The following is a 212,302-nucleotide window of genomic DNA, read 5'->3' as shown; positions in this document are numbered from 1 at the left end:
CGTGAGACAGTTCGGTCCCTATCTGCCGTGGGTGTAGGATACTTGAGAGGAGTTGCCCCTAGTACGAGAGGACCGGGGTGAACGATCCACTGGTGGACCTGTTGTTGCGCCAGCAGCAGTGCAGGGTAGCTATGATCGGACAGGATAACCGCTGAAGGCATCTAAGCGGGAAGCCCCCCTCAAAACAAGGTATCCCTGAGGACCGTGGTAGACCACCACGTCGATAGGCCGGAGATGTAAGCACAGCAATGTGTTCAGTTGACCGGTACTAATTGTCCGATAGGCTTGATTTGATCCAGTAGCAGTCAGACTGACTACTGATCGGAGGTCATGCACCAAACGGTGACTGACTTGGACCCGTTTCTTTCTCGGTTTGGTGGTCATAGCGAGAGCAAAACACCCAGCCCCATCCCGAACCTGGCCGTTAAGTGCCTTTGCGCCAATGGTACTGCGACTTAAGTCGTGGGAGAGTAGGTCATCGCCAAACCTAGTAAGAAACGTGAAACGTATCTCTCGACACGATTTCCTGAAACAGCGCCCCTCCGAGGGCGCTTTTTTATGTCTTAAGCCCAGCATTTGTAACGGCACTTCGTGCGCATGCCATCATGTAGCCGTGGATGATCTGTACGTGCTCAACATTGACACCTGCACGATGCAGCCAAGCTTTCGAGGGTCCCGGCACGGGCCGTTCGACGTTGCGAAAAACGCAGCTCGATACATCGTCGAACCTTTCGATGAAGATATCCACAGCGGGCATTAGCACTTTGTTCACATCTCCCGCGGTACCCTCGCGCATCACAGGCGACGAGACCCGCACATGACGGAAATGCCCCGCGCGCGGCGCAGCGATCACGCAAACGAACTGACCGTACCGCGCCTGCAAAAGGATACCGACGCGCTCCGCCGGCTGGTCGAGGAGCACCGCATCTTCAAAGAGGCGATCGAAAAAAGCCCGATGTCCTACTGCGTTTACGACGCGGACGATCGGCTCATCGCCTACAATGCAGCCTATGCCGCGCTCCATCCGGTCATCGCCGACCTGAGGCAGCGCCAGGCACAAACCGGAACGCCCATACTCTACGCCGACCTTGTGCGCGAAAGCATCCGTGGCAAGGTGGCGGCAACGGATCTCGAGGCCGAGGTTGCCAAACGTGTCGCCGATCAGCGCAAGGCGGTCGGCGAGGCGGTCGAGCGGGAGTACGCAGGCGGTATCCACCAGCGCGTCTACAAATACCCGCTGGCATCAGGCGCCACGGCGGGCATCGCCCTCGACATTTCCGAGCTCAAGGCGCGCGAGGTAGAGCTTACCCAGGCCAAGCAGCATGCGGAACAGGCGGAGGCGCAGGCGCGCACCGCGCTCGACATGGAGCGGACGCGCAAGACTCAATCCCGGCAGCTGAGCGAGCTTGGCGAGTGGCTGCAAAGCTGCAAGTCGCTCGATGAACTTTTTCGCGTGATCGAGCGGTTCATGGCGCAGCTCTTCCCAAAGTCCGCGGGGGAGCTTTACGTCTACAGCAATTCCCGCGATGTGCTCGACGGCGCCTGCCAGTGGAACCGCGACGGCCAGATCAAGCCGCATATCAAGCCCGACGCCTGCTGGGCGCTCAGGCGCGGGCGCGTGCTGCGCTATGGCGTCGGGATCGCCGATCTCGCGTGTCACCACGCGGACGACCTCGACGGCTCGGACCCGTGCGAGACGCCCTACGTTTGTCTGCCGATCATCGCGCATGGCGACACGGTTGGTCTGCTGCACATCCGGCTCGAGGGTGCGGCGCAAGAGGCGCTCGACGACACCACGATGGCGTTTGCGGTGCAATGCGCCGAGCAGATCAGCCTCGCCATTGCCAACGTCAAACTCCGCGACGAGCTGCAAGAGCAATCGACGCGTGACCCGCTCACAGGCGCGTTCAACCGCCGGTACCTCCTCAACGCCTGTCACAGGGCGCTGTCGTCTCGCGGGGCGCATGATGTGGCCTTGATCGTGATGGACCTCGACCATTTCAAGACCTTTAACAACGAGCAGGGGCAGGACGCGGGCGACGCGGTTCTGCGCAGTTTTGCCAAGCTCCTGCACGACATCGCGGATCACACCGGCACGCTGGCGCGGCTCAAGAGCGATGCTTTTGTTCTGTTGTTGCAAGGCCAGGACGGATGCGCTGCAGCGGAATTGGCCGAAAATATCCGCGCCCGCACGGCGGAGATGCAGGTGGCCTACGGCGGGCAAAAGAGCATCCTGCCAAAGGTGACCATCTCTTGTGGTATCGCCTTGCCGGACGATCCGGGCGAGACACCGTCGCGTCTGCTCGATGCGGCCGAAGCCGCGCTGCACGCCGCCAAGGCGGCCGGTCGCAACCGCGTGCAGGGGCCCGCCGAGACAATCCCCAAACTGTCGTAATTCTGTGCAAATTCTATGCCTTCGTCCCTTGCGCCGCCCACAGAATCCACCTATCTGACCGGTATTGGCGCGGGATGGAGCAGCCCGGTAGCTCGTCAGGCTCATAACCTGAAGGTCGTAGGTTCAAATCCTACTCCCGCAACCAAAAAGGCCGTACCCTCGGGTGCGGCCTTTCCTTTTTCTGGCGAATGCCGCGTGCCGAAAAGCGGTCGGCCTTCAACAATTGCGCTTGGCCTAATTCTGAGCTCCCGCCTGACAGGCACTGTCAGGCCGCGCCGACCCCCTGGGGCGGCGCGTGCTTGTCCGATTGGGATGTACAGGGCTTATGGTTGCTTGCGCTAAGCCGCGCCGCGTGAGGCGGCGGCGTCAGCTGCGGTTCCGTAGGTCGGCAGGTCGGCCTGTGTCTTGCCATGTGCCGCCATCAACGTGTCGCGGACATAGGCAATGTGGGCAGTCTCTTCGATGATCTCGGCGAGGTACTGTGCCTTCATCAGGTTCGGCCCGACACCGATTGTGCCGTGGTTGGCGAGCACGGCGCTGACGATGCTGCGGTCCTGAAAGACCGGACTGATCTCCTTGTCCGTCTGCGGACCGCCTTCGGGCGACAGCGGAATCAGCGGCATCCGTCCGATCTTTTCGATGGTCTGCACGGTGAGGCAGGGAATCTCGATCCCCGCGCTCGCATAGCCGGTCGCCCACGGGCTGTGGCAGTGCACGATGGCGCGGATGTCGTCGCGGATACGGTAGAGGTCGAGGTGAAAGCCGAGGTCCTTGGATGGCTTGAGGTCGCTCGGCTCGACTGTCCCGTCGAGATGCACGACCTGAAGGTTTTCCCGCGTACATTCGTTGAACCCCACGCCCGAGGGCTTGATGACAATCGCGTCACGATCGTCGAGCCGCACCGACAGGTTGCCCCCCGCATTTGTCTGCAGTTTAAGGTCAAAGCAGCGCTTGGCGGTCGCGATCAGGGCGTCTTTCTTGTCGTTGAGATCAGACATGAACGGGGTCTCCAGTTGGCGCCTTGAGCGCATCGAGGGTGTCAAGAATGGCGTCGGTCGTGGCGGTGTCCGAGATATGCGCGTCACACGTCACCACCTGCACATGCGGCGCGAGCTGGCCGCGCGCCCGGTCGAGGAACAGCGCCCGCAGCGTCTCGTTTTCGAGTGCGCCGCCCGGGCAATCCTCGTGCGAAAAGCCGCCCATCGGCACCACAAGCGCCGCAGGTCCCAGCGCTGCGTTGAGGGACTGACAGAGCGCATCGGTGATCGTCACCATCTCGGCCTCCGAGACCTGCACGTGGGTGAAATAGCCCGAGTGTTCGTAGTGCGGGCGGCGCAGATAGGCGTCGTCGAGGACCGACCTCTCGCCCAGCCCGATAAAATTCATCGCGCCGGGCAACACGATCCGCGGCACTTCCGGCCCGGCGGTAAACCGCGTCGGCATCGGCACATGGGCGCCGGCGAGGTGCATCCGCGTGATCTCGTGCGGCGTCAGGTCGACGATCGTGTGAAACGCGCCCTGATCTGCAAAGCGCGCAAAGGCCGCGCCGCCGTACCCGTTGGAGTGAAAGACCGCCGTCTCCTGACCTCGGCCGCGCAGGCCAGAGACGAGGTTGCGCGCGGCGCGTTCGGTGACCCCAAGGGCCGTGATCCCGACCGACGGCTCGGCGATGCAAGATCCACCTTTTTGCCGGGTCGTAGCCAGACCGGCAGTCATGGCCGCCGTGTTCTCGAGCACCTCGCGCAGGGTGGCGTTAAGGCCGCAAATGTCCACCAGCGTCGGCACGAGGATGATCGACGTGTCCGCCGCCGCGCGGCGCGGGTCAAAGGGTAGGGTCGAGATCAGCACCTTGGGAAACGTGATCGGAAGTGACCGCATCACCGTCAGGGCAATCTCGCCGCCCGTTCCCCCGCCCAGCCCCAGCACGACTTGCGCCGATTTATGCGCGGCAATGGCATCAATGGCGCGGAGGCTGGCGTCCTGCATCGCGCGGAGTTTGCCTGCGCCGTCCAGCATCTTCCCGCCCGTGTCGAGTGACAAGTCCACCGTGTCCGCCACCACGCCGTGCTCGGCCAGCCGGGCCATCAGGTAGCCCGTTTCGTCCGCCTTGGTGTCGAGCGTGGAGAGGACAAGGACGTGGGCCGACATCGTCAGCCCTTCACCGCGCCTGCCGTCATGCCGGTGATGATCTGCCGCGAGGCAAAGAGGGTAAAGATGATCGGCGGGATCGCCAGCAGCATGCCCGTCGCCATGATCACCCCCCACTCGACGTTGAACTCGCTCATGTTGTTCACGATGAGGATCGGCACCGTCTTGGTGTTTCGGTCGCTGAGAGCGGAGGCCAGCAGGTACTCGTTCCACGCGATGCGGAAGGTAAAGATCGCCGCCGCCGCAAGGCCCGGCTTGATGAGCGGCAGCACCACTTTGAAGAACACCTGGAAGGGACCTGCACCATCCACGCGTGCCGCCTCCTCGAGACTGCGGGGGATTTGCGCGATAAAGCTTTGCAGGATCCAGATCACGAATGGCAGGTTCATCGCGACGTAGATCAGGATGATCCCGGAATGCGTGCCCGCGAGGCAGACATCGCCGCGCCCGCCAAAGGCCTCCCGGATCGCGCCACCGATCAGACCGTCACGGTCGAGGCAAAACTCGTTGTTCCAAAGGCCGAACACCGGCACCAGCAGCACGGCGGGCGGCACCATCCGCACCATCAGCGTCGTCAGAGAGACCGTGTCGCGCCCCATGAACTTGAACCGCACCAGCGCGTAGGCGGCCATGCACCCGATCACCAACGTCAGCGCCGTCGAGATCAGCGCGATGATCAGCGAGTTGATCAGCGCCCCGCCAAACTTGAGCGAGCAAAAGTCCAGATGCTCCGGCTCGTACCAGAGAATATCGCAGAGCGCGGTCTCGTAGTTCTGGATCGTCGGTAGAAAGATCAGCCCGGTCGAGCCGCTGATGATGTCGACGTCCAGTTTGAACGAGTTGATCAACATCAGAAAGATCGGCCCGATGGCCATCAGCACCAGCGCGACAAGCAGCGCGTAAAAGGCGGGGTTCTGGCGGTCGTGGTTGGCGGACATGGGTTACCCCTCTTCCTCGATCTGGCGGGCAAGCCGCGCGGCGCGGACTTCCTGGATGCGGGTGATCGCGAACATCGCCACGGTCAGCAGCAGCAGGAGGATCAGCAGGTAGTTCGACATGGCAGCCGCCACGCCCAGCTCCCGGAACTCCGTCGCCGTGCGCGAGATGCGCAGCGCCACGATCTCGGTTGAGAGGCCCGGACCCCCTTCGGTCATCACGAGGATCACCTCGAGCACCTTGAAGGCGTCGATCAGGCGCAGGAGCGCGGTCACGATCAGCACCGGCATCATCAGCGGCAGCTTGATGTGCCAGATCTGCTGCCAGCCGGTCGCGCCGTCGATGCGCGCAGCCTCCAGCGCCGAGCGCGGCAGCGACTGCAACGCGGCGAGCGACAGGATAAAGATGAACGGCGTCCACTGCCAAATGTCGGCGATGATGACGCTCAGGAGCGCGTGCTGGCCCAGCCAGTCCACGCCGTCGATGCCGACGCTCTCGAGCATCCGGTTAAACGTGCCGATGGTGGGGTGGTACATGTAGCGCCACATCAGGCCGACCACGACGGGCGCGATCATCATCGGCAGGATAAAGAGCGTGCGCAGCACTGACATCCCGCGGATGTTGCGGTCGAGCAGCAGGGCAAGGCCCACGCCCAGCACCATCTCGAAGGACACGACGACCGAGGCAAAGATCAGCGTGACGCTGAGGCTCTCTCGAAAGTTCGGGTCGTTCCAAAGGGTGATGTAGTTCTTGAGGCCCACGAATTCGGCCTCGCCGATCGTCTGGGTCGGGTCCCAGTCGCGGAAAGAGCCCCAGACCATGTAACCCAGCGGGTAGAGCAGCGCGATCGCCATGATGATCGCCGCGGGGGCCATGAACATGTAGGGCGTCAGCCGGTTGGCGCGGGAGATCGACATGGCAAGCCTCGGGACGGTCGGGGAGGTAAGGTGGGCCGAGGCCCACCTTACGCTTCAGAGCGGGGGCGCAGACACGCCGCGCCCCACGGGAGGAACCTTACGGCGCGGCTACTGCCACGTGTAGTAACCGGCCTCTTCCATCGTCGCGCGGGTGCGCTCGGCCACGCCGTCCAGCGCTTCCTGGATGTCGAGACCTTCGGTCAGGACCTTGGACATGGTGGTGCCGATGTCCGCGTTGATCTTGCCCCATGGCGGGATGATCGGACGCCAGTCCGGGTCGGCGAACTGCAGCGCCTCACCGAAGGTGGCCGAGAACGGATACTTCTCGTTCAGCTCTTCGTTCTGGTAGGTCGAGAAACGCGACGGGTTGCCGCCTTCCATCGCCACCATCAGATCGCCCTTCTTGGAGGTCAGCCACTGCATCAGCAGGAAGGCCGCTTCCTTGTTCTCGGCGTTCTTCGGGATCGCGATGCCGAAACCGCCGGTCTGCGAGCCGCGGCGCACACCTTCGGGGTGCATCGCATAGCCGACCTTGCCGACGACCTGGCTGCGGTCCGGGTTCTCGAAGCCGGGCATAAAGGCGATCGAATCCATGAACATCGCGCTTTCGCCATTGGCAAACGAGTTTGCCGCCTCGGCCGGGCCAAAGCTCATCGCACCTTCGGGACCGCAATCCACGATGGTTTTCAGCGCGTTGGCGGCAGCGACGCCAGCCTCGTTGTTGATGATCGGCTCCCAGTTGTCGTCAAACACGCGGCCGCCCAGCGGGGCGAGGTGCAGAAGAAACGCGTGAGACGCCTGATGGCCCGAGGCCGCGCGGGAGGCCATGCCGCCCATACCCGGCTCGACCTCAGGGATCTTGCAAGCCGCGTCGAGCAACTGGTCATAGTTGGTCGGCTCGGCGATCCCGTGCTTTTCAAAGATGTCCTTGCGGTAGGCGAGCACCGACGTTTCGGAGCCGAACGGGATGCCGAAGAGCGAGCCTGTCGGTCCCGGCAGGTAGCCCTTCTTGCCGCCCGCAACGCCGATGTTCTGCACGTAGCCGTCGATCAGGTCTTCGGCGTCGTAGCTCGGATCGGCGAGCTTGGGGTTCATGAAGTACTTGGCCAGATTCTCCAGCTGGTCGGCAAAGACATAGTCCGCCTTGGAAAAGACCACGTAGGAGATCAGGTCATATTCACCCTCATCCTGCGCCAGCTCGAGCGTCTGACGCTCGCGCATCTTCAGGTAGGGCAGCTGGTCGACCTCGACCTCGATGCCGGTCTCTTTGGTGAACTCCGGGAGCACCTTGATCGCCGCATTATAGTGCGGGTGCGCCGGGAAGTTCACGACAACCGTCGTGCCCGCGTATTCCGCATACGGCCCCTTGCTGTGGCCATCGGCAAGCACCGGGCCAGCCACCAACGCCAGGACCGAGACGGCCCCCAGCGTGGTGTGTTTCAATGATTTGAGCATTCTTTCTCCTCCCTTGAGATGGATGCGGGCGCCCTCACAGCGCCTCTTCGGTCTTGCGGTCAAAGAGGTGCACGCCCTCCGGTCTGACCGCGAATCTGAGTGTCTCGCCAAGCGCGATGGGCGTCTCGGACTTGAGCTCGACGGTCACGTTGGTGCCGCCGCAGGCGCACATGAGCACCGATTGCGCGCCCACGTATTCCGAGACGATCACCCGCAGGTCGAGCGCCTGATCGTCGGGCGCGCTGGCGTCGTAGTTGAGGTCCGACGGGCGGATGCCGAGGATGATGTCCCCGCTCGACCGGCCAAGGCGCGCCGCGACATCTGTCGGGATCGCGAGGTTGAACCCGTCGCCTGCCGCCATCACCCGGTCGCCAGCGCCAGAGAGCGTGGCGTCGAGAAAGTTCATCGGCGGCGAGCCGAGAAAGCCCGCGACAAACTTGTTGGCGGGGCGTTTAAAGAGCTCTTCGGGTTTGCCTTGTTGCTGGATATGTCCGCCGTGCATGACGACGATCCGGTCGGCAAGGGTCATCGCCTCGATCTGGTCGTGCGTGACGTAGATCATGTTTTTCTGCACCTTCTGGCGCATGATCGCGAGCTCGGCACGCATCTGGCCGCGCAGCTTGGCGTCGAGGTTCGAAAGTGGCTCGTCGAAAAGGAAGATCTGGCTGTCCTTGGCCAGGGCCCGGGCCATCGCCACTCGCTGCCGCTGACCGCCCGACAAGGCGCCGGGCTTGCGATGCAGGAACTGCGTCAGGCCAACCGTCTCGGCGACTTCGCGCACCTTGGCGTCGATCTCGGCCTTGGGGCGTTTTTGCAGGCGCAAGGCAAAGGAGATGTTCTTCGCCACGTCCATATGCGGGTAAAGCGCGTAGTCCTGAAAGACCATCGCCAGCCCCCGATCCTTTGGATCAAGCTGGCTGACGGGATTGCCGCCGATGTAGATTTCGCCGTCCGACACGCTCTCGAGCCCGGCGATCATCCGCAGGGTCGTGGACTTGCCGCAGCCTGACGGGCCAACAAGCACGGTAAACTCGTTCTCGGCCATGTCGAGATCGATGCCGTGCAGGACCTCCACCGCGCCGTACCGTTTGACCAGCCGTTCAAGCTTAATTTCTGGCATCGAATCCACGTCCTCCCGGCAACAATATTTTGTATACAAAACAAAAAGTAAATATGCAAATTTGCTTTCGGCGCGAAACTGCGGTAGGAGATACGCTCAATCAAGGTACAGACCACATGCCGAAAGCCGAGAAAATCAGTCTTGATCTGCCAAAGATGTCCGCCGCACAGCGGATCGAGCAGGGGCTTTTGGACGAGATCAGCGTCGGTGCGCTCGCGCCTGGGCAGCGGCTCGACGAGACGGGACTGGCCAACCGGTTCGGCGCATCCCGTACCCCGGTGCGTGAGGCTTTGTCCCGACTGACAGCGCAGGGCGTGCTGGTGCAGGGTGAGAAGCGGGGCGTTTTCGTCGCGGAATACAGCCGCGAGGAATTGAGCCAAATCTTTGAAGCGATGCACGAAATCGAGACGGCCTGCGCCCGGATTGCCGCGCAGCGCCTGACTTTGCTGACCCGTTCCGAGATCGAGGCGGCACAGGCCAACTGCGTTTCAGCGGCAGAAGCGGGCGACCGTGCGGCCTATCTGCGCGCCAACGAGGCGTTTCACATGACGATCTACACGGCCACTGGAAATCCCTACATGGCCGAGATCGCAATCGAATTCCGCCGCCGTACGGGTCCCTTCCGGGCCAAGAAATTTGCCACCCGCGCCGATCTGATCGCCTCCGCCAAAAGTCACGAGGCCCTGATCGCAGACATCTTCTCCGAAGATTCGGCGACCGCCTCCAACAGCATGCGCACGCACATGGCGGCGAGCTTTATCCAGACGCTCAAGGCAAATTAGGGACGGCTCACCGGATTAAACCTTGCAAATGCGCGCAGCTTGCTCTTTTTGTATACAAAACTGAATCACAGCACACGAGGGACACCATGGGCGTTGCCGAAACCAAGATTTATCCGATCAACACCGGCTGGCTGCATGGCGACCTTGGCACCTACATTTTCTGGAAAGGCCCGGCGGGCAAGAAAAAGTGGCAGCCTGTGTTCTGTCACTACGTCGACACCGGCGAGCATAAAATCCTGATCGACACCGGCCTGCCCGACCAGGAGCGTGCGAGCAAGTATCACCACAATTGCGAAAAGCGCGGCTGCCTGCAGGTCCACGAGCATCTCGAGCAAAAGCTGGGCGTGCACCCGGACGAGATCGACGCGATCATCTTCACTCACCTGCACTGGGACCACGTGCAGAACATGAAAGAGTTCAAGAACGCCCGCTACATCGCGCCCAAGGCCGAGATCGAAATGGCCTACAACCCGCTGCCGCTCTACTACCGCACGTATGAAAGCGGCACGCTGGGGATCGACGCGGCCTATCTCGGCTGCGCCTTCGAGGCGGTCGATGATGAGTGCGAGATCCTCCCCGGTCTGACCATGTTCCACACGCCTGGCCACTCGGTCGGTCACATGGCAGTCAGCGTCGCAACGAGCGCCGGCGACATCGTGATTTGCGGGGATGCCATTTTCGAGGAGCGCAACCTCGAGCCGAACCCGGCCGAGATGTGGCGCTACTGGGTGCCCGCGCGGTTCGTGAACTCGGTGCAGGGGTGGAAGTCGGTCGAGGAGCTCGACAAGCGCTCGGACTATGTTTTGCCCTGCCACGACTACGTGGCGAACGCGCGGTCTGACGTCTTCCCCTACGAAGGCATGCCGATCCGCAAGCGCCGCCAGGTGATCCCGGGCTACAAGTTCTACTTTGGCGACATGGCGCCGGGCCTTGCCCAGAAAGAGGCGCCCGCGATGAAACCCGAGGAGGTCGATGCCTACATCGCCAGCCTCGCCAAACCCGAAGACATGGAAGACTGAGCCGTCCATGACCCGCGCACTGCAGCACTTGGCAGAGGTCGCGGGCGACTACGACGCGATCGTGCTCGACCAGTGGGGTGTGCTGCATGACGGCAGCGTGCCTTACCCGAACGCCGTCTCCGCGCTGCGCACGCTCAAGGGGACGGGTCATCGGCTCGCGGTGCTCTCGAACTCCGGCAAGCGCGCAGCGCCGAATGCCGCGCGTATCGCCGGGATCGGCTTTCCCGAGGGGCTCTTCGACGTGGTGATGACCAGCGGCGAGGCGCTGTGGCGCGATTGCCAGTCCGGCCGCGTGCCTGAGGCGCGGTTCTACCCAATCGAGCGCGCGCCCGGGGATGCGGCGGCCTGGGCGGAAGGACTGGATCTACACTTGGTGAGCGACCTGTCTGACGCTGAAGCGATCCTTTTGATGGGCTTGCCGGACGGCAGCACAGAGGACGACTGGTCCAGCGTCATGGGCTCCGCGCTGACCCGCGGCTTGCCGGTATATTGCTCGAACCCCGACAAGGCGAGCCCCCGCGCCGGCGGCCAAACGGTCGTCTCTCCCGGCGCCTTGGCACACGCCTACGCGGCCAAAGGCGGGGTAGTCACGTTCTACGGCAAACCGCACCGCCCGATTTTCGAGGCCGTCGCCGAGGCCCTCGGCAGTCAGCGCCTCCTCATGGTGGGCGACAGTCTCGAGCATGATATCACCGGCGCGGCAGGCGCGGGCTGGGACTCGCTTTTTGTCGAGGGCGGGCTCTACGCGGCGCGCTTTGACAGAAGCGACCGCGACGCCGCTCTGCGCGCGCTTATTGCCGAAACTGGCCACCCCGCGCCCACCTACCGGATCGAGGATTTGCGATGACACGTGACACACGCCCGGCGCTTGTGACTGATGCGTTCCGCCAGCTTTCCGCGCGGCTGGGTCAGGACCCGCTGCAGGTGCAGGGACCGGGTGGCAACACGTCCATCAAGGACAGTGAGGTCATGTGGATCAAGGCGTCCGGGACCGAGCTCGCCGACGCCGAGCGGCAGATGATCTTTGTCCCCGTGGACCGTGCCGCCGCCATCGCCGAGGCGCGCGGTGAGGCTGGCGACGGCTCCTGCAAAGGCACCGTGCTCGACCCAGCGATCACCCTGCGCCCGTCGATCGAGACGACGTTCCACGCAGCGCTCGACTTCAACGTGGTGGCGCACACCCATTCGGTGGCGACGCTCGTGCACGCGATCAGTCCCGAGGGGCGTGCCGCGCTCGATGCCAAGCTCGCCGGTCTGCCGTTTGTCCGCGTGCCATACGCCAAACCCGGCCTGCCGCTAACTCGCGAAATCCTGGCCCGTGCGGCTCCCGACACGCAGGTTTTTGTGTTGCAAAACCATGGGTTGATCTGTGCAGGTGCGACAGTGGAGGAGGTGTCCGACCTCCTCGCAGAGGTCGAGCGCCGGCTTGCCATGACGCCGCGCGAGGGGGAGGGGCCCACGCCCTCGGAACCCGCACCGGACGGGTTCGACTGGTCGCCTTACGGGTGGCTCGCAGGGGGAGGCGCGGAAGCGGCCACCGCGGGGTCATACTACCCCGATCACGTGGTCTTCCTCGGCCCGGCGCTGCTGCAATCCGATCACGACGGCACGCCACCTGCCGTGTTGGTGCCAAGGCAGGGCGTGGCGCTGCGCAAAGGCGCCACCTCCAGCCAGACCGCGATGCTGCGCTGTCTCAGCGATGTGCTTGCCCGCGTGCCGGAGGGCTGGACGCTGGACCCGATCGGGGCAGACGCCGAGGCTGAACTGCTCAATTGGGATGCGGAGAAATACCGGCAGGCGCTGGCGGCCCGGACGCCCACATGAGCCTCGCGCTTGGCATCGACATCGGCACGTCCGGCGTGCGGACGGCAGTGCTGGACGCGCGCGGCGACGTCCTCTCCATGGCCCGCGCGCCGCACCTACCCCAAGATCCGGACCGCATCGACGCGACCCTCTGGTGGGGGGCCGTCAAGGCGTGCCTCGCTGCGCAACAGGGCGCGCTCGCCGAGCACGGCCACGCATTCGCAGATGTCACCTGCATCGCCATCGACGGCACGTCTGGCTCGATGGTGCTCACCGACGCCGCACTCCAGCCCGTGACACGTGCGCTGATGTACAACTCCAAAGGGTTCGACGCCGAGGCCGCGCAGATCGCCCGGCACGCGCCGACCGCACACATCACGCAAGGCAGCAACTCCGCCCTTGGCCGCGCGATGCGTCTGGTGTCCGAAGACACCTCCGGCACGGCCCGGCACCTCCTGCATCAGGCCGACTACATCGCCGCGTGCCTGACCGGGCAGGGCGGACTTTCCGACCACAACAACGCGCTAAAGACCGGGTTCGATCCTGAGACCGAGGCGTGGCCCGATTGGATCGGTGAGGTGATCGACCCTGCGCTGCTGCCCGCGGCCTTGCCAGTCGGCGCTCCCATAGGACAGGTCGCACCGTCCATCGCAGATCAGCTCGGCCTCGACCCAAACGCAACAGTCCAGGCAGGCACCACCGACAGCATCGCGGCCTTCATCGCGGCGGCGCCTGTGCGGGCGGGCGTGGCGGTCACGTCGCTCGGCTCGACTCTCGCGATCAAGCTCCTGAGCCCCGTGCGCATCGACGATCCGGCCATCGGGCTCTACGCGCACCGGCTCGGAGATGTCTGGCTTGTGGGCGGCGCGTCCAACACGGGCGGTGCCGTGCTGGCGGACTTCTTTGACAGCGAGACCCTTGCACAGCTCAGCGCCCAGATCGACCCGAATACGCCGAGCGGCCTCGACTACTATCCCTTGCGCGCGCCCGGTGAGCGGTTCCCGGTCAACGACCCCGCGCACCCGCCGCGCATGACGCCGCGCCCGGAGAGTGACGCGCGCTTTTTGCAAGGGCTCTACGAGGGCATCGCCCGGATCGAGGCGCAGTGCTTCCGCGAAATCGCCGCGCGCGGCGGGGCGTACCCAAGCCTTGTCCTCTCCGCAGGCGGCGGCGCGTCGGACGCCACGTTTACCGCCATCCGGGCCAAGGCACTGGGCGTCACACCCCAGACCCCGCCCCACACCGAAGCCGCCATCGGCAGCGCCAAGATCGCCGCCGGGTTGGTGGGGTAAACCTGACCCATTCTCCGGCTCAGCGGCCCGATTTACCCAATTTTAGTTATTGCCGGGCTGCGGCAAGGCCTCCTACGCTATGGCTCATGTTTTCGAGGCGCCTTTGAATTCGCGCCGCTGTGATTTCTACAGGTGATGCGATGAGTGGACCGGGCACAAATTTCAATCTCAAGAACGTTTTGGACGCGGTGAACGTGTCCGAAGTGACGGAGAACTTTGCCAGCGATTTCGAGGCGGAGTTTCGATCAGAACTTGCAAAAAGACCTGAACTGACCCAATCGCAGATCGACAACGCTGTCGCCGAGGCCACGGCGACCGGTCTCACGTCCGCTGAAAATGACTGGATCGCTGAAACGCTCGGTTTGACGGGCTACGCCGCCGAGTTGGCAGATGCCGCCGCCGGAGGGTCCAAGAACGCGAACGCGGTGGCAGTTGCGAACGCCCTCCAAGACGTCAAATCGACGGTGGAGAACTATCAGCAGGCGCAAACCCTAGGCGGACTCGAGGGCGGTCTGGTGGCGCTTGGCGACCTGCCGGGCAACGCGGGCAATCTCATCTCTGCAGGAGGCGCGTTTATCGGGCTTTTTCCAGGCGGCGCCATCCCGGGGTCGATGCTGGGTGCGCTGGGCAATTTGCTCAAGACCGTGGGGCAGGGCTTTCGCGACAAACTGGTCGAAGCTGCCGAGCTGATGCGCAAAGCGCTCGATCACGACCCTGAAAGCGGTGACCCGCCACCCGCCGACATCGACGGCGTAGATTTCAACGATCCCGAGACGCGCAAGTGCATCGAAGACTTCATCGATAAGGTGAACGCGCTTTACGGCAACGACGGTCCGGCGCTGCCCCCAGACGCGCCGGTCATGCCGGATGACACGGAGACGACGGACCTGACCGCGGATGAAACCGAGCCGCTTGTGATCGATCTCGACGGCGACGGTGTGGAGTTGACCGCGCTGGGCGATCCGAGGGTCTTTTTCACCTACGAGGACGAAGACCTCGCCATTTCCACCGGCTGGGTCGACCCCGACGACGGGATCGTCGTGCGCGACGTCAACGAAAATGGACAGGTCGACACCGCAGCCGAATTCTTTGGCGCCATCCCGCCCGAGGATTACGATCCTGAGGCGCCGGAGTACCAAGCCTTCATCGATCTGGAGAGCGAGGATGCAAATGGCGACCGGGTGATCGATCATCGCGATGAGGTTTGGGACGTGATGCGCGTCTGGCGCGACATCAACCTTGACGGCACGGTCGATGAAAACGAGTTGATGACGATGGGAGAGGCTGGCGTCGCCAGCATCGGTGTCGAACATGACACGGATGGGTTCCTTGCTGCCGGCAACCGCGTCGCCGCCACAGGCAGCTATGAGACCACCGCCGGGCAAACCCGCGAGGCGTGGGCCGTGTTTTTCAACACCAGCGCCAAGAATTCGGTGATTGCCGAACCTGACGGCTACGACCCCGATGACGCTCTCCTTGCGCTACCAAACCTCAGCGGGAACGGGCTGGTGCCTGACCTGCGTGTGGCCATGTCGCAGGACGCGGAGCTGCGCGCCCTGGTCGAGGGGTTTGTCGATGACGCGCTCGATCTGAATGCCACCGAAATACACGAGCGTTTCGAGGACATCCTGTGGGCCTGGGCCGGGAAAGCGGACGCGGACCGCAACCTCGAAGACCGGGCGCAGTTCATCGAGACGTTCTACGGCACGGATTTCAGCCGGGTAGAGTGGTTCGTGTGGGACATCGGGTTCGACATGACGCTCGATGCACGGGTTGACCATGGGTACGACGGCTATGTCGACTCCAAGCTTTTGCGCTTTGTGATCGAGGTGCATGCGTATCTCGAGCGCAACGCAGAGACATCTGCTGAGATCGAGGCGGTCCAGGCCAGCCCCTACGCGGCGCTCACGCGCTACACCTATGACTTTGAAACGGACCTCTTGTCCGGCAATTTCTACGAGCAGGTCGACCGGATTTTGACGGGGGCTCCCACGGACCGGGTCGCCGCCTTTGAACATGTCGCCCATGTCATGCCGTTGATGCAGACCATGGCGGAAGAGGTCTTTCGCCCCTTTGTCAGCGCCCAGATCCCGACAAGCGGATGGTTCGAGTATCGCCAGATTCTGACAAACCTGCTGTGGGACGACTTCTTTGAAGACAACAATTCCCCGATTACCGACGACATGCTGGCCGAGTTCGCGTTCTGGCAGGCGCAGGCGGAGTATATCGAGATCGGCACGGACGGCGACGATGTGCTGGCGCCGATCAAAGGGCGCTTCACCGGGACCTTTCAGAAGGACATCACCTATTTCGACGGCGGGCTGGGCGATGATGTGATCACCTCCGCGCCGTGGTCGGGCAAGGCGCTGCCGTCCCTGGCCACCTCGGCGATCAAGACGAACTTTCAAGTGCAGACGTCGATCCTTTACCGGGAGGGCGATGGCGACGACACGGTCAACATCGGCACCGCGCGGGGGGAGCATCAGGTCTATCTGCCCGACATCGCGTCGGGTGATGCGATCTTTGCCGTGGCGCCGACAGGGGGCGGGACGGCGGTACTCGAGTTCGTGAATGGCGGGAGCATCACCTTCACCCAGCTGTCGGAGTTCACCGGCGATCTCAACATCCGCTTTGCCGACGGTGTGGTGCTGACGCAGGACGACGTCCGGCTGCAGTTCACCGACTTTGACGACGTGCTCGTGGGCACGGACGAGCAGAACGTCGTCTTTGGCGGGCTGGGCGACGACACGATGCGCGGGGAGAGGGGGGACGACACCTACGTCTACCGCCGCGGCGACGGCAACGACGAGATCGTCGACCCGTACGTCGGCACGCTCGATGCGTCTGCGCTGAATGGGGTGCGGATCGACCAGAACACGCTGCGCCTCGAGGGGATCGACCGGTCCGAGCTGCGCGTCGTGCGGGATGGCGCTCCGAACGAGGTGACGCTGCAGTTCGTCTATGCCGATGACCCGACCGGCCAGCCAAGCGCCACCGACAGCATCACGCTGCCGGGGCAGCTGGAGCAGAGCGCCTTCTTTGCCTCGCCGCCGGGCCCGCACATTCATCGGATCGTCTTTGACGATGGGACTGAGCTGAGCTGGCAGGAGCTGAACGAGCTGGCGTTTCTTTCTCAGACAGGCGACGGCGATGACAACATCGTCGGGACGGGCGCCGATCAAACGCTGTTCTTCTCCAACGGTGACGACACGCTCGCTGGCTCCGGTGGCGACGACACCTACGTGGTGCAGCCCGGCACGCTGGGCGACGATGTGCTGTTCGAGGACGACTTCAGCGCCGGCGACCGGGTGCGGTTCGCGGGGCTTGATCCGGCGGATGTGAGTTTCTCTATTCAGGGCGCCGATCTGGTGGCGACGACGCCGACCGGGACGCTCAGGATAGCGGGGCACTTCAACAGCCTTTCCACCTCCATCGAGTTCTTTGACTTTGACGGCGGCGTGGTGCTGGACGGAGCCGACGTGCTCAAGCTGGTGCTGGGCGACATCGGGGGTGATACCTCCGCGCCCTTGTCGCTCGACGATACCGCCAACACGCTGACCGGGACGGCTGCGGACGAGACTTTGGCCGGGCTTTGGGGATCGGACCTTTACGAGTGGGGGCCGGGGTTAGGTTCGGACGTGATCGAAGAGGGCGGGCGCACGAGCCAGTTCGACGTGGACATGATCTCGCTCATCGGGCTCGATCCAGCGGACGTGGCGTTCACGCGCCTTGCGAACGGCAGCCTCGAGATCAGGGCGCTGGCGACGGACGAGACGCTGACGGTGCGCGGGCAGTTCAACGACGCCTTTGCCGCCATCGAGTTCGTACGCTTTGCAGACGGCACCGAATGGGATCAAAGCGAGATTGCCGAAGCTGCACCGTTCCGGGGGACGGCGGCGGGCGAGGTGCTGGACGGCACGAACGACGATGACCGGCTGATCGGCAATCAGGGCGACGACACGCTGCGCGGCGGGCTGGGCGATGACCGCTATGAGGTGTCTCCGGGCGACGGGCAAGATGTGATCGAGGACAGCTTTGTCGGCAGCGATACGCTCGTGATCCGGGCTGTTTCGCGCGATCAGGTCTCGGTCTTCCGGGACGGCGTGACCGGCACGCAGTCGGACGCGGTTGTGTCCTACGGTCCGGGTGATTCCGTGCGGTTGGTAAACTTTTTTGCCGAAGGGGTGCCGCGCACCATCGAGTTCATCCAGCTGGGCGGGGCGGAGCCGATTGCCATCGACGACTTCCTGACCGAGGTCGAGGTGCTTGGGACTGACGGCGCCGACACGCTGTTTGGGACCGATGGGGAGGATATCCTGTCGGGGCTTGGCGGCGACGACCTGATCCTCGGTCAGCTTGGCAGCGACACGCTGAGCTGGAGCGCGGGGCAGGGGTCGGACACCTACACCGACTTTGCCACGGGTGGGCGCGCGAACGCGCTGACGCTGGAGGGGCTGGCGCCGGGTGAAGTGGTGTTCAGCCGCGTGGATGGCAGCGAGGACCTGCTCGTTACGGTCAACGCAACGGGCGAGACGCTGACGATCACCGATCAGTTCGCCAACGTCGCCGGCACGGGGCGGTACTACGGTGTGGAAACCGTCACCTTTGGCGACGGCACCGTTTGGGGAATTGCCGAGATCGTGGCGGCAGCGCCGATAACCGGCACCGCTGGCGACGATGATCTGATCAACATCGGCGGTGACGATGGCTACACCTGGGGTCCGTTTCGGGGCGACGACACGATCGATGACCGGGGCGCACAGGACGACTACAACGTCCTGACGCTGCCGGACCTGATGCCGGACGATGTGCTGCTCTACCGCGCGGGTGGGACGAGCTATGACCTTGTGCTCGAGATCGAGGCGTCGGGCGAGACGCTGACGCTGGTCAATCAGCTCCTGAACCTGCCGGGGAACACGCCGGGCGGCGTGGACGTGATCGTCTTTGCCGACGGGAGCGAGATCGACACCGGCGTCCTGCCCGAAGCGATTGCGTTCGAAGGCACCGATGGGCGGGAGACCCTCTTTGCCGATGACGGTGACAACGTCCTCATCGGGGGCGGAGCGGGCGACATCCTCGTTGGTTATGGCGGGGCGGACACCTACCGATGGGCGCCGGGCGACGGTGACGACATCGTGCGCGAGATGCTGCCCGCGCCGCCGGGCAGCGGTGGCCACGTTCACGACATCCTCGAAGAGGAAGGCGCCGCCGAGGCCGGCCTCGAGAGCAACGCCGTGGCCGCGCACGCGCTGGGCGACACCTCGGGCGCGCAAGTGCCGGTGCTGAGCGCGGGAGACACGCTCGAGCTGACGGGGGTGCGGCTGGAGGACGTGGCATTCCTGCAGGATGCGGTCGAGCCCGACGACCTGATCGTCGAGGTGACCTCTGCCACGCGGGTCGAGACGATCCGCGTCGAGGATCACTTTGCCGCGCCGCTGGCCGGGATCGAGCGTGTGGTGCTGGACGATGCAGAGCTCGACGCCGTCACGATCAATGACCTCGTCGACCGCGCACCGCTCGAGGGCACGCCAGGCGATGACACTCTGATCGGGACCTGGGGTGCGGACACTGTTGTGCCGGGCGAAGGGTTCGATTTCCTCTTTCTGCGGGGCGGCGCAGACGTCGTGGAGCTGCCACAGACGCCGGGCCATCTGGAGATCATCGGGTTCGAGGGTGGTCCGGGCGGCACGCGGATCGTGTTCCCGGAGGCTCCGTTCGACAGTTTTGAGGCGCTTTTGGCGGCGACGACCAAGCCGGGGCCGGATGTCATCATCAACCTGCCGGATGGCGGTCCGCTGGTGCTGCACGACATCTTTATCTCGGACCTCGAGGCCGAGAACTTTGGCCTCGCGCGCCCGGCGCTGGTCGGTTCTGAAGACGCCGATCAGATCAGCGGCACTGCGCTGGGCGACGAGATCGAAGGGCGCGGCGGGCCAGACGCCCTCTTTGGCGGTGCGGGGGCGGACACGCTCAAGGGCGGCGCGGGCAACGACACGCTTGTCGGCGGCGCAGGCGCGGATTTCTATTTCCTCGGCGCTGGCGACAACCACGTCGAAGGCACGCCCGAGTGGCTCGAGGGGGACGCGATCTCCGGCTTTGACATCGGTGACCGGTTGGTGATCGATGCGCCAGGGCTTGCGCCGTCGGCGATCTCGATCACGCGGAGCACGCCGGATAGCCAAGTGAAACTCGACACGGACGGGGACGGCACTCCGGACGCACGGGTCCTGATCACCGGGACGGACGGGATCGACCTGCGGCTTGCGCCGTTTGGCGACGGACTGTCGGTGGTGGCGGTGCCGGGCAACCTCGCGCCTGTGGCGGTGGACGACGAGGCGACGTTCGGCGAGACCGGACCGTGGGTCCTGGACCTGCTCGGCAACGACAGCGACCCCGACGCGGGCGATATTCTGAGCGTCGACTGGGTCGACCTGCAGGCCAGTGACGGCGCGATCTCGCTTTTGTCGAGCGGGGGGCGGACCGTCACCGGCCAGATCGACGCAAACCAGAGGCTGGTGATCGATCCGGGCAGCGCTTTCACGCAGATGACCGACGGGCAGACGGACAGCTTTGTCTTTGACTACGAGATCAGTGACGCGGCGGGTGCGACCTCGCGCGCGGAGATCAGGATCACGGTCGAGGGCAGTGGCATCACGCCGCCCTTTTTGCCGCCGCCGGACCCGCCGATCGGCCTTCCCGAAGACCCGCGGTTCGATCCGCCCCTGCTGCCGGGCGCGCCGCCGGAGGACGGAACCTCGTTTGTCAGCCTGATCGCGCTGGCGCTGCAGGACGAGTTCGACTTCGCACCGCCGCAGATGGAGCGCGGGCCGTTCACGATCAAGGGTGCGCTGGAGGCGGAGTTCGAGGCGCGTGACCTCGATTTCGAGACGGAACTGGTCAAGGCGTTCGACGGGTTCCTCGACGTCCTGTGATCGCGAGGGCCGTGCTTGCGGCGGTGTGACCCTTTCTCCGCCCGGCGCGGCGCGGTAGAGACAAGCCCGGCAGAGGCGGAGACGGGCGATGGACAGACAGGCGATTGCGGGAGCGGCGCTCTTTATCGCGGTGCTTTGCGTGCTGCCGATCGTTGGCGTCATCGCCGCGGCGGCGCTCGGCACGTTCGACACGCTGGCGCAGCTCGCCGATACCGTGCTGTGGCGGTACACCTGGAGCACGCTGGTGCTGGTGCTGCTCGTCGCCTCGGGGAGCATCGTGATCGGGGCGGTCACGGCCTGGCTCGTCGTCACGACTGAATTCCGGGGCCGGCGGTTCCTCGAGATCGCGCTGGTCGTGCCGCTTGCCTTCCCGGCCTACGTGCTGGCCTACGCCTATACCGATGTGCTCGACCATCCCGGCATCGTGCAGAGCACGCTGCGGCAGGTCATGGGCTGGGGTCCGCGCGACTACTGGTTCCCTGAAATTCGCTCGCTCGGTGGCGCGGCGCTGATGCTGACGCTGGTGCTCTACCCCTACGTCTACCTGCTGACGCGGGCGGCTTTTCGCATGCAGGCGGCAACGCCGTTCTATGCGGCACGCTCGCTGGGGACGTCCCCGACGCTGGCGTTTCTGAGGGTGTCGCTGCCGATGGCGCGCCCCGCGATTGCCGCAGGCGCACTGCTGGTGGTGATGGAGACCATTGCCGATTTCGGCACTGTCGCGCATTTCAGCGTGCAGACCTTTGCGACGGGCATTTACACCAGCTGGTTCGGGCTTGCCGACCGGGGTGCGGCGGCGCAACTGGCGCTCGGCCTTTTGACCTTTGCACTGCTCGTCGCAGCGCTCGAGCACATCAACCGCGGCAGCGCGAGCTTTGCCACCAAGGGCCGGCAGGAGGGCTTTGTCCGCGCGCGCCTCACCGGGTTGCAGGCCGCAGGCGCGCAGCTGGCCTGCGCTTTGCCGGTGCTGCTGGGGGTTGTCGTGCCGACGGTGACGCTGGTGCTGATGGGCCTGCGGTCTGAGCAGAACATCTTTGCCCCGCGGTACCTCGCGTTTGTGCAGAACTCGCTGATGCTGGCGGGTGTGGCGGCGGCGGTGACAGTGACGGCGGCGGTGCTCCTTGGCACGTTTCACCGCGTCTTCCGCTCGCGCCTGTCGCTCGGCGCGCTTTTTGTCGGGCGTCTGGGGTATGCCGTGCCGGGCGGGGTGATCGCCGTCGGTCTTCTGGTCCCGTTTGCGCGGTTCGACAATTGGTTCGACGCGCGGATGGAGGCGTGGTTCGACATCTCCACGGGTCTGCTGATCACCGGCTCGATCTGGCTGATGATCGGCGCCTACATGATCCGGTTCCTGGCCGCGGCCATCGGCTCTTACGACAGCGGACTGGCGGGGGTGACACCCAACATCGACGCCGCCTCGCGTGTGCTGGGGCGGTCGGCCTGGGGAACGGTGCGCGACGTGCACCTGCGCGTGCTGCGGCCAAGCATCCTGACGGCGCTGCTCATCGTCTTTGTCGATACGATCAAGGAGCTGCCGGCCACGCTGATCCTGCGTCCCTTCAACTATGACACGCTGGCGGTGCACGCCTTTCGCCTCGCCTCCGACGAGCGGCTCGAGGGCGCGGCGGTGCCGAGCCTGATGATCGCCGGGATCGGCCTCATCCCCGTCATCCTCCTTTGCACCCAGATCGGCGCGATGCGCAGGTGATCTGAGGGAGCAAGCGCCGTTCGGGGAAAGGCCGGGCGCCGCTCCTCCTCATGCCAACGGGTCTGGGATTGTAAACCAGCCCTCCGGAAGCCATCCTCCCCAAAACGCGTGGGCGGTGCATCGTGAAACTCTTCAACAAAAAAACGCTGTCCCGGCACCTCGAGATAGGGCCGATCCCGGATGCACATCTGGAACTCGTGCAAAAATGGTCAGAGCTCATCACCTCTGGCCAGGTTCACACGCTCAAGGAAACCGCCCTGCACGGCCCGTTTTCGAACGTGCTGCTCGAAGGCGTGCTTGGCTATGCCGGCGCGGCGCAGGGCGCGCAGTATACCGTATCCGCCGAACAGCAGGTGCTCGCGGGCAGCGTCGACCTGGCGCTCGGCCACTTTGGCGCCGACCAGCCTCGGATCATCGCGCCGCTCGAGCTGAAGGGCGCCAAGACGCGCGACCTCGACGCGATCATGCCGGGGCGCAACAAGAGCCCGGTCCAGCAGGCTTGGGAATACGCCATGAACGCGCCGGGCGTGCGCTGGGTCATGGTGTCGAACATGACCGAGCTGCGTCTCTACGGCTTTGGCGAGGGGACCGAGGCGTTCGAGACCTTTGACCTCGCGCGCCTGACCGATCCGGTGGAGTACGCGCGGTTCACGCTGCTGCTCAGTGCCGAAAACCTCCTGTCCGGCCGGACCGCCACGCTGCTCGAGGAGAGCCGCCGCGAGGACAAGGACATCACCGACAGCCTCTATCGCGACTACCGCGATCTGAGAAACCTGCTGGTCGGCGCGGTGCGAACGGCGGCGCCGGACACGGACCCGCTCGATGCCATCGCGCGGGCACAGACGATCCTCGACCGGGTCCTGTTCGTGGCCTTTGCCGAAGATACCGGGCTTTTGGATGACAACACGCTGCAGGCCGCGTTCGAGCATGTCGACCCGTACAATCCGCGCCCGATCTGGGACAATTTCGTCGGCCTCTTCCGCGCCATCGACCAGGGCCGGAGAGAACGCCGCGACGACGCGGGCAAGACGCTGATCTCGGCCATCCCGCCCTACAACGGCGGCCTCTTCAAACACGACCCGGCCATCGACGCGCTGACCTTGCCCGACGACATCTGCCGGCGGTTTGCCAGGCTCTCCGAATACGACTTTGCCTCCGAAGTCTCGGTCACCGTGCTCGGCCACGTGTTCGAGCAGTCCATCGCGGATGTCGAAGCGCTGCAAGCCGCCGCGCGCGGCGAGGACACCACCGACAACCGCCGCAAACGGGACGGCGTCGTCTACACGCCCGACTACATCGCACGGTTCATCGTTGCACAGACGCTGGGGGCGCATATCGGCGAGGCGTACCGCACGATCTTTGCCGCCCATGCCCGAAAGGACAGCCCGCTCGAGCCCTACCAGGCGATCCGCTGGCGACGCAAATCGGCCGAGCTCGAGGCATGGCGCGCCTACCGCGACCGGCTTCAGAGCTTGCGCATCGTCGATCCCGCCTGCGGATCGGGCGTGTTCCTCGTGATGGCCTTCGACTTCATGAAGGCCGAGATGACGCGCGTGAACGACAAGATCGCCGAGCTGCAGGGCGGCGCGGCGAGCCTGTTCGATCCCGACAGCGAGGTCCTGACGAACAACCTCTTTGGCGTCGACGTGAATGCCGAAAGCGTCGAGATCACCAAGCTCTCGCTCTGGATCAAGACCGCCCGGCGCGGCAAGGTGCTCGACAGCCTCGATGGGAACATCCGTGTGGGCGACAGCCTGATCGAAGACAGCAATTTCGCCTACCTCGATCACGGCTTCACCTGGGAGACCGCCTTCCCCGACATCTTTGCCGAAGGCGGGTTCGACGTCGTCCTCGGCAACCCGCCCTACGTGCGGATGGAGCTGCTCAAGGCCCTCAAGCCCTACCTCGAACGCCGCTACGAGGTCGTGTCGGACCGGGCGGATCTCTATTGCTACTTCTACGAGCGCGGACTGAAACTGCTCAAGCCCGGCGGGCGCCTGGGCTACATCTCGAGCAACACGTTCTTCAAGACCGGCTCCGGCAAACCGCTGCGCGACTACCTGCTCCGCGAGGCGACGCTGGAAAGCGTGGTGGATTTTGGCGACCTGCAGGTGTTCGAAGGGGTCACGACCTATCCCGCGATCCTGACCATGCAGCGCGGCGCGGCACCCCAAGGGCAGGAGCTTCAGTTCTGGAAGGTCGACACCCTGCCGGAGGCCAACTTTCGCGCCACCTATGCCGCCGCACGCGGGCCGTTCCCGCAAGCGGCGCTCGGCTCGGGATCGTGGGAGCTGGAGAACCCGGCCCTGCGCGCGCTTCGCGAGAAAATCCGTGCAGGCAAACCGACGCTCAAGGAGGTCTATGGCGCGCCGCTCTACGGGATCAAGACGGGCCTGAACGCCGCCTTCGTCATCGACACCGCGACCAAGGAAAGGCTCTGCGCCGAAGACCCGAAATCCGCCGAGCTCCTGAAACCCTTCCTGGAGGGCAAGGATCTCAAACGCTGGCGCGCCGAGCCACGCGGGCTGTGGTTGATCCTGATACCCAAAGGGTGGACTACCGCGCATTACACCTTTCAGGACGAGGCGAGTGCCTGGGCGCAATTTGCAGCAGACCATCCCGGGCTCGCAAAGGTTCTTGAGCCCTTCAGTTCAAGCGCCCGCAAAAGAACAGATCAAGGCGATTTCTGGTGGGAGCTTCGAGCTTGCTCTTACTACTCGGCCTTCGAACTTCCCAAGATAATCTACAGTCGCTTTGCTGATCGTACTGCATTCAGCTTTGATTCTGCGGGCTTGTTTTTCAACGATGCCCCTTACTTTATCGCTTCCGCTGAGAAAGAGCTTTGCGCTTATCTGAACTCCCGCTGCTCATGGTTTCAACTCACACAACATGCGACCGCCCTGCGAGGTGGCTTCGTTCAACTGTTGGCGAGATACATCGAACCGCTTGCGATCCCGCTGTTTACAAGTGTTGCGCGCGAAAAGCTTTCGGCGAGGGTCGATACTATTCAAACCGCCGCCCAAACCCGCCTCACCCTGCAAACAGCCTTCACCCGCCGCATCCCGGACCTCTGCCCGCCCGAGCGGGAGCCGAAGCTGACCACCAGGCTCAAGTCATGGTGGACCCTGCCGGATTTCGCGGCCTTCCGGGCCGAGGTCAAAAAGGCGTTCAAGGCCGACATCCCCCTCTCCGAGCGTTCTGACTGGGAGGACTGGATGTCGCGGGACCGGGCCGAGATCGCGCGCCTGACTGCCGAAATCACCGCCATCGAGGCGCAGATCGACGCCATCGTTTACGACCTCTTCGATCTGACACCGGACGAGATCGCCCTGCTCGAGGCGAGCATCTGACCGCGGCCACGGCACGTCCCGTGCAGCCGTGACTGCCGGCTCTAGCGCCGCGTCGTCGGGTCCAGATGGTCGCGCAGCGCGTCGCCGAGCAGGCTCACCGACAGCGTCGTCAGAAAGATCAGCGTGCCGGGCATCACCGCCAGCCACCAGGCCCGCGCGAGGCTGTCACGCCCATCGCCCAGCAATTGCCCGAGGCTCGTCAGCGGTGCCTGGATCCCCAGCCCGAGAAACGACAGCCCCGTCTCCAGCAGGATCGTCTGGGGAAAATTGAGCGTCGCCTGCACGATGATCACGTTGGTCACCGCCGGCAGGACATGACGGCGGTCCACGACGTGCGCCTTCACCCCCATCGCCCGCGCCGCCTGGACATACGGCAGGGCGCGCGCACTCAGCGCCGAATTGCGCACCAGCCGCGCGTAGCTCTCCCAGCCGTAGATGCCGAGCACCGCCACGAAAAGTCCCAGCGAGTTGCCAAAGATCGCCAGCGCCCCGAGCGCGATGATCATGAAAGGGATCGCGGCCTGCAGGTCGATGAGCGCCATCGTCAGCCAGTCGAAGGCTCCCGCCCCGCGCGCCGCCAGCAGCCCCAGCACCGTCCCGATCAAGAGGCCGATGATCGTGCCGAGCAGCGCAAGCCCGATGCTCACCCGCGTCGCCACGACAAGCCGGGCCAGCAGGTCGCGCCCGAGGCCGTCCGTGCCCAGCACATGCTCCCAGTCGCCCCCCAGAAACACGGGCGGCTTGTTGCGGTCCAGCAGCGACGAAGCGTCGTAGGCGTGGGGCGTCAGGACCTGGCCGCCGAGCGCGAAGAGCACCACCGCCACCAGGACGCTCAGCGGGATGAGGACCCGCAGCGAGAGGCCCGCGACCTTCATCGCCCCTGGCTCCGTGCCGTGCCGATCCGGGGGTCGAGCACGCCAAGCAGCAGATCTACCACCGCGTTCGTGATCGCCATCATCGCGGCGGACAGGATGATGATCAGCTGCACGACGGCCAGGTCCCGCTCGCTCACCGACACCACCAGAAGGCGCCCGATCCCGGGCCAGGCAAAGACCGTCTCGGTCACGATCGCGCCCGAAATCAGCGCTCCAACGCTGAACCCCAAGAGTGTAAAGAGCGGCACGAGGATGGCGCGCAACCCATGGACCAGGATCTGCCGGCGCGGCGGCAGGCCCTTGGCCCGCGCGGTCTGCATGAACGGCCCGCCCAGCACCTCGAGGAGCGCCGACCGCGTCAGCCGGGCATAGGCGCCGGCACCCGCCAGTCCCAGCGTGGCGGCGGGCATGATAAGGCTCTGCCAGCTCTCGAACCCGCCGCTCGGCAGCCATTGCAGGTTAAGCGTGAACAGGAGGATCAGCAGGATCCCGAAAAAGAAGTTGGGCATTGCAAAACCAAAGACCGCAAACGCCATGATCGTCCTGTCGAGCGTGCGGTTGTGATGCAGAGCGGCGGCTATACCGGCGGGAACACCCACCAGCACCGAGATCGCAAGCGCCGTGACCATGAGCGCCGCCGTCGCGCCGATCCGTGCGCTCACAAGGTCGACTGCCGGGCCGTTGGTGCGGAATGACAGCCCAAAGTCACCCTGCGCGATTGCGGCGAGGTACAGCCAGTATTGCTCGAGGATCGTGCGGTCAAAGCCGAACCGCGCGCGGTACTGGTCGATGATGTCGTCAGGCAGGTCGGGTGGCACCAGCGCCATCACCGGATCGCCCGCGATGCGGAGTGCCACGAACACCAGCGTCGCCGCCGCCCAGACCGTCAAGAAGACACGCGCGCATCGGACCAGAATGTAAGTTGCCGACATGCGTGCGAACCCCGATACTCGGCTCGGAGTGTCTGACAGGGAAGGTGAGATGTCCAGTTCCGCTGCCACGGCCAAAGGTGAAATCGTTCTGGACTGCCGGGACGTTGGCGTGTCCTTTGCGGGTGTGTCCGTGGTCGATCGCGTGTCGCTCGAACTCAGGTCCGGGGTCACGACGGCGATTGTCGGCGAAAGCGGGTCAGGCAAGAGCCAGTTGGTCAAGGCGATCACCGGGCTCTCTCCGGGCGATGTGACCGGCAGCATCCTCTATCGGGGCACCGAACTGGTCGGCCTGCCTGAAAAGGCGCTGAGCGCCATCCGCGGACGTCGGATCGCCTACGTCTTCCAGGACCCGATGTCGGCGCTCAACCCCTATCTGCGGATCGACCGGCAGCTGGGTGAAGTGGCGGAAACGCATCTGGGTATGTCCCGCCAAGCGGCGCGTGCGCGGGCGCTCGATTTGCTGCGCCAGGTGCAGATGCCGGAGCCGGAGGCCAAGCTCAGGGCCTTCCCGCACGAGCTCTCCGGGGGGCAGCGCCAGCGCGTGGTCATCGCCGCTGCGTTGATGGCCGATCCCGAAATCCTGATCGCGGACGAGCCGACGACCGCGCTCGATGCGACCGTTCAGCTGCGCATCCTCGATCTGCTCGGCGATCTGGCGCGAGACCGGCAACTGGCCTGCGCTTTCATCACCCACGACATCGCGGTCGCCGCCCGGATTGCGGAACGCACGCTGGTCATGCAATCCGGGCGCATGGTCGAGGAGGGACCGACGCATGAAGTCCTGTCCCGCCCGCAGCAGGACTACACCCGCACGCTCTTGCGCAACACGCCGAGCCTGTCGCGTGAGATTGCCCGTCCGCCTGCGCCGGTGGGCGGCGCACCGCTGCTCGAGGCAAAGGGGCTCGGCGTGCGCTATACCTCGGGCAATGTGCTGGGGGGGCGCCGCACGTTCCAGGCCGTCAGAGGCGTCGATTTCTCGATAGCGCCGAGCGAAACTCTGGGGATCGTCGGCGAGTCCGGGTCGGGCAAGTCCACGATCATCCAGTCACTCTTGCGCCTCGCTCCCGTGTCGGAGGGAGAGATCTTGTGGCGTGGAGCGGCGACGACCGATATGGACGAGACGGCGTTTCAGGCCGTCCGGCGCGAGGTCCAGATCGTCTTTCAGGACCCGTTGGCGTCGCTCAACCCGCGCATGCCGATCCACGACATCGTGGCCGAGCCGCTCTGGACGCATTTCCCCGAATTGACCCGAGCAGCGGTGCAGGACAGGGTGCGCGAGGCCATGGACGCCGTCGGCCTGCCTAGTGAGATGGCCGCCCGCTTTCCGCACACATTGTCGGGTGGGCAGGCTCAGCGCGTCGGGATCGCGCGGGCCATCGTCTCGCGCCCGGCCATGCTGATCTGCGACGAGGCGGTCTCGGCGCTCGATGTCACTGTGCAGGCGCGTGTGCTGGACCTGATCGTGGACCTGCAAAGACAGCTGGAACTGGCGATCCTCTTCATCAGCCACGATATGGCGGTCGTGCGGCAGGTTGCGGACCGGGTGCTGGTGCTCGAGACCGGCGAGGTGCGCGAATTGGCGCCGCGCGACCAGATCTTCGAGGCGCCGCGCCATCCCTACACGCGCAAGCTGCTGGACGCGGTGCTGTCCGTGGACACGCCCAAGCAAGAGGTGACGCAATGACGGATGCAGCTGCAGGGCAGGCCGGCTTTGTGCGCAGCCATCTTGAGGCGACAGGGCGGCCGATGACGCCCGGGACCGCGCGGCGTCTGGCGATCCTTGCCACCGACACCTACGCGATTGCACGCCATGCCCGCGCGCGCGCGGTGGGCGCCGGAGCCGCGGACACCGCGCTTGCAGCGGGGGCGGGTGCGGCGCCGGTCTGGGGCGCGGACGTGTCCCAAGGTGCGGCGCTGGCGGCGTTCCTGAACGGTTCTGCCGCGGAAACACTGGATTTCCAGGAGGTGCTGATCGACGGGCGCAACAACGGACATGCCGCCGTGGTGATCGTGCCGGCGGTTCTCGCGCTGGCGGCAGCACACGGCGCGCGGCATGATCGTATTCTCGTCGCGCTGCGTGCCGGCTTCCTGGCGAACATCGCGTTGGCCCGTGCGCTTGGGCGCAATCACCGTGCCGGTGTTGTGGGTTTTCGCACGACCTCTGTCGTCGCCCCAATCGCCGCGGCTTTTGCGGGGGCCGTCCTCCTGGACTTGTCCGAAGCGGCAACGAACCATGCGGTCGCGATCACCGCGGCAACCTTGCCGGCTGGCCTTCTGGCCGCGATGTCGCCGCTTGCGGGAGACTTCAGCAGCGACAAGGACCTGTCCGTCGGGTTCTCGGCCCGCCATGCCTGCGATGCGGTCACGCTTGCCCGCGCAGGGGCAACCGGGCCCTCCGATGCGCTTGCCGGTCCGCGCGGCTGGCTCGCCTCCTTCGGGTTCGGCGGAGAGGCGCCGGGCGCCTTGGCGGAGCTACCGGACGACGCGGCCCTCGCGGCCTATGCGCTCAAGCTCTACCCCGCGAACTTCGGCTGCCAGTGTGCCATCCGTCTTGCCATCGAGGCGTCCGTTGCAGTCCCGCTCGAGGACCTGTCGCACATGACCGTAAGGGTCAAAAGCTCGAGCGCTGCGTCCTTGTCGACGCGCGACATCTCGAACCATATCGCGGCACGCTTTTCACTCCCTTACGCCGTAGCCTCCGCGTTTCTGCGCCGGCGTTCGGTGCTGGAGGACTTCGAGCCGGAGGCTTTGTCCGCCCCTGACGTGCATGCCGTGATGGACCGTCTGACGCTCGAGGCCGACGACAGTTTCGAGGCGCGCCACGTGAGCGAAGGCGTCTTTCCCGCGGCTCTGACAGTCAAGCGCCACGATGGCAGCGAAGTGTCCTGGGCGCTGTCGTCGCCCCAGGATGGAATGTCCGGCGAGGACCTCACTGCCGCCTTCGCCGGCAAGCTGCACTCGCTCCTTCCAGCTCCCATTGCAGCGGACCTCGTGGCCCGGCTCGAAGATGAGGACTACGCAGCGCTCCTTTCCGCCCTACGTTGAATACCGGGGTACACAACTCAGGATAGGAAACGGAGAATCGAGATGTCTTTCATGAAACGCATGAGGCTTGCCCTGGCGGTTGTGCTGGCGCCTCTGGCGGTGCCACTGACGGCCCTCGCCCAAGAGCGGCCGGACATCGTGGTCGCAGTCAGCGGCATCTTTCGAACGATGGAGCCCATCGTCGGCAATTCCACCAATGCCGCAAGGATCATGCCGAACATCTTTGACCAGGTTGTGGCGCGCAACTTTACCGAAGACCCCGAGGGCAGCGAGCTGCGCCCGGCGCTGGCAACCGACTGGGAGCAAGTCGACGACCTGACCTGGCGCTTTACCATCCGTGAGGGCGTGACGTTCCACAACGGTGACACGATGACGGCCGAGGACGTCGCGTTCTCGATGTCGGCAGAGCGCATCTGGGGCGAGGACTCGCTGGTCCCTGCGGGCAAGCGCTACACCACTTCTTTCGTATCGGTCGAAGCGCTGGACGACACCACGGTCGAGATCAAGACGAGCGTCAACGACCCGAACCTTCCCTACCGCTTCATCACGCCGCTGGGATACGTCGTTCCCAAGGATCACTACCTCGAAGTCGGACCCGAGGCATTTGGCCAGAACCCGGTCGGGACCGGACCCTACAGGGTGACGGGCTACGACGCGACGGGGTTCATCAAGCTCGAAGCCTTTGACGACTACTGGGGTGGCACGCCGCCGCTCGCGTCGGTCGAGTATCGCGCCGTACCCGAGTTTTCGGCCCGGCTGGCCGGGATGGTCTCGGGCGAGTTCATGATGATGGCGGGCATCCCCGTCGACGAGGTCGAAACAGTCGAAAGCTATGACGATCTGACGTATATCTCGCGTCCCATCGGCAACTACATCATGCTGGCGTACAACACGCTCGAGCTGCCCGAATACGGGCCCAACCCGGTCGCGGACGTGAACTTGCGATATGCCATGACGGCTGCGATCGACCGCGAGGGGCTGGTCGCCGCGCTCTGGGGTGAGGATACCTTTGCACCGGCGCCGTTCAACTTCCCGGACTTTCCCGACTACTACGATGCGTCGATCGAGCCCAAGATCACCTACGATCCCGAGGCCGCAAAGGCGTATCTCGAGGCGTCGGATTACAACGGCGAGGAAATTGTCGTAAACGTCACACGCGGGGCGTTTTCCAACTTTGACCTCGCGACCGAGTTTCTGGCCGAGCAGTGGAACGCGATGGGGATCAACGTGCGCCTCAACGTGGTCGACAGCTGGTCGGTGGCGCTCCAGCACCCGTTCAACCTGTTGAACATGTCGATGACCACCACGTTCGATGGCACGCCGACCCGCGCGATCTGGGGGTTCTGGGGACCCGACAGCGCCCGCGCCTCGCGCGAAAAGGACAAGAGCTGGTCGCCGCCCGCCGAGTTCGTCTCGCTTGGCGAGCAGTATCTGGCCGAGACCGACACCGAGGCCAAGGTGGCGCTATTTCGCCAGATGGTCGACGTCTGGGAGACCGAGCAGCCCGCGCTGATCCTGTGGCGCAACGTGAACAACTGGGTTGTGAACGACGCGCTTGAGTGGACCTCGACCAACAGCAACTGGATGCTGCTCGGCCCGGACTACCTCACGGTCCGCTAGGCCCTGCAGCGCTGAGGTTCGGCGCAGATTGAAATCGCAATCACGGGCGCGGGGACATCTCCGCGCCCGTCGTCGTTCCGCGTCCGGACGTGGCAGGCGGGCGGGCCCAAGAGGACACCAATTGACTTCTTAGTCATCTAAGATACCCTCAATCCGGCAAGCTGTCCGGGGAGGGGCGTCATGCTGGAAGACATCAAGCACCCGCATCTGAAAGATGCATACAGGGAGATGGCGGGCGCCTCGACCATTCCGCTCTGGGAGATTTACCACAAGCTCGTGTCCGACAAGCCGGCGATCCACGGCGCGCCGCACCTGTGGTCCTACGCGCAGCTGCGGCCGCTGTTGATGGATGCGGGCAATCAGATCAGCGCAGTCGAGGCCGAACGCCGCGTGCTCGTGCTCAAGAACCCCGCGCTCGAACGACCGGGCATCTCCCAGACGCTCTTTGCGGGCCTGCAGTTGGTGATGCCGGGAGAGATCGCCGAGGCGCACCGCCACTCGCAAGGCGCGCTGCGGTTTGTGCTGGAAAGCTCGGGCGGGCACACCGCCGTCGAGGGCGAGCGCTGCGAGATGCGGCGGGGGGATTTCATCACCACGCCCAGCTGGTGCTGGCACGATCACAAGAACACCGGCGACGGGCCGATGATCTGGATTGACGGGCTCGACGTGCCGCTGGTCAATTTCTTCGGGGCCAAGTTCGCCGAGGAATGTGCGACGCCCGAACAGCCGATCTACCGCGAGACCGACGACAGCGTGTCGCGCTGGGGCTCTGGACTGCGCCCGTTCAAGGGCCAGCACATCGCGCCCTATTCGCCGGTGTTCAGCTACCCCTACGCGCAGGCGCGCCCGGCGCTGGATGCGATCTCAGTGACCGACGCGCCCGATCCGCACCGCGGGTGGAAGATGATCTACACCAACCCGCGCGATGGCGGGCACGTCCTGCCGACCATCGCGGCCTACCTGCAAAAGCTGCCGTCGGGTTTCACGACGGGCACGACGCTCACCACCGAGGCGCAGGTTTACACCGTGCTCGAAGGGCGCGGCGTGGCGCGGGTAGGCGACACGGAGATGGCGTTCGAGGAGAACGACACCTTTGTGGTGCCGAACTGGATGCCGCTGGTGCTGGAGACGACGGCGGAGACCGTGCTCTTCAGCTTTACCGACCGCGCGGCGCAGGAGAACCTCGGGATCTGGAGGCACCAAGACCTCTGAGACCGCGACACGCGCTTTTTGCGCCAAGGACATACGCCAAAGACATCCACTGGGAGGAGACCACCAATGCTTTGGAAGACACTTGCGACGGCAGCAACGCTGGCGCTGGGCGCCGTGCCCGCCGCGTCCGAGACATTCGACCTCAAGGTCGCGACCTTTGTGACGGGCCAGCATGGCATGTCGAAATGGATCGACCAATGGGCGGCCTCGCTCACCGAGCAATCCGAAGGGCGTCTGCAGTTCGAGATCCTGCATGGCGCGCAGATGGGCCCGCCGCCGGCGTACTATGACCTTGCGCGCAACGGGCAGGCGGACATCGTCTGGCACCTGCACGGCGCCACTCCGGGCCGGTTCGAGCTGACGGAAATCTCGAACATGCCGTTCCTCTTTTGCTCGGCCGAGCAGGCGACGCTGGTGCTGAACGATCCGCGTCTGCGCAGCGAGTACCTCGACGCCGAGCATCGCGGGGTGAAGGTGCTGGCGCTCTTCATGCACCCGCCGGGTCAGATCAACTCGAACGACGGGCCGATCCTGTCGCTGGACGACATGGCGGGCAAGGGCCTGCGCCCGGCCTCTTCGGCGGTGGCCAAGTTCATCGCCGCGATGGGCGGCACGCCCGTCGGTCTGCCGCCGACGGAGATGGCCGAAGCGCTGCAGAAGGGCACGATCCAGGGCGCGATGATCGACTATGGCGGGGCGGGTCTGGCCTTTGGCCTCGGGCCGCACCTGACGGATGTGACGGAGGTCTACAGCTACACGTCGTCCTTTATGCTGGGGATGAACCCGAACAGCTTTGAAAGTCTGCCCGAGGACCTGCAGATGATGATCGACGAGAGCCTGACGGATGTCTCCGCCGAGATCGGGCAGGTCTGGGACGGGCTCGACGCGATCGGCAAGAAGGTCCTGATGGACGTGGGCGTGACGATCCACACGCTGGACGGCGAGGCCCGCGCGGAGATGGTTGAGGTCGGCAATTCGGTGACCGAAGGCTATGTCGCCGAGCTCGAGGACGCCGGCAAACCCGGCACTGCGGTGCTCGCCATGATGCGCGAGATCGCAGCCGAGGTCGGCCCGGTCGGCGCGGGCTGTCAGGGCTGAGGCCGCACGCCTTGCTCAGCCGCTTTCGCAACATGCTGGCGGTGGTCCTTGTGGCCGCCGCTTCGCTTTGCCTGCTGTTCCTGATGGGGATCGTCGTCTTTGACGTGATCGTGCGTGCGATCGAGCCGACGTGGCGCATCGTCGGCATGGTGGATTACGTCGAGTTCAGCCTCGCCTGGCTCATCTACCTCGCCATTCCGACGGCGATCCTCGGCGGGCAGCTGATCGTGGTAGACCTCATCGACAGCTATGTGCGCCCGCGCCCCTTTGTGGCGTTGGGGCTGATCCTGACGGCCATCGCCACGGCGCTGATGGGCTATCACACGATCACGCCGGCGCTCGATGCGCTCGACTGGGGGGACCGCACGCTCGATCTTGGCTGGCCGAAATTCAACTATTGGATCGCGATCTGGGTCGGGCTGGCGCTCAGTGCGCTTGCGGCGCTCCTGACGCTTGTCACTCCAAAGGCGGAGGGGACATGACGCCTCAGCTTGTCGGCATGACCGCCATCGCGTCGCTTGTCATGCTCGTGTTCATGCGCGTACCAGTCGCCGTCGCGCTGATGGGCGTCGGTCTTTTGGGATACGCCGCTGTTGACGGCTGGCGCGTGGCGCTGATCACGCTCGGCTCGATCCCGTTCAACCTCGCGCAGGCGTATTCGCTGTCGGTCGTGCCGCTCTTTCTGCTGATGGGCGTGGTCGCGGCGCGCACTGCCATGGCGCAAGAGCTGTTCCGGGCTGCCGATGCACTCTTTGCCGGGCGTCGGGGAGGGCTTGCCATGGCGACCGTGGGCGCCTGTGCCGGGTTCGGCGCGATCTGCGGCTCGTCGCTTGCAACTGCCTCTACCATGACCCGCGTATCTGTGCCGGAGATGCGGCGCTATGGGTATTCGGACGACATCGCGTCGGGCGTTGTCGCCTCGGGCGGCACGCTGGGCATCCTGATCCCGCCGTCGATCATCCTCGTGATCTACGCGATCATCGCGCAGGAGAGCGTGCCCGAGCTCTTTGCCGCGGCTTTGCTGCCGGGCCTCCTGCTGATTGCGCTGCACATCGTGGTGATCGCGGTCCTGGCGCGGCTGCGGCCGGGGGACCTACCCATGTCGCCCGCGCTGCCGTTCGGGGACAAGCTGAAGGCGGCGGCGCAGATGTGGAAGATGGCGCTGATCTTTGCCGTCGTCATCGGCGGCATCTACCTTGGCTGGTTCAGCCCGACGGAGGCCGCTGCCGTGGGCGCGTTCCTGACCATCCTCATAGGGTTCGCCACCCGCCAGATGGGGTTTAAGGGTTTCGGCGGCGCTCTCAAGGAGACGGTGACCACCACCGGATCGCTTTTCTTCATCGTGCTCGGCGCGTTTGTCTTTGCGCAGTTCGTCGTGCAGACCCGCATCCCTGCGACGCTCGGAGACTGGGTCGTTGCCCTCGGCCTTGCGCCACTGGTCGTCATCCTCTTCATGGTGCTGGTCTACGTGGTGCTGGGCTGCTTTCTCGACAGTATCTCGATGATGCTGATCACCATCCCCGTCTTTCTGCCGATCGCGCAGGAGATCGGGTTCTCGGCGATCTGGTTCGGCATCTTTATCGTGATCGTGGCCGAGATCGGGCTGATCACGCCGCCGGTGGGGCTCAACATCTTTGTCATCCGTGCGCAGCAGCCGGACATCGCGCTGGGCGCGATCTACCGCGGGATCGCGCCGTTCCTGCTGGCACATCTGGCCGGGATTGCGGCGCTCATGGCGGTTCCCGCGCTGGCACTGTGGTTGCCGTCGCTGCTTTACGGCAATTGACGCCTTTGGTAGGCGACCTTGGGCCTGATACGACCTCGCTCAATTCAGAGCGCCCGCCTGACATTTACGTCAGGCCGCGTCATGCCAATGGCATGCCTCCGGCATGACCCGCCCCCGTCAAACCGTAGGTTTGCCTTCGGCAAAACGGGCGGGGCGATTGCGCCACCCCGGGGGACGGCGCGTGAACTTGCGTTTGAAGTGTATCGGGTCCTACGTCGCCGGCCTTAATCAATCACATGCACACTCATCGCGCCGAGGAGCGGTGAGGACACGGTCACCACATCGCCCGCAGCCACCGGGGAAACCCCCTCCGGCGTGCCGGTCATGATGATGTCGCCGGGCAGAAGCGTGTAGAACGCGCTCACCATTTCGATTAGCTGCGGGACGGAGCGGATCAGGAGGCGGGTGTTCGAGGATTGCCGCACGTCGCCATTCACCGTCAGCTCGAACGGGATGTCCGCAGCATCTGCGATCTCGTCGGCAGTGGTGAGCCACGGGCCAAGCCCCGCCGAGGTGTCGAAGCTCTTGCGCAGGCTGCGGTCCTCGGTCCCGCGCACGGTCATGTCGAAGGCCAGCGCGAAGCCTGCCACGTGATCCATGGCATCTGCCGCCTTGATCCGGCGCCCGGGGTGTCCGATGACCACCGCGACCTCGCCTTCGTGATCGACCCGGCGGTTGATGAAGGGCAGCTGCATCTTTGCCCCCGGACCGAAGAGGGCCGAGGACGCCTTGAGAAAGCAGCCGATCTCGTCGATCTTGGCGATCTTGTTGCCGTGGTGGATCTCGGCGTCCGCCTCCGCCTCATCAAGATGCGCGTGGTAGTTCACCGGCGCGCCGATGATCTTGGACGGGGTGGCGACCGGCGCGTTCAGCGTGACATCCGCGAGCGGCAGGCGCGGGGCGGACTCGATCAGCTGCGGTGCCTGTTCGAGGATTTGTGGCAGGCGCGCGACCACCGGGTCACCCGGGGCAGGGGCCCAGCCGGGGTGCGGCAGGTCCGCGATCAGCTCGGAAAGGTCGACCAGCGCCGTGCCATCATCGACAACGGCGCCGAGGCGCGTTTCGTTAAAGCGGGCCAGTTTCATGTCTTGTCCTCCAATTCGGTGGCGCTGGCCAGCAGCGTCTCGAGCCCCAGCGCGCTGTTGTAGTCCTGAAAGCTGATCCGCGCCGTGTCCTCGGGCAGGCGGCCTGCGCCAAGCATCGCGGCATAGGCGACTTGCAAGGCACGGGTTACCACCAGCAGCGTCGAGACCGGGAAGATCGCAAGACTGTAGCCAAGCTCTTGCAGGGTCCGGGTGTCGAGGTAAGGCGTCTTGCCGTCCTCGACCATGTTCGCCACGAGCGGCACTCCGGCAAAGGTCTCCGCCACTTTGCGCATCTCCTCCAGAGTCTGCGGCGCTTCGATGAAGAGCACGTCGGCGCCTGCCGAGAGGAACGCCTCTCCTCGCCGCAGCGCATCGTCGAGGTCGGTGACGGCCCGCGCGTCGGTGCGCGCAATGATGAGGAACTCGTCTGATTGGCGGGCCTGCACGGCAGCCTCGATCTTGGCTGCGGCCTCGCTGGTGTCGATCACCGCCTTGCCCGCCATGTGGCCGCACCGCTTGGGGAAGACCTGGTCCTCGAGCTGGATCGCAGCCGCTCCCGCGCGCTCGTAGCCCTGCACCAGACGCGCCACGTTCAGGACGCCGCCGTGGCCAGTGTCGCCGTCTGCGATCAGTGGCAGGCCGCCGGCTGCCAAGGCGAGCGCAGTGGTGCGTTCTGTCATTTCCGTCGCGCTCATCAGGCCCACGTCCGGCCGGCCGAGGGAGGCGCCGCTGACGCCAAAACCCGTCATGTAGATCGCCTCCGCGCCGGCTTGTTTGGCCAGGTGGGCGGAGAGCCCGTCATAGGCGCCCGGCGCCATGAGGATGTCGGGGCGCGCAAGGCGTGTGCGGAGGCTCATGTCGGGGATGTCCTTTCCGTTAGGGCGGCGGCGATCAACTCACCGGCTACCACGATATGTTCGCGCATGCGCGCCTCGGCTCGGGCGGATTGCCCGTTACGCAGCGCGGCGAGGAGTGCGGCGTGATCGTTCTGAGCCTGCTGCAACAGAGCGTGATCGGGCGCGGGATCAAGGTCGGCCACCACCGACATGGCGGCGAGCGGGACGCCTTCGGCGAGCCGCGCCGCCGCGCGCAAGAGGTCGATCGAGGCCGCCTCGATGATCGTCTCGTGAAACCGGGTGTTCATCTCGCGCCAGCGTGCCAGGTCAAAGGGTGTGGTCTCGAGCAGCTCGGCGCCGAGGGTCACGCAGGCAGTCAGGGCGACCTCGGTGTCAGTGTCGAGCCCGCGCTCTGCGACGCGCCGTGCCGCCAGCCCCTCGAGGACGGAGCGCACATCGTATGCCTCGCTCACCAGACCCGCATCCTGCCGCCGGATCTGGAACCCGCGCTGAGGCGCGTAGCTGAGCAGCCCCTCCTGCGCGAGCACCTGCAAAGCCGCGCGCACGGGCGTGCGCGACATCTGCAGGCTCTCGCAAAGGTCGTTCTCTGTCAGGTTCCCGTCACCAAGCGTGCCAGCGAGGATTGCGCTGCGCAGCCGTTCGGTCGCCACCTCGGTGAGCGTTGCACCCGAGGTCTCTGTCTTGCCGGTTTTGCGGTCTGGCTTGAGTGTATACATTTTTACACTATACTCACGACAAACGTGCAAATGACAGCCAAAATGAATACATATCGAAAAAAGGAGATGACCATGGGTTTGCAGGGCTTGCATCACGTCGCCTACCGCTGCCGGGACGCCAAGGAGACAACCGCCTTTTACCGCGACCTTCTCGGGCTCGAGCTCGATATCGCCGTGGCCGAGAATAAGGTGCCCTCGACCGGCGAGTGGTCGCCGCATATCCATATCTTCTTCAAGCTCGGCGATGGCAGCTATGTCGCGTTTTTCGAGCTGCCGGAGAGCCCGGACATGGAAATGGATCAGAACACGCCCGACTGGGTACAGCACCTCGCGCTGCGCGTGGACACGATGGAAGAGCTGGAGGCGATCAAGGAGAAGGTGGCTGCGACGGGGATCGAAGTGCTCGGCCCGACCGATCACAAGATCTGCCAGTCGATTTACTTCTTTGATCCCAACGGGCACCGAATGGAGGTGGCCGTGGACACCACGACCGCCGCGATGATGGAGATGCTGAACGAACGCGCCGAGCCGGTGCTGGAGGACTGGTCCAAGACCAAGCGCGCGCCCGACGTCGATCCGATGCACGCCTGAGCCGAGTGCGTGATGACTGACGCCTTACCCGTCTCCCGCAGCCCGCTGATCGTCAGCTTCACCGAGACGGCCGCCTTTACCGAGACCTACGGGTTTGCCGGATCGCAGGGAAAGGTCTTTCTCGAGGGGCAGCTGATCCGGCCCGAGACACCGTCGGATACCGTGCTGATCTTCATGCACCCGGCCTCGACGCTGAACCTCATGCCGATGCCAAAGGCGCTGGCGGAGGCGGGCCATCACGTGATTTGTGCCGCCTCGCGTTATGCCAAGAACGACACCGCGCTGATCATGGAAAAGGTTGTGGCCGATCTCGGCGCTTATGTCCGGCACGCGCGCGAAGCGCTCGGCTACGCCAAGGTGGTGATCGCCGGCTGGTCGGGGGGCGGCTCGCTGGCGCTCTTCTACCAGTCGCAGGCGGAGGCGCCGACGCTGAAGGACACGCCCGCCGGTGATGCCTACGATCTGACGAAGGCAGGTCTGATCCCGGCGGACGCGGTGACGTTTGTGGCGGCGCACACCGGCCGCGCCCGCATCCTTGCGGAATGGATCGACCCCAGCGTGCTGGACGAGACGGACCCCGATGCGCGCGACTCTAGCCTCGATCTTTACGGACCGGACGCGCCGCAGCCGCCTTACGACGACGCGTTTGTCGAGGCGTTCCGCGCCGCGCAACAGGCCCGGATCGCGCGGATCACGGAGCGTGCACAGAGTATGCTCGCAGACCTCGAGGCGCGGGGAGGAGCGGAGGTCGAGCGTCCGTTCATCGTGCACCGCACCATGGCCGACCCGCGCTTTCTCGACGGGTCTTTGGACCCCAATGGCCGCCCCGTTGGCACCTGTTATCTCGGCACGCCCGAGACGGTGAATTCCGGGCCGGTGGGTCTGGCACGCTTTACGACGCTGCGGGCGTGGCTCAGCCAGTGGTCGCCGCTCAGTCGCGCAGATGCACTCGACACGGTGCCGAGCATCAAGGCTCCGTTGCTCGTCGTTGAGAACGGCGCCGACGACGCCGTTCCGCCCAGCCATCCGCAGCAGGTCTTCGCGGCGGCGGGGATGGCGGACAAGACGTATGTGACGATCGACGGCGCCAGCCACTATTACCGCGACCAGCCGGAGGCGTTGGAGACAGCGGTGGCCACGCTGACGGGTTGGCTGCGGGAGCGGGGGTTGGCGCCTTAGTGCGGGCCAACTTTAGTCTGAACCTTGGAAACGGATGAGCACGCGCCGTCCCGAGGGGTGGCGCATCGCGCCGCCCCTTGGGGGCGGGTCGGCGCGGCCTGACGGTCCCCGTCAGGCGGGTGCTCTGATTTAAGCGAGCTTTCTTTTAGTCATACAGTTTCTTGCCTCAGCAGTGCTCAAAGACACTTCCCCAGCACGAAACCTACTCCGCAGCCACATTCCCACTGTCCTTGCCCAGCTCCCGCCAATCCTGCTCCTTGGGGTAGACCCCCTCGCGGCTGGCGATGGTGACATGCGGCACGCGGGGCGCTTCGGTGCCGATGGCAGGCCCGCCGCCCGCGACACGCTGCGCGGCATCGACCATCAGACGGCGGAACTCCACGATGGCGAGATCGGAGGCGCCGAGGATGTCGCTTGTGCGGTCCACGATCGCGCCCATCGACACCCACATCACCACGTCCTGGTTCGGGATGCCTTTGACGCCGGTGAAGTTGCCCTCCTTCATCATCGCGCGGTCCTGCAGGAACTTGTTCTCAGCCTGCCGCTCGGACACCCAGCGCGCGTCGAGGTTCACGCCCGGCACGACGTGGTTGAAGGCGCGCCACTCTTCGGTCGACGGCGTCGCCTCGCCGCCCCAGGCGATGAAGTGGAAATGCGTCGTTTCGTCATCCACCGGCACGATCACCGTCGCCACGTTGTAGGAGGCATTGGGCGGGATCAGAGACGTATAGGGCGCGATGTACTCGGTGATCCGCAGGTAGTTGTGCGTCGCGGGATGGCGGATCGGCTTGCGGATCGCGGCATAGTGAAAGCCGTAGGGCGTCGTCTCGGTCTGCATCCGCGGCGACTTGTCGGTCGACGGGCGATACCAGCTGGTCTCGTCCGCGGCAGCGCCTTTGACCCGTGCGGGTTTCATGTCGGACGAGTGCAAGGACGAGGAATGCGCGCTGTCGATCTGCCCTTCGGTGATCTGCGCCCAGTTGGCCGGGATGCGCATCTTGAGGATGGCGACGGGCGTGTCTTCGGTCGGGCAGAACGCGGGCGGCTCGAACGGAGGTGCGTCCTCCTCCGCGCCGAGCCACGCCCAGACGAACCCACCCCATTCGCGCACCGGGTAGGCGCGGTGGCGGACCTTGCCGTGTAGTGGGCTGTTCTCCGGCTCGGAGGACATCGCCACGCAATTGCCGTCCACGTCGAACTTCCACCCGTGATAGAGGCAGCGCAGCCCGCACTCCTCGTTCCGGCCATAGACCAGCGAGGCGCGGCGGTGCGGACAGAGCTCGTCGAGCAGGCCCAGCCGCCCTTCGGTGTTGCGAAAGCAGACGTACCGCTGGCCAAGCGCCTCGACCAAAAGCGGCGTGCCGTCGGGCTCCGCCACCTCCTCGACCAGGCAGACCGGCGTCCAGTGCGCGCGCATCAGCTTGCCCATGGGCGCATCGCCGGTCACGCGGCAGAGCAGGTCGTTTTCCTCGGCAGTTAGCATCCCGCGTCCTCCCTTGAGGCTCTTGTGGCCCCGTCCAAAGCCGGCTTCAGCTTTCCATATCCGGTGAGTTGACGCAACAAGTTAGATATCTAATAACTTGTCGTGTTCCGCAGAAACTGAGCCATGACCGACAAAGACGAGGCCCCATGATCGAGCTTGAGGTCGCCAAGCGGCGCCAGTTGACCGAGACCATTACCGAGTTCACGCTGACCCCGGCGGACGCGGCGGCGCTGCCCGGGTTCACGCCGGGCGCGCATATCACGGTGCAAACGCCGTCGGGGGCGATGCGCCGCTACTCGCTGGTAAACGACGGATCTGCGCCGGACAGCTACGTGATTGCGCTCAAGCGGGAGCCAGCCTCGCGTGGCGGCTCCGCCTCGATGCACGACGTGGCGCTCGAGGGGACAAGGCTCCAGGTCGAGCCGCCGCAGAACGATTTTGCTCTGCAGGACACGCCTGAGCCACTGCTGATCGCGGGCGGTATCGGCGTGACGCCGATCCTGTCGATGGCGCGTCACCTGACCGCGCAGCAAAAGCCGTTTCGTGTGATCTACTGCAGCCGGTCGGCGGAGGAGGCGGCCTACCTCGATGAGCTGACCGCGATGGGTCCACACGTCACCGTGCATCACGATCACGGCGATTTCGACGAGATGTACGACTTCTGGGACCACTTCGAGACACCGCAAGCGCATCACGTCTATTGCTGCGGCCCGGCGCCTTTGATGGAGGAGATCAAGGCGATGTGCGGCCACTGGCCCGAGGGCCGCGTGGTGTTTGAGGACTTCAAACCCGTCGAAGCCGTCAAGCCCGACGACACACCCTTTGCCGTCACGCTCCGGTCCAGTGGCCAGACCGTGGACGTTCCCGCCGATCGCACAATCCTCGAAGCCCTGCGCGATGCCGGGATCGCGACAGCGAGTTCCTGCGAAAGCGGCACCTGCGGCACCTGCAAATGCACGCTCGTCGCCGGAGAAGCAGATCACCGCGACATGGTGCTGATGGACGAGGAAAAGACCTCCCGCATCATGATCTGCGTCAGCCGTGCCAAGTCGGCGGAGCTGGTGCTTGACCTCTAGGGTGGCGGATCCGGTGCGGCTCGGGGTGGCCGGCCTCGGGCGCGGCTTCATGCTGAGCCTGCCGTCCTTGCGCGTGGATCCCCATGTCCAGCTCGTCGCCTGCGCCGCCCCCCGCGCCGAGAGCCGCGCTGCGTTTGTGGCGGAGTTCGGGGGCCGGGCGCATGAGACCATCGAAAGCCTCGCCGCCGATCCCGAGGTCGAGGCGGTCTACCTGGCCACGCCGCACCACCTGCACCGCGCCCATGCCGAGGCCCTTGCAGCAGGCGGCAAGGCGCTGCTGATCGACAAGCCTCTGGCCGTCACGATGAAGGACGCCGAGGCGATCGTCGCCAGCGCGGAGCGTTACGACGTGCCGCTCGTCTCCGGCCCGAGCCATTCCTTTGACCCGCCGGTTCTGGCCGCGCGCCGGCTCATTGCGGCGGGCCGAATTGGACCGCCGATGATGGCGCTCGCGTTCAACTACACTGACTTTCTCTACCGCCCGCGCCGACCCGAAGAGCTCGACACGGCGCAAGGCGGCGGTGTGCTCTTCTCGCAGGCGATCCACCAGATCGACGTGATCCGCCTGCTGATGGGGCGACGCGCGACCCACGTGACCGCGCGCACCGGCAACTGGGACGACACTCGCCCGACCGAAGGCGCCTACACCGCGCTGATCGACTTTGAGGGCGGAGCAAGCGCGAGCCTGACCTATTCGGGCTACGCGCATTTCGACAGCGATGTGTGGATGGGAGGCGTGGGTGAGCTCGGACACCCGAAACTGCAGGGCGCCCATGCCGCGACCCGCGCGCGTCTGAGGGGGCTCGACGCTGACGCCGAAGCGGCACTCAAATCGACCCGGACCTTCGGCAGCGCCGACGCCCCAGACCCCGCGAAAAGGTCCGAGCACTTTGGCCCTGTGATTGTCTCCGGCCCTTTGGGAGACTTGCGCCTCACGCCGGAAGGGTTCGAGATCACGGACGCGGACGGCACGCACCTGATCGAAACGCCGCCGAACCCGGCCCCGCGCAGTGCGGTCTTCCAGGCGCTCTACGAAACCCTCCGCCACGGCACACCGCCGCCGCAGGCCGGCGCGTGGGGGCTTGCCAGCCTCGAGGTCGTGCACGCCATGCTCGCCTCCGCCAAAACCCGCCACACCATCGCCCTCACCCGGCAAGGAGCCTGACACCCATGTCCAACCTGCCTCTCTCGATCGCCATGGGCGACTATGACCGCACACGCCCCATCCACGACGGGCGCGTGCAAATCGACGGGGTCGACCCGACGACGATGCTGCTCAGCCCCGAGGAAATGTTCTTTCGCGTTTTTCGCCACCAGGCGTTCGACGTCTCGGAAATGAGCCTTTCGAGCTATTGCGTGAAGCTCGCGCAGGGCGACTGCCCCTACATCGCGCTGCCGGTCTTTCTCAGCCGCGCGTTCCGCCACTCATCCGTCTACATCCGCACCGACAAGGGCATCGCGCGCCCCGAGGACCTGCGCGGCAAGCGCATCGGGATCGCCGAGTACCAGCTGACCGCCAACGTCTGGGTGCGGGGCATTCTCGAGGACGAATATGCCGTGAAACCGTCCGACATCACGTGGGTGCGCGGCGGCATGGACGTGCCGGGCCGCCCGGAAAAGATCAAGGTGACGCTGCCCGATGACGTCGCCATGACCCAGGCGCCGGAAGGCGCGACGCTCGACGCGATGCTCCGCGCTGGAGAGATCGACGGATTCATCGGTCCCCGCGCCATTCGCGCTTTCGACGAAGGGCATCCGATGGTCGCGCGCCTCTTCTCGGACGGGATCGCGACCGCCGCCGATCACTTCCGCCGCACCGGACTGTTCCCGATCATGCACGTGCTCGGCGTCCGCAAAAGCCTTGCTGAGACGCATCCCTGGCTGCCCGGCGCGCTGCTCAAGGCGTTCAGCCAAGCCAAGGACATGGCACAGGCGGCGCTTGCGGATACGTCGGCCACCAAGGTCACCATGCCCTTTGTCGAAGACACGCTCTCCGCCGCACGCCAGCTGATGGGACCCCAGGTCTGGACCTATGGCCTACCCGGCAACGAGCACACGCTCGCGACGTTTCTCGACTACCACCACCGGCAGGGCCTGAGCCCGCGCAAGCTGGAGGTGTCCGATCTCTTCCACCCCGCCACGACCGAGGCGTACAGCCTGTGAGCGCGCTTGCGCCCGGTGACTTTTTGGCGGTGGAGACGCCAGCCGGGACGCGCCATGTGCAGGTCACCCACCTTGCCGCGCCGTACCCACCGGTCCTGCGCGCCCTCAAAGGGGACATTGCCGAGGCGGAGACCGCCTTCGTCGCAATGGCCGACCTTCGGACGGATGACGCGCGCATCACCCGCATTGCCCGCGCTGACGTACCCATCGCCGATCGTGCCTTCCCGACGTTCCGCCTCGCCGTGCGGGACTTGTCAGGTCAGCCACTCTACTGGTGGTATTGGAGCGGCGACGGCCTGCGCCTCGCGCCCGATCCCGTGGACATGCGCCTGCCGCTGCGCCAGATCACACCGCTCGAGGATGTCATCGCCGCGCTCGCGCAGGTCTGACGCGGGGGGTCAAAAGCCGCTTCGTGTGGGCGGGATGGTCATGCCGCTGGCACGGGCTGCAGCCTCGTCCCGCGCGAGATTGTCCAGCACCAAGATCAGCGCATCACGGAACTGGTCCCGGGCGGCCTCATCCAGCCCTTCCATGGCGCGCTCGTTGACCTCCACGGCCAAGGGCTCGAGCACATCGCGCAGCGCCTGGCCCGCCTCGGTCAAGTAGGTGTGCTGCTTGCGCCGGTTGCCCTCTAGCGTGCGCCGCGCGACGTAACCCAGCTTTTCGAGCCGCAAGAGCGCGGTATGCACCGTCGGCTCCGTCAGCCCCGCGCGGTCGGCGAGCTCGCGCTGCGACAGGCCCTCTTCGTCCCAGAGGATGCGCAGGAACACCCATTGCCCGAACGAGACACCATGCGCGGCCAGCCGCATCTGCAGGCTCCGCCCGAACCCGCGCGCGCAGAGTCGCACCAGATGGGCGATGCGCTCGTCGCTCAGGTCATTCGGGGTGGGGTCGGGTTGCGGCACAGACGTCATGGCGCCGGACCCTAGCGCCTGCTAGCGGGATGGTCGATATGGGCGGATCAGCCGGATGGCGACAAAGCCGACATCCCCAGCCGCACCGCCACCACGGCAAGCAGTCCCACGATCAGCCAGTCAAACGCCTGTGGCGGCAACCGTCGCGCGATGGCGGCGCCCACTGGCATCGCAAGCGCGAGGAGCGCAAAGGCGCCGAGGCCGAGCAGCGCGACCGGCAGCGTCAAAAGGCCAAACCAGGCCATCAGCGGGATTTGCACCAGCGACATCGCGAGAAAGAAGAGCGAGATCGTTGCCACGAACTGCAGCCGCTCGAGCCGCATCGCGTTCAGGAACGTGACTGAAATCGGCGCGGACACGCCGATGGCGCCCTGTAGGACACCGCCGGCGGCGCCCACAGGCCAGACGAGCCTTTGCGCCGTCTCGAGCGAGAGCTTCCAGTCCGGCAGGGCCAGCCGCAAGACGATGTAGACGCAGATCACGAGTGCCGCGAGCCCTTCGAGCAAGGCAGGTGCGAGCGCCACCAACAGCAAGGTGCCCGTCGCCGCGCCCCCGAGCCCGGCCAGCGCATAGGCGCGGGCGAACCCGTCCGGCACCTGATGCGCGTGGTGGCGCCAGGTCTGCCACCCGTTCGAGAGCAGGTTGGGGATGGTAAAGATCGCCACAGCCGTCGGCACGTCAAAGGCAACTGCCAGCATCGGCACCGCGATCACCGGCGCGCCCGCACCCGTCGCGCCTTTCATCACGCCGCCGATGAGGATGCCAGCCACGGCAAGGATGATGGTGAGCGGATCAACGGGCATGCGTTGCCTGCGGGCAGGGACAAGGTGTGAGCGCGGCAAAGGTTACTCTCGTTTCACCCGTCACGCGCATCTCACTCCATAGCCTTGGCTGCAAAGTGTCTTGCCAGCTCAGGAACTGCAAGCAATATTGAAACAATGTCTCACAATACGAGATTTGAAGGTGGAGCGGCCGATCCGCCAGTCCAACAGCCCGCCAAATCGCATGGCGGGAGCGGGGAACGTCTGCTCTCGATCCTCGACCTTTTCACCGAGGACCGGCTGATCTGGTCGCCTGCGGAGATGATGGCAGAGCTCGGCTACGCGCGCCCGACGCTCTACCGCTATCTCAAACAGCTCAAGGAGGCCGGCATGCTCGCCTCCCGGCCCGGTGGGCGCTTTGGCCTCGGGCCGCGGCTGGTAGAGCTCGACTTTCTGACGCGGGCCTCCGATCCGGTGGTCGCGCGCAGCCAGCTGAGCCTCGACCGGCTTGCGCTCCGCTTTGCCGGCACTGCCTTTCTGGCGCAATGGTATGGCGACAAGCTCCTGTGCGTGGCGTCAGCCAGCCGCGATTCGTCGGCCCGCACATCCTACCCGCGCGGTCGCCCGATGCCGCTGACCACCGGCGCCGCCGCCAAGGCGATCCTCGCTTTTTTGCCCCGTGGTCGGCAAGAGGCTCTGCTTGCAGGTGTGCCGGACGCGGACGGCATGCGGACGGCTGTGCGCGGTGTGCACAAAGACGGTGTGGCGACAGCCTTCGGCGAGGTCACCCCCGGTCTTGTTGGCACCGCCGCGCCGATCCTCGACGCGCGCCGCCACCCTCTTGCAGCCCTTTGCATCTCGATGGCGTCTGGCAGGTACAACGCGCTCGATCCAGCCGAACTCAAGGCCGCAGTGCAGGACGCCGCTGCCGAGATTTCGCGCGCGGTGGCAGAGGCCGAAGCCGCCCCCCAAGCGAACCATGAGGACCCCGGATGACCGAGCCAGCCAGACACTACATCAACGCCGCGTGGCGGGACGACGGCGGCGCGCTTGCGGCCAGCGTCAACCCGGCGGACGGCTCTGTGGTCGGGCAGTACGTCCCGGGCAGCGCAGCACTCGCCGATGAGGCCGCCGCCGCCGCCAAGGCCGCGTTCGAGGCCGGTGACTGGGCGGCCTCCCCCCGGCTGAGGGCGCAGGCGCTGCTCGAGATCGCGGACGCGCTGGCGGCGGCCAAGGACGAGATCGCGGACCTCGTGGTCGCCGAGAACGGCAAGATCAGGAAAGAGGCCATGGGGGAGACCATGGCCGGCGTTTCCGAAAGCCGATACTACGCCGGCCTCGCGCGCGACATCCGCGGCTCGATGCAGGAGATCGCGCCCGGCCAGCTCTCGCTCTTTGCGCGGGAGGCGGCGGGGGTTGCGGGGATCATCGTGCCGTGGAACGCGCCTGTCACCCTGCTGATCCGCTCGCTGGCGCCTGCGCTCGCGGCGGGCTGCACGGCGGTCATCAAGCCGGCCGCGCAGACGCCGCTCGTGCATGCGCGCATCATGGAGTGCCTTGCGTCCTGCCCCTCGCTTCCGCCCGGCGTGGTGAACTCGGTCAACGAGGATGGGATCGCCGTGGGGCAGGCGATGGTCGCGAGCGAGGACATCGACGTGATCTCCTTCACCGGCTCGTCACGTACGGGCAAGCTGATCCAGGAGGGCGCGGCCAAGACGCTCAAACGCGTAGGGCTCGAGCTGGGCGGCAAGGCGCCCGCGCTCGTCTTTCCCGATGCCGATCTGGACAGGGCGGTGGTGGAGATCACCCACGGCGTCCTGCCCATCGCCGGCCAGATGTGCGTCGCAGTGGCGCGCATCCTGGTCCACGAGAGCGTCGCGGGCGAGATGGAGGCACGCATGGCCGCCGCGCTGGGCGCGGTGCGCGTGGGTCCGGGGGCGGACCCCTCGAATGAGTGCGGGGCGATCATCGACCTCGAGAACCGCAAACGGCTCGAGCAGATTATCGAGAGGGCAGGCGACGAAGGCCGGATGATCCTGCGGGGGACGGCGTCGGAGACGGGCGCTTTCCTCACACCGACGATGTTTGCGATCGACGACGTGACGTCTGACCTCGTGCAGGAGGAGCTCTTCGGTCCCATCGTGGCCTTCGAGACGTTCACCGACGAGGCAGACGCCGTGGCCAAGGCCAATGCCACGGTGTACGGCCTGGCCGCCTCGGTCTTTACCGCTGACGGCACGCGGGCCTTGCGGGTGAGCCGGGCGATCCGCGCGGGCACGGTCTGGGTCAATGCGCACTTGCGCCTTTTTGCCGAGGCGGAGACCGGCGGGTACGGGCAATCGGGGCTGGGGCGGCTGCACGGGCCGGAGGGGCTGGCGGACTTTCTGGAAACCAAGCACGTCTATTTCGAGCCGGGGCGGATCGCGTGATGGAGGGCTTCACCCATGACGTGATCATCGTCGGTGGCGGGCCTGTCGGCATGGGGCTGGCCATCGACCTCGGCCAGCGCGGGGTCTCCGTCGCAGTTATCGAGCGGCACGCGCAGCCGCAGCTGATCCCCAAGGGCCAGAACATGACGCAGCGCACGCTCGAGCATATCGACGCCTGGGCGTGTGTGGCCGAGATGCGCGCCGCCCGGATCGTGCCGCGGGGTGTCGCAAACGGGGGTCTTGTGACCTTCGGGACGCTCCTGGGGGAGCACTCCTACGAGTTCCTGCCGCGCGAAGGGGTGCAGGCGTTTTACAGCCAGGCGCCGGACCGGATGCCGCAGTACTGCACCGAAGGCGTGCTGCGCGCGCGGACGGCTGACCTGGCTTCGGTGGACGCGCGCTATGGCTGGACGCTGGACGGGTTCACGCAAAACGCGGATGGTGTGCAGGTCACGGTCCATGAGACCGACGGGAAGGGCTCCGAGACCCTGTCGGCGCGTTATCTGGTGGGATGTGACGGCAGCCGTTCGCCGGTACGCGAGGGGGCGGGCATCTCGCAGACCCTGTCCGACCACGACCGGAAGATGGTGTTGCTGGTCTTTCGCTCGCCCGAGTTGCACGGCCTTCTTGGTGCCCGGCACGCCGAGCGGAGTTTCTACAACGCGCTTGCGCCGGAGCTGGAGGGGTACTGGCGGTTTCTTGGCCGTGTGGATGGGGACAGTGAGTGGTTCTTTCACGCGCCGGTGCCGGAGGGGACGACGCGGGACAACACCGATTTCGCCGCGCTTTTGCACGACTCGGTGGGCCAGCCGTTTGACCTCGACGTCAGCTATGTCGGCTTTTGGGACCTGCGGTTTGCTTTGGCAGACACCTACCGGGCGGGACGTGTGCTGATCGCAGGCGACGCCTGCCACTCGCATCCGCCTTATGGCGGGTACGGGATCAACACCGGCTTCGAGGATGCGCGCAACCTGGGCTGGAAGCTGGCCGCGACCTTGCAGGGCTGGGGCGGCGAGAGGCTGCTCGACAGCTATGATGCCGAGCGGCGTCCGGTTTTTGCCTCGACCGACCGCGATTTCATCCGCCGGTTCATCGAGGAGGACCGCGCGTTCCTGGCGGCGCATTCCCCGGACGATCCCGGCTTTGCCGAGGCTTGGGCGGCGCGGAACGCGGGGGCGAGCGAGGTCTTTGCCTTTGCGCCGCATTATTCCGGCTCACCGATCATCGGCGGCGCGGGTGCGCCGAGTGCCAAGGGCGATCACCGCTTTGAGGCGCGCGCGGGTCACCACATGGCGCCGCGAGAGCTGCCGAATGGGCGGAGCACCTATGACGCTTTGACGCCGGGCTTCACGCTTTTTGATTTTGGTGGAGAGGTTGAGGAGCTGACGGCTGAGGCGGAGGCGCTTGGGGTGCCTTTGTCGGTGGTCACGGCGCGGCTGGAGGGGGAGGTCTGTGATTATGAGGCTTCTGCCTTGTTGGTGCGCCCGGATGGGTATGTGGCCTGGTCGGGGGATTTGGCGGGGGCGGGTAACATGCGGCGCGCGGTTGGGGTCTAAGTCGAATAATAACTTGCCTAAATCAAAGCGCCCGCCTGACAGGCACTGTCAGGCCGCGCCGACCCGCCCCCATGGGGCGGCGCGATTGCGCCACCCCGCGGGACGGCGCGTGAATATTTGTTGTGACGCTCGGCTTGCGCTCAAACCCGCGTCACCTTGAGCTTGGTCTTCAAATCCGTCCGGCAGAAGGCGTGCAGGAAGCAGGTGCGCTCGGAGACGTCGAGCATGTCCTGCGCGACGGCGTCGCTCTCGGAGGTTTGCAGATGCACATGGGTCTCGACCGGGTCCGCGCTGCCGGCCTGGCCTGTGCCCCCCGACGCGCCGCCAAGGGAGAAGTGGGTGTCCTGAACAATCGCGTAATGCGGCAGGTCGAGCTTTTCCATCGAGGCCATGCGCCCGAACTGGGTCATGAAACAGAACGCGATCCCCGCCGAAATGAGGCTGACCGCGTCGGGCGCGCGGCCCTGGCCACCGGCGGGTTCGGCCTCCTCGGAAAGGTAGCGAAAGACAGAGCCGTGGGGCGAGTAAAGGTGCTGCTCGACCTCCTTGATCCCGTCTTCGCGGAGCGTGCAAATCACGCCGGGGTTGAGCGTACGGTCCTGCTCGTCGGTGAGCGAGGTGGCGGCGCCTGCGGTGCCTTTGGCGACGTCCTTTTTCGGCGACATGCCTTCGCGGGTGATGAGTGCCAGATCGCTTGGTGTGGCGCGGGGCGCGTCGCCCGAAGGGTCGCCCACCACTGGCGCGTCGAGGGCGATGGCCTCACCCGTCTCGATCTGCGTGCCATTGCGGCTGAGGGTAAAGAGCGAGGGCAGCTTGCCGCGCATTAGCCCGTTGAGCGGGGAGGCGTGCACGGCGTTGGCAACGAGCTCCTGCAGCGCGGCGTCGCTCAGATCGCTCTCGCACTCCACTTCCAGCTCCACCGGTAGCGCGCCGCCGGTCATCGTGCGTTTCCGCATCGAGCCTTGCATCGTGTAATAGTTGTTCTGAATGAGCCGCAGCTTGCGCAGCTCCACGTCCTGCTGTGCGGCGAGGGCGAGGATCTCGTTCATGTAACTCGCGACCATCCCCGCCGAGAGGAACGACAAGGGGCAGGGCGCGGCGTCGTGTCCGTCGAGGTAGCCGCCTTCGTCCGACACCAGCCTCCACACCGCGCCCGAGCGGGTGGAGCCGACCAGCGCCTCCTTCTGGAACCCGGCCAACGCATTGACCCAGGTGCGCACGGCGTCGCCGTGACGGATGGCGGGCAGGTCGAGGCCGATGTCGCCCGGATTGGCGACTTTGTAAAACGGCGGCGTGCTTTCAGCGCCGATCAGGTCTGGAGACTTAAGCATGGTCTGTCCTTTCGCGAAAGAGGTCAGCCGAACATCGAGTTTGGTAGGAAGAGCGCGATCTGAGGGAAGGCGAGGATCAGAAGAACCGCCGCCAGCATCGCGAACCAGAACGGCCAGATGCCGCGAAAGATCGTGTTGAGCGGCACGTCCCGCGCGATGCCTTTGACCACGAACACGTTCACGCCGACGGGGGGCGAGATCAGCCCCATCTCGAGCACGATCACCATCAGCACGCCGAACCAGATCATGTCGATCCCGAGCGGCTGGATGATCGGCTGGATCAGCGGCACGGTCAGCACGAGGATCGCAAACCCCTCCATGAACATGCCGAGCACGATGAAGAGCAGGAGGAACGCGCAGACGATCTGGAACCCGGTGAAGCCCTGTACTTCCACCCAGGCCGAAAGCGCGGTGGTGATCCCGGTGAACCCGACGAACGACTTGAAGACAAAGGCGCCAAAGAGAATGAGGAAGACCGTGCCGGTGGATTTGAGGGTGCTGGCAAAGACCTCGACCATGTTCTCCCAGGTCATCGCGCCCCGGATCAACGTCACGATGACGGCGAGGAACGCGCCGACGCCCGCGGCCTCCACCGCCGAGAAAACGCCGGTGTAGATGCCGCCGATGGTCGCGACGATGATGCCGATGATCCAGAATGCCCGGAGCAGCGCCTTGAGCCGGTCCGCCAGCGGCATGCGTTCGGCAGACGCCGGCGCGCGCTCGGGCTTGCGCAGGACCGACAGCCAAATGGCAAAGATGAAAAGCCCCGTCAGCATGAGGCCCGGAATGACACCCGCCATGAAGAGCCGCCCGATGCTTTCCTCGGTGAGGATCGCGTAGACGACAAAGCCGGCAGAGGGCGGGATCAGGATGCCGAGCGTGCCGCCCGCGGCGATGGCGCCTGTCGCCATGCCGTTGTCGTAGCGGTAGCGCTGCATCTCGGGCAGGGCGACCCGCCCCATGGTGAGCGCGGCGGCAAGCGACGAGCCGGACAGCGCCGAGAAGCCTGCACAGCCGACGATGGTGGCAGACGCGAGCCCGCCCTTGAGGTGGCCGAGCCAGGCGTGGGCGGCGGTATAGAGGTCGCGGCTCATCCCTGACACGCCCGCCAGATTGCCCATCAGCACAAAGAGCGGAATGATCGTCAGCGGGTAGTTCGACGCCTCGTTGAAGATCTCGCCCGCCAGCTTGGGGATCGCCGCCCGCTCGCGGATGAACCAGATGCCGGCGGTGCCGACCAGCATCATCGCAGCCCCCACGGGCATGCGGATGAACAGCATCACGAAGAGGGCGGCAAAGCCGATAAAGCCAATGACGGTGGCGTCCATCAGGAACCGGTCTCCGTTGGGTCGTCGCTGGTGAATGTGGCCAGGCCAATCGCCAGGTGCACCGCCATCTGCGCGGCAAAGACGGTCATGGCCGCGGCGAGGTACCAGTAGAACGGGCGGTGCTCGATCGAGAGAGTCGAGGTGATGCAGGCCCGCTCCATCCCGCATGCCTTGTCGAGGAGCGCGTAGACCGAGAGCCCGATGATAAAGAGCGTGAGCGCCCGCATCACGAGGTCAGTCACGCGCGTCACGCGCCGTCCAAGCGGGGCGATGAGATCAACGCTCACATGCGCGCCGTGCCGCGCGCCATAGGCGACCGCAGCGCCGGCGACGATGATCAACGTCATTTGCGACATGTCCCCGGTGCCCGAGATCGGATCGCGGAACCAGTAGCGCCAGATCACCGCCACAAGCGTGATGCCCATGAGCGCGACGATCCCGAGCGCGCCAAGCGCGGCGAGCGTTCCCGCGATAAGGCGCAGCCCCCGGTCCGCCGCACGCAGCGGGCCGGGAACGCTTTCAGGCAGGGCGTGCGCGCCTCCGCTCATTGGCCGATCATGACGTCCATGACGGCGCCGGCGGTGGTGTCGCCGACCTCCTGCGCGCGCAGGTCCTCGATCAGCGGTGCCATGATCGCGTCCCAGCGGGCGCGCTCTTCGGGGGCAAGGTCGATGATCTCGACGCCCGCGTCCCTCGCGATCTGCAGGCCCCGCGCCGCCGCCCGGTCATAAAAGGCGCCGCCCGCGTCGCTGATCGACCGCGAGGCCGCTTCGCGCACCCAGCCCTGCTGTTCTTCGCTCAGATCGTCAAAGACGTCGCGGTTCATCAGCAGCACAAACGCCGAGCCGGAGCCCGGGAAATACGTCGTGATGTAGTTGCCCGGCTCGTGCAGGTTGAACGACCCGATCGCCGAAGGGCCGATCGCGATGGCGTCCACCACGCCGTTGGTCAGGTTTTGGTTGATGACGTTGACAGGTTGGGTCACGCCCGACGCCCCCAGCGCCTCGGCAAAGGCCACGTCCTGCGTCGAGGTCACGCGGATCACCATGCCCTCGAGGTCTTCGAGCGTGCGCACGGGTTTGTCGCGGGTGATCAGGAGCGGCGGGTTGTTGCCCCAAAGGCCCAGCATGACGGCGTCATACTCGGCCTCGATGATGTCCTTGGCGCGCCACAGCGCCTCGGTGCAGGTGACGGCGGTCTCGCAAATGCCGGGGTAGGTGATCACGCCGGTCTTGGGAAAGACGTCGCCGGTGTAGCCGGGAATGACAAATGCGATGTCCGCCACGCCGTCCAGCATGATGCCGTATTGCGCCGGCGGCACGCTGTTGAGGGCGCCGCCCGGGAAGAGGTCCACGCCCATCTCGCCGCCTGACACTTCGGCCAGTGCTTCGGCAAACGGGGTAAACACGGCCTTGTTCATCGGGTGGCCCGGGCCCATCCAGTACGCCAGGCTCAGCTTTTCAGCCGTGGCGGCAAGCGGCGCGAGCGCCAGCGTGGCCCCCGCGATCAAGCTTGTGAATTTCATGTCATTTCCTCCCTGCTGTGGTGGGTGTTCAATCTGGTCTCAGCTTGTACCCGCCGGCATGTGCGCCGACTAATCGCTGGTTCTGGTGAGGCTTGCTCTTCTCGCCGCTGCGGGCGCCGGCCACGCTCTCTCGTTATCGGACCCCTTTCCGCGCATCACACACGCCATTCCGAGTCGCCGGCGGCGCTGCGACGCAATGACCCAAGGATGCACTTTACGTATCCAAAGTGAAGCCATTTTTCGAGATAAGCACAATTTTTTGCGCAAAACGCTCGACAGCCTCGGATTTTGTATCCATTTTCGCGAAATGCACTCGAGCGCCCAACATCTGCAATCCGTCGTGCGGCGGCAAATCGTGACCGGAGATCGCGACCCGGGCTCGCGCATCAGCGAGATGGCCCTGGCCGCAGAGTTCGACGTCTCGCGCACGCCCGCCCGCACCGCGCTCGCTGGGCTCGAGGCCGAAGGACTGATCGAAAAGCGCGAGGGGCGCGGCTTCACCGTCAAGTCCATCTCGAGTGCCGACATCTCGAACACCATCGCCGTGCGCGCCTCGCTCGAGGCGCTGGCGGCCAAGACGATGGCAGAGCAGGGCATGAGCGCCGAGGTCGAGGCGACGCTCCTCGCCTCCATCGAGACGACAGAGGACATCCTCGCCTCGGATACGCCTGTGCAAGAGCTGCTCGACAATTACCACGCGGCCAACGTGGTCTTTCACGAGACCATCATGAAGGGATGCGGCAACGACCTGATCCTGCACACGTTCGAGCGGATCGCGGCGCTGCCCTTTGCCAAGCTCGGCTCGCTGGTCTTCGAGGGGACAAACCCGCGCCGCCAGCACATGCGCCTGACGGTAGGACATTCCCAGCACGTGATCCTGCTCGACGCCCTGCGCAAGCGCGACGGCGCGCGGGCCGAGGCCATGATGCGCGAGCACAGCCACGCGACGCTCAATTACTCGAGCCTCTTCGTGCACAAGGCGTACCGCGAAGAGACGCAGACCGAGGCCGCAACGCCGGCGCCAGAGGCCGCCGAATGACGCAAGGGCGCCTGGCAGGACGCGCCTGCATCGTGACCGGAGGCGCCACCGGGCTGGGCCTTGCCTTCACCCGCGCGCTTCTTGGCGAAGGCGCCAATGTCCTTGCCGCCGACATCGCGGACGGAACCGAAGCCGAAGAAGCTGGTGCCGCCTACCTGGAGGCCGACATCTGTGCGTCAGGAACTCCAGACTGCATCGTCGCCGCCTGCCAAGAGCGCTACGGCACCGTCGACGTGCTTGTGAACAACGCCGCGCTCTACGCCTCCCTGCCCGTCGCGCGCTATGACGCCATCGACCCCGCCACCTGGGACCGCGTCATCGCCACCAACGTCACAGGCACCTACGCCATGATCCGCGCCGCAGGCCCGGTGATGGAGGCGCAGGGCCGCGGCAAGATCGTCAACATCACCTCCGGCACCGTCTACAAGGGCATGCCCGGGATGCTGCACTACATCGCGTCCAAGGGCGCGATCCAGGCCATGACAAGGGCGCTCTCGCGCGAGCTTGGGAAGGCCGGCATCTGCGTGAACAACCTCGCCCCGGGCTTGACGCTGTCGTCGTCGATCCTGGGCAACCCCGAACACGTCGAGACCACGCGCAGCGCCGTCCTCGCCTCCCGCGCGATCAAGCGGGACGGAACGCCCGAGGACCTCCTCGGCGCGCTCATCTTCCTCTGCTCTCCCGAGAGCGATTTTGTCACCGGGCAGACGCTCGCCGTCGATGGCGGGTCGGTCAACACATGACGCCTGTGCGCTCTCACGCCCCACACCACAGACGCGGCAGACCGCTGCCCGCCCAGAAAGGCTGATGCCCATGACCCTTCGTGTGCTTTCGCAGAAAAAGCGGCCCATGCACCTTGGCCCCTACCGGCTCGAGACGCTGGCACGCGCAGGCAGCATAGACCTCGGCCATGTCCCGGCCTTCGAGCAGATCTCCTTCGATCATGCGCACGATCCGCAGTCCATCGTGAACGCGATGCGCGACCATCAGGCGATGCTGGACGCGATCCGCGTGGGTCTGGTGAACAAGGTCGAGGCGGCGGCGCCAACCGATCCCGTCGAACGCGCCAATCACCTCAAATCCTTCTGCTATTTCAACGATGCCTCGATGGCCGGCACCTGCAAGTTGCCGCGCGAAGCGATCCTGCCCGAGCCCTATCAGAACCCCGACATTGGCAAGCTGGCGCATGATCTGCGCACCAAGCAGACCAAGACTTTGGCGACCGGCATCGACATGATCATGGCCGACCTCAAGGAGTCCATGGACGCGCCGCCCACCACCATCGACGGACACACCCACGCGCTGGTCGTGCTCTACGAACACCCCCGCGCGCCAAAGGCCGACGAGCCCGGCACCGAGTGGATCATGGACGCGATGGACCACCGCTCCAGCCTGATTGCAGCCGAGACGGCCGCCGTGATCGCGCACTACCTGCGGCTCCTCGGGCATGACGCCCGGGCGCACACGGCCAGCACATCGGACGTGGACCTCAACAAGTTGGCGGTGGCGGCGGGCCTTGCAGTGCCGGACGGGGAGGGCAGGCCCACGGCGCCTTATATCGGCACTGACTACGGGATCGCCGCGATCACCACGACCTTCGAGATCGCCCCGGACATGCCGCTGGCGCCGGGCCTCGTGATACCCCGTCAGGCCAAGGCCTACGCCAACCGCCGCTTCGTCGATGGCGCGCATCCCTTCGAGCGGCTCAAGCGGGTGGACGATCCGACCACCTACATCGACGAGGCGCGTGTGCCGCGGGTGCCGAAGCGCACCGACATGTTCGCCCGTGCCCAGTTCGGGGACATGGGCAAGAACCTGCAGGACGGCGCCAAGGGCGGGCACTACGTGCGCAAGGCCGCCCCTTCGATGGCGCAGCGCCGCGCCCTGGGCGCCTTTGTCCTGCTGCAGGACGGCGAAAGGGCGGACACGCAAATCAGGATCGCGCCGGACAAAGCCGCCGAACTCGTCAAGGCCACCACCTATTTTCTGGGCGTGGATGCCGTCGGCATCTCGCGCTGCCCGGACTGGAGCTGGTATTCCCACGACGCCGCCGGCGCGCCCATCGACCCTCCGCACGACCAGGCGATCTCGATGATCGTCGATCAGGGGTTCGACACGATGGAGGGCGCCTCCGGGGACGACTGGATCAGCGTCGCGCAATCCATGCGCGCCTACCTGCGGTTCTCGCTCTTCGGCGGGGTCGTCGCCCGCCAGCTGCGCAACCTCGGCTACAAGGCCAAGGCGCACACGGTGATGGACGGCGAAGTGCTGCAACCCCCGCTCCTCCTGCTGTCGGGGCTGGGCGAGGTGAGCCGCATCGGCGAGGTCATCCTCAACCCCTACCTTGGCCCGCGCCTCAAGTCCGGGGTGGTCACAACCGACTTCCCCATGACGCACGACAAACCCATAGACTTTGGCCTGCAAAGCTTTTGCGAGGCGTGCAAGAAATGCGCGCGCGAGTGTCCGTCCGGTGCGATCACCGCCGGTCCCAAGCTGATGTTCAACGGCTACGAGATCTGGAAATCGGACAGCCAGAAATGCGCGACCTACCGCATCACCACCGAAGGCGGTGCGATGTGCGGACGCTGCATGAAGACATGCCCCTGGAACCTCGAAGGCGTGCTCGGCGACGCGGTCTTCCGCTGGACGGCGATGAAGGTCCCCGGCTCCGCCCCCGCGCTTGCCAAGCTCGACGACATGCTAAACCGGGGCGATCTCAACCCGGTCAAGAAATGGTGGTGGGATCTCGAGATCGAGGAGGACGGCGCCTACCGCCCCACCAGGAAACCGGTGAACGAGCGCGGCCTGCAAAAGGACCTCGACCTCAAGTACGAGGACCAGACGCTGGCCGTCTACCCTGCGCCGCTCGTCTCGCACCCCTACCCCTATCCCTACCCGATGGACCGGGAGGCAGGGATCGAGGCGTATCAGGCGATGATCACCGCCGACGAGTACAAGGCGCGGCTCGCCAAGGGCGAGAACCCCGCCCACCAGGTCCGCGACTATGACGAAAGCCCCGTCCTGCGGGTCGAGATCACCAAGGCCGAGAAAACCGCCGAAGACGTGACGATCTACGAGTTCTCCAGCCTCGACGGCAGCGACCTGCCGGGGTGGGAGGCGGGCGCGCATCTCGACATCGTCGTGGCCCCGGAATTCTTGCGGCAATACTCGATGTCGGGCGACCCGGCGGACCGCTCGAAATACCAGATCGGCGTGCTGCGCGAGACGGCTGGCCGTGGCGGCTCGGCGCTTTTGCACCGTATCTTCAACGAGGGGCGGAAGGTCTTTATCTCCCGCCCGATCAACCACTTCCCGCTGCATGAGGCGGCGCCGATGAGCTACCTGATGGGCGGCGGGATCGGGATCACGCCGATGATCGCCATGGCGCACCGTTTGCACGCGCTTGGCCGCCCGTTCGAGGTGCATTACTCCGGCCGCACACGCGACACCATGGGCTATCTCGACATGCTGGCCTCGGTCCCATGGGCGGACCGGGTGACGCTGCACATCTCCTCCGAAGGCACGCGCGCCGACCTGCCGGCCATCCTGCGTCACACCGGCGGCGCGCATGTCTACACCTGCGGCGGGGCGGCCTACATGGCCAAGGTCATGGAGGTCGCGCAGGCGGCGGGCTTTCCCGAAGACGACTGCCATCTCGAGTATTTCTCCGTGCCGGAGCTGCCGGAGTACGAGAACCATCCCTTTACCATCCGTCTGGTCAAATCGGGGCGCGAGTTCGTCGTGCCCGAGGACAAGACCGCCGCCGACGTGCTGATCGAAAATGGCTACCCGGTGGACCTCAAATGCTCGGACGGCATATGCGGCGTGTGCAAATGCGGGCTGGTGTCCGGCGAAGCCGAGCACCGCGACTTTGTCCTGTCCAAGGCGCAGCGCCAGACTGCCTTCATCACCTGTCAATCCCGCGCCGCCACAGAGGGCGGGGTGCTCGAGCTCGACCTGTGAGCGCGTTACCTCGCCTTGCCCCGCACACCCTGCCGCCATTCCGAGGGCGCCGCGCCGCACCACGCCTTGAACCGCCGGCTGAAATGCGCGGGATCGTCGAAACCTGCGTCCTGACCGATCTCCGCGATGGTCCGCGTCGTGTGCAAAAGTCCAGCCGCTGCGTGCCGCATCCGCGCATCGTTCAGCGCCTGCGACGTGGTCATCCCCGTCACTTGGCGCACCAGTCGGTTGAGATGGCCCGGCGTGACCGCCAAGGCATCCGCAAGCTCCGCCGGAGTGCGCGGCCCGACGGGCTGCGCGGCAAGCAGCGCTTTCAGACGCTCTTCTTTTCCAGCACGACCTGCGCTGCGCACGGCGCTTTCGTCGGTGGCTGCATCGAGAAGGCGCAGACAGGCGGCGACAAGCGCCACCGCCTCCGGACCCGGCACACGTGCCAGACGCTCGATCGTCGCAGCGGCTCCCAGCACCACGGCTTCAGCCACGCCCCAACCCGAGCCTGCCGGTTTCAGCAGGCCGCGCTCCTGCGCGACAGCCTCGACGATGGACACCACATGACCCGCCGTGTCGGGCAAAAATGCGTATCCATGCACCGTGCCGGCCGCGATCCGCAGGATGTAGGGCGCGCGAAAGGTGATGTCCGCGCCCGCAACGCGCGCCGTCCCGCCGCCGCCCGAGACGACGAGGAATTGCGCCAGCTCCGGGTGCTGATGCGTGTGGATGTGCCAGCCGCGTTCTGCCGCGCGCGCGGCGATGGATTCGACGTGCAGAAAGCCAGGCAGGGGTGCGGACTCGCCAAGCAAAGCCCAGGATGGAACACGGGTCGCCATGCCCGTTTCGTACAAGCGTTTGCCGGAAAGCACCATGTAACGCGGCACACGCTCGTCTACATATGCACGAATTCGTAAAGGGAGGGCGTATGCGCACTCAGGTTGCCATCATCGGAGGCGGGCCGTCGGGCCTGCTGCTCTCGTTGCTGCTGCACCAGCGCGGGATCGACACGGTCGTGCTCGAACGGCGCACGCGCGACCACGTCCTGTCGCGCATCCGGGCGGGTGTTCTGGAACGCGGCACTGTCGGGCTTTTGGCGGAGGCCGGCATCGACGCGCGGCTGCAAGCCGAGGGCGACGTGCACGACGGCTGCCTCATGTCCTGGGACGACGAAGAAACCCGCATCGACTTTGCCGAACACACCGGCCACCGGGTCGTGGTCTACGGCCAGACCGAAGTCACGCGCGACCTCTACGACGCCCGCGAAAGAGCTGGCCTTGCCACCGTGTTCGAGGCCGAAGATGTGACGATCCACGACGCCAAGGGCGATGGCCCGGCGCGCGTGACGTGGGACGGTGGAGAGGTGACGGCGGATTGGGTGGCCGGCTGCGACGGCTTTCACGGCGTCTCGCGCAAGACCATCCCCGAGGATGTCCGGCAAGAGTTCGAGCGCGTCTACCCCTTCGGCTGGCTCGGCATCCTGTCGGAGACCCGCCCCGTCCATGAAGAGCTGATCTACGCCAACTCGCAGCGCGGGTTCGCGCTCTGCTCCATGCGCTCCGAGACGCTCAGCCGCTACTACGTCCAGTGCCCGCTCGAAGACAGCATCGAGGACTGGTCCGACGACCGCTTCTGGTCCGAACTCACCGCGCGCATCCCCGCGCACCATGCCGATGCGCTCGAGACCGGGCCGTCCATCGAGAAATCCATCGCGCCGCTGCGCTCCTTCGTGGCCGAGCCGATGCGCTGGGGACGGCTGTTCCTTGTGGGGGACGCCGCCCACATCGTGCCGCCCACGGGCGCCAAGGGGCTGAACCTTGCAATGGGCGATGTGCATTACCTCTCGCGCGCGCTGGCCGCCCATTACGCTGGCGACGATGCCGGGGTCGAGGGATACTCGGCGCAGGCGCTGGCGCGGGTCTGGAAGGCGGAGCGGTTCTCGTGGTGGATGACCTCGCTCCTCCACCGCTTCCCCGAGCAGACGCCGTTCGACCGGCGGATGCAGGACGCCGAGTTCGCCCACCTCAAGTCGAGCCGCGCGATGCAGGAAGTTGTCGCGTGGAACTACGTGGGCTTGGACTTTTGAGGTTGCGCGGCGTTGAATGGGACGCGTGCAGGCAATGCGAAAGGCACGGGCATGAGTGACGACACCACGGCGCAAAGGGTTCTTTACCCGCGGGATTTCTCCGTGCACCCCCCGGCGCTTGCGCCCGCCTACAAAAGCTCTGTCCTGCGCTCTCCGCGCCAGCCCTTGGTGGTGCCGCCGGCGGGTCTTGGCGACACGACCAGCCCCGCGTTTGGCCACGGCGACATTGCGCCCGGCGACGACGATCTGCTCACCAACTTTGCCACGCCGGGCAAGACCGCCATCGGCGAGCGGATCGTCCTGACAGGCCGCGTGACCGATCAGGACGCGAAGCCCGTGCCGGGTGTGCTGGTCGAGCTTTGGCAGGCCAATGCGGGCGGCCGCTACCGCCATGCGCGCGACGGGTACCTCGCGGCGCTCGATCCCGATTTCGGCGGGCTGGGGCGGTGTTTGACGCAGGCGGATGGGACCTACGCGTTCCGTACCATCCGGCCCGGGCCGTACCCCTGGCCGAACGGTCCCAACAGCTGGCGCCCTGCGCATATCCACCTGAGCCTTTTCGGGACGAGCTTTGCCCAGCGGCTGATCACGCAGATGTATTTCGAGGGCGATCCGCTCATCGCGCTCTGCCCGATCGTGCAGTCTGTGCCGGACCCCGCAGCAATCGACCGGCTGACCGCGCGGCTTGATCTCGACGCCTCTTTGCCGATGGACGCGCTTTGCTACCGGCTTGACCTGGTGCTGCGCGGGCGGCGGCAAACACCTTTTGAAAATAGACCGGAGGGCGCGTGATGCGGCTGTTCGAAACGGCGTCCCAGACGGCGGGGCCTTACGTGCACATCGGGCTGACGCCGCATGTCGCGGGGATCGAGACGCGCATCAAAGCCTTCGGTCAGGAGATGATCCGCCCAGAGGCGCAAGGCGCGCGGATCACGCTCGAAGGCCGCATCCTCGATGGCGCGGGCGCGCCGGTGAGTGACGGTTTGATCGAGTTCTGTCAGGCTGACGCCGAGGGGCGTCTGGCGAATGATCCGCAAGCAGACCACGGCGTGCTCGGCTGGGCGCGGCGCGCCTGTGATGCCGAGGGCCGGTTCCGGCTCGAGACGGTGATGCCGGGCACGACGGCAGACGGTCAGGCACCGCATCTGGCGGTCTGGATCGTGGCCCGCGGCATCAACATCGGCCTGCACTCGCGGGTTTACCTGACGCCGCCGGAAGTCTCTGACCCGCTGCTTGATGCAGTGCCGCCCGCGCGGCGGCAGACGTTGATCGCGCAGCAGGACGGCGACATTTGGTGCCATGACATCCGGTTGCAGGAAGGTGCGGATGGGGCGCCGGAGACGGTGTTTTTTGACATTTAGTGCGCTTTGAAGACCTAAAACCCCAGCCCGACTTTCACTTGCTTTATCCGAAGCACCCGCCTGACAGGCACTGTCAGGGCGCGCCGTCCCCCGGGGCGGCGCGATTGCGCCACCCCGCGGGACGGCGCGTGAAGGTCAGTTGTTACAGTTTAGACGAGCTAGGGTTGCTTCGGGCAGCGCGTGTCGCCCCTTAGCCAACACCCCAACAATCAACTTCCGCAGCCAGCGGTGCGCTGGTTCGTCCTCCTGCCGGGCATGCCAGACCAGCCGCACGGGGCGTGGCGTTTGCGCGAGCGCAATCGGCAGGACTTGCGCGCGGTCCTCGGCCTGCAAAAGCGCGCTCAGCCCGCGTGGCACGATTGCGACCAGCGGGAGGGTCTCGAGCAGGGACGGGATCGCGCCGAAATTCGCGAGGCGCAGGGAAACGTTTGCGGTCAGCTGATTGCGCTCCAACAGCGCCTCGATATCGCTGCCGTAGCTCATCTGCGGGGTGGTGATCGCGATGGCACAATCCCGAAGCTGGGATTGCGATGTCGGATGCTGCGCCAGTCCCGTGCCGGCAACCGCGACGTAGCGCTCCTCAAAGAGCGTCTCGGCACGTAGATCACCACTTGGAGCACCGAGGATCCCAAGTGCAAAGTCGATCCGCCGGGCGCTCAGCGACGGTGCAAGCTCGCCTGCAGCGGTCGGCACGCAGCGCAGCGTCGTCTCCGGCGCCGCCTGCCACATCGCGCGCAAGATCGCCGGCAGAAAAGTCAGCTCTCCAAGCCCCGACATCGACACGCGAAAGTCGCGGGTGCTGGAGGCGGGGTCAAATCCCTTGCTCTGCGACAGGCTCTCGATCAGCGCCGACAGATGCGCCTCGACCTGCGGCACGATGGCCTCGGCGTAGGGCGTCGGACGCATCCCATCGGGGGTCCGTTCAAAAAGCGCATCGCCCGTCGCCTCACGCAGCCGCGCGAGCGCGTTACTGGTGGCCGGCTGGCTGAGGCAGAGCGCTTCGGCGGCCTTCGACACCGACCCGGTGCGCGCCACCGCCACGAGAACCCGCAACAGATTCAAGTCGAGATTGCGCTCCAGTATCTGATTCATCAATGTGCGGGATTTTTCATATCCATTTTACTTATGTAGCCGCCGCCGTATCTTCGGGCAAGACGCTGTCAGGGAGGCGCCGGTGGAAGTCAGCTTTGCCAAGGAAATCAAGAAACTCCAACTCGGCGACGGGGAGGTGTTCGAGGGCGAAGGCATCCTCGCCGTCACCAAGGCGCTGCTGCAATCGGGCGTGTCGTATATCGGCGGCTATCAGGGCTCTCCGATCTCGCACCTCGTCGATGTGATGGTGCAGGCGGCGCCCGAGATCTCGGACCTCGGCGTCTTTGTGGAGCCAGCCACCAACGAAAGCTCCGCCGCCGCGATGCTGGGCGCGTCGATCATGTACCCGGTGCGCGGCGCGGTGGCGTGGAAGTCGATCGTCGGCACCAACGTCGCCGCCGACGCGCTGTCGAACCTCGCCTCACCGGGCGTCATGGGCGGCGCGCTGATCGTGGTGGGCGAGGACTACGGCGAGGGGTCGAGCGTCTCTCAGGAGCGAAGCCATGCCTATGCGGTCAAGTCCACGATCTGGCTGATGGACCCGCGTCCGAACCTGCCCAGTATAGTTCGCGCGGTGGAGACTTCGTTCGAGCTCTCCGAGGCGTCTAACACCCCGGTGATGATGGAGCTGCGCATCCGCGCCTGCCACGTGCAAGGCGTGTTCGAGGCCAAGGACAACGTGGCCGCCCAAGTGTCGATGAACGAGGTGCTCGCCGAGCCTGCGCCGCACGAGTACGAGCGCCTCGCGCACCCGCCGGTCACCTTTGGACACGAGCGCAAGAAGTCGGACGAGCGCATGGCGGCGGCCCGCGCGTTCATCGCCGAGCACAAGCTGAACGAGCATCTGGGCGCGCCTGACGGCGAGGTCGGCCTGATCGTGCAGGGCGGGCTTTACAACTCGCTGATGCGTGCGCTGACGGAGATCGGCTTGGCGGACGAAAGCGGTCGGTGCGACCTTCCCATCCTGGCGCTCAACGTCGTCTACCCTTTGGTCCCGGACGAGATCGTGGCGTTTGCGACCGGCAAAAACGCGGTGCTGGTGCTCGAAGAGGGCCAGCCCGAGTTCATCGAGAATGAGATCGGCACCATCCTGCGGCGGCGCGGTGTGGATGTGGTGTTGGCGGGCAAGGACTTCCTCCCGCTCGCAGGCGAATACAAGGCGGAGGTCATGGCCGAGGGCATCGGCGCCTTCATGCGCCGGCACATGCCGCAGACGGGCAACCAGCTGCAGGACACCGCCTATGCGGACGAGCTCGCGGCGCTCAAGGCGCAGGCGGCCAGGCTGCTTGAAAAACCCGTCCCGCCGCGCCCGCCGAATTTCTGCACCGGCTGCCCGGAACGCCCGTTCTTTGCCGCGCTCAAGCTGACGCAGCGCGAGATCGGGCCGGTGCATTATTCCGCTGACATCGGGTGCCACGCCTTTGCGACCTTTGCGCCGTTCAACTTTGGCAATTCCATCCTCGGGTACGGCATGAGCCTTGCGTCGAATGCCGCTGTCGCCAGCTTCCAGCAAAAGCGCCCGGTCGCGGTGATGGGCGACGGCGGGTTCTGGCACAACGGTCTGCTCAGTGGTGTCGCCTCGCGCCTGCTCAACCGCGGCGACGGGGTGCTGGTCATCATGAAGAACGGCTACACCTCGGCCACGGGCACGCAGGAGGTGATCTCCTCTCCCCATGCAGACCTCAAGCTGGCGAGTGCCGAGAAGAGCGCGACCCATGGCGAGACGACGATCGAAGACGCGCTCAAGGGGCTTGGCGTCGGCTGGCAGCGCACTGTCCACACCTATGACGTGTCCAAGATGCGCGACACGCTGCTCGAGGCGTTCAGGACGCCGTTTGGCGGGCTCAAGGTGATCGTGGCCGAAGGCGAGTGCCAGCTTGAGCGGCAACGCCGGATCAAGCCGATTCGTGCCAAGGCGCTGAAGAATGGCGAGCGCGTGCAGCGCCAACGCTTTGGGATCGACGACGAGACCTGCACGGGCGATCATTCGTGTATCCGCCTGTCGGGCTGCCCGACGCTCACGGTCAAGACATCGAGCGATCCGCTCAAGACCGACCCGGTCGCGCATGTCACCAACGGCTGTGTCGGGTGCGGGCTTTGTGGCGAGCTGGCCCACGCCGCCACGCTCTGCCCCTCGTTCTGGCGCGCCGACATCGTGTCGAACCCGTCCCGCTGGGACCGTTTCAAAGCGCGCTTCCGGCGCTTTGCCACCGCAGGGGAGGTCCCGGCATGAGCGCGCCTGTCACTCGGATTCTACTCGCAGCCCTTGGTGGAGAAGGCGGCGGCGTCCTGATGAATTGGATCGTCGCGGCTGGCCGCGCGGCGGGCTTTCAGGTGCAGGCGACCTCGGTGCCGGGGGTCGCGCAGCGCACTGGTTCGACCAGCTACTACATCGAGGCCGCGCCGCGCGGCGCCGAGGACCGTGTGCTGGGCCTTGTCCCAATGGCGGGGCGCGTGGATGTGGTCGTCTCGTCCGAGCTCGTGGAGACCGCGCGCGTGCTGTCGCAGGGCTTTGTCTCTCCCGAACGCACGACGGTTGTGTCGTCGCTTGCGCGGCAGTTCTCGACCGCCGAAAAGATCGCCATGGGCGATGGAAGGTACGCGGCGGACACGGTGCAGACCGCGGTCGAGGAGATGGCGGCGCGCAGTTTCCTGCTCGACCTCGGGAAGCTGGCCGAGGACAACGGCACCTTTGTCAGCGCCACGATGTTCGGCGCCGTCGCTGCCAGCGGCGCCTTGCCTTGGGACGCTGACGTCTGCCGCGGTGTCCTGACCGACGACCGCTCACGCGCGGGATTCGATGCCGCCGCCAAGGCGGTGACTGCGCTGATGGCAACCTCCGAAACTGCGCCCGAGCCCGCCTCAACCGATCTGCCGCCCGACCTTGCCCGCGTCATAGACCTAGGCGCGGACCGGACCGAAGATTACCAGGACGCCGCCTATGCCGAGACCTATCGCGCCCACGCGGCGCGCCTCTCCGAAAGCGCGGATCTCGACGACCACCGCGCGGCGCATGCCGTGACGGAGGCGTGCCGAAGGCTCGCGCTCTGGATGGCTTACGAGGACATCGCGCGGGTGGCGGACCTGAAAACGCGCCCCGAGCGCTTTCAACGCATCCACGATGAAGTGCAGCTGGCGCCCGGTCAGCTGTTGACGATCACCGAGTACATGAAGCCCCGCGCCGAAGAGATCGCCGATATGCTTCCCCTCGCGCTGGCGCGCCCGATCTTGCGGCGCGCGGAGCGGGGCGGGTGGTTCCCGTTCCTCGGCAAGGGGCGGTACATCACGTCGAACGGGCCTTTGGGCTACCGAATGCTGCGGTCCGTGGCGCTGCTCAAGCACGTGCGCCGGCGCTCGCATCGGTATGCCGAAGAGCAAGCCGCCATCGAGACTTGGATGGACGCGATGGAGCACGCTCTTCCGCGTTCCCCGGCCTTTGCCACGGCGCTGGCCGAGCTTCCGCGTGTGCTCAAGGGCTATTCGGACACGCTCGCGCGCGGGAAGTCAGCCTATGGCCGGATCTGGGAGGCGGTTGTGGAACCAGCACTAAACTCCGACGACCTTGAGGCTTACGCCAAACCACTCCGCGATGCCATCGGCGCAGCGCTTTCGGACGACACGCATGCCGCGCTAGACGCACAGCTTTCGGGAGAACTGGCGGTGCCGATCCTCAAGGCTGGGTAGGTGACGAGGGCCGGGGCGGTCGGACGTGGACTTGCCGGGCGGACTGGGTAGACTTCGCACAAACCAAATGAGCCGCCAGCCATGCCCATCACGCCCGTTCTCAACCCGCGCTATCGCGATCCGCATGCCTACCCGCATGGGGTGGCCTGGCAGGACGGGCAGTTCATCCCGGTGTCGGAGGCCAAGATCTCGGTCCTCGACTACGGGTTCCTGCATTCGGACGCGACCTATGACACGGTGCACGTCTGGGACGGCGCCTTCTTTCGGCTGGACGCGCATATCGAGCGTTTTCTCGGGGGCGTGGAACGGCTGAGGATGACGCTGCCGGTCTCGACCGAAGACCTCAGGGACATCCTGCACGGCTGCGTCGCGCTCTCCGGGCATCGCCGGTCCTACGTGGAGATGATCTGCACCCGCGGCTGGTCGCCCGACTTCAGCCGGGACCCGCGCAAGTCGGGCAACCGGTTCCTGGCGTTCGCGGTGCCCTATGGCTCGGTTGCGAACGCCGAGCAGATGCGGCGCGGACTGCATGTGCGGGTGACCGACGTGACGCGCATTCCGCCGGGCAGCGTGAACCCGGCGATCAAGAACTACCACTGGCTCGACCTGATCGGCGGGCTCTACCAGGCGTATGATCACGGGGCGGAGACGGCGCTGCTGCTCGACAGCGATGGCAACATCGCCGAGGGGCCGGGTTTCAACGTGTTCGCCGTCAAGGACGGGGCGCTGCTGACGCCTGAGCATGGCGTTCTCGCCGGTATCACCCGCCGCACGGTGCTGGAGATCGGGCAGGAAGAGGGGCGTGAAGTGCGCGAGGGCGCGCTTTCCAAAGAGGCGCTGTGCGCGGCGGACGAGGTGTTCGTCACATCGACGGCCGGCGGTGTCATGCCGGTCACCCGCATCGACGATGCGCCTGTTCGAGACGGTACGGTCGGCCCCGTGACGGAGGCGATCACGCGGACGTACTGGGCGTGGCACGCCGACAGCCGGTACGCCGAGCCGGTCAGCTATCTGGCTCCCGCGCCTGAATGAGCGGGTTTTCGAGGCGCTGCGGCTACGCGTTCAGTGGCGCTGACTTGAGCGTTCTAAGGCAACCCGCTTCGAGTTGAACTAGGTCGAGCGCGGTCAGGGTTGCGGGGATCGGCAAAGGTCCGAGCGCAGACAGATCGGCCTGCTCCAGCTTTGCCAGAGCATCATAACTTGCCACCGTCAAATGCGGCTCGAACGGGTGGTCGGCGCTCAGCTCCGCGCGGTGTGGCCCGTCGTAAAGCTGGCGGTGCAGCGTTGTGACATGGTCACCCCCAGCGCCGCATAGCAGGAACAGCTTGTGCTTGTTTTCAAAGGGATCGTGCCGGATCGCGTGCTGGTCAAAGACCACCGGCATCACACGCGTCTCTGCCGCCACATGGTCCACCAGATCGGACACCGCCTGCTGGTGCTGAGCAGACACGCCAAAAACCAGCGTGATGTGCGGCCGGACAAGGCGCGCGCGCTCGGGCTCGTGCGCGGCGCGAAAGGCATCGATCCGTGCCGCGGACTCGGGCGCAAAGACGGAGTAGGCAAGAACGTAGAGCACCGGCCAAGAGTGCATCGCCGTGCCAGTAAGCTCAACCGGCACAGCGCGACCCGAAGCGCCGCGCTCAACCGCCCGTGCGCATGGCCCGGATGGCGGCGACCCCGCCAAGCATGGCGAAGGGCATCGAGAGGAGGATCCCCGCCTGCGTGGCCGCCCTGACGCTTGCAGCATCGTCGATCGCGCCTCCGGCGACGAACGCGCCGACCAGCCCGACCAGCGCCCCGCCGATGGCAAACCCCAGCGTTTCGACGCTCGAGACCATGGCCATCGTCTTGGTCTGTTCCCCGTCGAGGTCTCCGGCCACCATGCGCTCCCCGAGGAAGGGCCAGATCATGCCAAGGCCAAACCCGCAGGCCGCGATGGAGAGCGCCGCGCCCGTCAGGTGGCCGTCGATCAGGAACACGCTGCACCCGGCGAGGCCAGCCAGCGTGATCCACGGCCCGAGCAGGGCAAGCCGGCGCCCCCAAGGCGCGCTGACGATGACAAAGGAGGCCACCGACCAGCCGACCGTCTCGATCAGGACAAAGGCGCCGGCAAAGGTCGCGCTCTTGCCGTGGACTTGCGTCAGGATGAGCGGGCCAAAGACGAGGATGCTCATGGCGCTTGCGCCGAGCACGGTCTTGGCGGCAATGGCGCTGCCCTGCATCGTCGCGACCCGAAAGGCGCGGGCGGGGAACATGCGCGGAGCGCGGCTGCGCTCCCGCCAGACCGCGAGGGCAAAGGCGAGGGCACCCAGCACCGTTAGGCCGCTCGCCACAATAGGCGTGAAGTGCGGGGCAAAGCTGACGCACCCGATGGCGCTGCCGAAGGCGGCAAAGGAGAGGATCGGAAACCGCTCGGTGCTGCCCTCGGTCGTCACGCGCGCGATGGTCCGCGCGTTGAGCGCGCCATAGGCCAGCATCCCGACCCCCAGCAACACGAACGCCGGGCGCCAGCCGATGAAATCGGCAAAGAGCCCGCCGATCACCGGCCCGGCAAAGGCTGCGCCGATCCAGAAGGCGCCAGAGATCGCCGAGATCTTGGGGAAGGCCGCGGCGCTGGTTTCCGCCCTCAGCGCAACGAACCCCAGCGCAAGGAGCCCTCCGCCGCCAAAGCCGGCGAGCGCGCGTCCCGTGGCGACCAGCACCATCGAGCCTGCCAGAGCCGAGATCAGCGCGCCGAGGATCGCGAGGCCCGACATGCCCCACCAGAGCCACCGCGTGCCATAACGCGCAGCAAGAGGCCCGGTCGCGGCTGCGGCGAGCACGGTCGTGATGTTAAAGAGCGCCGTCAGCGCGCCAATGAGGGCGCCGCCGCCCACGTCTTGCACGATGGCGGGGGCAAGGGTGACGGCGGCGTAATTGCCCCCCGCGTGCAGCACGATGACCGTCAGGACCGATGCGATGCGCGCGCCACGCCCGCCGGCCAGCAGCGCGCGCCACGTCGGCGCGTAGGTGCCGGTGTCCTCGATAATCGTACGGGTTTCCGTCTCATCTTGCATGGCACGCGAGCTAAGGCGCAACGCGCTTTCGGTCAAAGGAATTAGATTTGGCCTTTGGCCTTCCATTTTGTTACTCAATAACCATGCCCTCCCTTCCAAGCCCCACCAGCCTCAGGATGTTCGTCGAAGCGGCCGAGCGGTCGAGCTTTGCCGGCGCGGCGGAGGCCCTGAACGTCACGCAAGCCGCGGTGAGCAAGCAGATGGCCACGCTCGAGGACCGGCTCGACGTTACCCTCTTCGAACGTCGCCACAGATCGGTCGAGGTCACGTCCGCAGGACGCGCCTACCTACCGGTTGCAAGGCAAGTTCTGGACCTGCTCGCCGCAGGTCGGGATGGCGCCGTCTCGCGCGCCGAGCGGCACCACCTCACCGTGGAGGTGGACTATGAGTTTCTGGACTTCGTGCTGGCTCCGCGGCTTTCGGACCTGTGGCAGGCGCTGCCGGACACGGACGTCACGTTTATCCCCGCCGCGCCAGGTCGGCAGATGCCGCGCAGCGATCTGGCGATCACCTTTGGCCGTCCGCGCGCGGGCGCGGTGGAGGAGGAACGGCTCTGCGGCTTTACCGTCTTTCCGGTCGCGCATCCCGGCCTCGTCGCGACCTGCAAGGCGCCTCTGGCAGAGCTGCCGCTGCTGCATGATTTCGACACCTATTGGTGGGAGCGTTTTCTGGCGGAGGCCAACGTCTCGCGGCCCGATCAGGGCGCCATCCTCGGCAACGGTGCCCTCGCGATCCGCGCGGCGATGGCGGGGCAGGGGCTTGCGATCGGCGACGACGTGCTCTGCGCGGGGGCCCTGCAGTCCGGTGCGCTCGTCCGGGTCGGTGACATGAGTTTCCCGGGACGCGAGGCGTACTGGCTGTCGGTGCACCCCGGCCTGCGCAGCACCGGCGCAGTCGCGGCGTTTCGGGACTGGGTTTTGACGCTCGTGCGCTGAGCCGCTCGCCAAGCAAACCGTGGCCTGCGTATCGCCCGATACCGCCCCGGTCATCGGTTCGACGTGCATCCTTGCCTATCGTGCGGTCCCAGGAACCATGATGGGAGGACCACAGACATGGCAAATCGTACCTTCACCCGGCGCACGGCCCTCAAGGGGCTGGCGGCCGCATCCGCCACCACGCTGGCGCTGCCGGCCTACGCACGCTCCAGGCCGATCAAGCTTGGCTTCGTGACGCCGCAGACCGGCCCGCTCGCGATCTTTGCCGAACCGGACGGCTTTGTGCTCGATCAGGTGCGGCGCAAGCTCGCGAACGGGCTCATGGTGCAGGGCGTGCGGCACGAGGTCGAGATCATCGTCAAGGACAGCCAGTCGAGCTCGAACCGCGCGGCGAGCGTGGCGCAGGAGCTGATCTTTGACGACGAGGTCGACATCCTGATGGCCACCTCGACGCCCGACACGACCAACCCGGTCGCCGACCAGGCGGAGCTGAACGAGGTGCCGTGCATCACCAACGACACACCCTGGCAGCCGCACTTTTTCGGGCGACAAGGCGATCCGAATGTGGGCTTCGAGTGGACCTATCACTTCTTCTGGGGGCTCGAGGATATCGTGTCGACCTTTACCGGGATGTGGGGTCAGCTGGAGACCGACAAGGTCGTCGGCGCGCTCTGGCCGAACGATCCTGACGGCAATGCTTGGGGTGATCCGAACCTCGGCTTCCCGCCCGCGCTGGCGCAGCAGGGGTTCGAGCTGGTGGACACGGGCCGTTTTCAGAACATGACGGACGATTTCTCGTCGCAGATCGCCGCCTTCAAAAAGGCCGGCGTCGATATCGTGACGGGCGTCGTCATCCCGCCCGACTTCACCACCTTCTGGACGCAGGCTGCGCAGCAGGGCTTTACGCCCAAGGTCGCGACGGTGGCCAAGGCATCGGAGTTTCCGCAGGCCGTCGGCACGCTCGGGGAGCGCGCGCATGGCCTCTCGGTCGAGGTGTGGTGGTCGCCGGATCACCCCTTTGCCTCCGGCATGACAGGGCAGAGCTCGGCAGATCTCGCCGCGGCCTACGAGGCGGCGACGGGCAATCCCTGGACCATGCCGCTGGGGTTCAAACACGCGCTCTTCGAGGTCGGGCTCGACGCGCTGTCGCGGGCGGAGAGCCTGGAGCCTGCGGCGATCCGGGATGCCATCGCGGCGACGCGCTACGGCTCGGTTGTGGGACCCATCGACTTTTCCGCGGGCCCGGTGCCGAACGTCGCCAAGACACCGCTCGTAGGCGGGCAGTGGCGGATGGAGGGCGGCAAGCCGGTCCTGCAGATCGTCGAACCCAACAACACGGGCATCGACGCCAGCGCCGAGATGTTTGCGATCAGCACCGGCGCGTAGGCCGTCCCCAAACAGGGCGAGGAGAGAGGGCGCCACCGGGCGCCCTTTTTGGTGCGAGAAGGTCTTTGAGGAAAGAGCCTCAGCCGCGCTTGAGCCCGCTCTTGCGGGTGTTCTTGCGCACCAGTTCGAGGAAGTTCATCACGTGCGGTGCGCGGTTGTCGATCCGGGCGTGCACGGTCAGCGCGGTGCCCGGGTTCGGGCCGTCGTATTTGCGAAAGAACACACCTGGCCGCGAGGCTTCGGCCACCGAGGCGGGGACGATCGAGACGCCCACACCCACCGCGACGAGGCTGATGGCGGTCTGGTAGTCCTGCGCCTCGACGACGTCGGTGGGCGTGAACCCGGCCTCCTTGCAGACGGCCAGCACATGGTCGGCAAAGCTCGGGCGCGGCCTGCGCGGGTAGATGATAAACGTCTCTTGCGCGAGCGCGGTGGAGGGCACAGTCTCCGAGGCGGCGAGGGGGCTGTTGTCCGGCAGTGCGAGGATCAGCGGCTCGGCGTGCAACGTCTCGCTGCGAAAGTCGTCGTCGCCCAGCGCCGGCCGCGCGATGGCCACGTCGATCTCGCGCTGGATCAGCGCGCGCGAGAGCTCTGCGTTGTTCATCGACGAGAGCGCCAGCTCGACGTTCGGAAAGTGTGTGCGAAAGGATTTCACGAGCGTCGGAAAAGGGCCGTGCGTGGCGGAGCCGACAAAGGCGATCCGCAGCCGGCCCGCGCCGCCGGCGCCGACGAGCCTAGTCTCGCGATACGCGCTGTCGAGCCGTTGCAGGATGTCGCGCGCGTGGTCGAGCAGGATCTGCCCGGCTTGCGTGATGCGGATCTGGCTGCGGCTGCGGTCGAAAAGCTGCACGCCCAGCTCGGTCTCGAGCGCCGCGATCTGGCGCGAGAGCGGCGGCTGCGCCATGTCGAGGCGCGCCGCCGCCCGGCCGAAGTGCAGCTCCTCGGCGACGGCGACGAAATATCTCAGGCGTCGAAGCTCCATATCCCTCTCAGGCGGTGACCTTGTCCAAGGCTTCCATGAAGTACGGCTTGAAGGCAACGGGGTGCTCGGACATCGGGAAATGGCCGAGGTTTTCCATGATCGCCAGTGTCGCGCCCGGGATGGCGTCCGCGGTGCGGCGCGCGTCCTCGGGTGTGCAGGTCAGATCGTAGACGCCGCACATAATGTGGACCGGAGTTTGGCCCGTGTCGATGTCCGCCAGACGTGCAGTCAGGCTCTCGTCTCGCGTGTAAAAACTGAGGTCGCCGCGAAAGACGCCGGGCCCGGACTGCATGAACATCCACTGCGTGGACCAGCGCGTGCTTTCCGGCGCCTGCGGGGCGATGTTGGCCGAGACAAGCGCGGCGCCCATCTCGCCGCCATGTGCGTCGGGGCGGTGAAACCAGTCGATATCGTACCACGCGGGCTGGAAGTCGCTGGCCTCGATGGCGATGAACCCTGCGAACTCGTCGGCGTGGCGCGCGGCCAGTTGCAGGGCGATCCGTCCGCCCATCGAGCAGCCCGCGAGGATCGGGTGGTCGAGCCCCAACGCCCGCGCCACGGCGCGGACCGTCGCGATGTAGGTGTCGGTGGTCAGAAGGTACTCCTGCGTCTCGAACCCGTCCGGCGGCAGCGACTTGCCGTGCCAGGGCATGTCGAAGGCGATCACCCGGTGACGCATGGTGACGTCGGTGTCGTTCAGAGCGAACCGCCACTGCCGCGTGTCGGCGCCGGCGGTGTGCAGGCAGAGGATCGGCTGTCCGGTCCCGGCCTCCTCGAAATAGATGCGCTGGGGTGTGCCCTCGATCTCTACCGCGAGATAGCGCCCGGTGATTGGCTCGATCATGCCGGGACCTCCACGGCGGCGGTGCGTGGCAGGGCCAGCACCTCCTTGACAAAGCGCAGCGACCGGACAAGGCACAGGATGTCCCCGTCGATCCGCGCGCGGCCGATCTTGGCGAGGCCGAAGATGTCGTGAAATCCCGGCGCCGGGCAGGGCTGCCAGAACGCGGCAAGCGCGCCGAGGTCCGTGCGCAGCGCAAAGCGCCATGGGATTTTACGGCTCGGACCTTCGATGATCTCCTCGATCCGGCCCCTGTCGAACCGCAAGTAGAACTCGGCGCCGTCCACCTCCAGCAAAATGGTCTCGGAAAAGAGTGCGCCAAGCCGTGCAAGGTGCGGGCGGGCGGCGAGCACCTCGGGCAGGGCGCGAACGCGGGCGCGCAGGTCTGCGTGGGTCAGGTCGTCTTGGATCAAGTCGTCGCGGGTCATGGATCAGGCTTTCCGGCTGAAGTCGCGCAGCGCGCCCGGGTCCGGCTGGATGCCGAGGCCCGGCCCGTCTGGCAGGTGCACGTGAAAGTCGCGGTAGATGAGGCCGTGCCGGGCAAGGTCCCGTTCGAGGATGAGCGGGCCGAAATGTTCGGTCCCCCAGCGCAGCTCCGGCAGCGTCGCAAAGGTCGCAAGGTGCGCGGCAGCGCCGATCGAGCCTTCGAGCAGGCACCCGCCGTAAAGCTCCATCCCGTGCGCGTTGGCGATGCCGGCGGTGCGCTTCATCGCAAAGGCGCCGCCCGATTTCACCAGTTTGAGCGAGAGCACCTGTCCCGCCCCGAGGCACCCGGCAAGCGCGGCCTCCTCGGCGGTGAAGACGCCCTCGTCGAGCATCAGGGGGATCTCCGATCTGCGCGCGAGCGCCGCCATGCCGCGCATCTGGCGGGCGGGCAAGGGCTGCTCGATCAGCGCGACATCGAGCTCGCGCAGCTGCGGCAAAAGGTGCAGGGCATCCGCCTCGCTCCACGCCTGGTTCACGTCGACGATCAGCGTGACCGCCGCGCCGAGCCCCTCGCGCAAGCGCACGAGGCGGGCGATGTCCTGCGCCGCGTCTGAAAAGCCGAGCTTGATCTTGAACCGGTTGAAGCGCCGCGCGCCGAGATGCGCGGCGGCCTCTTCCAGCTCTTGCTCCGCATCACCCGAGGCGAGCGCCCAGATCGCCGGAAACCGTGTGCGCACTGCGCCGCCCAGAAGGTCGGCCGCGGCCATGTCCCGCGCCTGGCCGACCGCATCGAGCGCGGCGGCCTCGATCGCGGCCTTGGCGGCGAAGTTGCGCGTGGCGGCCGCCGACATGCGCAGCTGGTTCGCCTCGAACCGCGCCGCGTCCTCCCCGATCAGGGCCGGGGCGAGGTATGTCTCGACGGTCGACTTGATCGACTCGACGCTTTCCTCCGCCCAGCGGGGACCACCAAGCGTCGCCGCCTCGCCGTAGCCGGTCACGCCGCCCTGCAGCGTCACCGCCACGATGACCACGCTCTGCACCTGGACGGAGGTGTTCGACAGCCTGTGCCGCCGCAGCGTCGGGATGTCGACGATCCGGGCGGAGATCTCCCGGATCGACATGTCGCGCTGGCGCGGTGCAAGCTCAATTCCGCCCGGGTGGTTCATCCGCCTTACTCCGCCGCCACGGCCAAGGGTTTGAGGACGAAGTCGAACTCCATCTCCAGATCGACCCCGTCGCGGTCCGAGGCGTGCATCTTGCCGATCAGGCTCTCCTTGACGGCAAAGACGCTGTCGTTGTCGAGGTACTTGGTATCGGCGTCGTAGATCTGGGTGATCAGCGGCTGGTAGCCCGGCACCGAGATCATGAAATGGATGTGCCCGGGCCGCCAGGGGTGGTGACCCATGTAGTTCAACAGCTCGCCCGCCGCGCCATCATAGGGGATGGGATAGGGTTCGGGGCGCAGGCCCACGAAGGCGAATTCGCCCTGACCCGTCGTCTCAAACCGGCCGCGCAGGTTGTAGTCGGGCTGGTTGGGGTCCTGCTGCTCGTAAAGCCCGTTGGGCGCGTCCTCCCAGACGTCGACCGTCACGTGCGGCAGAGGCGCGCCATCGGTGTCGACGACCTTGCCGTGCACGTAGACCTTTTCGTGGCCCGGAAAGTCCTTTTGGATGATCGAGGCACCGTTCGGCAGGACGGGCGCGTTTTCGCGATAGAACGGCCCGAGGACCGTGCTCTCGCTTTCGCCATGGGTCACCTTGTGATCGAGCATGTCGACCAGGACCTCGACGCCGAGGATGTCGGAGATCAGGATGAATTCGTTGCGTGCGTCGTCCGAGATGTCGCCCGCGCGGCGCATGAATTCGCACGCCTGCAGCCATTCGGCGTGGCTCAGGTTCACGTCCTTGCAGAAGGCGTGCACGTGTTTGAGCAGCGACGCCATGACCTCGCGGTTGCGCGGGGCGATTTCCGTGGACATGGAGCCGACGACGGCCTCCGTGATGTTGTCGAGTGTGATGTTGCGCATGAGGCCCTCCCGTTTAAAGCCGCCGTATCTGTGTCGGCACCATTTTCGGTGCGACCGACTGTGCCTCTGACTGTGCCTGCCGGGGCCGGCAAAACCTATACCCCGGGCAGTATCGCGGCTTACCCAGAGGGTATCACGCAGCGTCCAGATGCACGTCTCAGGTATGACGCGAGACCGGCGCGGGTATTGCGTGCGCGGGCGTCCCGCGTGCCTTTTGGGGTCGGGAGGACGCGTTATGACATCACTTCTGCAAGCTCAGGGCCTCAGCCGATCCTTCGGCGCACTCAAAGTCACGGACGACGTGACCTTTGCGCTGGAGCCAGGTGAGGCGGTCGGGATCCTCGGTCCCAACGGCGCGGGCAAGAGCACGCTCTTTGCGCTGATCGCCGGGACGCTGGCGCCTTCGGCAGGCACCGTCGCCTTTCTCGGGCAGGACGTGTCCGCGTTGCCGGCCTCTCAGAGGTGCCGCCGCGGGATCGGGCGCTCGTTCCAGATCCCGCATCCCTTCGTGGGGATGAGCGTCTTTGAAAATCTGCTGGTCGCGGCCTCTTTCGGAGACACAGGCGCGCGAGGCAGAAAGGCGCGGTGCCGCGACGTGCTCGCGCAGACCGGGCTTTTGGCCAAGGCGGACCAAATGGCGGGCGCGCTGAGCCTTCTCGAGCGCAAGCGCCTCGAGCTGGCGCGCGCCATGGCGACGAACCCGAGGCTCCTTTTGCTCGACGAGATCGCGGGAGGGCTCACCCATGCCGAGTGCGATGCGCTTGTCGCGCTGATCCGGCAGCTGAGGGAGGACGGCGTCGCGATCCTCTGGATCGAGCACGTGCTGCATGCGCTCACGCAAGTGGTCGAGCGCCTGCTGGTCCTCGACCGGGGGCGACTGATTGCCGACGGCGCGCCGGACGACGTCCTGTCGCGTGCCGATGTGCGGGAGATTTACCTGGGAGGATCAGACGATGTCGCAACCGCTGCTTGAGGTGCGGGACGCCACCGCGCAGTACGGCGCGTTTCAGGCGCTCTTCGGGGTCTCGTTCACGCTTCATGCCGCCGATGTGCTGGCCATCGTGGGCGCAAACGGGGCCGGCAAGTCGACTCTGCTCAAGACGATCACCGGGCTCTTGCCGGCGCGGGACGCGTCGGTGACGTTCGCAGGTCAGGACCTGTCCGGGCTCCGGCCCGAGATGATCCACCGCAAGGGCATCGCGATGGTGCCGGAGGGGCGGCGCCTCTTTGCGTCGCTGACGGTCGAGGAGAATCTGCAGATCGGCGCGCTTGGCGCTCGGACGGGGCCGTGGTCGCTGGAGCAGGTCTACGATCTTTTCCCCGATCTCGCGGCCAAGCGCCGGAACCTCGGCACGGCGCTTTCGGGCGGTCAGCAGCAGATGGTGGCGGTGGGCCGTGCGCTGATGTCGAACCCGCGGCTGCTGCTCTGCGACGAGCTGAGCCTGGGGCTGTCCCCCAAGGTCGTGCACGACATTTACGCGGCGCTGCCGCAAATCCGCGCGCACGGGACTGCGCTCATCATCGTCGAGCAGGACGTGCACCGCGCCAAGGCGTCGGCGGACCGCATCCTGTGCATGCAGGACGGGCGCGTGACGCTCGAAGGGGCGGCCGACGCGCTGAGCCTCGACCGCATTGCCGAGGCGTATTTCGGAACAGAGGAGGCCGCCTGATGGATTTGGTCAACGTCATCGTTCAGGGCATCTTGCTGGGCGGTCTCTACGCGCTTTTTGCCGCCGGGCTGTCGCTGATGTTCGGGGTCATGCGGTTCGTGAACATCGCCCATGGCGATTTCATCGTGGTTGCCGCCTACCTGATCTTTACGGCCGTGCTGATGCTGGGGCTGCACCCTTTTGCGGGCGTCGGCCTCGTCGTGCTGGTCATGGGGCTGGCGGGGTACGGCGGGCAGCGGCTCTTGCTGAACCGGGTGCTGGGCAAGGACATCTTGCCGCCGATCCTCGTGACCTTCGGCATCTCGATCGTGCTGCAGAACAGCCTCCTCGAGGTCTACAGCGCCGACAGCCAGCGGATCTCGCCCGGCGCATTCGAGACGGCGTCGCTGCGCCTGAGCGAGGAGATCGCGGTGGGAGCGCTGCCCCTTTTGATGTTCGTGGTGGCCGTCGCCGTGATCGGCGCGCTGCATCTGGTCTTTTATTGGACGGCGCTCGGGCGGCTCCTGCGCGCCACCTCGGACGATCCGGAGATCGTCCCGCTGATGGGCGGCTCGAACGCGCATGCTTTTGCGCTTGCCACGATGCTGGCCAGCGCGGTTGTCGGGATTGCGGGTATCCTCATGGCGATGAAGACGAACTTTGACCCGACCATGGGACCGTCGCGCCTGCTCTTTGCCTTCGAGGCGGTCATCATCGGCGGCATGGGCAACCTCTGGGGGACCTTGCTGGGCGGGATCATCCTCGGCGTTGCGCAGACCTTGGGCGGGTATATCGACCCCGGGTTTCAGGTGCTCGCGGGCCATCTCGTCTTTCTCTTGATCCTGGTGCTGCGTCCGCAGGGCCTCATGCCGAAAGGTGCCGTCTGATGCGTGATGCAACGATCCTTGCCCCCGGTTCTGGCCAAAAGGGCCGCGCAGGCCGGGCCATGTTCCGCGGTTTCGCGCCGTTGGCGCTGGCTGTGCTGATCGCCGCGCTGGCGGCGGCGCCGCTGTGGGCGGGGCGCGCGGACCTGCGGCTGATGATGGAGCTTTTCAGCTTTCTCGCGCTGGCGAGCATGTGGAACCTGCTGGCCGGGTACACCGGTCTGATCTCGGTCGGGCAGCAGGCGTTTGTCGGGCTGGGCGGCTACCTCTTTTTCGCGCTCGCGATGTTCCTCGGGCTGCACCCGCTGATCGCGATGCCGGTGGCAGCGCTTTTGACGATGCTGCTGGCGGTGCCGACCGGATGGATCGCCTTTCGCCTGCAGGGCGCTTATTTCGCGATCGGCACTTGGGTGATCGCGGAGGTCTATCGGCTGGGCTTTGCGCAGGTCCCGGCGCTGGGGGGAGGCTCGGGCACGTCGCTGCCGACGGCCATTGCCAAGTCGCTCGCGGACGGGCGCATGATGCGTGAATACGTGATGTTCTGGATCGCGCTTGGCCTTGCCGTGGCGTCGGTGCTGGGCGTGTGGCTGCTGCTGCGCTCGCGCTGGGGGCTGGCGCTCACGGCGATCCGGGACAGCGGCGAGGCGGCCGAGAGCCTTGGCGTGCCGACGCGCCGGGTCACGTTCCTCGTCTACGTCGGGACTGCGGGCTTCACGGCGGCGGTAGGCGCATTCATCTTTCTGCAAAAGCTGCGCATCTCGCCGGAGGCGGCGTTCAGCGTGAACGACTGGACGGCGTTTGTGATCTTTATCGTCGTGATCGGCGGGATCGGGACCATCGAGGGGCCTATCGTCGGGGTGCTCGTGTTCTTTTTCCTGCGCGAGACCTTTGCCGATTACGGGACCTGGTACCTGATCGGGCTTGGCCTGACGGCCATCGCGGTCATGCTGGTGGACCGGCGCGGCATCTGGGGCGCCTTGCGGGCGCGCGGTATGCCGACGCTCTTTCCCACGCAGCGCAGGTGTCCGGGCGACGAGGGATAAAGGAGGTGACTTTAAATCTGATCCCTTCGAAACGGTTGTGCACGCGCCGACCCGAGGGGTGGCGCATCGCGCCGCCCGTTTTGCCGGAGGCAAACCTTCGGTTTGACGGGGGCGGGTCATGCCAGAGGCATGCCGTCAGCATGACGCGGCCTGACAGTGCCTGTCAGGCGGGTGCATTGATCTTGGCGAGCTTCAATCAGGTCTACGGTCGCGTGAAATAGGCGCCTCTCTGCCCGTCAAGCGTCCAGAAACGTCGCCCAGCTTTCGAGTTCCGAGAACCGTGCGCTCAAGTGGTCGATGAAGGCGCGCACGCGCGGCGGCATGTACCGGGCGTCGAGGTAGACCGCGTGGATGTCGAGCCGGAGGGATGCAAAATCCGCGAGGACACGCGCCAGCCGGCCGGCCGAGATGTCCTGCGCCACGGCATAGTCGGGGCAAAGTGCCAGCCCCTTGCCAGCTATCGCGAGGTCACGGGACGCCGTGGCGCTGTTGACTGCAAAGGTGCTTTGCACGGCGACGCGGCGAGACACGCCGTCGATCACAAACGGCCAGCCGGACCCGGACCGCAGGTTGGTGTCGCGGACGCAGGCATGTCCCTTAAGATCGCGCGGATGGGACGGGGTGCCGGATGCCGCGAGATAGTCTGGCGCCGCGACCGCCCAGAGTTCGGTCGTGGCAAGCCGCCGGGCGATCATCGACGTGTCGCTGAGCGTGCCGATACGGATGGCGAGGTCGAACCCTTCCTCGGCCATGTCGACGTAGCGGTCGCTGAGCTGGGTGTTGACGGAAATGTTCGGGTGCTGCGCCTGGAACTCCATCAGGAGCGGCTGCACGTAGAGCGCGCCAAAGCTGGCCGGCGCCGAGACACGCAGCTCGCCCGACATCTCGGCACGCCCGCCTTTGATCCCGGCCTCGAGCGCGTCGAACTGCTCCAGCACACGGGTGCATTGCGCGTAGTAGCGCTCGCCGGTTTCCGTCAGTCCCAGCTGCCGCGTCGTGCGGTGCAAAAGCTTGGTTCTGAGCCGGTCCTCGAGCTGGCCGACGTACTTGCTCACCAGCTTTTTCGAGATGCCGAGACGGTCCGACGCGGCGGTGAAGGAGCCTGTCTCCACCGCTGCCACGAAGGTGCGCATTCCGTCGATCGTGTCCATTTATTGTGAATATTTTGGCGAAAGTCATTCGTCAATAGAGACGTTTATCGCCGTAATCAAAGCCGCCATCTTGGGATCACAGACAGCGAGACGGGCGCAGCCGAGACACCTCCCGGCGCCAAGCCCTCATCGCGATCTGCCGAAACCAGAAAGGACCACGGCCATGCGCCAGACGCACCCCACGCCCATCGCGCCCCTCAGGCCTCCCGCGCACGGCATCGCCCGTGACGCCCTCTTGATGGCCCGGGTGACGTTGCCCGCGCCGCTGCCGCCTGTCCGGTCACAGCACACAAAGGAATGCACCCGATGAAATCCCTCGTCACCTCCGCACTTGTCGCCTCCGCGCTTTTCACCCTCGCGGCCACCGCTGCCAGCGCGCAGGACCGCCCCGCCGACATCGTCAGCCCAATCACCGACGGCTATCTCGCCCCCGAAATCGGCGCCGACGCGGCCTTGGCCAATGGCACCTACGCCTACGTGCCGCCGACGCCGGACAATGCGATCATGCTCTTTATCGATCACCAGATCGGACTGATGGCCGGCATCCGCGATTTCAACGCGCTCTCGGAGTACAAGAACAACGTGGTCGGCCTCGCCAAGATCGCCGATGCGCTCGATATCCCGGTCCTGCTGACCACCTCGAACGCACAGTGGCAGAACGGCGACATCCTGCCCGAGCTCAAGGAGATCTTCGCGGACGCGCCGATCTACCGGCGCACCGGGATCATCAACGCCTATGCGGACCCGACCTTTCGCCGTGCGCTCCTCGATCTGATGGAGGAGACCGGGCGCACCCATGTGATCGTCTCGGGTGTGACGATCGGGACCTGCGTGATCTTTCCGGTGCTCTCGATGCTGAACGACGGGATTGCGCATGTGCACCCTGTCGTGGACGCGTCGGGTGCCTGGTCGGCCTACGAGGCGGACGCCGCGATGGCGCGCATGTCGGCGGCGGGCGCTGAGCTGCAGTCCGTCTTTGCGCTGGGTGCCGAGCTGCAGGCCGATTGGAAGACGGACACCGCGACGGCCATGCTCGACCCGTTCGTGAACCACCTGCCGGAATACGGCTTCGTGCTGCAGAACTTTTGGAACAACGCGGGTGAGGCGCCGCTGGTCGCCGATCCCTTTGGCGTGACGCGCTGAGGCGCCGCGCCCCCCTCGTCCCCGGCCGCGTCCCTCCCGCGCGGTCGGGGGCAATCTCCCCTCGCAAAGTCAGGTAACCCCATGAACATCGCAATCATCGGCACGGGCAACATCGCATCCGGCCTCGCACGCACCTTTGGCAGGACGTCCCACGGCGTCGCCCTTGCAGGGCGCACTTTGGACAAGGCCGAGGCGCTTGCCGAGACGCTCCACGCTGAGGCCGGCATCCGGGTGCAGGCGGCAGACATTCCCACTGCCGTCTCCGCCGCAGACGTCATCCTGTTTGCCTTGCCTTTCGAGGCCGCGCTGATACTTGGCGCCACAGCCGCGTTCGACGGCAAGATCGTCATCGATGTCACCAATCCGCTGACCGCGGATTTCTCCGGCCTCACGCTTGGACACGACACGTCCGCCGCCGAAGAGATCCAGCGCGCGCTTCCCGGCGCCACCGTCGTCAAGGCGTTCAACACCGTCTTTGCGCAAGTCTACGCGGAGGGTCTCGACTTTGGCGGACGCAAGGCGCCGGCCTTTGTGGCGGCGGACGATACAGCGGCGAAAGACGTCGTGCTCGGCCTTGCGTGCGATGGCGGCTTTGACCCGGTCGATGCCGGCGCGCTGGCCAATGCGCGCTACCTCGAGCCGCTTGCCGCGCTCAACATCCAGTTCGGTTACATGCTGGGTCAGGGCACGCAGATCGTGCCCGCCTGGCTGTCGCGCTGATCCTCACATCTCTCACTGAATCAAAGGACCATCCTGATGATTTATCTCAAGACCGCCACCTATGCCGCCTTTGCCCTGAGCGTGTCGACCGGGCTGCTGTTTCTCGCACACGGCCTCCTTAAAGTGTTCGTGTTCACCATCCCCGGCACCGTCGGCTTTTTCGAAAGCCTCGGCCTGCCCGGAGCCCTCGCCTACGCCGTGATCGCAGCCGAGCTTTTGGGCGGGCTCGCCCTGATCCTGGGGATCGCCGTGCGTTTCGTCTCGCTTGCGCTCGTTCCGATGCTGATCGGGGCGGCCTGGGTGCATGCCGGCAACGGCTGGCTCTTTTCCAACGAGAACGGAGGCTGGGCATTCCCGGTCTTCTGGGCGGCGGTCCAGCTCGCGCTTGCGCTGACAGGCCCGGGCGCGGCTGCTCTCCGCCTTCCCAAAGCCTCCGTCCGCGCAGTTGCGGCCTGACGCCTGCCCGGTGCGCTGCCACGCGCGGCGCACCTTTTCAGCCAAGGAGGATCGCAGATGATCCACGACCCACACCCCCGCTTTGATCTGGCCACCGCACCCCTGTCGATTGCCAGCGTGACGCTTGTAGTGCGCGACTTGCCCCGCATGGTCCACTTTTACCGCGATGTGATCGGGCTGACCGTTCTGGACAGCACGGCGACCGCGACCACACTTGGCACCGAGCGGCCCCTTCTGACGCTACAGCTGGACACAGGAGCAGAGCCGCAAAACTCTCGAACGCCGGGCCTCTTTCACACGGCCTTTCTCGTCCCTGACCGTGCGGACCTCGGCACCTGGCTGCGGCACGCGGCGAGCTATGGGGTCTTTCCCTACGGCGCGTCGGATCACAACGTTTCCGAAGCGCTCTACCTCGACGACCCCGAAGGCAACGGGATCGAGCTTTATGCCGATCGCCCTGTCACGGCTTGGACGGATGCGGACGGGGCGCTCCACATGCCGAGCCTGCGCCTCGACCTCGCCAGTCTATCAGCCCGTTCGGTCTGGAGGGCAGCGCCCCGCGACATGTGTATCGGCCACGTCCACCTGAGGACCACGGACATTCCCGCCGCCGAAGCCTTTTGGACCGCGCTCGGGATGGAGGTGACCGCACGCTATCCCGGTGCCAGTTTCTTTGGAGCAGGGGGCTACCACCACCAGATCGCCGCCAACGTCTGGACGAGCGGCGGCCAGCCGCCCCGGCGCGCCGGGATGGCCGGCCTCTCGGCGCTGACCATCGCCGCAGATGTCGCGGCACCTCAGGTGCTCGAGGCCCCCTCCGGCGTGCGCGTCACCCTTACGCCAAAAGGAGCGCACCCATGCTGATCGACGGGACATGGACGGCCAACTGGCACCCGGTGCAGGCCAAGGACAGCGAAGGCCGCTTTGTCCGGCAGACCTCCAGCTTTCGCAACTGGATCACCCCGGACGGCAGCCCCGGTCCCACCGGCACCGGCGGCTTCAAGGCCGAGGCGGGACGCTACCACCTCTACGTCGCGCTCATCTGCCCCTGGGCCTCGCGGACGTTGATTGCGCGCAGCCTCAATGGCCTGACGGACCTCATCCCGGTGACCGTCCTTGAGCCCTTCCTGACCGACGAGGGCTGGCGCTTTGGCGACTTTCCCGGCGCCTCGCGGGACCCCCTCATGGGCGCGCGCCACCTGCACGAGATCTACACCCGCGCCGCGCCGTCCTACACCGGGCGCGCCACCGTGCCGGTCCTGTGGGACAAAGCCCGCGGCACCATCGTCAACAACGAAAGCGCCGACATCCTGCGCATGTTCGACACCGCCTTTGCCGGGCTGGCGCCAAGCGCATACGCCCTCTACCCTCAAGGCCGCGCCAGTGAGATCGACGCCCTGAATGCCTGGCTCTACGACACGCTCAACAACGGCGTCTACAAGGCCGGCTTCGCCACGTCCCAACGCGCTTACGAAGAGGCCGTCACCGCCGTCTTCGACGCACTCAGCCGGCTCGAGGCGCGGCTCTCGGACGGGCGCGCCTTCCTCTTTGGTGACCGGCTGACCGAAAGCGACATCCGCCTCTTCGTCACCACGGTGCGGTTCGACGCCGCCTACCACGGCCTCTTCAAGACGAACCTCAGCCGCATCGCGGACCACCCGCATCTGCAACGCCACCTCGACAGGATGCTGCGCATCCCCGAGGTCGCGGCCACCGTGAACATGACCCACATCAAGACCGGCTATTATTCGATCAAGGCCCTCAACCCGAGCGGGATCGTGCCGCTTGGCCCCATGCCGGACCCGGCGCGCCTCGCCGCCGAGTGACACGCCGGCGCGGCGGGTATGCCCTGATACGGCGACACCGCGGACCCAGCCGGCCTAGACACCGCATAGCCCACAAGGAACGCCCATGAAACCCGCCATCATCTGCGTCGCCACCACCGGCTCCCTGCCGCAAAAGTCGGACAATCCCGCGGTGCCGATCTCCATTGGCGAGCAGATCGAGAGCACGCACGCCGCGTTCGAGGCCGGCGCCAGCATCGCGCATTGCCACGTGCGGCAGGAGGATGGCCAGCCGACCTCCGATCCCGCCCGCTTTGCCGCACTGCTCGAGGGGCTCAGGCGGCATTGTCCCGGCATGATCCTGCAGGTCTCGACCGGTGGCCGCTCCGGCGCCGGGCGCGACCGCGGCGGGATGCTCTCCCTCCGCCCCGACATGGCGTCGCTGTCGGTTGGGTCGGTCAACTTTCCCACCCGCGTCTACGAGAACGCGCCGGACCTCGTGGCCTGGCTTGCGAGCGAGATGACCATGCACGGTATCACGCCGGAGATCGAGGCATTCGACCTCAGCCACATCCTGAACGCCATTGCGTTGCACAAGGCGGGCATGCTGCCCGGCCGGCTCTACATCCAGATCGTCATGGGGGTGAAGAACGCCTTGCCCGCCGACCGCGCCGTCTTTGACATGCTGGTCGATGTGATCGAGGCGCGCGCGCCGCACGCGCAGTGGTGTGCTGCCGGCATCGGTGCGCAGCAGCTGCCGCTCAACAGGTGGGCCGCCGAGCGGGGCGGGCACCTGCGCACCGGGCTCGAAGACAACGTCCGGCTGGACCGCACAACCCTCGCCCCCTCCAACGCCGCGCTCGTGCGCCGCGCGGTGGATGCCGTCCTCGCGGCCGGCCGCACGGTCGCCACCCCGGATGAGGCGCGCGCGATGCTCGGACTGGAGAGCTAGGCAAGTCACGGCTGCGCGGCTTCAGCCAAAGCCACGGCTTTCGCATGTTCTCAACACGCTTTTGCACACATGTCGGAGGGTATCAGTGGTGAGCCGTGTAGGATTCGAACCTACGACCCACTGATTAAAAGTCAGTTGCTCTACCAACTGAGCTAACGGCCCACGAGCGGCGGTTTAGAAACAGCGCCCGATGCGGTCAACCCCCCTCTGCGGACATTCGCGCGCACGGGGTGGAATTGCCGCACTTGCCCCCGTATATCGCGGCGCATGGGACACGCCTCGCACTCCGGTCTGCCGTTCATGAAGATGCACGGGCTCGGCAACGACTTCGTCGTGCTGGATGCACGCCAAGGTCCTGTGCTGGATGCGCCCACTGGTGGTGTGCTGGACGTCCTGACACCCCGCCTCGTGACCGCCATCGGAGACCGTCACCGTGGAATCGGCTTTGACCAGCTGGCGGTGATCGAGGAACGCGCGGGCGAGATACACCTGACCTTCTACAACCAGGACGGCTCGACCTCGGCGGCCTGCGGCAACGCCACACGCTGCATCGCGCGCTACATCATGGACGAGACAGGCACAGACGCGCTTGACCTCTCCACCGACCGCGGACAGCTTGCCGCCCGCCGCGACGGAGACCTCGTGTCGGTCAACATGGGCGCACCCCAGCTCGACTGGCAGGATATTCCGCTGGCCCAGGCGATGGACACGCTCGAGCTGCCGATCCCCGGCGCGCCCACCGCGACCGGCATGGGCAACCCGCACTGCACGTTCTTCGTGGACGACGTGGACGCAATCGCTCTCGAAGCCCGGGGACCGGAGATCGAGCACCACCCGCTCTACCCCGAACGCACCAACGTCCAGTTCGTCGAGGTCATCGCCCCCGATCACCTCCGCATGCGCGTGTGGGAGAGGGGCGTGGGCGTCACCCTCGCCTCTGGTTCATCCTCCTGCGCGGTTGCAGTCGCCGCCGCGCGGCGCGGGTTGACCGGGCGCAAGGTGCGGATCGACCTCGACGGCGGCACGCTCTGGATCGACTGGCGCGAGGATGGCGTCTGGATGACAGGCGACACCGCCCACGTGGCCTCCGGCACGCTCACGCCCGACTTTCTCGCCGCACACCGATGAGCCTCAAGTTCTCCACCCACGGCTGCCGCCTCAACGCCTACGAGACGCAAGCCATGCAGGACCTTGCGGAGGGCGCCGGCCTGACCGACACTGTTGTCGTCAACACCTGCGCCGTGACCGCTGAGGCCGTGCGCAAGGCGCGCCAGGACATCCGCAAGCTGCGCCGCGAAAACCCGGACGCGCGCGTCATCGTCACTGGATGCGCCGCCCAGATCGACCCAGGCAGCTTTGCCGCCATGGACGAGGTCGACCACGTCCTCGGCAACGCGGACAAGATGTTGCCCGCCACGTGGGACGCCTTCGGCACCGGCGCCAGCGAGCCGGTCCAGGTCGACGACATCATGTCCGTCACCGAAACCGCAGGCCACCTGATCGACGGCTTCGGCACGCGCTCGCGCGCCTATGTCCAGGTCCAGAACGGCTGCGATCACCGCTGCACGTTCTGCATCATTCCCTACGGCCGCGGCAACTCGCGCTCTGTCCCGGCGGGGGTGGTCGTGGACCAGATCAAACGCCTTGTGCAGCGCGGCTTCAACGAAGTGGTGCTGACCGGCGTCGACATGACGTCCTGGGGCGCGGACCTGCCCGCCCAGCCGCGCCTCGGCGATCTGGTGCTGCGAATCCTCAAACTGGTCCCTGACCTGCCGCGCCTGCGCATCTCCTCGATCGACAGCATCGAGGTGGACGAGAGCCTCATGCAGGCCATCGCGACCGAGCCGCGGCTGATGCCGCACCTGCACCTCAGCCTGCAGGCCGGCGACGACATGATCCTCAAACGGATGAAACGGCGGCATCTGCGCGCGGACGCCATCGCCTTCTGCACCGAAGCACGGCGGCTCCGTCCCGACATGACCTTTGGCGCGGACATCATCGCGGGCTTTCCCACCGAAACGGATGCGATGTTCGAAAACTCGCTGCGGCTCGTCGAGGACTGCGACCTCACCTGGCTGCACGTCTTCCCTTACTCCCCGCGCCCCGGCACGCCCGCGGCCCGCATGCCGCAGGTCGACGGCCCCACGATCAAGTATCGTGCCGCCGCACTCCGCGCCGCCGGCCAAACCGCCGTCCTGCGCCACCTCACGGCACAGGTCGGCCAGACCCACGATGTGCTCATGGAAAACCCACACATGGGCCGGACCCGCCACTTTGCCGAAGTCGCTTTCAAGGCGCCCCAGCCCGAAGGTCAGATCGTCCAGACCACGATCACCGGGACCTCCGGCCAGACGCTCCGGGCGCGCGGCTAAAGCTCCTTCATCTTCCCAAATAAACTCAAATCCCGCACTGGACATCATCCCGGCGCTGGGCATTCTGGCGCCATGCACCCCAACTCGATCTTCCGCGGGCATCCCGATGCCGTGAACCTCGCCTTCGCGCGCGAACAGGGTTTCGGAGCCCTCATCATCGCCCAAGACGGCCTGCCCGTGATCGCGCAGGCGCCGTTCCTGCTCGCCGAGGACGGCCAAAGCGCACGCATCCACCTCTTGCGCTCGAACCCGGTCTGGCGCGCGATGAAAGAGCCGGTGCAGGCCACACTGCTGGTCACCGGCCCGCATGGCTACGTCTCACCGGATTGGTACGGCATCGACGACCAGGTCCCGACCTGGAACTACTTGTCCGTGCACCTTTCCGGCACTGCCGAACGTCTGCCGGACGACACTTTGCGCGAAACCCTGGATGCGCAAAGCGCGCATTTCGAAGGGCTCACCGCGCCCAAGCTGCCCTGGACCACGGACAAGATGCCTGTCGATCTGATGGCGCGGATGATGCGCACGATCGGGCCGGTCAAGCTGACGATCGCAAACATCGACAGCACCTGGAAACTCAACCAGAACAAACCCGATGCCGCGCGCCTTGCCGCGGCGGATGGCGTGGCTGCCGCCGGGATCGGCCTAGCCACGGACCACCTCGCCGCGTGGATGCGCGATCCCCCGGATAAGGAGCCTACAGTATGAAACTCTACCAAGCCGCCGCGTCCCCCTTCGTGCGCAAGGTCAAGGTCCTCCTGCACGAGACAGGGCAGACGGATGATGTCGAAGACGCGCCAGTGGCGATCACGCCGGTCGCCGGCGACGACGCGCTCAACGCGGCCAACCCGCTGGGCAAGATCCCGGCGCTGACGCGTGAAGACGGCGTGACGCTCTACGACAGCCGGGTGATCTGCCGCTACCTCGACGCGCGCGCGGACGCCGGCCTTTACCCCGAGGCACGCCTCTGGGAGACGCTCACGCTCGAGGCGACTGCCGACGGCATGATGGAGGCGGCGGTTCTCATGGTCTACGAGGCCCGGGTCCGGCCCGAAGACAAGCAGTTCGACGGCTGGGTCGAGGCGCAGTGGATCAAGGTTGCCCGCGCACTGGACACGCTCGAGGCGCGCTGGATGAGCCACCTGACCGGCCCGCTCGACGCCAGCCACATCGCGGTCGGCTGTGCGCTCGGCTACCTCGACTTCCGCCATCCGGCCCGCGACTGGCGCGCCGGTCGCCCGCTGCTCTCAGCCTGGTTCGAAGGCTTCGCCGCACGCGCGTCGATGCAGGCCACCGAGCCCGGCTAAAGTAGACCATCTGAAACCTCGTCATTTTGAAATGGTTGTTCACGCGCCGTCCAGCGGGGTGGCGCAATCGCGCCGCCCCAGGGGGCGGAACGGCGCGGCCTGACAGTGCCTGTCAGGCGGGCGCTTTCATTTTTGCTCGTGTGGTATCAGGTGTAGGGACGTCTGCCATAGGCGCAGCACCGTAAGGTGGGCATCTGCCCACCTTACCGCTCAGAACTTGAGGTTGATCCCGAAGTTCAGCGCGTTCGTGTTGATGTTGGTCTCGAGGTTGCCACCATCCTCGAGCTCGGCCTCGTTGCGCGAGTGCGTGAACTGGTACTCGCCGAACACGCCGACCCGCTCGCTCAGATCGTAGGACATGCCCGCCGTCAGGCGCAGGGCGGGGCCGGTGAACTGGTACTCGAACGTGTCGTCGCCGTTCGTGGGGTCCGCGTCCACATGCGGGATCGCAACGCCGATGCCGCCGCCCACATAGGGTGTCAGCGCGCCGTCCGCCCAGAGGTCCGGCCAGCGGCGCATTACGTTGATCGTCAGGATGTTGATCCCGTCGGTGAACTCGAGATTGTCGAACCCCGCCGCCTCGGCCTCGTCCTCGGGCGCGTAGACCTTGGAATGCGTGAACTCGAGGCCAAAGCCCAAAGTCTCCGACGTCCACCACGTGCCGCGCAGGCCGTAGTAGGGCGGCATCTGGAACGACCGGCCTTCCCAGCCAATCAGCTCGTCGAACTCCGCGCCGGACGGCAACTCGCCCGTGATGCGCGAATGCGGCGCGGTCTGGATGCCGCTGTAGACGCCCAACTCGAATTCTGCCACGGCAGGCGCCGCGGAGAGGAAAACAACGGATGAGGCCACGGAGGCACAAGCAAGGAGATGTCGGATCATGTTGAGCAGCACGCATGTTTGGCGTTGATGCAAACATAGGTGGCCTCTCGCGCTGCGGCAACAGTGACCGATCCGCAACAGCCCTGCGCGCGTTTGTCCGCTGGACGCTGGCGGGTCTGCACGCTACATCCGCGCGAAGCTGGCGGGATTCCCGTCACGTTGCGATCCTGGCCGCCGGTCGGCCATACAACAAACGGAGTATCCTCGTGTCCCACGCAGACGATCACGCAGGCACACGCCGGGACTTCCTCTACTACGCCACGGGCGGTGCAGGGGCGGTCGTGGCCGGCGCAGCGATTTGGCCGATGGTCAATCAGATGAACCCGTCGGCGGATGTGCGCGCCATGTCGACCATGCGCGTGGACATCTCTGGTGTCGAGCCTGGCACCCAGCTGCGCGTGCTCTTCCTCGGCAAGCCGGTGTTCATCCGGCGCCGCACCGAGTCCGAGATCGCACAATCGCGTGAGGTCGACCTGTCGGACTTGCCCGACCAGGTCGCGCGCAACGCCAATGCCGAAGGCGCGGATGCGTCGGATGCCAACCGCACGCTCGACGAAGCGGGTGAGTGGCTGGTGATGACCGGTGTGTGCACGCACCTCGGCTGCGTTCCGATCGACAACGCGGGCGACTTTGTCGGCCCCGACGGCTCCGGCGGGTGGTTCTGCCCCTGCCACGGCTCGCACTACGACACGGCTGGCCGGATCCGCCGCGGGCCCGCGCCGCAAAACCTTCCGATCCCGACGGCCTCCTTCGTCGACGACTCGACCATTCTCCTCGGTTAAGAAAGGACTGCACTCATGGGTGGTATTCCCCACGACCATTACGAACCGAAGTCCTCGGGCGAAAAGTGGCTGCACAAGCGCCTGCCCATCGCCGGGCTTCTCTACGACACACTGATGATCCCCACGCCCAAGAACCTGAACTGGATGTGGATCTGGGGCATCATCCTCGTTTTCTGCCTCGTGATGCAGATCGTGACCGGCATCATCCTGGTCATGCACTACACGCCGCATGTCGACATGGCCTTTGCCTCGGTCGAGCACATCATGCGCAACGTGAACGGCGGCGCGATGATGCGCTATATCCACATGAACGGCGCCTCGCTCTTCTTCGTGGCGGTCTATGCGCACATCTTCCGCGGTCTCTACTACGGCTCCTACAAGGCGCCGCGCGAGATCACGTGGATCATCGGCATGCTGATCTACCTGCTGATGATGGGAACGGCCTTCATGGGCTACGTTCTGCCCTGGGGTCAGATGTCCTTCTGGGGCGCGACCGTGATCACCGGCCTCTTTGGTGCGATCCCGTTCGTGGGTGAGGCGATCCAGGCCTGGCTGCTCGGCGGGCCCGCCGTGGACAACGCCACGCTCAACCGCTTCTTCTCGCTGCACTACCTCTTGCCCTTCGTGATCCTCGGCCTCGTGATCGTACACATCTGGGCGTTCCACACCACGGGCAACAACAACCCGACCGGTGTCGAAGTGCGCCGCACCTCCAAGGCGGACGCCGAGAAGGACACGCTGCCGTTCTGGCCGTACTTCGTGATCAAGGACCTCTTTGCCCTCGTGGTGATCCTGGTGGTCTTCTGGGCGGTCGTCGGCTTCATGCCGAACTACCTCGGCCACCCCGACAACTACATCGAGGCCAACGCCCTGGCGACGCCGGCACATATCGTGCCCGAATGGTACTTCCTGCCGTTCTACGCCATCCTGCGGGCCTTCGACGGTGAAGTCTGGATCGTGATCGCGGCCAACTGGATCACCTTCGGGATCGTCGACTCGACCTTCTTCGGCGTGCTCGCCATGTTCGGCGCAATCGCAGTGATGGCCCTGGCGCCGTGGCTCGACACGTCGTCGGTCCGCTCCGGCCGCTACCGCCCGATGTTCAAGTGGTGGTTCTGGGTGTTCGTGGTGAACTTCGTGGTGCTGACCTGGGTGGGCGCGATGCCGGCCGAAGGCATCTACCCCTACATCGCCCTGATCGGCTCGACCTACTGGTTTGCGTACTTCCTCGTGATCCTGCCGCTCCTCGGCGTGATCGAGAAGCCGCTGCCGCAGCCCGAGACCATCGAAGAGGACTTTAAAGCCCACTACGGCAAGTCCAAGGACGACGGCGGTGCCGCTCCCGTGGCAACCCCGGCTGAATAAGAGGACCCACTGATGGTTTTGAAACAACTCACCGCCGCTGCCGTCGCTCTGTCGCTGGCAGCGGGACCGGTCCTCGCTGCTGGCAAGGCTGGTAAAGTCATCGACTACGAGTTCTCCTTCGAGGGGCTCACCGGGTCGTTCGACCAGAACCAGCTCCAGCGCGGGCTCAAGGTCTACACCCAGGTCTGTGCCGCCTGCCACGGTCTGCAGTACGTGCCGCTGCGCACGCTCGCGGACGAAGGCGGCCCGGGCTTCACCGAAGCGCAGGTGCGCCAGTACGCTGCCGACAACTTTGAAGTGTATGACGCCGAGCTGGACGACTTCCGTCCCGCCGCGCCGAACGACCACTTTCCGGCTGTCGAAAGCGCAGGCGCACCCGATCTCAGCCTCATGGCGAAGGCACGCGCAGGCTTCCACGGTCCCTACGGCCTCGGCATCAACCAGTTCCTCCAGGGGATGGGCGGCGCGGAATACATCGCCTCCCTCCTGACCGGCTACACGGGCGAGGAAAAGGAAGAGGCCGGCACCATCCTCTACGAGAACACCGCCTTCCCGGGTGGCTGGATCTCGATGGCGCCGCCGCTCTGGGGTGAAGACGTCGAGTTCGACGACGGCGCCCCCAACACGATCGAGGCGCAAGCCAAGGACCTCGCCGCGTTCCTGATGTGGACCGCAGAGCCCAAGATGATGGCGCGCAAGCAAGCGGGCCTCACCGGCGTGCTCTTCCTGACGGTGCTGGCCGTGCTGCTCTACTTCACCAACAAGCGCCTCTGGGCGCCGGTGAAGGCGCGGGTGAAAAAGGGCGAGTAACCCGCCCCGATCTGACGAAACATGAAAACCCCCGGCGCCATGCAACCGGGGGTTTTTCTTCGCCCGCCATTCGGGGTCTACCGGCGCGCGGTTCCGAGGTAGCGTGCCAGAGCCTCGGGCGGCGCGTCCAGCACGGTATCCGTCGGCGCAGGCGCCTCCGCCACACCCTCCACCACAACGCTGGTCACAGGCGCGATCCGCCGCGCGTCCGCCGGGTCATGTGTGACCATCAGCACCGTCTTGCCATGCGTCCGCGCAACTTGCGCGACCATGTCCAACATCTCGTCCTTGAGCGCCGGTCCAAGCCCGGCAAAGGGCTCATCGAGCAAGAGCACCGGCTTGTCCTGCAAAAGCACCCGCGCCAGCGCCACCCGCGCCTGCTGCCCGCCCGACAGCGCGGCGGGTTTGCGGTCCCCGAGGCCCGGCAGCCCGACGTCCGCCAGCGCCGCCTCGAGACGCCCCTGCAAGCTGCGCGGCACGCGTCCCGACCCCGTGGCCGCCAGGGCCAGGTTCTGGAACGCCGTCAGGTGCGGGAACAGGTTGTTGTCCTGGAACAGCATCGCCACAGGCCGCGCGGCGGGCTCCGCCTGATCGACGCGCGCACCCTCCCAACGGATGTCGCCCTCAGTCACATCGGCAAAGCCGGCCAGTGCGCCGAGCAGCGTCGACTTGCCCGCGCCCGATGGCCCGATGACCGCGCACACCTGCCCGGCCTCCAGCCTCCAGTCTGCACGCAGCGCAAAGTCCCCCGCGCGGATCGTCACGTCCCGAAACTCAAGCACGCGCCCGTCCTCCCCGATCACATAGCCAGAACAGCCCCAGCGACAGCATCAGCAGTAGCACCGCGGCGGCGGCGGCGTCTTCCATCCGGTAAGACCCCATAAGGCGGTACATCATCAGCGGCAGCGTCGCGCGGTCGGGATCGGCAAAAAGCGCGATGACCCCGAGGTCCCCCATCGTCAGCGCCGCCGTCAGCCCTGCGGAGAAACCCAGTGGACGCCGCAGACGCGGCAGCATCACCCAGCGCCACCAAGCCCGCCGCGTAAGGCCAAGGCCCTGCGAAAGGCGCGTAAAGTCTGCCGTGATCTGCTCCGCTTCCGGCCGCAGAATGCGTAGAACAAACGGCAGCGCCATCAGCGCGTTCACTCCCGCCGTGACCACCAAAGCAAAGTCGAACGGCCGCACAAACGGTTGCAGCAGCACAAAGAGCCCAGTCCCGAGCACCAGCGGCGAAATCGCGATCCCGAGCAGCGACACGCCTTCACCCAGCCGTCCAAGCAGGCACAGCGCCAGCGCCAGCGTCAACGCCGTCGACCCCAGCGCCACCGTCAGCGAATGCCCCGCCGCATGCCAGACCTCCGGCGGCAGGCTCAACATACCACCAATGCCGCGGGCAAAAACGACGCCAAGGGGAACAAGCAGAAACGCAGCCGCCAGCACGATCCAAAGCGCGTCGAGCCATCGCCTGCCTCCGGGCAACGCGATGGACCTGTCGAGGCCGGCTGAAAAGCCGGACGAGACGCCCCACCAGAGCGCAAACGCGGCGGCCCCTCCGGCCACGACCAATTGCACCAGGGACAGCAAAGCCGCGCGGCCCAGATCGAACTCGAACCGGAACGCCTGATAGATCGCCAGCTCCAGCGTCGTGGCCCGGGGCCCTCCGCCCAGCGTCAAGGCCACGGCAAAGGAGGACATGCAGATCACAAAGATCACCACAAACGCCCCCGGCGCGACCGCCCGCAACATCGGCGCCTCGATCACCTGCCAACGCGCGCGCGCACCCAGCCCCAGCTGCGCACTCAGCCGCAGATGCTCGGCCGGCACCGCGAGCCACCCTTGCAGGATCAGCCGCGTCGCCAGCGGCAGGTTAAAGAACACATGCGCCAGGATCACCCCGTGCCAGCCATAGATCTGCATCGGCGGTAGGCCAAAGAGCCCCAACACCTGGCTCACCAGCCCCTGTTGTCCAAAGACGGCGAGCAGGCCAAAGATCGCCACGATGGTCGGCAGGATGAACGGCGCCCCGAGGAGGGTGATCAACACCGCCCGTCCCGGAAACACCCGCCTTGCCAAAGCGCGCGCGACCGGAACGGCCAAAGCCACACTCAGCGCCGCCGACAACGCCGCCTGCCAAAGCGTGAACCGCAGCGCCGCCCAGTCACCTGGACCGAACCGGCCCCAGCCCTCGGCCCGCCACATCACGGCCCCCAAAGGCACGAGCACCGCCGCAAGGACGGTGCCCGCCGCAATTATCTGGAGAGCGCGCGGCGCCATTCCTCGATCGCGGTCTCGCGCAGCGCTGCCGCCTCATCCTCGGAGTAAAAGATCACCTTGTCCTCCGTCGGTGCGGGCAGGGTCTGGAACACCTCCGGCCACTGATCCCGCGGCAACGCGGCGGGGAAGGACCAGTTCGACGTCGGGATCATCTCCTGGAACGTCTCCGACAGCACGAACTGCATGAACATGTCCGCCAGTTCAGGCTGATCGGTGCCCGCTAGCTTCGCCACCGTCTCGACCATAAAGTAGTGCCCCTCGTCAAAGATGGCGGCCTTCTTGGTCTCATCTTCCTCGGCGACGATGTGGTAGGCGGGTGACGTTGTGTAGCTCAGCACCATGTCCGCCTCGCCGTCGGTGAAGAGGCCGTAGCTCTCCGACCACCCCTTAGTCACCGTCAGCACACGCGGGGAGAGCCGCTCCCAAAAGGCCTCCGCCTCCTCGCCGTAGACCGCCTTCACCCACAGCACGAGCGCCAGCCCCGAGATCGAAGACCGCGGGTCCTGGATCACGATGGAGGCGTCCGAGGCCGCCAGCTCTTCAAACGTCGACGGTACAGCGTCCGTGCGCGTCGTGTCGTAGATGAACGCCGTATGGCCATAGTTGAACGGCAGGAACGTGTCGTCCGACCAGTTCGCGCCAGCTGGTAACGTCAGCCCGCTGGTGTCCACGCCATGCTCGGCAAAGAGCCCCGACTCGCGCGCGCGTTTCGACACATCCGAGTTAAAGCCGATGGCGATGTCCGCCTCCGTCCGGCTTCCCTCGAGCATCAGCCGCGGAAGAAGCTCACCCGGCTTGAACTGCAGATCACAGGCGCAGACCTCTTCGAACGCCGCCTCGATCCCGGGACCGGGTCCCCAATCGCTCGCAAAGTAGTCGGGCGCGTAAACTGTCAGAACGGGCGTCTCTGCGGCAACCTGGGTTGCAAGCAAAACTCCCGTGGCAAACGTGATGGCTTTCACAGCGTCATCCTCCATATGCGACGGGCGGATAGGGGGCGTTGTGATGACCCTTCCCTCCGCCGGTCTTAACCGGTTCAGGTTCAACGGGTTCGCCATGCGGCATCTCAGCCCTGCCTGCAGCAGAGCACCCCGAGGTGGGCCAAGGGATAGGAGCATGTGCAGGGCTTGGCAAGGGGGCGCGGCGCTTGTATCCCGGCGCGGCTGAGGAGGGCGCGCTGATGAGCTTGAACACCTACGGACATCTCTTTCGCGTCACCACCTGGGGCGAGAGCCACGGTCCCGCTCTGGGGGCGACCGTTGACGGATGCCCGCCGGGTGTCGAGGTGGATGAGGCGATGCTGCAGCACTGGCTCGACCTGCGCAAACCCGGCCAAAACAAGTATACGACGCAGCGGCGCGAACCCGACGCGGTGCGCATCCTGTCCGGCGTTTTCGAGGGGAAGACGACCGGCACCGCCGTCCAGCTGATGATCGAGAACACCGACCAGCGGTCCAAGGATTACAGCGAGATCGCCGGCAAGTTTCGCCCCGGTCACGCCGACATCACCTATTACCAGAAATACGGGTTGCGGGACTATCGCGGAGGCGGGCGCTCGTCCGCGCGCGAAACCGCGGCGCGTGTGGCCGCGGGTGGTCTGGCGCGCGCAGCGCTGGGAAAGCTGGCGCCTGAGGTGCAGATCACCGGGTACATGGTGCAGATGGGTCCACACGGCATCGACCGGGACCGGTTCGACTGGGACGAGATCGCCCGCAACCCCTTCTGGACGCCCGATGCACGGGCGGCGGAGGACTGGGCCACCTACCTCGACGATTTGCGCAAGTCCGGCGACAGCGTCGGCGCCGTCATCGAAGTCGTCGCGCGTGGATGTCCTGCGGGTCTGGGCGCGCCGATCTATGGCAAGCTCGACACCGATCTTGCCGCCGCGATGATGAGCATCAACGCCGTCAAGGGCGTGGAGATCGGGGACGGCATGGCCGCCGCCGCCCTCACAGGCTCCGCCAACGCGGACGAGATCACGATGGGACCGGACGGCCCGGTCTACAGCTCCAACCACGCAGGCGGCATCCTGGGCGGCATCTCGACCGGGCAGGACGTGGTCGTGCGCTTCGCGGTGAAACCGACGTCCTCGATCCTCACGCCCCGCAAGACCGTCACGACCGGTGGACAGGAGACCGACATCATCACCAAAGGCCGCCACGACCCCTGCGTCGGCATCCGCGCGGTGCCAGTGGGCGAGGCGATGATGGCCTGCGTGATCCTCGACCACCTGCTGTTGGATCGTGGTCAGACCGGCGGCGTGCGTACTTCGATTGGCTAGGCTGGCGACTTCAAACCTGACGCACATCGGACTTAACTAAAGCGCCCGCCTGACAGGCACTGTCAGGCCGCGCCGTCCCGCCCCCATGGGGCGGCGCGATTGCGCCACCCCTCGGGACGGCGCGTGAAATCCCGTTTTGAATGCACCAAGTTTAAGGTCGCCCGAGTTACGCAGGCCGCGTTTTCGACAGCTGGACGGCGAGGATACCCGCGGCGATGATCGCGACGCCGATCACGTCGTAGAGCGTGAGGCGCTCGCCCAGCAGAGCCCAGGCGATGGCGACGCCGAAGAACGGGTTGAGGAAGTGAAACGTGGCGGCCTTCACCGCGCCGATCCGGTTGACGAGCACGAACCACACCCAGGTCGCGGCGAGGCCGGGCATGAGCGTCGTGTAGACGAACGCGATCACCAGCGGCCAGGTCATGCGAACCTCAAAGCTCTCGAAGGCGAGGGAAATCACTGCCAGCATCGCCGCCCCGACCAGCATCTGGTAGCCGACCACGACCAGCAGGTTGCCGCCCGACGAGGCGCCACGCACCGAAAGAGTCGCCACCGTCAGCGCGGCGGAGGCGACAAAGCAGAGCGCCACGCCGGTCACATCAAGCGACGTGTCGAGGCGCCCGCCCATGATCAGCGCCACGCCTCCGAACCCTGCGATCAGACCCACCGCCGCCAAAGGCGACAGCCGCTCGCGGAACACCGTGACGCCAGCCACCGCCACCATCAGCGGCATCGTCGAGGCGATGATCGAGGCGACCGATGCCTCCACCGTCTGCATCGCGTAAAAGTTGAGCCCAAGGTAGATCGTGTTCTGGCACAGGCCAAAGATGAACGTCGCGCGCCACTGGCCTCGCGTCAGGCGAAAGCCCTGACCCAGCGCGCGCGCAATCAAAAGCGCCAGTAGCCCCGAGATCAGGAACCGCAGCGCGAGCGAGCCGATGGGCGGCGCGTCCGCCACGATCACCCGCGCCGAGGTAAAGGCCGAGGACCAGATCAGGGCAAAGGTCATCCCCATCAAAAGCGCGCGCACATCCATGGGCGCGACCCTACGGGTTTGCCGGGCATCCGCCAGACGAAAAAACCCCGCCAGGGGGCTGGCGGGGTAGAGGTGAGTGTCCGGGGAGTTTGCTCGCCTCGGACACTGGCGGTGTTCGAATTCTGTGGGTGTGTGGCCGGGGCGGCCTTTTACGCGTTTGTCAGTGCGGGCGTTCTTGCAACTCCGCCCTCAGCTGCTGGCGCAGCACATCGATCGACACGGTCTTGCCGTCGCGTTTGAAATGCCAGTAGGTCCAGCCGTTGCAGCTAGGCGCGCCTTCGAGCGCGGCGCCGACCTGGTGGATCGACCCCTTGATGTCGTCGCCCACGAGCGTGCCGTCGGCGCGCACCTTGGCCATCTGGCCGCGGGGGTTGGTGAGCATCTCGCCGGGGCGGAGCATTCCGCGCTCGACCAGCTGGCCAAAGGGAATGCGCGGCTCGGCGCGTTTCGAGGTCGAGACCTGCAAGGCGCTCGCGTCGAACTTGCGGACGTTGGCGATCCGGCGCTTGGCGATCTTGCGATATGCCTCCTCGCGCTCGATCCCGATGAAGTTGCGGCCCAGCATCTTGGCCACCGCGCCGGTTGTGCCGGAGCCAAAGAAAGGGTCGAGCACCACGTCGCCGGGGTTCGTCGCGCCCACCAGCACCCGGTGCAGGAGGCTCTCGGGTTTCTGCGTCGGATGCGCCTTGTTGCCGTCAGCGTCTTTGATCCGCTCGTGCCCGTTGCAGATCGGCAGGACCCAGTCCGAGCGCATCTGGATGCCCTCGTTGAGGGCCTTCAGAGCCTCGTAGTTGAACGTGTACTTTGCGCCTTCTGACTTGGAGGCCCAGATCATCGTCTCGTGGGCGTTGGTCAGGCGCTTGCCGCGAAAGTTCGGCATGGGGTTGGATTTGCGCCAGACGACGTCGTTGAGGATCCAGTAACCCTGATCCTGCAAGGCGGCGCCGACGCGGAAGATGTTGTGGTAGGACCCGATCACCCAGATTGCGCCGGTGGGCTTGAGGATGCGCCGCGCGGCGGCGAGCCACGCCTTGGTGAACCGGTCGTATGCGGCAAAGCTCGCGAACTGGTCCCAGGCATCGTCCACCGCATCCACACGCGAATTGTCGGGGCGGTGCAGCTCGCCTTTCAGCTGCAGATTGTAGGGCGGGTCGGCAAAGATGAGGTCCACCGAATTCTCGGGAAGCTTTGCCATCTGGTCGATGCAATCACCATCCAGAATCGTGTTTAACGGGAGCGCCGCGGCGCTCTTCTCTTTGATCATCTCGTCTGCCTGCCTCGTCTCGGCGCTTATGCGCTCTTGAGTTGAGGCCAAGATGTCGGGACCGCGAATCCCAGTCAAAATCTAATTTCGGCTAATCGCTTTGGTTTTTATCTTGATACAAGATGTTGTGGACCGGCTTGAAACTGCGTCTATGGTATGGGGTCACGCCGTATTTTTGCAACGCGGACCTGTGGCTTTTTGACGGGTATCCCATGTTCGTCTGCCACCCATAATCGGGGTAGTGTTGCGCCAAGTCCTGCATGACACAATCGCGCCGGAATTTGGCCACAATTGAGGCCGCCGCGATGGACAAGGAAAGCCCATCGCCCTTGATCACGGCCTGGCCTGCGCAGGGCAGATCGGCGGGCAAGAGGTTGCCGTCGACGAGCGCCAGACGGGGCATGTGCGGCAGACCGGCGACGGCGCGGCACATCGCGAGGTGCGAGGCGCGCAGGATGTTGAGCGTGTCGATCTCCTCGACGGTGGCGGAGGCGACGCTGACAACCGCCATCTCGCAGATCGCATCGTGCAGCGCGGCGCGTTTGGCGGCGGTGAGCTTTTTGCTGTCGTCGAGCCCAGGAGGAATGAGCGCGGGGTCCAGCACCACGGCGGCGGCATAGACCGGGCCGGCGAGTGGGCCGCGCCCGACTTCATCCACACCGGCCACGATCACGCCATGGCGCGCGCCTGCGGCCTCTTCGAGGGTAAAGTCGGGTCCGTCCATGGCCCGGGGCAAAGCGCAGCGCGCGTGCAAGCACAAGGCAAAAGGGAGCGCTCCGAAGAACGCTCCCCCCGTGCGAGGCCCTCTGAGGGAGCCTCTGCTGCTCGAAACGGGTCAGTAGCGGGCGAGGCGGTAGCCCTTGTCCTTGAGACAGCGGATTTTGAAAGCGGCGCGCCAGTCGCCGTGCAGCTTGACCGACTCGCGGCACACCTTCGGCAGGGCACGCACGTTTGGGTAGTGCCGCTTGAGGCAGTGCCGGCTGAGCGTGCGGTACTCACCGCCGTGGCGCTTGGGCACATACATCACACAGTGGCGCGGCAGGTGCGCGTGCTGTGTATGTGTGTGGCGCGGCGGCTGGTAGCCGTGCTTGTTCCAGTGGTGGCTCTGCGCCTTGGGGGCGGGCTTGTGATAGACCTGCTTTTTCTTCGGCTTGTCTTTCTTCTTTTCCCTTTTCTGCTGCTTGTGCGCGTTGTCGAGCGCGGCGCCGAGGATCACGACGGTCGCCGCGCCTGCGAGGATGCGCGCCCATTCGTCCCGCGTGATCTCGGCTTGGGCGGGCGTCACCTGCAGGCCGGTCAGTGCGACGGCGGCAGCGGTGCAGAGGGTCAGCAGTTTGCGGGGAAAAAAGCGTCTCATGGGTCAGGTCTCCATCTTGGGTCAGGTGCCCGCCGGTCAGGTCCGAACGGGATGTTCCAAGGCTGGCCGCCCTGCGCAAAGCCACGCAATAACCGCCCCCTGCTATCGGATAACCTCCCTGCTCAGCGGCGCTTGTTATTGAAAAACCGGGGCCAAGCGCGCAGTCTCGCCGGTATGAGACGCCTTTTCCTGACGATCGCCCTTCTCGCCCTTGGCAGTGCCGCGCAGGCAGCTTGTTATGTCGAGTACAAGGCCAAGCGCGACGCGCCCTTGCAGCTGCACTATGGTGTACTCGAGCTTGGCGATGCTGCCTGCCAGTCCGCGGACCGCGCGCGCGCCCGTGCCACGGCGCGCCTCGAGACGGCCGGATGGTCGCTGCTGACGGTGCTTTCCGCGCAGCGCCAGACGCCCACTGACCAGATGAGAGACAATGCCGGACCTCACTACCTCCGCTACTGACGCTCGGCGGTCAGGCACGCGCATCGTCGGCTTTGGCATCGCCGCGATTGTCCTGATTCTCGGGCTGACCGCGCTTTTCCTGTTTCTGACACTGCCGGACGCCAACGCGTTCAACGCCAAGGTCGAGCGGCTCTTTGTCGAGAACGACGATCTGACCAGCCAGGCCGAGGTCAAGTTGCTCGAGGTGCTGGCCCAGTCCGGGACGGCCTTTGCGGACACGCTGGCGAGCTACCGCGTGATGCTGTTCGTGCTCCTCGTCTTTGCCACGGCGCTGCTCATCGCGACGCTGGTGTTTCTGGTGACGCTGACGCAGCTCAACCGCCGCATGGCCGAGATCGAGCATGCGGGCATCCAGGTCTCCTCGCTCCTGATCAGCCGGGAGGAAAAGACGGTCTATCTCAACAATATGGGGTTCAAGCTGACCGAGGCGGCCATCGACACGCTGTCGGTGCTCGCAGAGGCGCGGATGGATGACGACATGCTGACCGGCGCGCAGATCGAGGCGGTGATCAGCGGCAAGCCCGAAAGCGATTGCGAGGAGGCGGCGGGCGCAACGCGCATCAAGCGGCTGCGGGACACGCTGGGCAACCAGATGATCTCCGAGCTTCTGGTCAAGAACATTACCCGCAAGGGCTACATGCTGGCCATCGACAAAAACGTCATTCGGATGGTGTAAGCGGAGCTTGGCCGACGGCTGTCAATTAAATTTGACATTCCGGTGCGCCGATGTTTTGCTTTTTATTAGGCGTTGGCTCTGAGGGGTGCCTCGCGACTTACTAAAAAAAATTAATCATCGCACTTGGCGGCATTCCGTCGCATACTATGTTGCGTTGTCATCAATGCTCACCTGCTGCTCTGGAGCATGGTCCAGGCGCTGCTGAGCCTCGTGAACCGACGGGAACCGGTCATGATGGATACGACAATCAAAGAAGGGCTTGGCGCAGTTGTGGCTGCGGCCGGGACACTTGAGCACGTCTCTTTTGCCGCCATCATCTTTATGGCTGACGACGCATTGACGCTTGTGTGGCAGAACGAGGCGCATGCGCGCATGGCCGGCACGGTAGGACGGTCGGTCATCAACCAGGGCCTGTTCGAAGCCTTCCCGCCCGGCGATGCCCAGGATGCAGACGCGGCCATGGCGCCGATCCGCCAGTCGGTTGCGCGCGTGTCACAAACTGGCGTTGCCGACACGCTTGGCCCTTATCGCTTTGATATCATTGACCCGGCTACCGGCGAGTTTGCCGAGCATCACTGGCGCATGGAACACGCGCCGATCAAGCAAAACGGCGAGGTGGTCGCCATCTTGCAGACGTCGAGCGATGTCACTCAAAACGTCTTGTCGCAGTCCATGGCCGACGCCTCCCGCCGGCTGGTGGCCTCGGCGGACGCCGTCAATTACTTCAGTTTCAACCCCGACACGGACGAGCTGGAACGGCATGGCGACATCGATGAGATCTTTGGCTTTGCGCCGGGGGAGGCAGGCGCGTCAGCCGCAGCGCTCCGCGCCCGCGTCGCCGATCAGGACCGTCCGGCCTTTTACGAATGGGTCTCGGCAGTGCTTGAAGGTGAGCGCGGCGCGGTCTGCGCCTTTGACTGCGCAGTGCTGCGCCCGTCCGGTGACCAACGGTTTGTCCGGGTACAGGGCGCTGCGGTGACCGACCCAATCGACCGGATGCCGCGCATCCACGGCACGATCACGGACCTTACGGACCTCGAGAAGGATCGCCAGGACCTGACGCTGCGGCTCGAGACGCGCAAGGCGCTCCTGCGCGAGGCCAACCACCGGATCAAGAACAGCCTGCAGATCGTCTCGTCCGTCCTCAATATGGAGCGTCGCAAGTTGACGGCCGCCGAAACGGTCGAGGCCGCCGACGTGATGCCCGTCCTGACCGGAATCGAGGCGCGCATCCGCGCCATCGCCAACATGCATGGCCTCTTGCAGGATGACAATCTGGCGGACGAGATGCCGGCTGATTTCATCGTCAAGCGCCTGGTCGAGGTGACCCGCGTGAGTTTTGATCTGACCGAGGAAGAGCTCGCCTTCACCCCGTCAGAGGCGCAGCCCAGGATCGACAGTGACAGCGTGATCGCGGTGGGCGTGGTGATGAACGAGCTTTTGACCAATGCGATCAAGTATGGCGTGGCCGAAGATGGCGAGACGTGTATCGCGGTGCATGATTGCTCGACCGAGGAGGCCATCGTGGTGATCGTCAAGAACCACGTGCCGGGGCGGGGCGATCAGCTGGCCAAGACGCATTCGAGCGGGATGGGAACGCGGATCATGGACCTCTTTACCGGGATGCTCGGCGCCACCGTGGAGGTCGACGACCAGGGCCATACCTTCCGCGCGACGCTTACGCTGCCGGTTGCCGCGACCTGACGGACATTTGCCGGCGCGACTCTACGATCATATCGTTGACTGAATGGTCGGAGTGGCGAGATTCGAACTCACGACCCCTGCCTCCCGAAGACAGTGCTCTACCAGGCTGAGCTACACTCCGACAGACGCGAACTACTCCGTGGCAGGGGGCTTGGCAACCCCTTGTGACGCCTCGTTCTGCTGTTCAAGAATGCTCCCCACGCGCGGGTGTGTGCCGGTCTCCGGGCGCGAGCGGGTGTTGAGCACGGGCGTGTTCTCGGAAAGGCCCGGCTTGCTTTCGCGCAACACGATATAGATGCCCGACGCGATGATCACCGCCGCGCCAATCGCCGTCCAGAGGTCTGGCGTTTCGCCGAAGAAGAGCATGCCAAACGCCGTCGCCCAGATGATCTGCGAATACTGCATCGGCGCGACGATCGCCGCCTCACCGGTCTGGTATGCCTTGATCACGAATCGCATCGCCACGTGGGCAAAGACCGCGATCAGCGCCAGAAAACCCATGTCCCGGAGCGGCATCGGCTCGTAGACAAACGGCAGCGCGATCCCCATGCAGATAAAGCTCGCCAGCATCGGGTAGATCAAGAGCACGACCGAGCGCTCTTCATTCCCGATCTTGCGCACGATCACCGAGGCGAGCGCGCTGAAGACGGCGCAGCAGAGGGCGGCTGCGTGGCCCAGCGTCAGCTCGGTCTGGCCCGGGCGCAGCACGATCAGAACGCCGACCAGCCCCACCAGCACCGCCAGCCCGCGCCGCAGCCGCACGTCTTCGCCCAGGATCGGGATCGACAGCAGGGTGATCAGCAGCGGGGAGGCGAAGAGGATCGCATAGACCTCCGCCAGCGGCAGGACGGAGAACGCATAGAACGCGCAAATCCCGGTGATCAGCGCGGCAAAGGTGCGGATCGCCGACCACCACGGGTGCCGCGGGATCAGCGTGCCGGACGTCGTGTCCCGCACCAACATCAGCGTCACCAGCGGAAAGCTGAGCAGCACGCTGAAAAAGATGATCTGGATCGGGGAATAAGACCCCCCCAGCACCTTGATAAAGACATCGTGCGTGGAAAAGAGGCCAAAGGCCACGAGCGCGAACAGCGCCCCTTGTGCGTTCTTGGACATAGGTCTGGTCTGGTAATCTGGCGTTTGTCTGTTGCTACCACGCTGCCCACGTGCGTCAATCGGGCAGGGGAGGGCAGCAGCCATGCACGAGGCGCAAGCGCAGCGGGTGGCGCTTTTCGGGGCAACCGGCACGATTGGCCGGGCGACGTTGTCGGCGTTGATCGACGCCGGGCACGAGGTTCTCGTGCTGGGGCGGAGTGTGCCTGAGGGAGTGCCCGCGGGCGTTGAGGTCCGCGCGGTCGATGTCACTTCGGCCGAAGCGCTTTTGCGGGCGCTCCGCCCGGAGGATCGCTACACTGCCGCCCTGTCCTGCCTCGCCTCCCGCACGGGCGCGCCTAAGGACGCGTGGGCCATCGACCATGCCGCGCATCTCAACATCCTCGCGGCGGCGGAGGCGGCGGGCATTCGGCACTTCGTCCTGCTCTCGGCGCTCTGCGTGCAAAAGCCCCGGCTCGCCTTTCAGCACGCCAAGCTGGCCTTCGAGGCAGCGTTGCAAGCGAGTCCTTTGAGCCACAGCATCGTGCGTCCCACCGCTTATTTCAAATCGCTCTCCGGCCAGTTGGCGCGGGTGCAGGCGGGCAAGCCGTTTCTGCTCTTTGGCGATGGGACGCTGACGGCGTGCAAGCCGATCAGCGACCGCGATCTGGGCAGGTATCTGGCGCTTACGGTGACGGAGCCGGAGATGCGCAACAAGGTACTCCCCATCGGTGGCCCGGGACCCGCCATGACCGCCCGCGCGCTGGGGGAGGCGCTTTTTGCGGCGACAGGCCAGTCACCGCAGTTTCGGCACGTGCCGGTGGGCATGATGCGCGCGATTGTCGGGGGTTTGTCGGTTGCGGGCCTCGTCAGTGCCAAGGCGGCGGACAAGGCCGAGCTTGCGCGGATCGGGCGGTACTACGCGACCGAGTCGATGCTGGTCTGGGATGCGGTGCTTGGGGAGTATGATGCTGATGCCACGCCAGAGTTCGGGACGGACCGGATCGAAGAACATTACGCACGGTTGGTTTTAGGTGAGGTTAGTGCGGACCTCGGCGATCACGCTGTGTTCTGAACGTAGTCTATTTCTACTCTGATGAGTGCGGCCCAATTCAAAGCACCCGCCTGACAGGCACTGTCAGGCCGCGCCGACCCGCCCCCATGGGGCGGCGCGTGAACTGCTGTTTCTTCTGAAGTATGTGCAGTGTGACTTCGTTTAGGCCGACATGTACCGGTGGCCCCGGATCAAGTCCGGGGCGGGTAGAGCTGTCTCATCCCGGGCTCGACCCGGGACCTCACCTCAAACTCAGAGGCTGGCGTCCAGCTTGGCGAGCACTGCATCACCCATCTCGGACGTCGAGACCGGCGTGCCGCCGTCGGCTTGCATCAAGTCCGCGGTGCGTACGCCGTCGGCCAGCACGTTCTGGACCGCCTGCTCAAGCCGGTCAGCTTCGGCACCCTGATCGAAGGAGTAGCGCAGCGCCATCGCGAACGACAGGATACAGGCCGAGGGGTTGGCTTTGCCTTGCCCCGAGATGTCGGGCGCGGAGCCATGCACGGGCTCGTACAAAGCCTTCGGCCGGCCATTCTCCATCGGTGCGCCGAGCGACGCCGAGGGCAGCATCCCGAGCGAGCCGGTCAGCATCGCGGCACAATCGGACAGGATGTCGCCAAAGAGGTTGTCGGTGTAGATCACGTCAAACTGCTTGGGTGCGCGCACCAGCTGCATCGCGCCGTTGTCGGCGTACATGTGGCTGAGGGCGACCTCGGGGTAGTCCTTGCTCACCTCGGTCACGACGTCGCGCCAAAGGATGCCGGATTCCATGACGTTGGCCTTTTCCATCGAACACAGCTTCTTGCCGCGCTTCATCGCCAGCTCGAAGGCCGCGCGCGCGCCGCGCTCGATCTCGGCCTCGGTGTAGCGCTGGGTGTTCACGCCGACGCGCATGTTGTCTTCCATGTGGATGCCGCGCGGCTCGCCGAAATAGACGCCCGAGGTCAGCTCCCGCACGATCATGATGTCGAGGCCGGCGACGATGTCCGTCTTGAGCGAGGAGAAGTCGGCAAGCGCGTCAAAGCACTGCGCGGGCCGGAGGTTGGCAAAGAGGTCCATCTCCTTGCGCAGACGCAAAAGGCCGCGTTCGGGTTTCACGCTGAAATCGAGGTCGTCGTATTTCGGACCGCCCACGGCGCCGAGCAGGACGGCGTCCACCTCTTGCGCCTTGGCCATGGTCTCGTCGCTGAGCGGCACGCCGTGCTTGTCGTAAGCTGCGCCGCCGACGAGGTCCTCGCTCACGTCAAAGGTGAGCCCACGCTTCTCCCCGAACCAGTCGATGATGCGGCGCACTTCGGCCATGACTTCGGGGCCGATGCCGTCGCCCGGCAGGATGAGAAGCGAAGGGTTGGACATGGGTCTCTCCGGTCAGATGCGTCGCCCTGCGGGTAGCCTCGCGCGCCTTGAGCGTCAAGCGCGGGGGATAGGGAGCTGCTTAGGCATAAGAGTCCATAACCCCAGTACTTAGCGCCCGCCTGACGGGTACCGTCAGGCCGCGTCATGCCAAAGGCATGCCTACGGAATGACCCGCCTCCGTCAAACCGAAGGTTTGCCTTCGGCAAAACGGGCGGCGCGTGAATATGCGTTTCTAAAATTGTTTGGCAAATCCGCCCACTCTAAAAGTCGATGTCGACCCAGACCGGGTAGTGGGTGGTCGCCTCGGCGGCGGGGGCGTCGGAAGGCCAGACGACCCGCGCGCCGGTGACGGTGAGGTCCGCGGAAGGCAGGATGTAACTGAGGCGGAGGTTGCCGGGCTCGGCCTCGCGGTAGTCGGTGGTGTCGAGGGCTGGATCGCCGGTGTGGTACGCCTCGGCGTGGACCGTGCCTCCGGGGCCGCGCGGGCGTGGGTCCTGCAGGCGCGGGTCGGCCAGCAGGGCGCGGATAGCGGACGTGTCGCCGTCGCTGTCGTTCGGGTCGATGTAGGCCAGTCCGATCAGGGCGAACGGGGTAAGGTGGGCAGCCTTGCCCACCCTACCGTCCAGCACGTGCCGCCAAAGGTCGAGCTCGTCCGCATTCCGCTTGCCGTTGCGGTCCTCGGGCCCGTCGAAGGCAATCGGGGAGGCAGCGAAGGCCAGTACATTGAGCGTCTGGTCCCGCACGCGGATCGGCACGATCCAGTGCGCGCCGTGGGAGAGGCGCAGCACCTCCGCTTCGGCATCTGTGTAGTAGTCCCGAGGGATGCGGCTCTCCGGCGCGTCTTTCCACAGCATCTGCGAGAAGTCCTGCACTGCCGCGCGGTCGATCGGGTGACGTGACAGAAGGGCCGGGCCGCCTTGTCCGCGGAACGCGCCAAACCCCTGCGCGTCGCGCGCCTCACCGAGCTTTCCGTTCCGGTCGAGGTCAAAGCCTGTCGGCTGGCCGGTGTTGGGGCTCAGGGCAAAGATGTGATCGAACCGCCAGCCGGCGCCGTCGATGGCGTCCCGAAGCGCGGTGAGCGCGAGAAGGTCGAGGTCATAGTCGACCTTGGTCAGCAGCAGGATGTCCGCCTCGAGCGCGGCGATGGTCTGGACGGTCTCCGCCGCTTCGCCCTTGCGGATGTCCTTGAGCAGGAGGCCGGGACCGTCCCGCTCGAGCGGCGCGTGCCATGTGGCAAGCCGCAACGGTTCGGCCGTGACGGCGCCGGCGCAGAGCAGCGCCGCGATCAGGTGGCCGGCACTTCTTCCGAGCTTGCGTAGGTGGCCTTCCGCTTTTCCTCGATCAGCTCGGCGACGCGCCCCATGGCGATCCCGCGCATGATCATCGAGAAGGGAAGGAAGGCCCATGCCGTCAGCGTCCAGATCAGGGTCAGCGGATCGGCCAGCATCATCGGGTCGATCGCGTTCGAGGCCAAACGTACCACAGCCGGGATCAGGAAGGGCAGCAAAAGCCCCAGCGCGATGTTCACATTCGCATCGCGCCGCAGCCGCGTCAGCACGTCCCCGCCCGCGGTCGGGTCAAAGAGCGGCAGGTTGATCCAGACGTTGAAGGCGCGCGAGCGCACCGGCCAGTCGAAGAACCGCACCAGCACGATGAAGGTCGCCAGAAAGCTGAGCGACAGCACGTAGGACAGGCTCGCCGCGTTGCGCACATCCGTCAGCAGCCACTCGGGCGCGCCGTTCGGCATCATCAGCACCACGAGGCGCACGGGCGAATAGGCAAAGTCGAGACCGGCGCCAAGGATCGTCCCGATCGAGTGCAACCCGTGGGTGAGGTCGGTCGGGGCGACCTCATGCTTGGCCACCAGGGCCAGCGTCAGGAGCATGGCGGCAAGGCCGATGTAGCGCAGCCGGTTGAAGGGCGCGGCGTCGCGGAACTCCACGATGCTGGGAAATTCCGAGTAATATTCGATGTAGGTCAGGATTGCCGCGATGACGGCGGCCATCGACACGAGGAACGACGGATCCGCGCCGGACCGGCTGAGGAGCGCCGACGGCGCCATGATCAGCAGCGCGATCAGGACCGCGCGAACAGCTGCTCCGATGGATCGGGTGACGACCACTCGTTTCTCCGCAAACTGGCCAGGCGCGGTGCGTTGCCGCGCTCTTGTTCCAACTTGGTGTCGCCAATTTTGACGACGTGCCTCATTCTTGCCCAACTTTTGCCCTCATCGCTGCAGCCGGTAAAGCTGCATTCAGACCTGCGGGATTTTTGTGGCAAATTGTGGGAGGGACTGGTGCGGGATTACATCAATTGCGCGGCCCGGGTGGCGCGAAACTGTGCACCAAAAAAGGCCCGCTGGTGGGCGGGCCTTCGGGGGTCACAAGGTGTTGTGTGACAGCGTGGATTTAGGGCCGGTTCAGACCCACGGGCGGGCCGAGGCCGCCTCCGTTTCAAAGCTGTCGATGCTCGCCGCCTTTTCCATGGTCAGGCCGATATCGTCCAGGCCATTGAGAAGACAGTGTTTTTTGAAGGCGTCGACTTCGAAGGAGAAAACTTCTCCGTCCGAGGAGGTCACCGTCTGCACCTCGAGGTCCACCGTCATGCGCGCGTTTGCGCCTTTCTCGGCGTCTTTCATCAGCACATCGACAGCCTCTTGCGGGAGCACGATGGGCAGGATGCCGTTCTTGAAGCAGTTGTTGTAAAAGATGTCGGCGAAAGAGGTCGAGATGACCGACTTGATGCCGAAATCTTTGAGCGCCCAAGGGGCGTGCTCGCGCGATGATCCGCAGCCGAAATTGTCGCCCGCCACGATGATCTCTGCCTCGCGGTAGGCGTCCTTGTTGAGCACGAAGTCTGCGATCTCATTGCCCTGCCGGTCATAGCGCATCTCGTCAAAGAGGTTCACGCCCAGCCCCGACCGCTTGATCGTCTTGAGGAAGACCTTCGGGATGATCATGTCAGTGTCGATGTTCACCAGCGGCATCGGCGCCGCGATCCCGGTGAGAGTTTCAAACTTGTCCATTTTGGCCTCCGAGGCCCAGAGCGGGCGCGTTGAGTGAGGTATGTGCGGCGCCCTTGGCCTGCACGAAAAACGCCGCACTCCCGGCAGGAGCACGGCGCAAGATCATCCCGCGACGCTGGTTCGTCAGACCGGGATTTTCTCTCCGGTCGTCTTGGCGTTTTCCGCGGTTTTCCTGGGGTCCGGCCGCATGAAGAGCAGGGCCACACCGGTCGAGATCAGCTCGATGGCCAGCACGATGCCCGGCACAGTCGCCGCCGCGGTAAAGAGGTTGAGCGCGATCAGCACTGCCAGCCCCACGGACAGGACACCCGACAGGCCCAAAAGCCAGACCATGTCCGTGCGCCGCCGCGCCCATGCGAGGTAGAGCTGCATGAGACCGGACGCGAAGAAGACTGCGCCCAGCACGATGGTCAGTGACAGCATGCCGCTCAGCGGGTTGAAGAGGAACGAGGCGCCCGCGAGGACCAGAAGCAGACCAAAGCCGATATTCCACCACCGCTGCTCGCTTTGGCGGTACGCTTCGACGAAGTGGAATGCGCCCGATAGGATCAGCGTCCAGCCGACAATGAGCGTGGCGGTCAGCGACGCCAGAAGCGGAAGGATCAGCGCAAAGATGCCGCCGATCAGCAGCACGATCCCGGAAATGATCATCATGGCACGGGTGCCCATAGCGGACCTCGATCGTTGTGGAACGGTTGGGTCTGTAACCGTGCCGCACGGGATATGGTTGCAGGTCGCGGCTCATTCGTTGCCCTGAACGCGCGCCAGATCGGGCGCATCCGCGCGCATCAAACCCATCACCTGATCGGGCGTCAGGGCCGTACAGAACTCGCCATGCAGGTTGGTCACCGTGATCGCGTGCAGCGTCTCGGGGTCGTAGTCGGTGCCGTCCGGTCCGATCCGGTTGCATGTCGCGCAGGCATCCGAGACCAGATACGTGTCGTACCCCAGGTTGCCGGCCATGCGCACCGAAGTCTCGACGCAGAAATTGGTGAAAAAGCCGACCACCACCAACCGGGTGACGCCGAGCTGCCGCAGGCGCAGCTCGAAGTCGGTACCGACGAAGGCGGAATTCACGTCCTTTTCGATGACCACGTCCGAGGGCTGCACTTCGAAACCGTCGAGCTGGTCGCCCGTCGGCAGCGCGAATTTCAGCGGCGAGGCTGCCTCGCGGCTGTCGTGCCGGGTAAAGAACACGGGCCAGCCCTTGTCGCGCCACGCGTCCAGAAGCGCCAGCATGTGGGTTTCCGCCTCGGGGTTGTTGCGCCGGCCCGTCGGACCGCCGCCCCAGTGTTCGAAAACGTTCACACCTTTCTGCACGTCGATCAGGAGCAGGCCGGTGTCGGCGCCGAATTGCGGGATCATTGCATCATCTCCCGCACGTCCGTCAGCTTGCCAGTCACGGCGGCGGCGGCGGCCATGGCGGGTGACACGAGGTGGGTGCGGCCTTTGTAGCCCTGACGGCCTTCGAAGTTGCGGTTCGACGTGGCGGCGCAGCGTTCGTGCTCGGCGAGTTGGTCGGGGTTCATCGCGAGGCACATGGAGCAGCCCGCGAGGCGCCATTCGAAACCGGCTTCCTTGAAGACGTCGGCCAGCCCCTCTTCCTCCGCTTGCGCGCGTACGAGGCCGGAGCCCGGCACGACCATCGCGCGTTTCACGGCGATCTTCTTGCCCTTGAGGATTTCGGCGGCGGCGCGCAGGTCCTCGATCCGGCCATTGGTGCAGGACCCGATAAAGACGGTGTCGATTTCGATGTCCGACAGCTTCTGGCCCGGGGTGAGCCCCATGTAGTCGAGCGCGCGCTGGGCGGCGTCGACCTTGCCGCCTTCGAAATCCGACGGTGCGGGCACGGTGGCGGAGATCGGCAGGACGTCTTCGGGAGACGTGCCCCAGGTCACGACGGGTTCGATGTCGGGGCCGTGGATGGTCACCACCTTGTCCCAATGCGCGTCGTCGTCGGAATAGAGCGTCTTCCACCAGGTGAGAGCCGCTTCCCACTGTGCGCCTTTCGGGGCGTGCGGGCGGCCCTGGCAGTAGGCAAAGGTCTTTTCATCCGGCGCGATGAGGCCGGCGCGGGCGCCGCCTTCGATGGCCATGTTGCAGACGGTCATGCGGCCTTCCATGGACAGGTCGCGGATCGCCTCGCCGCAATATTCGATCACGTAGCCGGTGCCGCCAGCAGTGCCGGTTGCGCCGATGACGCTGAGGGTGATGTCCTTTGCGGTCACACCGGGGCGCAGCTTGCCGGTGATCTCGACCTTCATGTTCTTGGACTTCTTTTGGATCAGCGTCTGCGTGGCGAGCACGTGCTCCACCTCGGAGGTGCCGATCCCGTGTGCCAAAGCGCCAAACGCGCCGTGCGTGGCAGTGTGCGAGTCGCCGCAGACGACGGTCATGCCGGGCAGGGTCCAGCCCTGCTCCGGGCCGACGATATGCACGATCCCCTGACGGATGTCCGTCACAGGGTAGTAGTGGATGCCGAAGTCCTTGGCGTTCTTGTCGAGGGCCGCCACTTGTATGGCCGAATCCTCGGTCATGTTCGACGGGTCCTCGCGCCCCGCGGTGGTCGGCACGTTGTGATCCGGCACGGCGATGGTCTTGTCAGGTGCGCGCACCTGGCGGCCTGCCATGCGCAGCCCTTCGAAGGCTTGCGGGGACGTCACCTCGTGCACGAGGTGGCGGTCGATGTACAAAAGGCAGGTGCCGTCTTCGGCTTCGTGCGCGACATGCGCATCCCAGATTTTATCGTAAAGCGTCTTGGGGGACATGAGGGTCCTCTCCCGTGGTTTGGCGAAAAGTCAGTTGGCTGGTCGGGGTCGGCCCGGCTTAGGCCGATAGGCGCGCCGTGACAGCGTGGGCTGCGCCGTAAAAGCGTTCGCGCAGACGGGCGCGGTCGCCGAGATTGATCCGAAACGTCATGTTTTACGGCTTACATGGGCTGCCTCTGTCTCGCAAGGCTCTCGCAAGACGCATCCAGAGGCGGAGGGTCCGCGTATACCCAGGCATGACACGTGTGATTGCCGTCCTTGCCCTCTGCCTTTTGCCCTTTGCCAGCTTTGGAGCCGACATGACCTCTGCCGCGCAGACCTACAAAGGCTACGCCATCCCACCCTATGAAGTCGTGGCATCCGAAGGCGATTTCGAGCGTCGACGCTACGCGCCGCATCTGGTGGTCGAGGTGCGCGTGGACGGGTCTCCGCGTGGCGCTGTGAGTAAGGGGTTCCGGGCGCTGGCGGGCTATATCTTTGGCAAGAACGCGACGTCTGAAAAGATCGCCATGACGGCGCCCGTCAGTCAAATGCGCGAGGGCGAGGCGTGGGTGATCCGGTTCATGCTGCCGCCGGGCCGCGCGCTCGAAGATTTCCCTCAGGCTCAGCGGGCCGACATCACCTTGACCGAGGCGCTGGGTGGAGAGTTTCTCGTCTACCGCTTTTCGGGGCGCAGCGCACCGGGGCGGATGCAGACCGCCGAGGACAAGCTGCGGGCGCATCTTGCTGCGCAAGGCCTCGAGCCAAGCGGGCCGCCGGTCTGGCTCTACTACGATGACCCGATGACGCTGCCGTTCCGCCGGCGCAACGAAGTGGCCGTGCCGCTGGACTAGCGCTCAAGGCTTGCCGCCGCCGCCCCTGCGCGCCACATTAAAGCGCATGGAGCAGACCCCCGAAGACCCCGGCGCCGCCCTGATCGGGCAACTGACCGATCTGTGGATCGGCGTGCAGAACTTTGCCCTTGGCCTCGCGCAGCCGGGATGGCGGCTTTACCAGGTGCTGATCATCCTCGGGCTCGCGCTGGTGGCCTGGGCGCTGCACCGCTGGTCGTCCGAGCGGCTCAACGCGTATATCCGAGGCAACGACGGGTGGAAGCCCTGGCAGCTGCGCGCCCTCGTGCAGGTCCGCCGCCGGCTCGGGCTGATCTGGTTTGCGCTGCTCGCAGGCGCCGTCTGGGCGGTCATGCAGGAGGTGACCTGGCCGTCGCGATCCTACCTCATCGGGCTTGCCGCGACGCTGTCGGCGGTCTGGGTGCTCATCGCGTTTGCCGCGCAGCTGGTGCGCAACCGTTTCCTGCGGCGCACGGTGACCTGGGCGCTCTGGATTTACGCGACGCTCTTTTACCTTGGCGTGGCCGAGGAGGTGGGTGCCTTTCTCGACGGGTTGGCGCTGGAGCTGGGGGCGTTTCGCCTGTCGGTGCTCGACGTCATCGTGGCGCTGGTGGTCATCGGCGTACTCTTTACCCTCGCGCGCATCCTCAGCACGACGGCGTCGGCCTCGATCCGCAGCAATGACGACATCTCCCCGTCGATGCAGGTGCTCGCCGTCAAGGTGGTGCAGCTGGTGCTGTTCGCGGGCGCGTTTTTTATCGGCCTGCGCAGCATCGGGATCGACCTGACGGGGCTTGCCGTGCTTTCGGGCGCGATCGGCGTGGGGCTGGGTTTTGGCCTGCAAAAGGTTGTCTCGAACCTCGTCTCGGGGGTGATCATCCTTCTCGACAAGTCGATCAAGCCGGGCGACGTGATCTCCCTCGGAGAGACGTTCGGCTGGATCCAGACGCTGGGCGCGCGCTACGCCAGCGTCGTGACGCGGGACGGGAAGGAGTACCTGATCCCGAACGAGGATCTCATCACCGGGCAGGTGGTGAACTGGTCGCATTCGAACGACTTTGTCCGGCTCGACATCTATTTCGGCACGGCCTACGGCGACGATCCGCACAAGGTGCGCAAGCTGGCGGTGGAGGCGGCGCGGGGCGTAAACCGGGTGCTGGGTGATCGCGACCCGGTCTGTCATATCGTGGGCTTCGGGGACAGCTCGGTCGATTACATCCTGCGGTTCTGGATCAAGGATCCGACGGGCGGGCTGACCAACATCCGCGGCAACGTCTACCTCGCGCTCTGGGACGCGTTCAAAGCCAACGACATCTCGATCCCCTTCCCGCAGCGCGAAGTGCGCATGCTGGGCGAGGAGGGTGCGGGGGAGGAGACCGCGCGCTTGCAAGACAAAGCGCTCGACTGACACGGCGCGTTCGCGCCTTTTCCGCCGGCCTCGTGCAGCGCCCATTGCGCGATCCCTTCCGCTCGGCGTACGCTTGAAGGGTATTGTTCTGCGAGCGAGATCATTCCCCATGCGCCACCTCGGATTAGCGTCGATTCTGTGCACAATCCTGGCGCTTGCGGGGTGCAATATCCTCGACGACGGCACGCTGGCGCAGATCGAGGCAAGCGGCGGGCCGCTGAACGCCGACCCCGAAAAGATCGAAGTCCTGGTCGAGCTGCCGCCCGGGCTTGGCATCCCTGACGGGGCGGCGGTGATGCGCGTGGTGGCCGACCGGCGGGACATCGGCGCACGCAGCGACAGCTCTTATGCGTTGGCGCAAAGCGCGGGCGAGGATGGTTTGCGCCGGTTCCGCATCGCGGCCGAGGACGTGGACCGCCTGCGCGGCCAGCAGGCGCTGATCCGCGATTGGGAGCGCGAGGCGCCGGACGACACCGAGGGCAACGTGACCGTGGACGTGTCGGGCTGCGCCGTGGGCGGTGGGCCCGATCCTGCGGCCTCGGTTTCGATCTTTGTCGTGGTGCTGCCAAACCCGGCGCCGCGCCCGCTGATCCGGGGCGTGCCGGTCTCGCAAATCCTCGACGCGACAGATGCCGCCAACCTGCCGCAGTGTTGAACGCCGCGGCACACGTTGAGATTTGCCCGGACCGTTGCTATCTTGGACGTACAGCCAACGCTGACGCTGCTTAGCTTTTGATGGAGGACCTTGGTTCTGTCTCTCTCTGCCCACGCAGGCACACCTGCGGACCGCACCATTTCACCTGACACCGGCGCGCAAAGCGACGCCTTGCTGACCCGCATCCTTGCCTCGCTTGACGAGAACAAGGCCGAAGACGTCGTGCAGATCGACCTGCGCGGGCGTTCGTCCATGGGCGATCACATGGTGATCTGCTCGGGTCGCTCGTCGCGCCAGGTCGCCTCGATCGCGGAAAAGCTGGTGGCCGACATCAAGGCGGACCTCGGCCGGTCGGCCAAGATGGAAGGCAAAGGCGCCGGCGACTGGGTGCTGATCGACACGGGCGACGTGATCGTGCACGTCTTCCGCCCCGAGGTGCGTGAGTTCTACCAGCTCGAGAAGATGTGGATGCAGCCCAGCCCGGACGCGCCGCCCGCGACCTGAGCGATGCGCGTGCACATCTGCGCGATGGGCCGGCTCAAGGGCGGGCCCGAGGCGGAGCTGATCGCCGATTATGTCCAGCGGTTCGACAAGACGGGGCGTGCGCTGTCTTTGGGGCCGCTGACGCTCCACCAACTCGATGACCGCAAGGGTGGCGGGATGGAAGCAGAGGCCGTGCTCCTCGAGAAATCCATCCCGCCCGGCGCGCAAACCATCGCCTTGGATGAACGCGGCACCCGCCTCACGTCGCGCGAGTTTGCCGCGCAGCTTGCCGACCTCCGCGATGCCGGGACCCGCGACCTCGCCTTCCTAATCGGCGGCGCTGACGGCCTCGCCGCGCATTTGCGGAAAGGCTCTGCCGGCGCACTCTCTCTCGGACGTATGGTCTGGCCGCACAAGCTGGCGCGCGTCATGCTCTGCGAGCAACTCTACCGCGCAGCCTCGATCCTCGCAGGCACACCCTACCACCGGGACTGACGCCACATAATTTTCGCAAGAAAATTATGCGCCTGCCGTCACGCCCCGTAAGGCAACCTTTGACACGGTTCACATCGCCTAAAACAAGGCATCCGCCTGACGTTTACGTCAGGCCGCGCCGACCCGCCCCCCTGGGGCGGCGCGATTGCGCCACCCCGCGGGACGGCGCGTGAACATCCGTCTCAATTGTAATCGGTTTAAGGCCGCTCCATCACGCCCCGTACGGCACCCAAACCGTCTTCACCTCAGTCGCCGCTTCCAGCACCTCCCGCATTGGCAAGTCTGCAACCCCGCCCACCGGACACCAGGTCCGTTTGAGGTTGCCCGCCGCGCCTTCCTCGATCCGCTTGGTGAGGGCAGGGTCCGAAAACGACCAGACCGCTTCGACGTCCATGTGGTCCGCCAAAGTGCCTGCAACGTCGCCATGCGCGCCGGTCAGGATGTTCACCACCCCGCCCGGCACGTCCGAGGTATCAAGCACCTGGTAGAAGTCCGTCGCCGCCAGCGGAAACGCCTCCGAGGCGACAAAGACACCCGTGCATCCCATCGCCATCACGCCTGCCATCGGCTTCACCAGCCCCAGCAGCGGCGAGGCCCCTTCGCACAGCACACCCACCACGCCGGTCGGCTCGCGCAGTGCCAGCGCAAGCCCCCGGATCGGCACCGAGCGCGCCTCGCCCGAGAACTTGTCCGCCCAGGCCGCCGCCGAAAAGAGCGTGTCGAGACACGCCACAACCTCGGCCTTCCCGCCTTTGGCACCCGTCAGATCGTCGATGCGCGCCGCAAACTCCGCCTCACGCGCCGAGAGGTTCTCCGCGATATAGTACAGGATCTGCGCCCGCAGGTGACCGGTGGTCTTCCCCCAGCCAGCCGCCTTGTGCGCCGCCTCCACCGCGTTGCGTACGTCCTTGCGGTTCGCCAGCCCGACCTCGCCCAGCAGCTTGCCTTGCTTGGACCAGATGCGCTGCGAGTACCCTGCGTCAGGACGCGCTTGCTTTCCGCCCACGTACATCTTGGCCGTGCGGTCGAGCGTGCCGAGCGCGGCCTTGCCCGCCGGAAATGCCGTGACCTGCTTCACCGCTTTGCGCGCCTTCGCCGGCCGGGTGTAGGCCATCAGCCCCTCCCACCCGCCTTCGCGGCCAAAGCCCGACTCGCGCACCCCGCCAAAGCCCGCCGCCGCGTCGAACATGTTCGTGCCGTTGACCCAGACCACGCCCGCGCTCAGCTGCGGCGCGATGTCGAGTGCGGTGTTGATGTTCTCGGACCAGACGCTCGCCGCCAGCCCGTAGCGCGTATTGTTCGCGACCTGCACCGCTTCGGAGGGCGTGCGGAAGGTCGTCGCCGCCAGCACCGGGCCAAAGATCTCGTCCTGCATCAGCTGCGCCGCGGGCGAGAGCCCGGTGATCAGCGTCGGCGGATAAAAGCACCCCTCCGGCACGGCACAGGCTGCCACGTAGGTCTCGCCTTCGGTGTTGCCGTCGACCATCGCGCGGATCGTCTCCAGCTGCACCGGGTCCACGATGGCGCCGACGTCGATGCACTTGTCGAGCGGGTCCCCGAGGCGCAACCCATCCATCCGCCGTTTGAGCCGTGCGTAGAAATCCTCTGTGATGCCCTCTTGCACGATCAGCCGCGAGCCCGCGCAGCAGACTTGCCCCTGGTTGAACCAGATCGCGTCCACCAGCCCCTCGACAGCCGAGTCGAGGTCGGCGTCCTCGAACACGATGTAGGGCGACTTGCCCCCCAACTCGAGCGTCAGCGCCTTGCCGGTCCCTGCCGTGGCGCGCCGGATGTGCCGCCCCACCTCGGTCGAGCCGGTAAAGGCGACCTTGTCGATGCCGTCATGCTCGGTGATGAGCGCTCCGGTCTGACCATCGCCTGTGACGATGTTCACCACGCCGTCCGGCACGCCTGCCTGACTGCAGAGCTCCGCAAAGAGCAGGGCCGTCAAAGACGTGTACTCCGCCGGTTTCAGCACCACCGTGTTGCCCATCGCCAGCGCCGGCGCGATCTTCCACGCGAGCATCAGCAGGGGGAAGTTCCAGGAGATCACCTGCCCGCACACACCCACAGGTGCGCGGTCCGGCAACTCCTCCTCCATCAGCTGCGCCATACCCGCGTGATAGTAAAAGTGCCGCTGCGCCAGAGGCACGTCGATGTCGCGGCTCTCCCGGATCGGCTTGCCGTTGTCGAGCGTCTCGAGCACCGCGAAAAGCCGGCTGTGTTTCTGCAAGCCCCGTGCCAGCGCATAAAGCACGCGCGCGCGCCCCGCGCCGCCCAGCTTGGCCCACGGCCCCTGCGCCTTGCGCGCCGCCTTCACCGCCGCCTCGACGTCCTCCGCAGTCCCCTGCGTCACCGTGGCGAGCACATCGCCCGTCGCCGGGTTGCGGCTCTCGAAATCGCCCCGCGCCTTGGTGAATGCGCCGTCGATGAAACAGCCAAACGCGCGCCCGTGGCCATCGAGCCAGGCCATCGCCTCCGACAAGCTCTCCGGCGCCGGACCATAGTCCATCGTGTCGAAGATCTCGGAAACGCTCATGGCTTCACCTTCCAAAATAAACTCAAAATCCTGCCCTCACCCAATCGCGTGGCGGTGGGAGGCGGAGTAGGCCCCGGTGACGTGATGCTCCAGCTGCCGCTCGATATCACCGAGCAGCGACGAGGCACCAAAGCGAAACAGATGCGGCTCGAGCCAGGGATCGCCCAGCTCGTCCTTCATCAGCGCAAGATAGACCAGCGCGTCCTTCGCCTTCGAGATGCCGCCCGCCGGTTTGTAGCCCACGCGAAAGCCCGTGCGCGCCTCGAACTCGCGGATCGCGCGGAGCATGACGAGGCTGACCGGAAGCGTGGCGTTCACGCTCTCCTTGCCGGTCGAGGTCTTGATGAAATCGGCGCCCGCCATCATGCAGACGAGCGACGCCTTGGCGACGTTGCGCAGCGTGCCAAGCTCGCCTGTCGCGAGGATCGCCTTGACATGTGCCGGCCCGCAGGCGGCGCGAAAGGCTTTCATCTCGTCATAAAGCGCCTGCCAATTGCCGGTCAGCACGTGACGGCGGGAGATGACGATGTCGATCTCCGAGGCACCCGCCGCGACGCTCGCCTCGATTTCCGCCACGCGCAAGTTGAACGGTGAAAGGCCAGCTGGGAAGCCTGTCGAGACGGCCGCCACCGGAATGCCGGTGCCTTTCAAAGCGTCGACGGCCGTCTCGATCATGTCGTGGTACACGCAGACCGCGCCGGTGGTCAGACCCGGCAGGCCAAGCGCTTCCAGCAGATCCGCACGGACCGGCTGGCGCGCCTTGGCGCAGAGCCTGCGGACGCGGCCTTCGGTGTCGTCGCCGGACAAGGTGGTCAGGTCGATGCAGGCAATCGCCTTGGCCAGCCACGCGGCTTGAAAGTCCTTCTTCACAGACCGGCGGCCCGGGAGTGTCGCGGCCCGCCGCTCGATCGCGGACCGGTTGGCGGTCGCGCGCATCACCCAGTTGAGGTCCAGCTCCATGCCGGGATTGCGCGCCTCCACCGTCTGCGGCAGCGTTTCGAGTGTCGTCGCCGTGCTGTCCATTCCAGCCTTTCCGGTTTTTGACCAAATGGTAAAGGAATTGCCCGTGTGCCATGCGGCAGGGGCGCCCGCAAGCCTTGGGCCCATCTTGGACATAGTATGGCGCAGAAACGCGCAACCGCAAAGCGGTGCGGCCTCTTGCATTTGAGAATCGTTCGCAGCGGCCTTGACGTCTTGCGAATGACTCTCATATTCATTTCAACGACAGAGGAATTCCATCATGCTGCCCGTTTCCCGCCGCACTTTTCTGGCCACCGCGACCGCTGCGGCTGCTTTGCCGCTCTCCGCGCGCGCGGCCGCACCGCTCAAGATCGTCGCCACCACCGGCATGATTGCCGACACGGCCCAGCGGATCGGCGGCGACCTCGTTGAAGTGCAGGCGCTGATGGGTCCGGGCGTCGATCCGCATGCCTACCGTCAGACCCGCAGCGACATCGTCGCAATGACCCGCGCCGATCTGGTGCTCTGGAACGGACTCTATCTCGAGGCGCAGATGGAGGACTTTCTCGACACGCTCGCCGCCCGCACGCGGGTGGAGGCGCTGGCCGAGACGCTCCCGCAGGACGTGCTGCGCGGGCATGACGACTACGAAGGCCGGTTCGACCCGCATGTCTGGATGGTGCCGGGCCTTTGGCGCGGGGTCGCAGAGCGGGTGGCCGAGGTCCTCATCGACATGCGTCCCGAGCAGGCGACCGAAATTACGGCCAACCTCAAGGCATTTGTGACCGAGCTCGAAGAGGTGGGGCTTTATGCCGAGATGTCTCTGGGTCAGGTGCCCGAAGCCTCCCGCATCCTTTTGAGCGCGCATGACGCCTTTGGCTACTTTGGCGACGCCTACGGGTTCGAGGTCATGGGCATCCAGGGCATTTCCACCGAAAGCGAGGCGGGCCTTCACCGCATCGCGGAGCTCGTGGACCTGCTGGTCAACCGCAACGTGCGCGCGGTGTTCGTGGAAAGTTCGGTGAGCGACCGCAACATCCGCGCGCTGATCGAAGGCGCCGCAGCACGCGGGCACGAGGTGTCGATCGGCGGAGAGCTCTTTTCCGACGCGATGGGCGCGCGCGGCACCTACGAAGGCTCGCTGATTGGCATGCTCGATCACAATGCCACGGTGATTGCGGGCGCGCTTGGAGCGGATGTGCCGGCGGCCGGCATGGCGGGCAAGCTGTCGCTGAGCCCGGCGATGGAGACCAACTGATGACCCTCACCCTCGCGCGCAAAGACGGCACCGCTGTCGCCGGCCCTGCCGGGCAGGCGCTCAAGGTGCGGGGCATGACGGTCAGTTATGGCCAGACGCCGGTTGTCTTCTCGGTGGACATGGACGTGCCGGAAGGCGCGATGATGGCCATCGTCGGACCCAATGGCGCGGGCAAGTCGACCCTGCTCAAGGCGATGCTCGGGATCGTCACGCCCCTGTCGGGCCGGGTGGAGGTCTACGGCCGCGCTCTCAAAGGGGCGCTCCCGCGCATCGCCTACGTGCCGCAGCGGGCAAGCGTGGACTGGGACTTTCCGACCCGCGTGATCGACGTCGTGCTGATGGGGCTGAGCCGGGAGCTGGGCCTCTTGCGCCGCATCCGCAAGCCGCACATCGCGCAGGCGATGGACTGCCTCGCGCGGGTGGGGATGGAGGATTTTGCGGACCGTCAGATCGGCCAGCTTTCGGGCGGTCAGCAACAGCGCGTGTTCCTCGCGCGGGCTTTGGCGCAGAAGGCGGACCTCTACCTGCTCGACGAGCCCTTTGCCGGCGTGGATGCGGCGACGGAGGCGGCGATCATCGACGTGCTCAAGAGCCTGCGCGATACCGGCAAGACGGTGGTTGCGGTGCATCACGACCTCTCGACGGTGCCGGATTATTTCGATCACGTCTTTCTCATCAACCGCTCGCGCATCGCGCAGGGGCGGGTGGCGGAGGTCTTCACCTCCGACGCGCTGAGCAAGACCTACGGCGGGAGGCTCGCGACGGCGCAGCTGGGCGAGCTGAAGCTGGATGCTGGCTGACGCCCTCACGCTGGGGCTCGGCTACAACGTCACCCTCGTCACGCTTGGAGCGACTGCGCTCGGCATGGCGGCGGGTGGCGCGGGGACGTACCTTTTCTTGCGCAAACGTGCCCTTTTGTCAGACGCGGTCAGTCACGCAACTCTGCCGGGTGTGGCGCTTGCCTTTCTGGTGATGGTTGCGCTGGGCGGGGACGGGCGGTTCCTGCCGGGTCTGCTGATCGGCTCGGCGGTGACGGCGGCGCTGGGGCTGGTGTGCGTGTCGCTGCTCACGCGCCGGACGCGCCTGACCGAGGACGCGGCCATCGGCGCGGTCCTGTCGGTGTTCTTCGGCTTTGGCGTCGTACTGCTGACGGTGATCCAGACGTTGCCGGTGGGCCGGCAGGCGGGGCTCGAAGGCTTTTTGCTGGGCTCGACGGCGGGGATGCTCTTTGCCGATGCGGTGCTCATCGCGGCAGGGGGCGCGCTGACGCTGGGGCTGGTGGCGCTGCTGCACAGGCTGCTGACGCTGGTGGCGTTCGATCCCGGCTTTGCCGAGGCGACCGGCACGCGCACGGCGCGCATCGACATGGCGCTGATGCTGCTGGTGATGGCGGTGACTGTCGTGGGGCTCAAGGTCGTGGGCCTCATCATGGTGGTCGCGCTCTTGATCATCCCGCCGGTGGCGGCGCGGTTCTGGACGGACCGTGCAGGGCGTCTGGCGCTGATTGCAGGGCTGATCGGCGGGCTGGCAGGCTACCTCGGCGCGGCGCTTTCGGCGACGGCGCCGGGTCTGCCGACCGGGCCGATCATCGTGCTAGTGGCATTTGCCCTATTTGTCCTGTCCTTTCTCTGCGCGCCGAGCCGGGGCGTGGTCGCGGCGGCCTTGCGGCACCGGCGCTTCCAGGTGGCTGTGCATCTGCGGCAGGGGCTCTTGGCTTTGGCAACGGGCCAGCCGATCTATGAAAAGCTGACGCTGCGCATCCTGCGCCGGGCGGGTCTTGCGCGCGCGGACGGCGTGGCGACGGAGGCGGGGCGGGCGCGCGCGGCCAAGGCGCTGCGCGACGAGCGCCGGTGGCAGATTGCCCGCGCGACGGAGCATCTGGCGGGTGTCGCGGCGGCGCATGACGGGCTGACCCCGATCGAGCAGGTCCTGACGGCGGATCAGATCGACGAGGTCGATGCGCAGATGCCAAGCCCACAGGCGGCACGCTGATGGGTGCCGAGTTCGTCGCCCTGTCCCTGCCGCCGCTGGTGATCGGCGTGCTTGCGGCCATCGCCTGCGCGCTGCCGGGGAATTTCCTGCTCTTGCGCCGCCAAGCGTTGATCGGGGACGCGATCAGTCACGTTGTGCTTCCGGGGATCGTCGTGGGGTTTCTTGTGGCCGGCACCGTGGGGACCTGGCCGATGCTGCTGGGCGCGGGCGCGGCGGCGCTCGTGGCGGTTGCCATGATCGAGGGGATCCGGCGGCTCGGCAAAGTCGAGCCGGGCGCGGCGATGGGTGTGACGTTTACGGCGATGTTTGCAGGCGGGGTGCTGCTTTTGGAGCAGTCGGACACGTCCAACGTGCATCTGGATGTGGAGCACGCGCTCTTTGGCAATCTCGAGAGCCTGATCTGGCTCGATGCGACCGGCTGGTCGTCGCTTTGGGACCCGGTGGCGCTTGCCGGTTTGCCGCCCGAGCTGATGCGGATTGCGGTTGTCGCGCTGGGCGTGGCGCTCTTTACGCTGGTGCTGTGGCGGCCACTGGCGATGGCGACCTTTGACGAAGGGTTCGCCCGCTCGGTCGGCGTTGCGACAGGCAGGCTTGGGGTGGCGCTGGTCGTCGTCTCGGCGGTGGCCGCTGTCGCGGCCTTTGACGCGGTCGGCTCGATCATCGTGATCGCCATGTTCATCTGTCCGCCCGCGGCGGCGCGGCTGATGACCAACCGGCTGGGCGCGCAAGTGGCGTGGAGCCTCGCGTTCGCGGTACTGTCCGCGGTGCTGGGCTATGTGCTGGCGGGCTATGGCCCGCTGTGGCTCGGCGCGCAGAACTCGGTGAGTGCGGCGGGGATGATCGCGACGGTGTCGGGGGTTATTCTTGCGCTCGCGGCTATGTACGGCCCGGCACGCAAACGCGCCGGGCAAATGATCTGAAGCAAGCAAACATTGGCCTTATGATCCCTCGCTCAAATCAAAGTGCTCGCCTGACAGGTACTTTCAGGCCGCGCCGACCCGGCGCCGTCAAACCGAAGGTTTGCCTCCGGCAAAACGGGCGGCGCGATGCGCCACCCCTCGGGCCGGCGCGTGCACACCAGTTTCGAGTACAACAGGTTTCAGCTTGCCCGCTTTGATGCCCCATAAAATGAGCACTCTTTTTATGGGGGTCAGACGTTAGCGTCTTTGAAGAGGGCTTTGAGGTCCGCTTCGGGGCGTGGGCCGATGTGCGCGATGACCGAGCCTGCCGCGAGGTTGCCCATGCGCGCGCAGGTCGCGAGGTCGGCGCCATGCGTGATGCCATAGAGGAACGCGCCGGCAAAGGCGTCGCCCGCGCCAGTGGCGTCCACGATGTCCACCGGATCCGCGCCGACATGCGTGATCTCGCCATTTGCCACCACATAGGCGCCGTTCTCGCTGTCTGTGCAGGCGAGGATGGAGACCTCGCTGCCGCAGGTCTTCAAGGCGGCGTCAAAGTCTTCGGTCTCGTACATCGAGAGCAGCTCGGCGCGGTTGCAGAACAAGAGGTCCACCCCGTCCACGATCATCTTGCGGAAGGCGTCGCGGTGGCGGCTGACGCAGAAGGGATCGCTGAGCGTGAGGGAGACCTGGGTGCCCGCGCCCTTCGCCGCGTCGATGGCCTTGGCAAAGGCGGCGTGGCTTTCGGGACCGTCGAACCGGTAGCCTTCGAGGTAGATCCATTCGGATTTGGCGATCTGCTCGGGGTCGATGTCGTCCGCCGTCAGGTGTTCGGTCACGCCGAGATAGGTGTTCATCGAGCGTTCCCCGTCGGGGGTCACGAGCACGATGCAGCGCCCGGTTTCCTGTGGGTCGTTTTCGGGTGCGAGGGGCGTTTCGTAGACCCCGCCGATGGCGCGCATGTCGTGGGCGAAGATGTGGCCGAGCTGGTCATCCTTGACCTTGCCGACGTAGGCGGTCGAACCGCCGAGGGCGGCGATGACGGCGATGGTGTTGGCGGCCGAGCCGCCGGAGACTTCGCGCGCCGGGCCGATCTTGCCGTAGAGGTCGACGGCGCGGTCCATGTCGATCAGCTGCATGATGCCCTTGTCGACGCCGGCGCCTACCAGAAAGGCGTCGTCGCAGCGCGCCAGGATGTCCACCATGGCGTTGCCGATGCCGGTCACGTTGAGTTCTTTGGTCATTCGGTCTTGTCCTCGAATTTGCACAAATCTTTGATAAGGCACGCACCGCACTTGGGTTTTCGTGCGACGCAGATGTAGCGTCCGTGTAGGATCATCCAGTGATGCGCGTGCTGTTGAAATTCCGTTGGGATGTGGTCCTCGATGGCGCGCTCGACCGCGTCCACGTCCTTGCCTGGCGCGATGCCGGAGCGGTTGCCGAGGCGAAAGATATGGGTGTCGACCGCCTGCGCCGGATGCTTCCACCACATGTTGAGCACCACGTTGGCGGTCTTGCGCCCGACGCCGGGCAGGCCGTAGAGCGCCGCGCGGGAATTGGGGACCTCCCCGCCGTATTCCTCCACGAGGATGCGGCTGAGCTTGATGACGTTCTTGGCCTTATTGCGGTAAAGGCCGATCGTCTTGATGTGCTCGATCACGCCTTCCTCGCCGAGGGCGAGCATCTTTTCCGGCGTGTCGGCGATCTGGAAAAGCTCTTTGGTGGCGCGGTTTACCCCGGCGTCGGTGGCTTGCGCCGACAGCGCGACCGCGACGACAAGCGTGTAGGCGTTCACGTGGTCGAGCTCGCCCACCGGTTCGGCCTCGGCAGCCTGGAACCGGGTGAAGATCTCCTTGATCGTGTGAAAGTCGAGTTGCTTGGCCATCGGGCGGCGTCATGCCTTGTTTTGCAGGCCGCGTCCAGCGCTCGGCGACTCCGTAGCGGTCAGGGGTGCTGCACGCCTTGCCGGTTCAGCGTGACCTTGTAGACGCTGGTCGTCGCGGTGATGAAGAGCTCGTGCTTGGCGCGTCCGCCAAAGCAGAGGTTCGACACCTTTTCGGGGACCAGGATCTTCCCCAGCAGCCGTCCGTCCGGCGCGATACAGTGCACGCCGTCGCCTGCGGATGACCAGACGTTGCCGTCGGTGTCGAGGCGGATGCCGTCCGCCTTCCCGGTGTCGATGTCGTGAAAGAGCCTGCCGCCGGAGACTTCCCCGCCCGCCACGTCGTAGACGCGGATCGCGCAAGGGTCGTCCGAGTACATCCGCCCGGTGTCGGCGACGTAAAGCTGCGTCTCGTCCAGCGAGAACGCGAGGCCATTGGGGCATTGCATGTCGGTGACGACGGCGGTCATCTCGCCGGTCTCAGCGTTCAGGCGGTAGACCATGCAGGGCAGCTCCTGATCGGATTGGAACCCCTCGTAATTCGTCATGATCCCGTAGTGCGGATCGGTGAACCAGATGGTGCCATCCTTCGAGACCACCACGTCGTTCGGGGAGTTCAGCGGCTTCCCCTCGTAGCTCTCTGCAAGCACCGTCACCGAGCCGTCATGCTCGGTCCGGGTCACTCTTCGCGCGCCATGCTCGCAAGAGATCAGCCGCCCCTGACGGTCGCGGGTGTGACCGTTGGAATAGTTGGAGGGCGCGCGGTAGACGGTGACCCCTTCGCCCGGCGTCCAGCGCAGGATGCGGTTCGACGGGATGTCCGAGAACAGCAGGCAGCCCGCATCGCCGAACCACACCGGCCCTTCGGTCCAGTCAAAGCCCGTCGCGATCTGCTTGAGGTGGGAATTCCCCAGCACATAGGTGTGAAAGACCGGATCATGTGCCTCGACGTAGCTCATCGCTTGCCCTCCGTTGTGGCTCGGGGTCATGCTAGGCCGGGTGAAACGCTGGCCGCAAGACTTGGAGCGCACGCATGAGCCTATCCCTTTTCGATCTCACCGGGCGCCGCGCGCTGATCACCGGGTCCTCGCAGGGGATCGGGTTTGCGCTCGCCAAGGGGTTGCAGGATGCAGGCGCCGAGATCGTCTTGAACGGGCGGGATGCGGACAAGCTCGCGGCTGCCGCCGAAAAGCTGGGTGCCAAGCATACGCTTGCCTTCGACGTGACGGACCACGACGCCGTGCGGCAGGCGGTCGATGGGTTCGAGGCTGGGCACGGCCCCATCGACATCCTCGTCAACAACGCCGGCATGCAGCACCGCACGCCGCTCGAGGATTTTCCCGCCGACGCCTTCGAGCGCCTTCTGCAGACCAACATCGCGTCGGTCTTTCACGTGGGCCAGGCGGTGGCGCGGCACATGATCGGGCGCGGCAGGGGCAAGATCATCAACATCGCGTCGGTCCAGACCGCGCTCGCCCGCCCCGGCATCGCGCCCTACACGGCGACCAAAGGCGCTGTGGCGAACCTGACCAAGGGCATGGCGACCGATTGGGCGCAACACGGGTTGCAATGCAACGGCCTCGCGCCCGGCTATTTCGACACGCCTTTGAACAAGGCGCTGGTCGAGGACCCTGAGTTCTCCGCCTGGCTCGCCAAACGCACCCCCGCAGGGCGCTGGGGCAAGGTCGAAGAGCTCGTCGGCACCTGCATCTTCCTCGCCTCGGACGCCTCATCCTTCGTGAACGGCACGACGGTCTTCGTCGACGGCGGCATCACCGCGTCGCTTTGAGGGCGGCTAGATTTTGAGGTAGGTGATCGACAAATCGGTCACCTCGACCGAGAGCCCTTCAAGCAGGATCGTCCCGCCCCCTTCGAGCGAGAGAACCGTGCCTTCGGCGTCCTGCTCGGCAGACGCGACTTGGTCGTCCAGAAGGCGCAAGATGTCTTCGTCGAAATTAAAATCGGTGATCACGTCATCGCCCTGATCGGCTGCGAAGACAAACGTATCGCGGTCTGCGCCGCCGGTCAGCGAGTCGTCCCCAAACCCGCCGACAAGTCTGTCACGCAAGTCGCCGCCGTCGAGCAGGTCGTCGCCGAACCCGGCGCGTAGGACGTCTTCGCCGCGTCCGCCTTCGAGCGTGTCGTCGCCCTCGTTGCCCACGATGGTGTCGTAGCCGAGCCCGCCTTTCAGAAAGTCATCGCCTTTGTTACCGGCCAGACGATCTGCGCCCCGCCCGCCATAAGCGGCGTCATTGCCGTCTCCGGCAACGAGAAAGTCGTCGCCCGCACGGCCGTAGAGGGCGTCATCGCCGTCATCACCTTCAATCTCGTCGCGGCCAGCACTGCCAATGACAAAGTCGTTCCCAGAGCCACCGCGCGCATCTGCGCTCGTGTGCAAGGAGATGGTGTCGTCGCCGTCGCCGCCATAGATGGATCTGCTGCCGGAGAGCTGATCGTTGCCGTCACCTCCGTAGATGTTGGCGGCGCCGTTAGATCCGTTTGTGCCGCCCCCATCAATCGTGTCGTTGCCATCATCGCCGTAGAGCCAGTCGCGCGTGCCGCCGCCGCCGAATATGCGGTCATCTCCGTCTCCGCCTGACACGTGGTGCGCCTGGACTTCGCCCTGTTCGACGCCGGGACCGGTGAAAATGACGTCGTTCCCGTCGCCGCCGATCAGCAGGTCCCGGCCCGTGCCGCCGCGGATGGTATCATTGCCGTCACCGCCAAAAACCGCGTCATCGCCGCCTCGCCCGTGGATGAGATAATTCCCCGACAGGCCAGTGAGGAAATCGTCCGCCGACGTCAGGTCGGTGGCATCATTATCTTCGGTAAGCTCGGTCAAATGCAAAAGCGAGAGCGTGTACTCATAATCGGCTGGCGCGTCATGCACTGGGCTTACGTTGAGGTAACCGACATCCGCGGGGGCCTAATAGACTCTGACTTCCCAAATCGAGCCGATCCGGCTTGTTGCTCCGAAAAAGGTCGACAGATTGTCGTCAGTGGGAATCCGAAATATCGTGCCTTCCTCCACCTCGACACGTTAGGTGTCGCTGACCTGATCGGTCAAAGGGTCGAAGTCAGGATCGTCCCGATCGTTTCTGAAGTTCCCTTGGACCATGTCGCCAAGCGTCAAGGTGTAGGGTGTTTGTTCTTGAGCCGACCGGTCAGGCGCGTCGACGGTTTCGATAACGGTTGTCATACAAGATCCTCTCTCTAAATGAGGGTATCGGCTCGGACCTGACACCTCAAAAGAGTAGGCTAAGGTGGAGGATACTCAGCGCCTTCTTGCCGGGTGATCTGCGGAGCATTTCGGCGCAAAGGGCGTTGCACAGACATCTTGCGAGGTGTGAACGCGCATCCGGACGTTTCGAATGGAGACTTAGCGTGGGCTTCAGAGCCGGCGCTTTGGGAGTTCTTGGAGGACGTAAACCCCACGATCGACTCTGACCTTTTGCCGATTGGAACAATCGGTGTGCGGCGAGGACACGTTGCGAGAGCTGTTTGCGGGTCGCTGAACTGCTGTGGTTTCGCCGCCTTTGGCGTCGATCCATTAGGAGGGGCCAGCCCCTCCCAAACCCTCCCCGAGGTATTTACGAACCGAAGAATGAAGGAGTGTCGCGCGTGGGCCGGGGCGCGTCTGCGATCACTTCCGACGTGTCGGGCCTCGCGCCAGATATGGTTCATGCGCGGAAGCGGAGGGGTCCGGTGCGCTATGCTGCCGGTGGCGGCTGTTCGAGGCGTGATCGCGCGGCTTACGCGGCGGCGGCATGAGCGATCGGAGGACTTGGGCGAAACTGGGGGCTCGGGGTGGCGACGGCCTGTTGGAAAATCAGGATCACCGGGGAAGGGCGCAATAGTTCGGACGTTGTGTCAGGCATCGCCAGCAGCGGACGTTTGGTGTGATCTCGCCCTGCGCGGAGAAACTGAGAGCGCGGCGCTTGCGCTTTGTTGGTTTGGTCGTGCGCGGGGGCCATCGACGGGCTACGGCTGCCAACATTGTAAATGCTTCAAGGTGGGGGAGCGTTAATATGGTGGTGCGCAGGCCACTGCGATGACAATCCATGCGTTGCCTTTGAAGCTAAATTGTTCCGAGCCAGCATCCTTCGCCGAGCACGGGGGCCGGTCGTGGACGGGTCTTTTGCGTGGGCCTGGCCTGACGAGTTGTCACGGCTGGTGCCGGGGTCGTGGGCTTTGTCGCGCGCGCGGCTAGCTCAGAACGGTGTCGATGGTAAGCTCTGCCTCGGTCAGCGTGACACCCTCGAGCAGAGCCGACCCGCCTCCCTAGAAAGTGAGGCGTGTGCCCACCGCGTCCTGCGTGACGCTGGTGATGCGTGTGTTCTCGAGGAGGAGGCTGTCCCGGCTCGCGTCGAAATCGACGATCACATCGTTGCCGGCGTTGCCGCGGAACACAAAGAGGTCGCTGCCGATCCCGCCCTTGAGCGTGTCGTCGCCCCCAAACGCCATAAAGGGTGTCATCGCCGCGCCCGCCGCGCACTTCGTCCGCGCCCTTGTTGCCCCAAATCTCGTCGTCTCCTTTGCCACCCACCACCGTATCACGGTTGGCATTGCCGCGCAGGATGTCTGCGTCTGTCCCGCCCTGAATCAGATCGTTTCCGAAACCGCCTTCAATCGTGTTTTCGCCGTTTTCGGAGTTCAGAACGTCATCGCCAAAGCCGCCCTTGATCAGGTCGGCCCCATCTCTCCCTGAGATTGTATCGTTTCCTTGATTGCCCCTCAATGTGTCGTCGCTGACGCTGCCACGTATGTCATCATCGCCGCGCGCTCCGATGACCTCAATGGGCCCCAATTGCCCTATTACTGTGTCGTCACCCCGGCCCCCTCTAAATTCTGAGGTTCGCTCCTGGAACGGGCCGAGGAGCTCCTCGATATGATCGTTTCCCGGACCACCGTCTATTCTCCCAAGTCCCGTCAAGTTGTCCGCGCCCGGACCCCCTGATATTCGTGCGCCGTCGAGACCCGAACGGATCGTGTCGTCACCCAAACCGCCTTCGATGAAATCGAATGCTCTGCCGCCGTCGATAAGGTCGTCGCCCGCGCCTCCAAACACGTAGTCTTGACCACTTCCTCCGGATATCACGTCGTTGCCGGCACCACCTTCCAAAAGGTCCTGGCCGCCAAAGCCTGCGAGGCTGTCATCGCCGTCACCGCCGTAAAATACATCGCTTCCAGCGCTGCCGGACAGCCAGTCCGCGCCCTCGAAGCCGTCGATGAAGGTGAAATCGGCAGTTTCGCTGACTTGATCATCACCAGATGTAAGAGATGTCTTGGCAATCAGGTCGATTTCGTAAGGGTAGACACCGAAGTTATCTCTGGCCGGGACGACGTGTATATTCGACCCCGACACGCTGTCGAAAATCTCGAAATGGGAGATGTCGAGATAGGTCGCTCGTATAAGTTCTTCATTGATTTCGGTTCTAAGCCGGTATTGCTCGCCGGCAGGCACATCGACAATGAATGAATCTTCATCCAGCCGATCCCTCGTTGCCAGATAAGTGCTCCAATAAACGTGTCACCAGGTTTCAGAACGTAAGGTGTCGTGCCGTCGTTGGGAGCATCCACTTTCTCGAAAATTGATGCCATGTTACCTCCTGAAGCGCGTGACCCGCGCGTCTACACTCAGGCAGGCTAGTCGAGACGTCAACGTGCAATCTATAGTTGAACGAAGCCGCCACTTATCACAGTTTTGCTAAACGTCGATCCGTGCCTCGGCTTGCATGGCCAAAGCGCCGTCGGCGCGGCGGATCCAGAGGGTGACGGACGTTTCCGAAAGGGTGCCGTGCACGGTGAAGGGGGCGGTGTCGGTGACGGTGGCTGTGGCTTTGAACCGGAAGCTTGTGACGGTGGCGGCGGGGAGGGTGCGGTGCACGAGGTCCAGGAGGAGCGTGGCCAGGAGCGGGCCGTGCACGACGAGGCCGGGGTAGCCTTCGGAGCCGGTGGCAAAGGGTTGGTCGTAGTGGATGCGGTGACCGTTGAAGGTCAGCGCAGAGTAACGGAAGAGCAGCACCGGGTCGGGCGTGATTTCTCGGGAGAAGTCGGACACCTCGGATGCGACCGGAGGCTCCGGCAGCGGAGCGCCCGGCGCAGGCGGAGCGCGATAGACGATGTCGTGCGTTTCGCGTACGGCGAGGCGGCCAGCCTGGGATGTCTCGTGCCCGACGGTCACGAACACGAGGGGGCCGCTGCGTCCGGTCTTCTCTGAGATGCGTTCGATGGTGGAGACCTTGGTGGCCGTCTGGCCGAGCCTCAGGGGCGTGTGAAATTCGAGCGCGCTGCCCGCCCACATGCGGCGGGGCAGGGGCACGGGCGGCAGAAAGCCCCCCAGCGCCGCATGCCCGTCGTAGCCTGCGGCGCTCCGTTTGAAGACCGGCAGGAAGTGCAGCCAGTGCCAGAGTGGGGGCAGCGCATCGCCCTGCGCATATGTGTCATCCCGGTCGAGCGTGGCGGCGAGCGCGTTGGCCGGGAAGGGGTGCAGGTCGTCGACCCGCGTTTCGGTCCTGCCGATCCATGTGGCGAGTTCTACCATGCCGCCTCCCTCTCTGCGTGGACGGCGGCAGCTTAAACCTTTCATGGCGGCTTGCCAGCCTCTGCACGCGCACTGGGAGAGGCGGTGCGTGCTTTGAAACGGATGCGTGGCAGATCAGCCGGGAATGGTCTGTCGGGGCAGGGGGTGAGACAACGATCACCTCGTTTCTCGTGCGGGTATGGCGTGATGGAAACGCTCGATCTCGTGGCTGCAACGTCGGTGCTGGTGAGCTGCGCGTTGCCCGCGCCAACCTGCTGTTCGAGATGGCGAGCGCTGTGGGCGCGGTGCAGCTGCCGCTCTCCCAGCTGGGCAAGCGGACGGCACGCGTCGCGGCGCGCATACGGGTGGTCAGGCGCCGATACACCGGGGCGCGCGTCTCTGCGGCTCGCTTGGGGAAGGCGCGCGTGGGGAGCTGTCCGGCAACGTGACCTACAGCACGGCGCTGGCACGATCTTGAGCTGATTAAGGAAACGAGACGGGATCGCCGTGGCGGGGTGAGGACCTTTGGGTGGAGTATCGTGCGGATCACCGCCATCCTTATAGACGCACTTGGTAAGAAGGAGGTCGATTGGGAGTGCGCGGCGCGGTCACTTAGAGTGCGGTGCTGCCCGAGCAATTTTCCGGTCGCCGCGCGAGGTGCGTTGGGTCGTGCGCCAGTGATATGCGGCTTGCGGGGTCGCAGGTGACGATGGGCGATGACTGGGTCGCGTCTCGACAGGTGACATGTGCCGCAGTCTTTCAGTGTGGGTGGCCTGACGGTCCACGTCGGGAGGATCGGTTGCGGACCGTGTGACTGTCTTTTTGTGCAAGAGGTCGTATTCGGCGGACGCCCTGACTGGTTATCGCGCGTCTTGCCCGTGAGAGGGTGTTTCACCTGCTGCGTTGGCCCGGCTCCGAGCCATGCAGCCTATGGCGCACGACCTTTGGGCAAGGGGTGGCGGGGCAGGGAAGCTGGACACGTGGCGGCAGGTTGGATCGCCGAGCCGTGGGTGTCCTGATGAAGCGCGGCTCCGTGACAGACGACCCGCGCTTGCGGTGGGCGGTCCGGCGCTTCACCATGCGGAGGTGAGGCCGAGACGGGCCGCGGAGAGAGCGACATGACAGACCGGCCGAACTTCCTTTTTATCATCACCGATCAACAGCGCGCCGATTGGCTTGGCTGCGCCGGGCACCCGGTGGTCCGCACGCCGCATATCGACAGCATCGCAGCGCGCGGGACGCGGTTCGACCAGTTTCACGTCGCCTCCCCGGTGTGCATGCCGAACCGCGCGTCCTTGATGACGGGGCGCTACCCCAGCCTGCACGGCCTGCGCTACAACGGATGCGCCCTGCCGGAGACGGCGAACACCTGCGCCGATGTGCTGAGCGCGGCGGGCTATCACACTGCGCTGATCGGCAAGAGCCACCTGCAACCCTTTACCGGGTTGCCGCCCATGGGGCGCGATGCCGGTCCCGAGGGGCGGCTAATCGATGAGGCGTGGCGGGCGTCCCGTCCCGAGACCTATGCCGAAGAAGCGCCGCGGTTCGCCGGGGAGGCGCGCAGCGAGATGGCAACGCCATATTACGGGTTCAAGCATGTGGATCTGGTCACGCACCACGGTGACAAATGCGGCGGGCACTATGGCCAGTGGTTCCGCGCCACTGCGCCTGACTGGAAGGCGCTGCACGATCCCGCGAACGAGCTGCTGCACGGCTATACCTGTCCGCAGGCGTACCGCACGCCGATCCCCGAAGACCTCTACCCCACTGCCTATGTGCGCGACCGGGCGGTAGAGTACCTCGGCGCGCGCGCGGGGCGGGATGATCCGTTCTTAGCCTTCGTCAGTTTTCCCGACCCCCACCACCCGTTCAACCCGCCGGGCACGTACTGGGACCTGTACGACCCGGACGATTTCGAGGTTGGCCTGCCCTTCGAAGCGCATGCGAACCCGACCCCGCCGATGCGCTGGCTGCACGACAGCTGGCAGAGCGGCGGAGGGCAAACGACGCCGCAGACGGCGATGATGCTGGGGGAGAAGCAGATCCGCGAGGCCATGGCGCTGACCGCCGGGATGATCTCCTGCATCGACGACGCGGTGGGCGAGATCCTCGCCGCGCTCGAGGCGAATGGCCAGCTGGAGAACACGGTGATCGTCTTTACCTCCGATCACGGAGATTATCTGGGCGACTTCAACATGATCCTCAAAGGTGCTCTGCCGTTCCGATCGATCACGCGGGTGCCGTTCCTGTGGTCCGATCCGGCGCACCGGGTGGGCGCGACCTCGGAGGCCCTGTGCTCGAGCGTGGATCTCTCTGCGACGATCCTCGAGCGCGCGGAGCTGGCGCCCTTCAACGGCAATCAGGGCCAGAGCTTTCTGGACGCGATCCATGGTGGAGAGGGTCCCCGCGCGGAGGCGCTGATCGAGTACAACGACGGCGGGCGGCGGCTCGGGTTCGAGAGCCCCGCGCGCGTCCGCTCGGTGGTCACACATGAGTGGCGCTACACGCTTTACCGAGATCAGGACTGGGGCGAGCTCTACCATCTGGCCGAAGACCCGGGCGAGACGCGCAACCTCTGGGACGACCCGGCGCACCGAGCCGTGAGGGCGGAGATGGCGGAGCGTCTGAACCACCTGCTTATCGCGCAGATGGATGAAAGCCCGCTGTCGGATCGGATTGCCTGAGGTGGCCTGACGGCGCTGGACGCAGAGCCCTGTGCAACGCGCCACGATCTCGGGTAGACAGGCGTGAGAACTGGCAGGGCGGACGCGGCAGATGGCTGATTATTATGCACCCAAGGGCGGGCACCCGGGACAGGAGCAGCTGCTGACCGGGCGGGCTGTGTTCACGGACGCCTATGCCGTGATCCCGAAAGGCACACTGCAGGACATCACGACGAGCTGCCTGCCGTTCTGGGAGCAGACGCGGCTCTGGGTGATCGCGCGCCCGCTCAGCGGCTTTGCCGAGACGTTCTCGCATTACATCATGGAGGTGGGCAGCGGCGGCGGCTCCGTCCGGCCCGAGACAGATGCTGGCGCGGAGGCGGTGCTGTTCGTCGTTGTCGGCACTGCCCACCTTAAACTCGGCGGCGAGCGTCACGCGCTGAGCCCGGGCAGCTACGTCTACCTGCCGCCGGGGGCTGACTGGACGTTCGAGGCCACGGGTGAGGCGCCGGTCACGTTCCACTGGATCCGCAAGCTTTACGAGGCGGTCGAGGGGCTGGCGGCGCCGGACGCCTTTGTCACGCACGAAACCGAGGCCACCCCGAACCCCATGCCGGGCACGGACGGCAAGTGGGCGACGACCCGCTTTGTCTCGCCAGACGACCTGCGCCACGACATGCACGTCAACATCGTGACCTTTGCGCCCGGCGCGGTCATCCCCTTTGCCGAGACGCATGTGATGGAGCATGGGCTTTACGTACTGGAGGGCAAGGCGGTCTACCGGCTGAACCAGGATTGGGTGGAGGTCGAGGCGGGCGACTACATGTGGCTGCGCGCGTTCTGTCCGCAGGCGTGTTACGCGGGCGGGCCGGGGCCGTTCCGCTATCTGCTCTACAAGGACGTGAACCGTCACATGAATTTGCGTGGGTTCGGGCGGTGAGCGGCGGTGAGGAACCGGACGGCTGCACACCCGGCGCGGTTATCCGCCATCGAAGCCCTTGCGCTGGCATCGTCGCTTCACGGCTCTTGTGCAGGCGTAACATCCGTGGTGCTGTCACGCGCAGGCTCTGACCCCGAGGACGACAAAGATGGCAGACGGATTTCTCACGACCCACGTGCTCGATACGGCGCGCGGCAGGCCGGCCGAGGGGATCAAGATCGCGCTCTACCGGGTGTCGGGCAACAGCCACCGCAAGATCGCCGAGGCCGTGACCAACGCCGATGGGCGCACGGACGCGCCGATCCTGCCGCAGGACACGTTCAAGACGGGCACATACGAGCTGATCTTCTTTGCGGGGGACTACCTGCGCAGCACAGGGCAGGCCGCCGAAGAGCCGCTGTTCCTCGATGAGGTGCCGATCCGGTTCGGCATGGCCGAGGACACGCATTACCACGTGCCGCTCCTCCTCAGCCCGCACGGGATGAGCACCTACCGCGGCAGTTGAGTTGGCGAGCGCCGGTTGACCTGTGCGTCAGGGCAGAGCGTCTGCGCGGCGCGCGCGGTGGATCCGGGGGCGCGTGCGGCTAGGTTACGCTGGTAAGTAAGCGCTCCCAGCACCCGAGGCCCGCCATGTCCCTGACCAACACGCCGCACAGCTACGGCACGATTTCCAAGACATTTCACTGGCTGATCGCCTTTCTGATCCTGGGAGTGATCGTGACGGGCGCCGTGGCCGACAACCTGAGCACGTCCGATCCGAACAGCCTGGCGTGGAAGATCCGCCTCTACTCGATCCACAAATCCATCGGGCTTGCGATCTTTTTCACCGCGCTCTTGCGCATCCTCTGGACGCTTGTGCAGCCCAAGCCGGGGATGATCGGCGGGCACGGCGGGGTGCAGGGATTTCTGGCCGAGCTCGTCCACTGGATGCTCTACGGCTCGCTGGTGATGGTGCCGCTGACCGGCTGGCTGACGCATGCCGCGACCGAAGGGTTCGCGCCGATCCCCTGGCCTTTTGGACAGGATCTGCCGTTCGTGCCGAACGATCCGGTGCTGGCCGAGCGGTTCGCCATGGCGCACCTCTTTTTCAAGTTTGCGATGTTGGCGGCGCTGGCCCTGCACATCGCGGGCGCGCTCAAGCACCACGTCTGGGACAAGGATGCCACGCTACGGCGCATGTGGTTTGGCGCCTCGTCCGTGCCGGACGTACCGCGGCATCAAAGCCGTCTGGCGCCTCCGGTGCTGGCCGCAGTGCTCTTTGTCGGTGTGGGTACGGCGGCGGCGCTGCAACCGCTCGATCATGGGGGCGAGGGTGCGGCGTTGGACGAGGTGGCCTCCGACTGGCGCGTGACCGAAGGGGAGATCGCAATCACGGTGGACCAGTTCGGCACGCCCGTGACCGGCACCTTTGGCGACTGGACCGCGGCGATCACTTACGATCCCGAGGCGGCAGGCCCGGTCAATGGCAACGCGGATGTCACCATCGCCGTCACGTCCCTGACGCTCGGCAGCGTGACGCAGGACGCGCTGACGCCCGACTTCCTGAGCGCCGAGGCGTTCCCCACCGCCACCGTGACAGGCGATATCGTCGAGACGGAGACGGGGCAGGAACTGCAGGGCACCATCACCATCAAAGGCACCGAGGCGCCTCTGACGCTGCCGTTCGATCTGGTGATCGAGGGGGACACAGCGACGGCCAATGGTTCCGTCACCCTGATGCGCCGCGACTTCAACGTCGGCGAGAGCATGCCGGATGAAAGCACGGTCGGGTTCGGGGTAGACGTCGTGATCTCGCTGACGGCGACAACGACGCCTGAGGAGGCTGCTGGGGGTAGCTGAGCGCAATAGTACGCCAAACCTTAGCACCCGCCTGACGGGAACCGTCAGGCCGCGTCGGGCCGAAGGCTTGCCTCTGGCAAAACCCGCCCCCGTCAAACCGTAGGTTTGCCTCCGGCAAAACGGGCGGCGCGTGATTTAACGTTGCGAGCGTGCCGTTTCGGCAGCCCGAACCGCACATAGAAAAGGGCGCCGCAATGGGCGCCCTTTTCCTTTGCCTTGAGGCGACAGCCTTACGCCGGGCTTGCCTCGATCGAGATCTCGACCGCCACTTCGTCCGACACGAACGGCGCAAATGCGCCCACGCCGAAGTCGGAGCGCATGATCGTGGTCGTCGCGTCAAAGCCGGCAATCGTGCCGCCGCGTGGGCCGTCGCCGATCTTGTTCATCGTGGCGTCCAGCACGACTTCCTGCGTCATGTCGCCGACAGTCAGGTCGCCGGTGATCATCGCGGTGCTGTCGCCCGTCACTTCGATCGACGTCGAGGTAAAGGACACCATCTTGCCGTCGTAGCCGTTGAACCAGCGCTCGCCCTCGAGGTGGCCTTTGAGGGTCGGATCGACGACCATCGTGCCAAGCGGCACGGACGCCGAGACCGAGGAGGCCGCCGGGTCGTCCTGATCGAACTGGATCTCGCCACCCACCTCGAAGAACATCCCGAACGTGGTCGAGAAATCGCCATGCGACCAGGTGAACTGGATGACCGAGTGCGACGGGTCCATCACGTAGGTTTCCGCATCCGCAAGCGCGGTGGTCGCCGTGGCGGCGGTCAGGGCAGTGGCAAGAGCAAGGGCTTTCATAGGGGCCTCCTGTTGAGTGTACGATGGAGGGGATGTGGCGCGTTTGACGCTCACTGCAATATCACAAAGCCGTGCTGCCGCGCACAGGGTCTGTGCAGGCGCATGGCCCCGGCCTTGTAGGATGGGTGATATCACCCATCCTACGGTGCGTCGTGCGGTTGAGAGGAACGACCTCTGAGGCGTGTCAGGGGTAAAGAACGGGAAACTCCGGTGCGTCGAAGGGAGCGCCGTCTTCGTAGCTGAGGTCTGGGAAGGCGGGCGAGGTCGGTCCAAGCCGTTTGGCGAACTTGGCATCATCGCCCACCCAACGCACCGAGATCACCCGACGGCGGATCGGGGAGGCGTTTGCCGGCGCGCCGTGCAGTGTGCGGAAGTTGAAGGCGACAGCATCGCCGGGCTCCACCGCCCAGCCGAGGATGTCGAGCGACGCGCGCTCTGTCTCGACGTCGGGCGCGGCCTCGCTCGTGTCGCCTTCGAAGAGGTCGGTGCCGTCGAAACGCTTGGGTCTGAAGTCCTTGCCCCACAGGTGCGAGCCCGCCACGTACTCGATGGTCCGCTCCCGCGGCACCGGGTCGAGCGGCACCCAGAAGCTCACCGACTGACGTCCCTCGCAGAGGTAATAGGGCTGGTCCTGATGCCACGGGGTGACGACCGAGTTGCCGGGCTCCTTGACGAGGATGTGGTCGTGAAAGACGCGGGCTGTCTCGGATTGCATGAGCTTGGCGGCAAGCTCCGCCATGGACGAGTCCCGCACCAGGGCGCGGTACCCGTCGAACTTGTCCCAGACGACGTAGTCCTGGAAAAACGCCTGCCCGCCGTCGTCGGGCCTGTAGGTGCGCTCGCGCCAGCTGGGGGCGGCCATGTTCTCTTCGATCGCTTGGCGCGCGCCGGTGACGAAGTCCGAAAACACGCCTTTGAGCAGGACGGCGCCGTGCGTTTGAAAGTCCTCGATTTTCTGGTCTGTCAGCATGGCCCGCCCTCCCCGTTTGTCCAAGGGATAGGGCAGAGGCCGGGTTGTGACCAGTCTGCGATGTGGTTGCACGGGATGCCAGGTGCGCCGTCCTGTCAGCAGCGTCCCGCCAATGTTCCGGTGTTCCGGCGTTCCGGTATACCGAGCGTCCTGCGGCATGTGCCCCGCTCGAGGCCCTCTTTTGCGACGGCACTCGCAGCCTCCAAACAACTCAAGCCGGCGCAGGTACACTGCCCGGATCCACGCTTTCGACCTGCCCTTCTGCAGCGCGGACGCGATGGGGTGGTTGCACCCCGCTTGTGAACCTCTACCTTCAAAGCACGAGCCAGCCAAACCGCCCGCCGAGGAGACCCCGCCATGCGCCTGACCGTAAACGGAACCGAGCACGAGGTGGATGTCGAAGACGACATGCCACTGCTTTGGGTGCTGCGCGACGAGCTGGGGCTCACGGGGACCAAGTTCGGCTGCGGCATCGCGCAGTGCGGCGCCTGCACGGTGCACGTGGACGGGATGGCGATGCGGTCCTGCCAACTGCCCGCCGCGGCCGCGGACGGGCGCGACATCGTCACGATCGAGGGGCTGGGCGCGCCGGACGCGCTGCACGCCGTTCAAGAGGCCTGGATCGAGGCGCAGGTCGCGCAATGCGGCTATTGTCAGGGCGGGCAGATCATGCAGGCCGCCTCGCTCCTAGCGACGCACCCCGAGCCGACCGACGCGCAGATCGACCACGCCATGTCCGGCAACCTCTGCCGCTGCGGGACCTACCCGCGCATCCGCGCCGCGGTCAAATCCGCGGCAACCAAGCTCAAGGAGGTGTAAGGCATGGGCAAGCTGAGAACATTCACCCGCCGCACCGTCCTCATCGGCTCCGCCGCGCTCGCGGGCGGGGTTGCCTTCGGCACCTACGCCGTGCAGCGGCGCCCGGACAATCCGCTCGCCGACGGGCTCGCGGACGGCAGCGCGACGTTTAACCCGTGGGTCAAGATCGACGCAGGCGGGATCACGCTCGTGACACCGCATGCCGACATCGGGCAGGGCGCCGTGCACACGCAGGCGCTCTTGATCGCCGAGGAGATGGACCTCGAGCCCGGCCAGTACGCCACGACGTTTGGCGCGCCGGATCCGGCCTATTACAATACGGCGCTTGCCGCGGAGGGGGTGCCATTCGACCAGCGCGACACCAGCCCGCCAGCCGAGATCATGCGCGCCGCGATGGGCGCCGTGGGCAAGCTCGCCGGCATCCAGGTGACCGGCGGCTCTTCGTCGGTTCCCGACAGTTTCGACAAGCTGCGCGAGGCGGGTGCGGTGGCGCGCGAGACGCTCAAGCTGGCGGCCAGTGCCGAGACAGGCGTGCCGGTGGCCGAGCTCACAACGCAAGCCGGCGCCGTGATCCTGCCGGACGGCACGTCTTTGCCCTACACGCAGCTGGCGCAGACCGCAGCGACGCTCGAGCCGGTGCGGGACGTGACCCTGCGTGACCCGTCTGAGTGGCGCCTGCTGGGCGCGGAAACGCAGCGCGAGGACGTGGCGGCCAAGTCGACCGGCGCGCAATCCTACGGTATCGACCTCAAGATGGACGGCATGGTGCATGCGGCCGTGCGCCTGTCGCCGCGCCGGTCCAAGCCTGTGTCCGTCGACGACACCGCCGCCCGCGCGATGCGCGGTGTGACGGACGTGGTACAGCTCTCCAAGGGCTATGCGGTCATCGCCGACAACACCTGGCGCGCGATCAAGGCTGCCGAGGCGCTGGAGGTCACTTGGGATGTCGCGCCGTACCCGGCCAGCCAGGCGGAGCACTGGGACGCCGTCGCCGCCTCCTTTCACGAGGCGCGGCTCGACCGGGAATGGATCAACACTGGCGATGTGGACTCCGCTCCGGGGACCGAGATCACGGCGGAGTACCGCTGTCCCTACGCCGCGCACCAGCCGCTCGAACCGCTGAACGCGCTGGTGCGGGTGACGGACGGCGCGGTGGAGGTCTGGGCCTCCCACCAGATGCCGCGCTTTGTGCAGCAGCAGGTGGCGGCGGTCACCGGCCATGACGCGGACCAGGTCGTGTTCCACAACCAGTACGCGGGCGGCTCGTTCGGCCACAGGCTCGAGTTCGACAACATCACGCTCGCCGCCGAGATCGCGGAGCAGATGCGCGGCACCCCGGTCAAGCTGACCTACAGCCGGGAGGAGGACTTTGCCACCGACTACCCCCGCCAGATCGGTATGGCGCGCGGCACGGCGCGGGTCGACGGCGGGCAGGTCACGGCGATCGATTTGCAGATCGCCACGACCTCGGCCTCCCGCTCGCAGATGGGGCGGATCGGGCCGGTCCTGCCGGGACCGGACGCTCAGATCGCCGCCGGTGTGTGGAATGCGCCTTACGTGATCCCGAACATGCGCCTGCGCGCCTACGCCGTGCCGGAGCTGGCGCCGGTGTCGTCGTGGCGCTCGGTGGGCGCTGTGACGGCGGGCTTTTTTGCCGAGTGTTTCCTCGACGAGGCGATCCGTGCCGCCGGTGCCGACCCGCTCGAAGAGCGCTTGCGCCTGACGGACTGGGGCATTGCCCGCAACGTGCTGGAAGCAGTGGGCGAGATGTCGAACTGGGGCGCGCCGCTTGGCCCGAACCGCGGGCGCGGTCTGGCGATGGTCGAGAGTTTCGGCGTGCCGACGGCGGAGGTCGTCGAGGTCACCACCACCCCGGACGGCATCCGCATCGACCGGGTCTACGTGGCCTGCGACGTGGGCAAGATCCTCGACCCGGTGAACTTTGAAAACCACGTGCAGGGCGGGGTGATCTGGGGGCTGGGCCACGCGATCAACTCCGAAGTCACTTTCGCGGACGGGATGCCCGAGCAGGACAATTACCACGTGCACGCCGGGATGCGGCTCTACCAGACACCGGAGATCGTGGTGCGCGGGCTCGAGAACAACGACGCGATCAAGGGGATCGGCGAGCCGCCGACCCCGCCGGCCGCGCCCGCGCTTGCCAACGCGGTGTTCGACGCGACGGGCATCCGGCTGCGCGCCATGCCGTTCCAGAACGACATGGCTTTTGTGTGAGGGCGGCGCGATGAAACGACTTGCCCTTGCCTTGAGCCTGCTCGCGTCCACCGCCGTTGCGGAGGGTGAGCATGGGCTTGACGTCCCACAGCTTGGCACGCTCCCGAAAGAGGACGGCCTCGCCGCATGGGATCGCGTCGCCGCCGTTGTCACCCATCCGCGCTGCCTCAACTGCCATGTGGACGAGGCCGGGGTCCCGCTCTGGTCCGAGGTGGGCGAAGAGCCGCGCCCCCACGGGATGCACATCGTCGCGGGCGAGAGCCGCATGGGGATTGAGACGCTGCCCTGCCAGACCTGCCACGTGACTTCCGATATGCCGAACACCGTCCCCCACGCGGCACCGCATTCCGGCATGGACTGGCAACTTGCGCCGGTCGAGATGCAGTGGACCGGCAAGAGGCCGGACGAGGTCTGCACCATCCTGCGCAACCCCGAAACCAATGGTGGCCGCGGTGGGGAGGCGCTGATCGAGCACATCCTGCACGACGCTTCGGAACGCGGGTTTATCACCTGGTCCTTCGACCCCGGTCCCGGGCGCTCGGCACCGCCGGGCAGCCTGCAAGACCACCTCGACGACACCGCCGCGTGGGTCGCGGCAGGCATGCCGTGCCCGACCGACCCCGCCGAGGCTGTGGAGGACGCGACGGACACCGGCGCTGTAGATCCCGACGCAGACACCGAAACCGGTGCCGATGCCGATAGCGGCGAGGAGGGCTGACATGACCGACATGCGCAGCCCTTTCGCGCCCGCCGCGCTTTTCATCGTGCTGAGCGGCGCCCTGCACCTCGTTGCGCTGCCCTTTGGTGCATGGGCGACGTTCGGCTGGGTTTTCATCGCCATTGCCATCTTTTATGCCGCACTCAGCCTCGGGCTGGTGCAGAACTGGCGTTGGCTCGCGTGGATTGCCTTTGCCTGCATGCTGATCGGCGGGAATGGCGCGTTTCTCGAGACCTTCCGCCAAGAGCCAAGCTGGCCCTACTGGGCGATCCTCGTCTGTGACGCGCTCGCGGCGCTTTTCCTTTTTCGGGCGCTCTGGAGCCGGCGGGTGCGGGTGCAATAGCGCTTTTCACCGCACGCCGGCTCTGGTTTGCTGCACGGCATGAGCCTTTTGCACCCCGACCGCCTCTTTCCCGCCGATCCGGCCACCCGCAGGGTCGCGCGCCAGATTTACGCCCACGTCAAGGACCTGCCACTGGTCTGCCCGCACGGTCACACCGACCCGCTCTGGTGGAGTGAGAACCAGCCGTTCGACAACCCCGCGGCGCTCTTTGTGATCCCCGACCACTACGTCGTGCGGATGCTGGTGAGCCAGGGTGCAAGCTATCAGGAGCTGGGGATCGGCGCAGACGCCGAGACGGACGCGCGCAAGATCTGGCGCCGCTTTGCCGAAGGTTACCACCTTTTCCTCGGCACGCCTTCGCGGCTCTGGATCGACCACGCCTTGAGCGAAGTTCTTGGCATCGACACGGCCCTGACGCCGGACACCGCAGACACGATTTTCGATGCGATCCAGGCGCAACTCGGCACCGAGGCGTTCCGTCCGCGCGCGCTCTACCAGCGGTTCGGGATCGAGGTGATCGCGACAACCGACTCCGCGCTCGACACGCTCTCCCCGCACGAGACGGTCGCCAAGGATTGGCCCGAGGGGCGCGTCGTCCCGACTTACCGGCCCGACGCCGTGGTCGACCCGGAGTTCGAGGGCTTTGCGCAGAACCTTGAAACCTTCGGCGCGCTGACCGGATGCGACACTGCTACGTGGGATGGGTATCTCGACGCGCACCGCGCGCGCCGTGCGTTCTTTATCGCGCGTGGTGCGACCGCGACGGACCACGGCCACCCCACCGCCCGCACCGCGGACCTGACCAAGGCGGAGGCGCAGAGCCTCTTAGAGCGGGTGCGCACTGGTGACGCGAGCGCGGCGGAGGCCGAGCTCTTTCGCGCGCAGATGCTGACCGAGATGGCGCGGATGTCCTGCGAGGATGGGCTGGTGATGCAGCTGCACGCCGGCTCCTTCCGCAACCACTCCGGCGCGGTCTTTGCCGCCTATGGCCGGGACCGGGGCTTTGACATGCCGACCCGCACCTCGTGGGTGGAGGCGCTGCATCCACTGCTGAACACCGTGGGGATGGACCCGCGCCTGCGGCTGATCCTCTTTACCCTCGACGAGAGCACCTATGCGCGTGAGCTGGCGCCTTTGGCGGGGGCGTATCCCTGCCTGCGGCTGGGTCCGCCCTGGTGGTTTCACGACAGTTTCGAAGGGATGCGCCGGTTCCGGCAGGCGGTCACCGAGACGGCGGGGTTCTGGAACACCGCCGGGTTCAACGACGACACGCGCGCGCTTTTGTCGATCCCCGCCCGGCACGACGTGGCGCGGCGGTGCGATGCCGCCTACCTCGCCGACCTCGTCACGACGCACCGGCTGGGCGAAGAGGACGCGACTCAGATCGCGCCGCTGCTCGCCCGTGACCTTGCCAAGGAGGCGTATCGGCTGTGACCGGGGCAATCCTGCACCTCGGGCTCGGCGCCTTCTTTCGCGCCCATGTCGCCGACTACACCGAGGACGCCGGCGGCTGGCGGATCGAGCCTGTCGCGATGCGTTCACGCGCCTTGATCGACGCCCGCACCCGCGATGCGTTCGGCCTCGTGATCCGCGCGCCGGACGGGCCGAGGCTCAAGCCGATCACTTGCGTCGGGGCGGCACATCACTTGCCCACGCAGGCTGAGCAGATTGTGCGGCGCATCGCGGACCCGGATGTGCAGATCGTGACCCTGACCGTGACCGAAAAGGGCTATGGCGCGTTGCTGCCCGAGGCGCGGCTGGACCTCGGCAATCCCGGCATAACCGGCGACCTCCAAGGCACCGCACCCCCCACCACCGCCATCGGCGTTCTGGCGCGCGGCCTCGAAACACGCATGGGTCAAGGCGGCACCGGCCTCACACTCATGTCCTGCGACAACCTTACCGGCAATGGCGCCCTTCTGCGCGCGTTGCTGCTCGAATTCGCGGCCGAGACCGACCCGACCTTGCGGGACTGGATCGCAGCGCATTGCACCTTTCCCAGTAGCATGGTCGACCGGATCACGCCGGCCAGCACCTCTGACACCTTTGCCACCGCAGAGGCGCTGCGCGGGGCACCCGACCCCTGGGCGGTCGAGACCGAGCCCTTCCGCCAATGGGTGATCGAGGACAGCTTTGCCGGCCCGCGCCCCGCCTGGGAGAAAACCGGCGCGCAGATCGTCCCGGACGTGGCGCCCTTCGAAGAAATGAAGCTGCGGATGCTCAACGGCGCGCACTCGCTCCTCGCCTATCTCGGGGCGCTCGCGGGGCTGGAGGCGGTGCGGGACGTCATGCAGCATCCCATCGTGGCGCTGATCGAGGCGCATATGACTGCCGCCGCGCGGACCTTGCCGAGCGGTCTCGACACCGAGGGCTACCGGGCCGACCTGCTCAAACGCTTCGCCAATCCGGCCATCCAGCACCTCTGCCGCCAGATCGCGATGGACGGCAGCCAGAAGCTGCCCCAGCGCATCCTGCGTCCCGCGCTTGCAGCATTGCACGCCGGTCACTCCTTGGACAGCTACGCGCTGCCGCTTGCCGCCTGGCTGCGGTTCGCGGCTGGCGAAGGCGCGGCACTGCAAGACCCGCAAGCGCGCGTGATCGTGACCTTTCCCGCCGCCATGCCGGACCGTCTTTATGCGACGCAGACCTTGTTTGGTGTCGAGTTCGAGCCGCTTTTCGCGCACCATGAGTTCACCGACGCCGTCCAGCGCGCCGACACAATGCTGCAAGGCACGCCAGCGAACAGCTGGGCGCAAACTTGGTTGCAGCTGTAACTTACCCGCGGCAGATTGTGCGCCATGACGGACACCTTCGAGATGCGCGATTTCCTGCCCTACGTGCTGGCGCAGGCGGCGGAGGAGGTGAGCCTCGACTTCGCCAAGCTTTACCGCGACCGCTACGGGATGCTGCGCGGCGAATGGCGCGTGCTCTTTCACCTGGGCCGGTATGGCGCGCAAAGCGCGACGGACATCTCGCGCCGGGCGCGCATGCACAAGACCAAGATCAGCCGCGCCGTCGCCAAGCTCGAACAGCGCCGCTTTCTGACGCGGACTGAGCGGGAGGCGGACCGGCGGTGGGAGACGCTCGCGCTGACCCGGCAGGGGCAGGCGGCCTACGACGATCTGCGTGTGCGTGCCGAACGCTATGACGCCGCGCTGATGGCGCAGTTCAGCGAGGGGGAGCAGGCCGTGCTGCGCGCCGCGCTCCTCAAACTCGCCAAGCTCTGATCAGAGCTGCACCCAGCCCTCGGGCGGCTCCTTGCCGGGGTGCATCGCGCCGCAGTTCGGGCAGGTGCGCGCCTCGTCCGAGCCGTAGAACGCCTGATAGACCGGCGGCAGGTCGGTCACTATCGAGGTCAGCTGCATCTCCGAACGGTGCACGAGGTGGTTGCAGTCAAAGCAGTACCACTCGATTGCATCGAGCTGACCCGGCTGCCGCTTGGGTTCGATCACCAGACCGACCGATCCCTCCTGCGGGCGCTGCGGCGAGTGGCGTACGTGCGGCGGCAACAGGAACACCTCACCCGCGCGGATCGGCACGTCATAGAACTCCGTCCCGTCGAAGAGCTTGAGCAGCATGTCCCCTTCGAGCTGGTAAAAGAACTCCTCGACCGGGTCGTCGTGGTAATCGGTGCGCTTGTTCGGCCCGCCCACGACGGTCACCATCAGGTCGGCCTCCTCGAACACCATCTTGTTGCCGACGGGCGGTTTCAGCAGGTGCCGGTGTTCGTCGATCCATGCCTTGAAGTTGAACGCCGCAAGTCGTGCCATGGGAGCCTCCGCTATGTGCTGGTCCAAACGTGCGCGAGAACCTTTGGTGCCGTCAATCGTTCAAAGCTGAACCGGCGCAGCGAGCGCCTCGAGCCGGGCCACGACGCTCATCGCCGCAAGTGCTGAGGAGCGCGGGGCGTCCGGCAGGGCGTTGCCTGCGACCTGAAAGCTGAGCGTGCCGAAATCGCCCGAGGCGTGGATCTCGTGGATGTTGGCGGTTCGGGTCGGGTCCGCGATCAGCGTGACCTGCGTGGCGTCGAACCCCACGCCGCTGAGCGCCACCGCGGCGGCGACATTGGCGTTCTTGGGGTAGGCAAGCGCCGCGTCGCGGGCGGTCCCTTCGAAATGTGTGGCGGGCGTGTCGCCAAGCGCATCGAGGTCCAGCCGCTCTTCGGCGGGTGATCCCTTCCACCCCTGTGGCGGCTTGCGCCCGATGTACTGAACCCTGTCCAGCTTGCCCGTGCGCGCGGCCCGCAGCGCATCGAGCGCGCCAATGGCCCCGCTTGCGAGGTGCAGCTGCGTGCCGCCTGCCTCTGCCGCTGCCTTGAGGTCAGTATACAACGCATCGTCCGCCAGCGCGCCGAGGCTCACGGTGACGAGCGCCGTGCCACCGCGCAAAATCGCTGCGCCATAGCCGCGCAAGGCCGAATGCCCGGCGCAGTCCACCACCACATCCGCAGGTGGCAAGTCCGCCACCTCCGTCACCCAGCCCGGGGCAAGCTCCGCCGTGTCGGCACGCACCAGCACCGCCGCGATCCGCCAACCCCTTGCCTCCGCTGCAGCGGTCACGTGCCGCGCGATGGCGCCTTTTCCGATCAAGATCAGCCGCATCTTTGCTCCTTTTCGCGCGCAAGGCTGGCATATGCCGCGCTTTGCACGCAAGTTCGGGATATGACCGGAGCGCCGCTTTCGAAACGCGAGGACCCGCCTTTGCTGCGCGGAGAGGCGTGTTTTGTCGCCGACGCGCCTTTGCGCGAACCGCTGCATCTGGCGTTTGTGCGGAGCGAGGCGGCTGGCCAGTTTGATACGCTCGATCTGGCGGATGCGCGGGAGGTGCCGGGCGTCGTCGCAGTCCATGATGGGACGGAGGTTGCCGGGCTTGGCGCGCTTTCGGTCAATCCGATCCTGCCGGTCGTGACCCCATTGCCGTATCCTATCCTCGCGCAGGGCGAAGTGATGGCGGCGGGCCAGCCGATTGCCGCCGTGTTGGCCGAGACGGAGGCCGCGGCGCAGGACGGGGTGGAGGCGATCTGGGCGGACATAGCTGCCGTCGAGCCCGCGCCTGTTGCAGTGGCGGAGCAGGGCTGGACCACTGGCGACGTGGATACGGCGTTCCGGGAGGCAACGCATGTGGTGACGGTCTCCGTCAAGCACCCGCGCCTGGCCCCAAGCCCGATGGAGCCACGCGGGATTGCGATCAAAGTTGAAGGCGATAACGCCACCATCTGGCACAGCACCCAGACCCCGCACCGCACCCGGTCCGAACTGGCACGCATCCTCAGCGTCGACCCCGCCCGCCTGCGCGTGATCGCGCGCGACGTGGGTGGTGCCTTCGGGATGAAAGCGTCGCTCTACCCAGAAGAAGTCTTCGCCGTCTGGGCAGCACTGCACCACCGCCGCGACGTGCGCTGGATCGCCACCCGGTCCGAGGATTTCCTCTCCGCCACCCACGGGCGCGGGGTCCACAGTGAGGGCGCGCTGGCCGTTGCAGAGGACGGCACGTTCCTTGCGCTCCACGCCAAGGTCACGGCGCCCATCGGACCTTGGCTGCCGAACTCCGGCCTCATCCCAGCGTGGAACGCGGCGCGGATGCTGCCCTGCGGGTACGACATCGACACGGTTCAGATCACGACCACTGCACAGCAGGATGGGTTGGGACCAACGGGCATCTACCGAGGCGCAGGACGGCCCGAGGCCAACGTCCTGATGGAGCGGCTCGTCGACAATGCCGCGCGCGCGACGGGCCTCGATCCGGTTACGATCCGGCGCAAGAACCTGCTAAGCGCAGGGGCTTTGCCAAAGCACACGCCCTGCGGAAACACGCTCGACTCCGGTGACTATGCGGCGCTGCTTGACGGGTTGCTCGGGGCGGCTGGCTACGCCGCGCTCACGGCCCGTCGGGATGCTCTACGGAGGGACGGCCAGCTTGCCGGGCTCGGTCTAGCCTTCTACCTCGAGCCTTCCGGCGAGGGCTGGGAAAGCGCACGCGTCACCCTCCAAGCGGATGGCACGGCACATGTGGCGAGCGGGAGCTCCTCACAAGGCCATGGCCGCCAGACTTCCTACGCAAGAATAGCGGCGAATGCGCTGGGCCTGTCCGAGAGCGCTGTTTCAGTGAGTTTGGGTGACACAGAGACAGACCCCGAAGGCATCGGCGCGCTCGCCAGCCGCGCCACCGCGATTGGCGGCAGCGCTGTGCTCAAGGCGTGCCTGGACTTGCTCGCAAAACGCGAAGATGGCGCCGGTTACCCCATCGAGGCCGAGGTCCGCTATGCCAATGACGGCCAAGCCTGGGGCTATGGCGCCGCGCTTGCGCTGGTGAAAGTAGATCCCGAGACAGGCATGGTCGCGGTCCAGAAAGTTGCCTGCCTTGACGACGCAGGCACCCTCATCGTGCCGGAGCTGGCGCATGGCCAGATCGTCGGAGGATTCGCGCAGGGCTTTGGCGAGGCGCTGATGGAGGCGGTGCATCACGACGCGGACGGCGAGCTGCTCACGGGCTCTTTCATGGACTACGCCCTGCCGCGTGCGACTGACGTGCCACCGCTTGACATCCACACCGCCGAGACGCCATCGCCCACCAACCTGCTGGGTGCCAAGGGGCTGGGGGAGGCGGGCACAATCGCCGCACCCGCCGTACTGCTGAGCGCCGTGCTCGACGCGCTTGCGCCGCTCGGCATCACCGATCTCGACATGCCGCTCACGCCCTGCAAGGTGTGGAGCGCGATGCAGGACGCAAAAGGATAGGCCCGATGGAGTACACCCAAGCCACTGCCAAGGAGCACGCCAAGGACACGATGCGCGGCATCTGGGCGGCGGCGCTCACGCCCTTTGCCGAGGACGGATCGCTCGACGAGGCGGGCCTGCGCCGCAACATCCGGCACTGGGTGGACGATCTGGAGATCGCCGGCCTCTTTATCGCGGGCAAGCAGGGCGAGTTCTGGGCGATGTCGCTCGAAGAGCGTAAGCGCAACATGAAGATCGCGGTGGACGAATGCCGGGGCAGCGCGCAGACGATCCTCTCGGCCTCCGATCAGAACGTCGACACGGTGCTCGAACTGGGCCGGTACGCGCAGGAGATCGGCGCGGATTACATCGTCGTGCACACGCCGATGCTCAGCTTTTGCCACGACCGGGACGCGTTGCTCTACGCCTATTACAAGCGGCTCTGTGACAACCTCGACATCGGGATCGCGATGTGGAGCCATCCCGATTGCGGGTACCTGATGGAGCCCGAGACGGCGGCACGCATCGCGGAACTGCCGAACATCGTGGCGATCAAGTACTCGGTGCCTCGCGAGATGTACGTCGCGCTGACGGAGATGGTCGGGGACAAGATCCAAGTGTCGACCTCGCTGGAGGATGACTGGCTGCGCAACATCGAGGAGCTTGATTGGAGGCTCTACCTCTGCTCGTCGCCGCCCTACCAGCTGCAGACCAAGGTGGACCGACGGATGCACGAGTACACCGAGCTCGCCTTTGCCGGGAAGTTTACAGAGGCGTGGAAGGTGCGCGACAGCCTCGATCCTGTGCGACAGGCGATCAAGACGACCAAGCCTGCGGGGAAACCCACGGCGCATGGGAAGTACTGGCAGTCGCTCCTGGGTCAGGTCGGAGGACAGGTGCGGTTTCCGATGCTGGAGCTGGATGAGGCCGAGAAGGCCGCGACGCGGGCGGCGTTTGAGGGGTGTGGGTTGCGGCTGGATTAGAGCAAGCGGCTTTTGTTTTATACGAAAGAAACAGACGTACACGCGCCGTCCCGCGGGGTGGCGCAATCGCGCCGCCCCATGGGGGCGGGACGGCGCGGCCTGACGGAAACCGTCAGGCGGGCGCTTTCTTTTGGGCGGGTAAACTACCCGCTTCGAATTCTCTTTACGCTAATCCATCATCAGGATGCGTCCGAAATCCGGGACCGTTTCGGTGCCGGGCGGCAGCACCCAAACCACGTCAAACGGAGGGCGTTTCGGCAAAGGCGCGTCGCCGTCGCTGAGCAGGATCAGGAGGGACGGGTCCAGTTCTGCCGCGCGGTCGAAAACCGGGACAAAGGACGTGCCGCCGCCGCGACGGACTTGCAGGTGGTCGAGGGCGAATGCGCCCTCCATGGTCGCCTCGTGATGCACGTCGTCGTCGAAGGCCAAGAGCGTGCAAAGCGCGCCAGAGCGGCGCTGGATGCCGGAGAGTTCGGCGGCAAAGAGGTCCCATTGCTGGCTTGTGACCGAGCTTGACGTGTCGATGGCGACGACGATCCGGGGCACTGTGGACTGGCCGCGGCGGGCGGGTTCGAACGGGGTCAGGTCACCGGCGCCGGCGCGGGCGATCCAGCGCCGCGAGGGGCGTGACCAGCGGACCTGCGGTTTCGGAAGGGTTGCCTTGAGGAAGAGGTGCCGCAGCTCGCGCTCCCACGGGAGCTTGGCGGGCGCCAGCGCTGCGAGACGTGCAAGGAGCGGTCCGATGCCGTGACCGACGCCCTGGCCTGCGGCCTCGGCACGGGCGAGATGCGCGCGCCAGGCGGTCTCTTCATCAGGGGCGACGTCGCCGTTCTCGGAAGGCACGATGTCCTGTTTGAAGCCTTTCCCGTCGGCGTATTTGCGGGCAGAGGCGGCTTTGGCGGGGTCCGACAGGAGGGCGAAGTAGAGCTTTTCGGCCTCCCATTTTGCCAGCGTCTCGCGCGGCGTGCCGGGGTTGAGACCGGACTCTTTGAGAAGGCCGGTCAACGTGACCGACGGAGGCGGCACCGGCAGGTCGCCCGCGCGCAGGGTCTCGTTCACGATGGCATCGGTGATGAGCGCGTAAAGGTCAGTGTCACACGCCTTGCCCAGCCGGGTTTTCATTGCTCCGGCGCGGGCGGTGTGGCGGAGCGCGACGTGCAGCACGTGGTGCGCGACGGTGCCGACTTGATCCTGCAGCGGGAGCGTGTCGAAGGCCGGGCCGTACCGGATGGTGTCGCCGTCGGTCTGGGTATCTCCGCCGTGTTCTTGGTGGACGCACCAGAGCATCAGCAGGCCAAGCGCCGGGTCGCGTTCGGCCAGATGCGCGCGCGCCCGTGCAGAGCGGTCGGTGCCGGTCACAGCCCTGCGGCGGCGCGCGCCTCGGCGTAGTCGGCATAGGCGTCGCTGCCGGCGAAGGCGTCCTCCCACCCGTGATCGAGCGCCTTGGCAATGAGCCGTTCGAACCCGAAGGCGGAAAGGTCCGCGAGCGGCAGGCCGAGGGCGGCGTCGAGGTGGCGGATGTCCTCGAAGATCTCGATGGCGGCGGGCATCGTCTGCTCGCTGGCGCCTGACACAGTGCCGAACACCAGTGCGGTCAACCCGTTGAGCGTTTGCGGGTAGAGGTCCTTGCGCTTGCTGCGCGCGGTCGCGAACATCTCCTCGACATCGAGTGCGGCGGCGACTTCGTCGACGACCAGCATGACCTCGGCGGCGGACGCTTCGCCCACCGTTCCGGCGATCATCGCATGACGGAGGACCCGGTCCGAGACGCTGTGCAGGATGTCCGACACGCGGAGCCATGCGCGGGGCGTGGCGGCCACGGTCTGGCCTTTGCGCAGCGCGTCTTCGGTGGTGTCGAGGAGGTCGGGCCGGGCGCGCAGGAACGCTGGCACCGCCGGGTGCGCGTTCTGCTCGGCGGCGTAGACGAGCCAGTCGTCGATGCGCGCCTCCACCACGAGATGCACCATCCGGTCGCTGAGCGCAGTTCCCATGTCATAGGCGACAGCGCCGTCCGCAGAGCCATTGCCAGCCGCCACTAGAAACACGTCCTCGCCGATGCTGTGCGCGCCCACACGCCGTTCCTGCAGGAGGCCGTAGACCGCCGGGTGCAGCATCGGCGGTGCGGCGGTCAGCTCGTCGAGAAAGAGCACGGCAGGCCCGGTTTGCGGCAGATCCTCGGGGCGGTACCAGACGGTGCGTTTGCCCTCGTGGTCGTAGAAGGGCAGGCCGCGGAGGTCTTGCGGCTCCATCATCGTCAGCCGCAGGTCAAAGAGCGGCGCGTCGAGGCGGGCCGCGAGTGCGCGGACCAGCTCGGATTTGCCCACGCCGGGCCGCCCGTGCAGCATCCAAGAGGTGCGCAGACCGCCGGCCTTTTGTGCTTGCCAGCCTGCCCAGAGGACCTCGCCCGCGCGAGTCGCGGACATGCGCTGCGCGTTGACGGTCATGCGGTGGCTTCCGTGGCTGTCGCGTGTGCTTTGGCCTGGGCCTTGCCCTTGGCCTGCAGGCGGGCGCCGAGGCGGGCGTGGGCGGAGACGCCGCGCACGTCGTAGGTGATGTCGCGCAGGTACGTCTTGGCCCGGGCGTTTGCACGGTGCAGGTCGCGTTCGGTGAGGTCTGTGTCAAAGAGCACGGCCAGCGCCTGCCGGTCCTCGGGGGTGAGGCTCAGCACGCGGTTCGGATCCTCGGCCTGGATCGAGACGAGCGTGAGCGGCGCGACGCGGGCGATCTCGGACTGCTCAAGCACGAGGTGCAATTGGCCTTGGCTCATCTCGTGCCGGGCGGCGATCTCGGGGAGCATACCGCGTGCGCGATAGGTGAGCTGGTCGAGCACGCGGGCCGCGGCGTCCTCGTCGATCAGTTTTTCGCGGGCAGTGTCGGAGTAGTGCAGCGCCTTCATCTCCACGAGCGCGATCACGAGGATCATGGCGAGCGGCGCCTGCGCCAGCGGCAGGGCCAGCTGCGGCCAGATCAGCATCGCGATCACGAAGGGCAGGAGCGCTACGATGTAGCGCAAGACCTGCACTTCGAAGATCAGCCGCGCCCATGTCGCGGTCCCGGCGCCGGCGCGCGGGATCACCGCGACGCGCCCGAGGAACCGTTTCGGCAGGCTGCGTGTCTCGAGCACGCCGGGGTTGCGCAGGGTCGCGTGGGTCACGATGAACATCCGCGTCATTTAACGCATCAGCCGGGTCTGTCCACGGCAGTTTCGCGGGTGGTGGATGGGGTAAATTGCGGCACCTGTGGGCAAGCCAAGGCGGGCGCCCTATCTGGCGTGGGACGCCCGGACGAAGATGCTCCCGAAAGAGGCACCATGCTGACCGCACGCACCCTTGTGAAGTCCTATCCCAGCCGCACCGGCCGGGTGGAAGTGCTGGGCGGCGTTTCGCTGGAACTGGCGCGCGGGGAGACGCTGGCGCTGACGGGGGAGAGCGGGTCGGGCAAGAGCACGCTCCTGCATCTGCTCGCCGCGCTCGACGTGCCAGACAGCGGTGAAGTGCTGCTCGAAGGGCAGGACATCTCGGCGCTGGGTGATGCCGCGCGGGCAGGGCTGCGGCGCGACCGGTTCGGGATCGTCTTCCAGGCGTTGAACCTCGTGCCGTCGCTGAGCGTGGCCGAGAACATGGCGCTGCACGCGCGTATGGCGGGGCGGTACGACGCCGCCGTCTGCGACGATCTGGCCGAGCGGCTGGGGCTGGGCGCGCTGATGTGCCGCCGCCCGGAGGACCTTTCGGGCGGGCAGCAGCAGCGCGTGGCAATCGGGCGGGCGCTTGCGGCGCGGCCGGATGTGCTGTTCGCGGACGAGCCGACCGGCAACCTCGACGAGGAGACGGCGGACCGGGTGATGGACCTGATGCTAGAGCTGACGCGGGAGACCGGGACGGCCTGCCTGATGGTGACCCACTCGCCGCGGCTCGCGGCGCGGTTGGACCGGCAGGTGCATCTGAGCAAGGGGCAGATCGCGGCATGAGGGTCGCGCTGCGTGTCCTGATCTCGCACTGGCGGCGGCATCCCTTGCAGCTGTTGACGCTGGTCGGGGGGCTGGTGCTGGCCACTGCGCTTTGGTCCGGGGTGCAGGCGCTGAACGCGCAGGCGCGGGCGAGCTACGCCGCCTCTGCCGCGGTGCTGGGGCAGGACAGCCTCGATCGGCTTGTGCCCGCGCCGGGTGCGCGGATCACCTGGGACGAGGTGACGGAGCTAAGGCGCGCGGGCTGGCTTGTCTCTCCGGTGGTCGAGGGGCGGGCGCGGATCGGGGACCTGCGCGTGCAGGTGCTAGGGATCGACCCGCTGACGACGCCGCCGCGCGCCGGGCTGGCCGCCTTTGCCGACGGGTTGGTCACGATCGAGGCATTCCTGACGGCGCCCGGTGTCTGGCTGGTCGCGCCGGAGGACGTGGCGCGCTTTGCGCCCGGTGCGCCGGTGCTGGCCTCAGCGGATGTGCCGCGCGGCACGCTCATCACGGACCTCGCGCAGGCGCGGGAGCTGCTGGTCGTCGCAGGGTTCGACCATTTGCTGGTCGCGCAGGCACAGCCGCTGGGCATACCGCCGCTGGAGGAGGTCACGGCGCTGCAGCGCATCACGCCGGAGGACACGTCGGACATCGCCGGTCTCACGGACAGCTTTCACCTCAACCTGACGGCCTTTGGCCTTTTGAGCTTTGCGGTGGGGCTCTTCATCGTGCAGTCGGCGATTGGCCTGGCAGTGCACCAGCGCGAGGGCTCGGTCCGCACGCTGCGCGCAATCGGCATGGCGCCGGGTCGCGTGCTTGGTGCCTTTGCGGTCGAACTGGGGCTGATCGCTCTGGTGGCGGGCGCGCTGGGCCTTGCCGCTGGGTACGCGCTGGCGGGCCTGCTGATGCCGGGTGTGTCGGACACGCTGCAGGGGCTTTACGGGGCGAGGGCAAGTCTTGAGATGCAGTTCGATCCGGTCTGGGCGGTCGCGGGTCTGGCGATGACGCTGGGTGGGACGGCGCTCGCGGGCGCCCGGGCCGGCTGGCGTCTGGTGCGTTTGCCGCTTTTGGCGCGGGCCGGCTCGGACCGGGCGACGCGCGACGTGGGGCGGATGGCGCGCTGGCAGGCGGGTGCCGGCGCTCTGCTCGTGCTGGTTGCGGCGCTCCTTTCCGTGCTGGCCGAGAGCCTGATCGCCGGGTTTGCCTGCCTTGCCGCGCTCCTCCTGGGGGCGGCGTTGATGCTGCCGTGGCTCTTGATGGCGCTGCTGGGGCTCGCGCGGCGCATCGTGAGCCCGGGCCTGCCGCGCTGGGCGGTGGCCGATACCGAAGCGCAGGTGCCGGGGCTCTCGCTCGCGCTGATGGCGCTGCTCCTGGCGCTGGCGGCCAATGTCGGGGTCGGCACTATGGTGGGCTCGTTCCGCACGACCTTTATCGGATGGCTCGACCAGCGGCTGGCGGCGGAGGTCTATGTCACCGCGCGTTCGGGCGAGGAGGCGCAGGAGCTGCGCGGTTGGCTCTCTGCCCGCGAGGACGTCACGGCGGTGCTGCCGATCTGGTCGGTCGACCTGCCGCTGCTCGGTGTTCCGGGGGTGGCGTACGGAGTGGTCCCGCACGCCACCTATCGCGACCACTGGCCGTTGGTTGCCGCCGAAGCGGATGTCTGGACCCGGTTCGAGGCGGGCGCGGGCATTCTCGTCAATGAACAGCTCTTTCGCCGGAACGCTTTGGCGCTGGGGCAGGAGATTGCGGTCACGGGCGCGTGGCGGGCGGAGGTGCTGGGCGTTTATTCCGACTACGGCAACACGCGTCCGCAGATCATGGGTCTGAGCGATCTCGTCGCCGCTCACGTGGTGCAGCCGGAGGTGCTGCGCTTTGCCGTGCGCGTGGCGCCGGAGACAAGCGCAGAATTGGTGGAGGCGCTGCGGGCGGGGTTCGCGTTGCCGCCACCGAATGTGGTCGATCAGGGCCAAGTCAAGGCGTTCTCGCTCGATGTGTTCGAGCGGACGTTCCTGATCACCGGTGCGCTCAACGTGCTGACGCTTGGGGTTGCGGGGTTCGCACTCTGGACCAGCCTTTTGACGCTCTCGGACCTGCGCCTGCCGCATCTGGCGCCGGTCTGGTCCATGGGGCTGCCGTCGCGGGCGCTTGCGCTCTTTGAGGGTGCGCGCACGCTGGCGCTTGCGGTAATGGTCTGGGCGCTCTCGATCCCGCTGGGGTTGATGCTCGCCTGGGTGCTTTTGACGATCGTGAACGTGCAGGCGTTTGGCTGGCGCCTGCCGATGTCGGTCTTCCCCATCGACTGGCTGGTGCTCGGCGCAAGTGCGGTGGTGGCGACGCTTGTGGCGGCGGCCTGGCCGGCGCTGATGCTCATGCGGCAGGGTCCCTTCCGCCTGCTCAAGGTGGCGGCGGCCGATGCGTAGGCGGCCGCTCATCCTCGGCCTTGCGGCGGCGCCGGGCCTGCTCGAGGCGCAGGGCTTTGCCGGGCTCGGCACCGATGCAGAGGGCTTTGCCGTGCCGCAACGCGGGGCGGCGTTCACCTTTCCCGAGGATCACGGCGCGCACCCGGCCTACCGGATCGAGTGGTGGTACCTGACGGTGACGCTCGAGGGCGACGACGGGCGCGCCTATGGCGTGCAGTGGACGCTCTTTCGCTCGGCCTTTGCCCCGAACGGCGCGCAGCTTTGGATGGGGCACGCGGCGCTCACCACACCGGACGCGCATCTGAGCACGGAGCGGTTCAGCCGGGGGCGCGTCGGCACCGCGGGCGTCGTGCTGCCGCTCGAGGCGTGGATCGACGAGTGGCGCCTTGCGAGTGTCGCGGCCGAGGGGGATGCGATGGACCGGATGCGCGTGAGTGCCGGCGGTCCTGCCTTCCGCTACGCGCTTGATCTGGAGGCAGAGGGACCGCTCGTCTTTCACGGGGACGCGGGCTACTCGGTCAAGTCCGAGGACGGGCAGGCGAGCTTTTACTACTCGCAGCCCTTCTTTCGCGCCTCCGGCGAGGTCGAGACGCAGGAAGGTGCGGTGCAGGTCACCGGGCAGGGCTGGCTCGACCGGGAGTGGTCGTCGCAGCCGCTCTCTCCGGATCAGAGCGGTTGGGACTGGTTCTCTTTGACTTTCGCGGAGGGCCTGCGGCTGATGGCCTTTGGCCTGCGGAGCACGGACGGGAGGCACTTCACCTCCGGGACCTGGATCCTGCCGGACGGGCAGACGCAGGCGCTGGGACCCGGGGAGGTCGTCCTGACCCCGCTCGAGGCGCGCGTGGTGCAGGGGCGCCGTGTCCCGCTGCGCTGGCGGCTCGCGGTGGCGCGGTTCGCGGTCGACATCGAGGTCGTCGCAGAGCGGGACGATTGCTGGATGGACACCACCATCCGCTACTGGGAGGGTCCGGTGCGGGCGACGGGCTCGCACACCGGGCGGGGCTACCTGGAGATGACGGGTTATGACGGACCATCCTGAGACGCTCGACGCGCTGTGGCGCATGGCGGAGACGGCGCTGACGCGCGGCGTTGCGGACCGCAAGCACCCTGCACGGCACCCGGTTCTGGCGACCACGGGGCCCGACGGGCCCGAGCAGCGCGTGCTGGTGCTGCGCGGCTGGCAGGGCGGTGTGGCCCGCCTTCAGACCGATGCAGCGACGGCCAAGGTGCGCGAGCTGCGGGCAGACCCGCGGTGCAGCCTGCACGTCTGGGTGCCAAAGCAGTCGCTCCAGATCAGGCTCAAGGCGCGCGTGGAGATGGTGCCGGGCACCGAAGAGGCGTGGCGCAACATGCCCGAGGCCGCGCGTGAGGTCTACGGCGGTACGCCGACACCGGGCGTTCCCATTTCAGCGCCGGATGACTTCACCCCGGGTGCGGAGCTGGCCCGGTACCTTGTGCTGCATCTGCAGTGTCACGCGGCGGAGGTGCTGCATCTTGGTGCAAAGCGGCATGTGCGGGCGACCTACCTGCGGGACAGCGGCGCGTGGCGAGGTCAATGGGTTGCCCCTTGAGGCGGCGCGGCGCCTAATTCCTGCGCTTTTTGCCTGATCTGACAGCACGCGCTGTCTTCCGGCTGTGGACAACGGGCCGCGTCCCGGCGCACGTAAGCGGTCATCGAGCCACGGCGCCACGCGGCAGCGATTGGCAGGAATTCGGGAACCGAAGGCGCCCATTTGCGTTTCCCTCGCATGCGCAGCGTCAAGACTGCGCACAGATGGGGTACACGCGTGATCAATCCAACGACACTCAAGGGTGGCTCGCTGCCTGCGGAAATTTCGACCGTTGCTGTCATTGGCGCCGGCTCGTGGGGGACGGCGCTTGCGGCATTGGCCTGCCACGCCGGGCGCTCCGTGCGCCTTTGGGGACGCGATGCAGGCGTCATCGAGGCCATTGCGGAAAGGTCCGAGAACCCAGCCTACCTCGAGGGTGTGCGCCTGCCGGACAGGATGTCTGCGACGACCGACCTTCCCGCCGCCCTGCACGGCGCCGACGTCGTTCTGCTCGTCGTGCCAAGTGTCGCGGTACGCGAGGCCTGTGCCGCCATGGCGCCCCACCTTGCCCCCGGTGTGCCCGTCGCCGTCTGCGCCAAGGGGATAGAAGAAGGCTCCGGCCTCTTGATGACGCAGATCGCCGAGGAAGAGCTGCCGGGCCACCCGATCGGCGTGCTGTCCGGGCCGACCTTTGCCGCCGAAGCGATCGAGCGTCACCCGACGGCGGCCACCATCGCCTTTCCGTTTTCACATTACGACCGGCTCGATCCGTCGCAGAGCGTCGCAGTGCGCCTGTCGCGGGCGCTTGGCTCGCAGACCTTCCGCACGCACATCAGCGACGACGTGGCCGGCGTCGAGATTTGCGGCGCCGTCAAGAACGTCATCGCGCTCGCCTGTGGCATGATGGCGGGCGCGGGCTACGCCGAGAACACCCGCGCGGCGCTCATCACGCTCGGGCTCGCAGAGATGCGGCGGCTCGTGTCGGCGCTCGGCGGGCGGGACGAGACCGTCATGGGGCTCGCAGGGCTCGGGGATCTCTCGTTGACCTGCTCGTCCACCACGTCGCGCAACATGTCGCTGGGTCACCAGCTGGGCCAGGGTCTTGCGCGCGCCGAGTGTTTCGAGGGCCGACCAGTGGTGGTCGAGGGCGAGCACAATGCGATCAACGTCTGCGCACTGGCAGAGCGGCTTGGGGTGCAGATGCCCGTCGCGACGGCCGTGCGCGACATTCTCCACGCGGATGCCGATCTACCGGCGACCTTTGCCGCGCTCTGGGCGCAGCCGCAATGGGCGGAGCCGGACGCGATGGACTTTGCCGTGGCGCATCCCGCCGCGCTCACCACGGCGGCGGAGTAACACTCGAAAGGGGCTGACATGACTGCCTTAGAGACAACAGCGGACGCCGCGCACAGGTTCTACCTGGCCACGGACCTCGACGGGACGTTTCTCGGCGGCACACCTGAGGCGCGCGAGCGGCTCTACAACTGGATCGAGGACAACCGCCAAAGTGTCGGGCTGATCTTTGTGACGGGGCGCGATCCGGGTTTTATCCACGAGCTATGCGACCTTTACGGCCTGCCGATGCCCGAATACGTGATCGGTGACGTTGGCACGACCATCGCGCGCGTGGTAGATGACGTGATCCTGCCGATGCACGCGCTCGAGGCGGAGATCGCCAAGGCATGGGACAATGCCGGTCCCAAGGTGAAGGGCGCCCTGGCGCACATCCCCGGGCTCAAGCCGCAAAAGGGGCTCTTCCGCTACCGTATGAGCTTTCACATGGACCCGGTGACGTTCGAGGTGCACCGCGACCGGGTGATCGACACGGTCACGCAGATGGGCCTCGATTGCCTCGTCTCGGACGACCAGTTCGTCGACGTTCTGCCGCGCGGCGTGAGCAAGGGGCCGTCTCTTCTGCGTCTGCTGAAGCACCTCGGCGTGCCGCACGGCAACGTGCTGACGGCGGGTGACACGCTCAACGACCTGTCGATGCTGACGCTGCAGACACCATCCGTCGCCGTCGGTCTTTCCGAGCCGGCCCTGATCCCCGCCCTGAAAGATGCGCCGCGCACGCATTTCGCCGAAGCCCCCGGCGCCGCAGGCATTGCCGAAGCGATCCGCGCATTTGATCTTCACCCCAACCCCCTGAGGAGCTGACATGTCGTCCGACCTGGTCATCGTCTACCACCGCCAGCCTTACGAAGAGGTTGAGGAGCACGGAAAGACCGTCTTTCGGGAGAACAAGAGCCCGAACGGCATCGTCCCGACGCTCAAGAGCTTTTTCGGGCGGGTCGACCACGGGGCGTGGATTGCGTGGAAGCTGGCCGAGGACGTAAAGAACCCCGGCTTCGAGCAGCGCATCGAAATGAACGATGTCTACGGCAAGTATACCGTTTCGCGGTTGCCGCTCACGTCAGAGCAGGTGCGCGAGTTCTATCACGTGACCTCCAAGGAGGCGTTCTGGCCGATCCTGCACGCCTTCAAGGAGCGGTATAACTACGACCCCGTCGACTGGCAGAACTTTCGCGACGTGAACCGCGCCTTTGCCGAAGCGGCGGCGGCGGAGGCGGCGCTGGGCGCGGTTGTGTGGGTGCACGACTACAACCTGTGGCTGGTGCCGGGGTACCTGCGCCAGATGCGCCCGGACCTCAGGATCGCGTTCTACCACCATACGCCCTTCCCCTCGGCGGACATGTTCAATGTGCTGCCCTGGCGGCGCGAGATCATCGAGAGCCTGCTGGCCGCAGACATCGTCGGCTTCCACATTCCGCGCTATGCGGCGAACTTTGTCAGCGTCGCGCGCTCGCTCCTTGACGTGACCGAAGTGGCGCGCGCCAAGGTGCCGGACCAGTGGATCAACGAAGGCACCGGGCTGACCGAGCGGTCGGTGACCGAACGGCTCGAGCACAACGGACGGGAGGTCCAGGTCTCCGTCGCGCCGGTGGGCGTGGACGTCGATTTCATCGAAGAGCGAGCAGCATCCAAGGAGACCGCGCGGCTGGGTGCCGACATCGCGGCCGAGCTGGGTGATGCGCGGCTGATCCTGTCCGTCGGGCGCACCGACTACACCAAGGGCGGCGTCGAACAGCTGCAGAGTTTCGAGCGCATCCTCGAGGCGCACCCGGACTTGCACGGCAAGCTCCGCCTGATGCACGTCTCGGTCAGCGCCAACCGCGGGATGGAGGTCTACGCCGCCGTCCAGGACGAGATCGAGCAGACCGCAGGGCGCATCAATGGCCGCTTCGGCAAGCTCGGCTGGCAACCGGTGTCGCTGATGTCGAACGCGGTGCCGTTCGATCAGCTGATCGCCTATTACCAGCAGGCCGCCGTGGCGTGGATCACGCCGCTTGCCGACGGGATGAACCTCGTCTGCAAGGAATTCATCGCGAGCCGCACGGACGGCAAGGGCGTTCTCGTGCTGTCGGAGTTTGCCGGCGCTGCCGTCCAGCTTTCTGCTGCCGTACTGACCAACCCCTATTCGCACCGCTCGATGGATCATGCGATCCTGGCCGCGCTCGAGATGTCGGACACCGATGTGCGCGCCCGGATGGAGGCGCTGCGCGAAGCGGTGGCGCGTGATGACATCGGCGCCTGGGGAGACTGGCACCGCATCGCGTTCGAGGACGTTGCGCACGCCCCCGCGCCGCGCGACCAGGCGTCGCGTCTGTCGGCGTAAAGTCACGCAAAGGGAACGGCGAATCGGGGTGTCTTGCAACTTCCCGCAAAGCCGCGTCATACCTTCGTCTTCGAGCAAACGAGACAACAAAGGTGCACGGGATGGCACGTGATATCATGGATGACGGATTTGACCTCGCCGCAGGTGCAGAGCGCCATCTGGCCCTGACCCTGGGCTTGGCGTCGCACGAGGCCGGGCCTCAAGCCTGGTGGCAAGCGTTAGCGCTCACAGTGCGGGACCGGGCCGCTGCGACGTGGCTCGACGGGCAGGCCGCGGCGAAAGATGCCAAGGAAGTCAATTACCTCTCGATGGAGTTCCTGGTGGGCCGTCTTCTGGAAGACGCACTCACAAACCTTGGCCAGACGGACGCGGCACGCGCGCTGCTCGAGCGGCACGGGCAGGACTTTGACACGGTGATCCGCCACGAGCCCGACGCCGCCCTGGGCAATGGCGGACTGGGCCGGCTGGCGGCGTGTTTCCTCGAATCACTCTCGACGCTGGGCTGTCCCGCCTACGGCTACGGCATCCTTTATGAGCACGGGCTCTTCAAACAATCCTTTGCGCGCGGGCGTCAGGCCGAGGCGGCTGAGACGTGGCTTGCCGAAGGCTCGCCCTGGCCGATGGCCCGCCCGCACCGCGATCAGCTGATCGGGTTTGGCGGCACCGCAGGCGACGCGGGCTGGTGGCCGGACGGCGCGGTGATCGCGCAGCCGTCGGACATGCCGGTCGTGGGCTGGCAGGGCAAATGGGTCAACACGCTGCGGCTCTTCTCCGCGCGCCCCGTGATGCCCTTCGATCTGACGCGGTTCAACGCGGGCGACTATGCCGGCGCCGCCGAAGGCGAGGCGCTCGCGCGGACGATCAGCCGCGTGCTTTACCCCGACGACACCACGCCCGAGGGTGAGGAGCTGCGGCTCAAGCAGGAGTTCTTCTTCACCGCTGCCGCTTTGCGCGACATCCTCGACCGCTTCCAGTCGCGCGGGCACAAATGGGACGCGCTCCCGGATCTCGTGGCCGTGCAGATGAACGACACGCACCCCGCCGTGGCAGGGCCCGAGCTGGTGCGTCTGCTCACCGACGAGCACGGCCTGCCGTTCGAAGGCGCAATGGACCTCGCGCAGCGCACGCTCAACTACACCAACCACACGCTTCTGCCGGAGGCTTTGGAGCGGTGGGGTGAAGGGCTCTTTGGACGTCTCCTGCCGCGCCATCTCGACATCGTCGCGCGCATCGACGCGGCACATGCCAAGGCGCATCCGAAACGGACGGTTTCGGTGCTCGAAGGCGGCGAGGTCAAGATGGGCGAGCTGAGCTTCATCATGGCCAATCGCGTGAACGGCGTCTCGGCGCTGCACACCGGCCTGATGCGGGAGACGGTCTTTGCCGAGCTCGACCGCCTGCATCCCGAGCGCATCCTCAACCAGACCAACGGCGTGACCCCGCGCCGATGGATCAAGACCTGCAACCCGCGCCTGTCGAGCCTTGTGACCGAGGCGATTGGCGATGGCTGGGTGGGCGATCTGGAACAGCTCGCTCAACTCGAACCGCATCTGGGCGACAGCAGCTTTGCCGAGCGTCTCGCCGAGGTGAAGCGCGCCAACAAGACAGAGCTGACGGACTGGATGGCGGACGCCCACGGCGTCGACGTCGACCCGGCGATGATGTTCGACGTGCAGATCAAGCGCATCCACGAGTACAAGCGCCAGCACCTCAACATCTTTGAAACCATCGCGCTTTGGCAGGCGATCAAGGACGACCCGAACGGGAACTGGACGCCGCGGCTCAAGGTCTTTGGCGGGAAGGCGGCGCCTGGGTATGTGTTCGCCAAGGAGATCATTCACCTGATTAACGCGGTGGCCGAAGTGGTGAACGCCGACGAGACAACGCGCGATCTGCTGCAGGTGGCGTATCTGCCGAACTACAACGTGACGATGGCCGAACGCCTGATCCCGGCCTCGGACCTTAGCGAGCAGATCTCCACTGCGGGCAAGGAAGCCTCCGGCACCGGCAACATGAAATTCGCTTTGAATGGAGCGCTGACCATCGGCACGCTCGATGGCGCGAATGTCGAGATCCGGGAACGGGTCGGGGCGGAGAACTTCTTCCTCTTTGGCATGACCGCCGAGGAGGTTGTGGCGCGCCGCGAGGTCGAGGGCCATGCGCGGAAGGCAGTGGACGCCGATGCGCGCCTGACGGCAGCGGTCGAGGCGGTCAGCAAAGGCACCTTTGGTCCGCATTTCGACAGCATCGTGGAGAACCTGACGGGGCCGGACTACTTCCTCGTCGCGTCCGACTTCACCGACTATTGGCGCGCGCAGCGCGAGGTGGACGCGGCCTACGCGGACCAGACAGCGTGGACCAAGATGGCGGGCCTCAACATCGCGCGCTCGGGCTGGTTCAGCTCGGACCGCACGATCAAGGGGTACATGGCCGACATCTGGGGCGCCAAGAGCCTGTTGGAGAGCGCATGACGGACCTGCCGTTCAGCGAGGAAGCAAGTCAGGCGCTGATCGAAGGGCGGCACGGTGACCCGTTCTCCGTGCTCGGGCCGCACAAGGTGGGGCGCACGCGGTATGTCTGCGCCTTTGATCCCGGCGCGGCGCAGATGTGGGGGAAGGCGGGTGGCAAGAAATACCCGCTCGATCCGGTGCCGCATCGGCCGGGGCTCTTTTGGGGCAAGGTTGCAGGCGCCAAGCCTTACACGCTCATCGGAGACAACGGTCTCGGCGGGCAGTGGGAGGTCGAGGACCCCTACCGCTTTGGTCCGGTGCTGGGGGAGATCGACGAGTACCTGCTGGGCGAAGGCTCGCATCAGAAGCTGTGGCACACGCTCGGCGCGCATGTGCGCGAACACGAAGGTGCGCACGGCACGCATTTCGCGGTCTGGGCGCCGAACGCGCGGGTGGTGTCGGTCGTAGGTGACTTCAACGCCTGGGATGCCCGACGGCATGTGATGCGCAAGCGCGGGGCGACGGGGGTCTGGGAAATCTTCCTCCCCGGCGTTGGCGATGGTGCGGCGTACAAATACGCGATGACCGGGCCGAATGGAGAGCGCCTGCCGCAAAAGGCGGACCCGGTAGGGTTCGGCTCCCAGCACCCTCCGGAGACGGCAAGCATCGTGCGCGACATCCGCGGCTATGGCTGGGACGACGCCCAGTGGATGGGCGAGCGGGCAGGGCGCAACGCCCGCACCGCGCCGATCTCGGTTTATGAAGTGCACCTCGGGAGCTGGAAGAGGCGGGAGGACGGACGCCCGATCTCCTACAAGGAAGCTGCCGTCGAGCTTGTGGACTATGCCAAATGGATGGGCTTTACCCATCTCGAGCTTCTCCCGATCAGCGAGTTCCCGTTTGACGGGTCCTGGGGATACCAGCCCGTGGGCCTCTATGCGCCCACGATCCGCTTTGGTCCGCCGCATGAGTTCCGCGATCTGGTGAACGCGGCGCATGAGGCGGGGCTGGGCATCCTGCTCGACTGGGTGCCGGGGCATTTCCCTACCGACGATCACGGTCTCGGCAAGTTCGATGGCACGGCGCTTTACGAGCATGCCGACCCCAAGGAAGGCTTTCACCAGGACTGGAACACGCTCATCTACAATTATGGGCGGAAGGAGGTGACGAACTTCCTCCAGGCCAATGCGCTTTATTGGTTCGACGAGTACCACATCGACGGGCTGCGGGTGGATGCGGTGGCCTCGATGCTCTACCGCGACTATTCGCGCAAAGACGGCGAGTGGATCCCCAACAAGGACGGCGGGCGCGAGAACTACGAAGCGATTGCCATGCTCCAGGGCATGAACGTGCAGAGCTATGGCGCGCACGAGGGGATCATGACGGTGGCGGAGGAATCGACCTCCTACCCCGGTGTGTCCCGCCCGGTCGACCAGGGCGGCCTGGGGTTCGGGTACAAGTGGAACATGGGCTGGATGAACGACACGCTCGAATACATCCAGGAAGACCCGGTGCACCGCAAATACCATCATCACAAGATGACCTTCGGGATCGACTATGCGTTCTCCGAGAACTTCATCCTGCCGATCAGCCATGACGAAGTGGTGCATGGCAAGGGCGCGATGCTCGAAAAGATGCCGGGCGACGATTGGCAAAAGTTCGCGAACCTGCGCGCCTACTATGGGTTCATGTGGGGGCATCCGGGGAAAAAGCTGCTCTTCATGGGGCAGGAGTTCGCGCAGCGCCGCGAGTGGAACCATGACGCCTCGCTCGACTGGGGTGCGGCACAGGGCGGGATGCACCGGGGCGTCCAGCTGTTGGTGCGCGATCTGAACACGCTCTACCGCGAGACGCCCGCCTTGCATGTGAAAGACTGCGAGCCCGAGGGCTTTGAATGGATCGAGGGCGGGGATACCGCGAACTCGGTCTTTTCCTGGGTGCGCCGCGGCGGTCCTGATGACCCGGAGGTGGTGGTGCTTGCCAACTTCACCCCCGTGGCGCGAGAAGGGTACAAGATCGGCATGCCCTCGGCGGGCCATTGGCGCGAGGTGCTCAACACCGACGCCGAAATCTACGGCGGCAGCAACAGCGGCAACTACGGCGGCGTCGAGGCGTTCGAGGGGGAAAGCCACGGACAGCCTGCCCATGCCACAGTGACACTTCCACCGCTCGGGGCGGTGTATCTCGTGAGAGACTGACGACAGGGCCGCGCCCGAGAGCGGCTCACCTGACGTACCCTGGGAGGGGAAAGACGATGGCAACTCCAGCACCGCGGCTTGCAAGTCGCACCATGGCTTTTGTTCTGGCCGGAGGACGTGGCTCGCGCCTCAAGGAGATGACCGACACCCGGGCCAAACCGGCGGTCTATTTCGGTGGCAAGACACGGATCATCGACTTTGCCCTTTCCAACGCGCTCAACTCCGGCATCCGCAAGATGTCGATCGCCACGCAGTACAAGGCGCACTCGCTGATCCGGCACTGCCAGCGCGGCTGGTCGTTTTTTCGCGCCGAGCGGAACGAGTATCTCGACATCCTGCCCGCCTCACAGCGGGTGAGCGAGGACAAGTGGTACCTCGGCACCGCCGACGCCGTCGCGCAGAACATCGACATCGTGGACAGCTATGACGTCGACTACGTGCTGATCCTGGCGGGCGATCACATCTACAAGATGGATTACGAGCTGATGCTGCAGCAGCACGTGGACACCGAGGCGGACGTGACTGTCGGCTGTCTCACCGTGCCGCGGATGGAGGCAACGGCCTTTGGCGTGATGGATGTCGACGAGACCGACCGCATCACCGACTTTGTCGAAAAGCCCGCCGATCCGCCGAGCATCCCGGGTGACCCGGATCATGCGCTGGCCTCGATGGGGATTTACGTCTTCAAATGGACTTTCCTGCGCGAGCTGCTGTTGCGGGACGAGGGGGATGCCGAGTCCAAGCATGACTTTGGCGGCGACATCATCCCCTACATCGTCGCCAACGGCAAAGCGCAGGCGCACCGGTTCACCGACAGCTGCGTCAAGCACGCGCCAGGCGCCGAAGCCTATTGGCGCGACGTCGGCACGATCGACGCCTACTGGCAGGCGAACATCGACCTGACCGACTTTTCCCCCGAGCTGGACCTCTGGGACCGCAACTGGCCGATCTGGACCTATGCCGAGAGCGTCCCGCCGGCCAAGTTCATCCACGACGAGGAGGACAGGCGCGGGCAGGCGGTGTCATCCATGATTGCGGGCGGGTGCATCATCTCGGGGACCGAGATCCGCAACTCGCTGCTTTTCACCAACGTGCACACCAACTCCTACGCGCAGATGGAGGGCGTCGTCGCGTTGCCCGACGTGGTCGTGGGCCGGCATGCGCGGCTTTCCAAATGTGTGATCGACCGGGGCGTGCACATCCCGCAGGGCCTTGTCGTCGGCGAGGACCGGGAAGCGGACAAGGAATTTTTCCGCGTCTCCGAAGGCGGCGTGACCCTGATCACAAAGGCAATGATGGACGCATGGAACGTCAAGAACGGATAGCGGTCCTCTCGGTCACCTCCGAATGCGTGCCGCTGGTCAAGACCGGCGGTCTCGCGGACGTCGCGGGCGCGCTTCCGGGGGCGCTTGCGCCTTTGGGCGTCGAGATGCGGACGCTCCTGCCGGGCTATCCCAAGGTGAAGGCGCGGGTGACCGGCAAAGAGGTTGGCGCCTGGCCGATGTTCGGCGGCACCGCGCGCGTGCTCGAGGCGGATCACGAGGGGCTGCACCTCTACATCCTCGACGCGCCGCATCTCTTTGACCGCGAGGGCGCGATCTACACCGGGCCTGACGGCGAAGACTGGCCGGACAATCCCGAACGCTTTGCCGCGCTCTCGCTTGCGGCGGCGCTGATCGCGACCGAAGGGGTGGGCGGCTGGCAGCCAGAGCTGGTGCATCTGCACGACTGGCAGGCGGGCCTGACTCCAGTATATCTCCGCCAACGCGGCGCAAGCGCCAAGACCGTGATGACGGTGCACAACATCGCCTTTCAAGGGATGGCCTCCGCCGATCACGTCGAAAAGCTGCACCTGCCGCCCGAGGACTTTACCCAAGGCGGGTACGAGTTCTGGGGGCAGGTCTCCGCCCTCAAGGCCGGGCTCACCTATGCCGACAAGATCACGACCGTCTCGCCCACCTACGCGCGCGAGCTGATGACGCCCGAGTTCGGGATGGGCCTCGATGGTCTCCTCCAGCACCGCGAGGGGGATCTGAGCGGCATTCTCAATGGCATCGACCTCGACGTCTGGGGCGCGCCCTACAAGACCGCCCGCGGCAAGGCCAAGCACAAGGCAGCCCTCCGCAAGGAGTTCGATCTGCCCGACTGGGATGGCCCGCTTTGCACGGTGGTCTCGCGCCTGACGTCGCAAAAGGGGCTGGATGTCCTGCTCGATGCGCTGCCGGTGCTGACGGACAATGGCGGGCAGATGATCCTGCTCGGCTCTGGCGATCCTACCCTCGAAGCGGCGTGGAAGGCCCGCGCTGAAGAGCATCCCGGTGTCGCCGTCTTCATCGGCTATGACGAGGCGCTCTCGCACCGCCTCATCGCGGGTGCCGACGCGATCCTCGTCCCCTCCCGGTTCGAGCCCTGCGGTCTCACCCAGCTCTACGGCCTGTCGCACGGCACCTTGCCCGTGGTCGCCCTCACCGGAGGGCTTGCCGACACCGTGATCCCGCTGACGCCAGCCACCGAAGTCAAAGGCGTCGCCACCGGCTTCCAGTTCACCCCCGTCAGCGCCCACGCGCTCGCCGGCGCGCTGCGGCAGGTGGTGGAGACCTACCGCGACACCGCCCTCTGGGCGCAGATGCAAAAGAACGCGATGGCGCATCCGGTTGGCTGGGAGACATCGGCCAAAGCCTACGCCGCGCTTTATCAGGACCTGATCCACGCATGAATTTCGAAATGATCGCAGGCCGTCCCGAGCCGCTCGGGGCGACCTTTGACGGGCAGGGTGTGAACTTTGCCGTCTTTTCCGACAACGCCGCGCGCATCACGGTGTGCCTCTTTTCGGAGGACGGGACCGAAGAGCTGCAAAAGCTCGACCTGCCCGAACACGAAGGCGGCATCTGGCATGGCTACGTGCCTGGCCTGCGTCCCGGCCAGCTTTATGGCCTGCGCGCGGACGGTCCCTACCGGCCTGTCGACGGCCACCGCTTCAACCGCAACAAGCTGCTCATGGACCCCTACGCCAAGCGCGTGACGGGGCATCCCGACTGGGACGACGCGCTCTTTGGCTATGCGATGCGCTCGTTTCACGAACGCCCCGACCGCCGGGACAGCGCGCCCTACATGCCGCGCTGCGTGGTCGAAGATCCCCAGCCCTTCGACCGCACGAACGCGCCGAACACCCCGCTTGAGGAGACGGTGATCTACGAGGCGCATGTCAAAGGCATGACCGCCGCGCGGACCGACGTGGAACATCCCGGCACCTATGCCGCGCTGGCCTCCCAGCCGATGCTCGACCACCTAACCGATCTGGGTGTGACCGCGATCGAGCTCTTGCCGGTCCACGCCTTCCTCAACGACCGCTTTCTGGTCGACAAGGACCTGACGAACTACTGGGGGTACCAAAGCCTCAGCTTCTTCGCGCCCGAGCCGCGGTACATGGCGGGCAATAGCCTGACCGAGTTCCAGGACATGGTGCGCCGGTTCCACGGCGCCGGGATCGAGGTGCTGCTGGACGTGGTCTACAACCACACCGGGGAGGGGGACCACCAGGGTCCCACGCTCTCGTTCCGCGGTTTGGACAATTACGCCTACTACCGGCTGGCGCCCGACCGGAGGCACACGATCAACGACACCGGCACGGGCAACACGATGAACGTCGAGCACCCAATGGTGCTGCGCATGATCCTCGACAGCCTGCGCTACTGGGTGCAGGTGATGGGCGTCGACGGCTTCCGGTTCGACCTCTGCGCGACGCTTGGCAGGACGCCGCAGGGGTTCGACCGCAACGCCGCCTTCTTCGACGCGATCCGGCAGGACCCGGTGCTCGCCGGGGTCAAGCTCATCGCCGAGCCGTGGGACATCGGGCCGGGCGGGTACAACCTCGGCGGCTTCCCCCCGCCCTTTGCCGAGTGGAACGACAAGTACCGCGACGGCGTGCGCCGCTTCTGGACCGGGGAGCCGGGCCTGATCCCCGACCTGGCCAACCGCCTGACGGGCTCGGCGATCCAGTTCGACCACTCGCGCCGCCACGCCACCGCCTCGGTCAACCTCATCACGGCGCATGACGGGTTCACCCTCATGGACGTGGTCAGCTACAACGAGCGCCACAACCACGCCAACGGTGAGGACGGACGCGACGGACACGGCGCCAACCATTCCGACAACATGGGCGTCGAAGGCGAGACGGACGATCCGAGGATCCTGGCCGCGCGCGCGCAGCGGCGGCGCAACCTCTTTGCCACGCTGATGCTCAGCCAGGGCACGCCGATGATGCTCGGCGGGGACGAGATCGGGCGCACGCAATGGGGCAACAACAACGCCTATTGTCAGGACAACGAGATCAGCTGGCTCGACTGGGAGCAGGCTGACGGCGCGTTTCTCGCGTTTGCCAGGGAGATGATCGCCTTCCGCAAGGCGCACCCGATCCTGCGCCAGAAACGGTTCCTGCACTCGCGCGAGCGGCGCATCGACGGGGTCTGCGACCTCTTTTGGTGGCGGCCCGACGGAACCCCTATGGAGGAGGACCACTGGCACGACGAGACCTGCCACGTCCTTTGCGCCGAGATGCGCACCGCCTCAGGCACCCCGCTTTACGCGGCGCGCGAAGAGGCGCTGTTTCTCGTGTTCAACGTGGGCGATGCCGTCGAGGTGACCCTGCCCGAAGCGCAGGAAGGCTGGGTCTGGCGCTGGCGCATTTCGACCGATCAGGAGAGTGGCGTGCCGGCCTCGCCCGACCTCGGGGAGACACTCGACGTGGCCGCCCATTCGGTGGCCGTTTGCGTGTTGGAGCGCCCGTGACCACGATCCTGCCGAGCTACCGCGACGTGACCGGCGCGGTCCGGCGCACGACGCCCGCCACCCGCGCCGCCTTGGCCGAGGCAATGGGACCGGCCACCGACCCTTCGATCGACTGGCGGGTCTGCACCATCGGCGCACGTCCCGAGATCGCCGACCCCTGGACGCTGACGTTCGAGGATGGCGGCGCCGAAAGCGGACAAGGCTTGCTACCCCCGCTGCCGCTCGGACGGCACAAGCTGTCCCACGCCGGCAAGACGACCTGGCTCCTGACCGCGCCCGAGACCTTGCCCCTGCCGCCTCGCGACTGGGGCGTGATCGTCCCGCTCTACGGCCTGCGCCGCGCTGGCCTCGCCACGTATGCCGACCTTGGCACTGTCGCCGAAGCGGCCGCTGAAGCAGGCGCGGGCTTTCTCGGCCTCAACCCCGTGCACGCCGGCTTTCCCAGCGATCCGGCGATGATCTCGCCCTACTCGCCCTCGCACCGCCGGCGGCTCAACCCGCTCTTCCTCGAGGCCGGCAAAGCAGGTACAGGCACGCCGCTCATTGACTACGCCTCGGACGTCCCCGCCCGGATGCACGCCCTCCGCGCGCAGTTCGCTCCGAACGATCCTGCTTTCCTCACGTGGCGCGCCGCGCAGGACTCCGCACTCGAACGCTTCGCCACCTACGAAGCGCTCGCCGAAACTCACGGCCCCACTTGGGACAGCTGGCCCGCAAACACCGGCACTCCCGACCTGGACGCCGTCACCTTTCACGCCTGGCTCCAATGGCGCGCAGAGACCGAGCTGACCGACGCCCAGTCGCGCGCCACCGCCGCCGGCATGCGGTTCGGGCTCTACCTCGACCTCGCCGTCGGCACGCACCCCTACGGCGCGGAGACATGGGAGGACCCAGACGCCTTTGCCCGCGGCGTCTCCCTCGGCGCGCCGCCAGACGCCTTCTCCCCGGACGGCCAGACCTGGGGTCTTGCGCCCCTCAATCCGCGCCACCTGATCGAGACGGGATTTGCCGCGCTTGCCGAAACCCTGCGCGCCCAGCTGCGCTTTGCCGGGCTTTTGCGGATCGACCACATCCTTGGCTTCGAGCGCGCCTTCTGGGTGCCGGAGGGCGGCGATCTGCCCGGCGCCTACGTCCGCATGCCGCGCGAGGCGATGCTCGCCGTCGCCCGGATCGAAGCCGCACGCGCTGGTGCAACGCTGGTGGGCGAGGACCTCGGCAACGTGCCAAACGGACTGCGCGCCGCGCTTTCCACGTCCGGCCTCCTCGGCTGCGCCCTTACCATGTTCGAGCGAACTGCCAAAGGCCCCCGCCGCCCGCAACACTACCGCGAAGGCACGATTGCCAGCTTCTCCACTCACGACCTGCCGACGTTTCAAGGCTGGAAGGCCGGCACCGACCTCGACGCCTGGGCGTCCCTCGGCGGCTTGAAGGGCGACGCGCTTGAGCAGGCACGCAAAGAACGCCGTGACCAGTTGGCCGAGCTGGCCGAAGTCATGGGCGGCAACTCCCTGCAACATATGAAGGCCTTCCTCGCCAAGACCCGCGCGCGGCTCGTCGCCGTGCAGGCCGAGGACCTCCTGTCGCTCACCGCCCAGCCCAACCTGCCGGGGACGATCACCGAACATCCCAATTGGCGACGACGCCTGGGGATAGACCCCGAGGGCTGGCACCGACTAGAAACGCTTAACGACACAGGCGCGATCATGCGCGCCGCAGGACGCAACGGAGCGGTTTGATGCAGATCACCACCATCCCCACCACCCCCATCGACGGCCAGAAGCCCGGCACCTCCGGCCTGCGCAAGAAGACAACCGTGTTCATGCAGCCGCACTACCTAGAGAACTACGTTGAGAGCGTGTGGACCGGAATCGGCCGTGTAGAGGGCAAGACCCTCGTGCTTGGCGGGGACGGGCGGTATTTCAACGACCGCGCCTGCCAGGTGGTGATGCGCATGGCCGCCGCCAGCGGCGCGGCGCGCGTCATCGTCGGACAGGGCGGAATCCTCTCGACCCCTGCCGCCTCCAACCTCATCCGGCAGCGCAAGGCAGACGGCGGCATCATCCTCTCGGCCTCCCACAACCCCGGCGGGCCTGACGCCGATTTCGGACTGAAGTACAATTCCGCCAACGGCGGCCCCGCGAATGAAGAGATCACCGCGCGTATCTATGCCGCCACGCAGGAGGTCTCCGAATACCATATCCTCGAGGCACAGGACGTCGACCTGTCCGCGCTGGGCGAGACGGCGATGGGCGACATGACCGTCGAAGTGGTCAACCCCGTCGCCGACTACGAGGCGCTGATGGAGCAGCTCTTCGATTTCGACGCCATCGCATCGATGATCGCGGGCGGCTTCCGCCTGCGCTTTGACGCCATGCACGCCGTCACCGGCCCCTACGCCCACGCCATCCTCGAGGACCGGCTCGGCGCGCCCAAGGGCTCCGTGGTGAATGGTACCCCGAGCGAGGATTTCGGCAAGGGCCACCCCGACCCCAACCCGATCTGGGCCAAGGACCTGATGGACGTGATGATGGGCGACAATGCCCCCGACTTCGGCGCGGCCAGCGACGGGGACGGCGACCGCAACATGATCGTCGGGCGCGGCATCTACATCACGCCCTCGGACTCGCTCGCCGTCCTCTGCGCAAACGCCACCCACATCCCGGCCTATGCCTCTGGCCTCGCCGGTGTCGCCCGCTCCATGCCCACCTCCGGCGCGTCCGACCGGGTGGCCGAGGCACTTGGCATCGAGGCCTTCGAGACCCCGACCGGGTGGAAGTTCTTCGGCAACCTGCTCGACGCCGGCCGCGCCACGATCTGCGGCGAGGAAAGCGCCGGCACGGGCTCCGACCACGTTCGCGAAAAAGACGGCCTCTGGGCGGTGCTTGCCTGGCTCAACATCCTGGCGGTCCGCCAGCAATCCGTGGCCGAGATCATGCAAGATCACTGGAAGACCTACGGCCGCAACTACTATTCCCGTCACGACTATGAAGCCGTTGAAACAGACCGCGCCAACGCCTTGATGGACGGCCTGCGCGCGCGCCTCGCCGAATTGCCTGGAACCTCCGCCTCTGGCCTCACGGTCAGCGCCGCCGACGAATTCTCCTACACCGACCCCGTGGATGGGTCGGTGTCCTCCGGCCAGGGCCTGCGCATCTGGTTCGAAGGCGGCGCCCGCGTCGTCTTCCGCCTCTCGGGCACCGGCACCGAAGGCGCCACCATCCGCGTCTACCTCGAACAGCTCGAGACAGACCCCGCCAACCTCGCCGCCGACGCGCAAGACGCGCTTGCATCGGTCATTGCCGCAGCCGACGAGATCGCCGGTATTGCAAAGCACACAGGCCGGGATGCGCCTGACGTGATCACCTGACTTTTGATGCCTGCGATGCGTCACCTTCGGGAGCCTCCGGCGGGGAGTGAGCAAGCTTCCCGGAAACGCTCCAGTGGAGCGTTTCGCCTGTGAACGGGCGGAGCCCTTAGCCAGAAGAAGGACGAGGGTCCGCTTCAGCTTCATCTTCCGAGATAAACTCCGGGGGGCGCGAAGCGCGGGGGCTGGCCCCCTCCACGGGCAAAGCTAGGCGTTGAGCGTCGACTGGATCGCGGCGATCACCGCATCGGGTGTCTCTATGCAGGGCAGATGGCCGACGCCGGGCACTTCGCTGTAGCTGGCACCGGGGATGGCGTCCGCAAGCGCCTTGTTCAGAGCCGGCGGCGTCGCCTGGTCATCGCCGCCGACGAGAACGTGGCAAGGTTGCGTCAGGTGCGGTGTCTGTTCGCTCAGGTCGCAGTCGCGGATCGCGCGGCTGACATCGGCATACCCGGCGTTCGAGATGGTGCAGAGCATGGTGCGGTAGCCTGCAAGTTCCGTCTGGCGCGTCTTCTTGAAGCTTGCGGAAAACCAGCGGTCCATGACCGCGTCGGCCATGGCTTCGGTGCCGCCCGACTGCGCGATCTCGATCCGCTCGTTCCAGATGGCGTCCGTGCCGATCTTCATCCCCGTATCCATCAGCACCAGCCGCGCCGCGAGGTCGGGGCGCGCATGGCCCAGCTGCTGGGCGATGAGCCCGCCAACCGAGACGCCGCAGATCAGTGCACCAGAAAGGCCCAGGTGCTCCATCAAGGCGGCGAGGTCTTCTGCGAGGATGGCGATGGAGGTCGGGCCATTGCCGCTCAACCCGTGCCCGCGCTTGTCGATGCGCAGCACCGGGTGGTTCGGGAACCCGGCCACGACGTCATCCCAGATGCGAAAGTCCGTGCCGAGCGAATTGGCAAAGACGAGCGGCGTGCCGTTTCCAGAGGAATAGGCGTAGTGCAGGCTCACGCCATCGCGGTCAAAGAAGGTCGGCATCCGTGTCTCTCCGTTGTGCTGTGCGCGGTCAGGCCGGCACCGGCTCCACCAGACGCGAAGCGAGCTGGTCCAGCCGCGTGCATCCCATCTGGCTCATGTTGGCCTGCATGTCGGCGCGCAGGATATGGTTCAGGTGGTCGATCCCCTTGGCGCCAAACGCGGCGACGGCGTAGTGCCATGCGCGGCCGAGCATCACGAAGTCCGCCCCCCACGCGAGCGCCCGGCAGATGTCGAGCCCGCCGATCACACCGCTGTCGAACACGATCGGCACGTCGGGACCGACCGCCGCGCGCACCTTGGGAAGCTGGGTGATGGAGGCGGGGCTCGCCTCGAACTGGCGTGCGGAGTGGTTTGAGACCCAGATGCCGTCGACGCCAATGTCGACCAGCGCTTTGGCGTCTTCGGGGACCATCACGCCTTTGACCAGCAGGTCGCCGTCCCATTCTTCGCGCACGCCCTTGATGTAGTCCCAGTCGGGCCATCCCCGGATCACGCGGCCCGCGTGGATGAACTTGTCTTTGGTTCCGGTCGCCTGGATGTAGTCGTCCATGAACTTCATCCGCGGCGCGCCCTCGGGCAGCATCTTGAGGCACCACGTCGGGTGCAGCGCCATGGTCCAGAGCGTCGGCAGGTTCATCACCGGCGGCATCGAAATCAGCGCGCGGCGCTGGCGCTCGCGGCGGCTTTCGCCCGGCACGTCTACGGTCACGATCAGCTTGGTAAACCCGGCCTCCTTGATCCGCCGGATCATGTCACGGCGGATCTCGACGTCGCGCACCGGGTAGTGCTGGTACCAGCCGTTGTTCCCGACATGCGGTCCGGTGTCCTCCGGCGCGGCGACGGCGACGGTGCTTTGCGAGAACGGGATGTTGTGGCGCACGGCAGCTTGCGCCAGCAGCCGCTCCGCCCCCGGCCAGATCATCCCCGACATGCCGAGCGGCGCGATCCCGAAGGGCGCGGCAAAGCGTTGCCCCATGAAGTCCGTCTCGAGCTCGGCTTCGATCAGCCCGTGCAGGATTTGCGGCATGAACTGGATCGCATCGAGCGCATCGCGGTTGATTTGCGCACCCAGCTCGCGCCCCGTCGCGCTGTCGAGGTACTCAAAGGCAAACTTGGGAAGGCGGCGCTTGGCCCGGCGGCGCAGGTCGCTGAGGGCGGGATACTTGAGGTCGAGGTCCATGCCCCTTTCCTGCCGCGCGCACGGCGCCAAGGGAAGGGTCTTTGGCACCGGCGGATGCAAAAAACGAGGCGGCAGGTCTCAGTTTTCTGCTAATCGAGACAGGATTTCATGCCCGCTAGACCGCGTCGAAATCGATGGCAACGCGGGGCGACACCGGGCGCATCTGGCAAGCAAGCATGAAGCCGGCCTCGAGCTCCCAGGGTTCGAGGGAAAAGTTCTGGATCATCTCCGCCTGCCCTTCGGTCAGCTTGCAGCGGCAGGTGGCGCACATGCCGTTGGCGCAAGAATAGGGGATGTCGAGCCCGGCGTTTTGCGCGGCGTCGAGGAACGCCTCGCCCTCCTTGAGGCGCACGGTCCGGCGCGCGCCATCAAGCACCACGTCGACCGCAGCGCCCTCGGGCATCTTCCGCGCGGGTGGCGTGCGCATAGGCGTCGAGGGGGTGAAGAGCTCATAGCGGATGCGCTCTTTCGGCACACCGAGCGCTTCGAGCGCGGACGAGGCCGCCTCGATCATCGGCTGGGGACCGCAGATGTAGATCGCATCGTAGAGCAGTGGCTGGATCAGGCCCCGGGTCGCCATCGTGTCGATCTTTTCCGCGTCGAGCCGACCGTTGAAGAGCTCCACGTCCTGCGCTTCCTCGTCCATCACGTGAGTCAGGAGGAAACGTGTCAGGTAGCGGTCCTTGAGGTCTTCGAGGGCCGTGCGGAACATCACCTGATCGGTGGAGCGGTTGGCGTAGGCGAGGGTCACCGTGCTGCCCGGTTCGCCGTCGAGCACGGAAGTCGCGATGGAGACCATGGGCGTGATGCCCGAGCCCGCGGCAAGCAGCAGGTAGTCGTGCTGGCCGCCGACGGGCGCAGTGAAGCGGCCCTGGGGGACCATGACGTCGATCTGATCGCCGGGGGTGAGGCTCTGGGCAAAGCTCGAAAAGGCGCCGCCGTCGATGCGCTTGATGCCGACGGCCAATGTCTCGGACCCAACCGGCGCGCAGATCGAGTAGCTGCGGCGGGTGTCCTGACCGTCCACCTCTGCGCGCAGGGTCAGGTACTGGCCAGGGGTGAAAGCATACGCCTCCCTCAGCGCCTCCGGCACGGCAAAGCGGAGCTCGATGGCGTCGGCGGTGTCCCGGCGCACATCGGCAATGGTCAGCGTGTGAAAGCGGGGCCTAGTCATGATGGAAGAGCTTGGCTGTGATCCGCCAGGTACCGTCCTCGTTCAGCAGGTGAAAGTGGTTGACGAAGGCCATGCCGTAAAGATTGTCTTCGTGCAGCTCGGCAGTTGCGATGCGCCCTGTGACGGAGATGCCGACGATCTCCCCGGCGTAGGGGTCGGGCGCGTGCGGGTTCGCCTCGAGATGGGCGTAAAAGGGGTCAGGCGATCCTGCCAAAAGGTTCGGCCCGAGGTAGCCGGCCATGACGGCATTCGGGTGAAACACCTCTTTGAGCTTGGCGATGTCGCGGTCCTTGGTGCCCTGGATGTAGTCCTGGATCACGGCGGTGATGGCTTGCGCGTCGGCGGTGCGGGTCATGGCAGGGGTCCTTTCAGATGCACTTGAAGTAGTCGAAGGGTTCGGCGCAGGCGCGGCACTGGTACTGCGCCTTGCAGGCGGTGGAGCCAAATTCGGAAAGCTTGGCCGTGTCGGATGACCCGCATTGCGGGCAGGCGACGATTGGGTCGGTGAAGAGCGCGCCTTTGCCGGAGCCTGCGACGGGGGGTGCGATGCCGTAGGCGCGCAGCTTTTCACGGCCTTCGGGCGTGATCCAGTCGGTGGTCCAGGCGGGGGAGATGACGCGCTCGATCCGTGCCTCGAAGCCTGCATCGAGGAGGGCTGTTTCGACGGCCAGTTCGATGGCAAGCACGGCAGGACAGCCGGAGTAGGTGGGTGTGACTTCGGCCACGGCGACGCCGTTTTCGAGCCTGACGCTGCGCAAGATGCCGAGGTCGGCGACGGTCACGCAAGGGACCTCGGGGTCGGGGACGGCGGCAGCGGCCTTCCACGCGCGGGCCGCGTCGAGGGAGTGGACGGCGGCTACCATGTCAGCCCCGGATGCGCGCGCTGGACGTATTGCAGCTCGGCGAGGAGGGGGCCCATATCCTCGGTATGGATGCCGTTGCGGCCACGCGGCTGGGGCTTTTGCATGTCGGGCCACGGGAGCAGGGCCGCATCGAAGATGGGCCGCAACGTGTCGGTGAAGTGGGTCTGGAGCGCGCCGCGATCCGGGAGCCGCTCGTCGGGCTCCGGGGAGCCCGCCTCGCTGACGAAGAGCTCCGGCACATACGGCCAGAGGTCCTCCCGCGCGTCGCGCGTGCGGCGGGTGCTTTCCTCGGTCCCGTCGCCCAGCCGGATCACCCACTCCGCCGAGTGCCGCAGGTGGTAGCGCGTCTCCTTGGCTGCCTTGGCCGCGATGCCGTGCAGGGTCGCGTCGATCTCGGGCATGGCCTGCCAGTAGCCGTCCATGAAAGCCGAGAAGAAGAGCTGCCGCAGCATCGTATGCGCAAAGTCGCCGTTTGGGCGTTCGCAGATCAGCAGGTTGCGATAGTCCCGTTCGAGCCGCAGGTAGGCGAGCGCGTCCTCGTCCCGGCCCTTGCCTTCAAGCGTGCCAGCATAGGTATAGAGCGCGCGGGCCTGGCCGATCAGATCGAGCGCGATGTTCGGCAGGGCCAGGTCTTCCTCCAGCATGGGCGCATGGCCGCACCATTCGCTGAGGCGATGCCCGAGGATCAGGTGATCGTCGGCGAGCGCAAGGACGCGGTCAAAGAGCGGGTCCGCCATCACATATGCCCCACGTCATCGGGGATGTCGTAGAAGGTCGGGTGGCGGTAGACCTTGTCATCCGCCGGGTCGAACATCTCGGACTTGTCGGCGGGGTCGGAGGCTGTGATCGCTGCCGATGGCACGACCCAGACGGACTGTCCCTCTCCGCGGCGGGTGTAGACGTCGCGGGCGGCTTGCAGGGCCATCTCGGCGTCGGCGGCATGCAGCGAGCCACAGTGCCGATGCGCAAGACCGTTGCGCGGACGGATGAAGACTTCCCAAAGCGGGATTTCAGAGCGGCTCATCGCGGGTCTCCTGTGGTGTAGCCCTCGCCGGCGTAGGGAAAGGTCGGCAGTTCGGACACCGCTTGTCCCGAGGCGCGCGGCTCGGGGTAATGGTTCCAGATCAGCCGGATGCGGGACGCGTCGTCGAATGCGTACCATTCGGTCCCGCGGTGGCGTTCGCCCGTGCCGTAGCGCGTCCATTCGGCGACGGCGGTGGTCTCGTCCACGAGCAGGCGTTCGATCACCCAGTGCGAGTTCGAGCCTGCGACAGAGGCGGACCAGCGGTCCGCTTCGGCGTCAGGGCCGTGGACCGCGCCGCTTGGGTGATGGTGCTCGAAATCAGGGGCGAGGCACGCGCGGAACCCGTCGCGCGAGGCGCCGTTGCAGGCGGCGTAATACGCCTCCACCGTTGCGCGGTTTGCGGCGATGCGGTCAGGCACAGCGCTCGGCTTTCCAAAGGGGGGCAGAGGTCAGGGCTTCCCAGCCGAAGACGGTTTCCGACGGCCCTTTTAAGGCGAGCTGGTCCAGCTTGGCTTCGGCCTCGGCGATGTCGGGCAGATGCTTGTCCGCGACGGTCCACATGGCGAAATGCGGGCGTTCCAGCACAGGAAACCAGGTGGCGCGCTTTTGGTAAAACTGCACGTGCAGCGTGCCGAAAACGAACTTTTCAAGGGCCTCGGTGCTCTCCCAGACGCTGACGTTCGGGATCAGGCTTGTGTCGCGCATCTGGATGGAGGTCGCGTTGCCGTCCTCGCTTTTCAACCGCCAGACAAAGCCCGGCATGCGCTCGGCGAGCGCGTTGATCCGGTCGAGGTTGTCCACGAACTCGGCGATGCGGGGATCATCGAGGGGGTAGCGCGGGCGGGCGACGTTGATCTGGGCAATGGGCATTTGGGTGCCTTTGGTCGGGTGTCGCGAGAGGCGGTGAGAGGCCCCGGATCAAGTCCGGGGCGGTGTCGCTTGCGTCTGGCGAACTATTCCGCGGCCAGCGCGCGGGTCTTGCGCTTTTCGGCGTGGGCGAGGGCGGCTTCGCGAACCCAGGCGCCGTCGTCCCACGCTTTCTTGCGGGTCTTGATGCGGTCGCGGTTCATCAGGCCATTGCCTTTGACGACCTGCCAGAACTCCTCCCAGTCGATCTCGCCGAAGTCGTAGCCGCCTTTCTCCTCGTTCCATTTCAGGTCCGGGTCGGGCAGGGTGAGGCCGATTTTCTCGGCCTGAGGCACGGTGGCGTCGACGAATTTCTGGCGGAGGGCGTCGTTGGTGAAGCGCTTGATCTTCCACGCCATCGACTGGTCGCCGTGCTGGCTGTCGGCGTCCGACGGGCCGAACATCATCAGCGACGGCCACCACCAGCGGTTGAGGGCGTCCTGCGCCATCTCTTTCTGCTCGGGCGCGCCTTGCGCCAGCGTCATCATCAGCTCGTAACCCTGGCGCTGGTGAAAGCTCTCCTCCTTGCAGACGCGCACCATCGCACGGGCGTAGGGGCCGTAGGAGCAGCGGCAGAGCGGGACCTGGTTCATAATTGCCGCGCCGTCGACCAGCCAGCCGATCGCGCCGATGTCGGCCCAGGTGAGCGTCGGGTAGTTGAAAATCGAGGAGTACTTGGCCTTGCCGGACAGCAGCTCTTCGGTCATCTGCTCGCGGGTGATGCCGAGCGTTTCAGCCGCAGCATAAAGGTAAAGGCCGTGCCCGCCCTCGTCCTGCACCTTGGCCAGCAGCGCCGCCTTGCGGCGGAGCGTCGGGGCGCGGGTGATCCAGTTGCCTTCGGGCAGCATGCCGACGATCTCGGAATGGGCGTGCTGACCGATCTGGCGGATCAGCGTCTTGCGGTAGGCCGCGGGCATCGCATCCTTTGGCTCGATCTTGTCGTCCGCGTCGATGCGCGCCTGAAAGGCGGCGAGGAACTCGGGCGTCTCTTCCGTCTCGGTTTTCGCGCCGATGAGACCTTGGGAATACATGGCTGGACCCTCCGCTAGCTTGCGTGTTTATATGTTACGAAATGGGGTCAAGGCAACGGATTTCGTAACATGTGCGGCGGTGAGGCACAGTTTGTGTGGCGATCAGGTGAAGCGCGCAGCGGCTCCGGGGTCGTCTTGCGCGAGCGTCCTGTAGTGCACCTTGAGCAGCGCGTGCGCGCGCACGCCGGGCCATTCGTTCGGGACCAGACCGCGTGGGAGGCGCGGGTGGCGGAGGATCAGCCGGCGCCAAGGGTGGATGAGCAGAACGCGCAGGGCGGTGCGATCCAAGGGCGTGAGGCCGGAGGTGTCGAGTGTCTCGAGCAGAGTCGCAAGAGCGCTGTAGCCTTGGGTCAGCTCGCCCGGCAGAGCTTCGTCCGTGACCCAGCTTGGCAGGGCGGAGGGTGCTCCGGTGATGGACAAGGCTTTCATAGGTACAGGCGCATCGCTGCACCCGGGCAGGAGCTTTGCGCCTCGCACTTCAAAGCCGGGACCTTCCGAGCCGAGGTCCAGACGCCAGTTCGGATCGGTGGACACAAACAGCGGGTCGTAGATGCGTTGAGTAGCAGGGAGGAAGGCGGCCTTTCCCTCATCGGTGAGCGCATAGGTCGAGGTCCGCCCTTGCCGCGCGCTTTGCACCCATCCGTCGGAGGAGAGGCGGGAGAGCGCCGTGCGCACGGCCCCGGCTTCCACCTCCAAGAGCGACATGATCTCGATCAGCTCCCCCGTGCGCGCTACCCCTCCACGCGGCTGGATCACGTCGCCAAACACCGTAACCAGCACCGACCAGACGCGCAGGCGGCCGTGCGCGTGCAGGTGGCAGACAAAGGGATCGAGGGCGCTCATGCCCGGTGGCTTGCGCGGATCACGGGGGCGCGTCAAGACTGTGCGCGAATTGGGATGGAGGGTCTGCCGATGGAGCCGGACGCGACAGCCGCCAAGGTGGCGGAGCTGATGTGGAGCGCCGATCAGGCGAGCCAGGCGCTTGGGATGCGGATCGTTGAAGTCGCGTCAGGCCGGGCGGTTCTGGAGATGACCGTCGCGACGCGGCACCTCAACGGGCACTGGACCTGCCACGGCGGGATGATCTTTTCGCTGGCCGACAGCGCCTTTGCCTTTGCCTGCAATTCGCACAACCAGATGGCGGTGGCGCAGCATTGCTCGGTGACGTTTCTGGCGCCGGGCCGGGAGGGCGACGTGCTGACCGCCGACGCGCGGGAGGTCACGACCGCTGGGCGCTCCGGGCTCTACGACGTGACCGTGACCCGGCAGGACGGCACGCGCATCGCCGAATTTCGGGGCCATTCACGCACCATCCCCGGCACGCATTTCGAGGAGGAGACGACATGAAGGACCTCAGCCCCCGGCCCGGTGATCTTGACCCGATCGAGACGGCCTCGCGCGACGAGATCGCGGCGCTCCAGCTGAGCCGGATGAAGGCAACGCTGGCCCATGCCTACACCAACGTCCCGCATTACAAGGCGGCGTTTGAGGCTGCTGGCGTCCACCCGGACGATCTGACGACGCTGGAGGATTTGGCGAAGTTCCCCTTCACCGTGAAGAGCGATCTGCGGGACAATTACCCCTTTGGCATGTTTGCCGTGCCCCGGGAGCAGGTGGTGCGGGTGCATGCTTCGTCCGGGACGACGGGCCAGCCGACGGTGGTGGGATACACCCGCAACGATCTGGCGATGTGGGACGAGGTGGTCGCCCGGTCCTTGCGCGCCTCAGGGCTCAGGGCCGGTGACGTACTGCACAATGCCTACGGCTATGGGCTCTTCACCGGGGGGCTGGGCATTCACGGCGGGGCGGAGCGTCTGGGTCTGACCGTGGTGCCGGTCTCGGGGGGCATGACCGAGCGGCAGGTGCGGCTGATCGAGGACTTTGGCGCTGCTGGGATCACGGTGACGCCGTCTTATTGCTTGTCGATCCTTGACGAGTACCGGGCGCAGGGGAGGGATCCCGCGCAGAGCCCGCTCAAGGTTGGCATCTTTGGCGCCGAGCCCTGGACCAACGCGATGCGGCGCGAGATCGAGGAGGCGTTCGACATGCACGCGGTCGATATCTACGGCCTGAGTGAAGTCATCGGGCCGGGTGTCGCGAACGAGTGCGTGGAGACCAAGGACGGGCTGCACATCTGGGAGGACCACTTCTACCCTGAGATCATCGACCCCGAAACGGGCGCGGTGCTGCCGGAGGGCGAGCTAGGGGAGCTTGTGTTTACCTCGCTCACCAAGGAGGCGTTTCCGATCATCCGCTACCGCACCCGCGATCTGACCCGGCTCTTGCCTGGCACGGCGCGGTCGATGCGGCGGATGGAAAAGGTGACGGGGCGCAGCGACGACATGATGATCGTGCGCGGCGTGAACGTCTTTCCGACGCAGATCGAGGAGGAGATCCTCAAGGTCCCGGGTCTCGCCGCGCATTTCCAGGTGGAGCTGTCGCGGGACGGGCGCATGGACATGATGCGGGTCAAGGTCGAGGGGCCAGAGGCCGCGGGCCGTGCGCTCGCCGAGGGAATCAAAGCAAACGTAGGCGTGACCTGCGTTGTGGAGGCCGGGACCGAAGGCACCGTGCCGCGCTCGCAGGGCAAGGCGGTCCGGGTCGTCGATCTGCGTTAGCGCTGCTCGTCGGCCCTTTCGGGCCGCCTCGCGGTGTTTCGCGCAGGTTTCGGGTCGCTTGGCTGTGCCGGCCTGCGTAGGTTGAGCGCAAAGGAGACCCGCGATGACCGACCAAAGCCATGGCTACCACTACGGCGTCATTGGCCGCGCGATTGCCGAGATCGACGCCGCCGAGGAGACGCTCTCGCTCGACGATCTGGCGGCGCGCTGCGGCATGTCGCCGGCGCATTTCCAGCGCGTCTTCAGTGCCTGGGCCGGGGTGAGCCCGAAACGATTTCAGCAGTACCTGATGCTGGGCCATGCCAAGGCGTTGTTGCGGGAGCGGTTCACGACGCTGGAGGCGGCGGGGTCGGTGGGGCTCTCGGGCTCTTCGCGGCTGCACGACATGTTCCTGCGGTGGGAGGCGATGTCGCCGGGAGATTACGCCAAGGGCGGCGCGGGGCTCGTGATCTTTTGGGGCTGGTTCGAGAGCCCCTTTGGTCCGGCGCTGGTCATGGGCACCGAGAGGGGCATCTGCGGCATCGGCTTCGGTGACGAGGCGGGCACCGAAGCTGCTATGGAGGACCTCGTGCAGCGCTGGCCGCGTGCCGCTTATGTCGAGGACGTGACGCGCCTGACGCCCTGGGTGCGGGCCGCCTTTGGCCAGACGGAGGAGGCGGTGCCGATGTTCTTGATCGGCGCGCCCTTCCAGATCAAGGTGTGGGAGGCGCTCCTGCGCGTGCCGTCTGGCATGGTGACCACCTATTCGGAGATCGCGCAGTCCATCGGCACACCCAAGGCTGTGCGCGCGGTTGGCACTGCCGTCGGGCGCAACCCGATCAGCTGGCTGATCCCCTGTCACCGCGCGCTGCGCAAGTCCGGCGGGCTGGGCGGCTATCACTGGGGTCTGACCCGCAAACGCATGATGCTGGCGCGGGAGACGATGGTGCGGGACGCGGGTATGCCGCAGCCGCTGGATCGGCAGGGCGCCGCCTGAAACGGGCCGCCCGTGCCGCGGCGCTTGCACGGAACGTGCCGGCACGTCATGTCGGAACGCAAAACGCCCGAGCAGCGTTCGACCAGCGGACTACAGAAGAAAAGGCAGTTCCATGATCCTTGCACCACGTAAACTCTTGATGGCGGGCAGCGCGCTTGTGCTTGTGGCCGCATGCACCGACCCGAACACCGTGGACGGCAGCGACCCCAACCGCAATGCCAAGCAGGGTGCGCTGATCGGCGCGGCTGCGGGCGCCGCCGTGGGCCTGATCACGGGCGACGATTCCAAGGAACGCCGCCAGAACGCCCTCAAGGGTGCCGCGATCGGCGCGGCCGGTGGTGCAATCATCGGCAATCAGCTGGACCGTCAGGAGGCTGACCTGCGCCGTGACCTCGAAGGGACCGACGCGACGATCGTGAACACCGGCGACCGGCTGGTCGTGACGATGCCGAACGACATCCTCTTTGCCACCGACAGCGCGTCGCTGCGCAGCGACCTCGAGCGCGATCTGCGCACCGTCGCGGGCAACCTGCTGGCCTACCCGGACACGACGATCCAGGTGGTCGGCCACACCGATGACACCGGCTCCGAGCAGTACAATTACGACCTGTCGCAGCGCCGCGCGGCGGCGGTGGCTGACGTGCTGATCGGGTCGGGCGTGCCCGCCTCGCGCATCCGCACCTTTGGCCGGGGTGAAGATCAGCCGATCGCGTCGAACGCGACGGCAGCCGGCAAGGCGCAAAACCGCCGGGTCGAGATCGTGATCCTGCCGAACGCCTGATCGCGCAGCTTTCGCACGTCAAGTGTGCGCCAAGGCCAGACCTTCGGGTCTGGCCTTTTGCTTTGCCGGTCACATCTCTTGCCGAAACTTCCCGAGACGGAGAACCCAATGTCCAACCCTACCCTTTTGAGCCTCAACGGCTCCCTGCGCGCTGCGTCGGTCAATCAAAAGCTTCTGCTGAACGCAGTGGCTTGCTGGCCGGAGGCGTCCCATGTGCAGGGCAACCTGCGCCTGCCGCTGTACGACGGTGATTTGGAACAGGCGGAGGGTATCCCCGCCGAGGTGACGGCGCTGGCCGAGGCCATCGAGGCGGCGGACGCGGTCATCATCTCTACGCCCGAGTACAACAAGGGGCTCTCCGGCGTGCTCAAGAATGCGCTCGACTGGGTTAGCCGGGTCGAAGGCAATCCGTGGCTCGACAAGCCGGTGCTGGTGATGTCCGCGACGGCAGGACGGACGGGCGGGGAGCGGGGGCAGATGATGCTGATCGAAAGCCTCTGGGTGTTTCGCCCGCGCTTCATTCCGGGACCGGCGGTGCTTGTGGCCGCGGCGCACAACGCGTTCGACGACGCCGGCACGCTGACAAACGAGATGAACGCCAAAGCGCTGAAAGAGGCGATGGCGGCGCTGAAGGACGCGGCGGGTTAGGCGGCGGGCTGGCTGACCTCGATCAGGTTGCCGTCGGGGTCGCGCACGTAGACGGACATGATCGGTCCCGTCGCGCCGGAGCGCGTGACGGGGCCGTCGATCACCTCGATGCCGTGCCGCTCGAAATGGGCGCACCACGCGTCCGGTGCGACGTCCGACAAAAAGCACAGGTCCGCGGAGCCGGGTGTGGCCAGCCGCGCCTTCGGCTCGAACTCGGCGCCGGCGACGTGCAGGTTGATCTTTTGCGTGCCAAAGGCGAGCGCGCAGCGTTTGGAGCCGTCGGCGGGGGTGAACCAGATGACCTCGCAGCCCAGCACCTTGCCGTAAAAGGCGAGGGTGGCGTCCTGGTCACGGACGGTCAGGACAAGATGGTCAAGGGACGTGATCTGCGGCATGCGGCACCTTTGCGTGGAAGCAAAAGGGTGCCGCAGACCCGGGAGGTGCGCAAGGTCGCGGCCTGTGTGGGCTCAGTACCCTGTCGGGATCAGTACCCTGTGCCGCGCGCCACGACGCCCAGCGTGCGCACCAGGATCACGCAATCCGTCTTGAACGACATGGACTGGTGGTAGGCAGAGTCAAAGATCGAGCGATCCGCAAAGCTGCACTCGTTCCGTTCGGAGATCTGCCACAGGCCGGTGATGCCGGGACGCATCTGCTCGTAATGGGTGCCGGGATAAAGCTCTTTCTGTGCGACCATCATCGGGCGCGGACCCACGAGGGACATGTCCCCGATCAGCACGTTCCAGAGCTGCGGCAGCTCGTCGAGCGACGACTTGCGGATGATCCGGCCGATGGGCGTGATGCGCGGGTCGACCTTGAGCTTTTGCGTCAGCTCCCACTCGCGGCGCGCCTTGATGTCGCTCGCAAGGTGGCTTTCCAAAAGCGCGTCGGCGTTGCGCACCATGCTGCGCAGCTTCCACATCGAGAAGACGCGCCCGTTTTGTCCCAGACGTTTTTGGCGATAGAAAGGATTGACGCCATCCATGGCGATGGCCGCGGCCAGGATTACCAGCACGAACAGAACGGCGGGCGCGGCCATGAGCACAAGCGTCACATCGAGCGCGCGTTTGAACACACGCCGATACGGCCGCCACTTCACGGACGGCGCCGGGGTTGCCGCAAGGCGAGCAACATCTTGCCCGGTGATGGGCTGTCGTAAATGCAAGGTCACGTCGGGCGTCCTCCCACCGTTGGTTGGCTACGGACACACCTCACGCACACTTGGAGAGACGACCCAGCGTGCCTGAATCGCGAGAACCAGTTGGTTAACCCATAGTCATCCCAAGTGCGGCAACACGCGCCGCGATCGTCAGCACCAACCCCCAGTGCATTTGACTGGATCGGTTATGACCAATTTTTGCCTTATTGGAAGATGCTCAGAAGCCACGGCGCTGCGGCGGATTTGCCTTGCGCACACGCATAAGGAGAGCGGCCTGTCTCAGGTCTTGATTTCTGAAAATAGATCTTGGCCGGGAATGTCAGTCGAAGTTAAGCGCATTTTAAGCGACACGAAGGGCCGAATTTACTGCCATTCGCGAAACAATCTTGCGCCTGCGCAAATCTGTCTTTGGATTTGCTTCAAAATTGGGGATTTCTTTACGTTTTTTCGGACCGCTTTGCTGGCGGCTCCGAATCGTCAGTTCCGTCAAATCTCAGACGTCTGGCGACGTCGAGACTGTGTGTCCGTAAACAATCACGCCGATCAATACGATTTTAACGCGAATTGCGCGGCAAAGTGACGTGAGGTCCCACATGGAAAGTGTGATCGTTTTTCCCCCTCAATTCGGGCAAATCGTGGGCGGCGGCCGCGCCGGACTGTTCAGAAAGCCACAACAATAGGCCGGAATCCCGCGATTCAGTCGCGGCCTTTCCCTTGCTGCAGGCCAAATGTGGCAAATTGAGGCGCTGTGTGATTCGGGTCGGGCACGATTTCGCCTTATTTCGCGCAGCGCTTGTCCGTCTCGCGGCGCCGGTTTAAGGCGCAACGCACAGAACAGGAGCCGCGCATGACAGTTCACGCACATTCAAATGACCTGCCGGATGGGCTCGACCTCGGGCCGGTGGTGGCCATCGACTGCGAGACGATGGGGTTGAACCCGCACCGGGACCGTCTGTGCGTCGTGCAGCTGTCGTCCGGTGACGGCGATGCGCATGTCGTGCAGATCGCGCAGGGCCAGACCGAGGCGCCGAACCTGACGCGGCTGCTGACGGATCCGGAGGTGCTCAAGCTCTTTCACTTTGGCCGGTTCGACATCGCGGCGATGCTCAACGCCTTTGGCGTCGTGACGGCGCCGGTCTACTGCACCAAGATCAGCTCCAAGCTTGTGCGCACCTACACCGACCGGCATGGGCTCAAGAACCTGCTGCAGGAGCTGATCCAGGTGGACATCTCCAAACAGCAACAATCGAGCGATTGGGGCGCCGAGACCCTCACCCAGGCGCAGCGCGACTATGCGGCCTCGGATGTGCTCTACCTGCACCAACTCAAGGACAAGCTCGACATGATGCTGGCGCGCGAGGGGCGGACGGAGATGGCACAGGCGGCTTTTGACTTCCTGCCGATGCGCGCTCGGCTTGATCTTGCCGGTTGGCCCGAGGTCGACATCTTCGCGCATTGAAAAGCGCGGCCGGCATGGCAGGTTAGCTCTCGAAGAGCAGCATGGCCCAGAGCCGCACGCGACACCAAACGTGATCCGCCCGATGTTCCGCGACGACGCCTATTCCCAAATCATTTCGTGGCTCAAGCTGCTGCTGCCGCTCGCCGCGCTAGGCCTCTTGTCGACGCTGTTCATGCTGTCGGACAAGGTGGAGTACGGTGACATCCCGGTCGCGCAGCGGGATCTGGCCAATCGGGCAGCGAACCAGCAGATCACCGCACCTTATTATACTGGCGCGACGGACGACGGCGCGCTGGTCAGCATGACGGCGGCAACCGCCACGCCGGATCCGGCGGCGCCGGGCCGGGTGAGCGCGGACGGTCTCTGGACCCGGATCGAGCTGCCGGACGACACCGTCCTGACCTTTCGCGCCGACACCGCCACCATCGACGAGCCCGAAGACGCTGCGACCCTTACTGGCAACGTGCGCATCATCAGCTCGAACGGTTACGTGATGGAGACGTCTGGCCTCACCGCGGCGATGCGCAGCGTGCGCGCGCGTTCGACGGGACCCGTATCGGCACGCGGCCCGGCAGGCACGCTCGATGCCGGCCGGCTCGAGATCATGCCCGCCGAGGGGGAGACAAACGTGCAATTGGTGTTCAAGGACGGGGTCAAACTGGTATACAGGCCCGCAACGTAAAGGAATCTCCCATGCGCGCCTTGCTGTTCGCCGCCTTCCTGATGCTGCCTTTCGATGCCGCAGCGCAGACCAGCGTCGCTTTTGGCAGCAACGCGGCAAACGCGAATGCGCCGGTCGAGGTCTCCGCGGACTCGCTCTCGGTCGATCAGTCGAACGGCACTGCGGTGTTCAGCGGCGATGTGGTGATCGGGCAAGGCACCCTGCGGCTCGCAGCGCCCCGCGTGCTGGTGGTCTACCGCGCGGACAGCCAGGAGATCTCCCGGCTCGAAGCGTCTGGCGGCGTGACGTTGGTGGATGGCGAGGACGCGGCCGAGGCGCGGGACGCGACCTACAACCTCGACACCCGCACCATCGTGATGGAGGGGGACGTGCTGCTGACCCAAGGGCCGAGCGCGCTGACCTCGAACCGGATGGTGGTCGATCTTGACGCCAACACCGCGCAGATGACGGGGCGCGTCAAGACGGTGCTCCAGCAGAGCAACTGATGGCACGCTTTACCGTTACCGAAGGCAGCTCGGGCCTGCGCATCCAAAGCCTGCGCAAGAGCTATCGCAAGCGCGTGGTGATCCGCGACGTGACGATGGAGCTGCGCCGCGGCGAGGTGGTCGCTCTGCTTGGTCCCAACGGGTCGGGCAAGACAACGACATTCTACTCGGTCGCCGGGCTGGTCTTTCCCGAGGCGGGGCGAGTGACGATCGACGGGCGCGACGTGACGACCCTGCCGATGTACCGCCGGGCCAAGCTCGGGATTGGCTACCTGCCGCAGGAGATGTCGATCTTTCGCGGGCTCAGCGTCGAGCAGAACATCTCCGCCATCCTCGACATCGCCGTCAAGGACCGCCGCAAGCGTCGCGAACGGCTCGAGGCGCTACTCTCGGAATTTGCGATCGAGCATCTGCGACGGGCACCCGCGCTGGCGCTGTCAGGCGGGGAACGCCGCCGCGTCGAGATTGCACGCTGCCTGGCGGCCGACCCGAAATACCTGCTGCTCGACGAGCCCTTTGCCGGGGTCGATCCGATCAGCGTGGGCGACATCCGCGCGCTTGTTGCGGACCTCAAGAAACGCGGGATCGGGGTGCTCATCACCGACCACAACGTGCGCGAAACGCTCGAGATCGTCGACCGCGCCTACATCCTGCACGACGGTACGGTGCTGATGTCCGGCTCGCCCGATGAGGTGGTGCAGAACGAGAACGTGCGCCGCGTCTACCTCGGCGACAGCTTCCGCATCTAGCGCCTTGACCCTGCAGCGGCGCACCGCCTTTTCGCGCTTAAATTGTCCGAGATGATTGACAGAACCCGGGGCGGCGCGCTCAAATACTGGAATGGCATCGTGTCTTGAGCGTATGACAGACCCCCGCGATCCCGCGGCTTCCGCCCCTCACGACACAGCGCGCGCTTCCTTTTCCAAAGCGAAGAGACCCGGTCCCGCCGGCGCGTTTGACATGCCGGTCATATATAAGGAGACTTGGATGCAGTATCAGATCACGGGAAAGCAGATCGACATCGGTGAGGCCCTGCAGGGGCATGTGCGCGATGAACTTGGCTCTGTCGTGGCGAAATACGCCGAAAGGCCCACCCGGGCGACCGTGATCTTTTCCAAGGACGCGCACGAATTTGTCTGCGAATCCGTCGTCCACCTGTCCACCGGGCTGACCGCCCAGGCGCGCGCGCACGCGACCGAGGTTTATGCCGCTTTCGACGGCTGCGCCGAAAAGATGGAAAAGCAATTGCGGCGCTACAAACGCCGGCTCAAGGACCATCACAAGGAGCGTCCCGAGCCCGTTGCAATCTCGGAGGCGTCCTCGTATATCCTCGCCGGTGAAGAGGCCGGTCCCGATTCAGAGCCAGAATCGTTGCAGCCGGTCATCGTCGCAGAGACCCAGACCCAGATCCCGTCTTTGACGGTGGGCGAGGCGGTCATGCAAATGGAGCTTGCTGGAGCCCCGGTTCTGGTATTTCGCAACGAGAAACAGGATGGGGTGAACGTCGTCTACCGACGCGACGACGGAAATATCGGATGGATCGAGCCGCAGTAACGTCTGCGCCCGTTCACCACCCCAAGGCATCGAGAGTGTAACAGGCATGAACTTCACGGATTTGTTGAAGCCGGGCGCGGTAAAGGTTGTGTCCGCGGTCTCCAGCAAGAAACGCCTGATGCACGATGTGGCCGACCTCGCCGAAACCGCCTGCGGCCTCGATGCCGCGGCGGCCGTGGATGCCCTGCTCGAGCGCGAAGCGCTTGGTCCGACAGGTGTCGGCAAGGGCGTTGCCCTGCCGCACGCCCGGCTGGCCGGGCTGACCGAAGTCGCAGGCGTTTTCATCTGTCTTGAAACGCCGGTGGAGTTCGGCGCGGTGGATCGTCAGCCGGTGGATCTCGTCTTCGGCCTCTTTGCGCCCGAAGACGCAGGCGTCGACCACCTCAAGGCGCTGGCGCTTGTGTCCCGCACGCTGCGGGATGCCAGCATCTGCGCCAAGCTGCGCGCCAACCCCGATGCCAGCAAGCTGCACGCGATCCTGACCGAAGCGCAGACGACCCAGGCGGCTTAGGCCCAACGTCAGGCCGGCGGCGCCCAGTCGCCAAACCCGAACATCACGTAGTCCTTGGCATAGACGTCCCGCGCGCGCTTTTCGAGCGTCTCGTCATAGATGTCCGCGAGCGCGAACGGCGTATCGTTAGTCGCCGTTGGGACCGGCATAGCGCTGTCACACCCGAGACCGCCCGCGAGGGCGGGCAAGGCATCCGTCATATCGTCCTCGCGCAGCACCAGATCGGGTAGCACGAACTCCGAGAAGCCCTGCAGCGTCGTGATCTGGCTCTCCCAACGGCTGTCGACCCGCGTGCTTCCGGCGCCCGCGAGGCACAGCTTGATCCAGTCGAGAAAGGCGAGGAACGCGGTGCGGTGCTGCTCTTTGCTCCAGTCCGGGCTGGGTCCATCCTCGGGAATCGGCAGATCGTGCATCCGGCGCAGCGTCGCGCGGATATGTGTCATCGTCCCGGGACCTGTCGGCAGGATCTTGGTGCAAAAGACGTGATGCGCCCGCGCCAGCGGGTGGCGCAACACGGTAAAGCTGCGGTGCACACGGTTCTTGCGCTTCCACTGCCGCAGGTCCTTTTGGCCCATCTTCGTCGGCAGCGCGTCTGTATCGACCCCGTCGAGCGCCGCCAGCCAGCTTCGCACCTCCGCGTCCGGCCCGCCCCGTACCGGCATGAAAAGAAGCGGCGCCTTTGCCGCGACCACGTAGCTCGGCACTGCCGGTCCCCGGCGCGGCTCAAAGTTCGGCGTGCGCGAGAGGTGAAACCGGTCGAGCGCCGCCATCGCCGTCTCGGCCTCCTCGAAATTGCTGATCTTGTCGCGCAGGGGACCGGGGTTTTGCCGTTTCAGCTTGGGATCGAGCGCCTCGAGCCGCCCCTCGACGCCGAGAAACGCGGCGATCCCGTTCATCACCTCGACCGATTGCAGGTCTTCATAGTCGACGTAGAACGCAGTCTGACCCGAGGTCTGCAGCCGCGCCATCAGCATCACCTGAAACGCCTGCAGCCGCGCCACATGCGCTTCGAACTCCGGCCCGTCGAACTCGGCCTGCGCGGTCTTGCGCCCGCGGTGGTGGGTCAGTTTCCACTGGCCGGTTGTCTGCGCGATCTTCCAGCTGACATAGCTTTCGAGCGGATTGCGGGTCAGGATGACCTTGGCGCAGCGCGCGTCGTCCAGCACCGTATCGAGCACGCGCGGGTCATGGTCGTTGAAGTACCGAAAGCCCCCGATCCCGTCCGATTTGTCTCGAATGCGGCGGAGCAGGGCCTTTGGGTTCTCCTCTCGCTTGGCCTCTGTGATGCCAAGGATGTCGGTCGTGTTCGGATAGCCGATGAAATGCGGGTTGAACGCCTCCCCGTGACACTGGACACCCGGGATCGCGTTGAGGTTGGTTTCAAGGAAATTCGAGCCGGTCCGCATCTCGGCAAAGACCACAAAACTGTCGAACGATCGGGACATCTAACTCACCAGATACGGTTTCTTGCGGCGGCGCTTGGGTTTGGCCTCGGGCGAGGGGTCGATCGGGAAATCGCCCATCAGGTAGGGGTGCATCCCCTGGTTCTTGAGGTTCTGCAGGAACTGGCCGAACCCTGTGAGGTCCTCCATCACCGGCGCCTCGGTCAGGCGGCGTCCGGTCGTCTGGCCGATCTCGTCGATGATGGTCTGCAAAGGCTCCATCGGCGCCTCGATGAACTCGGCCATGGTCCACGCCCGCACGCGCGCCTTGACGTGCGGCTTGCGCAGCTCCTCGAGCATCTTTGCCTCGATCTGCTGGTAGAGCGCCGCCTCCGCGCGCAGTTCGCCAAAGTTGCGGTTCGAGCGAAAGAGCGGCACCGCCCAGGCGCCGGAGATGATCGAGACCTGCGCGTTCGGATCGGTGCCGAAATGCGGGACGATTTTTTGCGTGTCCGCCGGGCTGAACTGGAAGCACTGCCGCTCGCCGCGCAGGTTCCAGGTGAAATTGGTCAGGAACGCCTTGGGGTTCATGTCCCTCAGACCCGCCGCATCGCTGAGCGCGCCCTGGATCACCGGCTGGCCGTTCGCGAACTCCGCACGAGCGGGCGCAAAGAGGTGGCCGTGCACCTGACACCCGGTCGTCCGCGCCAGCCACAGGTCAAAGTCGCGAAAGAGCGCGTCGAACCCCTGAAAGACTGAGTATTTCTCGGCTGTCTGTCCGTTTTCCCAGCCGTAATTGGGAAAGCGCGAGTGCATGTAGAGGCCCGGCCGACCCCGCGTTCGCCGCTCCACCGCGCGGGCAAAGATGCGGTCGATCTTGCCCGGGCTCGGCTCGTCGCGGTGTTGGTCCTCTGCATGCGGTCCCATGAAGGCGTCGTAGAGCCGGTCCGCCTTTGGCCAGATCTTGCGCGCCACAAAGCAGTCCGAGCGTTTCAAAAGCTGCAGATGGTCGTCGTAAAAGATGTGCGGTTTGCCCTGGAAATCGAACTTGGACAGCGTCAGCGACCGGCTCTCGATCCGTGGCGAGTACTGCCGGGCAAGCGTCTGGAAATAGCTCTCGTCCGGGATCCAGACGCGGGAAAAATAGCGGTCGTAGGTCTTGCGCTCGGGGTCTTCGAGGATGGCCGACAGCGTCTGGCGCGTCAGGCACCACCATTGCGAGCCCATATGCGGGACGATCCCGTTCGGCATCTTGCGCTTGAACCGCACACGCCTTTGCAAGTCGACGAAGCGGTCAAAGAGAAAGCGCTGCCGCCGCCAAGAGAACGGAAAGAGCAGCGTGAACCGCTCCTCTTCGAGCCCGCCGATGGTCCAGGGCACGTCCGCCGTCGTGGCGCTCTCGATAAAGTCGGTCTTGGGGCGCTCGGCGAGGTAGGCGGCAAGCTCGGCCACCGGGCGCAGCGGCAGGCACGAGCCGGAGGCGAGGTAGACGTGCCGCACCTCGGCAAAGTCCCGCAGCATCAGCGCTGAGGCGTCCTGCGTGGCGGCGACCAGTCCCCAGGATCCCCATTCGCAGCGGTGCCGGCGCGAGAACCGCAGATCCTCGACATCTGCGAGTGCCTTTCGGAACGCGTCATGCGCGCGGCGCGGCACACTCTTGTCGACGTGGATCACCACCGGACAGCCGGCCTTGGCCCAGTGGCGCGCCACCTGCTCGGCACGGTCGAGCGCGGTGTGCACGAGCATCACGATGCCCACGCCGAGGGTCATGCCCAGTTCCCCTTAGACATGAGGCCGAGGATCTCGAGCTGGCGCCAGTTGATGTATTTTTCGGACCACTTGCACCACATGTCGGGGTTGGCGGCCATCTGCTCGGCGTAGGCTTTGTACTCGACCGACGCGGAATAATGCTGTTTGCGGTCCAGTTCCTCGGTCGCCTTTTCGTGGAACGTGTCGAGGAATTTGGTGTGCAAGAGCACGCCCGACGCCTTTTCCCCGCCCCACTCGTCATAGACGAGGTTGAGCCCGCGCGGCAGCAGCATGTGCGTCGAGGACACGTAGGCGTAGCGCCGGTTCCATTTGACCAGCGGCACCTTGTTGAGGGCCGGCGATTTGGCGGGCTGGTCGGGGAAGAAAACCCGCGCTCTTGCGCCGCCCTGGATCCAGAGATTGCCGAAGCGTTTGTTCTTGGAAATCGTGTAGTTTCCGGCGTCGAACCAGTGCGCGATTTCGAGCGGGTCCATCCCCTCTTCGAACGGCTGCGCGTCGATCGGGCCCTTGGGGTACATGTCGAGCAGCATGGCCGAGAACGATTTGATCGAGGAGGCGTCGAGCCAGTCGGTCAGCGCCTGGATGGGCCGTGTGTCGCAGAACGGGAAGAGAAAGTACTCATCCGGGTCCACCGTGAGGCACCAATGGCCGTGGCCGTAGCGGTAGGCAAGGCGATTGAGCCAGTCGACGCCGAACCGCGACCGCTTGTAGCTGGCCTCGGTGTGCCAAAGAGAGACGTCGGGCTGATTCGACAGGTAGTCGCCTGAGCCGTCCGTGCTGCCGTTGTCGACGATCAGGAAGTGATCGACGCCCATCTCGCGGTAGTATTTCAGGAAATGCGGCAGGCGGCGGCGTTCGTTGCGCAGGGTGCTGAAGACCAGCACGTCGCTCGGTGCGATGGCTTTCGTGCGGTTGGCAATTGTCCTGAGCTCACGCCGCTTGCGCCAGGCGCGCACACGCCAGCGGTGCCGCTGAAGCCTCAGCTTGTATGACTGCCATGGGCGCACGCGCTGCTTCCCCTCTGCCGGAACCTTTGGTCAAGTGCGCTCCGCGGTATCAGGACCGGGTTAAGACGGTCTTGAAATGAGCCTCCCATGTGGGCGGTGCATGTCTGCGCATGCGTTCCGCGTGGGTGGCTCGGGCCTGCTGCGGGTGCGCCATCAGGTCCTCTATCTCGTGCTTCCATGCATAGCGGTCGTCCGTCTTTAGGTAAACGGGAATGTCGGCGAGAAACTCCCGGTAAACGGGCAGATTGCCACAGAGGCAAGGCGTGCCGAGCACAGCGGCTTCGAGCGGGGGCAGGCCGAAGCCTTCGGCGAGGCTGGGAAAGAGGAAGCCGTGGGCGGTCGCGATCAGGTGTCGGGCCTTCGCGTCGGTGGCGTCGTTCAGCTCGATAATCCCGTCGGGCTTGGCGTCCAGGCGGGCAAAGATGTCTGCGTTGTGCCACCCCCGCCGGCCGATCACGTAGAGCGTCGGTTTCGGTTCTGGTAGAAGCTCCCACACGTCGAGCAGCAGCTTGTGGTTCTTGCGCGGTTCGATGGTGCCAAGCGTGACGAAGTGCGGCGGCTGCGCGGGAGGCAGTGGCTGCGCGGGGGTCAGGTCGGTGCCGAGAAGGGCAGTGACCACGGGTGGGCAGGTGCCGAGATGCTCGGGCAGGCGCGCGGCGGTGTCCGCGGAATTGGCGATGATCAGATCGGCGGCACTGCCCACCCTACGCAGGAAGGCATCGAAGCGCGGCACACTTCCCTCGCGCTGGAACTGTGGCACATCCAGCGGCAGCGTGTCGTGGATCATCACTGTAATGCGCGCCTCGGGGATCGAGCGCACGGCACGGATGACGCGGGCGGTAAAGCTCGCGTGGCTGGTGTTCAGATAGACCGTGCCCGCCGGAAGGTGCTTGCGCAGCATCGCGCCGAGCAGCGCCGGGACCGTGCGGGCGATGCCGAGCTTGCGCACCGTGCGCTCTGCCCGGGTGCGGGTGTCACCGGGACGCTTCAAGAGTCGGTGCCAGAGGGGAGGGCGGGCCCAGCTGTCTCCTTCGAGGCAGGTGGCGAGGCGCTTCAAACCCTCGGCATCGAGGAGCACATATCCGAGCCGCGTCCGCACCAAGCCAAAGCAAGGCACAGGCTCTGCCGCGAGACGCGTGAGGTAGGCAAAGTCCACCCGGTCGATGCCGGTCAAAGGACGCCCCGCCCGCCGGATCAGCCGCGAGACGTCAAAGAGCCGCGCGGGCGGCGGGCTATTCGGCGTAGTGCCCAGTTTGGTGCCACCTCCAGGCGTCGCCGATCATCTGCTGCATGGTCGAGCGTTTGGGCTGCCATCCCAGCTCTTCCACCGCGCGGGTGGAGCCGGAGACAAGTTTCACGCAATCGCCCGGGCGTCGGTCGCCGATGCTGTGCGGGACCTCCATGTTGGTGACCGCGCGGGAGGCGTCGATGACCTCCTTGACCGAAAATCCGTCGCCGGTGCCGAGGTTGAAGACGCGGCTGCCCTTGCCGTCTTCGAGCCATTTGAGGCCGAGCACGTGGGCGTCGACGAGGTCGCAGACATGCACGTAGTCGCGGATGCAGGTGCCGTCGGGCGTGGGATAGTCGGTGCCGAACACAGTCAGCCCATCGCGTTTGCCCTGGATTGCCTCGATCATCGCGGGGATGAGGTGCGTCTCGGGGATGTGGTGCTCGCCCACGTCTGCGTCGGGGTCGGCGCCTGCCACGTTGAAGTAGCGGAAGATGACCGAGCGCAAGCCGTGCGCCGCCTCGAACTCCCGCAGCATGTCCTCGATGGCGCGTTTCGAGCTGGCGTAAGCGTTGATCGGCATCTGCGCGCTCTGCTCATCGAGCACCACGCCGTCCTGGTCGCCGTAGGTCGCGCAGGTAGAGCTGAAGACGAAGTCGAGGCAGCCGGCGTTCACAGCGGCCTCGATCAGGTTGAGCGAGCCTGCGACGTTGTTGCGCCAGTACTTGCCCGGGTCCTGCATGCTCTCGCCGACCTGGCTGAGCGCGGCAAAGTGCATGACGGCGGCGGGTTTGACGGTCGCAAAGACTTCGTCCAGCCGTTCGCGGTCGAGGAGGTCGCCCTGTTCGAGCGGGCCGAACTTGACCGCGTCTTTCCAGCCGGTGGAGATGTTGTCGAACGTGACGGGCGTGTAGCCCGCCTGCGCCAGCGCCTTGCAGGCATGCGAGCCGATGTAGCCGGCGCCGCCCGTCACCAGTACATTCGTCATTGGGCGGCTTTCTCGCTCGCCATGATTTCGGTCAGGTAGGTATGCAGGTCGTCGCGCAGGTCATCGCGCGACAGGCCAAAGGCGACCGTGGCTTGCAGGAACCCGGCCTTGGACCCGCAATCGAAACGCTGCCCGGCAAAGCGGTGGCCATAGACCGGGCGCCCCTCGCGGATTTCTTCGGCGATGGCGTCGGTCAGCTGGATTTCTCCACCTGCGCCGGACTTCATCTTGTTGAGGTTCTTCAGCACGTCGGGGGTCAGGATGTAACGCCCGATGACGGCGAGGTTCGAGGGCTGCGTGCCGGCTTTGGGTTTCTCGACCATCCCCTTGACCGAGACCATGGCGCCCTTGTCTTCGTTGATGTCGAGGATGCCGTAGCTCGACGCCTTGTCGCTTGGCACTTCCATCGCGGCGACCATGCTGCCGGGGGTCTCCTCGAACGCCTCGACCATCTGCTGCAAGCACGGCTTTTCGGCGGCGATCACGTCGTCGGGCAGGATCACGGCAAAGGCTTCGTTCCCGATCAGGCGGCGTGCGCACCAGACAGCGTGGCCGAGGCCAAGCGCCTTGTGCTGGCGCAGGTAGGCGATGGCGCCGGAATCCATGTTGGTGTTCTTGAGAATTTCGAGCAGCTCGTCCTTGCCCTTCTTGCGCAGCTCGTTTTCCAGCTGCGGGGCGTGATCGAAGTAGTCCTCGAGCGCGCCCTTGCCGCGGGAGGTAACAAAGATGAACTCCTTGATCCCCGCAGCGCGGGCCTCGTCGATGGCGTATTGAATGAGCGGTCGGTCGACAAGCGTCATGATCTCCTTGGGGACAGACTTGGTGGCCGGAAGGAACCGGGTGCCGAGACCTGCGACCGGGAAGATCGCCTTCGTCACTTTGTTGCGCATGTCGTTATAAACTCCACTTTGCCTGTCCGAGCGCCGGATAGGCCATACCTCACTCAGGCGTCCAGACCAAACGATCGTGGCCAAATTGCGGACAATCCGGTGTCGGTGTCAGAAATGTTGATGAATTCGTCAAAATCCACGTTGCGCCGCGATACGTGCGGCCTCGCTATCAATACGTGCGGCGAACCGCCAAAGTTTCACAGCGCGGCTCTGCCTGTCGCTGCGCCCGAACTGGCCTCCGGTATGAACCCAAACGCCGGGCAACGCAAACCGGATCCGGTGATAGAGCGTCGTGCGCGACAGACACATGATTGTCGCGCGCTCTCCGCGGGTGACGGCGGCGGTGGCTTCCTCCGTCAGGGAGGGCATGGCGCTGGGACGTCCGGCGCAGAGCACATGCGGGCGCTCTTCGAGGGGCGCGATCTGGCGAAAGGCGGAGGCGGATTGAGGCAGCGGCGGTAGCGCATCGAGTGGCCTTTGCAGGCCCTCGGCATAGCCTGCGTCAAAGCCGTGCATCATCTTGCGCAGGGCAAAAGGGTCGAGCGCGCCGCTTACCATGTGCCGTGTCAAACGCGCTTCCTGCTCGGCGCGCACTTGGTCCCGGGCCTGGGGGCGGCTGTGCTTGGCGCAGTGCCGGCGGAGAAAGACAGCAAGGCTCGCGCCGATCTCAGTCAAGTCCGTCGGCACGCGCGCGGCTGTGCGCGTTGCGTTGGCCTTGTACCCGTGGTGCACCTCGGCGAGGGGCACGATCGCCGTCTCCCCGCCGCGCACGGCCAGCCGCAGGTTTAGGTCCGTCTCGTCGAGGAAATAGCGGTAGGCGGGATCGAACCCGCCCAGCTCCGCGAGCACGTCCCGGCGCACGGCCATGTTGGTGCCTTCGGTCTTGATCGCGCGGTCGCGGTTGGCCGACAGCGCGACAGGTGCGGTGCCTGCGATGTCGAGTGGAGCCGTCCTCGCCATCCGGTCCACGCTGCGCGCCTTCCACTGGTACGAGATGCCGTTGCGTCCGCGCACGTATCCGCCCGCGGCGACGATGCTGTCGGACGAGGCAAAAGGCGCGGTGAGGTGGCGCAGCCAAGTCGGTTCGGCCACCGCATCGTCGTCGATAAAGGCGATGACCTCGCCTGCCGCCTCCGCGATGCCGGTGTTCCGCGCGGCAGAGATGTTCGCCTCGTCAAACGCCCGCAGCTTGAACTGGCCCTCGCGCCCGGCGCCCTTCGCCCAGTGGTACGCGGCATCAAGCCCGGCCGGATCCGCGACCACCACGATCTCGAACATCGGGTGATCCTGCTGCACGAGGCTCGCCAGACACAGCGGCAGATCGCCCGCCCGCCCCCGGCTGACAACCACGACAGAGGCGCTGGGGAGCACGGGACTATCCCTGATGCAGCGTCACGCCCGGCGCGTAGGCGATAAAGAAGGGGTTGGCGTAGCCATCCTTCCCGTAGGTCAGCGGCGTCAGGTCATCGAACCGGACAACCGCGCCGCCCGCTCCGTTCAACACGGCATGTCCCGCGGCAGTGTCCCACTCCATCGTGCGGCCAAGGCGCGGGTAGAGGTCCGCCTCCCCGGTCGCGACAAGGCAGAACTTGAGCGAGGAGCCGGCGCTTTTCATGTCCCGGACGTTATACTTGCCAATGTAGTCGTCCGTCGCCGCATCCCGGTGGGATTTGGAGGCGACCACCAAGAGCGCCGCGTTGTCGCTGTCCGCCACCTTGATCGGGGAAAGCGCGCCTGCGCTCTCCTTGGCAAAGGGTCCCGCCTCCTCGACCGACGTGCCGTCCGCGGTGGTGTAAAAGAGCCGGTCCTTGGCAGGGGCGTACACCACCCCGCGCGTCGGCACGCCGTCTTCGACCAGCGCGATGTTCACCGTGAAATCGCCCCGGCGGTGGAGGAACTCCTTGGTGCCATCCAGCGGGTCGACGATCAGGAACGTGTCGCCTTTCTCGGAATGGGACGCGGCCTGCTCCTCGGTCACCAGCAGCACATCGGGGAAGGCCGCGCGCAGCCCTGCCGAGATCAGCGCGTCGGCGGCCTCGTCGGCGGCGGTCACCGGGCTGTCGTCGGATTTCACCTTGGCGTCAAAGTCGCCGGACTCGTAGATCTCCATGATCACATCGCCCGCCTCGAGCGCCAGACGGCGCATCGCGTCCTGCAGTTTGCTGTAATCCAAAATGTCACTCCTCGAAACGAACCGCAGCGCGGGCCCACGGCGGAATTGATCCGCTCTTTGGCCCTCCTTATGATCACCGCTTAAGGGAACGGCAAGATTTCCCTGCAAGAAGCAGTAAACACCGTTGGGTGAGAGGCACATGTTCGAGCGTTCCGCAAAGCGGAGAACCGGGTTCTCCACGTTTATCGGCATGATGGAGTTGATCTACCACTCTATCGTCCGCGACATCCGCAAGTCACACGGTAACCCGATGATGTCGCTCTTTACCAACATGATGCAGACGATCCTGCTGGTGGTCGCCTTTTACGTGATGTTCACGATCCTCAGCCTGCGCGGCACCGCGATCCGGGGTGATTTCCTGATCTACGTGATGTCGGGGATTTTCCTCTACATGACCCATACCAAGGCGATGGGCGCCGTCGCAGGCGCCGAAGGGCCGGCCTCCCCGATGATGCAGCACGCGCCGATGAACACGATGGTGGCGATCCTCTCGGCGGCGCTTAGCTCGCTCTATATCCAGCTGCTCTCCATGTTCCTGGTGCTTTTTATCTACCACGTCGTCTTTACGCCGTTCGAGATCCAGGACCCCATCGGCTGCCTGGCGATGGTCCTGATGGCGTGGTTCACCGGCTGTGCGCTCGGACTTGTGTTGCTCGCGGCCAAGCCTTGGGCGCCCACGGTCGTCAGCATCATCTCGACCGTCTATCAGCGCGCCAACATGATCGCGTCGGGCAAGATGTTCGTGGCCAACACGCTGCCGCCCTTCATGCTGGCGATGTTCGACTGGAACCCGCTGTTTCACGCCATCGACCAGTCGCGCGGCTTTGCGTTCATTAACTACAACCCGCGCAACTCCAGCATCGACTACCCGATGATGGTCGGGATCATCGCGTTGATGATCGGGTTGATGGCCGAATTCTACACCCGCAAGAAGGTCTCGGCCTCGTGGTCCGCGCGCGGGTGATGGTGCGCTTGGCTGTCGCGCTGGTCCTGTGCCTGAGCGCCGGGCTGGCAGCGGCGCAAAACGCTTTGCCTGCGCTCTTTAACGTATCGGGCGTGGCGTCAGACGATGTTCTGAATGTGCGGCGCGGACCGGACGCTGGAACGGAAAAGCTATCGGAATTGGCCCATGATGCGGAGGGCATCGAAGTCGTCCGACTGTCTGAAGGTGGTGGCTGGGGCCAGATCAACATCGGTGAGCGGTCCGGCTGGGTCGCGATGCGGTTTCTGGCCCTCAGAGCAGGACAGGACCCCGAAACGCTCCCCGTCCGCTTTGCCTGTTTCGGCACAGAGCCTTTCTGGTCACTCGGCGTAAGCGAGGCAGGCTTTGCGTTGCGGGAATTCTCGCAAGAAGCGATTCTGCAGCAAACGTTTCGCGGTCGCGTGGCTGGCCGTAGCGACCGCTTTGTCCTCGCCGCCGGCACCGAAGACGTGACCGCTAGGATGGTGATCCGCCGCCTGGCTTGCTCGGACGGCATGTCCGACCGGGCGTATGGTCTCGACACCGACCTCTGGATCGAAGACGGCGAGGACCTCCGCGTGATGACGGGATGCTGCTCTGTCGCGCCGTAGGTGGCGAGTGCTAAAGCCGCTTCTGTTAGTTCGGATGCCAACTCGCTCAGAACGGAACGCCCGCCTGACAGGCACTGTCAGGCCGCGCTGACCCGCCCCCATGTGGCGGCGCGATGCGCCACCCCTCGGGTCGCCGCGTGAACGGTCGTTGCAGTTGTACTAGGAGCAGCCTGCCGCCTAAGTCACCACCCGCAACGTCAAATTAATCCGCCCGCAATCCTTCAAAAGCGTCGACGTGCCGAACCTGATCCGATCCACGCCGTGATAGCAGAGCCGCACGGCGCCGCCCATCACGACCACATCTCCCGACTTGAGCCAGACCGACTCCGTGCTGCCCTTCCGCTCGGTCCCGCCCACGCGAAAGAGCGCGTCATCACCCAGTGAAATCGACACAACCGGCGCCGCGAAATCCGCCTCATCCTTGTCCTGGTGCATCCCCATCTTGGCGCTTTCGCCGTAAAAGTTCACCAGACAGCACTCAGGCGCGCCGTCCCATCCCGACACCGCGTCCCAGACCTCACGAATGCTCGCCGGTATCGCGGGCCACGGCTGCCCGTCCGGGTGACGCGGCTCGTAGCGGTAGCCCTTTCGGTCGGTCACCCACCCGAACTGCCCGGCGGAAGTCATTCGCACAGACATCTTGCGCCCCGACGGCGTCACCGGGTGAAACACCGGCGCCGCCCGCGCCACAGCCCGCACGTCTTCCAGCATCCGCTCCTGCGCCGCGCGGTCCAGAAATCCGGGAAAGACGCGCACACCGCGCAAGTCCATCGGTGTCATCGGCACTGCCTTTCCCGCGTCAAAAAGAAATGTGGCATTTTTGCCGCGAACGCCCCTTTCGCCCGGTTGCAGCACCAATACCCCCTTCCTATATACGCCCGGACGTTGGCACACGGCCAGACACCGTGGGCTGATCATCGTCGGGGGCTGGAACGCCAAGCATGGGTCCACCCCTCGGGACATCGCCTTGAAGTTCAAAAAGGGATCGAAAAGACATGGCTAAAGTCATTGGGATCGACCTCGGGACAACCAACTCCTGCGTCGCCATCATGGACGGCTCGCAGCCCAAGGTTATCGAAAACGCCGAAGGCGCACGCACGACACCGTCGATCGTCGCCTTCACCGAAGACGAGCGTCTCGTCGGCCAGCCGGCCAAGCGCCAGGCGGTCACCAACCCGGACAACACGATCTTTGGCGTCAAGCGCCTGATCGGCCGCCGGGCAGACGACGCACATCTGAAAAAAGACAAGAAAAACCTGCCGTTCAACGTCATCGATGGCGGCAACGGCGACGCATGGGTCGAATCGCGTGGCGAGAAATACTCGCCCTCGCAGATCTCCGCCTTCATCCTGCAAAAGATGAAGGAAACCGCCGAAAGCTATCTCGGCGAAGACGTCGCGCAAGCCGTGATCACCGTGCCTGCGTATTTCAACGACGCACAGCGCCAGGCGACCAAGGACGCGGGCAAGATTGCCGGCCTCGAAGTGCTGCGCATCATCAACGAGCCGACTGCAGCTGCGCTCGCCTACGGCCTCGACAAGGACGAGACCAAGACAATCGCGGTCTACGACCTTGGCGGCGGCACGTTCGACGTGACGATCCTCGAGATCGACGATGGCCTTTTCGAAGTGAAATCGACCAACGGGGACACGTTCCTCGGCGGTGAAGACTTCGACATGCGCATCGTCAACTACCTCGCGGACGAGTTCAAAAAAGAAAACTCCGTCGACCTGACGCAGGACAAGATGGCGCTGCAGCGTCTCAAGGAAGCTGCCGAGAAGGCCAAGATCGAGCTGTCGTCCTCGTCCCAGACTGAGATCAACCAACCGTTCATCTCGATGGGGTCGAACGGCCAGCCGCTGCACATGGTGATGAAGCTCACCCGCGCCAAGCTGGAGTCGCTTGTCGGTGACCTGATCAAAGCGTCGCTCAAGCCCTGCCAAGCTGCGCTCAAGGACGCTGGTCTCAGCACCTCCGACATCGACGAAGTCGTGCTCGTGGGCGGGATGACCCGTATGCCGAAGGTCATCGAAGAGGTGACCAAATTCTTTGGCAAGGAGCCGCACAAGGGTGTGAACCCGGACGAGGTCGTCGCCATGGGCGCCGCCATCCAGGCCGGCGTGCTGCAAGGTGACGTCAAGGACGTGGTTCTGCTCGACGTGACCCCGCTGTCGCTGGGGATCGAGACGCTGGGCGGTGTCTTCACCCGCCTGATCGACCGCAACACGACGATCCCGACGAAGAAGTCGCAAATCTTCTCGACCGCCGAGGACAACCAGAACGCGGTGACCATCCGGGTCTTCCAGGGTGAGCGCGAGATGGCGGCCGACAACAAGATGCTCGGCCAGTTCAACCTCGAGGACATTCCGCCGGCTCCGCGCGGCATGCCGCAGATCGAGGTGACCTTTGACATCGACGCCAACGGCATCGTCTCCGTAGGCGCCGCCGACAAAGGCACCGGCAAAGAGCAAAAGATCACGATCCAGGCGTCGGGTGGCCTTTCGGACGACGACATCGAGAAGATGGTCAAGGACGCCGAAGAGAACGCGGATGCCGACAAGGCGCGCCGCGAGCTCGTGGAGGCCAAGAACCAGGGCGAAAGCCTTGTGCTCTCGACCGAAAAGGCGCTCGAGGAGCACGGCTCCAAGGTCGACCCGTCGACCGTCGAGGCCATCGAGCTAGCCATCGCGGCACTCAAGGACGAACTGGAAACCGACAACGTCGACAAGATCAAGGCGGGCATCCAGAACGTGACCGAAGCGTCCATGCGTCTGGGCGAGGCGATCTACAAAGCCAGCCAGGAAGAGGCAGGCGACGCCGAGCCCGAAGCGGCGGACGCAGGCCCGGCGGATGACGACATCGTCGACGCCGATTTCGAAGACCTGGACGACAGCAAACGCGCCTGATCCGGCACGTTGAGGTTGGGCCCGGGAGCGGGCCTGACCCGTCCCCGGGCCTTTGAATGAAAGGGCTGAGCCATGTCCAAACGTGACTTTTACGACGTGCTGGGCGTCTCGAAAGGGTCGAGCGCCGACGAGATCAAGAAAGCGTACCGCCGCAAGGCCAAAGAGCTTCACCCCGACCGCAACGCCGACAATCCAAACGCCGAAGAGCAGTTCAAGGAGGCCAATGAGGCCTACGAAGTGCTGCGCGACGCCGAAAAGAAAGCCGCCTACGACCGGTTCGGTCACGCGGCGTTCGAGGGCGGCATGGGCGGCGGAGGACGGCCGGGCGCAGGTGGCGGCTTCCGCAACCAGGGCGACTTCGCGAGCGCGTTCTCGGACGTCTTCGACGATCTTTTCGGCGACATGATGGGCGGCGGTGGCCGTGGCGGCGGGCGCAACCGCGCCGCACGCGGCTCGGACCTGCGCTACAACCTGCGCGTCACGCTCGAAGAAGCCTACGCCGGCATGCAAAAGACCATCCAGGTCCCGACCTCGGTGGCGTGCGGGTCGTGCGAGGGCACCGGCGCCGAAGGCGGCGCGGAACCGACGACCTGCCCGACGTGCTCTGGCATGGGCAAGGTGCGCGCGCAGCAGGGCTTTTTCACCGTCGAACGCACCTGTCCGACATGCTCCGGCCTCGGCCAGATCATCAAGAATCCCTGCCGCACCTGTGGCGGTCAGGGCCGGGTCGAAAAGGACCGCTCGCTTAGCGTCAACATCCCGGCAGGCGTCGAGACCGGCACCCGCATCCGCCTCGGCGGAGAGGGGGAGGCCGGCATGCGCGGCGGTCCGACCGGCGATCTCTACATCTTCATCGAGGTGGCCAAGCACGAGATCTTCGAACGCGACGGCGTCAGCCTTTTTTGCCGCGTCCCGGTCAGCATGAGTTCCGCCGCGCTGGGCGGTGACATCGAAGTGCCCACCATCGATGGTGGCCGCGCCCGGGTGAAAATCCCGGCGGGCAGCCAATCTGGCAGGCAAATGCGTCTGCGGGGCAAGGGCATGCCCGCGCTGCGCACCGCCGGTCAGGGCGATATGTTCATCGA

General features: G+C 65.8%; 193 protein-coding genes, 3 tRNA genes, 2 rRNA genes, 1 pseudogene and 1 riboswitch (1 of these 200 only partly in view). Of the genes and pseudogenes, 113 read left to right on the top strand and 86 right to left on the bottom strand.

What is annotated here, in order from left to right:
• From ACU0B3_RS09230 to ACU0B3_RS09215, 4 genes are all read left to right on the top strand, one after another.
• Window positions 1–293 (top strand): 23S ribosomal RNA (locus ACU0B3_RS09230); the annotation flags it as partial.
• Window positions 294–372: 79 nt separating this feature from the next.
• Window positions 373–487: ribosomal RNA gene (gene rrf / locus ACU0B3_RS09225) — 5S ribosomal RNA — on the top strand.
• A gap of 330 nt (window positions 488–817) precedes the next feature.
• On the top strand, window positions 818–2,395 hold the full coding sequence (locus ACU0B3_RS09220) for a diguanylate cyclase domain-containing protein (protein ID WP_446260555.1): 1,578 nt from the start codon (window positions 818–820) through the stop codon (window positions 2,393–2,395).
• A gap of 68 nt (window positions 2,396–2,463) precedes the next feature.
• Window positions 2,464–2,540: transfer RNA gene (locus ACU0B3_RS09215), tRNA-Met, on the top strand.
• 193 nt (window positions 2,541–2,733) lie between these two features.
• On the opposite strand, the gene ACU0B3_RS09210 is transcribed toward ACU0B3_RS09215, so the two are convergent.
• The 6 genes from ACU0B3_RS09210 to ACU0B3_RS09185 form a co-directional block, all read right to left on the bottom strand.
• A complete protein-coding gene (locus ACU0B3_RS09210) occupies window positions 2,734–3,393 on the bottom strand; it encodes a class II aldolase/adducin family protein (protein ID WP_446260554.1) in 660 nt (219 codons plus the stop codon).
• Complete coding sequence (locus ACU0B3_RS09205; RefSeq protein WP_446260553.1) at window positions 3,386–4,543, bottom strand: Tm-1-like ATP-binding domain-containing protein; 1,158 nt, start codon at window positions 4,541–4,543, stop codon at window positions 3,386–3,388. The genes ACU0B3_RS09210 and ACU0B3_RS09205 overlap by 8 nt, the downstream gene beginning before the upstream one ends.
• 2 nt (window positions 4,544–4,545) lie before the next feature.
• On the bottom strand, window positions 4,546–5,481 hold the full coding sequence (locus ACU0B3_RS09200; RefSeq protein WP_446260552.1) for a carbohydrate ABC transporter permease: 936 nt from the start codon (window positions 5,479–5,481) through the stop codon (window positions 4,546–4,548).
• Between the two features lie 3 nt (window positions 5,482–5,484).
• Window positions 5,485–6,396, bottom strand: coding sequence for a carbohydrate ABC transporter permease (locus ACU0B3_RS09195; RefSeq protein ID WP_446260551.1), 912 nt, complete (start codon window positions 6,394–6,396; stop codon window positions 5,485–5,487).
• Window positions 6,397–6,504: 108 nt separating this feature from the next.
• A complete protein-coding gene (locus ACU0B3_RS09190; protein ID WP_446260550.1) occupies window positions 6,505–7,851 on the bottom strand; it encodes an extracellular solute-binding protein in 1,347 nt (448 codons plus the stop codon).
• Between the two features lie 34 nt (window positions 7,852–7,885).
• Window positions 7,886–8,971 (bottom strand): ABC transporter ATP-binding protein, encoded by a 1,086-nt coding sequence (locus ACU0B3_RS09185; protein WP_446260549.1) that lies wholly within the window; start codon window positions 8,969–8,971, stop codon window positions 7,886–7,888.
• A gap of 116 nt (window positions 8,972–9,087) precedes the next feature.
• Between ACU0B3_RS09185 and ACU0B3_RS09180 the strand changes: the two genes are divergently transcribed.
• The 8 genes from ACU0B3_RS09180 (at window position 9,088) to ACU0B3_RS09145 (ending at window position 25,857) form a co-directional block, all read left to right on the top strand.
• Entirely contained in the window at window positions 9,088–9,753 is a 666-nt protein-coding gene (locus ACU0B3_RS09180) for a GntR family transcriptional regulator (protein ID WP_446260548.1), read from the top strand.
• 86 nt (window positions 9,754–9,839) lie between these two features.
• On the top strand, window positions 9,840–10,772 hold the full coding sequence (locus ACU0B3_RS09175; protein WP_446260547.1) for an N-acyl homoserine lactonase family protein: 933 nt from the start codon (window positions 9,840–9,842) through the stop codon (window positions 10,770–10,772).
• Between the two features lie 7 nt (window positions 10,773–10,779).
• Window positions 10,780–11,619 carry a TIGR01459 family HAD-type hydrolase gene (locus ACU0B3_RS09170; protein WP_446260546.1) on the top strand — a complete coding sequence of 280 codons (840 nt, stop codon included), beginning with the start codon at window positions 10,780–10,782 and terminating at the stop codon, window positions 11,617–11,619.
• The gene (locus tag ACU0B3_RS09165) at window positions 11,616–12,596 is read left to right on the top strand and encodes a class II aldolase/adducin family protein (RefSeq protein ID WP_446260545.1); all 981 of its coding nucleotides are present in this window, start codon (window positions 11,616–11,618) and stop codon (window positions 12,594–12,596) included. Before ACU0B3_RS09170 ends, ACU0B3_RS09165 begins: the two co-directional genes overlap by 4 nt.
• Complete coding sequence (locus ACU0B3_RS09160; protein WP_446260544.1) at window positions 12,593–13,867, top strand: FGGY-family carbohydrate kinase; 1,275 nt, start codon at window positions 12,593–12,595, stop codon at window positions 13,865–13,867. Before ACU0B3_RS09165 ends, ACU0B3_RS09160 begins: the two co-directional genes overlap by 4 nt.
• Window positions 13,868–14,007: 140 nt before the next feature.
• Entirely contained in the window at window positions 14,008–20,799 is a 6,792-nt protein-coding gene (locus tag ACU0B3_RS09155; RefSeq protein WP_446260543.1) for a calcium-binding protein, read from the top strand.
• An 88-nt stretch (window positions 20,800–20,887) separates the two neighbouring features.
• Complete coding sequence (locus ACU0B3_RS09150) at window positions 20,888–22,507, top strand: ABC transporter permease (protein ID WP_446260542.1); 1,620 nt, start codon at window positions 20,888–20,890, stop codon at window positions 22,505–22,507.
• 122 nt (window positions 22,508–22,629) lie between these two features.
• Entirely contained in the window at window positions 22,630–25,857 is a 3,228-nt protein-coding gene (locus ACU0B3_RS09145) for an Eco57I restriction-modification methylase domain-containing protein (RefSeq protein ID WP_446260541.1), read from the top strand.
• Between the two features lie 41 nt (window positions 25,858–25,898).
• Here ACU0B3_RS09145 and ACU0B3_RS09140 read toward each other — a convergent pair whose 3' ends face one another.
• Together ACU0B3_RS09140 and ACU0B3_RS09135 are read right to left on the bottom strand one after the other, a co-directional pair.
• Window positions 25,899–26,732, bottom strand: coding sequence for an ABC transporter permease (locus ACU0B3_RS09140; protein WP_446260540.1), 834 nt, complete (start codon window positions 26,730–26,732; stop codon window positions 25,899–25,901).
• Window positions 26,729–27,664: an ABC transporter permease gene (locus ACU0B3_RS09135; RefSeq protein ID WP_446260539.1), complete on the bottom strand. Its 936-nt coding sequence runs from the start codon at window positions 27,662–27,664 to the stop codon at window positions 26,729–26,731. Before ACU0B3_RS09135 ends, ACU0B3_RS09140 begins: the two co-directional genes overlap by 4 nt.
• Window positions 27,665–27,713: 49 nt before the next feature.
• Here ACU0B3_RS09135 and ACU0B3_RS09130 point away from each other — a divergent pair, with 49 nt between their 5' ends.
• The 7 genes from ACU0B3_RS09130 (at window position 27,714) to ACU0B3_RS09100 (ending at window position 36,425) form a co-directional block, all read left to right on the top strand.
• Window positions 27,714–29,348, top strand: a complete 1,635-nt coding sequence (locus tag ACU0B3_RS09130) for a dipeptide ABC transporter ATP-binding protein (RefSeq protein ID WP_446260538.1) — start codon at window positions 27,714–27,716, stop codon at window positions 29,346–29,348.
• Window positions 29,345–30,709 (top strand): MmgE/PrpD family protein, encoded by a 1,365-nt coding sequence (locus ACU0B3_RS09125; RefSeq protein ID WP_446260537.1) that lies wholly within the window; start codon window positions 29,345–29,347, stop codon window positions 30,707–30,709. The genes ACU0B3_RS09130 and ACU0B3_RS09125 overlap by 4 nt, the downstream gene beginning before the upstream one ends.
• A gap of 60 nt (window positions 30,710–30,769) precedes the next feature.
• On the top strand, window positions 30,770–32,329 hold the full coding sequence (locus ACU0B3_RS09120) for an ABC transporter substrate-binding protein (protein WP_446260536.1): 1,560 nt from the start codon (window positions 30,770–30,772) through the stop codon (window positions 32,327–32,329).
• Window positions 32,330–32,509: 180 nt separating this feature from the next.
• Entirely contained in the window at window positions 32,510–33,541 is a 1,032-nt protein-coding gene (locus ACU0B3_RS09115) for a cupin domain-containing protein (RefSeq protein WP_446260535.1), read from the top strand.
• Window positions 33,542–33,607: 66 nt separating this feature from the next.
• A complete protein-coding gene (locus tag ACU0B3_RS09110) occupies window positions 33,608–34,639 on the top strand; it encodes a TRAP transporter substrate-binding protein (RefSeq protein ID WP_446260534.1) in 1,032 nt (343 codons plus the stop codon).
• Window positions 34,640–34,671: 32 nt separating this feature from the next.
• Entirely contained in the window at window positions 34,672–35,121 is a 450-nt protein-coding gene (locus ACU0B3_RS09105; protein WP_446260533.1) for a TRAP transporter small permease, read from the top strand.
• The gene (locus tag ACU0B3_RS09100; protein ID WP_446260532.1) at window positions 35,118–36,425 is read left to right on the top strand and encodes a TRAP transporter large permease; all 1,308 of its coding nucleotides are present in this window, start codon (window positions 35,118–35,120) and stop codon (window positions 36,423–36,425) included. The genes ACU0B3_RS09105 and ACU0B3_RS09100 overlap by 4 nt, the downstream gene beginning before the upstream one ends.
• Before the next feature lie 224 nt (window positions 36,426–36,649).
• On the opposite strand, the gene ACU0B3_RS09095 is transcribed toward ACU0B3_RS09100, so the two are convergent.
• The 3 genes from ACU0B3_RS09095 to ACU0B3_RS09085 are packed head-to-tail and all read right to left on the bottom strand — an operon-like array spanning window position 36,650 to window position 39,083.
• Window positions 36,650–37,510 carry a fumarylacetoacetate hydrolase family protein gene (locus ACU0B3_RS09095; RefSeq protein ID WP_446260531.1) on the bottom strand — a complete coding sequence of 287 codons (861 nt, stop codon included), beginning with the start codon at window positions 37,508–37,510 and terminating at the stop codon, window positions 36,650–36,652.
• Window positions 37,507–38,367, bottom strand: a complete 861-nt coding sequence (locus tag ACU0B3_RS09090; RefSeq protein WP_446260530.1) for an isocitrate lyase/PEP mutase family protein — start codon at window positions 38,365–38,367, stop codon at window positions 37,507–37,509. The genes ACU0B3_RS09095 and ACU0B3_RS09090 overlap by 4 nt, the downstream gene beginning before the upstream one ends.
• Window positions 38,364–39,083 (bottom strand): GntR family transcriptional regulator, encoded by a 720-nt coding sequence (locus tag ACU0B3_RS09085; protein WP_446260529.1) that lies wholly within the window; start codon window positions 39,081–39,083, stop codon window positions 38,364–38,366. The genes ACU0B3_RS09090 and ACU0B3_RS09085 overlap by 4 nt, the downstream gene beginning before the upstream one ends.
• 72 nt (window positions 39,084–39,155) lie before the next feature.
• On the opposite strand from ACU0B3_RS09085, the gene ACU0B3_RS09080 reads away from it, so the two are divergent.
• Window positions 39,156–39,674, top strand: coding sequence for a VOC family protein (locus ACU0B3_RS09080; protein WP_446260528.1), 519 nt, complete (start codon window positions 39,156–39,158; stop codon window positions 39,672–39,674).
• A gap of 12 nt (window positions 39,675–39,686) precedes the next feature.
• Window positions 39,687–40,853, top strand: coding sequence for an alpha/beta hydrolase family protein (locus ACU0B3_RS09075; RefSeq protein ID WP_446260527.1), 1,167 nt, complete (start codon window positions 39,687–39,689; stop codon window positions 40,851–40,853).
• A 202-nt stretch (window positions 40,854–41,055) separates the two neighbouring features.
• On the opposite strand, the gene ACU0B3_RS09070 is transcribed toward ACU0B3_RS09075, so the two are convergent.
• The gene (locus ACU0B3_RS09070) at window positions 41,056–42,336 is read right to left on the bottom strand and encodes a Rieske 2Fe-2S domain-containing protein (RefSeq protein WP_446260526.1); all 1,281 of its coding nucleotides are present in this window, start codon (window positions 42,334–42,336) and stop codon (window positions 41,056–41,058) included.
• Between the two features lie 146 nt (window positions 42,337–42,482).
• On the opposite strand from ACU0B3_RS09070, the gene ACU0B3_RS09065 reads away from it, so the two are divergent.
• The 4 genes from ACU0B3_RS09065 to ACU0B3_RS09050 are packed head-to-tail and all read left to right on the top strand — an operon-like array spanning window position 42,483 to window position 45,964.
• Entirely contained in the window at window positions 42,483–43,412 is a 930-nt protein-coding gene (locus ACU0B3_RS09065) for a PDR/VanB family oxidoreductase (protein ID WP_446260525.1), read from the top strand.
• A 1-nt stretch (window position 43,413) separates the two neighbouring features.
• Entirely contained in the window at window positions 43,414–44,577 is a 1,164-nt protein-coding gene (locus ACU0B3_RS09060) for a Gfo/Idh/MocA family oxidoreductase (RefSeq protein ID WP_446260524.1), read from the top strand.
• A 5-nt stretch (window positions 44,578–44,582) separates the two neighbouring features.
• Window positions 44,583–45,575 (top strand): ABC transporter substrate-binding protein, encoded by a 993-nt coding sequence (locus ACU0B3_RS09055; RefSeq protein ID WP_446260523.1) that lies wholly within the window; start codon window positions 44,583–44,585, stop codon window positions 45,573–45,575.
• On the top strand, window positions 45,572–45,964 hold the full coding sequence (locus ACU0B3_RS09050) for a hypothetical protein (protein ID WP_446260522.1): 393 nt from the start codon (window positions 45,572–45,574) through the stop codon (window positions 45,962–45,964). The genes ACU0B3_RS09055 and ACU0B3_RS09050 overlap by 4 nt, the downstream gene beginning before the upstream one ends.
• 9 nt (window positions 45,965–45,973) lie before the next feature.
• Here ACU0B3_RS09050 and ACU0B3_RS09045 read toward each other — a convergent pair whose 3' ends face one another.
• Together ACU0B3_RS09045 and ACU0B3_RS09040 are read right to left on the bottom strand one after the other, a co-directional pair.
• Window positions 45,974–46,489: a MarR family winged helix-turn-helix transcriptional regulator gene (locus ACU0B3_RS09045; RefSeq protein ID WP_446260521.1), complete on the bottom strand. Its 516-nt coding sequence runs from the start codon at window positions 46,487–46,489 to the stop codon at window positions 45,974–45,976.
• Between the two features lie 47 nt (window positions 46,490–46,536).
• Window positions 46,537–47,292 (bottom strand): sulfite exporter TauE/SafE family protein, encoded by a 756-nt coding sequence (locus ACU0B3_RS09040; protein ID WP_446260520.1) that lies wholly within the window; start codon window positions 47,290–47,292, stop codon window positions 46,537–46,539.
• Between the two features lie 135 nt (window positions 47,293–47,427).
• Between ACU0B3_RS09040 and ACU0B3_RS09035 the strand changes: the two genes are divergently transcribed.
• From ACU0B3_RS09035 to ACU0B3_RS09025, 3 genes are read left to right on the top strand one after another with little or no spacing between them, the layout of a single operon-like run.
• Window positions 47,428–48,246 carry an IclR family transcriptional regulator gene (locus ACU0B3_RS09035; protein WP_446260519.1) on the top strand — a complete coding sequence of 273 codons (819 nt, stop codon included), beginning with the start codon at window positions 47,428–47,430 and terminating at the stop codon, window positions 48,244–48,246.
• Window positions 48,243–49,679 carry an aldehyde dehydrogenase family protein gene (locus ACU0B3_RS09030; protein WP_446260518.1) on the top strand — a complete coding sequence of 479 codons (1,437 nt, stop codon included), beginning with the start codon at window positions 48,243–48,245 and terminating at the stop codon, window positions 49,677–49,679. The genes ACU0B3_RS09035 and ACU0B3_RS09030 overlap by 4 nt, the downstream gene beginning before the upstream one ends.
• Window positions 49,679–51,235, top strand: coding sequence for an FAD-dependent monooxygenase (locus ACU0B3_RS09025; protein WP_446260517.1), 1,557 nt, complete (start codon window positions 49,679–49,681; stop codon window positions 51,233–51,235). The genes ACU0B3_RS09030 and ACU0B3_RS09025 overlap by 1 nt, the downstream gene beginning before the upstream one ends.
• 140 nt (window positions 51,236–51,375) lie before the next feature.
• On the opposite strand, the gene ACU0B3_RS09020 is transcribed toward ACU0B3_RS09025, so the two are convergent.
• The 4 genes from ACU0B3_RS09020 to ACU0B3_RS09005 are packed head-to-tail and all read right to left on the bottom strand — an operon-like array spanning window position 51,376 to window position 55,419.
• The gene (locus ACU0B3_RS09020; RefSeq protein ID WP_446260516.1) at window positions 51,376–52,566 is read right to left on the bottom strand and encodes an OsmC family protein; all 1,191 of its coding nucleotides are present in this window, start codon (window positions 52,564–52,566) and stop codon (window positions 51,376–51,378) included.
• Window positions 52,567–52,589: 23 nt separating this feature from the next.
• A complete protein-coding gene (locus ACU0B3_RS09015; RefSeq protein ID WP_446260515.1) occupies window positions 52,590–53,894 on the bottom strand; it encodes a TRAP transporter large permease in 1,305 nt (434 codons plus the stop codon).
• Window positions 53,894–54,442, bottom strand: a complete 549-nt coding sequence (locus ACU0B3_RS09010; protein WP_446260514.1) for a TRAP transporter small permease — start codon at window positions 54,440–54,442, stop codon at window positions 53,894–53,896. The genes ACU0B3_RS09015 and ACU0B3_RS09010 overlap by 1 nt, the downstream gene beginning before the upstream one ends.
• Window positions 54,439–55,419, bottom strand: coding sequence for a TRAP transporter substrate-binding protein (locus ACU0B3_RS09005; protein WP_446260513.1), 981 nt, complete (start codon window positions 55,417–55,419; stop codon window positions 54,439–54,441). Before ACU0B3_RS09005 ends, ACU0B3_RS09010 begins: the two co-directional genes overlap by 4 nt.
• Before the next feature lie 307 nt (window positions 55,420–55,726).
• On the opposite strand from ACU0B3_RS09005, the gene ACU0B3_RS09000 reads away from it, so the two are divergent.
• From ACU0B3_RS09000 to ACU0B3_RS08990, 3 genes are all read left to right on the top strand, one after another.
• On the top strand, window positions 55,727–56,458 hold the full coding sequence (locus ACU0B3_RS09000; protein ID WP_446260512.1) for a GntR family transcriptional regulator: 732 nt from the start codon (window positions 55,727–55,729) through the stop codon (window positions 56,456–56,458).
• A complete protein-coding gene (locus ACU0B3_RS08995; RefSeq protein WP_446260511.1) occupies window positions 56,455–57,201 on the top strand; it encodes an SDR family NAD(P)-dependent oxidoreductase in 747 nt (248 codons plus the stop codon). The genes ACU0B3_RS09000 and ACU0B3_RS08995 overlap by 4 nt, the downstream gene beginning before the upstream one ends.
• Before the next feature lie 70 nt (window positions 57,202–57,271).
• Complete coding sequence (locus tag ACU0B3_RS08990; RefSeq protein ID WP_446260510.1) at window positions 57,272–60,421, top strand: 2Fe-2S iron-sulfur cluster-binding protein; 3,150 nt, start codon at window positions 57,272–57,274, stop codon at window positions 60,419–60,421.
• A gap of 5 nt (window positions 60,422–60,426) precedes the next feature.
• On the opposite strand, the gene ACU0B3_RS08985 is transcribed toward ACU0B3_RS08990, so the two are convergent.
• The gene (locus ACU0B3_RS08985) at window positions 60,427–61,248 is read right to left on the bottom strand and encodes a helix-turn-helix domain-containing protein (protein WP_446260509.1); all 822 of its coding nucleotides are present in this window, start codon (window positions 61,246–61,248) and stop codon (window positions 60,427–60,429) included.
• Between the two features lie 89 nt (window positions 61,249–61,337).
• Between ACU0B3_RS08985 and pobA the strand changes: the two genes are divergently transcribed.
• Genes pobA through pcaG form a run of 3 tightly spaced genes read left to right on the top strand, consistent with a single transcriptional unit; the run spans window position 61,338 to window position 63,856 of the window.
• Window positions 61,338–62,495 carry a 4-hydroxybenzoate 3-monooxygenase gene (pobA, locus tag ACU0B3_RS08980; RefSeq protein ID WP_446260508.1) on the top strand — a complete coding sequence of 386 codons (1,158 nt, stop codon included), beginning with the start codon at window positions 61,338–61,340 and terminating at the stop codon, window positions 62,493–62,495.
• Between the two features lie 51 nt (window positions 62,496–62,546).
• Window positions 62,547–63,287: a protocatechuate 3,4-dioxygenase subunit beta gene (gene pcaH, locus ACU0B3_RS08975; protein WP_446260507.1), complete on the top strand. Its 741-nt coding sequence runs from the start codon at window positions 62,547–62,549 to the stop codon at window positions 63,285–63,287.
• The gene (gene pcaG / locus ACU0B3_RS08970; RefSeq protein ID WP_446260506.1) at window positions 63,287–63,856 is read left to right on the top strand and encodes a protocatechuate 3,4-dioxygenase subunit alpha; all 570 of its coding nucleotides are present in this window, start codon (window positions 63,287–63,289) and stop codon (window positions 63,854–63,856) included. The genes pcaH and pcaG overlap by 1 nt, the downstream gene beginning before the upstream one ends.
• A 135-nt stretch (window positions 63,857–63,991) precedes the next feature.
• Here pcaG and ACU0B3_RS08965 read toward each other — a convergent pair whose 3' ends face one another.
• Entirely contained in the window at window positions 63,992–64,948 is a 957-nt protein-coding gene (locus ACU0B3_RS08965) for a LysR family transcriptional regulator (RefSeq protein ID WP_446260505.1), read from the bottom strand.
• 82 nt (window positions 64,949–65,030) lie between these two features.
• Between ACU0B3_RS08965 and ACU0B3_RS08960 the strand changes: the two genes are divergently transcribed.
• The 3 genes from ACU0B3_RS08960 (at window position 65,031) to ACU0B3_RS08950 (ending at window position 69,664) form a co-directional block, all read left to right on the top strand.
• Window positions 65,031–67,181: a thiamine pyrophosphate-dependent enzyme gene (locus tag ACU0B3_RS08960; protein ID WP_446260504.1), complete on the top strand. Its 2,151-nt coding sequence runs from the start codon at window positions 65,031–65,033 to the stop codon at window positions 67,179–67,181.
• The gene (locus ACU0B3_RS08955) at window positions 67,178–68,632 is read left to right on the top strand and encodes an indolepyruvate oxidoreductase subunit beta family protein (protein WP_446260503.1); all 1,455 of its coding nucleotides are present in this window, start codon (window positions 67,178–67,180) and stop codon (window positions 68,630–68,632) included. The genes ACU0B3_RS08960 and ACU0B3_RS08955 overlap by 4 nt, the downstream gene beginning before the upstream one ends.
• Before the next feature lie 81 nt (window positions 68,633–68,713).
• Window positions 68,714–69,664, top strand: a complete 951-nt coding sequence (locus tag ACU0B3_RS08950; protein WP_446260502.1) for an aminotransferase class IV — start codon at window positions 68,714–68,716, stop codon at window positions 69,662–69,664.
• 22 nt (window positions 69,665–69,686) lie between these two features.
• Here the strand turns inward: ACU0B3_RS08950 and ACU0B3_RS08945 are convergent, their stop codons facing one another.
• Window positions 69,687–70,208 (bottom strand): 2'-5' RNA ligase family protein, encoded by a 522-nt coding sequence (locus tag ACU0B3_RS08945; protein WP_446260501.1) that lies wholly within the window; start codon window positions 70,206–70,208, stop codon window positions 69,687–69,689.
• Between the two features lie 64 nt (window positions 70,209–70,272).
• Window positions 70,273–71,688: an MFS transporter gene (locus tag ACU0B3_RS08940; RefSeq protein WP_446260500.1), complete on the bottom strand. Its 1,416-nt coding sequence runs from the start codon at window positions 71,686–71,688 to the stop codon at window positions 70,273–70,275.
• A 116-nt stretch (window positions 71,689–71,804) separates the two neighbouring features.
• Between ACU0B3_RS08940 and ACU0B3_RS08935 the strand changes: the two genes are divergently transcribed.
• A complete protein-coding gene (locus ACU0B3_RS08935; protein ID WP_446260499.1) occupies window positions 71,805–72,623 on the top strand; it encodes a LysR family transcriptional regulator in 819 nt (272 codons plus the stop codon).
• Window positions 72,624–72,740: 117 nt separating this feature from the next.
• Window positions 72,741–74,009 carry an ABC transporter substrate-binding protein gene (locus ACU0B3_RS08930; protein WP_446260498.1) on the top strand — a complete coding sequence of 423 codons (1,269 nt, stop codon included), beginning with the start codon at window positions 72,741–72,743 and terminating at the stop codon, window positions 74,007–74,009.
• Between the two features lie 79 nt (window positions 74,010–74,088).
• Here the strand turns inward: ACU0B3_RS08930 and ACU0B3_RS08925 are convergent, their stop codons facing one another.
• From ACU0B3_RS08925 to ACU0B3_RS08905, 5 genes are read right to left on the bottom strand one after another with little or no spacing between them, the layout of a single operon-like run.
• Entirely contained in the window at window positions 74,089–74,991 is a 903-nt protein-coding gene (locus ACU0B3_RS08925) for a LysR substrate-binding domain-containing protein (RefSeq protein ID WP_446260497.1), read from the bottom strand.
• A 7-nt stretch (window positions 74,992–74,998) separates the two neighbouring features.
• Window positions 74,999–75,835, bottom strand: a complete 837-nt coding sequence (locus ACU0B3_RS08920; protein WP_446260496.1) for an alpha/beta fold hydrolase — start codon at window positions 75,833–75,835, stop codon at window positions 74,999–75,001.
• Window positions 75,832–76,260 (bottom strand): hypothetical protein, encoded by a 429-nt coding sequence (locus ACU0B3_RS08915; protein ID WP_446260495.1) that lies wholly within the window; start codon window positions 76,258–76,260, stop codon window positions 75,832–75,834. Before ACU0B3_RS08915 ends, ACU0B3_RS08920 begins: the two co-directional genes overlap by 4 nt.
• A gap of 3 nt (window positions 76,261–76,263) precedes the next feature.
• Window positions 76,264–77,424, bottom strand: coding sequence for a muconate/chloromuconate family cycloisomerase (locus ACU0B3_RS08910; RefSeq protein ID WP_446260494.1), 1,161 nt, complete (start codon window positions 77,422–77,424; stop codon window positions 76,264–76,266).
• Window positions 77,425–77,429: 5 nt separating this feature from the next.
• Window positions 77,430–78,284: an intradiol ring-cleavage dioxygenase gene (locus ACU0B3_RS08905; protein WP_446260493.1), complete on the bottom strand. Its 855-nt coding sequence runs from the start codon at window positions 78,282–78,284 to the stop codon at window positions 77,430–77,432.
• A gap of 235 nt (window positions 78,285–78,519) precedes the next feature.
• On the opposite strand from ACU0B3_RS08905, the gene ACU0B3_RS08900 reads away from it, so the two are divergent.
• Genes ACU0B3_RS08900 through ACU0B3_RS08885 form a run of 4 tightly spaced genes read left to right on the top strand, consistent with a single transcriptional unit; the run spans window position 78,520 to window position 81,860 of the window.
• Window positions 78,520–79,257 (top strand): ABC transporter ATP-binding protein, encoded by a 738-nt coding sequence (locus tag ACU0B3_RS08900; protein ID WP_446260492.1) that lies wholly within the window; start codon window positions 78,520–78,522, stop codon window positions 79,255–79,257.
• Window positions 79,238–79,954, top strand: a complete 717-nt coding sequence (locus ACU0B3_RS08895) for an ABC transporter ATP-binding protein (protein ID WP_446260491.1) — start codon at window positions 79,238–79,240, stop codon at window positions 79,952–79,954. Before ACU0B3_RS08900 ends, ACU0B3_RS08895 begins: the two co-directional genes overlap by 20 nt.
• Window positions 79,954–80,820 carry a branched-chain amino acid ABC transporter permease gene (locus tag ACU0B3_RS08890; RefSeq protein ID WP_446260490.1) on the top strand — a complete coding sequence of 289 codons (867 nt, stop codon included), beginning with the start codon at window positions 79,954–79,956 and terminating at the stop codon, window positions 80,818–80,820. Before ACU0B3_RS08895 ends, ACU0B3_RS08890 begins: the two co-directional genes overlap by 1 nt.
• On the top strand, window positions 80,820–81,860 hold the full coding sequence (locus ACU0B3_RS08885) for a branched-chain amino acid ABC transporter permease (protein WP_446260489.1): 1,041 nt from the start codon (window positions 80,820–80,822) through the stop codon (window positions 81,858–81,860). The genes ACU0B3_RS08890 and ACU0B3_RS08885 overlap by 1 nt, the downstream gene beginning before the upstream one ends.
• A 236-nt stretch (window positions 81,861–82,096) precedes the next feature.
• Here ACU0B3_RS08885 and ACU0B3_RS08880 read toward each other — a convergent pair whose 3' ends face one another.
• Window positions 82,097–83,011: a LysR substrate-binding domain-containing protein gene (locus tag ACU0B3_RS08880; RefSeq protein WP_446260488.1), complete on the bottom strand. Its 915-nt coding sequence runs from the start codon at window positions 83,009–83,011 to the stop codon at window positions 82,097–82,099.
• A gap of 306 nt (window positions 83,012–83,317) precedes the next feature.
• On the opposite strand from ACU0B3_RS08880, the gene ACU0B3_RS08875 reads away from it, so the two are divergent.
• The 6 genes from ACU0B3_RS08875 to ACU0B3_RS08850 all read left to right on the top strand — a co-directional run bounded on the left by ACU0B3_RS08875 (window position 83,318) and on the right by ACU0B3_RS08850 (window position 88,066).
• The gene (locus ACU0B3_RS08875) at window positions 83,318–84,154 is read left to right on the top strand and encodes an isochorismatase family protein (RefSeq protein ID WP_446260487.1); all 837 of its coding nucleotides are present in this window, start codon (window positions 83,318–83,320) and stop codon (window positions 84,152–84,154) included.
• Between the two features lie 81 nt (window positions 84,155–84,235).
• Complete coding sequence (locus ACU0B3_RS08870) at window positions 84,236–84,874, top strand: NADPH-dependent F420 reductase (RefSeq protein WP_446260486.1); 639 nt, start codon at window positions 84,236–84,238, stop codon at window positions 84,872–84,874.
• Window positions 84,875–84,910: 36 nt separating this feature from the next.
• Complete coding sequence (locus tag ACU0B3_RS08865; protein ID WP_446260485.1) at window positions 84,911–85,330, top strand: DoxX family protein; 420 nt, start codon at window positions 84,911–84,913, stop codon at window positions 85,328–85,330.
• Between the two features lie 57 nt (window positions 85,331–85,387).
• A complete protein-coding gene (locus tag ACU0B3_RS08860; RefSeq protein WP_446260484.1) occupies window positions 85,388–86,194 on the top strand; it encodes a VOC family protein in 807 nt (268 codons plus the stop codon).
• Entirely contained in the window at window positions 86,188–87,156 is a 969-nt protein-coding gene (locus tag ACU0B3_RS08855) for a glutathione S-transferase family protein (protein ID WP_446260483.1), read from the top strand. Before ACU0B3_RS08860 ends, ACU0B3_RS08855 begins: the two co-directional genes overlap by 7 nt.
• Before the next feature lie 85 nt (window positions 87,157–87,241).
• Complete coding sequence (locus ACU0B3_RS08850; RefSeq protein WP_446260482.1) at window positions 87,242–88,066, top strand: 3-keto-5-aminohexanoate cleavage protein; 825 nt, start codon at window positions 87,242–87,244, stop codon at window positions 88,064–88,066.
• A gap of 86 nt (window positions 88,067–88,152) precedes the next feature.
• On the opposite strand, the gene ACU0B3_RS08845 is transcribed toward ACU0B3_RS08850, so the two are convergent.
• Window positions 88,153–88,228: transfer RNA gene (locus ACU0B3_RS08845), tRNA-Lys, on the bottom strand.
• Between the two features lie 105 nt (window positions 88,229–88,333).
• On the opposite strand from ACU0B3_RS08845, the gene dapF reads away from it, so the two are divergent.
• The 4 genes from dapF to ACU0B3_RS08825 all read left to right on the top strand — a co-directional run bounded on the left by dapF (window position 88,334) and on the right by ACU0B3_RS08825 (window position 91,745).
• The gene (gene dapF / locus ACU0B3_RS08840) at window positions 88,334–89,194 is read left to right on the top strand and encodes a diaminopimelate epimerase (RefSeq protein WP_446260481.1); all 861 of its coding nucleotides are present in this window, start codon (window positions 88,334–88,336) and stop codon (window positions 89,192–89,194) included.
• Entirely contained in the window at window positions 89,191–90,438 is a 1,248-nt protein-coding gene (gene mtaB, locus ACU0B3_RS08835) for a tRNA (N(6)-L-threonylcarbamoyladenosine(37)-C(2))-methylthiotransferase MtaB (RefSeq protein WP_446260480.1), read from the top strand. The genes dapF and mtaB overlap by 4 nt, the downstream gene beginning before the upstream one ends.
• A gap of 72 nt (window positions 90,439–90,510) precedes the next feature.
• Window positions 90,511–91,146, top strand: coding sequence for an FMN-binding negative transcriptional regulator (locus ACU0B3_RS08830; RefSeq protein WP_446260479.1), 636 nt, complete (start codon window positions 90,511–90,513; stop codon window positions 91,144–91,146).
• Window positions 91,143–91,745, top strand: a complete 603-nt coding sequence (locus ACU0B3_RS08825) for a glutathione S-transferase (RefSeq protein ID WP_446260478.1) — start codon at window positions 91,143–91,145, stop codon at window positions 91,743–91,745. The genes ACU0B3_RS08830 and ACU0B3_RS08825 overlap by 4 nt, the downstream gene beginning before the upstream one ends.
• A 210-nt stretch (window positions 91,746–91,955) precedes the next feature.
• On the opposite strand, the gene ACU0B3_RS08820 is transcribed toward ACU0B3_RS08825, so the two are convergent.
• Complete coding sequence (locus tag ACU0B3_RS08820) at window positions 91,956–92,627, bottom strand: outer membrane protein (RefSeq protein WP_446260477.1); 672 nt, start codon at window positions 92,625–92,627, stop codon at window positions 91,956–91,958.
• A gap of 206 nt (window positions 92,628–92,833) precedes the next feature.
• On the opposite strand from ACU0B3_RS08820, the gene petA reads away from it, so the two are divergent.
• From petA to ACU0B3_RS08805, 3 genes are read left to right on the top strand one after another with little or no spacing between them, the layout of a single operon-like run.
• Window positions 92,834–93,409, top strand: coding sequence for a ubiquinol-cytochrome c reductase iron-sulfur subunit (gene petA, locus ACU0B3_RS08815; protein WP_446260476.1), 576 nt, complete (start codon window positions 92,834–92,836; stop codon window positions 93,407–93,409).
• Between the two features lie 15 nt (window positions 93,410–93,424).
• On the top strand, window positions 93,425–94,774 hold the full coding sequence (locus ACU0B3_RS08810; protein WP_446260475.1) for a cytochrome b: 1,350 nt from the start codon (window positions 93,425–93,427) through the stop codon (window positions 94,772–94,774).
• 12 nt (window positions 94,775–94,786) lie between these two features.
• Window positions 94,787–95,584 (top strand): cytochrome c1, encoded by a 798-nt coding sequence (locus ACU0B3_RS08805; RefSeq protein WP_446260474.1) that lies wholly within the window; start codon window positions 94,787–94,789, stop codon window positions 95,582–95,584.
• Window positions 95,585–95,661: 77 nt separating this feature from the next.
• Here the strand turns inward: ACU0B3_RS08805 and ACU0B3_RS08800 are convergent, their stop codons facing one another.
• The 3 genes from ACU0B3_RS08800 to ACU0B3_RS08790 are packed head-to-tail and all read right to left on the bottom strand — an operon-like array spanning window position 95,662 to window position 98,835.
• Window positions 95,662–96,366, bottom strand: coding sequence for a thiamine ABC transporter ATP-binding protein (locus ACU0B3_RS08800; RefSeq protein ID WP_446260473.1), 705 nt, complete (start codon window positions 96,364–96,366; stop codon window positions 95,662–95,664).
• Window positions 96,359–97,858, bottom strand: coding sequence for a thiamine/thiamine pyrophosphate ABC transporter permease ThiP (locus ACU0B3_RS08795; RefSeq protein ID WP_446260472.1), 1,500 nt, complete (start codon window positions 97,856–97,858; stop codon window positions 96,359–96,361). Before ACU0B3_RS08795 ends, ACU0B3_RS08800 begins: the two co-directional genes overlap by 8 nt.
• On the bottom strand, window positions 97,834–98,835 hold the full coding sequence (locus ACU0B3_RS08790; protein WP_446260471.1) for a thiamine ABC transporter substrate-binding protein: 1,002 nt from the start codon (window positions 98,833–98,835) through the stop codon (window positions 97,834–97,836). The genes ACU0B3_RS08795 and ACU0B3_RS08790 overlap by 25 nt, the downstream gene beginning before the upstream one ends.
• 18 nt (window positions 98,836–98,853) lie before the next feature.
• Window positions 98,854–98,962: riboswitch (TPP riboswitch) on the bottom strand.
• 76 nt (window positions 98,963–99,038) lie between these two features.
• On the opposite strand from ACU0B3_RS08790, the gene aroC reads away from it, so the two are divergent.
• Window positions 99,039–100,139: a chorismate synthase gene (aroC, locus tag ACU0B3_RS08785; protein ID WP_446260470.1), complete on the top strand. Its 1,101-nt coding sequence runs from the start codon at window positions 99,039–99,041 to the stop codon at window positions 100,137–100,139.
• Window positions 100,140–100,305: 166 nt separating this feature from the next.
• Here aroC and ACU0B3_RS08780 read toward each other — a convergent pair whose 3' ends face one another.
• The 4 genes from ACU0B3_RS08780 to ACU0B3_RS08765 form a co-directional block, all read right to left on the bottom strand.
• On the bottom strand, window positions 100,306–101,175 hold the full coding sequence (locus tag ACU0B3_RS08780; protein ID WP_446260469.1) for a DMT family transporter: 870 nt from the start codon (window positions 101,173–101,175) through the stop codon (window positions 100,306–100,308).
• Window positions 101,176–101,335: 160 nt separating this feature from the next.
• On the bottom strand, window positions 101,336–102,439 hold the full coding sequence (locus ACU0B3_RS08775) for a DNA methyltransferase (protein ID WP_446260468.1): 1,104 nt from the start codon (window positions 102,437–102,439) through the stop codon (window positions 101,336–101,338).
• A 91-nt stretch (window positions 102,440–102,530) separates the two neighbouring features.
• Complete coding sequence (locus ACU0B3_RS08770) at window positions 102,531–103,163, bottom strand: ribonuclease HII (protein WP_446260467.1); 633 nt, start codon at window positions 103,161–103,163, stop codon at window positions 102,531–102,533.
• A gap of 111 nt (window positions 103,164–103,274) precedes the next feature.
• The gene (locus ACU0B3_RS08765; protein WP_446260466.1) at window positions 103,275–103,796 is read right to left on the bottom strand and encodes a hypothetical protein; all 522 of its coding nucleotides are present in this window, start codon (window positions 103,794–103,796) and stop codon (window positions 103,275–103,277) included.
• A 174-nt stretch (window positions 103,797–103,970) separates the two neighbouring features.
• On the opposite strand from ACU0B3_RS08765, the gene ACU0B3_RS08760 reads away from it, so the two are divergent.
• The 3 genes from ACU0B3_RS08760 (at window position 103,971) to ACU0B3_RS08750 (ending at window position 106,635) form a co-directional block, all read left to right on the top strand.
• Entirely contained in the window at window positions 103,971–104,255 is a 285-nt protein-coding gene (locus ACU0B3_RS08760; RefSeq protein WP_446260465.1) for a hypothetical protein, read from the top strand.
• Entirely contained in the window at window positions 104,227–104,931 is a 705-nt protein-coding gene (locus ACU0B3_RS08755) for a winged helix-turn-helix domain-containing protein (RefSeq protein WP_446260464.1), read from the top strand. The genes ACU0B3_RS08760 and ACU0B3_RS08755 overlap by 29 nt, the downstream gene beginning before the upstream one ends.
• Window positions 104,932–105,162: 231 nt before the next feature.
• Complete coding sequence (locus ACU0B3_RS08750) at window positions 105,163–106,635, top strand: sensor histidine kinase (RefSeq protein ID WP_446260463.1); 1,473 nt, start codon at window positions 105,163–105,165, stop codon at window positions 106,633–106,635.
• 44 nt (window positions 106,636–106,679) lie between these two features.
• Here the strand turns inward: ACU0B3_RS08750 and ACU0B3_RS08745 are convergent.
• Together ACU0B3_RS08745 and ACU0B3_RS08740 are read right to left on the bottom strand one after the other, a co-directional pair.
• Window positions 106,680–106,756: transfer RNA gene (locus ACU0B3_RS08745), tRNA-Pro, on the bottom strand.
• A gap of 11 nt (window positions 106,757–106,767) precedes the next feature.
• Window positions 106,768–107,751 carry a DMT family transporter gene (locus tag ACU0B3_RS08740; protein WP_446260462.1) on the bottom strand — a complete coding sequence of 328 codons (984 nt, stop codon included), beginning with the start codon at window positions 107,749–107,751 and terminating at the stop codon, window positions 106,768–106,770.
• A gap of 82 nt (window positions 107,752–107,833) precedes the next feature.
• Here ACU0B3_RS08740 and ACU0B3_RS08735 point away from each other — a divergent pair, with 82 nt between their 5' ends.
• The gene (locus ACU0B3_RS08735; RefSeq protein ID WP_446260461.1) at window positions 107,834–108,802 is read left to right on the top strand and encodes an NAD(P)H-binding protein; all 969 of its coding nucleotides are present in this window, start codon (window positions 107,834–107,836) and stop codon (window positions 108,800–108,802) included.
• A gap of 231 nt (window positions 108,803–109,033) precedes the next feature.
• Here the strand turns inward: ACU0B3_RS08735 and leuB are convergent, their stop codons facing one another.
• From leuB to ACU0B3_RS08695, 8 genes are all read right to left on the bottom strand, one after another.
• Window positions 109,034–110,137 (bottom strand): 3-isopropylmalate dehydrogenase, encoded by a 1,104-nt coding sequence (leuB, locus tag ACU0B3_RS08730; RefSeq protein ID WP_446260460.1) that lies wholly within the window; start codon window positions 110,135–110,137, stop codon window positions 109,034–109,036.
• Between the two features lie 260 nt (window positions 110,138–110,397).
• A complete protein-coding gene (locus ACU0B3_RS08725; RefSeq protein WP_446260459.1) occupies window positions 110,398–111,381 on the bottom strand; it encodes an endonuclease/exonuclease/phosphatase family protein in 984 nt (327 codons plus the stop codon).
• Window positions 111,382–111,422: 41 nt separating this feature from the next.
• Window positions 111,423–112,259, bottom strand: coding sequence for a hypothetical protein (locus ACU0B3_RS08720; protein ID WP_446260458.1), 837 nt, complete (start codon window positions 112,257–112,259; stop codon window positions 111,423–111,425).
• 297 nt (window positions 112,260–112,556) lie between these two features.
• Window positions 112,557–113,162 (bottom strand): 3-isopropylmalate dehydratase small subunit, encoded by a 606-nt coding sequence (gene leuD / locus ACU0B3_RS08715; RefSeq protein ID WP_446260457.1) that lies wholly within the window; start codon window positions 113,160–113,162, stop codon window positions 112,557–112,559.
• 123 nt (window positions 113,163–113,285) lie between these two features.
• Window positions 113,286–113,816, bottom strand: coding sequence for an HdeD family acid-resistance protein (locus tag ACU0B3_RS08710; protein WP_446260456.1), 531 nt, complete (start codon window positions 113,814–113,816; stop codon window positions 113,286–113,288).
• 87 nt (window positions 113,817–113,903) lie between these two features.
• The gene (locus ACU0B3_RS08705) at window positions 113,904–114,527 is read right to left on the bottom strand and encodes a cysteine hydrolase family protein (RefSeq protein ID WP_446260455.1); all 624 of its coding nucleotides are present in this window, start codon (window positions 114,525–114,527) and stop codon (window positions 113,904–113,906) included.
• The gene (gene leuC, locus ACU0B3_RS08700; RefSeq protein WP_446260454.1) at window positions 114,524–115,930 is read right to left on the bottom strand and encodes a 3-isopropylmalate dehydratase large subunit; all 1,407 of its coding nucleotides are present in this window, start codon (window positions 115,928–115,930) and stop codon (window positions 114,524–114,526) included. Before leuC ends, ACU0B3_RS08705 begins: the two co-directional genes overlap by 4 nt.
• Before the next feature lie 58 nt (window positions 115,931–115,988).
• Complete coding sequence (locus tag ACU0B3_RS08695; protein WP_446260453.1) at window positions 115,989–116,081, bottom strand: isopropylmalate isomerase; 93 nt, start codon at window positions 116,079–116,081, stop codon at window positions 115,989–115,991.
• 85 nt (window positions 116,082–116,166) lie between these two features.
• On the opposite strand from ACU0B3_RS08695, the gene ACU0B3_RS08690 reads away from it, so the two are divergent.
• The 5 genes from ACU0B3_RS08690 to rlmH all read left to right on the top strand — a co-directional run bounded on the left by ACU0B3_RS08690 (window position 116,167) and on the right by rlmH (window position 119,801).
• The gene (locus ACU0B3_RS08690) at window positions 116,167–116,763 is read left to right on the top strand and encodes an SOUL family heme-binding protein (RefSeq protein WP_446260452.1); all 597 of its coding nucleotides are present in this window, start codon (window positions 116,167–116,169) and stop codon (window positions 116,761–116,763) included.
• Between the two features lie 46 nt (window positions 116,764–116,809).
• The gene (locus ACU0B3_RS08685) at window positions 116,810–118,168 is read left to right on the top strand and encodes a mechanosensitive ion channel family protein (protein WP_446260451.1); all 1,359 of its coding nucleotides are present in this window, start codon (window positions 116,810–116,812) and stop codon (window positions 118,166–118,168) included.
• Between the two features lie 109 nt (window positions 118,169–118,277).
• Window positions 118,278–118,823, top strand: a complete 546-nt coding sequence (locus ACU0B3_RS08680; RefSeq protein WP_446260450.1) for a hypothetical protein — start codon at window positions 118,278–118,280, stop codon at window positions 118,821–118,823.
• Window positions 118,824–118,919: 96 nt separating this feature from the next.
• Entirely contained in the window at window positions 118,920–119,327 is a 408-nt protein-coding gene (rsfS, locus tag ACU0B3_RS08675; RefSeq protein WP_446260560.1) for a ribosome silencing factor, read from the top strand.
• A gap of 3 nt (window positions 119,328–119,330) precedes the next feature.
• Window positions 119,331–119,801, top strand: coding sequence for a 23S rRNA (pseudouridine(1915)-N(3))-methyltransferase RlmH (rlmH, locus tag ACU0B3_RS08670; RefSeq protein ID WP_446260449.1), 471 nt, complete (start codon window positions 119,331–119,333; stop codon window positions 119,799–119,801).
• Window positions 119,802–120,012: 211 nt separating this feature from the next.
• On the opposite strand, the gene ACU0B3_RS08665 is transcribed toward rlmH, so the two are convergent.
• A complete protein-coding gene (locus ACU0B3_RS08665; protein WP_446260448.1) occupies window positions 120,013–122,340 on the bottom strand; it encodes an aldehyde dehydrogenase family protein in 2,328 nt (775 codons plus the stop codon).
• A gap of 36 nt (window positions 122,341–122,376) precedes the next feature.
• Window positions 122,377–123,363 carry a deoxyribose-phosphate aldolase gene (deoC, locus tag ACU0B3_RS08660; protein ID WP_446260447.1) on the bottom strand — a complete coding sequence of 329 codons (987 nt, stop codon included), beginning with the start codon at window positions 123,361–123,363 and terminating at the stop codon, window positions 122,377–122,379.
• Window positions 123,364–123,580: 217 nt separating this feature from the next.
• Here deoC and ACU0B3_RS08655 point away from each other — a divergent pair, with 217 nt between their 5' ends.
• From ACU0B3_RS08655 to ACU0B3_RS08640, 4 genes are read left to right on the top strand one after another with little or no spacing between them, the layout of a single operon-like run.
• Window positions 123,581–124,558, top strand: coding sequence for a metal ABC transporter solute-binding protein, Zn/Mn family (locus ACU0B3_RS08655; protein ID WP_446260446.1), 978 nt, complete (start codon window positions 123,581–123,583; stop codon window positions 124,556–124,558).
• Window positions 124,558–125,358 (top strand): metal ABC transporter ATP-binding protein, encoded by an 801-nt coding sequence (locus ACU0B3_RS08650; RefSeq protein ID WP_446260445.1) that lies wholly within the window; start codon window positions 124,558–124,560, stop codon window positions 125,356–125,358. The genes ACU0B3_RS08655 and ACU0B3_RS08650 overlap by 1 nt, the downstream gene beginning before the upstream one ends.
• Window positions 125,348–126,550, top strand: a complete 1,203-nt coding sequence (locus ACU0B3_RS08645; protein WP_446260444.1) for a metal ABC transporter permease — start codon at window positions 125,348–125,350, stop codon at window positions 126,548–126,550. The genes ACU0B3_RS08650 and ACU0B3_RS08645 overlap by 11 nt, the downstream gene beginning before the upstream one ends.
• Window positions 126,547–127,470, top strand: a complete 924-nt coding sequence (locus ACU0B3_RS08640) for a metal ABC transporter permease (RefSeq protein ID WP_446260559.1) — start codon at window positions 126,547–126,549, stop codon at window positions 127,468–127,470. The genes ACU0B3_RS08645 and ACU0B3_RS08640 overlap by 4 nt, the downstream gene beginning before the upstream one ends.
• A gap of 230 nt (window positions 127,471–127,700) precedes the next feature.
• Here ACU0B3_RS08640 and ACU0B3_RS08635 read toward each other — a convergent pair whose 3' ends face one another.
• The 3 genes from ACU0B3_RS08635 to ACU0B3_RS08625 are packed head-to-tail and all read right to left on the bottom strand — an operon-like array spanning window position 127,701 to window position 130,290.
• Window positions 127,701–128,693 (bottom strand): adenosine kinase, encoded by a 993-nt coding sequence (locus ACU0B3_RS08635; RefSeq protein WP_446260443.1) that lies wholly within the window; start codon window positions 128,691–128,693, stop codon window positions 127,701–127,703.
• A complete protein-coding gene (nth, locus tag ACU0B3_RS08630; RefSeq protein WP_446260442.1) occupies window positions 128,690–129,334 on the bottom strand; it encodes an endonuclease III in 645 nt (214 codons plus the stop codon). The genes ACU0B3_RS08635 and nth overlap by 4 nt, the downstream gene beginning before the upstream one ends.
• 59 nt (window positions 129,335–129,393) lie before the next feature.
• The gene (locus ACU0B3_RS08625) at window positions 129,394–130,290 is read right to left on the bottom strand and encodes an SMP-30/gluconolactonase/LRE family protein (RefSeq protein ID WP_446260441.1); all 897 of its coding nucleotides are present in this window, start codon (window positions 130,288–130,290) and stop codon (window positions 129,394–129,396) included.
• Between the two features lie 74 nt (window positions 130,291–130,364).
• Between ACU0B3_RS08625 and ACU0B3_RS08620 the strand changes: the two genes are divergently transcribed.
• Window positions 130,365–131,120, top strand: coding sequence for an SDR family oxidoreductase (locus ACU0B3_RS08620; RefSeq protein WP_446260440.1), 756 nt, complete (start codon window positions 130,365–130,367; stop codon window positions 131,118–131,120).
• Window positions 131,121–131,126: 6 nt separating this feature from the next.
• On the opposite strand, the gene ACU0B3_RS08615 is transcribed toward ACU0B3_RS08620, so the two are convergent.
• The 5 genes and pseudogenes from ACU0B3_RS08615 to ACU0B3_RS08595 all read right to left on the bottom strand — a co-directional run bounded on the left by ACU0B3_RS08615 (window position 131,127) and on the right by ACU0B3_RS08595 (window position 135,875).
• A complete protein-coding gene (locus ACU0B3_RS08615) occupies window positions 131,127–132,173 on the bottom strand; it encodes a calcium-binding protein (protein ID WP_446260439.1) in 1,047 nt (348 codons plus the stop codon).
• A 198-nt stretch (window positions 132,174–132,371) separates the two neighbouring features.
• The gene (locus ACU0B3_RS08610) at window positions 132,372–132,530 is read right to left on the bottom strand and encodes a hypothetical protein (protein ID WP_446260438.1); all 159 of its coding nucleotides are present in this window, start codon (window positions 132,528–132,530) and stop codon (window positions 132,372–132,374) included.
• 1,082 nt (window positions 132,531–133,612) lie between these two features.
• Window positions 133,613–133,807: a hypothetical protein gene (locus ACU0B3_RS08605; protein WP_446260561.1), complete on the bottom strand. Its 195-nt coding sequence runs from the start codon at window positions 133,805–133,807 to the stop codon at window positions 133,613–133,615.
• Between the two features lie 37 nt (window positions 133,808–133,844).
• A pseudogene (locus tag ACU0B3_RS08600) lies at window positions 133,845–134,696 on the bottom strand (calcium-binding protein); the annotation flags it as partial.
• Window positions 134,697–135,038: 342 nt separating this feature from the next.
• Window positions 135,039–135,875 (bottom strand): FAS1-like dehydratase domain-containing protein, encoded by an 837-nt coding sequence (locus tag ACU0B3_RS08595; protein WP_446260437.1) that lies wholly within the window; start codon window positions 135,873–135,875, stop codon window positions 135,039–135,041.
• A gap of 1,097 nt (window positions 135,876–136,972) precedes the next feature.
• Here ACU0B3_RS08595 and ACU0B3_RS08590 point away from each other — a divergent pair.
• The 4 genes from ACU0B3_RS08590 to ACU0B3_RS08575 all read left to right on the top strand — a co-directional run bounded on the left by ACU0B3_RS08590 (window position 136,973) and on the right by ACU0B3_RS08575 (window position 141,296).
• On the top strand, window positions 136,973–138,538 hold the full coding sequence (locus ACU0B3_RS08590; RefSeq protein ID WP_446260436.1) for a sulfatase family protein: 1,566 nt from the start codon (window positions 136,973–136,975) through the stop codon (window positions 138,536–138,538).
• A gap of 91 nt (window positions 138,539–138,629) precedes the next feature.
• Entirely contained in the window at window positions 138,630–139,457 is an 828-nt protein-coding gene (locus ACU0B3_RS08585) for a bifunctional allantoicase/(S)-ureidoglycine aminohydrolase (protein ID WP_446260435.1), read from the top strand.
• 148 nt (window positions 139,458–139,605) lie between these two features.
• Window positions 139,606–139,962 (top strand): hydroxyisourate hydrolase, encoded by a 357-nt coding sequence (gene uraH / locus ACU0B3_RS08580; protein WP_446260434.1) that lies wholly within the window; start codon window positions 139,606–139,608, stop codon window positions 139,960–139,962.
• 125 nt (window positions 139,963–140,087) lie between these two features.
• Complete coding sequence (locus ACU0B3_RS08575; protein ID WP_446260433.1) at window positions 140,088–141,296, top strand: cytochrome b/b6 domain-containing protein; 1,209 nt, start codon at window positions 140,088–140,090, stop codon at window positions 141,294–141,296.
• Window positions 141,297–141,526: 230 nt separating this feature from the next.
• On the opposite strand, the gene ACU0B3_RS08570 is transcribed toward ACU0B3_RS08575, so the two are convergent.
• Together ACU0B3_RS08570 and ACU0B3_RS08565 are read right to left on the bottom strand one after the other, a co-directional pair.
• The gene (locus ACU0B3_RS08570) at window positions 141,527–142,093 is read right to left on the bottom strand and encodes a YceI family protein (protein WP_446260432.1); all 567 of its coding nucleotides are present in this window, start codon (window positions 142,091–142,093) and stop codon (window positions 141,527–141,529) included.
• A 184-nt stretch (window positions 142,094–142,277) separates the two neighbouring features.
• A complete protein-coding gene (locus ACU0B3_RS08565; RefSeq protein ID WP_446260431.1) occupies window positions 142,278–143,063 on the bottom strand; it encodes a phytanoyl-CoA dioxygenase family protein in 786 nt (261 codons plus the stop codon).
• A 357-nt stretch (window positions 143,064–143,420) separates the two neighbouring features.
• Here ACU0B3_RS08565 and ACU0B3_RS08560 point away from each other — a divergent pair, with 357 nt between their 5' ends.
• The 7 genes from ACU0B3_RS08560 to ACU0B3_RS08530 are packed head-to-tail and all read left to right on the top strand — an operon-like array spanning window position 143,421 to window position 150,405.
• Window positions 143,421–143,882, top strand: a complete 462-nt coding sequence (locus ACU0B3_RS08560; protein WP_446260430.1) for a (2Fe-2S)-binding protein — start codon at window positions 143,421–143,423, stop codon at window positions 143,880–143,882.
• A gap of 3 nt (window positions 143,883–143,885) precedes the next feature.
• Complete coding sequence (locus ACU0B3_RS08555; protein WP_446260429.1) at window positions 143,886–146,117, top strand: molybdopterin cofactor-binding domain-containing protein; 2,232 nt, start codon at window positions 143,886–143,888, stop codon at window positions 146,115–146,117.
• 10 nt (window positions 146,118–146,127) lie between these two features.
• Window positions 146,128–146,835: a hypothetical protein gene (locus ACU0B3_RS08550; protein WP_446260428.1), complete on the top strand. Its 708-nt coding sequence runs from the start codon at window positions 146,128–146,130 to the stop codon at window positions 146,833–146,835.
• Between the two features lies 1 nt (window position 146,836).
• Window positions 146,837–147,178 carry a hypothetical protein gene (locus ACU0B3_RS08545; protein ID WP_446260427.1) on the top strand — a complete coding sequence of 114 codons (342 nt, stop codon included), beginning with the start codon at window positions 146,837–146,839 and terminating at the stop codon, window positions 147,176–147,178.
• Window positions 147,179–147,217: 39 nt separating this feature from the next.
• Complete coding sequence (gene uxaC / locus ACU0B3_RS08540) at window positions 147,218–148,612, top strand: glucuronate isomerase (RefSeq protein WP_446260426.1); 1,395 nt, start codon at window positions 147,218–147,220, stop codon at window positions 148,610–148,612.
• Window positions 148,609–149,952: a mannitol dehydrogenase family protein gene (locus ACU0B3_RS08535; RefSeq protein WP_446260425.1), complete on the top strand. Its 1,344-nt coding sequence runs from the start codon at window positions 148,609–148,611 to the stop codon at window positions 149,950–149,952. Before uxaC ends, ACU0B3_RS08535 begins: the two co-directional genes overlap by 4 nt.
• A 24-nt stretch (window positions 149,953–149,976) precedes the next feature.
• Window positions 149,977–150,405, top strand: a complete 429-nt coding sequence (locus ACU0B3_RS08530; protein ID WP_446260424.1) for a MarR family winged helix-turn-helix transcriptional regulator — start codon at window positions 149,977–149,979, stop codon at window positions 150,403–150,405.
• Here the strand turns inward: ACU0B3_RS08530 and ACU0B3_RS08525 are convergent, their stop codons facing one another.
• Together ACU0B3_RS08525 and ACU0B3_RS08520 are read right to left on the bottom strand one after the other, a co-directional pair.
• Window positions 150,406–150,948, bottom strand: a complete 543-nt coding sequence (locus ACU0B3_RS08525) for a 3-hydroxyanthranilate 3,4-dioxygenase (RefSeq protein WP_446260423.1) — start codon at window positions 150,946–150,948, stop codon at window positions 150,406–150,408. It lies immediately after the preceding gene.
• A 60-nt stretch (window positions 150,949–151,008) separates the two neighbouring features.
• Window positions 151,009–151,779 (bottom strand): aspartate dehydrogenase, encoded by a 771-nt coding sequence (locus ACU0B3_RS08520; RefSeq protein WP_446260422.1) that lies wholly within the window; start codon window positions 151,777–151,779, stop codon window positions 151,009–151,011.
• A 60-nt stretch (window positions 151,780–151,839) separates the two neighbouring features.
• On the opposite strand from ACU0B3_RS08520, the gene ACU0B3_RS08515 reads away from it, so the two are divergent.
• On the top strand, window positions 151,840–153,915 hold the full coding sequence (locus tag ACU0B3_RS08515; protein ID WP_446260421.1) for a xanthine dehydrogenase family protein molybdopterin-binding subunit: 2,076 nt from the start codon (window positions 151,840–151,842) through the stop codon (window positions 153,913–153,915).
• A gap of 5 nt (window positions 153,916–153,920) precedes the next feature.
• A complete protein-coding gene (locus ACU0B3_RS08510; RefSeq protein ID WP_446260420.1) occupies window positions 153,921–154,877 on the top strand; it encodes a dihydrodipicolinate synthase family protein in 957 nt (318 codons plus the stop codon).
• A 168-nt stretch (window positions 154,878–155,045) separates the two neighbouring features.
• Here ACU0B3_RS08510 and ACU0B3_RS08505 read toward each other — a convergent pair whose 3' ends face one another.
• From ACU0B3_RS08505 to ACU0B3_RS08495, 3 genes are read right to left on the bottom strand one after another with little or no spacing between them, the layout of a single operon-like run.
• The gene (locus ACU0B3_RS08505; protein WP_446260419.1) at window positions 155,046–156,236 is read right to left on the bottom strand and encodes a vWA domain-containing protein; all 1,191 of its coding nucleotides are present in this window, start codon (window positions 156,234–156,236) and stop codon (window positions 155,046–155,048) included.
• A complete protein-coding gene (locus ACU0B3_RS08500) occupies window positions 156,233–157,321 on the bottom strand; it encodes an ATP-binding protein (RefSeq protein WP_446260418.1) in 1,089 nt (362 codons plus the stop codon). The genes ACU0B3_RS08505 and ACU0B3_RS08500 overlap by 4 nt, the downstream gene beginning before the upstream one ends.
• Window positions 157,318–158,049, bottom strand: coding sequence for a hypothetical protein (locus ACU0B3_RS08495; RefSeq protein ID WP_446260417.1), 732 nt, complete (start codon window positions 158,047–158,049; stop codon window positions 157,318–157,320). The genes ACU0B3_RS08500 and ACU0B3_RS08495 overlap by 4 nt, the downstream gene beginning before the upstream one ends.
• 138 nt (window positions 158,050–158,187) lie before the next feature.
• Between ACU0B3_RS08495 and ACU0B3_RS08490 the strand changes: the two genes are divergently transcribed.
• From ACU0B3_RS08490 to ACU0B3_RS08425, 14 genes are all read left to right on the top strand, one after another.
• Window positions 158,188–158,844 (top strand): ABC transporter ATP-binding protein, encoded by a 657-nt coding sequence (locus tag ACU0B3_RS08490; protein WP_446260416.1) that lies wholly within the window; start codon window positions 158,188–158,190, stop codon window positions 158,842–158,844.
• Window positions 158,841–161,243 carry an FtsX-like permease family protein gene (locus ACU0B3_RS08485; RefSeq protein WP_446260415.1) on the top strand — a complete coding sequence of 801 codons (2,403 nt, stop codon included), beginning with the start codon at window positions 158,841–158,843 and terminating at the stop codon, window positions 161,241–161,243. Before ACU0B3_RS08490 ends, ACU0B3_RS08485 begins: the two co-directional genes overlap by 4 nt.
• Window positions 161,236–162,282 (top strand): lipocalin-like domain-containing protein, encoded by a 1,047-nt coding sequence (locus ACU0B3_RS08480; RefSeq protein ID WP_446260414.1) that lies wholly within the window; start codon window positions 161,236–161,238, stop codon window positions 162,280–162,282. The genes ACU0B3_RS08485 and ACU0B3_RS08480 overlap by 8 nt, the downstream gene beginning before the upstream one ends.
• On the top strand, window positions 162,266–162,814 hold the full coding sequence (locus ACU0B3_RS08475) for a pyridoxamine 5'-phosphate oxidase family protein (RefSeq protein ID WP_446260413.1): 549 nt from the start codon (window positions 162,266–162,268) through the stop codon (window positions 162,812–162,814). Before ACU0B3_RS08480 ends, ACU0B3_RS08475 begins: the two co-directional genes overlap by 17 nt.
• Window positions 162,815–163,030: 216 nt before the next feature.
• Window positions 163,031–164,149, top strand: coding sequence for an NAD(P)H-dependent glycerol-3-phosphate dehydrogenase (locus tag ACU0B3_RS08470; protein ID WP_446260412.1), 1,119 nt, complete (start codon window positions 163,031–163,033; stop codon window positions 164,147–164,149).
• A gap of 18 nt (window positions 164,150–164,167) precedes the next feature.
• Window positions 164,168–164,950: an HAD-IIB family hydrolase gene (locus ACU0B3_RS08465; RefSeq protein WP_446260411.1), complete on the top strand. Its 783-nt coding sequence runs from the start codon at window positions 164,168–164,170 to the stop codon at window positions 164,948–164,950.
• Between the two features lies 1 nt (window position 164,951).
• Entirely contained in the window at window positions 164,952–166,469 is a 1,518-nt protein-coding gene (gene ggpS / locus ACU0B3_RS08460; protein WP_446260410.1) for a glucosylglycerol-phosphate synthase, read from the top strand.
• A 101-nt stretch (window positions 166,470–166,570) separates the two neighbouring features.
• On the top strand, window positions 166,571–168,940 hold the full coding sequence (locus ACU0B3_RS08455; protein WP_446260409.1) for a glycogen/starch/alpha-glucan phosphorylase: 2,370 nt from the start codon (window positions 166,571–166,573) through the stop codon (window positions 168,938–168,940).
• On the top strand, window positions 168,937–171,117 hold the full coding sequence (gene glgB / locus ACU0B3_RS08450) for a 1,4-alpha-glucan branching protein GlgB (protein ID WP_446260408.1): 2,181 nt from the start codon (window positions 168,937–168,939) through the stop codon (window positions 171,115–171,117). Before ACU0B3_RS08455 ends, glgB begins: the two co-directional genes overlap by 4 nt.
• Before the next feature lie 92 nt (window positions 171,118–171,209).
• Window positions 171,210–172,442, top strand: coding sequence for a glucose-1-phosphate adenylyltransferase (gene glgC, locus ACU0B3_RS08445; RefSeq protein WP_446260407.1), 1,233 nt, complete (start codon window positions 171,210–171,212; stop codon window positions 172,440–172,442).
• On the top strand, window positions 172,421–173,833 hold the full coding sequence (glgA, locus tag ACU0B3_RS08440; protein WP_446260406.1) for a glycogen synthase GlgA: 1,413 nt from the start codon (window positions 172,421–172,423) through the stop codon (window positions 173,831–173,833). The genes glgC and glgA overlap by 22 nt, the downstream gene beginning before the upstream one ends.
• Window positions 173,830–175,905, top strand: a complete 2,076-nt coding sequence (gene glgX / locus ACU0B3_RS08435) for a glycogen debranching protein GlgX (RefSeq protein ID WP_446260405.1) — start codon at window positions 173,830–173,832, stop codon at window positions 175,903–175,905. The genes glgA and glgX overlap by 4 nt, the downstream gene beginning before the upstream one ends.
• Window positions 175,902–177,641 carry a 4-alpha-glucanotransferase gene (locus ACU0B3_RS08430; protein ID WP_446260404.1) on the top strand — a complete coding sequence of 580 codons (1,740 nt, stop codon included), beginning with the start codon at window positions 175,902–175,904 and terminating at the stop codon, window positions 177,639–177,641. The genes glgX and ACU0B3_RS08430 overlap by 4 nt, the downstream gene beginning before the upstream one ends.
• Complete coding sequence (locus ACU0B3_RS08425) at window positions 177,641–179,272, top strand: alpha-D-glucose phosphate-specific phosphoglucomutase (RefSeq protein ID WP_446260403.1); 1,632 nt, start codon at window positions 177,641–177,643, stop codon at window positions 179,270–179,272. Before ACU0B3_RS08430 ends, ACU0B3_RS08425 begins: the two co-directional genes overlap by 1 nt.
• A 204-nt stretch (window positions 179,273–179,476) precedes the next feature.
• On the opposite strand, the gene pcaD is transcribed toward ACU0B3_RS08425, so the two are convergent.
• From pcaD to ACU0B3_RS08370, 11 genes are all read right to left on the bottom strand, one after another.
• Complete coding sequence (gene pcaD, locus ACU0B3_RS08420) at window positions 179,477–180,250, bottom strand: 3-oxoadipate enol-lactonase (RefSeq protein ID WP_446260402.1); 774 nt, start codon at window positions 180,248–180,250, stop codon at window positions 179,477–179,479.
• A 28-nt stretch (window positions 180,251–180,278) separates the two neighbouring features.
• On the bottom strand, window positions 180,279–181,430 hold the full coding sequence (locus ACU0B3_RS08415; protein WP_446260401.1) for an alpha-hydroxy acid oxidase: 1,152 nt from the start codon (window positions 181,428–181,430) through the stop codon (window positions 180,279–180,281).
• 115 nt (window positions 181,431–181,545) lie between these two features.
• Window positions 181,546–182,604, bottom strand: a complete 1,059-nt coding sequence (locus tag ACU0B3_RS08410; protein ID WP_446260400.1) for a 2Fe-2S iron-sulfur cluster-binding protein — start codon at window positions 182,602–182,604, stop codon at window positions 181,546–181,548.
• Window positions 182,597–182,959 (bottom strand): nuclear transport factor 2 family protein, encoded by a 363-nt coding sequence (locus ACU0B3_RS08405; RefSeq protein WP_446260399.1) that lies wholly within the window; start codon window positions 182,957–182,959, stop codon window positions 182,597–182,599. Before ACU0B3_RS08405 ends, ACU0B3_RS08410 begins: the two co-directional genes overlap by 8 nt.
• 13 nt (window positions 182,960–182,972) lie before the next feature.
• Window positions 182,973–183,467 carry a 1,2-phenylacetyl-CoA epoxidase subunit PaaD gene (paaD, locus tag ACU0B3_RS08400; RefSeq protein ID WP_446260398.1) on the bottom strand — a complete coding sequence of 165 codons (495 nt, stop codon included), beginning with the start codon at window positions 183,465–183,467 and terminating at the stop codon, window positions 182,973–182,975.
• Entirely contained in the window at window positions 183,461–184,204 is a 744-nt protein-coding gene (paaC, locus tag ACU0B3_RS08395) for a 1,2-phenylacetyl-CoA epoxidase subunit PaaC (protein ID WP_446260397.1), read from the bottom strand. Before paaC ends, paaD begins: the two co-directional genes overlap by 7 nt.
• Complete coding sequence (paaB, locus tag ACU0B3_RS08390; protein ID WP_446260396.1) at window positions 184,204–184,491, bottom strand: 1,2-phenylacetyl-CoA epoxidase subunit PaaB; 288 nt, start codon at window positions 184,489–184,491, stop codon at window positions 184,204–184,206. Before paaB ends, paaC begins: the two co-directional genes overlap by 1 nt.
• Window positions 184,488–184,910 carry a nuclear transport factor 2 family protein gene (locus tag ACU0B3_RS08385; protein WP_446260395.1) on the bottom strand — a complete coding sequence of 141 codons (423 nt, stop codon included), beginning with the start codon at window positions 184,908–184,910 and terminating at the stop codon, window positions 184,488–184,490. Before ACU0B3_RS08385 ends, paaB begins: the two co-directional genes overlap by 4 nt.
• A complete protein-coding gene (locus tag ACU0B3_RS08380; protein WP_446260394.1) occupies window positions 184,903–185,361 on the bottom strand; it encodes a DUF3291 domain-containing protein in 459 nt (152 codons plus the stop codon). Before ACU0B3_RS08380 ends, ACU0B3_RS08385 begins: the two co-directional genes overlap by 8 nt.
• An 83-nt stretch (window positions 185,362–185,444) precedes the next feature.
• Window positions 185,445–186,428, bottom strand: a complete 984-nt coding sequence (gene paaA / locus ACU0B3_RS08375) for a 1,2-phenylacetyl-CoA epoxidase subunit PaaA (RefSeq protein WP_446260393.1) — start codon at window positions 186,426–186,428, stop codon at window positions 185,445–185,447.
• Window positions 186,429–186,530: 102 nt separating this feature from the next.
• Window positions 186,531–187,271 carry a PaaX family transcriptional regulator C-terminal domain-containing protein gene (locus ACU0B3_RS08370; protein WP_446260392.1) on the bottom strand — a complete coding sequence of 247 codons (741 nt, stop codon included), beginning with the start codon at window positions 187,269–187,271 and terminating at the stop codon, window positions 186,531–186,533.
• Window positions 187,272–187,340: 69 nt separating this feature from the next.
• On the opposite strand from ACU0B3_RS08370, the gene paaI reads away from it, so the two are divergent.
• The 5 genes from paaI (at window position 187,341) to ACU0B3_RS08345 (ending at window position 191,451) form a co-directional block, all read left to right on the top strand.
• Window positions 187,341–187,775, top strand: a complete 435-nt coding sequence (gene paaI, locus ACU0B3_RS08365; RefSeq protein ID WP_446260558.1) for a hydroxyphenylacetyl-CoA thioesterase PaaI — start codon at window positions 187,341–187,343, stop codon at window positions 187,773–187,775.
• The gene (paaK, locus tag ACU0B3_RS08360) at window positions 187,772–189,046 is read left to right on the top strand and encodes a phenylacetate--CoA ligase PaaK (RefSeq protein WP_446260391.1); all 1,275 of its coding nucleotides are present in this window, start codon (window positions 187,772–187,774) and stop codon (window positions 189,044–189,046) included. The genes paaI and paaK overlap by 4 nt, the downstream gene beginning before the upstream one ends.
• 103 nt (window positions 189,047–189,149) lie before the next feature.
• Window positions 189,150–190,022 carry a bifunctional helix-turn-helix domain-containing protein/methylated-DNA--[protein]-cysteine S-methyltransferase gene (locus ACU0B3_RS08355; RefSeq protein ID WP_446260390.1) on the top strand — a complete coding sequence of 291 codons (873 nt, stop codon included), beginning with the start codon at window positions 189,150–189,152 and terminating at the stop codon, window positions 190,020–190,022.
• A 112-nt stretch (window positions 190,023–190,134) separates the two neighbouring features.
• Window positions 190,135–190,803, top strand: a complete 669-nt coding sequence (locus tag ACU0B3_RS08350; protein WP_446260389.1) for an OmpA family protein — start codon at window positions 190,135–190,137, stop codon at window positions 190,801–190,803.
• Between the two features lie 108 nt (window positions 190,804–190,911).
• Entirely contained in the window at window positions 190,912–191,451 is a 540-nt protein-coding gene (locus ACU0B3_RS08345; protein ID WP_446260388.1) for an NADPH-dependent FMN reductase, read from the top strand.
• Here the strand turns inward: ACU0B3_RS08345 and ACU0B3_RS08340 are convergent.
• Window positions 191,448–191,846, bottom strand: coding sequence for a VOC family protein (locus ACU0B3_RS08340; RefSeq protein WP_446260387.1), 399 nt, complete (start codon window positions 191,844–191,846; stop codon window positions 191,448–191,450). The two genes, ACU0B3_RS08345 and ACU0B3_RS08340, sit on opposite strands and share 4 nt — an antisense overlap.
• Window positions 191,847–191,935: 89 nt before the next feature.
• Complete coding sequence (locus tag ACU0B3_RS08335; protein WP_446260386.1) at window positions 191,936–192,622, bottom strand: sugar transferase; 687 nt, start codon at window positions 192,620–192,622, stop codon at window positions 191,936–191,938.
• 835 nt (window positions 192,623–193,457) lie between these two features.
• Between ACU0B3_RS08335 and ACU0B3_RS08330 the strand changes: the two genes are divergently transcribed.
• The 6 genes from ACU0B3_RS08330 to ACU0B3_RS08305 all read left to right on the top strand — a co-directional run bounded on the left by ACU0B3_RS08330 (window position 193,458) and on the right by ACU0B3_RS08305 (window position 197,301).
• A complete protein-coding gene (locus ACU0B3_RS08330; RefSeq protein WP_446260385.1) occupies window positions 193,458–194,069 on the top strand; it encodes a ribonuclease D in 612 nt (203 codons plus the stop codon).
• An 82-nt stretch (window positions 194,070–194,151) separates the two neighbouring features.
• On the top strand, window positions 194,152–194,751 hold the full coding sequence (lptC, locus tag ACU0B3_RS08325; RefSeq protein ID WP_446260384.1) for an LPS export ABC transporter periplasmic protein LptC: 600 nt from the start codon (window positions 194,152–194,154) through the stop codon (window positions 194,749–194,751).
• 11 nt (window positions 194,752–194,762) lie between these two features.
• Complete coding sequence (lptA, locus tag ACU0B3_RS08320) at window positions 194,763–195,236, top strand: lipopolysaccharide transport periplasmic protein LptA (RefSeq protein ID WP_446260383.1); 474 nt, start codon at window positions 194,763–194,765, stop codon at window positions 195,234–195,236.
• Window positions 195,236–195,985, top strand: a complete 750-nt coding sequence (gene lptB / locus ACU0B3_RS08315; RefSeq protein WP_446260382.1) for an LPS export ABC transporter ATP-binding protein — start codon at window positions 195,236–195,238, stop codon at window positions 195,983–195,985. Before lptA ends, lptB begins: the two co-directional genes overlap by 1 nt.
• Window positions 195,986–196,223: 238 nt before the next feature.
• Window positions 196,224–196,790: a ribosome hibernation-promoting factor, HPF/YfiA family gene (hpf, locus tag ACU0B3_RS08310; protein WP_446260381.1), complete on the top strand. Its 567-nt coding sequence runs from the start codon at window positions 196,224–196,226 to the stop codon at window positions 196,788–196,790.
• Between the two features lie 46 nt (window positions 196,791–196,836).
• Entirely contained in the window at window positions 196,837–197,301 is a 465-nt protein-coding gene (locus ACU0B3_RS08305) for a PTS sugar transporter subunit IIA (RefSeq protein WP_446260380.1), read from the top strand.
• Between the two features lie 8 nt (window positions 197,302–197,309).
• Here ACU0B3_RS08305 and ACU0B3_RS08300 read toward each other — a convergent pair whose 3' ends face one another.
• The 8 genes from ACU0B3_RS08300 to cysQ form a co-directional block, all read right to left on the bottom strand.
• Window positions 197,310–198,746 (bottom strand): nodulation protein NodH, encoded by a 1,437-nt coding sequence (locus ACU0B3_RS08300; RefSeq protein WP_446260379.1) that lies wholly within the window; start codon window positions 198,744–198,746, stop codon window positions 197,310–197,312.
• Window positions 198,747–200,453, bottom strand: coding sequence for a DUF5927 domain-containing protein (locus ACU0B3_RS08295; RefSeq protein WP_446260378.1), 1,707 nt, complete (start codon window positions 200,451–200,453; stop codon window positions 198,747–198,749).
• On the bottom strand, window positions 200,450–201,460 hold the full coding sequence (locus tag ACU0B3_RS08290) for a glycosyltransferase family 2 protein (protein WP_446260377.1): 1,011 nt from the start codon (window positions 201,458–201,460) through the stop codon (window positions 200,450–200,452). Before ACU0B3_RS08290 ends, ACU0B3_RS08295 begins: the two co-directional genes overlap by 4 nt.
• Window positions 201,461–201,509: 49 nt before the next feature.
• Complete coding sequence (locus tag ACU0B3_RS08285; RefSeq protein WP_446260376.1) at window positions 201,510–202,634, bottom strand: glycosyltransferase; 1,125 nt, start codon at window positions 202,632–202,634, stop codon at window positions 201,510–201,512.
• A 58-nt stretch (window positions 202,635–202,692) separates the two neighbouring features.
• Window positions 202,693–203,676, bottom strand: a complete 984-nt coding sequence (gene galE / locus ACU0B3_RS08280) for a UDP-glucose 4-epimerase GalE (protein WP_446260375.1) — start codon at window positions 203,674–203,676, stop codon at window positions 202,693–202,695.
• Window positions 203,673–204,566, bottom strand: a complete 894-nt coding sequence (galU, locus tag ACU0B3_RS08275) for a UTP--glucose-1-phosphate uridylyltransferase GalU (protein ID WP_446260374.1) — start codon at window positions 204,564–204,566, stop codon at window positions 203,673–203,675. Before galU ends, galE begins: the two co-directional genes overlap by 4 nt.
• A gap of 129 nt (window positions 204,567–204,695) precedes the next feature.
• Window positions 204,696–205,937: a glycosyltransferase family 2 protein gene (locus ACU0B3_RS08270; RefSeq protein WP_446260373.1), complete on the bottom strand. Its 1,242-nt coding sequence runs from the start codon at window positions 205,935–205,937 to the stop codon at window positions 204,696–204,698.
• A gap of 4 nt (window positions 205,938–205,941) precedes the next feature.
• Complete coding sequence (gene cysQ / locus ACU0B3_RS08265) at window positions 205,942–206,742, bottom strand: 3'(2'),5'-bisphosphate nucleotidase CysQ (protein ID WP_446260557.1); 801 nt, start codon at window positions 206,740–206,742, stop codon at window positions 205,942–205,944.
• A 136-nt stretch (window positions 206,743–206,878) separates the two neighbouring features.
• Between cysQ and ACU0B3_RS08260 the strand changes: the two genes are divergently transcribed.
• Both ACU0B3_RS08260 and ACU0B3_RS08255 read left to right on the top strand, forming a co-directional pair.
• A complete protein-coding gene (locus ACU0B3_RS08260) occupies window positions 206,879–207,703 on the top strand; it encodes an ABC transporter permease (protein WP_446260372.1) in 825 nt (274 codons plus the stop codon).
• Window positions 207,685–208,311 (top strand): peptide-binding protein, encoded by a 627-nt coding sequence (locus ACU0B3_RS08255; protein ID WP_446260371.1) that lies wholly within the window; start codon window positions 207,685–207,687, stop codon window positions 208,309–208,311. Before ACU0B3_RS08260 ends, ACU0B3_RS08255 begins: the two co-directional genes overlap by 19 nt.
• Window positions 208,312–208,488: 177 nt before the next feature.
• Here ACU0B3_RS08255 and ACU0B3_RS08250 read toward each other — a convergent pair whose 3' ends face one another.
• Window positions 208,489–209,091 carry an alpha-ketoglutarate-dependent dioxygenase AlkB family protein gene (locus ACU0B3_RS08250; RefSeq protein ID WP_446260370.1) on the bottom strand — a complete coding sequence of 201 codons (603 nt, stop codon included), beginning with the start codon at window positions 209,089–209,091 and terminating at the stop codon, window positions 208,489–208,491.
• 215 nt (window positions 209,092–209,306) lie between these two features.
• Here ACU0B3_RS08250 and dnaK point away from each other — a divergent pair, with 215 nt between their 5' ends.
• Together dnaK and dnaJ are read left to right on the top strand one after the other, a co-directional pair.
• Window positions 209,307–211,217, top strand: coding sequence for a molecular chaperone DnaK (dnaK, locus tag ACU0B3_RS08245; protein WP_446260369.1), 1,911 nt, complete (start codon window positions 209,307–209,309; stop codon window positions 211,215–211,217).
• Window positions 211,218–211,289: 72 nt separating this feature from the next.
• Window positions 211,290–212,302 carry the 5' portion of a molecular chaperone DnaJ gene (gene dnaJ, locus ACU0B3_RS08240; RefSeq protein ID WP_446260368.1) on the top strand. The gene runs 145 nt beyond the window's last position, so 1,013 of the gene's 1,158 nt are visible here — the first part of the coding sequence; its start codon is at window positions 211,290–211,292; the stop codon falls past the right edge of the window.

It is taken from the genome of Pseudaestuariivita sp. (assembly GCF_052825805.1).
Note: the sequence above shows the minus strand (reverse complement) of the source record. Positions and strands in the feature narration are given on the sequence as shown.

Coding starts and splice junctions, on each gene's coding strand:
- ACU0B3_RS08775 (WP_446260468.1), bottom strand. CDS start 102,439: ATGATCAAAGAGAAGAGCGCCGCGGCGCTCCCGTTAAACACGATTCTG.
- ACU0B3_RS08805 (WP_446260474.1), top strand. CDS start 94,787: ATGGTTTTGAAACAACTCACCGCCGCTGCCGTCGCTCTGTCGCTGGCA.
- lptC (WP_446260384.1), top strand. CDS start 194,152: ATGTTCCGCGACGACGCCTATTCCCAAATCATTTCGTGGCTCAAGCTG.
- ACU0B3_RS09205 (WP_446260553.1), bottom strand. CDS start 4,543: ATGTCGGCCCACGTCCTTGTCCTCTCCACGCTCGACACCAAGGCGGAC.
- paaB (WP_446260396.1), bottom strand. CDS start 184,491: ATGAGCCGCTCTGAAATCCCGCTTTGGGAAGTCTTCATCCGTCCGCGC.
- uraH (WP_446260434.1), top strand. CDS start 139,606: ATGGCAGACGGATTTCTCACGACCCACGTGCTCGATACGGCGCGCGGC.
- paaA (WP_446260393.1), bottom strand. CDS start 186,428: ATGTATTCCCAAGGTCTCATCGGCGCGAAAACCGAGACGGAAGAGACG.
- ACU0B3_RS08545 (WP_446260427.1), top strand. CDS start 146,837: ATGACCGACATGCGCAGCCCTTTCGCGCCCGCCGCGCTTTTCATCGTG.
- ACU0B3_RS09085 (WP_446260529.1), bottom strand. CDS start 39,083: ATGTATACACTCAAGCCAGACCGCAAAACCGGCAAGACAGAGACCTCG.
- ACU0B3_RS09115 (WP_446260535.1), top strand. CDS start 32,510: ATGCTGGAAGACATCAAGCACCCGCATCTGAAAGATGCATACAGGGAG.
- ACU0B3_RS08455 (WP_446260409.1), top strand. CDS start 166,571: ATGGCACGTGATATCATGGATGACGGATTTGACCTCGCCGCAGGTGCA.
- ACU0B3_RS09000 (WP_446260512.1), top strand. CDS start 55,727: ATGCACTCGAGCGCCCAACATCTGCAATCCGTCGTGCGGCGGCAAATC.
- ACU0B3_RS08465 (WP_446260411.1), top strand. CDS start 164,168: ATGACTGCCTTAGAGACAACAGCGGACGCCGCGCACAGGTTCTACCTG.
- ACU0B3_RS08295 (WP_446260378.1), bottom strand. CDS start 200,453: ATGACCCTCGGCGTGGGCATCGTGATGCTCGTGCACACCGCGCTCGAC.
- ACU0B3_RS08490 (WP_446260416.1), top strand. CDS start 158,188: ATGCTGACCGCACGCACCCTTGTGAAGTCCTATCCCAGCCGCACCGGC.
- ACU0B3_RS08550 (WP_446260428.1), top strand. CDS start 146,128: ATGAAACGACTTGCCCTTGCCTTGAGCCTGCTCGCGTCCACCGCCGTT.
- ACU0B3_RS09180 (WP_446260548.1), top strand. CDS start 9,088: ATGCCGAAAGCCGAGAAAATCAGTCTTGATCTGCCAAAGATGTCCGCC.
- ACU0B3_RS09220 (WP_446260555.1), top strand. CDS start 818: ATGACGGAAATGCCCCGCGCGCGGCGCAGCGATCACGCAAACGAACTG.
- ggpS (WP_446260410.1), top strand. CDS start 164,952: ATGTCGTCCGACCTGGTCATCGTCTACCACCGCCAGCCTTACGAAGAG.
- ACU0B3_RS09105 (WP_446260533.1), top strand. CDS start 34,672: ATGCTGGCGGTGGTCCTTGTGGCCGCCGCTTCGCTTTGCCTGCTGTTC.
- ACU0B3_RS09025 (WP_446260517.1), top strand. CDS start 49,679: ATGGAGGGCTTCACCCATGACGTGATCATCGTCGGTGGCGGGCCTGTC.
- ACU0B3_RS08355 (WP_446260390.1), top strand. CDS start 189,150: ATGACCGACCAAAGCCATGGCTACCACTACGGCGTCATTGGCCGCGCG.
- nth (WP_446260442.1), bottom strand. CDS start 129,334: ATGGCCAAGCAACTCGACTTTCACACGATCAAGGAGATCTTCACCCGG.
- ACU0B3_RS08920 (WP_446260496.1), bottom strand. CDS start 75,835: ATGATCGAGCCAATCACCGGGCGCTATCTCGCGGTAGAGATCGAGGGC.
- ACU0B3_RS08415 (WP_446260401.1), bottom strand. CDS start 181,430: ATGGACCTCGACCTCAAGTATCCCGCCCTCAGCGACCTGCGCCGCCGG.
- ACU0B3_RS08985 (WP_446260509.1), bottom strand. CDS start 61,248: ATGGCGACCCGTGTTCCATCCTGGGCTTTGCTTGGCGAGTCCGCACCC.
- ACU0B3_RS09120 (WP_446260536.1), top strand. CDS start 30,770: ATGAGGCTTGCCCTGGCGGTTGTGCTGGCGCCTCTGGCGGTGCCACTG.
- ACU0B3_RS09055 (WP_446260523.1), top strand. CDS start 44,583: ATGTCCAACCTGCCTCTCTCGATCGCCATGGGCGACTATGACCGCACA.
- ACU0B3_RS09140 (WP_446260540.1), bottom strand. CDS start 26,732: ATGAAGGTCGCGGGCCTCTCGCTGCGGGTCCTCATCCCGCTGAGCGTC.
- ACU0B3_RS09070 (WP_446260526.1), bottom strand. CDS start 42,336: ATGCTAACTGCCGAGGAAAACGACCTGCTCTGCCGCGTGACCGGCGAT.
- ACU0B3_RS08510 (WP_446260420.1), top strand. CDS start 153,921: ATGGAGTACACCCAAGCCACTGCCAAGGAGCACGCCAAGGACACGATG.
- glgX (WP_446260405.1), top strand. CDS start 173,830: ATGAATTTCGAAATGATCGCAGGCCGTCCCGAGCCGCTCGGGGCGACC.
- ACU0B3_RS08705 (WP_446260455.1), bottom strand. CDS start 114,527: ATGATCCCGCAATTCGGCGCCGACACCGGCCTGCTCCTGATCGACGTG.
- paaD (WP_446260398.1), bottom strand. CDS start 183,467: ATGGTAGCCGCCGTCCACTCCCTCGACGCGGCCCGCGCGTGGAAGGCC.
- paaK (WP_446260391.1), top strand. CDS start 187,772: ATGAAGGACCTCAGCCCCCGGCCCGGTGATCTTGACCCGATCGAGACG.
- pobA (WP_446260508.1), top strand. CDS start 61,338: ATGCGCACTCAGGTTGCCATCATCGGAGGCGGGCCGTCGGGCCTGCTG.
- ACU0B3_RS09110 (WP_446260534.1), top strand. CDS start 33,608: ATGCTTTGGAAGACACTTGCGACGGCAGCAACGCTGGCGCTGGGCGCC.
- ACU0B3_RS08260 (WP_446260372.1), top strand. CDS start 206,879: ATGTTCGAGCGTTCCGCAAAGCGGAGAACCGGGTTCTCCACGTTTATC.
- ACU0B3_RS08525 (WP_446260423.1), bottom strand. CDS start 150,948: ATGGCACGACTTGCGGCGTTCAACTTCAAGGCATGGATCGACGAACAC.
- ACU0B3_RS08765 (WP_446260466.1), bottom strand. CDS start 103,796: ATGAGACGCTTTTTTCCCCGCAAACTGCTGACCCTCTGCACCGCTGCC.
- ACU0B3_RS08625 (WP_446260441.1), bottom strand. CDS start 130,290: ATGAGCTACGTCGAGGCACATGATCCGGTCTTTCACACCTATGTGCTG.
- ACU0B3_RS08915 (WP_446260495.1), bottom strand. CDS start 76,260: ATGACCCGCGACGACTTGATCCAAGACGACCTGACCCACGCAGACCTG.
- ACU0B3_RS08930 (WP_446260498.1), top strand. CDS start 72,741: ATGGCAAATCGTACCTTCACCCGGCGCACGGCCCTCAAGGGGCTGGCG.
- ACU0B3_RS08475 (WP_446260413.1), top strand. CDS start 162,266: ATGACGGACCATCCTGAGACGCTCGACGCGCTGTGGCGCATGGCGGAG.
- ACU0B3_RS08350 (WP_446260389.1), top strand. CDS start 190,135: ATGATCCTTGCACCACGTAAACTCTTGATGGCGGGCAGCGCGCTTGTG.
- ACU0B3_RS08895 (WP_446260491.1), top strand. CDS start 79,238: ATGTCGCAACCGCTGCTTGAGGTGCGGGACGCCACCGCGCAGTACGGC.
- ACU0B3_RS08795 (WP_446260472.1), bottom strand. CDS start 97,858: ATGGCGCCGCGCGCTCTCCAGATAATTGCGGCGGGCACCGTCCTTGCG.
- ACU0B3_RS08515 (WP_446260421.1), top strand. CDS start 151,840: ATGACCGGAGCGCCGCTTTCGAAACGCGAGGACCCGCCTTTGCTGCGC.
- ACU0B3_RS09020 (WP_446260516.1), bottom strand. CDS start 52,566: ATGCTTAAGTCTCCAGACCTGATCGGCGCTGAAAGCACGCCGCCGTTT.
- ACU0B3_RS08595 (WP_446260437.1), bottom strand. CDS start 135,875: ATGGTAGAACTCGCCACATGGATCGGCAGGACCGAAACGCGGGTCGAC.
- ACU0B3_RS08635 (WP_446260443.1), bottom strand. CDS start 128,693: ATGACCAAAGAACTCAACGTGACCGGCATCGGCAACGCCATGGTGGAC.
- ACU0B3_RS08665 (WP_446260448.1), bottom strand. CDS start 122,340: ATGAGCGTTTCCGAGATCTTCGACACGATGGACTATGGTCCGGCGCCG.
- pcaH (WP_446260507.1), top strand. CDS start 62,547: ATGAGTGACGACACCACGGCGCAAAGGGTTCTTTACCCGCGGGATTTC.
- ACU0B3_RS08965 (WP_446260505.1), bottom strand. CDS start 64,948: ATGAATCAGATACTGGAGCGCAATCTCGACTTGAATCTGTTGCGGGTT.
- ACU0B3_RS08340 (WP_446260387.1), bottom strand. CDS start 191,846: ATGCCGCAGATCACGTCCCTTGACCATCTTGTCCTGACCGTCCGTGAC.
- ACU0B3_RS08820 (WP_446260477.1), bottom strand. CDS start 92,627: ATGATCCGACATCTCCTTGCTTGTGCCTCCGTGGCCTCATCCGTTGTT.
- ACU0B3_RS08890 (WP_446260490.1), top strand. CDS start 79,954: ATGGATTTGGTCAACGTCATCGTTCAGGGCATCTTGCTGGGCGGTCTC.
- ACU0B3_RS08875 (WP_446260487.1), top strand. CDS start 83,318: ATGAAATCCCTCGTCACCTCCGCACTTGTCGCCTCCGCGCTTTTCACC.
- ACU0B3_RS09100 (WP_446260532.1), top strand. CDS start 35,118: ATGACGCCTCAGCTTGTCGGCATGACCGCCATCGCGTCGCTTGTCATG.
- ACU0B3_RS09095 (WP_446260531.1), bottom strand. CDS start 37,510: ATGAAACTGGCCCGCTTTAACGAAACGCGCCTCGGCGCCGTTGTCGAT.
- ACU0B3_RS09175 (WP_446260547.1), top strand. CDS start 9,840: ATGGGCGTTGCCGAAACCAAGATTTATCCGATCAACACCGGCTGGCTG.
- ACU0B3_RS08620 (WP_446260440.1), top strand. CDS start 130,365: ATGAGCCTATCCCTTTTCGATCTCACCGGGCGCCGCGCGCTGATCACC.
- ACU0B3_RS08880 (WP_446260488.1), bottom strand. CDS start 83,011: ATGGACACGATCGACGGAATGCGCACCTTCGTGGCAGCGGTGGAGACA.
- ACU0B3_RS09200 (WP_446260552.1), bottom strand. CDS start 5,481: ATGTCCGCCAACCACGACCGCCAGAACCCCGCCTTTTACGCGCTGCTT.
- lptB (WP_446260382.1), top strand. CDS start 195,236: ATGGCACGCTTTACCGTTACCGAAGGCAGCTCGGGCCTGCGCATCCAA.
- ACU0B3_RS08480 (WP_446260414.1), top strand. CDS start 161,236: ATGCGTAGGCGGCCGCTCATCCTCGGCCTTGCGGCGGCGCCGGGCCTG.
- dnaK (WP_446260369.1), top strand. CDS start 209,307: ATGGCTAAAGTCATTGGGATCGACCTCGGGACAACCAACTCCTGCGTC.
- ACU0B3_RS09005 (WP_446260513.1), bottom strand. CDS start 55,419: ATGAAATTCACAAGCTTGATCGCGGGGGCCACGCTGGCGCTCGCGCCG.
- ACU0B3_RS09010 (WP_446260514.1), bottom strand. CDS start 54,442: ATGAGCGGAGGCGCGCACGCCCTGCCTGAAAGCGTTCCCGGCCCGCTG.
- ACU0B3_RS09130 (WP_446260538.1), top strand. CDS start 27,714: ATGTCCAGTTCCGCTGCCACGGCCAAAGGTGAAATCGTTCTGGACTGC.
- ACU0B3_RS08585 (WP_446260435.1), top strand. CDS start 138,630: ATGGCTGATTATTATGCACCCAAGGGCGGGCACCCGGGACAGGAGCAG.
- ACU0B3_RS08780 (WP_446260469.1), bottom strand. CDS start 101,175: ATGGATGTGCGCGCGCTTTTGATGGGGATGACCTTTGCCCTGATCTGG.
- ACU0B3_RS08425 (WP_446260403.1), top strand. CDS start 177,641: ATGCAGATCACCACCATCCCCACCACCCCCATCGACGGCCAGAAGCCC.
- ACU0B3_RS08530 (WP_446260424.1), top strand. CDS start 149,977: ATGACGGACACCTTCGAGATGCGCGATTTCCTGCCCTACGTGCTGGCG.
- uxaC (WP_446260426.1), top strand. CDS start 147,218: ATGAGCCTTTTGCACCCCGACCGCCTCTTTCCCGCCGATCCGGCCACC.
- ACU0B3_RS08590 (WP_446260436.1), top strand. CDS start 136,973: ATGACAGACCGGCCGAACTTCCTTTTTATCATCACCGATCAACAGCGC.
- ACU0B3_RS08870 (WP_446260486.1), top strand. CDS start 84,236: ATGAACATCGCAATCATCGGCACGGGCAACATCGCATCCGGCCTCGCA.
- leuB (WP_446260460.1), bottom strand. CDS start 110,137: ATGTCCAACCCTTCGCTTCTCATCCTGCCGGGCGACGGCATCGGCCCC.
- ACU0B3_RS09040 (WP_446260520.1), bottom strand. CDS start 47,292: ATGCCCGTTGATCCGCTCACCATCATCCTTGCCGTGGCTGGCATCCTC.
- ACU0B3_RS08810 (WP_446260475.1), top strand. CDS start 93,425: ATGGGTGGTATTCCCCACGACCATTACGAACCGAAGTCCTCGGGCGAA.
- ACU0B3_RS08300 (WP_446260379.1), bottom strand. CDS start 198,746: ATGTCCCGATCGTTCGACAGTTTTGTGGTCTTTGCCGAGATGCGGACC.
- ACU0B3_RS08345 (WP_446260388.1), top strand. CDS start 190,912: ATGTCCAACCCTACCCTTTTGAGCCTCAACGGCTCCCTGCGCGCTGCG.
- ACU0B3_RS08950 (WP_446260502.1), top strand. CDS start 68,714: ATGCCCATCACGCCCGTTCTCAACCCGCGCTATCGCGATCCGCATGCC.
- ACU0B3_RS08885 (WP_446260489.1), top strand. CDS start 80,820: ATGCGTGATGCAACGATCCTTGCCCCCGGTTCTGGCCAAAAGGGCCGC.
- ACU0B3_RS09185 (WP_446260549.1), bottom strand. CDS start 8,971: ATGCCAGAAATTAAGCTTGAACGGCTGGTCAAACGGTACGGCGCGGTG.
- ACU0B3_RS08370 (WP_446260392.1), bottom strand. CDS start 187,271: ATGAGCGCCCTCGATCCCTTTGTCTGCCACCTGCACGCGCACGGCCGC.
- ACU0B3_RS08405 (WP_446260399.1), bottom strand. CDS start 182,959: ATGACCCGCACCGCCGACGCGCAAGCCATCACCGCCGTGATCCAGGAC.
- deoC (WP_446260447.1), bottom strand. CDS start 123,363: ATGGACAGCACGGCGACGACACTCGAAACGCTGCCGCAGACGGTGGAG.
- ACU0B3_RS08575 (WP_446260433.1), top strand. CDS start 140,088: ATGTCCCTGACCAACACGCCGCACAGCTACGGCACGATTTCCAAGACA.
- ACU0B3_RS09030 (WP_446260518.1), top strand. CDS start 48,243: ATGACCGAGCCAGCCAGACACTACATCAACGCCGCGTGGCGGGACGAC.
- ACU0B3_RS09125 (WP_446260537.1), top strand. CDS start 29,345: ATGACGGATGCAGCTGCAGGGCAGGCCGGCTTTGTGCGCAGCCATCTT.
- ACU0B3_RS09075 (WP_446260527.1), top strand. CDS start 39,687: ATGACTGACGCCTTACCCGTCTCCCGCAGCCCGCTGATCGTCAGCTTC.
- ACU0B3_RS08760 (WP_446260465.1), top strand. CDS start 103,971: ATGAGACGCCTTTTCCTGACGATCGCCCTTCTCGCCCTTGGCAGTGCC.
- ACU0B3_RS08485 (WP_446260415.1), top strand. CDS start 158,841: ATGAGGGTCGCGCTGCGTGTCCTGATCTCGCACTGGCGGCGGCATCCC.
- ACU0B3_RS08570 (WP_446260432.1), bottom strand. CDS start 142,093: ATGAAAGCCCTTGCTCTTGCCACTGCCCTGACCGCCGCCACGGCGACC.
- ACU0B3_RS08860 (WP_446260484.1), top strand. CDS start 85,388: ATGATCCACGACCCACACCCCCGCTTTGATCTGGCCACCGCACCCCTG.
- ACU0B3_RS08940 (WP_446260500.1), bottom strand. CDS start 71,688: ATGCAAGATGAGACGGAAACCCGTACGATTATCGAGGACACCGGCACC.
- ACU0B3_RS08905 (WP_446260493.1), bottom strand. CDS start 78,284: ATGCGCAACATCACACTCGACAACATCACGGAGGCCGTCGTCGGCTCC.
- ACU0B3_RS08330 (WP_446260385.1), top strand. CDS start 193,458: ATGACAGTTCACGCACATTCAAATGACCTGCCGGATGGGCTCGACCTC.
- ACU0B3_RS08740 (WP_446260462.1), bottom strand. CDS start 107,751: ATGTCCAAGAACGCACAAGGGGCGCTGTTCGCGCTCGTGGCCTTTGGC.
- ACU0B3_RS09035 (WP_446260519.1), top strand. CDS start 47,428: ATGTCTCACAATACGAGATTTGAAGGTGGAGCGGCCGATCCGCCAGTC.
- ACU0B3_RS08695 (WP_446260453.1), bottom strand. CDS start 116,081: ATGACGTTTCGGATCAATCTCGGCGACCGCGCCCGTCTGCGCGAACGC.
- leuC (WP_446260454.1), bottom strand. CDS start 115,930: ATGTCCCCCAAGACGCTTTACGATAAAATCTGGGATGCGCATGTCGCG.
- glgA (WP_446260406.1), top strand. CDS start 172,421: ATGGAACGTCAAGAACGGATAGCGGTCCTCTCGGTCACCTCCGAATGC.
- ACU0B3_RS08990 (WP_446260510.1), top strand. CDS start 57,272: ATGACCCTTCGTGTGCTTTCGCAGAAAAAGCGGCCCATGCACCTTGGC.
- ACU0B3_RS09045 (WP_446260521.1), bottom strand. CDS start 46,489: ATGACGTCTGTGCCGCAACCCGACCCCACCCCGAATGACCTGAGCGAC.
- ACU0B3_RS08565 (WP_446260431.1), bottom strand. CDS start 143,063: ATGCTGACAGACCAGAAAATCGAGGACTTTCAAACGCACGGCGCCGTC.
- pcaD (WP_446260402.1), bottom strand. CDS start 180,250: ATGCCGACCTTCTTTGACCGCGATGGCGTGAGCCTGCACTACGCCTAT.
- ACU0B3_RS08305 (WP_446260380.1), top strand. CDS start 196,837: ATGAACTTCACGGATTTGTTGAAGCCGGGCGCGGTAAAGGTTGTGTCC.
- ACU0B3_RS08685 (WP_446260451.1), top strand. CDS start 116,810: ATGGAGCAGACCCCCGAAGACCCCGGCGCCGCCCTGATCGGGCAACTG.
- ACU0B3_RS08610 (WP_446260438.1), bottom strand. CDS start 132,530: ATGACAACCGTTATCGAAACCGTCGACGCGCCTGACCGGTCGGCTCAA.
- ACU0B3_RS09210 (WP_446260554.1), bottom strand. CDS start 3,393: ATGTCTGATCTCAACGACAAGAAAGACGCCCTGATCGCGACCGCCAAG.
- mtaB (WP_446260480.1), top strand. CDS start 89,191: ATGAGCCTCAAGTTCTCCACCCACGGCTGCCGCCTCAACGCCTACGAG.
- ACU0B3_RS08650 (WP_446260445.1), top strand. CDS start 124,558: ATGACCCTCACCCTCGCGCGCAAAGACGGCACCGCTGTCGCCGGCCCT.
- ACU0B3_RS08955 (WP_446260503.1), top strand. CDS start 67,178: ATGAGCGCGCCTGTCACTCGGATTCTACTCGCAGCCCTTGGTGGAGAA.
- ACU0B3_RS08790 (WP_446260471.1), bottom strand. CDS start 98,835: ATGGAGGATGACGCTGTGAAAGCCATCACGTTTGCCACGGGAGTTTTG.
- ACU0B3_RS08410 (WP_446260400.1), bottom strand. CDS start 182,604: ATGACTAGGCCCCGCTTTCACACGCTGACCATTGCCGATGTGCGCCGG.
- glgC (WP_446260407.1), top strand. CDS start 171,210: ATGGCTTTTGTTCTGGCCGGAGGACGTGGCTCGCGCCTCAAGGAGATG.
- ACU0B3_RS08770 (WP_446260467.1), bottom strand. CDS start 103,163: ATGGACGGACCCGACTTTACCCTCGAAGAGGCCGCAGGCGCGCGCCAT.
- ACU0B3_RS09170 (WP_446260546.1), top strand. CDS start 10,780: ATGACCCGCGCACTGCAGCACTTGGCAGAGGTCGCGGGCGACTACGAC.
- ACU0B3_RS09195 (WP_446260551.1), bottom strand. CDS start 6,396: ATGTCGATCTCCCGCGCCAACCGGCTGACGCCCTACATGTTCATGGCC.
- galU (WP_446260374.1), bottom strand. CDS start 204,566: ATGCGCAACAAAGTGACGAAGGCGATCTTCCCGGTCGCAGGTCTCGGC.
- ACU0B3_RS08710 (WP_446260456.1), bottom strand. CDS start 113,816: ATGATGATCATTTCCGGGATCGTGCTGCTGATCGGCGGCATCTTTGCG.
- ACU0B3_RS09080 (WP_446260528.1), top strand. CDS start 39,156: ATGGGTTTGCAGGGCTTGCATCACGTCGCCTACCGCTGCCGGGACGCC.
- rlmH (WP_446260449.1), top strand. CDS start 119,331: ATGCGCGTGCACATCTGCGCGATGGGCCGGCTCAAGGGCGGGCCCGAG.
- ACU0B3_RS08560 (WP_446260430.1), top strand. CDS start 143,421: ATGCGCCTGACCGTAAACGGAACCGAGCACGAGGTGGATGTCGAAGAC.
- ACU0B3_RS08830 (WP_446260479.1), top strand. CDS start 90,511: ATGCACCCCAACTCGATCTTCCGCGGGCATCCCGATGCCGTGAACCTC.
- ACU0B3_RS08900 (WP_446260492.1), top strand. CDS start 78,520: ATGACATCACTTCTGCAAGCTCAGGGCCTCAGCCGATCCTTCGGCGCA.
- ACU0B3_RS09135 (WP_446260539.1), bottom strand. CDS start 27,664: ATGTCGGCAACTTACATTCTGGTCCGATGCGCGCGTGTCTTCTTGACG.
- ACU0B3_RS08250 (WP_446260370.1), bottom strand. CDS start 209,091: ATGACACCGATGGACTTGCGCGGTGTGCGCGTCTTTCCCGGATTTCTG.
- hpf (WP_446260381.1), top strand. CDS start 196,224: ATGCAGTATCAGATCACGGGAAAGCAGATCGACATCGGTGAGGCCCTG.
- ACU0B3_RS08680 (WP_446260450.1), top strand. CDS start 118,278: ATGCGCCACCTCGGATTAGCGTCGATTCTGTGCACAATCCTGGCGCTT.
- dapF (WP_446260481.1), top strand. CDS start 88,334: ATGGGACACGCCTCGCACTCCGGTCTGCCGTTCATGAAGATGCACGGG.
- paaI (WP_446260558.1), top strand. CDS start 187,341: ATGGAGCCGGACGCGACAGCCGCCAAGGTGGCGGAGCTGATGTGGAGC.
- ACU0B3_RS09155 (WP_446260543.1), top strand. CDS start 14,008: ATGAGTGGACCGGGCACAAATTTCAATCTCAAGAACGTTTTGGACGCG.
- aroC (WP_446260470.1), top strand. CDS start 99,039: ATGAGCTTGAACACCTACGGACATCTCTTTCGCGTCACCACCTGGGGC.
- ACU0B3_RS09150 (WP_446260542.1), top strand. CDS start 20,888: ATGGACAGACAGGCGATTGCGGGAGCGGCGCTCTTTATCGCGGTGCTT.
- ACU0B3_RS08520 (WP_446260422.1), bottom strand. CDS start 151,779: ATGCGGCTGATCTTGATCGGAAAAGGCGCCATCGCGCGGCACGTGACC.
- ACU0B3_RS09160 (WP_446260544.1), top strand. CDS start 12,593: ATGAGCCTCGCGCTTGGCATCGACATCGGCACGTCCGGCGTGCGGACG.
- ACU0B3_RS09165 (WP_446260545.1), top strand. CDS start 11,616: ATGACACGTGACACACGCCCGGCGCTTGTGACTGATGCGTTCCGCCAG.
- ACU0B3_RS08865 (WP_446260485.1), top strand. CDS start 84,911: ATGATTTATCTCAAGACCGCCACCTATGCCGCCTTTGCCCTGAGCGTG.
- paaC (WP_446260397.1), bottom strand. CDS start 184,204: ATGGCGGACCCGCTCTTTGACCGCGTCCTTGCGCTCGCCGACGATCAC.
- ACU0B3_RS08825 (WP_446260478.1), top strand. CDS start 91,143: ATGAAACTCTACCAAGCCGCCGCGTCCCCCTTCGTGCGCAAGGTCAAG.
- ACU0B3_RS09065 (WP_446260525.1), top strand. CDS start 42,483: ATGATCGAGCTTGAGGTCGCCAAGCGGCGCCAGTTGACCGAGACCATT.
- ACU0B3_RS08750 (WP_446260463.1), top strand. CDS start 105,163: ATGATGGATACGACAATCAAAGAAGGGCTTGGCGCAGTTGTGGCTGCG.
- ACU0B3_RS08995 (WP_446260511.1), top strand. CDS start 56,455: ATGACGCAAGGGCGCCTGGCAGGACGCGCCTGCATCGTGACCGGAGGC.
- ACU0B3_RS08495 (WP_446260417.1), bottom strand. CDS start 158,049: ATGACGCGGATGTTCATCGTGACCCACGCGACCCTGCGCAACCCCGGC.
- ACU0B3_RS08935 (WP_446260499.1), top strand. CDS start 71,805: ATGTTCGTCGAAGCGGCCGAGCGGTCGAGCTTTGCCGGCGCGGCGGAG.
- ACU0B3_RS09090 (WP_446260530.1), bottom strand. CDS start 38,367: ATGAGCCTCCGCACACGCCTTGCGCGCCCCGACATCCTCATGGCGCCG.
- ACU0B3_RS08735 (WP_446260461.1), top strand. CDS start 107,834: ATGCACGAGGCGCAAGCGCAGCGGGTGGCGCTTTTCGGGGCAACCGGC.
- ACU0B3_RS08555 (WP_446260429.1), top strand. CDS start 143,886: ATGGGCAAGCTGAGAACATTCACCCGCCGCACCGTCCTCATCGGCTCC.
- ACU0B3_RS08380 (WP_446260394.1), bottom strand. CDS start 185,361: ATGCCCATTGCCCAGATCAACGTCGCCCGCCCGCGCTACCCCCTCGAT.
- galE (WP_446260375.1), bottom strand. CDS start 203,676: ATGACGAATGTACTGGTGACGGGCGGCGCCGGCTACATCGGCTCGCAT.
- ACU0B3_RS08655 (WP_446260446.1), top strand. CDS start 123,581: ATGCTGCCCGTTTCCCGCCGCACTTTTCTGGCCACCGCGACCGCTGCG.
- glgB (WP_446260408.1), top strand. CDS start 168,937: ATGACGGACCTGCCGTTCAGCGAGGAAGCAAGTCAGGCGCTGATCGAA.
- ACU0B3_RS08755 (WP_446260464.1), top strand. CDS start 104,227: ATGCCGGACCTCACTACCTCCGCTACTGACGCTCGGCGGTCAGGCACG.
- ACU0B3_RS08850 (WP_446260482.1), top strand. CDS start 87,242: ATGAAACCCGCCATCATCTGCGTCGCCACCACCGGCTCCCTGCCGCAA.
- lptA (WP_446260383.1), top strand. CDS start 194,763: ATGCGCGCCTTGCTGTTCGCCGCCTTCCTGATGCTGCCTTTCGATGCC.
- ACU0B3_RS09015 (WP_446260515.1), bottom strand. CDS start 53,894: ATGGACGCCACCGTCATTGGCTTTATCGGCTTTGCCGCCCTCTTCGTG.
- ACU0B3_RS08500 (WP_446260418.1), bottom strand. CDS start 157,321: ATGACCGTCAACGCGCAGCGCATGTCCGCGACTCGCGCGGGCGAGGTC.
- ACU0B3_RS08645 (WP_446260444.1), top strand. CDS start 125,348: ATGCTGGCTGACGCCCTCACGCTGGGGCTCGGCTACAACGTCACCCTC.
- ACU0B3_RS08690 (WP_446260452.1), top strand. CDS start 116,167: ATGACACGTGTGATTGCCGTCCTTGCCCTCTGCCTTTTGCCCTTTGCC.
- ACU0B3_RS08925 (WP_446260497.1), bottom strand. CDS start 74,991: ATGGAGCTTCGACGCCTGAGATATTTCGTCGCCGTCGCCGAGGAGCTG.
- ACU0B3_RS08605 (WP_446260561.1), bottom strand. CDS start 133,807: ATGACACCCTTTATGGCGTTTGGGGGCGACGACACGCTCAAGGGCGGG.
- ACU0B3_RS08910 (WP_446260494.1), bottom strand. CDS start 77,424: ATGAACCACCCGGGCGGAATTGAGCTTGCACCGCGCCAGCGCGACATG.
- ACU0B3_RS08855 (WP_446260483.1), top strand. CDS start 86,188: ATGCTGATCGACGGGACATGGACGGCCAACTGGCACCCGGTGCAGGCC.
- pcaG (WP_446260506.1), top strand. CDS start 63,287: ATGCGGCTGTTCGAAACGGCGTCCCAGACGGCGGGGCCTTACGTGCAC.
- leuD (WP_446260457.1), bottom strand. CDS start 113,162: ATGGACAAGTTTGAAACTCTCACCGGGATCGCGGCGCCGATGCCGCTG.
- ACU0B3_RS09190 (WP_446260550.1), bottom strand. CDS start 7,851: ATGCTCAAATCATTGAAACACACCACGCTGGGGGCCGTCTCGGTCCTG.